Below are 221443 nucleotides of genomic sequence, written 5' to 3' on the forward strand. Positions count from 1 at the left end.
GCCCAGCGCGATCACCGTGGCCGCGCCCAGGCTCAGGCCGACCGCCGGCTCGTACATGGCCTCCCAGCGCTGCGTCTGGTAGGCGCTCTCGCCGGCGGCGCCGGCCAACTCGGCGAACTGGCGCCGGCTCTGCGGTGCCAGGCCCATCGCGCGCAGCGTGCGCATGCCCGCCAGCTGGTCCTGCACCTGCTGGTTGAGCGCCGAGAAGCGCGCCAGCGAATCGGCCCAGGCGCTGTGCACGCGCTGCGAGATGCGCCAGAACGCCAGCGCCATGAAGGGGAAGGGCAGCAGCGCGGCCAGGCCCAGCCGCCAGTCCACGCCCAGCGTCATCATCGCCAGCACCAGCGCCAGGGTCAGGCTGCCGTCGAAGGCGGCCAGCAGCGCTTCGCCGGCGGCCTGCTCGATGGTGTCGATGTCGTTGGTGGCCAGCGCCATCAGGTCGCCAGTGCGCTGGCGATGGAAGAAGGCCGGCCCCTGGCGCGTCATCTGGTCGTAGAGGCGCTGGCGCAACGCCAGGCCCAGCCGGTAGGCGCTGCCGAACAGCGCCAGCCGCCAGCCCACGCGCAGCAGGTAGATGGCCAGGCCGGCGCCCGCCAGCAGTGCCAGTTGGCGCAGCAGCGCCGCGGCGCCCAGCCGCCCGGCGGCCAGCCCGTCCACCACCTGGCCCACCTGGCGTGGAATCCAGACCGTCAGCACGGCGATCGACACCAGCATCAGCGCGCTGGCGGCATAGGGGCGCCAGTGCTGCTGCACGTGGCGGGCGATCAGGGCGCTGAGGGTCATGGGCGGCGGCGGACAGGGGGCCGGCGCATTGTGCCAAGCCCGACCCGGGGATGCCGGGGCGCATGGGTGGGCCGCGGCTGCTCCGGGACGCCAAGCCTGGGCTTCATGACGACATCAAGAAAATCCGGGCAGCGCGCCCGGGCATCGCCGCGCGAGGGCCGGGCGCCGGGGGCGGCGTGGTCGGGCCGGTGCACGCCGCGCGGCCGCTTCGCGGATCGCAGGCCTCGATGTCGGCCGCATGACGGGCCCAGGTCGGCGGCTGCAAATTACGGGTTTCCACCAGGTTCGCCGCTCCGGCCGAGGCCCGATCGCCCGCGGCCCGTGCGCTGGGCGCCCGCGAGAGGCAAGACCTGACCCTCTTGCGCCGACCACCCCCGCATTCAGGCGTCTGGCGCGCCCAGGGGGGCGCTGGCTAGCATCGGCGCGCCGGTTGAATGCCGGCCCCGCCCTCCCTGCGTTGCAGGAACTCCAAGAGCAAACGTTTTCCACCATGAAACTCATCCCCCTTGCCCGACTGATGGCGCTGGCCTTCGCGGCACCGCTGGCTGTGGCCTCGCCCAGCGGTGTCGTGATCAGCCAGGTCTATGGCGGCGGCGGCAATGCCGGTGCCACGCTGAAGCAGGACTTCATCGAACTGTTCAACGCCGGCTCGACCGAGGTCGAGATCGGCGGCTGGAGCGTGCAGTACGCCAGTGCCACCGGCACCAACTGGTCGCGCACGGTGATCCCGGCCGGCGTGCGTCTGGCGCCGGGGCGCTACTACCTGATCCGTCAGGCCCAGGGCACGGGCGGCAGCGTGGATGTGCAGGGCGACTTCAGCGGCACGCTGGCGATGAGCGGCACGGCCGGCAAGGTTGCGCTGATGAAGACCGACGCCGCGATCGGCCAGGTCGCGGTGCCCTCCGGCGCCGAGGACATGGTGAGCTTCGGCAGCAGCTCCACGCCGCTCGAAGGCGCGCCGGTGGCGACGCTCAGCAACACCACCGCGGCGCTGCGCAAGGCCGGGGGCTGCACCGACAGCAACGTCAACCAGGCCGACTTCGAGGTGCTCGCGCCGTCGCCGCGCAACGCCGCGTCGCCGGCCCATCTGTGCGCCGGCGGCCCGGTGGCGCAGCCCATCGTGGCCCAGTGCCCGGACATCAGCCTGGCGGCCGGCACGGCGCAGGTCTTCAGCGTCGGCGCACGCGATGCCGACTCCATCGTCAACGCGCTCAGCGTGCTGCCCAACGGGCTGCCGCAGGGGTTCACGCTGCTCAACCTGACGCCGGCCGATGCGCCCGGCGCCAGCGCGACCCAGACGCTGCAGGTGGCCGCCAGCGCGGCGCCCGGCGCCTACAACCTGTCGCTGCAATGGGCCAATGACGGCGGGCAGACCGCGGCCTGCGCCTTCAAGGTCACGCTGACCGGCAAGACCCCCATCTATGCCATCCAGGGCCAGGGCGCGCGCAGCCCGCTGGAGGGCCAGACCGTGCTGACCGGCGGCGTCGTCACCAAGGTCAACGGCAACGGCTTCTTCATGCAGGACCCGCTGGGCGACGGCGATCCGATGACCTCCGACGGCATCTTCGTGTTCACCAGCACGGTGCCGACGGTGCAGCGCGGGCAGCTGATCGAACTCAGCGGCAAAGTCACCGAATACAACACCGGCGCCGCCGGCAACGCCCAGACCCTGTCGCGCCCGCTGACCCAGCTGACCGGCCCGACCGGCCTCGTCGTCAAGGGCAGCGGCTACGAGATCCAGCCGGTGGAGCTGGACCTGCTGAATCCCCCGGCCGGCGGCCTGGAGTCATTGGAAGGCATGCTGGTCACGCTGCGTGGTCCGTTGACGGTGCAGCAGAACGCCTTCCTGGGCCGCTATGGCCAGCTGACGCTGGCGGCCGGCGGCCGCGTGCTGACGCCCACCAATGTGCGGCCCGCCGGTCCCGACGCGCGCGCGCTGCTGGAGGCCAACCGCGCCCGCAGCATCGTGCTGGACGATGGCCAGAGCACCCAGTACCCCTCGCCGCCGCCCTATCTGGGCGAGGCCAACACCGTGCGGGCCGGTGACAGCACCGAATCCGTCACCGGCGTGCTGGACTTCGGTCTCGCGACCGCGTCCAACACCGGCTCGGCGTCCTACAAGATCCATCCGCTGCAGGTGCCGCAGTTCCAGCGCAGCAACCCGCGCGTGGCGACGCCGCAGGTCAGCGGTGGCAATGTGCGCATCGCCAGCGCCAACGTGCTGAACTTCTTCACCACCTTCACCAACGGTCGCACCGCCGATGGCAAGACCGGCCAGACCTGCCAGGTCGGCTGCCGTGGCGCGGACAACCTGGAGGAGTTCATCCGCCAGCGCGACAAGATCGTCGCCAGCCTGGCGGCGTTGGACGCCGACGTCGTCGGCCTGATGGAGATCCAGAACAACGGCACGGTGGCGCTGCAGAACCTGGTGGACGCGCTGAACGCGGCCAAGGGCGGGCCCGTGTACGCGGCTGGCGCCACGCCGGCCCAGGGCACGGGCACGGACGCGATCCGCGTCGCGCTGCTCTACCGCAAGGACCGGCTCACGCCGGTCGGCGCGCCGGTCTCCGACGTCGATCCGGTCAACAACCGGCCCACGCTGGCCCAGGGCTTCGCGGCCGCCAACGGCGAAAAGTTCGCCGTGCTGGTGAACCACCTGAAGTCCAAGGGCAGCTGCCCCGGCGGCAGCTATCCGGCCAATCCGGATGCCGACGACGGCCTGCAGGGCTGCTGGAACGCCACCCGCGTGGAGCAGGCCCAGCGCCTGCGCCAGTTCGCGCAGCAGGTGCAGAGCCTGTACGGTACCGAGGACCTGGTGCTGCTGGGCGACTTCAACGCCTACGCCCAGGAGGACCCGATCCGCGTGCTGACCGAGGATGGCGCCTTCGTGGACCAGGTGGGCCGCTTTAACCCCGAGGACTATTCCTATGTCTTCGACGGCGCGGCCGGTCGTCTGGACCATGGCATCACCAGCGCCAGCCTGAGCGGCAAGGTGGTGTTCGCGACCAGCTGGCACATCAACGCCGACGAGCCCGAGCTGCTGGACTACAACCTGGAGTCCAAGCCCGTGGACTTCTACACCGCCAGCCCCTTCCGTTCGTCCGACCATGACCCCATGGTCATGGGCCTGAACCTGCTCAAGCAGATCCAGGGCACGGCCGGCCGCGACGTGCTGGTGGGCAGCGATGGCGACGACGTCATCGAAGGCGGCCCCGGTGCCGACACGCTGACCGGCGGCAAGGGCCGCGACCAGTTCGTCTACCGCAGCCTGGCCGATGCCGGCGACACCATCACCGACTTCACGCCGGCCGACGATGTGCTGGTGCTGGGCTCGCTGATGCGCAGCCTGAACGTGAGCAGCGAGAACCCGCTCGCCAGCGGCCACGTGCTGTGCAGCGCCAATGCCGGCGGCGCGCTGATCCAGGTCGATCCGGACGGCAAGGCCGGCACCGCTGCGGCGCGCCCGCTGGTGCTGCTCAAGGGCCTGAGCTGCGACAAGCTCAAGCCCGAGAACTTCCGCTTCTGATCCATCGCCCATCCCTCTGACCCCGGCGCCGCGCAGGCGCCGGGGTTTTCCAACAAGGAGAACCCGTCATGAAAACCTTCAAGAAACTCGCGGCCGCCGCCGCGCTGCTGCTGGCCCAGAGCGCCTGGGCCGGTCCGGTGAGCTACAGCTTCACCGGCACCATGGACTTCGGCCCGCAGGCCGGCTCGGCCTTCAGCGGCGAGTTCAGCTTCGACGAGGCGCTGGGCGGCGGCGACGCGGCCGTGGACCTGCTGAGCCTGAGCGTCTCGCTGCTGGGCCGCCACTACACGCTGGCCGACGCCATGCCCGGCGCCTACGCGCAGTTCGAGAGCGGCGCGCTGGTGGGACCGAATGCCTACGTGTCCTTCCTGGGCGGCTCGCTGACCCTGAGCGCCTTCTTCGGCAGCAGCACGCTGGTGTTCAACAGCGATTTCCTCGATTCCGGCGGCCTGCTGGAAATCCGTCCGCAGCGCAACGACGTGCCCGAACCGCAGTCGCTGGCGCTGAGCCTGGCCGCGCTGGCCGGCCTGGGTGCGGTGCTGCGTCGCCGCCGTTCGGCCTGACCGGGGTCAGGTCTTGAGGCGGGCGTAGACCAGGCTGCCCAGCCGGGTCAGCCGCGCCGCGTCCAGAGGCCCGCTGAGCGCATAAGCCAGCGGGCCTTCCACCCAGTAGAAGCTGGCCAGGGACTGGCCGTCCGGCCCGGGAGGGCCGGCGCTGATGCGGAAGGCCGGCGGCGCATCGGTGCCCGCGGCGGTCGCCACGTAGAGCGTGAGTCGATGGCCTTCGCGGTCCTCGTACATGAACTGCGCGCGCGCCAGCGCCGCGGGCGCCGACGCGCTGGCGGCCGCGCCATCGCCGGCCGGCAGCAGCCGGCCGCCGACCAGGCGCAGCCCCTGGTCCGACAGGTCGGGCACGCGCAGCGGCTGGCCCAGGCGCTTGCTCAGCCACGCGACCAGATGGGCCTGCTGGTCCGCGCCCACCTCGACCGGATGACGCTGCTCGGGCTGGTAGAGCACGTGGGCGATCGCCGCGTCGCGCACAAAGCCCGGGTCGGGGGCGCGTGCCAGCGGCGGCGCGAGGCGCTGCGTGCTGCTCCACCAGGCATGCGCGCCCCAGCCGCCGCCCAGGCCCAGCGCCAGCAGCATCAGGCTGGCCGCCCAGGCCTGCGTGGCGTGCCAGCGCGCGGGCCTGGCCGCAGCGGTGCCGTCCAGCGCGTCGCGCAGCCGCTGCGGCAGCGGCTCGTCCAGCACCTCCAGCGCGAGGCCCTGCAGTGCGCCGCGCTGCGTGCGCCAGGCCAGCACGCGCTCGGCCTGGTCCGGGTGCTGGTCCAGCCACTGCGCCACGCGGGCCGCGGTGGCGGGCTCCAGCTCGCCGTCCACGAAGGCGTGCAGCAGGGATTCGTCGGGGCGGAAATCGCTGTTCATCTCACTTCACCACACGCAGCCGCGGTGTCGGCGCGGCACTGGGCTGCATCTGTTCGCGCAGCCGCTCGCGGGCGCGCGACAGGCGCGACATCACCGTCCCCACCGGCACCTCCAGCAGGCGCGCGGTTTCGGCATAGCTGAGCTCCTCGACGCAGACCAGCAGCAGCACCTCGCGCGAGACGGCCGGCAGCGCCGCGAAGGCGCGCTGCAGGTCCAGCCGCAGGTCCAGCGCAGGAGGCGGGGTCTGCAGCGCCGGGTGCGGCAGGCCGTCCTCGTCCTCGTCCAGGCTCTCGTACAGCGCCGCGCGGGCGCGGCGGCGCTGGTTGAGGAAGAGCCGGTGCATCAGCGTCAGCAGCCAGTTGCGCAGCGCGTCGCCGCGCGCGTCGTCCTCGGGTGGCTGCCAGAGCCGCCATTTCAGCGCGGCGCGCTCCAGCGTGTCCTGCAGCAGGTCGTCGGCCGCCGCCGCGTCGCCGCAGAGCAGCCGCGCATGGCGGCGCAGGCGCGGCAGATGGGGCAGGGCCTCGTCGAGGATCATGCGCGGCGGGCGCCGGGGTCAGGGGGTGGCCAGGCGCCACAGCTTGTTGACGCCGTCGCCGCTGCGGTCGCCGGGCTTGGCGTCCTTGGTCCAGTAGTACAGCGGCCGACCCTTGAAGGCCCATTGGCGGCTGCCGTCGTCGCGCAGCACGATGCTCCAGTCGCCCTGCGGCCGGTCTTCGGCGCGCGCCATCAGCGGCGGCCAGTTGGCGGCGCAGGGGCCGTTGCAGGCGCTCTTGCCCGAGCCGGCGAGGTCGCGGTCGAAGGTGTATAGCGTCATCTGGTTGGGGCCCACCAGCACACCGTCGACCAGGGTGGCCGGCGCTTGGCCCCGGTTGGCGGCGCAGGCGGCCAGGGTCAGCACGGCGGTGGCGGCCAGCAGTTTCAGCGCAGTCTTCATGCAAGTCTCCTGGTGGTTGGGATGGGACCCTGCATTAACACCCGGGCGTGCTCGTCTATTCCCTTCGTCCGCGAAAGAAATGCATCGGCTGGCTTCAGAGGCCCCCGGACGGTCTCAACCGGACACGCTTGCGCGGCCCGGCGCCGCCGCGGCCGCGGCGCGGTAGGCCGCCGGCGTGAGCCCCGTGGCGGCCTTGAAGCTGCGGCAAAAGTTGGCCAGCGTGGCATAGCCCAGGCGGTGGGCGATGTCGCCCACCGGCAGCGCGGACTCGGCCAGCAGGCGCCGCGCCCGTGCGCCGCGCAGCTCGCGGGCCAGGGCGGCGAACTGCGTGCCCTCGCGGGCCAGATGCCGCGCCAGCGTCTTGCCGGACATGCGCAGCAGCCCCGCCAGCTGTTCCAGCGTGGGCCACTCGTCCTCGGCCTGGGCCAGCGCATGGCGCACCCAGTCGCTGAAGCTGCGTTCGCGCGCCAGCTCCCGCAGCGCGGCACCGGCGCTGCGCAGGGCCTCGCGCAGCGCGCGCGCGTCGGCCATGGGCAGTGGCCGGTCGGCGACCGCGGCGGGCAGGCGCGCCATCACCGCGGGCGCGCCGCCGCGGCCGAAGCGCACGCGCAGGCCGCGCAGCTCGCGGTAGCGCGCGGCATGCGGCGGCGCGGGCCAGGAGAAGTCCAGCTGCAGCGGCAGCTCGCGCTCCTGCAGCGCGAACAGCACCTGTCGATGGAAGGCCACCGCCACCGTTTCCAGCGCGACCCGGGCCAGCTCGTAGGGCATGGGCAGGGCCGGTGTCCATTCGACCAGGCAGTCCGCGCCGTCGGCGCGCAACCGCATGGCGATGGCCGGCGAGACCAGCGCCGCATGCGGCTGCAGCGCCTGCAGCGCCTCGCGCAGCGTGGCGGCGCTGAGCAGCATCTGCCCGGCCGCGTCACCGGTGCCCATCTGCGTCAGCCGGCCGCGTACAAAGCCCAGGTCGCTGCGACCGGAGTCCCGCAGCAGCGCCTGCATCGCGCGCATCACCGACGCGATGGGCACGCGCGGCTGCGCCAGCATGGCCGGTGTCAGCCCGGCCTGGCGCAGCGCCGTGGCGCAGTCGTGGCCTTGCTCCTGCAGGTGGCCCACCAGGGCGGCGAGATGGCGGGGGGTGACGGAATCGAGCAGCGAAGGCATGACCTGACCCCCGGGAGGGATGTCCTTGAATGAATGTCCGGCGTCCGGCGATGAATTCTGCCAATCCGTGCGCATGCGAACAATCGTCGCCAGCTTGCGGCCGCCCGGCGGCCCGCGCCCCAGACAAGGACTTGCGCGATGATTCCCCCTCTCGACACCACGCCCCGGGCGGCCGAATTCCAGCGCCGCCACGAGGCCCTGGTCCACGCCCTGCACCAGCTGGGCCTGGACCATGCGCTGATCACCACCACCGAGAACATCTACTACCTGACCGGCGCCACCTTCGAGCCGCTGGAGCGCCCGTTCTTCCTCATCGTCGACGCCGATGGCGGCCGGCACATGCTGCTGCCGGTGCTGGAGCGGGACCATCTGCGCAAGGCCTGGGGCCTGCGGCCTGAGCACATCCACTGCTACCGCGAATTCCCCGCGCCGGCCGGCCAGGGCTGGGCGGAGCGGCTGCTGGATGGGCAGATGCTGCGCGGCCGCTTCGCGTTCGAGGAAGGCACGCCGTGGCAGATCGCGGCGCCGCTGAGCCGGGCCGGCGGCCAGGCGCTGGACCTCCTGGGCCCGATCCGCCTGATCAAGTCCGGCTGGGAGATCGAGCAGGTTCAGCGCGCCGCGCGCTACGCCGACTGGGGGCTGGCCCAGGTGCTGCGCAGCGCCTGGCAGGGCGGCTGTGCGGCCCAGACCTTCATGCCCATGCAGCGGCTGCAGCGCAAGATCATGCGCGAGCTGCCCGACTGGGACCCGCTGTCCACGCGCGTGCTCGCCGCGGCCTGGCCGGCGCCGCTCAGCGCGGAGCCACACGCCGTGCCGCCGCTGGGCATGCGCCTGGGCGACGGGCCGCATGTGGCGCTGGTGCTGACGCGCGTGAACGGCTATGCGGCCGAATGCGAGCGCAGCTTCTTCACGGCGCCGCCGCGCCCGCGCGAGCGCGAACGGTTCGCGCTGATGAGCGAGGCGCGCGCGATCGCCTTCGCGATGCTGCGCCCCGGCGTGGCCTGCGCCGAGATCGATGGCGCGGTGAACCGCTTCCTTGACGCGGCCGGCCATGCCGACTTCCGCACCCGGCTGCACCGCTGCGGCCATGGCTTCGGCCTCGGCAACCACGAGCCGCCCTGGATCGCCGAAGGCAGCGACCATGTGCTGGCCGCCGGCATGCTGGTCTCCATCGAGCCGGGCCTCTACGAGGCCGGCGTGGGCGGCTACCGCCACAGCGACACGGTGCTGGTGACCGACCGCGGCCACCGCCGGCTCACCGAAGCGCCCAGCGGCCTGGAGGCGCTGGTGCTGCCCCGGCCGCGGCTCGGCCAGCGCCTGGGTGGCTGGCTGGTGCGGCGCAGCCTGAGGCTGTGATGCGCGGGTGGGCTCTAGTAGGTGCGGCCGCCGCGGAACTGCGCGTGCTGGCGCCGCTGCAGCGTGGTGTGGCGGCTCATCGCTTCGAAGGATACGCGGGCCTGCGCATGCATCAGGGCCAGGCCCAGCGCGTCGGCCGCGTCCTTGCCCGGGATGCCGGGCAGGTTCAGCAGGCGTTGCACCATGGCCTGCACCTGCTCCTTGCGCGCCTGGCCGTGGCCGACCACGGCCTTTTTCATCTGCACCGCGGTGTACTCCGCCACCGCCAGCCCGCCGGACACCAGGGTGGCCAGCGCCGCGCCGCGCGCCTGGCCCAGCAGCAAGGTGGACTGCGGGTTGACGTTGACGAACACGATCTCCACCGCGGCGCATTGCGGCTGGTAGCGCGCGACGACCTCGCGAAGCCCATCGCAGAGGATCTTGATGCGCGCCGGCAGGTCGCCGGTGGCCACGCCGGTGGTCTTGATGGTGCCGCTGGCCACATAGGCCAGGCGCGGGCCGTCGGCGTCGATGACGCCGAAGCCGGTGGTCTGCAGTCCGGGGTCGATACCGAGGATGCGCATCGCTCAGACCCCCACCTTGAAATACCAGCGCACCGAATGGAAGAAGACGGGGGCCGCGAAGCACATCACCGCGATGCGGTCCAGCAGGCCCACGGCGCCGGTGATCGCGCTGCGGTTGCCCCATGACTTCACCCCCGCGTCGCGCTGCAGCGCCTGCATCACCAGCGTGCCGAAGCTGCCGGCGCCGGCGGCGATGAAGGCCATGGCCGCCGCCTGGCCGGCCTTGAAGGGCGTGATCCAGAACAGCAGCGCGCCGGCCAGCGCGGCGGCGAAGCTGCCCACCCACCAGGCGCGCATCGAGAAGCGCCGGCTGATGCGCCGCGCCGCCGGCAGGCTGCGCAGCTTGGCGGCGGCCAGGTGCTGGGCCGCCTGGCCACAGGCGACCACCGCGACCAGGAAGAACAGCAGGAAGGCGCCACGGCCCTGGTAGCGCGGGAACTCCAGCAGCAGCAGCGCCGGTGCGTGCGACAGCCCGTAGACGCAGACCATGATGCCCCACTGGATCTTGGCATTGCGCTCCAGGAAGCGGCCCGGATCGTCGGCCAGCGCGCTGGCCACCGGGATGGTCAGGAAGCCGTAGACCGGGATCAACACCGAGAACAGGTCAAAGTGCCGCGTGCCCACCAGCAGGTACTGCAGCGGCAGGATCACGAAGAAGGCCAGGATCAGGCCGCGGTGGTCGGCGCGGCGCGTGTGCAGCAGCGTGATGAACTCACGCAGCGCCAGGAAGGAGAAGACGCCGAACAGCAGCGTGGCCCCCACCGGCCCCGAGACCCAGGCGGCCCAGAACAGGCAGGCGCCCACCCAGACCATGTTCAGCTCGTGCCGGTAGTGCTGCCACTGGGCCTGCCAGGCGTCCTGTTCGTGCTCCGGCCGCTCGCGCAGCGACCACAGAACGGAGGCGATGCTGACCAGCATCAGCAGCCCGAAGAGCACGACGAAGAGCAGCGCCACCTGCTCGCTGGAATTCAGCGCGCGCAGCCAGCTCATGCCTTCCAGCCCCCCGGTCGCTGCGCCATCACCGCGGCGCGCGCGCGTTCCAGGAAGGCGCGCTTGTCCTCGTCCGGCGCCAGGCGCAGCGGCGCGCCGAAGGTCACGGTGCACAGAATGGGCACGGGCACGACCTCGCCCTTGGGCATGACGCGCTGCACGTTGTCGATCCAGGTGGGGATCAGCTCGACCTGCGGGAAGGCCTGGGCGAGGTGGTAGAGCCCGGCCTTGAAGGGCTGCGGCTCGCCCTTGCTGGAGCGCGTGCCTTCGGGAAAGATCACCAGCGAATCGCCGCGTTCCAGCGCCTCCATCAGCGGCTCCAGCGGGTCCTCGTCGGGGCTGGCGCGGGTGCGCGAGACATAGACGGCGTTGAACACGTCGGTGGTGAGCCAGGTCTTGAGCCGGCTGCTGGTCCAGTAGTCGCGCGCGGCGATGGGTCGGGTGCCCGCGCGCAGCTCGCGCGGCAGCGAAGCCCAGATCAGCACCCAGTCGAAATGGCTCTGGTGGTTGGCGAAATAAATGCGCTGCTCCGCGGTCGGCGGGCAGCCTTTCCAATGACCCTGGGCACCGGTGATCAGGCGCGCCAGAAAGGCCAGGAACAGGCCGGTGGCTTCTGGGACGGACATGCCGACATGCTAGCCCAGGCCCGCGGCCCCGCCGGGGCTCAGCGTGGACGCTGCTGGCTGGGGCTGCAGCCGAAGGCGCGCCGGAATGCGGTGGCGAAGTTCGCCGGGCTGCCGTAGCCCGCGTCCAGCGCGGCCTCGGTGACGCTGGCGCCGGCCTGCAGCAGCGCGCGGGCGCGCTCCAGGCGGCGCCGGCGCAGGTAGTCGAACACCGAACAGCCATGCGCCTCGCGGAAGCGGCGCTGCAGCGTGTTCTCGTGCAAGCCCAGCTCCAGCGCGATGTCGGCCAGGCTCCAGGCATCGGCGGCGCCGCTGTCCAGCAGCTCGCGCGCCTGCGCCATGCGCCGCGCCATGCTGGCGGGCGGCTCGGCGCCGGCCTGTTCGGACAGGGCCTCGCCGAGCAGCTGCAGCGTCAGGCATTCCAGCTGCAGCCGCTCCAGCCCGCGCGACGGGCCGCCGCTGTCGATCACGCTGCGCGCGAGCCGGCGCAGGCGCGCACCGGCGCGGCCATGGGCGCCGGCGAGGTGGGGGCGGGGCGGCCCCGGCAGCAGCTCGGCCTGCTCCAGCCAGTCCGGGCCGGCGTGGAGGCTGAGCTTGCACTCCTCGGCCCCGTCGTCGACGTCCAGGCGGCGGAAGCGGTCGCCATGGCGCAGCGTCACCAGGGCCAGGTCTTGCGCCTCCGCGTCGCCCAGCCGTTCATGGCGCTCGCCGAAGGCCACATGGACCCGGCCCCGCAGCGCCACCACCAGGTAGAGCCCGGCCGAGGCCTCGACCTCCTGCGCGGCATCGTGCGCATGGCGGCTGGCACTGCAGCGCAGCACCAGCCCGGGCCGCAGGCGCCGGGCGAAGTGGCGGGCTGGCGCGGAGGGTGGGGTGGGGGTGGTGACCTCAAACATCGGTGGCGCGCGCAAAGGCGGGGCGGGGTGGAGGCTGGAATACTATCGCCGCGCTCATGCAAATGCAAACCATTCTCATTTAAGATTCAACCTGTGGCCCCGTGGCGGTATCGCCGGGCGGGCCGACCGAGATTCTGATGCCGTCCCCCACTCTGCTCTTCTTCCCTCTTCCGTCCTCCTCCTCCTTCTCCTCTCAGGCCCCGCTGCGCCGCCATTCCTTGGCGGCCGAGATCGCCCTCGCGCTGGGCCTGATGGCCGGCCTGGGCGCGCAGGCCGCGCCGCAGCAACTGGACAAGGTGGTGGTCAGCGCCAGCGCGAGCGAGCGCCGGCTGGCCGACGCGCCGGCCAGCATCACCGTGCTGACGCGCGAACAGCTGGAGCGCGAGCCGGTGGCCAGCCTGGAGGACGTGCTGCGCCGCGTCGAGGGCGTCGCGGTGGTCGGCACCGCGGCGAACGACATGGACATCACGCTGCGCGGCATGCCCGGCGAGTACACGCTGATCCTGGTCGACGGCCGCCGCCAGAGCACGCGCGAGACCATGAACCGCGGCACCGGCGGCGTGCAGGCTTTCTTCATGCCGCCGCTGGCGGCCATCGAGCGCATCGAGATCGTGCGCGGGCCGATGTCGGCGCTGTATGGGGCCGATGCGATGGGTGGCGTGATCAACATCATCACCCGCAAGCAGCTCACGCACTGGAGCGGCAGCGCCGGCCTGGGCGCCACCTGGCAGCAGGGCGACCGCCGCTACGGCGATGCGCGCCAGGGCGAATTCTGGCTGGGTGGCCCGCTGGCGGGCGGGCTGTCGCTGCAGCTGTGGGGCGGCCTGAGCGATCGCTCGGAGGACCGCGTCTACTACCCGGTCAGCATGACCATCGGTTCGCCCGACCAGCGCAACAGCAGCTTCGGCGCCAAGCTGGGCTTCTCGCCCTGGGAGGGGCAGCAGTTCGCGCTGGAGGCCGGGCGCGGCGAGCTGCGCCGCGAGGCCACGCCGGGCCGCAGCGTGGCCGACAGCGACCCGCTGACGCGCAACGAGCAGCAGCGCCAGTACTGGGTGTTGAGCCACAGCGGCCGCGTGCTCGACGGCGCGCGCTGGCGCAGCGCGCTGCACCAGGAGCGCGGCGAGCAGCAGAACTGGAGCGCCGGCCAGCGTTCCACCGTCGAGCCGCGCGTCACCAACACCGTGTTCGACAGCCTGCTGACCCTGCCGCTGAACGCGCACAGCCTGACCGTGGGCGCGCAATGGCAGCGCAACGCGCTGGAAGGCGTGAGCCAGGAGGCCGCGGTGAAGGGCCATCCGCTCAGCCCCGACCGCATCCGCAGCCAGGCCGGCGCGCTGTTCGCCGAGGACGAGATCGAGATCAGCGAGCGCCTGGACCTGACCGTGGGCCTGCGCATGGACCACGAGGGCCGCTATGGCACGCACTGGAGCCCGCGCGTCTACGGCATCTACAAGCTGGACGGCGGCTGGAGCCTGCGTGGCGGCGTGGGCAGCGGCTTCAAGCCGCCCAAGCTGCGCCAGGCCGAGGCCGGCTACTGCATGAGCACCGGCGGCAACTCGCCGCGCCGCGGCTCGCTGTGCGGCAACCCCGATCTCAAGCCCGAGACCAGCCGCAGCGCCGAGCTGGGCCTGCGCTGGGACGCCGGACGCGACGACTTCCTCGCCGCGACGCTGTTCCACAACCGCTTCCACAACAAGGTCGTGTCCTACAACACCGGCCGCGTGGACCCGGGCAACCCGGCGCTGGACGTCTACGTCTACGACAACGTGGATCGCGTGAAGATCAGCGGGCTGGAGCTCTCGGGCCACTGGACGCTGAGCGCGGCGCTGGCCCTGTCCGGCAACTACAGCTACACCGATTCCAAGCGCCATGGCGGCAAGGAGACCTCGTTCGACGGCGGCTCGCTGGACGGCCGGCCGCTGGACAAGACGCCCAAGCACCTGGCCTCGCTGCGCCTGGACTGGCAGGCGCTGCCGGGGCTCAAGGCCTTCGTGCGCGCCAACCACGAGGGCAAGCAGTACTGGGCCGCGCTGCGCAACGGCGCGCGCGGCGTGCGCGAGCGCGGCGCCTTCTCCACGCTGGATCTGGGCCTGAGCTACGCGATGACGCAACACCTGACCCTGAGCGCCGCGGTGCTGAACCTGGGCAACCGCCAGCTGGAGGTCGACGAGCGCACCCGCAACACCGGCCTGTCCGGCAACTGGCTGCCCGACGAGGGCCGCCGCGTCTGGGTGCGCCTGGGCGCCAATTTCTGACATCCCGCGGAGAACGCATGATCCACAGCCAAGCCAGCGTGGCCACGACCATGGCCGAACAGTATCTGTTCAAGCTCGCCAAGCATTTCGCGAAGAAGGTGCCGGTGCACCAGCAGCCCCGGCTCGCCAGCATCGAGTTCGAGTTCGGCCACTGCGTGCTGGAGGTGCAGGGCCCGTCCGGTGACGCGCCCGTGCCGCCGCAGGCGCAGCAGACCCTGCATGTGCGCTGCCACAGCGCCGACGCGCAGCAACTGGCGCGCCTGCACTCGGTGCTGGAGTCGCACCTGGCGCTGATGACGCGCCGCGAGCCGCTGCAACTCCACTGGGAGACCCTGGCATGACCCGCGCCGCCCGCCGCCGATTCACCCGCCTGGCCCTGGGCCTGCCGCTGCTGGGGCTGCTGACGCCGCCCGCGACCGCGCAGCCGGCCGACACGCAGCGTCGCAGCGTGCGCGACGCCATGGACCGCGAGCAGAGCATCCCGCTGCGCCCGCAGCGCGTGCTGGCGCTGTCCGAGCGCGACCTGGACTGCCTGCTGGCACTGGAGCTGGTGCCCGTCGCGGCCAGCCAGGGCCGCGCGCAGCAGGGCTTCCCGCCCTACCTGGCGGCGCGCGCCGCGGGCGTCGCCAGCCTGGGGCAGTTCGCCCAGCCCAGCATGGACCGCGTGATCGCCGCCCGGCCCGATCTGATCCTGGCCGGCGGCCTGGCCGACGCCAAGCTGCTCGCGCAGCTGAGCCGCATCGCGCCCACGCTGGTCAGCCACAGCGGCGCCGAGCCCTGGCCGCGCACCCTGCAGCGCATCGCCGACTGGACCGGCCGCGCCGAGCGCGTCGCGCCGCTGATGCAACGCCACGAACAGCGCGTCGCCGAGCTGCGCCGCCCGCTCGCGCGCCAGAGCGGACGCAGCGTGAGCCTGGTGCGCTGGACGCCGCAGGGGCCGGTGTACATGAAGGGCGAGGCCTTCGCGGGGCTGTTGCTGGGCGAGCTGGGCTTCACGCGCCCGCCGCGCCAGCAGGAGGCCGGCGCCGGGCATTCCGCGCCGCTATCGCGCGAGGCGCTGGACCAGATCGACGCCGACTGGCTGCTGATCGGCATGTTCGCCAGCGGCCCCGCCCACGACCCGCAGGTCCTGGCCGGCCTCATGGCCCGCCCCGAGTTCCGCGAGCTGCGCGCCGCGCGCGGCGGCCGCGTGCGCGAGGTCGACGCGGCGCTGTGGACCGTCACCGGCGGCCCGCTGGCCGCGCTGGCGGTGCTGGACGATGTGCAGCGGCTGATGCTGCCATGAGCGCGCCGGGCGCTCGCGGCGCCGGCATCCCGCTGCTGCTCGCGGCCGGCCTGGCGCTGCTGGCGCTGGGCGCGCTGCTGCTCGGGCCGGGGCGCGTCGGCGCGTCGGCGGCGCTGGCCTGGCTGCTGGGGCAGGGCGGCGACGCCCATGCGCAGATGGTGATGGCCCAGCTGCGCCTGCCGCGCCTGGCCGCCGCGCTGGCGGTGGGCGCGGCCTTGGGGCTGGCCGGCTGCCTGATGCAGCTCCTGACGCGCAACCCGCTGGCCGAGCCGGGTCTGATGGGCGTGAACAGCGGCGCCACGCTGGCGATCGCGCTGGGGCTGAGCCTGCGGGGCCAGCTGGGCCCGGTGGGCCAGCAGGTCTGGGCGCTGGCCGGCGCGTTGGGCGGCACGCTGTTGGTGCTACTGCTGGCGCGCGGACGGCGCGCGCCGCTGTCGCCGCTGCGCCTGGTGCTGGCCGGGCTGGCGCTGGCCGCCAGCGCGCGCGGCTTCATGGCTTTGCTGCTGATGCTGGACCAGCAGGGGCTGGACCAGTTCCGTTTCTGGGTGCTGGCCTCGCTCGCCCGCGTCACGCCCGAGCACCTGGGGGCAGGTCTTGCCCCGCTGGCGTTGGGGGCGCTGATCGCGCTGGCCGGCGCGCGCCGGCTCGCGCTGCTGGCGCTGGACGACGAACTGGCGCGCGGCCTGGGCGCGCGGCCTCAGCGCCTGCGCGCGCTGGCCGTGCTCGCGGTCGGGCTGCTGGCCGGCGGTTCGGTGGCGCTGATCGGGCCGGTGGCCTTCCTGGGTTTTGCCGCGCCCTACCTGGCGCGCGCGCTGGGCTGGATGCGGCCCGAGGCCCAGTTGCCCGCGAGCGCGCTGCTGGGCGCGATGGCCCTGCTGGGCGCGGACCTGCTGGGGCGCTGGCTCACCGCGCCCTTCGAGGCGCCGCTGTCGGCGCTGATGGTGCTGCTGGGCGCGCCGCTGCTGGTGCTGGCCGTGCGCCGCGACCCCAGCCTGGGCCTGCACCGTTGAGGATGGCGATGGATGCTTCATGGAAGCGCAGCCGCTGGCTGCCGGACACCTACTTTCACGTGCGCGGCTCGCCGCGCCTGGCCCCGCGGCGCTGGGGCGCCAACCTCGCGCTGGCGCTGCTCGTGCTGCTGTTGCTGGCCGTCTCGCTGATGGCCGGCGAACTGCGCCTGTCGGTGCCGCAGCTGTGGCAGGCCTGGCGGGGCGAGGACGAGGCGGCGCGCTTCCTGCTTGCCGAGATCCGCCTGCCGCGCGCGCTGGCGGCGCTGCTGGTGGGCTTCGCGCTGGGCGTGGCCGGCCTGCTGATGCAGCTGCTGGCGCGCAACCGGCTGGCCAGCCCGGACGTGATCGGCGTGCACGACGGCGCGGTGCTGGCGATGGCGCTAAGCCTGTGGGCCAGCGGCGACCCGCTGCTGGGCCCGTGGTGGCAGGCCCTGCTGGGCGCGTTGCTGGCGCTGGGCCTGGTGCTGCTGGCCTCCGGCGGCGTGGGCCGCCAGGGCCAGCGCGCGCTGGTCGTGGGGCTGGCGGTGGCGGCGCTGGCGCGCGCCGGCTTCGAGCTGGTGCTCTCCACCGTGGAGCTGATGCACGGCAGCGCCATCTACAGCTTCAGCATGGGCAGCCTGCTGGCCAGCAGCTACGAGCTGCTGGCGCCGGTCAGCCTGGCGCTGCTGGTGCTGCTGGCCCTGCTGCTGCCGCTGCTGCCGGGACTGGAACTGCTGGCGCTGGGCGAGACCCAGGCCCAGCTGCTGGGGCTGCGCGTGGCACCGCGCCGGCTGGCCTTGCTGTGCCTGGCGGCGGCGCTGGCGGGGCTGGGCGTGTCGGTCGCCGGGCCGGTGGGCTTCGTGGCCTTGGTCGCGCCGCTGCTGGCGCGGCGCTGGCTGGGCGCGCTGCCGCTGCTGGGCGCCGGACTGGCCGGCGCCGCGCTGACCCTGGCCGCCGACCTGGGCGGCCGGGTGCTGCTGGCCCCCCATGAACTGCCGGCCGGCGTGCTCGCGGGCATGCTGGGCGGCCCGCTGCTGCTGTGGCTGGTGCTGCACGCGCACGAGGAGGAAGAGCGATGACGAACAAGGACGCGCGCGACGCGGCCGCGGGCCTGCGGCTGAGCGGGCTGCGCGCCGGCTATCCGGGGCGCGAGGTGCTGCGCGGCGTGTCGCTGACGCTGGCGCGCGGCGAGGTGCTGGCGGTGGTGGGGGCCAATGGCTGCGGCAAGTCCACGCTGCTGCGCTGCGTCGCCGGGCTGATCCAGCCGTCGGGCGGCGAGGTCTGGCTGGACGGCGAGCCGCTGTCCTCGCTGTCGCCGGCGGCGCGCGCGCGCCGACTGGCGCTGCTGCCGCAGCAGCCCACGGCGCCCGAAGGGCTCACCGTGGCCCAGCTGGTGGCCTATGGGCGCCGCCCCCACCAGGGCCTGTGGCGGCGCTGGAGCGCGGCCGACGAGGCGGTGCTGGCGCAGGCGCTGCGCGACTGCGACCTGTGGGAGCTGGCCCAGCAGCGCCTGGACCGGCTCTCCGGTGGCCAGCGCCAGCGCGCCTGGCTGGCCATGGTGCTGGCCCAGCAGACGCCCTGGCTGCTGCTGGACGAGCCGACCAGCGCGCTGGACCTGGGCCACCAGAACGAGCTGCTGGGCCTGGCACGCCGGCTGGCCCGCGAGGGGCGCGGCGTGCTGATGGTGCTGCACGACCTGGGCGCGGCCGCGCGCTACGCGGACCGGCTGCTGGCGCTGCGCGGCGGCGAGACGCTGGCGCTGGGCGCGCCCCGCGAGGTCGTGACGCCAGAGCTGGTCTGGCAGCTCTACGGGCTGCGCGCCCAGGTGCTGCGGGCGCCGGGCGATGGCGCGCCGCTGGTGGTGCCGGAGCTGGCGTCATGAGCTGGCCCCGGCGTCGCTTCAACCATCTCGCCGCCGTGCTGGGCGCCGCGCCGCTGTGGTCGCCCATGCGCGCGCTGGCCGGCGCGCCGCCGCCTGCGTTGCCGCCGCGCGAACCCGCCCGGCTGCCGCAGGCCGAGTGCTTCGAGCTGGACTCGCGCCACACCGGCCAGCGTTATCGGATCTGGCTGGGGCTGCCGGCCGGCGCGGCGCCCGCGTCCGGCTATCCCGCGCTGCTGGCGCTGGACGGCCAGGCCGCCTTCGCGTTGATGGAGCCGGCGCGGCTGCGCCCGCAGCCCACGCATGCGCTGCGCCAGGCCAAGGCCGGCGCGCAGCGGCCGGGCCTGGTGGTGGGCATCGGCTATGCCAGCCTGGACCCGATCGACGTCGATGCGCGCGCGCTGGACTACACGCCAGCGGCCGACTGCCAGCCCTGCGACGCCAGCTCGCCGCGCCATGGCGGCGCCGCGCGTTTCCTGGAGTTCATCGACGACGAGTTGCTGCCGGTGCTGGCGCGCATGTTCCCGCTGGACCGCGGCGCGCTGACCCTGTTCGGCCATTCCTACGGCGGACTGTTCACGCTCTACACCTTGCTCCACCGGCCCGCGCTGTTCGCGCGCTACTGGGCCGCGAGCCCCTCACTGTGGTTCGGTGCGGGCCTGCTGATGCAGGATCTGGACGCGCGGCTGCAGCGCCTGGACAAGCCCGCCGGCGAGCGCCGCGTCCATCTCGCGGTGGGCCTGCTGGAACAGCCGCCGGACCCGCAGGGCCGGCCCGAGCGCAGCGCGCGCCTGGCCGCCCACCGCATGCTGCCGCGGGCGCGCGAGTTCGCCGCCGCGCTGGGTGCCGCCGCCGCGCGCGACTGGCCCGGGCTCGCGGTGAGCCTGGACGAGGTGGCCGGGCACGACCACGGCGCGATGCTGATGCACGGCGCCGCGGCGGTGCCAGGTTTTGCCTTCGGCTGAGCGCGCGGCCGCGCCTAGGCGGTCAGCGCGGCCGGCGGCGCCTGGACGGACTCGGCCGGCGCGGGCCCTCGCTCGCTGTCGCGGATCAGGTCGGCCGCCTTCTCGCCGATGACGATGGACGGCGCGTTGGTGTTGCCGCTGACCACCTGGGGCATGATGGATGCGTCGACCACGCGCAGGCCGCTGAGCCCGTGCACGCGCAGCTGGGCGTCGACCACGGCCATGGCGTCGTGGCCCATGCGGCAGCTGCCGACCGGGTGGTAGACGGTGTCCACGCGCTGGCGCAGCAGGGCCTCGATCTGCGCGTCGGTCTCGGCCTCGCGGCTCCAGATTTCGTGCGTCCAGAAGCGCTTGAGCGCCGGTGCGCGCATCAGGTCGCGGGTGAGGCGGTAGCCTTCGATCAGCTCGGCCACGTCCTGCGGGTCCTGCAGGAAGGCGGGGTCGATCAGCGGTGCGGCCAGCGGGTCGGGGCTGGCGAGCCGCAGGCTGCCCCGGCTGCGTGGCCGCAGCAGGCAGACGTGGCAGGACAGGCCATGGCCCAGGCCCAGTTCGCGCGCATGGTTCTTCACCAGCGCGATCACGAAATGCAGCTGCACATTGGGCGCCGGCAGCCCGGGCCGGGTGCTGAGGAAGCCGCCGCATTCGGCGAAGTTGCTGGTGATCATGCCGCGGCGCTCGCGCCGGTAGCGGCCGATCTCGCGCCAGGTGTGCCAGCCGCCCTTCAGCGAGATGCCCAGGGTGTCCAGGCTGTCGGAGACATAGCCGAAGACGAAGTCGGGATGGTCGTGCAGGTTGCGGCCGACGCCGGGCAGGTGGTGCTGCACCGGGATGCCCAGCGCCTGCAGCTCGGCGGCGTCGCCGACGCCGGAGAGCATCAGCAGCTGCGGCGACTGCAGCGCGCCGCAGCTCAGGATCACCTCGCGCGCCGCGCGCAACTCGCGCCGCTGGCCGTCCTGCAGCAGCTCCACGCCGACGGCGCGCCGGCCCTCGAACAGCACGCGCGTGACGCGGGCGCCGGTCAGCAGGCTCAGGTTGGGGCGCCGGTCCAGGTGCGGATGGATGTAGCCGCGCGCCGCGCTCCAGCGTTCGCCGCGCTGCTGGGTGACCTGGTAGACGCCCAGGCCCTCCATGCCTTCGCCGTTCTCGCCGTTGAAGTCCTCGCGCAGCGGCAGGCCCTGGCTGCGCGCCGCTTCCAGCCAGGCCGCGTGCAGCGGGCTGTCGGTGCGCAGGTCGCCGACCTTGAGCGGGCCGCTCTGGCCATGCCAGGGCGCGCCGAAGCGTTCGTTGGACTCCGAACGGATGAAGTAGGGCAGCAGGTCGTCCCAGCCCCAGCCGGGGTTGCCCTGCGCCGCCCAGGCGTCGTAGTCGCTGCGATGGCCGCGGATGTACACCATCGCGTTGATCGCCGACGAGCCGCCCAGCACATGGCCGCGCGGCTGGTAGCCACGGCGGCCGTTGAGTCCCGCCTGGGGCACGGTCTCGAAGGCCCAGTTGTTGAGCCGGGTGGGGATCTGCAGCACGCCGGCCATGGGCGTCTGCACCACCCAGTTGTCGCCGCGGCCGCCCGATTCGATCAGCGCGACGCGGCGAGCGGGGTCCTCGCTCAGGCGGCCGGCCAGCGCGCAGCCGGCCGAGCCGCCGCCGATGATGAGGTAGTCGTAGGGTGCGTTCACCGGATGGGCCCTCCTGTGGCGGCGGATCCTGGGGGTGGCGTACGGCGCTGGACCCGGTGTGCCGCGCGACGCGCAGCTCCGGCGCGGCCGCACGCGCTCATGCGAAGCGCTTCAGCAGCGCCAGCAATCGCTCGAAGCGGCCGCCGTAAGGCGGATAGAACATCCAGGTGCCGGCCAGCCGCGACTGGTGAAACACCGGCTTGAGCTTGCTGAAGGTGTTGAAGCCCCAGACGCCATGGTAGGCCCCCATGCCGCTGGCGCCGACGCCGCCGAAGGGCTGTTCTTCCTGCCCCAGGTGCCAGATGCAGTCGTTGATGGTGACGCCGCCCGCATGGGTCTGGGCCAGCAGCGCGTCGCGCGCGACCGCGTCGTGGCCGAACCAGTACATCGCCAGCGGGCGGTCGTGGGCGTTGATGTAGGCGATCGCGTCGCTGGGCGTGTCGTAGGGCAGGATGGGCAGCAGCGGGCCGAAGATCTCCTCGCGCATCACGGCCATCTGGTCAGTCGCGCCCAGGATCAGCGTGGGCACCAGGCGGCGGTCGTCGGGCTGCTCGTCGTGGGTGGGGATCAGCGTCGCGCCCTTGGCGCGCGCATCGTCCAGCAGCCCCTGCAGCCGCGCATGGTGGCGCGGCGCGGCGACGGCGGTGTAGTCGGGGTTGCCGGCGATGCGCGGGTACATCGCGCGCGCCGCCTCCTTGAGCGCCTGCACCAGCGGCTCCACCATCGCGCGCGGCGCGAGCACATAGTCGGGCGCGACGCAGGTCTGGCCGGCGTTAAGCAGCTTGCCGAACGCCAGGCGCTGGGCGGTGAGCGTCAGGTCGGCGCTGCGGTCGATCACCGCGGGCGACTTGCCGCCCAGCTCCAGCGTGACCGGGGTCAGGTGTTGCGCGGCGGCCTGCGCGACGAGGCGGCCGACCGCGGTGGAGCCGGTGAAGAACAGGTGGTCCAGCGGCAGCTGGCAGAAGTGCCGGCCCACCTCGGCATCGCCGGTGATGACCTGCATCTCGTCGCGCTCGAAGTGCTCGGCCACCAGGCGCGCCATCAGCGCGGAGGTCGCGGGGGTCAGCTCCGAGGGCTTGATCAGCACCCGGTTGCCGGCCGCCAGCGCGGCCAGCGCCGGGTTCATCGCCAGGTTGTAGGGGTAGTTCCAGGGCGAGACCACGCCGACCACGCCCAGCGGCTGCGGCATCAGCCGGTTGCGCGCGGGCAGGAAGTGCAGCGCAGTGGGGATGCGCCGCGTGGCCATCCAGCGCGGCAGATGGCGCATCGCATGGCGCGCGCCGGACTCGACGGTGAAGATGTCCGCCAGCAGGCTTTCGTGGCGCGAGCGGTGCCCGAAGTCCTGCGACATCGCGGCGGCGAGCGCCTCCGCGTTGCGCCGCGTCATCTCGCGCAGCCGCGCCAGCCGGTCGCGGCGCACGGCCAGGCTGGGCATGCGTTCGCGGTCGAAGGCGGAGCGCATCTGCTCCAGGACAAGGTGCAGGTGCTCGCGCGTGGACAGGTCCATCGGGTCTCCTGAATGTCTATGTAGTCTTGACTAGGTTACGCCCAAACCGCGGGCGGTCCAAGGGCGGGAACCCTGGGCTAGGGATGCGAATCTAGTCGCGCAGGTGACAGTGGGGCGGCCAAGAAAAAGCCCGGCCTGGGCCGGGCTGCATGGCCGGCCCGGGCCGCGCGGGCCCGGGCCGTTCGGGGGCGCTCAGTGGCGGAAGTGGCGCACGCCGGTGAACACCATCGCGATGCCGCGCTCGTTGGCGGCGGCGATCACTTCCTCGTCGCGCATGGAGCCGCCGGGCTGGATCACGCAGGAGGCGCCGGCGTCGGCCAGCACGTCCAGGCCGTCGCGGAACGGGAAGAAGGCATCGCTGGCCACGGCCGAGCCCTTGAGGCTCAGGCCGGCGTTCTCGGCCTTGATGGACGCAATGCGCGCCGAGTCGATGCGGCTCATCTGGCCGGCGCCCACGCCCAGGGTCATGCCGCCGCCGCAGAAGACGATGGCGTTGCTCTTGACGTACTGGGCCACGGTCCAGGCGAACATCAGGTCGTCCAGCTGCTGCGCGCTGGGTTGCAGCGTGGTGACGACCTTGAGTTCGGACTTCTGCAGGAAGTGGTTGTCGGCGGTCTGCACCAGCAGGCCCGAGCCGACGCGCTTGAGGTCCTGCGCGTTGCGGCCCTGCTGCCAGGGCGTGGCGCCGCCGGCGGGCAGCGCAATCTGCAGCAGGCGCACGTTGACCTTGGCCTTGAAGATCTCCAGCGCCTCGGCGCTGAAGGCGGGCGCCATCAGCACCTCGACGAACTGCTTGGAGACGGCCTGCGCGGCGGCGGCGTCGACCTCGCGGTTGAAGGCGATGATGCCGCCGAAGGCGCTGGTGGGGTCGGTCTGGAAGGCCTTGGCATAGGCCTCGGCGGCGCTGGCCGCGACGGCCACGCCGCAGGGGTTGGCGTGCTTGATGATGACGCAGGCCGGCGCGTCGAAGCTCTTCACGCATTCCCACGCGGCGTCGGCGTCGGCGATGTTGTTGTAGCTCAGCTCCTTGCCCTGCAGCTGCCGGCCGGTCACCAGCGAGCCGGGCGCGGGGTTCAGGTCGCGGTACAGCGCCGCGGTCTGGTGGCTGTTCTCGCCATAGCGCAGGTCCTGCACCTTGACATAGCTGGCATTGAGCTGGGCGGGGTACTCGGCCAGGCTGCCGTCGTCCTGGCGCGCGCTGAGGTAGTTGCTGATCGCGGCGTCGTATTGCGCGATGCGGTTGAATGCGGCGACCGAGCAGGCGAAGCGGGTCTTGTCGCTGGTCTTGCCCTGGGCCTTCAGCTCGGCGAGCACGCCGGCGTACTGGCCGGCGTCGGTCAGCACGGTGACGTCCTTCCAGTTCTTGGCCGCGCTGCGCACCATGGCCGGGCCGCCGATGTCGATGTTCTCGATCGCGTCCTCCAGCGTGCAGCCGGGCTTGGCGACGGTGGCCTCGAAGGGGTAGAGGTTGACCGCCAGGATGTCGATGGTGGCGATGCCATGGTCGGCCAGCGACTGCATGTGCTCGGGCAGATCGCGGCGCGCGAGCAGGCCGCCGTGGATCTTGGGATGCAGGGTCTTGACGCGGCCGTCCAGCATCTCGGGGAAGCCGGTGTGCTCGGCCACCTCGGTCACCGGCAGGCCGGCGTCGGCGAGCAGCTTGGCGGTGCCGCCGGTGGAGAGCAGGCGCACGTTCAGCGCATGCAGGGCCTGGGCGAATTCGACGATGCCGGTCTTGTCGGACACGGAGATCAGGGCGGTCAATTGAGCCATGGTGGGGTCTCTGTTGGAGCTTGGGGAATGCGGGGGAGGCGGCGGATCAGATCAGCTTGTGCTCGACCAGCTTGCGGCGCAGCGTGTTGCGGTTGATGCCCAGCCATTCGGCGGCCTTGCTCTGGTTGCCGTCGCTGTGCTTCATCACCACCTCCAGCAGCGGCTTCTCGACCAGGCGGATCAGCATTTCGTGCATGGAGTGCGGCTCCTCGCCGCCGAGGTCGCGGAAGTAGGCTTCCAGGTTTTCGCGTACGCAGGTTTCTATCGGTTTGGGCGTCATGCGGTGAGCCTTTGTTCTTCGGCTTCGTCGTTGGCGGCCTGGTCCGCGCTCGTGCGCGTGGGCAGGCGTTCATGGTCGCAGGCCATCGCGTCCAGCCAGTCCGTCAGGGCCTGGACCTGGGCTTCGCAGCTCTGCAGGGTGTTCATGTGGCGGCGGAAGTCCTCGCCGCCGGGCAGGCCCTGCACGGCCCAGCCGATGTGCTTGCGCGCGCTGCGCATGCCGGTCAGTTCGCCATACAGGCCGTAATGGTCGTGCAGATGCTCGACGAGCCAGCGCTTGGCGTCCTGCACGCGCGGCGGCGGCAGCAGTTCGCCGCTGGCCAGGTAGTGGCCGATCTCGGCGAAGATCCAGGGACGGCCCTGGGCCGCGCGGCCCACCATCAGCGCGTCGGCGCCGGTGGCCTTGAGCACCGCGGCGGCCTTGTGCGGCGAATCGATGTCGCCGTTGGCCACCACGGGGATGCGCAGCCGGGCCTTCACCTCGGCGATGGTGTCGTACTCGGCCTGGCCCTTGTAGCCCTGCTCGCGGGTGCGGCCATGCACGGTCAGCATCGCGATGCCGGCCTGTTCGGCGGCGCGGGCGATGGCCAGCGCGTTGCGGTGCTGCTGGCACCAGCCGGTGCGCATCTTCAGCGTCACCGGCACGCCGCGCGGCGCGCAGGCGGCGACCACGGCCTCGATGATCTGCAGCGCCAGGGCCTCGTCCTGCATCAGCGCGGAGCCGGCCCACTTGTTGCACACCTTCTTCGCCGGGCAGCCCATGTTGATGTCGATGATCTGCGCGCCGCGGTCGATGTTGTAGGCGGCGGCCTCGGCCATCATCTGCGCGTCGGTGCCGGCGATCTGCACCGCGATCGGCGCGGACTCGCCGGCGTGGTCGGCGCGCCGCGAGGTCTTCAGGCTGTCCCACAGCTCGCGCCGCGAGGTCACCATCTCGCTGACCGCATAGCCGGCGCCCAGCCGCTTGCACAGCATGCGGAAGGGCCGGTCCGTCACGCCGGCCATGGGGGCGACGAACAGACGGTTGGGCAGCACATGGGAACCCAGGCGCAGGGCTTGGGGCGGCGCGGTGACCATGGAGGGGGGAGAGGGAGAATTGCTCAAAAAAGAGGCAGAAGTATAGCGCCCGCGGCGACCGCGGCCGCGCCCGTGGCCCGACGCGCGGGCCGCGTCGGGCGGCAGCCGATAATCCGCCCCATGTCGCAGACCATGCAAGACTGGGTCCACGCCCTGCTGGTGGCGCTGGCCCTGCCGGAGCTGGGGCTGGGCGCGCTGTTCGTCGTCGCCACGCTGTCGGCCACGCTGTTGCCGCTGGGCTCGGAGCCGGTGCTGTTCGGCCTGATCAAGCTGCGCCCGGATCTGTTCTGGCCCGCCGTGCTGGTGGCGACCGCCGGCAACACGCTGGGCGGCGCGATCAGCTGGTGGATGGGTTACGGCGCCGAGCGCGCCTACGAACGCGCCACCCACCACAGCCCGCGCGAGCTGCGCCTGCTGGGCTGGCTGCGCCGCTTCGGTGCGCGCACCTGCCTGCTGAGCTGGCTGCCCATCGTCGGCGATCCGCTGTGCGCGCTGGCCGGCTGGATGCGGCTGCCCTTCTGGCCCTGCGTGGCCTACATGGCCATTGGCAAGTTCCTGCGCTACCTGTGCATGACGACGGTGCTGCTGTGGCTGTTCCCCGGCGGCATCCACCTCTGAGTGCCGCCCTTCGCCCTTTGCCCATCTCCCACCAAAGGAGGTGGAGGCTGCAGCCCGGGGCCAACGGGCCCACAATGCCGGCCACCCCATCTTCTGTCACCGTCGCGACGATGAAGCACCCCGCCTACCAGGCCCTGGCCGAGCGCTACCAGCGCCTCTACCGTCTCTCCCATCTGCAGGCCATCGTCCACTGGGACCAGGCCGCGATGATGCCGCCCAAGGGCGCCGAGGCCCGCGCGCAGGCGCTCGCCGAGATGGGTGGCCTGCTGCACCAGCAGGCCACCGACCCGCAGCTCGCGCAATGGCTGGAGCAGGCGGCCGCCGAGGACCTGGACGCGGTCCAGCAGGCCTCGCTGCGCGAGATGCGGCGCGAGTGGCAGCGCGCCAACGCGCTGCCGCAGCGCCTGGTGCAGGCCAAGTCACTGGCGGAGTCGCGCTGCGAGCATGCCTGGCGCAGCCAGCGCCCGGCGAACGACTGGGCCGGCTATGCCGTCCACCTGCGCGAGGTGCTGGCGCTGGCGCGCGAGGAGGCCCAGGCCCTGTCCGACGCCAGCGGCCTGTCGCGCTACGACGCGCTGCTGGACCAGTACGAGCCCGGCATGCGCAGTGCCGAGCTGGACCGCGTGTTCGGCGAGGTGCGCGAATGGTTGCCCGGGCTGATCCGTGCCGCGATGGAGCGCCAGGCGGCCGCCCCGGCCATCACGCCGGTCGGCCCCTTCCCGGAGGCGGCGCAGCGCGCGCTGGGCCTGGACGCGATGCGGCTGCTGGGCTTCGACTTCGACGCCGGCCGCCTGGACGCGAGCGCCCATCCTTTCTGCGGCGGCGTGCCCGAGGACGTGCGCATGACCACGCGCTACCGCGCCGACAGCTTTCTGCAGAGCCTCACCGGCACCATCCACGAGACCGGCCACGGCCGCTATGAGCAGAACCTGCCGGCCGCCTGGGCCGGCCTGCCGATGGCGCGCGCGCGCTCCATGGGGCTGCACGAGAGCCAGAGCCTGTTCTTCGAGATGCAGCTGGCCGCCCATCCCGGCTTTGCCCGGCTGCTGGCGCCGCTGGTCGTGCGCCACCTGGGCGAGCAGCCCGCCTTCGCGGCGGACAACCTGAACCGGCTGATGACCCGCGTCAGCCCGGGCTTGATCCGCGTGGACGCGGACGAGATCACCTATCCCGCCCATGTGATCCTGCGCTACGGCATCGAGCGCGCGCTGATCGAGGGCGAGGCCGAGGTGGACGACATCCCGGCGCTGTGGGACGCCGGCATGATGCAGCTGCTGGGGCTGGACACGCGCGGCAACTTCAAGGACGGCCCGATGCAGGACGTGCACTGGGGCGCCGGCCTGTTCGGCTACTTCCCCTGCTACACGCTGGGCGCGATGTACGCGGCGCAATGGAGCGCCGCGATGCGGCGCGAACGGCCCGACCTGGACGACTGCATCGCGCGCGGCGAGCTCGCCGTGGTGTTCGACTGGCTGCGCGAGCGCATCTGGAGCCAGGGCAGCCGCTGGGAGACCGCGGAGCTGGTGCAGCGCGCCAGCGGCGAGGCGCTGAACCCGGCGCATTTCCGCCGCCATCTCGAGGCCCGCTACCTGGGCTGAGGCCCTCCATGCAAAAGAGGCACCCGCGGGTGCCTCTTCGTGCTGGCCGACCGCGCGACGCGCGCGCGGCGGGGGGGGCTTAGCGCGGCGCGCGGCGGCGGCGCATCAGCAGGCCCAGCATGCCCAGGCCCGACAGCGCCAGCGCCAGGCTCTGCGGCTCGGGCACGGCGGACACGCGCACATTGTCCAGCGAGGTGCCCAGCGAATCGCTGGTGCCCACGGCCTTGAAGTTCAACGTCATGGCGCTGCCGGTGCCGGTGAACTGGGTCTGGAACAGCTGCCAGCCGGTGTTCAGGTCCTTGCCGACGACGCCGCTGAGCCCGCCCAGGCTCCACTGGATGCCGTTGCTGCCCACCGAGGTCTGCTCGGGGCGGCTGCTGTAGTAGAAGCTGAGGTCATAGACCACGCCGGCCACGGTGCTGAAGCTCTGCCAGATGCTGCTGTTGCCGCTGGTGTCCAGTTCGGCGAAGTTGAAGCCGTCCTGGGCCTGGCCGGAGATGCCGTTGCGCAGCTCCACACCCTGGCTGCCGACCGACCAGCCACTGATGCTGCCCGGCGTGATCCAGCTGCCGGCGCCGACGACGTTGGCCTCGAAGCTGCCGTTGACCAGCAGGTTGGTGGGCGCGGCCTGCGCGAACAGCGGGGCGGTGGCGAGCAGGGCGGGAAGCAGGGGGCGCAGCAGACGGGTCATGGTGTTCTTGGGGTCAGGTCTTGCGGGGAGGGGCGAAAGCCTTGGGTCCGATTGTTGGCCGCCCCCCTCTCGCGGGCATCCCCCTGCACGCTGGGGTTGGGCCCGCGGTCCGTGATGCACTGCACGAAAAGCGCGGATGCTTGCGTGCTCCGGGGTGGCGCGGGCAGCCCGCGTGCCGAGTCGGAGGATCAGGGCGGCGTGGGCCGTGTCGCCACGCCGTGGCGCTGTTCCAGCCGGTCCAGGCACAGGGTCAGGCGTTGCAGGGCCGCCTGCAGACCCGGGCGCTGCGCGGCGGCGGGCAGGGTGTCGTGGCAGCGTGCCCGCAGCCAGTCCACGCGCAGGCGCAGGCCGTGGCGGGCCAGCATGGGGGCCAGCGCGTCGGCGCGGCGCAGCAACTGCGCGCAGGTCCGGCGGTAGGCATGCTCGGCCAGCTGCTGGCGGCGCGCGTAGCTGAAGGTGTTGGCCAGGAACAGTTCGGCGTCGTGCTTGTCCGGCTCCAGCAGCAGGATGTCGGTGCCGGGATGGCTGCGCGAGTAGCCGCGCATGCCCAGCTCCAGGCGCGAATGAATCAGCGAACGCAGGGTCTGGCTGAGCACCAGCGGCAGCCCACCGGCGGCCAGGCGCGGAATGCGGCGGTCGGCCGGCTGCGCCGGCGCGCCCGATGCATAGGGCACCAGCGGGTTGAGGCAGATCAGCAGATCCAGCCCCTCGCGCAGCAGCACGGAGGCGTGGACCGTCTTCTTCAGCGCGCCATCGACGAAGTGCCGGCCATCGATCTCCACCGGCGGGAACAGCCCCGGCAGCGCCGCGCTGGCCTGCACGGCGCGCGAGATGGGCACATGGTCCCAGCCCGGCATGCCGAAGGGCACGGCCTCGCCGCTGTCCAGGTCGGTGGCCACCAGCACCAGGCGGCGCTTGAGGCGGCGGAAATCATCGCTGCGGCCGGGGCGGCTGAAGAGCTGGTGCAGCCGTGCGCTGAAGGCCTCGCCGGACAGCAGCCCGGTGGGCAGCGCGCGGCCCAGGCGCTCGCAGGCGGCGAGCAGGGCGCGTCCGCGCAGCAAATCCCAGCCCGCCGCGGCGAGCAGGCCCGGCAGCGCCATCGCGCGCTGCAGGTATTCGTCCCAGGCGGGGCGCAGCAGCAGCGAGGGGTCGAAGCGTTCGCCGTCGCCGTCCTCGTCGATGAAGGCCTCGCGCAGGCGGCGCGGTCCCAGCCCGTTGGCCAGCCCGGCGGCGATGAAGCCCCCCGCGCTGACGCCGATGTAGCTGTCGCAGCGGCGCAGGTCCAGGCCGGTGACGGCGTCTTCGAGCGCGCAGAGTGCGCCGATCTCGTAGATCGCGCCCAGCGGTCCCCCGCCGGCCAAGGCCAGGCCGATGCGGGGACGGGGGCCGCCAGTCATTCAGCGCGGGCCGTTCAGGCCGCCGACGCGGCGGTGGCGGCGGCGCTCTTGCGCGCCGCGGGCTTGCGCGGCGCGGCCTTCTTGGCCACCGGGGCGGCCTTCTTCGCGATCGGCTTGGCGGCGGCGGCGGCCTTGGCCTGCGGCTTGGCCGGGGCCTTCTTGGCGACCGACTTGGTGGCCGCGGCGCTCTTGGCCGGGGCCTTGCGGCGCGCCGGCTTGACCGCGGGCAGGCCCACGGCGGCGCTGAGCGCGTCGATGCGCGCGATCAGCGATTCGATCTCCTTGGCGCTGGGCACGCCCAGTCGGCCCAGCGCGCGCTGCACGCGCTCTTCGAAGATGCTTTCCAGCTTGTCCCAGTGCTGACCGGCGCGCGAGCCGACCTCGCCGGCCATGTCGCTCATCTTGTTGGCCACGGCGCCCAGCTTCTCCTCGGCGGCGGCCTGCGTCTTCTTCTGCAGCTTCATGCCTTCGCTGACCAGGGTCTCGAAAACCTTGGAGCCTTCGCCCTGCGCCTTGGCGAACGCGCCCAGGCCGGCGGCCCAGATCTGCTGGGCGGAGTCCTTCACCATCTGGGCCAGCGCGCCATCGCCCAGACCGGCGGGCAGCGCAAAGCCGTTCTGTGCGGCGGCCTGCTTCTTCGCGGCCATCTTCTGGAGCTTCTTGACCATGATGGGGTCCTCTCGTCGGTGGTTGATGAGCTTGCCAAGCCACTATAGGCGGCGCATGCGCCATTGTGACCTGGGGAGACTAGGGCTGGTTCTCTACCTCCAGACGCGGCAGGTGGCGGCCAACGCGGGTGGCGCTGCGCGCCCGCTTGGGGTTATCGCGCAGCGGGAAGCCGCGGCGCATGGTCAAGAATCCAGCCGGGCCCTCGCGCTGAGCGGACCCTCGAACACAGCAACGAGCAGGAGGCGTGCATGCAGTATTTCGTCACCGGAGCCACCGGCTTCATCGGCAAGCGTCTGGTCAAGAAACTGCTGGCGCGCAGGGGCAGCACGGTCTACTTCCTGCTGCGCGAGGAGAGCCAGGCCAAGCTGCCCGAGCTGCTGGCCTACTGGGGCGTCGGCAAGACGCGCGCGATCCCGGTGTTCGGCGATCTGCGCGCGCGCAAGCTGGGCGTGGCCGGCGACGATCTGAAGGCGCTCAAGGGCCGCATCGACCATGTCTACCACCTCGCCGCGGTCTACGACCTGGGCGCCGCGGCGGACACCCAGGTGGAGGTCAACATCGAAGGCACGCGCCATGCCGTGGAGTTCGCGCGCGCGATCGACGCGGGGCATTTCCACCATGTCTCGTCCATCGCCGCGGCCGGGCTGTACGAGGGCGTGTTCCGCGAGGACATGTTCGACGAGGCCGAGAACCTCGATCATCCCTATTTCATGACCAAGCACGAGTCCGAGAAGATCGTGCGCAAGGAGTGCAAGGGCGCCTGGACGGTCTACCGCCCGGCCATGGTGGTGGGCGATTCCGCCACCGGCGAGATGGACAAGATCGACGGCCCCTACTACTTCTTCAAGCTGATCCAGCGCATGCGCCAGATCCTGCCGCCGTGGATGCCGTCCATCGGCCTGGAGGGCGGCCGCGTCAACATCGTGCCGGTGGACTTCGTCGTCGCCGCGCTGGACCACATCAGCCACCGCGTCGAGAAGGGCGGCGGCTGCTACCACCTGGTGGACCCGGTGGGCTACCGCGTCGGCGACGTGCTGGACATCTTCTCCAAGGCCGCGCATGCGCCCAAGATGAACCTGTTCGTCAACGCCGCGCTGCTGGGCTTCATTCCCAAGAGCGTGAAGAAGGGCCTGATGGCGATCGCGCCGGTGCGCCGCATCCGCCACGCGGTGATGAAGGATCTGGGCCTGCCCGAGGACATGCTGACCTTCGTCAACTATCCCACCCGCTTCGACTGCCGCGAGACCAGCGCGGCGCTGAAGGGCTCGGGCATCGCCTGCCCCAACCTGAACGACTACGCCTGGCGGCTGTGGGACTACTGGGAGCGCCACCTGGACCCGGCGCTGTTCATCGACCGCAGCCTGCGCGGCGCCGTGGGCGGCAAGGTGGTGCTGGTGACCGGCGGCTCCTCGGGCATAGGCCTGGCCGCGGCGATGAAGTTCGCCGAGGCCGGCGCCATCACCGTGATCTGCGCCCGCGACGAGAACAAGCTGGCCGACGCGGTGAAGGAGATCCGCGCGCGCGCCGGCAAGGACGCGCAGGTGCACAGCCATTCGGCGGACATCGCCAGCGAGGAGAGCTGCCAGGCGCTGGTCGACTGGCTGCAGCAGGAATTCGGCGGCGTGGACTTCCTGGTCAACAACGCCGGCCGTTCGATCCGCCGCGCCATCGAGTCCAGCTACGACCGCTTCCACGACTACGAGCGCACCATGCAGCTGAACTACTTCGGCTGCCTGCGCGTCACCATGGGCCTGCTGCCCGGCATGGTGGCCAAGCGCCGCGGCCATGTGGTCAACATTTCCAGCATCGGCGTGCTGACCAACGCGCCGCGCTTCTCGGCCTATGTGGCCTCCAAGGCGGCGCTGGATGCCTGGACGCGCTGCGCATCCAGCGAGTTCGCGGACCAGGGCATCACCTTCACGACCATCAACATGCCGCTGGTGCGCACACCCATGATCGCGCCCACCAAGATCTACAACAACGTGCCGACGCTCAGCCCGGAGGAGGCCGCCGACATGATCGCGCAGGCCTGCATCGAAAAGCCGGTGCGCATCGCGACGCGCCTGGGCGTGTTCGGCGAACTGCTGCATGCGCTGGTGCCGCGCGTGGCGCAGATCGTGATGAACACCAGCTTCCGCATGTTCCCCGACAGCGACGCGGCCAAGGGCGACAAGGGCGGCCGCCCCCAGCTGTCGCCCGAGGCGATCGCGCTGCAGCAGATGATGCGCGGCATCCACTTCTGAGCGGAGGCCCCCGGGGGGGCCGCGCGCGGCGGCAGGCCCCGGGGCGGGTCAGAACCCCTGCAGCACCAGCTTGCCCTGGGTGTGTCCGCCTTCCAGCAGGGCATGCGCCTTCTTCAGGTTGGCGGCGTTGATGGGGCCGAGGTTCTGGCCCAGCGTGCTCGCGATCTCGCCGGCATCGATGCGGCGCGCCACCTCGGCCAGCAGGCGGCCCTGCTCGGCCAGGTCGTGGGTCTGGTGCAGCGGGCGGGCGAACATCATCTCCCAGTGCAGCGACAGCGCCTTGCCCTTGAGCGCCATCACGTCGACCGCCTGCGGCTCGAAGTCGTCGATCAGGCCCAGACGCCCCTGCGGCTCCAGCGCAGCGACCAGCTCGGCGAAGTGCTGCGGCGTGTGCGTGAGGCTGGCGGCATAGCGCAGCGGCGGCAGCCCCTGGGTGCGCTGCAGCTCGGCGATCTGCGCGGCCAGCGGCTCGCGGTGGCTGATCACCACCTGCGCGCCCAGCCGGCGCAGCCAGTCGCCGCCGGCGCCCTGCGGGTCGGAACTGGTGGCCACCACGCGCAGATGGGGCTGGCTGCGCGCCAGCTGCACGAGGATGGATCCCACGCCGCCGGCCGCGCCGGTGGCCAGCAGCGCCACCTCGCGCTGCGGCTGCTGCTGCACCTGCAGGCGGTCGAACAGCAGCTCCCAGGCGGTGATCGCGGTCAGCGGCAGCGCCGCGGCCTGGGCGTCGTCCAGGCTGGCCGGCGCGCGCGACGCGATGCGGTGGTCCACGCACTGCAGCTGCGCATGGCTGCCCGGACGGTCGATCGCGCCGGCATACCAGACGCGGTCGCCGACCGCGAAGCCGCGCACCTGGGCGCCCATGGCGCGCACCACGCCCACCGCGTCCCAGCCGGTCACCACCGGCGTGCGGCCATCGGGGCTGGCGCGGCGGCGCCTCACCTTGGTGTCCAGCGGGTTGACCGCGCTGGCGCGGACCTCCACCAGCAGATCCAGCGGGCCCGGCTCGGGCGCGGGCAGCTCCAGGTCCAGCAGGGACTCGGGATGCTCGATGGGATGGGAGGCGTAGTAGCCGACGGCTTTCATGGCGGGGCCTTTCAGGAGGACAGGAGAGGCCTCTATCGTGGCCGCCGCGCGCCCGGCGTTGAAGGGCCGGCCGGGCGTTTGAGTTTCAACGGGATTTTGAAAATCGCCGCGCGCCGGGGGTCAGGGCTTGCCCTCGGCGGCCGCCGGCAGCCAGCCCATCTCGCGCAGCGCGGCGCGCACGATGGCTTCGCGCTGCGGCCCCAGTTCCGCGCGGGTCATGTCCATGTTCAGCGCGAAGTAGCTGCGCCGCCGCAGCCCCTCGCCATGCTCCAGCCAGCCCACGTACCAGCCGATCGCCGGCTTGGGCGCGTCGGCCCAGCCGGTCTTGGCATAGAGCTTCCAGCCCGGGCCCTCGTCGCGCAGCATCACCGCCTTGGCGCGCGGCCAGGCGCGTTCGGACAGCGCCAGCCGGCCCTCGTTGAGGCGGCGCAGGAAGTCGATCTGCTCCACCGCCGAGATGCGCAGCGCGCCGTCCAGCCAGAAGCGGTCCGCCACCGGGCCGGCGATGGCGTTGCCATAGCGGAAGTCGTAGAGGAACTGCTGCATGCGCGGCTGGCCCACGCGCCGCGCGATGTCCTGGAACACCCAGACCGCCGAGACGCGGAAGGCCGACACCAGGGTCTGGTCGCGGTTCCAGTCGTCCAGCCAGCGCTTCTGGCCGTCCCAGCGGAACACCGTCTCGGGGCCCTCGGTCACGCCGCTCTCCAGCGCGATCAGCGTGCTCGGGATCTTGAAGGTGGACGCGGGCAGGAAGCGCTCGAAGGCGCGCGGCGCGTCGCTGGCGATCCAGCGCCCCTCGTCCATCAGCAGGACCACGCCGCGCGTGTCCAGCCGTTCGAAGGCGCGAGCGAGCGCGGGGCGGGTTTCCAGGCGTTCCTGGGCCACGGGGGCTTCCTCGGCGTGCGCGACGGGGCCGAGGCTGGCGGCCAGCGCGGCGCCGCAGAGCAGCGCCGTGGCGAGCCGGCGGGTGAGACGGTCGGTCATGGGGTGTTCCTCCTTGGGTGAGCGGTCCGTGGACCGCGACAGCCGGCAGTCTGCGCGGCCCTGGCGCCGCGCGGGCCGCGAAGCGACGTTACGCGCGTTGCGGCAGCAGACGCAGGCGCTGCAGCTCCTGCCGGTAGCGTTCGCGCGTGGCCGCGTCGCGCAGCTTGCGTGCCTGCAACGCGACTTGGCGTGCCAGGTCGGCGGCGCTGAGCGGGTCGCCATCGCGCTGGGCATGGCGGGCCCACATCAGGAAGAAGGCGCAGCGCTGCTCCACCGGGATCTGCGAATGCACCGCGCGGCATTGCGCCCAGCGCTGCGCGGCCAGTGCGGCATAGCCCTCGGCCTGCAGCGGCTGGCCCTGGGCGGCGGCCGCGGCGGCGACGCGCGCAAAGGGCAGGGCATTGGCCTCGGCCAGGCGCAGCAGGAACACGGTGTTGAGCAGCGAGTGACGGCCCAGCTGCCAGCGCGCGCAGACGGCGTCGCTGAGCAGCAGCCAGCGCAGCGCCTGCGCCAGGTCCGGCGCGCGCGCCGAGCCGGCCAGCAGGCCCGCCTCCAGCAGCTGCGCCAGGCTGTTGGCGAGGTTGGCGGCGGCGATCTGCAGCGCGTCCGGCAGGCCCGCCAGCGAGGCGCAGCGCAGGGCCTGCTCCAGCGCCTGCAGCGACTGTTCGGCGAGCGCGGCATCGCGGCGCGCCAGCGCCAGCTCGCGCAGCGCCAGGCCGCGCAGATTGGCCACCTCGCCGCGCAGCGCCGGGTCCTGCGCCAGCAGCGGCGGCCCGGCCGTGTCCAGGTGGCGCAGCGCGGCGGCGGGCTGGCCCAGGCTGCCGTAGCGGTGCCAGGCCTCCAGCACCAGGCTGCGCAGGCGCAGCTGGGCGCGTTCGCCCTCGGGCAGCCGGCCGCGTTCCACGCCCTGGCGCAGCGCGCGCAGCTCGTCCTGCAGCGCCGCCCAGTCGCCCAGGCGGCGCGCGATGCGGGCGCGCCGCAGCGCCAGCGCCGCGGCGGCGGAATCGTCGCGCGCGGGCAGGTGCTCGGCGGCATGCCGCAGCGCGAGCCGCGCCGGGTAGAGCTCGCCGCGCTCCAGCAGATGGTCGGCGCGCGCCAGCCCATCCACATAGGCCAGCGGCAGCGGCGGCGCCGCGTCCGGTTCGCCGCCGGGCGGTTCGTGCTGGCCCAGCCAGGCGGCCAGCGCGCGATCGCGGCGCGCCGGGGTCAGGTCTTGCCCCTGGAGCAGGAAGCGGCATTGCGCGAGCCGCGCCTCGTCCAGCCAGAAGGGGCCGCTGCTGAGCGTGCGGCTGCAGACCAGCCCGGCCAGCGCGCTGCTCTGCAGGAGATTCAGCGCGCGCCACAGCTGGGTGCGGTGCAGCTCGGGCAGGCCGACGATGCGCTCGCGCAGCTCGGCGCGGCTGCAGGCGGCCTGTGGTCGCGCGCCGCCCTGGGCATGCGCTTGGAGCAGGGCCGCGAGCAGGCGCGGCAGCAGCGCATTGCGCAACAGGCTGCCATCCAGCAGCAGGCCCTGCGGGACCAGGTCGACCTTCATCCTCATTCGTGCAGCCGGGGGAAGCGATGCGGCATTGTCCGGCAGGGGATGCGTGCGCGGCGGACGGGTTGGCGTAACCGCTGTTACGCCGGCGCGCGCCGGCGGGGCTAGTGGAAGTCGCGGCTGTCCACGCGCAGCCGCCCCAGCAGCGGCGTCAGGTCCTCGAAGCGGCGCGCCAGCAGGTGGCAGACATCGCCGTCGCCGCGCTGCCATTCGCCCCAGACCGCGAGCAGGCGCGCATGCAGGATCACCGAGCGATGCTGCTCGTAGACCTGGCGCCAGACGATGACCTGCACCGAACCGTGCTCGTCTTCCAGCGAGATGAACAGCGTGCCCTTGGCCGTCTGCGGCCGCTGGCGCACGGTGACCAGGCCGCAGGCCGCCGCGGGCCGGCCGCTGCGCCAGGCCCGCAGTTCCTGCGAGCCGCGCAGGCCGCGCGCGGCCAGGGTCTCGCGCAGCAGGGCCAGCGGATGCTGGCGCAGCGTCAGGCCCAGCGCGGCATAGTCCCAGACCACGGCCTCGCCCTCGCTCGCCTCGGGCAGCGCGACGGCCTCCTCCGGCGCGTCGGCGCCATGCAGCAGGTCGCCCTGGCGGCGCTGCGCGCTGGCCTGCCAGACCTGCTGGCGGCGGTGGCCGGCCAGCGAGCTCAGCGCGTCGGCCGCGGCCAGCTGCTGCATCTCGCGCTGGCCGAGGCCCGCGCGCAGGGCCAGGTCTTGCGCATCCACGAAGGGCCGCTCGGCGCGCGCGTCCACCACGCGCCGGATGGCCGCGGCGGACAGGCCGCTGACCAGGCGCAGCCCCAGGCGCACCACCGGCTGACCCGGGTCGCCCCGCGGGCCCGTGGCGGCGCGCGGGCCGGGCTGGGCCATGTCCTGCGGCCCGGGCGCTTCCAGTGTGCAGTCGTGCGCGCTGTGCGACACGTCGGCCGCGCGCACCCGCACGCCATGGCGGCGCGCGTCCTGCACCAGCTGGGCGGGGGTGTAGAAGCCCAGCGGCTGCGAGTTCAGCAGCGCGGCGAGGAAGATCGCCGGCTCGTGGCATTTGATCCAGCTGGAGACATAGGTCAGCAGCGCGAAGCTGGCGGCATGCGACTCCGGAAAGCCGTAGGACGCGAAGCCCTTGATCTGGCGGAAGATGGCCTGGGCGAATTCGTCCTCGTAGCCGCGCTCGCGCATGCCGCTGACGATCTTGTCGTGGAAGCGCTGCAGGTCGCCGGGGCGTTTCCAGGCCGCCATCGCTCGGCGCAGCTGGTCGGCCTCGCCGGCGCTGAAGCCGGCGGCGATCATCGCCACCTGCATCACCTGTTCCTGGAAGATGGGCACGCCGAAGGTGCGCTCCAGCGCCGGCTCCAGGCCCGGTGGATGGTCGATGGGCTCGCCGCGCCGCGCGCGCTCGCGGTTCTTCAGATAGGGGTGGACCATGCCGCCCTCGATGGGGCCGGGGCGCACGATGGCGACCTCGACGACGAGGTCGTAGAAGTTGCGCGGGCGCAGGCGCGGCAGCATGGACATCTGCGCCCGGCTCTCGATCTGGAACACGCCGATGGTGTCGGCGGCGCAGATCATGTCGTAGGTGGGTGGATCGCCCTCGGGCACGTCGGCCAGCTCGATCGCGCGGCCGCGCCACTGGCGGTAGAACTCGAACGAGCGGCGCAGACAGCTGAGCATGCCCAGCGCGAGCACGTCCACCTTCATCAGGCCCACGCTGTCCAGGTCGTCCTTGTCCCACTGGATCACGGTGCGGTCGGGCATCGCGGCGTTCTCGATGGGCACCAGGCGCGACAGCGGCCCGCGCGTCAGCACGAAGCCGCCCACATGCTGGCTCAGGTGGCGCGGCATGGCCAGCAGCTGGCGGCTCAGCTCGACGAGCTGGCGCAGGCGCAGGTCCTGCGCATCGAGGCCCAGTTCCTGCTGCAGCTCGGCCATGCGGTCGTCGGGCAGGGACTGCGTGGACCAGCCGTTGTGCTCGGCGGCCAGGCGCTCCACCAGGGCCTCCCCCAGGCCCAGCGCCTTGCCGACGTCGCGGATCGCGCTGCGCGGCCGGTAGCTGATCACGGTGGCGGCCAGCGCGGCGCGATCGCGGCCGTATTTGGCGTAGAGGTACTGGATCACCTCCTCGCGGCGTTCGTGCTCGAAGTCCACGTCGATGTCGGGCGGCTCGGCGCGTTCGCGGCTGATGAAGCGCTCGAACAGCAGGGTGCTGCGCGCCGGGTCCACCGCGGTGATGTGCAGGCAGTAGCAGACCACGCTGTTGGCCGCCGAGCCGCGGCCCTGGCACAGGATGCCGATGCTGCGCGCGTAGGCGACGATGTCGGCCACGGTGAGGAAGTAGTGCTCGTAGCGCATCTCCTCGATCAGCGCGAGTTCGTGCTCGATGCGCGCCTGCCACGGCGGCGGCACGCCGTCGGGCCAGCGCCGCGCCGCGCCCTGCGCGGTCAGCGCGCGCAGGTGCCCGGCCGGCGTGCGCCCGGCGGGCACGACCTCGTCGGGGTAGTGGTAGCGCAGCTCGTCCAGCGAGAAATCGCATTGCGCGGCGGCCACCACGCTCTGCGCCAGCAGCTCGGGCGGGTAGAGCTGGGCCAGGCGCAGCCGGCTGCGCAGGTGCTGCTCGGCCTGCGGCGCGAGGTCTTCGCCGCATTCGGCCACGGGCCGGTTGAGGCGGGTCGCGCTCATCACGTCGTGCAGGGGCTTGCGCGAACGCAGGTGCATCTGCACGTCGCCGCAGGCCAGCAGCGGCAGCGCGCTGGCCTCGGAGAGGGCCTGCAGCCGCTGCAGCCAGCGCTCGTCGTCCAGCTCGCGCAGCAGCGTGACGCCGATCCAGGCGCGCCCCAGCGCCAGGCCCAGCAGCCAGTGCGCATGGTCGAGCATCTGCTCGTCGCCGCCGTCGCCCGTGGCCAGGCCCGGACGCAGCGGCTTGAGGATGGCCACGCAGTCCGCCAGGTCCTGGGCCCGGATCTGGCTGCGTAGCAGCCGGTACTGGCCCTTGGTGCTGGAGGCGCGGCGCAGCCGGGTGATGAACTCGCAGAGGTTGCCGTAGCCGTTCTTGTTGCGCGCGATCAGCAGCAGGCGGAACGGCGCCCAGGCCGGCGCGCCCACGCCGTCCGCGGGGTCGGCGTGGACCAGGAACTCGCTGCCGATCAGCAGGCGCAGCGCGGGTGGCGCGCGGTCCGCCGCCTCGGCCTCGGCGGCCATGCGGCGCAGCTCGGCATGGGCGCGCACCACGCCGGCCAGCGAGCATTCGTCGGTGATCGCCAGCGCGGCATAGCCCAGCGCGTCGGCGCGCCGCACCAGCTCCTCGGGCTGGGAGGCGCCGCGCAGAAAGCTGAAGCTGGACAGCGCGTGCAGCTCGGCATAGGCGGGCAGGCCCGTGGCCGGGCCGCTCATCCGAACACCCCTTGCAGGAACCAGGCCGGGCGCTCCCCGGCCTGCAGGCGCTCGCGGTAGATCCACAGCAGCGCGCCCTGCGCGTTGCGAAACAGGTAGTAGTCGCGCTGCGGCGCGGGATGCTGGTCCCACCAGCCGGTCTCCAGGCGCTGCGGGCCGGCCAGGCGTTGCAGCGGTCCCTGGTAGAGCGGCTGCTCGCCGCGCAGCGCCAGGCGCAGCGGCGGGTCCAGCCGCCACGCGGGCTGCGGCGTCGCGGCGGGGCGGGCGCGCAGCGCGGCCGGGCCGGGGCGCAGCACGCGCTCGGGCCGCTGGCTGTCCCAGGGCTGCCAGTCGGTCATGCGCTCGGGGCGGTGGTCTTCGCGCGCATGGCCGACCAGCACGCGCGTCTCGCCCAGGCGCAGCGCGAAGCGCTCCAGCAGCTGGTGCAGGGCCTCGCGGGGCTGCAGGCGATCCTCGGCCAGCAGGCTGGCGCCCGGGGCGGGCAGCGGCAGGATGTCCAGCGCGCGCAAGGACAGTTCGGCCACCGGCGCCGGCAGGCTGAGGCGCGCCAGATGCTCGCCCAGCAGGCGCGACAGGTGGCGCAGATCGCGCGTGGGTTCGGCGGTGGCCAGCTCCAGCGCGCCGCCGGGGCCGACGTCGCGCGCGCGCATGGCGTCGTGGAGCCAGTGCAGCGTCAGGCGGCGCAGGCCGGCGTGGCGCGCGGTGAGCCAGGCGCAGAGCTGCTGCAGCAGCGCCTGCGCATGGCCCTGCAGGGCCTGGGCCTGCTCGACGCGGAAGGGCAGCTCCAGTCGCGCCTCGAAGCGCTCGGGCAGCTCCACCCAGGCGAGCGCTTCGGTGCGCAGCCCGTAGGCCTGGTCCAGCGCCAGCAGCAGGGCCTCGTCGAAGCGCCGGCCCAGGGCGCTGCGCGGCAGCGCGCGCAGCTGGCCCAGGCGGCGGCAGCCCAGCCGGGCCAGCATGGGCAGATGGGGGCGGGCCGCGTCCAGCGCCGCCAGCGGCAGCGCGTCGAGCAGCGGCGCCAGCGGTTGCTGCAGGCCGTTGGTGACGCCGTGGCGCGCCAGCGCCAGCGCGGCGCGCGGATTGGGCGCCCAGGCCAGCTGCCGCAGCCCCAGCGCGCGGCCCTCGTCGCGGATGCGGCGGTTCAGGCGCCGCAGGCCGCCGAACAGGCGCAGGCTGCCGGAGAGTTCCAGCAGCACGGCCTCTTCCAGCCGGGCGACGCGCGGCGTGAACTGCAGCGCCCACCAGGCCAGGCCCGGGTCTTCGTGTGCGGGCGGTTCAGCCAGCAGCGCCAGCCAGCAGGCGGAGGGCTTCATGGTCGGGACGGGGCAGGGCGGGCGAGAGCGGAACGGGGGGCTGCGGCGGCGCCACGGCCAGGCCGCGCTCCAGCAGCCGGGCGGGCAGGCGCTGCGCCAGGGCCTGGGGCAGCGCGGCCAGGCGCAGCCAGCCTTCGTGCGGCGGCCCGCGGCGCTTGATCAGGCGCAACCGCAGGGCGGCCGGCGCCTGCGCGTCCGGGGCCAGTTCCAGGCGCAGCACGGCCGCGGAGGATTGGGCCTGCGCCGCGAGCGGCCGAAAGAGGAAGACCGGGCTGCTGCAGTCCTGCGCGGCGCTCTGCAGCCGGCGCAATTGATCGGGCCGCGCGCGGTCCAGCCAGGCCAGCACCAGCGCGGCATTGGAGCGTATGGCCTGCTCGGTGCACCACAACGCCTGCTGCGGCTGCTCGGGGCGTAGCCAGAGGCACTCGTGCGCCAGCAGGCCCAGCTCGCGCAGGCCTGCCGGATGAGGCGCCATGGGGGGCTGGATCAGCAGCAGCGGCTTGCCAGCGCGCCGCGCCAGTGCCGGGCCCAGCAGCCGCCATTCGGCCAGGCCGGCCTGGGCCTGCAGGATTTCGCTGAGCCCCTGGGTGGGCCAGCCGCCGCCGGGCAGCTCGGCATCCAGCGCGGCGAAGCCGCTGGGCCAGCAGGGCGCGTCGCCGCGGCCCAGCTGGGCGGCCCGCCACAGGCGGGCGTCCTGGGCCAGCAGCTGATCGCAGGCGGCCTGGGCATTGGGCGCCGAGGTGTCGGCGCAAGGCATGGAAGACGGGGACATGAGATAACTGTATAAAAACACAGTTGCTTGCACAAGATTGGGCGCATGTCGCCCCATCAGAACCGTTGGTCAGCGATTGCGTCGGGATTAAGGGTTTGTACTAGGTGAAAACGACCAAATCTGCATAATCGACACCAACTCCCTGCAAGAACTCCATGAGCTATCCCTGGCAGTGCCCCGACTGCCCGCGTCTTCAGCTGCGTGCGCCCGTCGAAGCGGATCTGGACTCGGTGTTGGCCATCCATGCCGACCCGATCGCCCATCGTTTCAGCCCCGGCGCGCCCATGGCTTCGCGCGAGGCCGCCGCGGCGCTGCTGCAGGACTGGATGCAGCACTGGCAGCAGCGCGGCTGGGGTTACTGGGCCATCGCGCTGCGCGAGGCGCCCGACGAGGTGCTGGGGTTTGGCGGCTTGCGCCATGGCGGTGCGGCCTCGGCCACGGCACCGCATCTGTACTTTCGCTTCCGGCCGCGTGCCTGGGGGCTGGGCTATGCGTCGGAGATGGGGCTGGCGGCCTTGCAACTGGCCTTCGAGCATCTGCAGGTGCCGCGGGTGCAGGCCATCGTGAGGCCGGCCAATGTGCCGTCGCGGCGCACGCTGGAGCGGCTGGGCCTGCATCTGACCGGCTCGGTGGCCGACGTTCCGGGCGAGCCGGCCAGCCTGGTGTACGAGATCCAGGCGGCGCTCTACCAGGAGCGCGCCGGCGTCGCGGCGGGGGCGCCTGCGCCCACCGCTTTCGGCGCCTGATCCGGCCGGCGCGAGGGCGCTGTGCGCCGCGCGCTTGTATCGAGGCGTTCCGGCTGTCCTCTGGCGTCCGATGTCGAACGTTGTGGGGCCTGGACAACAACAAGGAGAGGTCCATGTGGACATCACGCGTACTTCGGGCGATTGGGTTGGTGCTGCTGCTGGCGGTGACAGGTCTTGCCTCGGCGCGCGACCACGATGGCGACGATGACGGCGACTACCGCGTGGTGAGGGCCTGGTACGGCGCCGGCGAACAGTCGATGGACGTGACGCGCCGGCTGCGCGAACTGGTGCGCCAGGACCGCCGCTTCCAGGTCAGCAACGAGATGCTCGGCGGCGATCCGGCCCCGGGCCAGTGGAAGACGCTGGTGATCCAGGCCACCGACCGCCATGGCCGCATGCGCAACTTCGAATACCGCGAGGGCAACCGCATCGACGGCGACCGCTTCACCGCCTGGGCGCGGCCGGACGGCGACGACGGCGGCTGGCATCACGGCGGCCGCGATGAGGGCTACTACGCGGTGATCTCCGCCAGCTATGGCACCTCGCGGCGGCAGATGGACGTCACCGGCCGCGTGATGGAGTTGGTGCGCCGCGACGGCGGCTTCAGCGCCGCCAATGACACGCTGGGCGGCGACCCCGACCGCGGACGCAACAAGGTGCTGCGCATCGAGGCGCGCGGCCGCGATGGCCAGACGCGCATCTTCGAATACCCCGAGGGCGCGACGGTGGACGGCCGCCTGTTCTCCGCGCGTGGTGGCTGGGGTGGCTCCGTGGTGGATCAGCCGCAGACGCCCATGCCTTATGGCGAGCTGCAGATCCTGCAGGCCACCTATGGCATCGGACGGCACAGCATGGACGTGACGGCGCGGCTGCAGTCCCTGGTGCGCGGCCCGCGCTTCGAGGCGCGCGTGGACAACGACCTGGCCGGCGGCGATCCGGCGCGTGGCGAGAACAAGACCCTGTGGATCCGCTATCGCCTCGGCAATGGCCGCAGCCAGCAGGTGAGCGTCAACGAAGGCGACTGGCTGCGCCTGCCCTGAGCGCGCCGGCAGGTCGTGCCAAGGCCCGCGCGGGAGCGCGGGCTTTTTTTCAAGCCGGCGGCTGGTGCTGCGGGAAGCGGCGCAGGCCGTCCAGATCCAGCACGCGCAGGCCGCCGTATTCCACGGCGATCAGCCGCGCCTGCTGCAGGTGCTTCAGCGCCTCGTTGACGCGCTGGCGCGACAGGCCCACGAGCAGGCCCAGCTCCTGCTGCGTGATGCGCAAGAGCCCGCCGACGCCGGGATAGAGCTGTGGGTGGAACAGCGCGGCGAGGTTGCGCGCCACGCGCAGGTCGGGGTCGGACTGGCGGTCGATTTCGCGCGCTGCGATGAACTGCCCCAGCCGTTCGTTGAGCTGGTTCAGCACATAGCGGTTGAACGCGATGCTCGTCTCCAGCAGCTCGTGGAAGCTCTCCAGCGGCAGGCCCGCGACCACGCTGCGGCGCAGGGCCTGGATGTTGTAGCGGTAAGCCTCGCGCTTGAGCAGCGTGCCCTCGCCGAACCAGCCGCCGGGCGGCACGCCGGTGAAGGTGATGGGGCGCGCGACGCTGTCGTCGTTGCTCATCTTCAGCAGCCCGTCGACGACGCCGAACCAGAAGTTCGCGGTCTTGCCGACGCGGCAGATGCGTTCGCCCACCTGCGCTTCGGCCACCTGCAGCTGGGCACCGACGCGCATGCGCTGCGCCGGCTCCAGCACTGCCAGCCAGGGGATGGCGGACAGTTCCACCGCCGTGGCCGCGCGGGCGCGCTGGCGCAGCGGCAGCAGCGCCGGGATGGACGATGACAAGGGTGCGGAATGGCTGGTGTTCATGACTGCCTCTGTCGGGTCTCGCGGGCCGCGCCTGCCGATGGGCGCGACATCTGCGACGTACAGGGCTCGTTCATCGCCGCCTGGCTTGACATGGCGCTGACGCGAAGGGCTGGGGAAAACCAGCCTCGGTATCAACCCTAGAATGTCTTTGCATTGACAACATGACGTCAATGCTCGCGCCTAGCATGCGTCTCAAACAAGCCGGCAGTGGGCTTCCACTGCGCAGAGCTGCAAAGGAGACGACGGTGGAGATGCACTTCCCCGGATTGCTGCTGGCCCATGCCCGCCAGCGCCCGCAGGCCGCCGCGCTGCGGGAAAAGGAATACGGCATCTGGCAGACGCTCAGCTGGGCCGATCTGGCGCGCATGACCTGCGCGCTGGCCCATGGCCTGCACCAGGCCGGCCTGCAGCGCGGCCAGCATCTGATCGTCGTCGGCGAGAACCGGCCGCGGCTGTATGCCTGCATGCTCGCGGCCCAGAGCCTGGGCGCGATCCCGGTGCCGCTCTACCAGGACGCGGTGGCTGCGGAATTCGTGTACCCGCTGAACAACGCCGAGGTGGCCTTCGCCATCGTCGAGGACCAGGAGCAGGTCGACAAGCTGCTGGAGATTCGCGAGCAGTGCCCACTGCTGGCGCAGATCTGGTACGACGATCCGCGCGGGCTGCGCAACTACGACGAGCAGGGCCTGCATCCGCTGGACGCGCTGATCGCTTCCGGCGAGGTGGAGGCCAAGACCCATCCGCAGCTGTTCGACGAATGGGTGGCGGCGCTGCGCCCGGACGACGTCGCGGCGATGTTCTTCACCTCGGGCACCACGGGCAATCCCAAGGGCGTGGTCCACACCCACCGCACGCTGATCGATCGCGCGCAGGCCGGGGCCCAGTTCGACAAGCTGACGTCGAACGAAGAGGTGCTGGCCTACCTGCCACTGGCCTGGATCGGCCAGAACATCTTCAGCTACGCGCAGTGGCTGGCCTGCGGCTATGTGGTGAATTGCCCGGAGTCGGCCAGCACGGTGACCATCGACCTGAAAGAGATCGGGCCGACCTACTACTTCGCGCCGCCGCGGGTGTTCGAGGGGCTGCTGACCAGCGTGATGATCCGCATGGAGGATGCCGCGGCGCCCAAGCGCTGGCTGTTCAAGCGCTGCATGGACCTGGCGCGCCGCGTCGGACCGGCGCTGATGGACGGCCGCCCGGTCGGGGCGCTGGACCGGGTGAAGTACGCGCTGGGCAGGCTGCTGGTCTACGGCCCGCTGCGCAACACGCTGGGCTTCTCGCGGGTGCGCGTGGCCTACACGGCGGGCGAGGCGATCGGGCCGGACCTGTTCAGCTTCTACCGCTCCATCGGCATCAATCTGAAGCAGCTCTACGGGTCGACCGAGACCGCGGTCTTCGTCTGCCTGCAGCCCGACCACGAGGCCAAGGCCGACACCGTGGGCGTGCCCATCGCCGGCGTGGAGATCCGCCTGGCCGACAGCGGCGAGATCCTGGTGCGTTCGCCCGGCCTGCTCAAGGGCTATTACAAGAACGACGCGGCCACCGCCGAGGTGCTGACCGCCGACGGCTGGTACCACACCGGCGACGCCGGCTTCCTCGACGCGCAGGGCCATCTGAAGATCATCGACCGGGCCAAGGACGTGGGCCGCATCCAGGGCGGCGCCAACGACGGCGCGATGTTCGCGCCCAAGTACGTGGAGAACAAGCTCAAGTTTTTCCCGCACATCAAGGAGGCGGTGGCCTTCGGCGACCGGCGCGACCGCGTCTGCGCCTTCATCAACATCGACTTCGACGCGGTGGGCAACTGGGCCGAGCGGCGCAACCTGCCTTATGCCGGCTACACCGACCTGGCGGCCAAGCCCGAGGTCTACGAGCTGATCCGCGAGTGCGTCGAAAAGGTCAATGCCGACCTGGCGCAGGACGGCCTGCTGGCGGGCAGCCAGATCACCCGCTTCCTGGTGCTGCACAAGGAACTGGACGCCGACGACGGCGAGCTGACCCGCACGCGCAAGGTGCGCCGCGGCGCGATCGCCGAGAAGTACGCGGTGTTGATCGACGCGCTGTACGGCGGCAGGAGCTCGCAGTTCATCGAGACCGCGGTGAAGTTCGAGGACGGGCGCTCCGGCAAGGTGTCGGCGGACCTGAAGATCGTCGACGCCAAGACCTTCCCGGCCGCCGCCGTGCGGGCCGCCTGAGCAGGACCTGGGACATGAGCACCAAGAAGATCGGCGACGTCATCCTGGACGTGCAGAACATCTCGCTGTCCTTCGGCGGCGTGAAGGCGCTGACCGACATCAGCTTCAACGTGCGCGAGCACGAGATCCGTTCCATCATCGGCCCCAACGGCGCGGGCAAGAGCTCGATGCTGAACTGCATCAACGGCGTCTACCAGCCGCAGCAGGGCTCGATCACCTTCCGTGGCCAAACCTTCAAGCACATGAATTCGCGCCAGGTGGCGGAGATGGGCGTGGCGCGCACCTTCCAGAACCTGGCCTTGTTCAAGGGCATGAGCGTGCTGGACAACATCATGACCGGCCGCAACCTGCGCATGAAGACCAATCTCTTCCAGCAGGCGCTGCGCCTGGGCGCGGCCGAGCGCGAGGAGACGCTTCAGCGCGAGAAGGTCGAGCGCATCATCGACTTCCTCGAGATCCCGGCCTACCGCAAGGTGCCGGTGGGGCGGCTGCCCTATGGCCTGCAAAAGCGTGTGGACCTGGGCCGCGCGCTGGCGATGGAGCCGCAGGTGCTGCTGCTGGACGAGCCGATGGCGGGCATGAACGTCGAGGAGAAGCAGGACATGTGCCGCTTCATCCTGGACGTCAACGACGAGTTCGGCACCACCATCGTGCTGATCGAACACGACATGGGCGTGGTGATGGACATCTCCGACCGCGTCGTGGTGCTGGACTACGGCAAGAAGATCGGCGACGGCGCGCCCGACGAGGTGCGCAGCAACGAGGATGTGATCCGCGCCTATCTGGGCACGTCCCACTGACGCGACGAGCGTGACGAACCGGGGGTAGACACCAAATGGGATTCTTTCTTGAGACCCTGATCGGCGGCCTGATGACGGGCATGCTGTATTCGCTGGTCGCGCTGGGCTTTGTGCTGATCTTCAAGGCCTCGGGCGTGTTCAATTTCGCGCAGGGCGCGATGGTGTTGTTCGCCGCGCTGGCGATGGCGCGCTTCTCCGAATGGATCCCGCAGTGGACGGGGCTGCAGGGCAAGCTGGCGGTCAACCTGCTGGCCATCGTCGTGGCGATGGCGCTGATGGTGGCGGTGGCCTGGGCGGTGCAGCGCCTGGTGCTCTCCAAGCTGGTCAACCAGGAGGGCATCACGCTGCTGATGGCCACGCTGGGCATCACCTATTTCCTCGACGGCTTTGGCCAGACCCTGTTCGGTTCGGACATCTACAAGATCGACGTGGGTCTGCCCAAGGACCCGCTGTTCCTGTTCGAGAGCGTTTTCCCGGGCGGCGTGCTGGTCAACCAGGAAGACCTCGCCGCGGCGCTGATCGCGGCCGGCCTGGTCGCGGCGCTGACGCTGTTCTTCCAGTACACCGGCACCGGCCGCGCGTTGCGCGCGGTGGCCGACGACCACCAGGCCGCGCAGTCCATCGGCATTCCGCTGTCGCGCATCTGGGTCATTGTCTGGAGCGTGGCCGGCTTCGTCGCGCTGGTGGCGGGGATCATCTGGGGCTCCAAGCTGGGCGTGCAGTTCTCGCTGTCGCTGGTGGCGTTGAAGGCGCTGCCGGTGGTGATCCTGGGCGGGTTGACCTCGGTGCCCGGCGCGATCCTGGGCGGGCTGGTGATCGGCGTGGGCGAGAAGCTGTCGGAGATCTACATCGGCCCGCTGCTGGGCGGCGGCATCGAGATCTGGTTTGCCTACGCGCTGGCGCTGGTCTTCCTGTTCGTGCGTCCGCAGGGGCTGTTCGGCGAGAAGATCATCGACCGCGTGTGACCCCGCGCAGGGCGCAAGAACAAGGAGAACACCATGCTCTACCGTGAGAACGGCCAGTTCAAGTCCAGCTACCGCGCGGACCAGCAGATCTTCCCGATCGCGCAGGACCGCTGGGCCATCCTGGCCCTGATCGCGGTGGCCTTCGTCGGCGTGCCCCTGATGGCCAACGAGTACCTGCTGCGCGCGATCTTCATTCCCTTCCTGATCCTGTCGCTGGCGGCGCTGGGGCTGAACATCCTGGTCGGCTACTGCGGGCAGATCTCGCTGGGCACGGGCGGCTTCATGGCCGTGGGGGCCTATGCGGCCTACAACTTCCTGGTGCGCGTGGACGGCATGCCGCCGGTGATCGCCATCCTGCTGGGCGGGCTGGCGTCGACGGTGGTGGGGGTGTTCTTCGGCATCCCGTCGCTGCGCATTCGCGGGCTCTACCTGGCGGTGGCCACGCTGGCGGCGCAGTTCTTTTGCGACTGGGCCTTTCTGCGCATCAAGTGGCTGACCCACGACTCCTCGTCGGGCTCGGTCAGCGTGTCCAACCTGAGCGCCTTCGGGCTGCCGGTGGAAACGCCGGTGCAGAAGTACCTGCTCTGCCTGAGCTTCATCACGCTGTTCGCGCTGGGCGCGAAGAACCTGGTGCGCGGCCACATCGGCCGCAGCTGGATGGCGATGCGCGACATGGACGTGGCCGCCGCGGTGATCGGCATCCGGCCGGTGCACGCCAAGCTCAGCGCCTTTGCGGTCAGCAGCTTCATCGTCGGCGTGGCCGGCGCGTTGTGGGGCTTCGTGCACCTGGGCTCGTGGGAGCCGGCGGCGTTCTCGATCGACCGCTCCTTCCAGCTGCTGTTCATGGTCATCATCGGCGGCCTGGGCTCCATCATGGGCAGCTTCTTCGGTGCCGCCTTCATCGTCGTGCTGCCCATCCTGCTGGACAGCCTGCCGTACTGGCTGGGCATCCCGATCGACACCGCGCTGGCCTCGCACCTGACCTACATGATCTTCGGCGCGCTGATTGTCTTCTTCCTGATCGTCGAACCGCACGGCATCGCCCGGCTGTGGTCCACGGCCAAGGAGAAGCTGCGCCTGTGGCCTTTCCCGCACTGAGGCCTTCGGGCGCTCCTCCCTTCTCCACGCGTTCTCTTCACTTCAACACAGACAGCGGCACCACCAGCCCAACAAGGAGACAGACATGAAGTTGAAAGCACTGGTCCTCTCGGTTCTCTCCCTCCTGAGCGTCGCCGGCACGGGGTCGGCCCAGGCCCAGGCCAAGGAGCAGTTCTTCCCGCTGCTGGTCTACCGCACCGGGCCCTATGCGCCCAACGGCACGCCCTGGGCCAACGGCAAGCAGGATTACCTGAAGATGGTCAACGCGCGCGACGGCGGCGTGAACGGCGTCAAGCTGGCCTACGAAGAATGCGAGACCGGTTACGCCACCGACAAGGGCGTGGAGTGCTACGAGCGCCTGAAGGGCAAGACCAACACGCTGTTCGACCCGCAGGCCACCGGCATCACCTTCGCGCTGACCGACAAGGTGCAGACCGACAAGATCCCGCTGATCACGCTGGGCTACGGCCTGGCGGCCAGCCAGGACGGCGGCGTGTTCAAGTGGAACTTCCCGCTGATGGGCAGCTACTGGACCGCGGCGGACATCCTGATCCAGCACATCGGCAAGCTCAATGGCGGGCTGGACAAGCTCAAGGGCAAGAAGATCGCGCTGGTCTACCACGACAGCCCCTTCGGCAAGGAACCCATGCCGCTGCTGGACGAGCGTTCGCGCACCCATGGCTTCGAGCTGGTGAAGATCCCGGTGACCGCGCCGGGCGTGGAGCAGAAGTCGGCCTGGCTGCAGGTGCGCCAGCAGCGCCCCGACTACGTGCTGCTGTGGGGCTGGGGCGTGATGAACTCCACCGCGCTGAAGGAGGCCCAGGCCACCGGCTATCCGCGCGACAAGATGTTCGGCGTCTGGTGGGCCGGCGCCGAGCCGGACGTCAAGGACGTGGGCGAGGGCGCCAAGGGCTACCACGCGCTGGCGCTGAACACCTCCGGCCAGCAGCCCAAGGTGATCCAGGACATCCTGAAGTTCGTCCATGAGAAGGGGCAGGGCACGGGGCCCAAGGACGAGGTCGGCTCGGTGCTCTACACCCGCGGCGTGATCATCCAGGCATTGGGCGTGGAGGCCGTGCGCCGCGCGCAGGAGCGCTTCGGCAAGGGCAAGGTCATGAACAGCGAGCAGGTGCGCTGGGGCCTGGAGAACCTGGCGCTGGACGCCAAGGCGCTGGACAAGCTGGGCCTGACCGGCGTGATCCGGCCGATCAGCACCTCCTGCCAGGACCACATGGGTTCGACCTGGGCGCGCGTGCACACCTGGGACGGCAGCAAGTGGAACTTCAGCTCCGACTGGTACCAGGCCGACGAACAGATCCTCAAGCCGCTGATCAAGGCCGCCGCCGACAAGTACGCGGCGGACAAGAAGCTGACGCGGCGCACGCCGGCGGATTGCCAATCCTGAGGGCGGGCCTCACTCCGTAATTTCTTTCGTTCCCACCCCTGTCCCCTCCCCGAGGGGAGGGGGACTCTCCGCGAAGAGTCCTCCGTCGAGCGCCGCGCGCGGCGTTCGCCTGAGTCGAAGGACAGCTATGAGCAACATTCTTCTGAACGTCAACGGCATCGAGGTCATCTACAACCACGTGATCCTGGTGCTCAAGGGCGTGTCGCTACAGGTGCGCGAGGGCTCGGTGGTGGCGCTGCTGGGCGGCAACGGCGCGGGCAAGACGACGACGCTGCGCGCCGTCTCCAACCTGCTGGCCGGCGAGCGCGGCGAGGTGACCAAGGGCAGCATCGAGCTGCGCGGCGAGCGCATCGAGCAGCTCAGCACTTCGGCCATGGTGGAGCGCGGCGTGGTGCAGGTGATGGAAGGCCGGCATTGCTTCGCCCACCTCAGCATCGAGGAGAACCTGCTCACCGGCGCCTACACCCGCAAGGACGGCAAGGCCGCGGTCGCGCAGACGCTGGAGAAGGTCTACAACTATTTCCCCCGGCTGAAGACGCGCCGCGGCAGCCAGGCGGCCTACACCTCGGGCGGCGAGCAGCAGATGTGCGCGATCGGCCGCGCGCTGATGGCCAATCCCAAGATGGTGCTGCTGGACGAGCCCTCGATGGGTCTGGCGCCGCAGATCGTCGAAGAGGTGTTCGAGATCGTCAAAGACCTCAACAGCAAGGAAGGCACGACCTTTTTGCTCGCCGAGCAGAACACCAACATGGCGCTGCGCTATGCCGACTACGGCTACATCCTGGAGAGCGGCCGCGTGGTGATGGACGGCGAGGCCCAGGCCTTGCGCGAGAACGAGGACGTGCGCGAGTTCTATCTGGGCATGGGCGGCGGCGACCGTAAGAGCTTCAAGGACGTGAAGAGCTACAAGCGGCGCAAGCGCTGGCTGGCCTGACCCGCGCCCGTGCCGGCTGAGGCCGCGACACGGCGATATGGCGACATGGCGACATGGCTCTGTCCAGCCATGGAAGCAGCACCGGGGTGGCGGTGCGAGGGAGACCGTGATGAGCGAGGACTGGGGTTTTGCATTGCCGGCCTTCAAGCCGGAGGAGGCGCTGCAGCGGCTGCGGCGCGATCTGCGCGAGCTCGGGCTGGTGGAGCGCGCGGGGGTGTTCGAACAGCGCGGCAGCGCGATCGTGCGCGCCGCGGTGGACGGCGAGCGGCTGAAGGTGGCACTGGTCAGAAAGCCGGCGCGCTCGCCCGACTGGGTGGAGCGCACGCTGAAGGACAGCGCGCAGTTGCGTGATTTCGTGGCCCAGGTGAAGAGGGATTTGTCCCGCTGGAGTGAAGCCCATGAGTGAGTATTTCGACGCCCTGGAGACGCGCGACCCGCAGGCGCGCGAGGCGGCGCTGATGGCCGCGCTGCCGACCCAGCTGGCCCATGCGCGCCGCCAGACCTCGGCCTTCGCCGAGCTGCTGGCCGATGTCGATCCGCAGCAGGTGCGCTCGCGCGAGGCGCTGGCCCGGCTGCCGGTGACGCGCAAGAGCGAGCTGCTGGCGCGCCAGCAGGCGCAGCGCGCGCAGGACCCCTTCGGCGGCTTTGCCGCGATCGGCTGGCAGGGGCTGCGCCACCCGGGCGGCGCGCGCCGGGTGTTCCAGTCGCCGGGCACCATTTACGAACCCGAGGGCCGAGCGCCGGACTACTGGCGCATGGCGCGCGCGCTGCATGCGGCGGGGCTGCGCGGCGGCGAGCTGGTGCACAACAGCTTCAGCTACCACCTGACCCCGGCCGGCGCGATGATGGAAGGCGGCGCGCATGCGCTCGGATGCACCGTGTTCGCGGGTGGCGTGGGCAACACCGAGCTGCAGCTGCAGGCGGTCGCGGAACTGCGCCCGCAGGCCTACGCCGGCACGCCCAGCTTCTTGAAGATCATGGTGGACAAGGCGGCCGAGCAGGGCCAGCCCCTGACCATCACCAAGGCCCTGGTCAGCGGCGAGGCCTTCCCGCCCTCGCTGCGCGACTGGCTGGCCCAGCGCGGCATCGCGGGCTATCAGTGCTATGCCACCGCCGACCTGGGGCTGATCGCCTACGAGACCCGCGCTCGAGAGGGGCTGGTGATTGACGAAGACGTGATCGTCGAGATCGTGCGGCCCGGCAGCGGCGAGCCGGTGCCCGACGGCGAAGTCGGCGAACTGGTGGTGACCACGCTGAATCCCGACTATCCGCTGATCCGCTTCGGCACCGGCGATCTGTCGGCCATCCTGCCCGGTGCCTGCCCCACGGGGCGTACCAACCGCCGCATCAAAGGCTGGATGGGCCGCGCCGACCAGAGCGCCAAGGTGCGCGGCATGTTCGTCCATGCCGGCCAGGTCGCCGAGATCCTGCGCCGTCACCCCGAGGCGCGGCGCGGCCGCCTGGTTGTCGAAGGCGAGATGGCCAACGACCGCATGACGCTGAAGGTGGAAATCGCCGCCCCCGCGGTCGATGGGCTGGCCGCGGCGCTGGCCGACAGCATCCGCGACGTCACCAAGCTGCGCGGCGAGGTGCAGCTCGTGGCGCCGGGCAGCCTGCCCAACGATGGCAAGGTGATCGAGGACGCGCGCCGCTACGAGTGAACGGCGCCGCCGTGCCCGTTCATTCCTGGCCTTCGTCCGGGTCCGGCAGTTCCTGGACCACGAAGTGCTTGCGCACCGGCTCCAGTACCTCGAACTCGCCGACGAAACCCGGCGGGATCAGCGCCGCGTCGCCGGCCGCCAGCTCGGTGTAGCGGCCCGAGGGCTCGTGCAGCCGCAGCCGCCCCTGCAGCACCTGGAAGAACTCCTGCTTGCGCGGGCCGAAGGCGATGCGCCAGCGTCCGGGCTCGCAGGCCCAGACACCGCAGCTCAGGCCCTGGGCCTCGTGCTCGGTCCAGGTCTGGCGCAGCGGAGCGCCGAGCACGCGGCGGTCGGGGCGCGGCTGGTCGAGCTGCGGTTGGCCCTGGGCCAGGCCAAGGCGGAGGATGGCGGGAGGGGGATGGTCCATCACGGGATTCTCGCGCCTGCCGCCGCGGCGAGACCCTGCCCGCGTATTTGCCGATGTGCGCCGCATGCCAGAGCGCACTAGCATGCGCGCTGCAAGCACCACACACCAGGAGACAAGTCATGAAGAAGACCTTGCTGGCGGCGCTGGCCGTGCTGAGCTGCGGCGCGGCCTGGGCGGACTACCCTGAGAAGCCGGTGACCCTCGTCGTGCCCTTCTCGGCGGGCGGCCCCACCGACAAAGTGGCGCGCGACCTGGCCGAGGCGATGCGCAAGCCGCTCAACGCGACGCTGGTGATCGAGAACGTGGGCGGCGCCGGCGGCACGCTGGGCGCGACGCGCGTGTCCAAGGCCGCCGCCGACGGCTACACGCTGCTGCTGCACCACGTCAGCATGGCCACCTCGCCTTCGCTCTACCGCAACCTGGGCTACAAGACGCTGGACGACTTCGAGTACCTGGGCATGATCAATGAGGTGCCGATGACGCTGATCGGCCGCCCCACAATGCCGGCCGGCAGCTATGCCGAGCTGTCCAAGTGGATCGATGCGAACCGGGGCAAGATCAACCTGGCCAACGCCGGCCTGGGCTCGGCCTCGCACCTGTGCGGGCTGCTGTACCAGAGCACGCTGAAAGTGGACATGATCACCGTGCCCTACAAGGGCACGGCGCCGGCGATGACCGACCTGATCGGCGGCCAGGTCGACCTCATGTGCGACCAGACCACCAACACCACCAGCCAGATCGAGTCCGGCAAGGTCAAGGCCTATGCGGTCACGACCACCAGGCGGCTGACGACGCCGGCGCTGGCCAAGCTGCCCACGCTGGACGAGGTGGGGCTGAAGGGCTTCAACGTCAGCATCTGGCACGGCCTGTACGCCCCCAAGGGCACGCCCAAGGCGGTGCTGGACAAGCTCAATGCGGCGCTGAAGACCGCGCTGAAGGACGCCGACTTTCACAAGCGCCAGGAGGCGCTGGGCGCGGTGATCGTGACCGACGCGCGCGTCAACCCGGCCGAGCACAAGAAGTTCGTCGAAGCCGAGATCGCCAAGTGGGGGCCCATCATCAAGGCCGCCGGGCAGTACGCGGATTGAGCGGAACGCCCGCCCGCGAGGCTGCGCCGGGCGACCGCGCTTACTCGGGCGCGCGGCAGACCACGGCCAGCTTGTTGCCGTCCGGATCGCGGAAGTAGGCGGCGTAGAAGTTGGGGCCATAGTTGCGCAGCCCCGGCTTGCCCTCGTCGCGCCCGCCGGCGGCCAGCGCGGCGGCATGGGTGGCGTCCACCTGGGCGCGGGTCGCGGCGCTCAGCGCCACCATGCTGCCGTTGCCGGCGCTGGCGTCCAGCCCGTTGTAGGGCTGGCAGATCCACAGCTGCGTTGGCGCGCCTTCGCGGTCGGGGCCGTAGCCCACCATCTCGTCGTCGGCATAGCGGGCCTTCAGGCCCAGCGGCGCCAGCGCCTGGTCGTAGAAGGCCTTGGAGGCCTGGCGGTTCTGGCTGCCCAGCGTGATGTACTCGATCATGGATGTGCTCCCGGAGATCAGGGGTTGGCCGGCTTGCACCGGCAATGAGAGTGCCCGCCGGCCGCGCCGCGGGGTGTTCAGAGCGCGATCGGGATGGTGACCGGGCCGTCGTTGACCAGATGGACCTGCATGTCGGCCCCGAACTCCCCAGTTTCGACGCTGGGGTGCAGCGCGCGCGCGTGCCGGACGACATGCTCGTACAGCCGCCGTCCCTGCTCGGCCGGCGCCGCGCCGCTGAAGCTGGGTCTGTTGCCGCCCGAGGTGTCGGCCGCCAGCGTGAACTGCGAGACCACCAGCAGCCCGCCGCCCACGTCCTGCAGGCTGCGGTTCATCTTGCCGGCCTCGTCCGAAAAGATGCGCAGCTTGAGCACCTTGGCGACCAGCTTCTCGGCCACCGCCTCGTCGTCCTGGGGCTGCGCGCAGACCAGCATCAGCAGCCCCGGGCCTATGCGGCCCGTCACGACGGCGCCGACTTCGACGCGCGCCTCCTTCACCCGTTGCAGCACGGCCAGCATGTCAGATCAGGTCCTTGGGATCGTCGAAATGGGCTTCCACATTCATCGGCAGCAGCTGTATCGTCGCGCGCAGCCCCGGCACCGCGCTCATCAGCGCCTGCTCCACCGAATTGCGCACCGCCGCGGCGCGCCCCAGGCTCCAGTGCGACGGCATGTGCATGTGCAGGTCCACATAGCGCCGCTGTCCGGCGCTGCGGGTGTGCAGATGGTCGAAGCGTATCGTGTGATGCTCGAACTCCGCCAGCACCTCGCGGATGCGTGTCTGCGCGTCGTCGTCCAGCGCCTGGTCCATCAGCCCGTCGGCCGATCGGCGCAGCAGGTGGGCGGCTTCGCGCAAGATGTTCAGCGCCACCAGGATGGCCATCAGCGGGTCCAGCCACTGCCAGCCGGTCAGCATCACGCCCAGCAGGCCCACGACCACGCCCACCGAGGTCCAGACGTCGGTGAACAGATGGCGCGCATCGGCCTCCAGCGCGATGGAGTGATGGGCGCGTGCCGCCCGCAGCATGTAGAAGGCCAGCACGCCGTTGAGCACCGAGCTGGCCACCGAAAGTCCCAGGCCCAGCCCCAGCGATTCCAGCGGCACCGGGCTGATCCAGCGGTGCACCGCCGCCCAGATGATGCCCAGCGCCGCGGCGAGGATGAGCACGCCCTCGAAGCCGCTGGAGAAGTACTCGGCCTTGTGGTGGCCGTAGGGGTGGTCCTCGTCGGGCGGGCGCTGGGCGATCGTCACCATGGCCAGCCCGAAGGTCGCGCCGGCCAGGTTGACCAGCGATTCCAGCGCGTCCGACAGCAGGCTGACCGAGTCGGTCCACCACCAGGCGGCGGTCTTCAGCGCGATGGTCGCCAGGGCCGCGGCGACGGAGAGTTTGAGATAGCTCTGGACTCGCATCCGGCCATTGTGACCCGAAGTGCCGGAAGGTCCCGCGACCTACAATGCCCGCAGTTCAACCTCGACACCGGCCCGCCATGAAGCCCGACACCAGCTCCGCCGACCTGAGCCACATCGCCCCGCGCGAGAAGGCCGAGATCCTCTCTCAGGCGCTGCCCTACATCCGCAAGTTCCACGGCAAGACCATCGTCATCAAGTACGGCGGCAACGCGATGACCGATCCGGCGCTGCAGCAGGACTTCGCCGAGGATGTGGTGCTGCTCAAGCTGGTCGGGCTGAATCCGGTGGTGGTGCATGGCGGCGGCCCGCAGATCGAGGACGCGCTGAACAAGCTGGGCAAGAAGGGCCACTTCATCCAGGGCATGCGCGTGACCGATGAAGAGACCATGAGCGTGGTCGAGTGGGTGCTGGCCGGCGAGGTGCAGCAGGACATCGTCGGCCTGATCAACGTGGCCGGTGGCAAGGCCGTGGGCCTGACCGGCCGCGATGGCGGCATGATCCGCGCACGCAAGCTCAAGATGCTCGACAAGGATGATCCGAGCAAGGAGCACGACGTGGGCCAGGTCGGCGACATCGTCTCCGTCGATCCCAGCGTCGTGAAGGCGCTGCAGGACGACCAGTTCATCCCTGTGATCAGCCCGATCGGTTTCGGCGAGAACAACGAGAGCTACAACATCAACGCCGACGTCGTCGCCGGCAAGCTGGCCGAGGTGCTGAAGGCCGAGAAGCTGGTGCTGCTGACCAACACCCCCGGCGTGCTGGACAAGCAGGGGAACCTGCTCACCGACCTGTCGGCGCGCGAGATCGACGCGCTGTTCGCCGACGGCACGCTGTCCGGCGGCATGCTGCCCAAGATCGCGTCGGCGCTGGACGCGGCGCGCAGCGGCGTGAAGGCGGTGCACATCATCGACGGCCGCGTGCCGCATGCGATGCTGCTGGAGATCCTGTCGGATCAGGCCTACGGCACGATGATCCGCTCGCATTGAGCCCCACCCCGGCCGAGCGGCGGCGGCGTGTCTGGCTTTTCGACCTCGACGACACGCTGCACCATGCCTCCAACGGGCTGTTCGCCGAACTGAGCCAGGCGATGACGGACTACATCGTCCGCCATCTGGGGCTGGACGAGGTACAGGCGCACGAGCTGCGGCAGCGCTATTGGCGCCTCTACGGCGCCACGCTCCTGGGGCTGGTGCGCCACCATGGCGTGCAGGCCGCCCACTTCCTCGCCGAAACCCATGCGCTGCCGCGGCTGGAGCAGCAGGTGCGGGGCTCGCGCGCCGATCTGCTGGCGCTGCGTCGGCTGCCAGGGCGCAAGGTGCTGCTCACGAACGCGCCGCGCCGGTACGCGCTGCGGGTGCTGGACGTACTTGGGGTCAGGTCTTGCTTCGAGCAGGTACTGGCGGTGGAGCAGATGCGCATGTTCGGCCAACTCAGGCCCAAGCCCGACCGGCGCATGTTCCGTCATGTCGCGGCGCGGCTGAAAACCCACCCCGCGCGCTGCACGTTGGTGGAGGACAGCCTGGAGCACCAGAAAGCGGCCCGCTCGCTGGGCATGGACACCGTGTGGATGCAGGGCTGGCTGCGCAAAGCCACGGCCGCCAAGCAAGGGCACCCGGGACGCAGGCCCTTGATGCTGGGCCGCAAGCCCGGCTACGTAGGACGCCGGCTGAGGCAACTGCGCAGTTTGCGCTGAGTTGTCGCGCTAGCACATACGTGGAAGCGACTAGGCATTTGCGCGAACCTAATTGATGGGATTGTGCAGGGACAGTGGCTCAACAGAATGAGCCGACCGGCCAGGAGGCCGCGCGAGGTCCCATGTCAGTGTTCAGCGTATTGATTGTCGAAGACCAGCTTCGCTTCCGCGAAGCCTTCTCCCACGCCCTGGAGCGGGCGCCGGATATCCGCCTGGTGGGCATTGCCGCCGACCTGCCGCAGGGGCGGCGGCTGTTCGACCAGACCCGGCCCGACGTGCTGCTGGTCGACCTGGATCTGCCTGGCGGCAGCGGCATCGAACTGATCCGCCACGCGGCCCATGTGATGCCCGGCTGCGAGATCATGGTGATCACCGTGTTCGGCGACGAGCAGCATGTGCTGTCCAGCATCGAGGCCGGTGCCACCGGCTATCTGCTGAAAGACAATCTGGCACTGGACCTGCCCGAGCAGCTGCGCAACCTGCGCGCCGGTGGCAGCCCCATCAGCCCGGTCATCGCGCGCCGGCTGCTGCTCAAGCTGGCGCCCCACCATGGCGTGCGCAAGCCCTATGTGGACACCAGTTCGGGCGGCCTGGTCGAGGAACGCGCGGTGGCGCTGTCGGAGCAGGAATCCCGCGTGCTGCACTTGGCGGCCAAGGGCTTCACCTTCGACGAAATCGCCCAGTTCATGCGTGTCTCGCCGCACACCATCATGACCTACGTCAAGCGTACCTATCGCAAGCTGCAGGTGCGGTCCAAGGTCGAGGCCATCTACGAGGCGCGTCGCCTCGGCTGGCTGCGCGACTGATCCGGCCGTCCTCCGCGTGCGGGGGGCGAGGCCCTCGATCCGGCGGCATCGAGCCGCCGGTCGCGTTGTTGGTCGAGTCGTCGTTCGGATCGCCGGCCGGGTCGCCAGGCGAGTCCCGCGAGGGTTTCTCTCCCTGAAAGCCCAGCCCCATGGGCCGTGCGAGGGGTCGGAAAGGGGTGTCGGCAGCCTGTGCCAGAATCGTCCGCACACCGCCTGCACCCCACCATGCCAGACAGCTCCTCAGACGCCACGGACTCCACCGCGACCCGGCCCGCGGAGCTGCCGCGCAAGCGGCTCAAGCCCGGCGAGCGCCGTGTGCAGATCCTGCAGACGCTCGCGCGCATGCTGGAGCAACCTGGCGCGGAGCGTGTCACGACCGCGGCGCTGGCGGCGCGGCTGGAGGTCAGCGAGGCCGCGCTGTACCGCCACTTCGCGAGCAAGGCGCAGATGTTCGATGGGCTGATCGAGTTCATTGAATCCAGCATCTTCAGCCTGCTGAACCAGATCGCCGAGCGCGAACCCTCGGGTCTGGCGCAGGCGCAACGCATCGTCGCCGTGCTGCTGCAGTTTGGCGAACGCAACCCCGGCATGTGCCGCGTGATGGTGGGCGACGCGCTGGTCTACGAGAACGAACGGCTGGTGGCCCGCATGAACCAGTTCTTCGACAAGATCGAAGCGGCGCTGCGTCAGGCGCTGCGCCATGCCGCCGAGGATTCCGGCTCCATCACGCCCACGGTCGAAGCGCAGGCCCAGGCCTCGGTCCTGGTCTCCTTCGTAATTGGCCGCCTGCAGCGCTACGCACGCTCGGGTTTCAAGCGCATGCCCACCGAACAACTGGACGCCGCCCTGCGCATGCTGGGCTGAACCCTGCCATCCCATGTCTTCCGACGCTCTTACCGCTCTGCTGCAGCGCGCCGACGCGCTGCTGACCCGAATCGAACTGGTGCTGCCGCAGCCGTTGCAGGCGCCGGACTGGTCGGCCTCCATCGCCTTCCGCTATCGCAAGCGCGGGCCGCGTGCCTGGCTGGAGCCGGTGCGCCATGTGGCCGGCATCCGCTTGTCCGACCTGCAGGAGGTCGGCCCGCAGAAAGAGCGCTTGCTGCGCAACAGCCAGCAATTCGTCCAGGGGCGGCCGGCCAACAACGTGTTGCTGACCGGCGCGCGCGGCACTGGCAAAAGTTCGCTGATCAAGGCCTGCCTGAACGAGCTGGCGCCGCAGGGGCTGCGCCTGATCGAGGTGGACAAGGCCGACCTGGTCGACCTGCCCGACCTGGTTGAATGCGTGGACGGCCGGCCGGAGCGCTTCGTGATCTTCTGCGATGACCTCAGCTTCGACGAGGGCGAGGCGGGCTATAAGGCGCTGAAGTCCATGCTCGACGGGTCGGTGTCCGTGCCTGGTGACAACGTGCTGATCTATGCCACCAGCAACCGCCGCCACCTGCTGCCCGAGCAGATGCGCGACAACCTGGGCACGACCTACTCCGAGAGCGGCGAAATCCACCCCGGCGAGGCGGTGGAGGAGAAGATCTCGCTGTCCGAGCGCTTCGGGCTGTGGATCAGCTTCTACCCGTTCAGCCAGCAGGAATACCTGAGCATCGTTGCGCAGTGGCTGAGCCATTTCGGCCTCGATGCCGCGCGGATCGACGCGGCGCGCCAGCCGGCGCTGGTCTGGGCGCTGGAGCGGGGCTCGCGCTCCGGTCGCGTGGCCTACCAGTTCGCGCGCGACCTCGCGGGCCGTGGAGGCGCGGACGGCCTGCCGGAGCCTTCCCTCGACGCCGAGGGGCCGCAGGGGCTGGACCATGTCTGAGGCCGGGACGACGACCGAGCGCCAGCCCGTGGAGGTCGCCGTGGGCGTGCTGGTGCGGCGCGAGGCCGATGGCCGCGAAGGCGAGTTCCTGCTGACTTCGCGCCCGCCGGGCAAGGTCTATGCCGACTACTGGGAGTTCCCAGGTGGCAAGCTGGAGTCCGGCGAGAGCGTGGAGCAGGCGCTGCGGCGCGAGCTGCAGGAAGAGCTGGGCATCACCATTGGCGCCGCCCATCCCTGGCGTGTCGAGCTGGTGGACTACCCCCATGCGCGCGTGCGCCTGCACTTCTGCAAGGTCTACGACTGGGTCGGCGAACTGCAGATGCGCGAAGGCCAGCGCATGGCCTGGCAGGCGCTGCCGGTGCAGGTGCAGCCGGTGCTGCCGGGCACCCTCCCGGTGCTGCAGTGGTTCGCCGCGGAGCGGGGCTTTGCCGGGGCGACGCACGCCGGCTGAGTACACTGCGCGCATGGACTGGCTGGATCAGATCAGATGGGACCGCGACGGGCTGGTGCCCGTCATTGCCCAGGAGCGCGACAGCGGCGATGTGCTGATGTTCGCGTGGATGAACCGCGAGGCGCTGGCGCGTACCGCCGAGCTGGGCGAGGCCGTGTACTGGAGCCGCTCGCGCGGCCGCCTGTGGCACAAGGGCGAGGAATCCGGCCATGTGCAGAAGGTTCATGAGCTGCGCCTGGACTGCGACAACGACGTGTTGCTGATGACGGTGACCCAGCAGGGCCACGAACCCGGCATCGCCTGCCATACCGGACGCCACAGCTGTTTCTTCCAGCGCCTGCAGGACGGGCGCTGGGACAGCGTGGAGCCGGTGCTGAAGGACCCGGACACCATGTACGGAAAGGCCAAGGCATGAGCGGCCCTGCATCCGTGGACGTATTGGCCCACCTGGGCGAAGTCGTCGCGCAGCGCCGCGACCAGGCCGACCCGGCGCAAAGCTATGTGGCCAAGCTGTTCGCCAAGGGCCTGGACCAGATCCTGAAGAAGGTCGGCGAAGAGGCCACCGAGGTGGTGCTGGCCGCGAAGGATGGCGATCCGCAGAAGCTGGTCTACGAGGTGGCGGACCTGTGGTTCCATTCCATCGTCGCGCTGGCGGCGCTGGACCTGAAGCCCGAACAGGTGCTGGCCGAACTGGCGCGCCGCGAAGGGCTCTCGGGGCTGGAGGAGTTCGCGCGCCGGACGCCGCAGGCCCCGGATCACTGACCCCGACGATGGAGCCGACAAGCATGGTGGAACTCGATCCGCAGCGCGAACAGCAGCTGCGCTCGGTGGGTGTGATCAGCTATGTGCTGCACACCGTCGTGGCGGTCGGCGCGGTGCTGCCCGGCGTGCAGGCCAGCGTGCTGCTGCTGGTGGTGGCCGTGATCCTGGACCTGGTCAAGCGCGGCGAGGCCGCCGGCACCTGGCAGGCCAGTCATTTTTCATGGCGGCTGCGCAGCGTGTTCTGGGCCGGACTGCTCTACCTGATCACCGCACCGCTGTGGCTGCTGCTGCTGCCCGGCTGGATCGCCTGGGGCCTGATCTCGATCTGGTTCCTCTACCGCGTGGTGCGGGGCTGGATCGCGATGAACGACCGCCAGCCCATGCCCACCTGACTGCTTTGCCCCCACCATGTCCCACGACCCCAGCTGCATCTTCTGCAAGATCGTCGCCGGCCAGATCCCGGCCAAGAAAGTCCACGAGGACGACCAGGTGCTGGTGTTCCACGACATCCATCCCTGGGCTCCGGTCCACATCCTGCTGATCCCCAAGATCCACATCGCCAGCATGGCCGATCTGCAGCCCGAGCATGCGGCGCTGATGGGGCACATGAGCACGCTGGTGCCGCGGCTGATGCGCGAGCTGGGCGTGAACAATGGCTTCCGCACCGTGATCAACACCGGCGCCGACGGTGGGCAGGAGGTCTACCATCTGCACATGCACGCCATGGGCGGCCCTCGCCCCTGGCTGAAGGGCTGAGCGAGCCCGCCCACTGGCCACGCCGGCGCCGCGGCCGGCTCCACCCGGGGGGGGACCGCCGTCCCGGCGTTTCGCGGGCCCCGGTGGCCCTGTCGCGGGCACGTGTGTTGGGCTCCCGCAAACGACTGTCACGCAGCACCACTAGAATTTCGGCTTCCCTTCAGGAGAGAGTTATGGGTTCCTTGAGCATTTGGCACTGGCTGATCGTGCTGGTGGTGGTGATCGCCATTTTTGGGACGAAGAAGCTGCGCAATGTCGGCTCGGACCTGGGTGCGGCGGTCAAGGGTTTCAAGGACGGCATGAAGGACGGTTCGGCTGATGCCCCCGCCCAGCAGGTCACGCACAGCGGCAAGGCGAATGACGCCAACACCGTCGACGTGGATGCCAAGACCAAGGGCTGAGCGCCCGGCGGTCCCCGTCCATGATTGATTTCGGCTTTGACAAGCTGGCGCTGATCGGCGCGGTGGCGCTGGTCGTGATCGGGCCCGAGCGCCTGCCGCGCGTCGCCCGCACGGTCGGCCATCTGCTGGGCAAGGCCCAGCGCTATGTGTCCGACGTGAAGGCCGAGGTGAACCGTTCCATCGAGCTGGAAGAGCTTCAGAAAATGAAGACGCAGTTCGAAGGGGCCGCGCGCGACGTCGAACAAAGCATCCAGAAAGAGGTCGACACGGCGAACAACGCCTTCCAGACCGCCTGGAGCGACGACGCGGGCAGCTTGGATTCGGCGGCCCTGCCGTCCTCGGATTCGCTGGGTGGCTTCTCCACCTACAAGCCGCCGAAGAAGAACTGGCGCGTGAAACGCGGCGCCACCCCTCTCTGGTACAAGCAACGCCAGGGCGTGCGCCGCCATGCCCAGTCCGGCGCGGCCCGCGTCGCCCGCTTCCGCCCCCGTCGCCAGGCCCAATGAGCAATTCCCCCGAAGACGAACTCGCCGGCACCGAACAGCCCTTTGTCTCGCACCTGATGGAGTTGCGGGACCGGCTGATCCGCGCCTTCCTCGCCATCGCGGTGGGCTTTGGCGTGCTGTGCCTCTATCCCGGTCCGGCCGGTCTGTACGACATGCTGGCCGCGCCGCTGGTGGCCCATCTGCCCAAGGGTTCGACGCTGATCGCCACCAGCGTGATCTCGCCCTTCCTGGTGCCGCTGAAGATCACGCTGCTGGCCGGCTTCCTGCTGGCGCTGCCGGTTGTGCTCTACCAGGTCTGGGCCTTTGTCGCGCCGGGCCTGTACTCGCATGAGAAACGCCTGGTGCTGCCGCTGGTGATCTCCAGCACGCTGCTGTTCTTCATGGGCGTGGCCTTCTGCTACTTCTTCGTCTTCGGCCAGGTCTTCAAGTTCATCCAGAGCTTCGCGCCCAAGACCATCACCGCGGCGCCGGACATCGAGGCCTACCTGGGCTTTGTGATGAACATGTTCATCGCCTTCGGCGCCGCCTTCGAGGTGCCGGTGGTGGTGATGGTGCTGGTGCGCATGGGGCTGGTCACGGTGGAGAAGCTGCGCGAGTTCCGCGGCTACTTCATCGTCCTGGCCTTCGTGATCGCGGCCGTCATCACGCCGCCCGACGTGGTCTCGCAGCTGGCCCTGGCCATTCCAATGTGCCTGCTCTACGAGGTGGGTCTGTGGGCGGCCACCGCGTTCGCGCGCTTCAGCAAGTCGCCCGAGGAGCCGGGCGAAACACCGGCCGCCTAATCGTCGCTGTCACTCGGCCGCGCCGGCGGCCGCTGGCCCACCTTGAGCGTGAGCTCCACCGGCTGCGTGCCGCGCAGCAGCGAGACCGTGGTCTCGGCGCCCGGCCGCAGCGCGGCGACGGTGTTCAGCAGCTGGCTGGGAGTGCTCACCGCCTGCCGGGCCACGCGCAGCACCACGTCGCCCGGCTTCATGCCCGCCCGGGCCGCCGGCGAGTCGCGGCGCACGCCGCCTACCAGCACGCCGCGGGTGTCCGCGGGCACGTCCAGCCGGAAGGTCGCGATGGCCTCCGGATTCAGCTCGCGCGTCTCCACGCCCAGCCAGCCGCGGGAGACATGGCCGTCGCGCACCAGCGCCTCCAGCACCTGGCGCGCGATGTCCACCGGGATGGCGAAGCCGATGCCCAGGCTGCCGCCGCCGCGACGCGAGTAGATCGCGGTGTTGATGCCGACCAGCCGCCCCTGCGCGTCGACCAGCGCGCCGCCGGAGTTGCCGGGGTTGATCGCGGCATCGGTCTGGATGAAATTCTCGAAGGTGTTGATGCCCATGGAGCTGCGCCCCAGCGCCGACACGATGCCCGAGGTGACGGTCTGTCCGACATCGAAGGGATTGCCGATCGCCAGCACGACATCGCCCACGCGCAAATCCTCGGCCCGGCCCAGCGGGATCACCGGCAGCCCGGCGAGCTCGACGCGCAGCACGGCCAGGTCGGTCTCCGGGTCGGTGCCCACCAGCTGGGCGCGCAGTTCGCGGCCGTCGCTGAGCTGGATCTGGATGTCCGACGCGCCCGCGACCACATGGTTGTTGGTCAGCAGATAGCCCTGCTCGGACACGATCACGCCCGAGCCCAGGCCGCGCTGCATCGGCGGGCGGCCCGGCGTGCCGAAGGGGAAGCGGTGCCATCCATCGTCCGGCAGGCCCTCGCCGCCGTCGCGCGGCCGCGCCACCTTGAACGCGCTGACCGCCACGACGGCCGGCGACGCCACGCGCGCCGCCTCCGCATAGCTGGCCTGGCCGGCCACGCGCGCCGGCGGGTTGGCGGGGGCGCCCAGCACCGGCAGGCTGGGTGCGGGCAGGGTGGGGCTGTTCTGCAGCCACTGCGGCTTCAGCGTCGCCACGACGAAATAGCCGGCCAGCGCCACCGTGGTGGCCTGGGAGAAAATCAGCCAGGTCTTACGCAGAGCACTCACAGTCATGGCGCATCGCACAGAGGTGGACCGTTTGCTTTCCAGCTGCCTGGAGCCCGGTCGTTTCAAGGATTATGGGCCGAACGGTCTGCAGGTCGAGGGACGCGAGCAGATCCGCCACGTGGTCTGCGGGGTCACGGCCAGCCTGGCGCTGATCGACGCGGCCATCGCCGCGAAGGCGGATGCCCTGGTGGTCCACCACGGCCTGTTCTGGCGCGGCCAGGACGGTCGCGTCACGGGCTGGATGAAGCAGCGCCTCTCCCGGCTGCTGGCGCATGAGATCAATCTGTTCGCCTACCACCTGCCGCTGGACGCCCACCCCGAGCTGGGCAACAACGCGCAGCTGGCGGCGCAGCTGGGCTGGATGGCCGACGGCCGCTTCGGCGACCAGGAGCTGGGCTTCATCGGCGCCGCGCCCGCGGGGCAGCAGCGCCTGGATCAGCTCAGCGCCGCGCTGCAGCAGCGCCTGGGTCGGGCCACCGTCAGCGCCGCGGGCGATGGCCGGCCGCTGCGGCGCATCGCCTGGTGCAGCGGCGGCGCCCAGGGCTACTTCGAGGCCGCGATCGCGGCTGGCGCCGATGTCTTCGTGACCGGCGAGATCTCCGAACCGCAGGCCCACTACGCGGCCGAGACCGGCGTGGCCTTCATCGCGGCGGGCCACCATGCCACCGAACGCTATGGCGTGCAGGCCCTGGGGCGCTACCTGGCCGACCACCTGGGCGTGAGCCAGCAGTTCATTGACATCGAGAACCCCGCATGAGCCGCGACCCTGCCCCCTTGCTGCTCACCATGGGCGATGCCTGCGGCATCGGTCCCGAAATCTGCGTGGCCGCCTGGCTGCGCGAAGGGCGCGGCGACGCCCGTGTGGTGGGTGATGTGGAGGTGATGCGGCGTGCGCTGCGGCTCTTGGGTCTGGCACTGCCGGTGGCGCGGCTGGAGCGCGCCGACGAGGCCGCGCCGCCTGACTGCCTGCCGGTCTGGGAGCCCCCGGGGCTGGCCGAGGGCCTGGGCGGCCGGCTGGTGAACGAGCCGCTGGGGCAAGTCAGCGCCCGCGCTGGCGCAGCCGCGGCGCGCTGCATCGAGGCGGCGGTGCGCGAGCAGCAGGCGGGGCGTTCGCGGGCGCTGGTCACCGCGCCCATCCACAAGGAAGCCCTGCATGCAGCCGGCATTGCGCATCCCGGCCATACCGAGATGCTGCAGGCGCTGTGCGCGCTGCCGGACGGCCGCCTGCCGCCGGTGCGCATGATGCTGGCCAATGAGGAACTGCGCGTGGTGCTGGTCACCATCCATGTCTCGCTGCGCCGGGCGCTGGACCTGATCAGCACGGACGGGGTGCTGGAAACGCTGCGGATCACCGACGCGGCGCTGCGGCGCTTCGGCATCGCGGCGCCGCGCATCGCGGTGGCCGGCCTCAATCCGCATGCCGGCGAGGGGGGGCTGTTCGGCGACGAGGAACTGTTGCAGATCGCGCCGGCCGTGGCGCGCGCGCGGGCCGAGGGGCTGGACGCGCGCGGGCCCTTCGCGCCGGACACGGTGTTCATGCGCGCGCGCCACGCGCCGGGCCATCCGGGCGAGTTCGACGCGGTGGTGGCGATGACCCACGACCACGGGCTGATCCCGGTGAAATATCTGGGGGTGGAGCAGGGCGTCAATGTCACGCTGGGTCTGCCGCTGGTGCGCACCAGCCCGGACCACGGCACGGCCTTCGACATCGCCGGACGCGGGCTGGCCGATCCGTCCAGCATGTGCGCGGCGATCGCGATGGCGCGCCGCCTCGGCGCGGGCTAGCCAGGCCTGTTCACGCGGCCCGGTGCTGAGCGGCATGGCGGTGCGTCGCGCTGAGGCAGAATCGGCGCCGCATCCAACATCACAAGTCCAGGGAGGGACGGTATGGTCAAGGCTTGGCGACGCGTGGGTTACCTGATGGGGGTGATGGCGTGTCTGTCGGCCGCCCCCGGCTTGCGGGCGCAGGAGAAGCCGCAGGACGCGGGACAGCAGACGGGGCAGGCCGCCGAGACACGCCCCGGCCGGCAGGTGCAGGTCTGGTTCGATGCCCGGTTCGACGAGCAGGGCCGGCTGGTCGAGGCGCGGCCGGTCAACGATCCGCCCCAGCCGGAAGGCCTGTGGCAGGCCCTGATGCCGCGCATCCAGAATGCGCGCATCGATCCGCCGCAACTGGATGGGCAGCCGGCGACGCTGAGCACCGGCCTGCTGGTGCTGCTGAAATGGCGCGAGAGCGAGGGTCGGACCACCATGGAGCTGGCGTCCGTGCGACCAGCGGCGCTGCCGCTGGTCCGCCACATGCTGGCGCCGCCGCGTGAGGTCACCTCCGTCGAGGAATGGGAGGGACGCATCAATATCCGCTGCCAGGTCAACACCGAAGGGCGTTGCGACGACATCCAGGTCGAGGCGCCCGCGGGCGTTCCCGTGTCGGTGCGGCGCTGGGCCAAGGCCTCGATGGCGCAATGGCGGTTCCGCCCGCAGCAGCTCAATGGCCAGCCGGTGGCCAGCGTCGTGCAGGTGCCGCTGGTGTTGTCGGTGCAGGGGCGGGTCTATCCCCAGGACTTCCGCGAACCGCGCAAGCTCTGACCCCGTGGGCCAGACGCCGCGCCGCGCTCAGTGGCGCGAGTTCGCGGCCAGCGCCGCCAGCTGCTTGCGCGTGCGCGCGGTGGCGCGCTCCAGCAGGTAGGCGTTTTCGAAGGCGCGCAGCCGTCCGCCGTCACAGAGCTTGCGCAGCATGCGCGCCGTCATGGTCATGGTCTGCTGCTGCTTATGGCCGTGGCTGAAGATGAAGAAGCTGCGCCCGGCGCTGACGTGGGCCAGCTTGACCTTGACCCATTGGCCGTCCACATGCATGCGGTAGGCGAAGCCCAGCTGCAGGTGGTCCATCAGCAGTGCGCCACTGGCCGGCTCGGGCGGCTCCTCGGCGGCGGGCAGGCCGTCCAGGCTGATGTCCACCGTCTGCAGTGGCGCCGGGTCATCGGCGCTGAGGTCGATGTCCACCTCGCCGTTCCAGTCCAGCGCCTGTTCGTCCAGCAGGCCCAGGCTGCGCGCCTCGTCGGCGGACAGCCGGGCGCCCAGGTCGGTGTCCTCGGGCAGCGGCGCCGCGGCGGGGCCCAGGTCTTTCTCGGTCGGCAGCGAGACGCCGAAGATGCCCTCCAGCTGCTTGGCGAGCAGGTTGAATTCCAGCGGCGTCAGCGACTGGCCGCGCAGCGAGTCGGCATGCGCCGGCAGCAGCTCGGCGAAGAACTTCTTGCGTGCGTCCTCGGGCCAGCGGATCATGTCCAGCCCTTCGTTGAGAGTGCGCATCAGCGCGGGCAGCGACGCCAGGAAGGCCTGGCGCTGCGCCGCCCCGCTCTTGGGCTGGACCGACAGCACCAGCTCGCGGCCCAGCGCGCGCAGCCGGTCCACCTGGTCGGCCATGCGCGGATTGCGCGAGGCCTGCATGATCACCTGGCTCCAGACCTGAGTCAGGAAGCTGCGCAGGAACTCCTGCATCTCCACCGCGGCCAGGGCCTGCTGTAGCTGCTGCATGTAGCGCTGCTGCAGCCGCAGGTCGGTTTCCTTGCGCTCGACCACCGCGGCCACGTCGCCTTGCTCGCGCAGGGTCTGGGCGCTCTGTTCGGCGCTGAACTGCTCCAACTCGGCGAGCTTGGCCTCGTACAGCTCCATGCGATCGAAGTCGCCGCTGACCACCTCCTGCACCAGGTCGCGCACCCGGGCCAGGAAGTCGCGGCCGGGGCCGTCGGCGAAGTCGTCGTACGCGCTGCCCAGCGACGCGATGCGATTGACGAAGCGGCGTACCGGATGGCGGCGCGACGAGAAGAAGCTGCGGTCGCCCAGCGCCGCGCGCAGCACCGGCAGTTGCAGCCGCGCGATCTGCTGTGCCATCTGCGGCGGCAGCTTGGGGTCGGAAAGAATCTGGTCGAACAGCCCGGCGACCACGTCGATCACCATGTGGTCCAGCGACCCGGTGGCGGCCTGGCGCAGTTCCTCGCGGTGCAGATGGATCAGGTTGGGCGGCGGTTCGCCGCTGTCGCCCCAGTCCTGCCAGCCTTGCCAGCGGCTGGGGCTGATGCCGCCGGATGCCGGCTCGCCGGCGGCGAGGGGGCCGGGCAGGGTCTCCAGCCCGCCGGGCGGCAACTGGGCGAGGCGGCGCAGCAGCGACATCAGCTGCGCGTCGACCATGCCGCCACCCGCGCTGCCGCCGGCCGATCCGGCGCGCGCGGCCAGGCGGCCGAAATCGCTGGCCGGGCTGGTGTCGCCATGGCGGCTGTGCAGCGCGCCGCCCTGGGTGCTGTGGCCGAACTCGCTGCCATGGCCGCTGCGGCGGCCCGACTCGGTGATCACCGTGCGCGCGCGCAGCTCCTGCTGACGCAGGCCGCGGCTGCGGAACAGCTCGGCGATGTCGCCGTAGCAGGCCTTCATCTCCTGCGCCAGCGCGCGCGTCAGCTCGTCGGTGAGGGTCTGCCGGATCTCGGCCTCGTCGCTGACCGCATGGATGCCGGCCAGCAGGGCCTGGGCGATGGATTGCGGGCGCAGGGGATGGCGCTCATCGCCGCCTTGGGGCAGCATCGCGCCGACATAGGCCTCGACCTCGCGCAGCTCCCATTCACTTTGGTGGCCCAGCGCCAGGCCGATGCGGTCGGCCGCGACCAGCGCGTTGACCTGTTCGTCGTCCATCAAGGACAGCTCGCTCCAGCGGTCCGCGCCACCGACGGCGGCGGTGGCCGTGCCGGCCGGCGCCTGGGCCGGATGCAGCAGCGATTGATAGAACTGCTGCGCAAACAGCGCCTGGTGCTTGCGAAAAATGAACTGGGCGGCCAGCAGCGCATCGCGCCGCTTGGGCTGCACGGCGGACAGTGCGGCCAGCCCCAGGCCCTCGGCGCCACGCTCGGCAGCAAGCTCCACAGCGGTGCGGACGCGCTGCAGTGCGGCTTCGAGGTGCGGATTGAGGCGGTTCATCAACGTCTGGACCTTGTGGGGAACCCACCACAGGTCTGGAAGTATCGCCCCAAATGAAACACGCCCCGCAGAGGCGGGGCGGCCGGGAACGCGCAATAACTGACGCTTGCGCCGAAGTTACGCCTTGTCACGCTTGAGGGAATCGCGGATTTCGCGTAGCAGCTGGATGTCCTCGGGGGTGGGCGGCGGTTCGGCGGGGGCGGGCGCCGGTGCGGCCTCCGCGCGCTTGAGGCGGTTGATCTGGCGGATCATCAGGAAAATGATGAACGCCAGGATCAGGAAGTTCAGCAGCACGGTCAGGAAACTGCCGTAGGCGAACAGTGGCACGCCGGCCTTGGTCAGCGCCTCGTAGGTCATCGGGCCCTTGAAGTCCGCAGGCGGGTTGGCGAGCAGGATGAAGTAGTTACTGAAGTCCAGCCCGCCGACCACCTTGCCGACCAGGGGCATGATCAGGTCTTTGACCACCGAATCGACGATCTTGCCGAAGGCGCCACCGATGATCACGCCGACCGCCAGGTCGACCACATTGCCTTTGACCGCAAACTCGCGGAATTCGCTGAAGAAGCTCATCTGTGGAGGGTGGCCCTGCCGGGCGCTTTGTGAAACTGGCCTTGCATCCTAGTGGGTTTGCGCAATGTCTTTGATCAGACTGGGGTAGATACCGTGGCGCGGGCGCCTCGGCGGGCGGGTATCCCCGACCCGCTCCGCTAGAATAGCTGGTTGCCCCCGATCAGAAGTCTCGTTTGAGGAACCTCATGAGTGACCAGCAAGTGGATCACGGCAAGCGCACCTGGCTCATCGCCACCGGTTGCGCTGGAGCCGTAGGCGGCGTTGCCACCGCCGTGCCCTTCGTCAGCACCTTTACTCCCTCCGAGCGCGCCAAGGCGGCCGGTGCGGCCGTCGAGGTCGATGTCAGCGGCCTGAAGCCGGGCGAAAAGATGACGGTGGAATGGCGCGGCAAGCCGGTGTGGATCGTGCGCCGCACCAAGGAACAGTTGGACGCTCTGACCAAGAACGATCCCCAGCTGGCCGACCCCAATTCCGATCGCAAAGCCTATCCGACGCCCGACTACGCGAAGAATGGCTACCGCTCGATCAAGCCCGAGTACCTGGTGGTCGTGGGCATCTGCTCGCACCTGGGCTGCTCGCCCAGCGACAAGTTCCAGACCGGTGCCCAGCCCTCGCTGCCCGACGACTGGAACGGCGGCTTCCTGTGCCCCTGCCACGGGTCGACCTTCGACATGGCGGGCCGCGTGTTCAAGAACAAGCCGGCGCCCGACAACCTCGAGGTGCCGCCGCACATGTACCTGTCCGACGCCAAGCTCGTGATCGGCGAAGACAAGAAGGCATAAGGGGACCGTAGCGATGGCTGAATTCAAAGAAGCTCCCGCCGGCGCCTCGGCCGGCGTGCGGTTGATGACCTGGGTCGACAACCGCTTCCCGGCCAGCAAGATGTACCGGGAGCACATGTCGGAGTACTACGCTCCGAAGAACTTCAACTGGTGGTACATCTTCGGCTCGCTGGCCATGCTGGTGCTGGTGATCCAGATCGTCACCGGCATCTTCCTGGTGATGCACTACAAGCCGGATGCGGCCCAGGCGTTCGCCTCGGTCGAGTACATCATGCGCGATGTGCCCTGGGGCTGGCTGATCCGCTACATGCACTCGACGGGGGCTTCCGCCTTCTTCGTGGTCGTGTACCTGCACATGTTCCGTGGCCTGCTGTACGGCTCGTACCGCAAACCGCGCGAGCTGGTCTGGATCTTCGGTTGCGGCATCTTCCTGTGCCTGATGGCCGAGGCCTTCATGGGCTATCTGCTGCCCTGGGGCCAGATGTCCTACTGGGGCGCCCAGGTGATCGTGAACCTGTTCGCCGCCGTGCCCTTCGTCGGTCCGGACCTGGCCCTGCTGATCCGCGGCGACTACGTGGTGAGCGACGCCACGCTGAACCGCTTCTTCAGCTTCCACGTGATCGCGGTGCCGCTGGTGCTGCTGGGCCTGGTGGTGGCGCACATCATCGCGCTGCACGAAGTGGGTTCCAACAACCCCGATGGCGTCGAGATCAAGGCCAAGAAGGACGCCCAGGGCCGCCCGCTGGACGGCATCCCCTTCCATCCGTACTACACGGTGCACGACATCTATGGCGTGGGCCTGTTCCTGATGGTGTTCACGGCGATCGTGTTCTTCGCGCCTGAACTGGGTGGCTACTTCCTGGAGTTCAACAACTTCATCCCGGCCGACCCGCTGAAGACGCCCGCGCACATCGCGCCGGTCTGGTACTTCACGCCCTTCTACTCCATGCTGCGCGCGACCACCGACGTGATGGTCAACGTGCTGGCGGGTGTGGTGGCGCTGGGTGCCGTGCTGGCGGTGCTCAAGGGCAGCTTCGCCGGCAAGGGCAAGCTGGCCGTGCTGGTGGGCGCCGTGGTGGCGATCGCGCTGCTGAAGACCTTCGACGCGAAGTTCTGGGGCGTGGTCGTGATGGGCGGTGCGGTCATCATCCTGTTCTTCCTGCCCTGGCTGGATCACAGCCCGGTGAAGTCCATCCGCTATCGCCCGAGCTGGCACAAGTACCTGTACGCCGTCTTCGTGGTGTTCTTCCTGGTGCTGGGCTATCTGGGCATCAAGCCGCCGTCCGACATCGGCACGCTGGTTTCGCAGGTGGGGACGCTGTTCTACTTCGGCTTCTTCCTGCTGATGCCCTGGTGGAGCAAGCTGGGTACGCCCAAGCCCGTGCCCGACCGCGTGACTTTCCATCCGCACTAAGCACGGCAACGGAGAAGCAAGAATGAAGAAACTGTTCGCGACGTTGCTGACCGCCCTGAGCCTGGGCATGGGTCTGGTGTCCGGTGCCGCAGCCTCCAGCGATGGCATAGCCTGGGACAAGTTCCCCGAGCAGAAGATGAACGACATGGCTTCGCTGCAAAACGGCGCCAAGCTCTTCGTCAACTACTGCCTGAACTGCCATGCCGCCGCCTACATGCGCTACAACCGCCTGAAGGACATCGGCCTGAGCGAGGACCAGATCAAGGGCAACTTGCTGTTCGCCTCCGAGAAGGTGGGCGACGTGATGAAGGTCTCGCTGGATCCCAAGCAGGCCAAGGACTGGTTCGGTGCCACGCCGCCCGACCTGACCGTGATCGCGCGTTCGCGCGCCGACGGCAGCAAGGGCTCGGGTGCGGATTACCTCTACACCTATCTGCGCACCTACTACCGCGACGAGAGCAAGGCCACCGGCTGGAACAACATGGCCTTCCCCAGCGTGGCCATGCCGCATGTGCTGTGGGAACTGCAAGGCGTGCGCACCGCCAAGTTCGCCGAGGAAAAGGACCCGCACGACCCGGCCAAGACCACGCATGTGTTCAAGGGCTTCGAGCAGGTCACCCCGGGTACGCTCACGCCCGCCCAGTACGACAGCGCGGTGGGTGACTTGGTGGCCTATCTGAAGTGGATGGGTGAACCGGCGCAGGATCAGCGCGTGCGCCTCGGCGTGATCGTGCTGTTGTTCCTGGCCATGTTCACCGTGTTTGCCTGGCGTCTGAACGCGTCCTACTGGAAGGACGTTCGTTAAACGTTAAGCTTCGGGCCCGGAGTGATCCGGGCGTGATGCGCAGTGGGGCGCTTCGGCCCCCACTGCGTTTGTGTTTTGTGAAAGGCCGGCGCGAGCCGGTCCGGTTATTTGGAGCCGCAAGGCTCGGGAGTCCTCCGCCATGATGGTGCTTTACTCTGGAACCACCTGCCCCTATTCGCACCGCTGCCGTTTCGTGCTGTTCGAGAAGGGCATGGACTTCGAGATCCGCGACGTCGACCTGTTCGCCAAGCCCGAGGACATCGCGCTGATGAACCCGTACAACGAGGTGCCCATCCTGGTGGAGCGCGACCTCATCCTGTACGAGTCGCACATCATCAACGAGTACATCGACGAGCGCTTCCCGCATCCGCAGCTGATGCCCGGCGACCCGGTGGCCCGCGCGCGGGTGCGCCTGTTCCTGTTCAACTTCGAGAAGGAGCTGTTCGCGCATGTGAACATGCTCGAGGGCCGCGGCCAGGCCGTGAAGCCGACCGAAAAGCAGCTCGAGAAGGCCCGCTCGCAGATCCGCGACCGCCTGACCCAGCTGGCGCCCATCTTCCTGAAGAACAAGTACATGCTGGGCGACGACTTCTCCATGCTGGACGTGGCCATTGCCCCGCTGCTGTGGCGCCTGGACTACTACGGCATCGAGATGTCCAAGAACGCGCTGCCGCTGCTGAAGTACGCCGAGCGCATCTTCTCGCGCCCGGCCTACATCGAGGCGCTGACCCCGTCCGAGAAGGTGATGCGCAAGTAATACACTTCGCCGCATGGATCACAGCAAGGACGGCGGCGCCGCAGCCGCCAGCTCGACGCGCCCCTATCTGATCAGGGCGCTGCACGAGTGGTGCACCGACAACGGCTTCACGCCCTACATCGCGGTCCACGTCGACCGCTCGGTGCAGGTGCCGATGGAGTACGTCAGCAACCACGAGATCGTGCTGAACGTCGGTTTCGACGCCACCAGCAATCTGGACCTGGGCAATGAACTGATCCAGTTCAAGGCCCGGTTCGGCGGCGTGGCGCGCGAGATCATCGTCCCGGTGGATCATGTGGTGGCCATCTACGCGCGCGAGAACGGGCAGGGCATGGCCTTCCCGGCGCCGACGCCGGAGGAATCCGTCGCGGTGGTCTCGCCACCCGCGTCTGCGCCCGCGCCCGCGCGCGGATTGCGTCTGGCCAGCGAAGCCGACGCAGAGGCGCCGGCCGAGGACGTGCTCGAGCCAGGTGACGAGCCCGGCGACGACGACCCCGGCCCCGGCGCGCCCGCGACGGGTGGGCGTCCCGCGCTCAAGCGTGTCAAGTGACCGGCGGCGGGCCTCGCGGCTGCCCTAGAATCCGCGCCTGAATTTCGCCGGCTTAGCTCAGTTGGTAGAGCAACCGCCTTGTAAGCGGTAGGTCATCAGTTCGAATCCGATAGCCGGCACCACACACGCAACGCGCCCTCCGGGGCGCGTTGTCCATTGCGGGGCCACAGCGACGCGCAGGCACTGCGCGGCGGTGCGCAGGCGCGCGTTTTCGTGTTTGTGCGCCTGCCGCGCGCAGCTAGGTCTGGCGCACGCGGATGCGCAGCACGCCTTGCAGCAGGCCCTGTTCGCGCAGCAGTTGTTCCAAGTGGGGCTGCAGCTGGCGCAGCTTGGCGGCCACGGCGGCGTTGTCGGCCAGCAGGGTCCAGCCTTCCTCGTCCAATCCACCGGCGCCGACGAAGCGCTTCATCGCGCCTGGCAGCGCGGGCAGCACGACGGCCAGGCGTTGCTGCGAGGCCTGCAGCACCGCACCCAGTCGCGCGAGCTGGCCGTGCTGGGCCATCGCGCTGTTGAAGGGCAGGGGCTCGGGTGTGCTGGCCGGCGCGCGCCGGGGCAGGTAGTTCACGGTGTCGGGCCGGGCGCCCGGGCGGCGGGAAGTGGACATGGTGGCAGTGTAGTGGGGAGTGTCGCGAAACCCGGGTGCTAAACTCGGCGGGTTTTTCCTCCCGGCTGCCTCTCTTGCAAGGACCTTGCAAACCAGGGCGGCGCCCCCAGCTGTGCTGACTTGGTTGGGGGCGAGCTGCAGGAAGCCAGAACAAACCCAGAATACCGCCGCGACCCGCGCCATGGCTGCGCGCCAGCGGCTCATCGAGCGAAGCCGCATGTTGCCCAAGCTTTTGACCCAGATTTTCGGCAGCCGCAATGAGCGGCTGCTCAAGACCTACCGCAAGATCGTCCAGCAGATCAACGCGCTGGAGCCGCAGTTCGAAGGGCTGAGCGACGAGCAACTGCGTGGCAAGACCGAAGAGTTCAAGCAGCGCGTCGCCGGCGGCGAGTCGCTGGACGCCCTCTTGCCGGAGGCCTTCGCGGTCTGCCGCGAAGGCTCCAAGCGCGCGCTGAAGATGCGCCACTTCGACGTCCAGCTGATCGGTGGCATCACGCTGCACCAGGGCAAGATCGCCGAAATGCGCACCGGCGAGGGCAAGACGCTGATGGCCACGCTGCCGGTCTACCTGAACGCGCTGACCGGCAAGGGCGTGCATGTCGTGACGGTCAACGACTATCTGGCCCGTCGCGACGCCGAGTGGATGGGCAAGCTCTACACCTTCCTCGGCCTGACGGTGGGCATCAACCTGCCGCAGGCGCCGCGCGAAGAGAAGCAGGCCGCCTACGCCGCCGACGTCACCTACGGCACCAACAACGAGTACGGCTTCGACTACCTGCGCGACAACATGGTCTACGAGCTGCGCGACCGCGTGCAGCGCGGCCTGGCTTACGCCATCGTCGACGAGGTGGACTCCATCCTGATCGACGAGGCGCGCACGCCGCTGATCATCTCGGGCCAGGCCGACGACCAGACTGACCTCTACCACGCGATCAACAAGGTCGCGCCGCTGCTGAAGAAGCAGATCGGCGAATTGGACCCGCGCACCGGTGAAGGCGTGATCGAGCCGGGCGATTTCACGGTGGACGAGAAGTCGCACCAGATCTACCTGACCGAGGACGGCCACGAGAACGCGGAAGCGCTGCTGTCCCAGGCCGGGCTGCTGGTCGAAGGCGCGAGCCTGTACGACGCCGGCAACATCACGCTGATGCATCACCTGTATGCCAGCCTGCGTGCCCACCATGTGTTCCACCGCGACCAGCATTACGTGGTGCAGAACGGCGAGGTGATCATCGTCGACGAGTTCACCGGCCGCCTGATGACGGGCCGCCGCTGGAGCGACGGTCTGCACCAGGCCGTCGAGGCCAAGGAAGGCGTCGCGATCCAGGCCGAGAACCAGACCCTGGCCTCGATCACCTTCCAGAACTACTTCCGCATGTACGGCAAGCTGGGCGGCATGACCGGCACGGCCGACACCGAGGCCTACGAGTTCCAGGAGATCTACGGCCTGGAGACCGTGGTGATCCCGCCCAACCGGCCCACGGTGCGCCGCGACGAGCTGGACCTGGTCTACAAGACGCCCAAGGAAAAGTACGACGCGGTGATCGCCGACATCCGCGACTGCCACGAGCGCGGCCAGCCGGTGCTGGTGGGCACGACCTCGATCGAAAACTCCGAGCTGGTCTCCCACCTGCTGACCCAGGCCAAGCTGCCGCACCAGGTGCTCAACGCCAAGCAGCATGCCAAGGAGGCCGAGATCATCGCGCAGGCGGGCCGCCCTGGCGTGATCACCATCGCGACCAACATGGCCGGCCGCGGCACCGACATCGTGCTGGGCGGCAGCGTCGAGAAGCAGATCCAGTTGGTCGAGGCCGACGAAGCCCTTTCCGAGGCCGACAAGGCCGCGCGCATCGAGCAGCTGAAGGCCGAATGGCAAGGCCTGCATGAACAGGTCAAGGCCGCCGGCGGCCTGCGCGTGATCGCGACCGAGCGCCACGAGAGCCGCCGCATCGACAACCAGCTGCGCGGCCGTTCGGGTCGCCAGGGCGATCCGGGCTCCTCGCGCTTCTACCTGTCGCTGGACGATCCGCTGATGCGCATCTTCGCGGGCGACCGCGTGCGCGCGATCATGGACCGCCTGAAGATGCCCGAAGGCGAGGCGATCGAGGCCGGCATCGTGACGCGCTCCATCGAAGGCGCGCAGCGCAAGGTCGAGGCGCGCAACTTCGACATCCGCAAGCAGCTGCTGGAGTACGACGACGTCTCCAACGACCAGCGCAAGGTCATCTACCAGCAGCGCAACGAGATCCTGGAGGCCGAGGACACCCTGGCCCAGATCACCCATCTGCGCAACGGCGCGCTGACCGACGTGGTGCGCGGCTTCGTGCCGGCCGAGAGCCTGGAAGAGCAGTGGGACCTGCCGGCGCTGGAGCGCGTGCTCAAGGACGAGTGGCAACTCGAAGTGGCGCTGGTCGCGGCGCTGGAGAAGAGCGAATCGCTGACCGACGAGGACGTGCTGGAGCTGGTGCTCAAGGCCGGCGACGCGCTGTTCCAGAGCAAGCTGGAGCGCGTGGGCCTGGAACAGTTCGCGCCCTTCATGCGCATGGTGCTGCTGCAGTCCATCGACCAGCACTGGCGCGAGCACCTGGCCGCGCTGGACTATCTGCGCCAGGGCATTCATCTGCGCGGCTATGCGCAGAAGAATCCCAAGCAGGAGTACAAGCGCGAGGCCTTCGAGCTGTTCTCGCAGCTGCTGGACGTGGTGAAGATGGAAGTCACCCGCATCCTGCTGAATGTGCGCATCCAGAGCCAGCAGGAAGCCGAGGCCGCGGCCGAGGCGATCGAGCACCGCGCCGAGGCCGTCTCCAACGTCACCTACACCCACCCCAACGAGGACGGCTCGGTGTCGCAGGAGCCCGCCGCTGGCGAGGTGCCGGAGTCCTGGGGCCATGTGGGCCGCAACGATCCCTGCCCCTGCGGCAGCGGCAAGAAGTTCAAGCAGTGCCACGGCAAGCTCAGCTGAGCCTGCCGGGCCTCTGCGCCCCCCATGACTGTGCGATAACCGACCGAACCCGCGCCAAAGCGTGCGGTAGTTGGCAGTCTCGCGGGCCACGGCCTGCACATGGGGGGTGCCTCGGGGACGGGGCCCTCCGTACAGTGACGCCATGGTGATTTCACTCAGGGATCACCCCTACCAGGAGGCCCGCTTACGCGGCTTGCGATGATGACAGTCAAGGGAATCTTCACGGCTCTGGTCCTGTGGGCCGCCAGCCTCACGGCGCACGCCGCCGTCACCGAAAGCACCTTCCCGGTCAATCTGGTGGGCTCCGCCGACAGCAGCTTCTCGGCCGGCATCTCGCGCAACATTACCGCGGCCGGCCTGTTCACCGACACCTACACCTTCGCCAGCCTGGCGGCAGGCTGGTATTCGGTCAGCGCCGTGCTGAGCACGCGCGCCACGCTAGACAGCGTCAACATCGATTTCTATTCGATCAGCCTCAACGGCGTGGCCTTCAACCTGCGCAAGACCCCGCAGGGCACATTCGCCGATGGATTCGAGCTGGGCACGCTGCCGCAGCAGAAGTTTGAAGGTCCGCTGGTGATGGTGGTGACCGGCCGTGCCGGCGGCGCGCTGGCCGACGGCAGCGCCATCGGCGCCGGCTACTCCGGCACCATCAACATCCTGCCGGCGCCGGTGCCCGAGCCCAGTGCCGCGCTGCTGATGCTGACCGGCCTGGGCGCCGTGGGCTTCATGGCCCGCCGCCGCCGCCGTCAATGAATGCCACCTTTTACTGGGGATACGCGATGAAAGCCAAGTTCTTTGCCGGTCTGCTGCTCTCGCTGGCCGCGGCCGTGGCCCAGGCGGGGCCGTCGACCTATGACCTGCCGCTGGTCGGCCAGCCCGATGGCAGCCTGGTCGGCGGGCTGAGCTCCTCGGTGGGCGAGTCGCGCGTGACGCACACCACCACCGGCTATTTCGAGGACATCTTCAACTTCAGCTACAGCGGCACCGGCATGGTCACGCTGGACCTGAGCGCCAACTTCGCGCTGGTCGACCTGGCGCTGCAAGGCATCCGCTTCGACCGCATCTCGTTGAACGGCATCGACGTGGGCTGGGACTTCATGGACGCCGGCGGCACCCGCTTCTTGTTCGGTGGCCTGTACGACGAGCTGCTGGCCGGCGACTACCAGATCAAGGTCAGCGGCTGGGCCGGCGACACCCGCGAGGGCAACTCCGTGCCGTCGACGATTTCCGCCAGCTACAGCGGCATCCTGACCGTGATTCCGCAACGTGGCACGGTGCCCGAGCCGTCGGCGCTGCTGCTGGCCGGTCTGGGCCTGGGCAGCATGGCGCTGGTGCGCCGCCGCCGTCGCGACGATTGAGAGACGCGCGCGTCTTCTTCGCACGGGCTCCCCAGGGAGCCCGTTGTTCTTTGTGCCGCGCAGAGGCCGGGCGCGGGGCGCGCTGCCTACAATGCGCGCCATTCCCACATCCATTTCCGCATCCATTCCAGCGAGTCCTGCCATGCCCGTGAATCTCAGCGCCCCCGATCCTTCCCAGCTCAAGCCCGTCGCGGGTCTGCGGCTGGGCGTCACGATGGCCGGCGTGCGCAAGGCCAACCGGCGCGACCTGACCGTGGTGGCGCTGGACGAGGGTGCCAGCGTGGCCGGCGTGTTCACGCGCAACCGCTTCTGCGCCGCGCCGGTGCAGCTGTGCCGCGAGCACCTGGCCAGCGGCGCCGCGCCGCGCGCCATCGTGATCAACACCGGCAACGCCAACGCCGGCACCGGCGCGGACGGCCTGGCCCGCGCGCGCCAGACCTGCGCGGCGCTGGCCTCGCTGATGCAACTGCAGCCGCAGCAGGTGCTGCCGTTCTCCACCGGCGTGATCATGGAAACCCTGCCGGTGGAGCGCATCGTCGCCGGCCTGCCTGGCGCGCTGGCGAATCTCAGCGCCGATGGCTGGGCCGAGGCCGCCGCCGGCATCATGACCACCGACACGCTGCCCAAGGCCGCGTCGCGCCAGGTGCAGATCGGCGGCCGCACCGTCACCGTCACCGGCATCTCCAAGGGCGCCGGCATGATCCGTCCCAACATGGCCACCATGCTGGGCTTCGTCGCCACCGACGCGGTGATCGCGCCCGAGCTGCTGCAGCCGCTGGTCACGCAGGCCGCCGACGCCTCCTTCAACCGCATCACCATCGACGGCGACACCTCGACCAACGACTCCTTCCTGCTCATTGCGACCCACCAGGCGGGCCATGCGCGCATCGAGTCGCTGGACAGCGCCGAGGGTCAGGTCTTGCGCGAGGCGGTCATCGCCGTGTCCCAGGCGCTGGCCCAGGCCATCGTGCGCGATGGCGAGGGTGCGACCAAGTTCATCACCATCGTCGTCGAGGGGGGGCGCAACGAGGCCGAGTGCCAGCTGGCCGCCTACGCGATCGCGCACTCGCCGCTGGTCAAGACCGCGTTCTTCGCCAGCGATCCCAACCTGGGCCGCATCCTTGCCGCGGTGGGCTACGCCGGCATCGCCGACCTGGACCAGGGCTTGATCGAAATGCACCTGGACGACGTGCACGTGGTGACCCGTGGCGGCCGCCATCCCGACTACCGCGAGGAAGATGGCCAGCGCGTGATGAAGCGCAGCGAGATCACCGTGCGCGTCAACCTGGCGCGCGGCGCGGCGCAGGCCACCGTGTGGACCTGCGACCTCAGCCACGACTACGTCAGCATCAACGCCGACTACCGCTCCTGAGCGCGGCAGCCCCGCCGCGTCGCACCAGGCCCCCGCTCGGGGGCCTTTTTCGTGGGCGCGTGGGCGTCTAGAAGTCCACCGCGCGGACGCCGCGCTGGCCGCGCGAGATCAGCGTGGCGTTGATCAGGGCCGCTTCCTGGCGGCTGCCGAAGGGCCAGATCGCGGCACGCCAGCCGTCCGGCGTGCGGAACACATCGCCCTGTATCGCGCTGTTGTAGCGCAGCGCCTGGCGTACCTGCTCCTGCATGCGCTCCAGTTCCGCGCGGGCCTGGGCCTCCTGCTTGTGCGGCGGGCCGACCAGCGCCACCACCTTGCCCGGAGGCGCGTCGGCAGGACGGCGTAGCGCCTCCACCAGCCCCACCTCGTCCAGCCTGAGGCGGGGTGGCTGGGCGTCGGACGCAGCGGGCGACGCGGGCGACGAGGCGCCCGTGCCGGCCTTGGCCGCGCGCTCGGCGGCGGCACGCTCCTCCACGGCCCGTCCCAGCGGCGGGCGGCCGGGGCCCAGGTGAGGACGAATGTCGGGCGCGGGGACGGCACTGCTTGCCGTGGCCGACGCCGCGGTCGCGGCGCTCGCCGCTTCGCTCGCCGCTTCGCTGGCCGCGCCGGCCGGTGCCGAGGCGGCGGTGGCTTCGGTGGCGGACGCGGCGGATGCCGCCACAGCCGCCGATGCCGCGGAGGCCACCGGCGCTGCGGCCGAGGCGGCGCTGGCGGCCGGTGCCGACGCGACAGGGGCCGCAGCCGGGGCGTCGGCGTGACGCTCGGCCTTGTGCGGCCTCGGCCAGGCCCACCACAGCAGCAGGGCCAGCACCAGCAGACCCAGCCCGGCGGCCAGGCCCAGGCGCAGCGGGTCCAGCGCGCGGCGCCCCAGCACCTGCTGGTCGCGCCCGATCAGCACGCGGCGCCGCGCCGGACCGGCGTCGATCGCCGCGCTGAGCAGATACAGCTCCACGGGCCAGCCCCCGTCGCCCGGGGGCGCGCCGGCCAGCCGTGCGTCGTCCACCGGGATGCGGCGCAGCGGCAGCTCGGGGCCGCCCGGCGCGCTTTCGCTACCTTGCGCGCGCGCGAAGGCGGCCACGCGGGCGGGCGACAGGCCGTCGATGAATTCTTCGCTGAACAGCGCGCCACTGCCGGCGCGCGTCGGCAGCAGGCGAGCGCGCAGGCGCTGCGGCCAAGAAAGCGGTTTGGCGGGCGCGGCGGCGGGCGCGGCCGTCGGGGCCGCCACCGTCTCGTCCAACACCGGCTCGACCGGGCCGGTTCCCGCGCCGCCCTGGCGAGGGCGCAGCAGCGGCAGCGCGACCAGGCCCAGCGTGTGCACATCGTCCGCGCGCAGGCGGCGTGCCAGCGGGTTGCGGTGATGCCAGCGCAGCAGCGCCGGCGTCAGGGCCTGCAGCAGCGTGCCTTGGTCCGCGGCGGGGGCGGGTGGCGGGGGCACGGGGGCGGCGGCTTCCGTCGGTTGTTCTGCGTCCTGCGAGCCGGGTTCGTCCATGGTGTGTCGTGGTCCGGCATGGGCCGGTGGCGCCGATTCTCGCCCACCTCCCGTGTGCCGCCGGCCCGGGTGGACCCGCAGCGGTCCTTCGCGGGCGCGCCGTCGGCCGTTGCCGTGATGGGCGTCACACTGCGCTTGTGCCGGCGCGCCTGCCTAGAATCGTCGCCATCTCGTCAAGACGGGCGGAGGCATGATGTTCGATCACCTGGGAATCGGGGTTTCGGCGCTGGCCGAAAGCCGCGCCTTCTTCCTGCAGGCGCTCGCGCCGCTGAAGGTCGCGGTCGCCATGGAGGGGCCCCATGGCGTGGGCCTGGGGCAGGGCGGCAAGCCCTCGCTGTGGCTGTACGAGACGCGCGACCGTCCGGCCCCGCTGCACATCGCCTTTGCCGCCGAGAACCGCGCGCAGGTGGACGCGTTCCACCAGGCGGCGCTGGCCGCCGGCGGCAAGGACAACGGCGCGCCAGGCCTGCGCCCGCACTACCACCCGAACTACTACGGCGCCTTCGTCATCGGGCCGGATGGCCACAACGTCGAAGCCGTCTGTCACAAGCCCGAGGGCTGATCCGCGCGTCGCGCCGACGTCGCCCCGCGCACGGCGGGCACGGGACTTGTATGGGGGAGGGCATGGAACCTTCGATGCCGTCCTCTCTCCCCGCCGTGGTCCTGTTGTCGGATCCCGCCAGCCCGCAGGGCCTGCAGGCCGGCGTGCTGCTGGCCGACGTGCTGGAGGAGAGCGGCTACCAGCTGCTGCGGGCCGCCGAGGGCGAGGCCGCCGAGGCGCTGCTGGCGCCGTCGCGCGCGGTGGCGCTGCTGATGGAGCTGGAGCCGGGCGACGCTGCGGCGCTGGCGCTGCTGCGCCGCCTGAGCGCGCTGACGGCGGTGCTGGTGATCAGCCGCCAGCACGATCCCGCCTGGATCGTGCGCTTGCGCGACGCGGGCGCGGTGGACTGCCTGTCCAAGCCGCTGCGCCTGAGCCTGCTGCTGGAGCGCCTGGCGCGCTGGGCCCGTGCACCGCAAGAGGGCACGCCGCCCCGTGCGGGCGCCGGGCTGGTGCAGCCCTCGGCCGTCGCCGCCAGCATGACGGTGCGCGAGCGCGACGGCCATTGCGCCTGGCAGAGCGCGCAGGCGCGCGCCTGGACCGCCCGCTACTTTCCGCCGCCGTTCGCGCGCCAGGCGCGCCTGCCGCCGGACCTGCTGCTGTGGCTGCATCGCGAGGCGCTGCGGCGCCGGGCCGGCGCGATGGCCGCGGCGATCACCATCGCGCCCTGGGGCGGGGCGCAGGGGCCGCGCCTGAGCCTGAGCCTGCACGAGGCCGAGCCGCGGCTGATCGGCGAAGGCCACTGGCTGGTGCTGATGCACGAGGCCAGCGACGCGGCGCGCGTGGCCCGGCTGGCGCGTGCGCTGCACCTGGAGCCGGCGCAGGCGGAGCTGCTGTTTGCCTGCATGGGCGGTGCCGACGAAGCCCAGCTGCGCGCGGCGCTGGGCCTGTCCGCGGACGGGCTCACGCAGCGTCTGGCCGCGCTGTGCGAGGCGCTGGGCGTGGCGACCCCGGTGCAGGCGGTCGCGCGCGGGCAGGCGGTGCTGCGCCAGGCTTAGTCGTCTTCGCGCAGCAGCCGTATGCCCACCAACGTGTAGCGCGTGTCCGGGGCGTTCCAGTTGCGATAGCTGCAGCGCGCATAGAAAGGCCAGCTGTGCCAGGAGCCGCCGCGGCGCACGCGCACGCTGCCGTCCTCCGGGCCGCGCGGGTCGGCGGCCGGCGAGCGGGCGTAGTAGGTCTCGTCGTGCCAGTCCGCCACCCATTCCCAGACGTTGCCCAGCATGTCGTGCAGGCCGAAGGCATTGGCGCTGAAGCTGCCGACCGGCGCGGTGAAGGTATGGCCGTCGGCCAAGGGCAGCGCGCGGTCGGCCCATTGCGGCCACAGCCGGGCGGTCTCGGCGGCAAAGACGTTGGCCTGGCCCTTCAGTGCCGACGGCGCGTCGCCGCCGGGATAGCGGCTGGTGCTGCCGGCGCGGCAGGCGTACTCCCACTCGGCCTCGGTGGGCAGGCGGTAGCGATGGCCTTCGCGGCGGCTGAGCCAGTCGGCCAGCGCCTGCGCGTCATGCCAGGTCACGTTGACCACCGGATGGTCCTCGCCCTGCGGGAAGCCCGGGTTGGCCCAGGAATAGCGCGGCTGCCGGCCCTCGAAGGCATCGCCGCGCGCGCTGCGGGCGGGGTCGTAGTCGGCGCGCCAGCCGTAACCGCCGGTGCCGTCGGCCACCGACTCGGGCACATGGCCGGACGCGGCCAGGAACTGGCGCCACTGGCCCACCGTGACCTCGTGCTGGCCCATCCAGAAGGCGCGCGTCAGGCGCACCTTGTGGCGCGGTGCCTCGTCCTGCAGCACGCTGAAGCGGCGCGGCTCATAGGCGGGGAAGTCGCGCGCCAGCTGCTCCGGCGTGTCTTCGCTGCCCATCCAGAACTCGCCCGCCGGCAGCTTGACGAAGCGCATGCCCAGGCTGTTGGTCCAGACGACGACCTGCGCGCGGGCGCCGCCGGCGGCCAGCAGCAGAATCGTCAACAAGGTCAGGGCGGGGCGCAGGGCAGGCGGTTGCATGCGGCGATGCTAGAACGCGGTCGATGACGGAAAATCGGGCTTTGCTCTCTTGACGCCCATGTTCAGCCATCTGCTCCCGCCGCAGGACGCCCACGCCCCGACCCGCCCCGATGACAAGCAGCGCTTCATGCAGCTGCTGGGCCTGGCGCTGGAGCGCGGCGGTGTGCAGCGTCTGTTGCTCAGTGCCCCCAGACCTGTCGCTTCGCGCCAGGCCCCCCAAGGGGGCCAAGAAAGCTCGGGCGCGGCCCCCCGTGCTGAAGGCAAAGACCTGAGCGACGAGCCCGGGCTGGAGCGGCTGATGGTGCGTGAGCTGCAACTGCGCGGCGAGCGCCACCTGAGCTTTCTGTGGCGCTACCAGACACGCGACGTCACGAAGAACCTCGCGCTGGACCCGGGCCTGGCGGAACTGAACCGGCTGCTGGGCCCGGTGTTCGGCCACGCCCATCTGGACACCGCCACCGAGTCGGTGCAGCTGCGCTTTTCACGCAAGGGGCGGCCCAGCCTGCATGTGGCGCGCCGCGCCACGCCCGCGGATGCCGGCGAGCCGCCGGCCGCGCAGAGCGGCGCTCACAACCGCGAGAAGCCGCGCCTGCTCGACCTGCAGCAGCCCTTCTGGCGTGACCTGGGCCTCAGCCATGCGCCGCGCGGCGAGCCGCAGCTGGTGCCCACGATGGCGCGCAAGTGGAAGCAGATCAACAAGTTCATCGAAATCTTCGACGCCGCGGTGCGCAGCGCCGGCCTCGCCGCGCCGGTGCGCCTGGCCGACTTCGGTTCCGGCAAGGGCTACCTGACCTTCGCGATGCACGACTACCTGCGCCAGCAGGGGCTGGCGCCGCAGGTGCACGGGGTGGAGCTGCGCGAGGACATGGTGACGCTGTGCAACGCGGTCGCGCGCACCCACGGCCTGCAGGGCCTGGTCTTCGAGCAGGGCGACGTCCGCGAGCGCGGCGACATGCGGCTGGACGTGATGGTGGCCCTGCATGCCTGCGACATCGCGACCGACTACGCGATGCACTTCGGGCTGCGCAGCGGCGCGCGCATCATCATGTGCGCGCCCTGCTGCCACAAGCAGATCCGCCCGCAGATGCGTACCCCGGCGGCGCTGCGCCCGCTGCTGCAGCATGGCATCCACCTGGGCCAGGAGGCCGAGATGGTGACCGACTCGCTGCGCGCGCTGCTGCTGGAGCTGTGCGGCTACGAGACCCAGGTGATCGAGTTCATCGCGCTGGAGCACACCAGCAAGAACAAGATGGTGCTGGCGGTGCGGCGTGCGCAAGACCCGACCCCGGCGCGACGCGCCGAGCTGCTGGCGCAGCTGGACGAGATCAAGCGCTTCTACGGGCTGCGCGAGCAGGCGCTTGAGAGCCTGCTGCGCGCCGAGGGCCGCCTGGCGCCCTGATACCCGGGCGGCACTGCCTCATTTGCGGGCAGTCCAGGCAAAGCCCTGGCGCATCAAGGACTTGCGTCGCCGGGCCTCAGCTTGTCCCACGACTTGTCCACAGCGGAGGTGGGCAACCCGGGCGCCGGCTGGCGGCTGCGCCAGGCGCGCAGGGCCTGGCGGTATTCGTCCATCGCCAGGTCGTGCAGGTCGAAGACGCAGGGGTTGCAGCCATTGCCGCAGCAGTCCTCCAGCGCGGGAGGCTGCGGCGGCTGAGGCATGGGATCGTCAGGGGCGGAGGCGGGGGCAGTGGACGGCATGGCGCGATTGTCCGGCAGGGCCCGCGTCCGCGCCGCGCAGGCAAAAAAGCCCGAACCGCGGGGCGGTTCGGGCAAGAGCGCTGCGGACGCCACCTGGACGCGCTGCCGGCGGGCGGCGGGCGTGGAGCTGCGGCGTGGTCGATGTGAGCGCGGGCGGCGCATGGCGGGCGATCCGGCGGAGGGAACGCGGCCTGGGCGCCATCAGTGAATCCGACGTGCGCGGCTCAGACCGGCGGGCCGTCCCTGGGCGGGGCGCCCGGAGCCACGGGGTGTGGGGCGCTTGCGAAAGGGCGGCGTGTCTTCATGCTTCGCATCATCGCGAAGTTGGCGCGAACGAAGCGCCCAAGAACAAGGCGCAAATCCAGCCAAACAAGTGGCCGGGATTTGCGCCTATTTCAAACGATGCGCCGAGGGCCGGGCAAGACCTGGCCCTGGCGCGATGCGGCAATGCCGCGGCCGTTCAGAACCCGCCCATGCCGAAGGTGTTGGCGATGAAGGCCAGCATGTCGGCGCGCTCCTCGATGATCTTGGAGGTGGGCTTGCCGGCGCCGTGGCCGGCCTGCGTCTCGATGCGGATCAGCTTGGGCGCGGGGCCGGTGTCGGTGGCCTGCAGCGCGGCGGTGTACTTGAAGCTGTGGGCGGGCACGACGCGGTCGTCGTGGTCACCGGTGGTCACCAGGATGGCCGGATAGCGCTTGCCGCTTTGCAGGGTGTGCAGCGGCGAGTACTTGATCAGCGCCTTGAACTCCTCGGCGTTCTCGGCGCTGCCGTAGTCCGGCACCCAGGCCCAGCCGATGGTGAACTTGTGGAAGCGCAGCATGTCCATCACGCCCACCTGCGGCACCGCGGCGCCGAACAGCTCGGGGCGCTGGTTCACGACCGCGCCGACCAGCAGGCCGCCGTTGGAGCCGCCGTTGATCGCGAGCTTGGCCGGCTGCGTCAGCTTGTTCGCGACCAGCCATTCGCCGGCGGCGATGAAGTCGTCGAACACGTTCTGCTTCTTCAGCTTGGTGCCGGCCTCGTGCCAGGACGCACCGTACTCGCCGCCACCGCGGATCGAGGCCAGCACGTAGACGCCGCCCATCCTCATCCACGTCGCGGCGGTGACGCCGTAGCCCGGGGTCATGGGCACGTTGAAGCCGCCATAGCCGTAGAGCAGCGTCGGGTTGCTGCCGTCCAGCTTCAGTCCCTTCTTGTGGGCGATGAAGATGGGGAAGCGGGTGCCGTCCTTGCTGGTGACGAACTCGCGGCGCGTCTCGAACTCTTCGGGGTTGAACGCGGTCTTGGGGCGCTTGAACAGCTCGGTCTTCATACTGCCCAGGTCCAGGCGATAGACCTCGCCGGGGGCGACCAGGCTGGTATAGCTGAAGAAGGTCTCGGTGTCCTTCCAGCGGCCGCCGAAGCCGCCGGCCGTGCCCACGCCCGGCAGGGTCAGATCTTGCAGGTGGCGGCCGTCCGCGGCGAACACGCGCACCTGGGTGGAGGCGTCGGCCAGGTAGCTCAGCACCAGCTTGCCGCCCACCGCGGAGGCGCCCACCATCGCGTCCTTGCCCTCGGCGACCAGGGTCTTCCACTGCGCGGGCGCGGGGTTGGCCAGGTCGATCGCCACCAGGCGGCCGCGCGGCGCGTCCTTGTCGGTCTTGACGATCAGGCGCTGGCCCAGCATCAGCACCGGCGTGTACTCGGCGTCGAAGTCCAGCGTGACGGTCTTGGGCTGGCCCGGCTTGAAGCCGCCCTTGTCGTCCAGCGGCAGCACCAGCAGGCCGTTCTTGCGGCCGGAGCCCTTCCAGACATTGATGATCAGCGCGCGGTCGTCATCGCTGACCTGGGCGCCGAAGCCCCATTGCTTTTCGTTCTTGTTCTCCATCACCAGCACGTCCTCGGACTGCGCGCTGCCGAGGCGGTGGTAGTAGAGCTTCTGGAAGTAGTTGGCGCCGGTCAGCGCCTCGCCCGGCTTGGGCGCGTCGTAGCGGGCGTAGAAGAAGCCCTTGCCGTCCGGGGTCCAGACCGCGTTGGAGAACTTCACCCATTCGATCTGGTCGGGCAGGTCCTTGCCGGTGGCGAGGTCGCGCACCTTCCAGGTCTGCCAGTCGGAGCCGGCGCCGGCGATGCCGTAGGCCAGCATGCGGCCGTCGTGCGAGATGGCCAGGCCGGACAGCGCCACCGTGCCGTCCTTGGACAGGGTGTTGGGGTCCAGCGCCACCTGGGGCTGGTCCTTCAGCGACTTGGCGGTGTAGAGCACCGACTGCTGCTGCAGGCCGTCGTTGCGCGTCCAGAAGTAGCGGCCGCCTTCCTTGAAGGGAATGCCGAACTTCTCGAAGTTGTACAGCTCGGTGTAGAGCTTGCGCACCGGCAGGCGCTGGGGCATGGCCTCCAGGAACTTGTCGGTGACCGCGTTCTGCGCCTTGACCCAGGCCTTGGTCTCGGCGCTGTTGTCGTCTTCCAGCCAGCGGTAGGGGTCTGCGACCTGGGTGCCGTGGTAGTTGTCGACCTGGTCGACCTTGCGGGTGTCGGGGTAGCTCAGGCCCTGGGCCTGCACGGCCAGGGCGCTCAGCCCCAGGGCCAGCGCGGTGGCCAGCGTGTGTCGGGAAGTCATGCGATCGGTCTCCTCTGGAAGCAATGCGCGGCCCGCCGGCTCATGGCCAGCGGGCCGCGCTATTGTGCCCAGCGGGGAGCGGCGTGACTTTCGTCAGCGCGCGTCAGTGCGCATGGCCGCCATCGCCGGGCGCGGCGCGCAGCAGCAGGCGCACCGCGGGCGCCTTCAGGCCCTGGGTGGAAACACCGGCTTCGGGCACCTGGGCCCAGTCCCACTGGCCCTGGGCGCAGTCCTGCCTCACCTTGAACCACAGCGCCGCGGGCGCGGCGGTCGGGGCGCTCATGGCGGGGAGCTGGCCGCGCAGCACGAACTCGTCGTACCACTCGTCGCGCAGCCAGTGCTCCTCGCCGCGCGCGGTCCAGCGCACCTCCACGACGTCTTCGGTGATGCGCCGGCCATGCGACTCGTAGGGCTGGGCCAGCGGCGCCTTGCGCGTCTCCAGCAGCCAGCCCGGCTTGGGGCTGGGGCGGGCGCCGCGCAGGCCCTCGGGCAGCAGCACGGTGATGCGCGTGGTGGGCGAGCCGTCGCAGCCATGACCGACGCGCAGCACGGCCTTGTAGGCGCTGCCGGCGACGGCCTCGGGCTGCTCCAGCGTGATGTGGGCCAGCGCCGGGCCGGCGGCCAGCGCCAGCAGCGTGGCGCACAAGGTGGGGAAGGTGGTGCTCATGGGGATCTTCATCGTGAGAACTCAGAGGTCGAACTTCAGCTCGGCGCTGTAGCTGCGCTGCGGATAGGGATGGAAGTTCCAGTAGTGGCAGTCGTTGAGGTTGTCGATGCCCAGCGCGGCACTCCATTGGCGGCTGATGCGCCACAGCAGGCGCGCGTCGACGCTGGCGAAGCTGCTGACGCCCATATAGGCCTGGCCGTGGGTGTCGGCGTTGTTCAGCGTGCGGTACTGGCGGCCGCTGTAGCGGCCGGCCAGCGTGGCGCTCCACTGCTCGTTGACGCGGTAGCTGGCGACCACGGTGGCACGCCAGCGCGGGATGTTGGGCTGCCACTTGCCCAGCGTGTCGCCGGGTGTGCTGACGAAGCCGCTGTTGCGCCGGATCCTGGAATCGGCATAGGTCAGACTCGCGGTCAGGTCCAGGCCGCGAGCCAGCCAATCGGTGGCCGTCAGCGCGGCCTCCAGCCCGGAAGTGGCGATCCGCTCGATGTTCTGCACGCGGCTGATGTTTTTGTTCGCCGCGGTGTCGTAGACGGTCTGCGCATACAGCGCGTCGCGGGTGCGTTCGGCGAAGTAGGTCAGCCGCGTCTGCACCGGGCCCCATTCCTGCTGCGCGCTCAGCTCGGCGGTCCAGGACTTCTCGGGCCTGAGCAGCGGGTCGTTGATGTACAGGGCGTTGCTCGTCGAGGTGGCGCCATAGAGCTCGCCCACCGTGGGCATGCGCACCGCCCGGCCCAGCGAGGCCTTGAGCACGGTGTCCAGGCTGGCCTGCCAGGACAGCGCGGCCTTGGGGGAGAGATGCGTTTCGCTGCGCGGCGCATGCGCGATGCCCTGGCTGGCCGAGAAGTCGGTGCGCCCGCCCTCGGCCCGCCAGTGCTCGGCGCGCAGTCCCAGATGGGCCTTCCAGTCATCGTCGATCAGCCAGGCGTCCTGCAGATAAGCGCTGCGCAGCCGGGTGTGGCCGCGCACCTGGCTGAGCAGCGCGCCCGGGCCGTCCTCCCGGTAGTTGCCCGCGATTTCACTGTTGCGGTAGCGCAGGGTGTAGCGGTCCTGCTGCAGGCCGAGGTCCAGCACATGGCGTCCCGCGCCCAGCGCGGGGCGCCAGATGCCCTTGAGCGCCAGCGTGTTCCAGCCGGTGCCGCTGCCGTCGGCCAGCGTGCCAGGGCCGCCGCTCCAGGCGGCTGGCTGCGGGTTGGCGGCGCCATTCTGGCGCTTGTCGTCCTTCTGGTAGTCGTAGAGGCTGGCCGCCAGCTCCCAGTCCCATTCGCCGCCGCGGTGGCTCTTGACCGACAGGCCGTGCATCGCATGCCGCGACTGCTCGCGCGTGAGCGCGAAGTCGGCGCCGCTGAGGCCTTGCGTGCCGACCACGGTCTTGCCCTGGATCGACTGCGGGCCGGTGAAGAAGGCCAGGCCGTCGATGTTGATCGCGCCGCTGTAGACGGGCCGGCCGTTGGCATCGCGCAGATCGCTCTGCGACCGGCCGTCCGCGTCGTTGCGCCACAGGCCCAGCACATAGCTGGCGCTCAGCGTGGGGCTGAGCTCGTAGGCGAGCTTGAGCTTCAGATGGTCCTGACGGGTGCTGTACTGCGTGGCCGAACCCAGCATGAACCAGGGCTGGCCGCTGCTGTTGGGCACCCGCCAGGCCCCGGTCACCGGGGTGCCGACGCCCGGCGCGGCCACGCCATTGCTGAGCAGGCGGTTGGCGAAGGTCAGCGGCTGGCCGTCGCTGTCGGTGCGGTTGAGGTTGAGCCACCAGCTCAGGGCGCCGTCGCGGCTGCCCACCGAGGCGCTGGCCTGCCAGGCGCGGTAGGTGGCGTGGGTGCCGTAGAGCGCGAACGGCTGCAGCGTGGTGCCCAGCTTGGCATGCGCCTCGAAGCGCGTGGGCATGCGGGTCTGATAGTCCACCACCGCGCCGGCCGAGTTGCCCGGATAGGCCGCGGAGAAGGGGCCGTACATCACGTCCACGCGCTCGATTTCCTCGGGCGTGACCAGGCCCCAGCGCGGCGGGAAGGACAGCCCGCCGACGCCGTTGCCCAGGTAGTTGGACAGCAGGATGCCGTCGGCGTAGACGGCCGAGCGCGCGCTGTTGCCGGTGCCGGACGCGCGGCTGGACAGGATGGCGTGGTTGTAGTCGCCGATGTAGCGCTTGCGCACCAGCAGGCTGGGGAAGTACTTGAGCGCATCCTCGGCGTCCATCGCGTTGACGCTGCGCGCGATCTCCTCGCGTGTCGCGCTCTCGCGGGTGGTGGGGATGTTGCTGGGCAGCGAGCTGGGCGCACGGCCCTGGACCTGCACCAGGCCCAGCGTGTGGCGCGGCGGGGCCGCTTCGGTGCTGTCGTCGCCGCAGTCTTCGCAGGCCAGGGCGGGCAGGGCGGGGGCCAGCGCGATCAGCGCCAGGGCCTGGGCGCAGGCCCGCGCGACGCGGCGGCGCGGCGCGCGTGGGGAACGGAACATGGGAATCCTTCGTCGAACAAACGCCCCGTCGCCGCGAGCGGCGCGTGGGAACAGGGCAGGGGCGTGCCCGTCAGTCGGGCACGCGGTCGTCAGACGAGGACGGAGGGCGGAGCGCGGGCGGCCGCGGGCCGCCAGGCGTGGGCGCCTTGGGGCGCGCTGAAGAAGCGCTCGGGCGCGCCGAAGCGCAGCTCGCTGCGCAGCGCCAGCACCGGCTCGGGCGCTGGAGGCAGGCCCAGGCCCTGGGCCTGCAGCTGGCAGGCGGGGCAGGGATGGAACAGCGCGTCGGCATCGGCCGAGCGCGCGGGCGCGCCGCCGCGCGGGACGACGACGCTGGACAGGCACAGCTGGGTCCACGGCGGCAGCTCGCCGCGCTGTGCGCTCAGGGCCATGCTCGCCGCGGGCAGCCAGGAGGCGACCCACAGGCACAGCAGCACGGCGAACCGCAGCGGCAGGGAGGGACGACGCAGGACCGGGGACATGGCGCCATTCTAGGAGGGGCGGTTGCCGCAATCCTTGATCTGGGCGAGGTTCGCGCAGCCGCGCAGCGCAGGGGCGGCGCGGCTGTCCCCGCAGAGGGGCGGACGGGCCCGTCCCCCGAGCGGCCGATCAGAAGCGGTGGCGCAGGCCGGCGGAGACGCTGTAGCCCGAGGACAACCCGTCCACCTTGTCGCTCATGCCGACCAGATAGAGGTCGGTGCGCTTGGAGATGAAATGGTCATAGCCCACCGACAGGGTCTTGCGGTCCGCGCCGACGCTGGCGTTGATCACGCCGTACTGGGCCAGGATGCGCCCATCGCCAACCGGCACGGTGGCGCCGACGGAGGCGAGCTTGTAGTCCAGCGCCTTGGTCTTGTTGTCGACCTTGGTGTACTGGCCGAAGAGCTTGACCACGCCGGCGTCGTAGGAGACGTTGCCCTGCCAGGTCTTGGTGTCGTCGATGGTGGCGCCCTTCTTCACGTCCTGGTAGACCAGCGCCGCGGCGAGCGGGCCGCCGGCGTAGTTCAGGCCCAGGCCGGTGTTGCGGCCGCCGTTGGCCTCGCCCGCGGCGACGAAGGCCGTGCCGCTGAAGCCGCCGAAGACCGGCGTGCCGTACAGCACCGAATCGTTCCAGCCCGAGTCGCCGGACACGGTGTTGCTGGTGAACACATGGCGGATGCTGGGCGAGTAGCCGAAGCTGTCGCCGAAGGCATTGAAGCTCAGCGTGCTGACGAACAGCGGCGTGGTGTTGCGGCCCAGCTTGACCCAGCCCCAGTCCTTGCTGGACAGGCCCACCCAGGCGTTGCGTGCCCAGAAGGCGTCGCCGTTGTAGCGTCCGGCCTGGCCGCTGTCGCCGCGCAGAAAGCTGTCGAGCTGGAAGATCGCGCTCAGCCCACCGCCCAGGTCCTCGCTGCCCTTGAAGCCGATGAAGCTGGTGCTCATCTTGCCGCTCTCGGCGTTCTTCACCGAGCCGCTGGCGCCGGGGTCCTTGCTGACGCCCACGCTCATGTCGAAGAGCCCGTAGAGCTGCACCGTGCTCTGCGCCTGTGCCGCGCCGGCGGCCAGCAGCAGCGCGCCCAGCGCGCCCGCGGCAAGAATCTTCTGGTTCATTGGGAAACTCCTGTTTTGTGGTGAGGAAAGAGAGGATCAGGACTGCGTGCCGCGATGCGCCCAGCCGGTCAGGCGGCGCTCGGTCCACGCGAAGAGTTCGTACATCGCCATCGCCATCGCGCCGACCACGACCAGGCCGGCGAAGGCCAGCCCCATCTGCATCGACGAGCCGGCGGAGATCAGCAGATAGCCGATGCCTTCGTTCGCCGCGGTCATCTCGGACACCGTGGTGCCGACGAAGGCCAGCGTGATGGCCACTTTCAGCGCCCCGAAGAAGTAGGGCAGGCTGCGCGGCAGGCCGACCTTGATCAGCACGTCGCGGCGGCGCGCGCCGAGCACGCGCAATACGTCCTCCAGCTCGGGTTCCAGCGTTGCCAGTCCGGTGGCGATGTTGACCATGATGGGAAAGAAGCTGATCAGGAAGGCGGTCAGCACCGCGGGTCCGACGCCGATGCCGAACCACACGACCAGGATGGGCACGAAGGCCGCCTTGGGCAATGCGTTGAAACCCGTCATCAAGGGATACATCGCCGCATAGGCCAGGCGCGAGCTGCCCATCAGGCAGCCCAGCAGCACGCCCACCACGATGGACAGCGCGAAGCCCAGCATCGTGACCCAGAAGCTGCGCCAGGCATGGGCGAGGATGGTGGCGTGGTGCTCCCACAACTGTTCGGCGATGCGCGCCGGGCTGGGGAAGACGAACTCCGAGACCTGGAACAGGCCGCAGATCGACTGCCACAGCAGCAGCATCAGCAGCAGCAGGATCCAGTGCGCGTGGCGGCGCATCAGCAGGGCGCCGGGCTTCATTGCGCGATCTCCATGCCGTGCTTCTTCATGGCGCCGATGTGGCCGCGCAATTCGTGCACGATGTCGCCGAACTCCGGCGTGTAGGTGAGGTCCAGCTCGCGCGGGCGCGCCAGCGGGATGTCGCGCCGGACGATGAACCGGCCCGGGCCGCGGCTCATCACATAGACCGTGTCGGCGAGGAAGACCGATTCGCGCAGGTCGTGCGTCACCAGGATCACGTTGAAGCCCCGTGCCGCCTGCAGGTCGCGCAGCGTGCACCACAGCTCCTCGCGCGTGAAGGCGTCCAGCGCGCCGAAGGGCTCGTCCAGCAGCAGCAGCTGAGGCTCATGGATGAGCGCGCGGCAGATGCTGGCGCGCTGCTGCATGCCGCCGGACAGCTGCCAGGGGTACTTGTCCTCGTAGCCGGCCAGCCCCACGGTCTTCAGCAGCGCGCGGGCGCGCGCCTCGTATTCGGCGCGCTTGTGCCTCAGCTGGCTGCGATGCGGCTCGACGATCTCCAGCGGCAGCATCACATTGGCCAGCGTCGTGCGCCAGGGCAGCAGCGAGGCCGACTGGAAGGCCATGCCGCTGATCTTCAGCGGCCCGTGCACGGTGCGGCCGTCGACGCGGATCTCGCCGCGCGAGGGTGCCTTCAGCCCGGTGCTGAGCTTCATGAAGGTGGACTTGCCGCAGCCCGAGGGCCCGACGATGGCGATGAACTCGCCGCGCCCCACCTTCAGGTCGATGGCCTCGACGGCGAACCGGCCCTGTGCCAGCAGCGCGTCGTTGTAGGCCAGCCAGACGTCGCGGAACTCGACGAAGGGGGGCGGGTGGAAGGGCTCCGCCGTGGGGTGGGGGGCGCTCATTTCTTCGCGGCGGGAGGCAGCACGTTGAGCTCGGCCGCGGCCGGCAGCAGGCTGCCGTTCCAGACCGCCGCGGGGTCCACGCGGGTCTTGGTGCCATAGGCGTCGGAAACCTGGCTGGCCATCAGGCTCAGGCGTGGCGCGTTGACCTGGCCGAAGCCTTCGGCGCGGGCATCCGGGCTCGCGATCACCGCGTCGATCGCCAGGCGCAGGCGGCGCTTCTCCAGCGCTTCGTTGATGAGGCCGTCGCGCGCCTTCACATGGGCGATCGCGTCGTCGGGTTTGGCCATCACCTCGCGGGCGCCCCTGGCGAAGGCGCGCAGGAAGGCGCGCAGCTGGTCGGGCCGTTCCTTGATCATGCGCGGGCTGGCGATGATGACGTTGCCGTAGAGCTTCACGCCGTGTTCGGCATAAGGGAAGAGCCGGACTTCGTCGGCCTTCACGCCGCGTGCCTCCAGGTTCAGCAGCGAGGTGAAGGAGAAGCCGGTGATTGCGTCCACGTCGCCGCGCACCAGCATGGTCTCGCGCAGCGGCGGGTCCATGCTGATCCAGTTCACCGCGGCCAGCTTGTTGGCCTTGGCCAGGATGGGGAAGCCGCGTCGGCCGGCGTCGAACACCGGCGCGCCCAGCTTCTTGCCGCCCAGATCGGCCAGCGACTGGATGCCGGACTTCTTCAGCGTCAGCACCGCGGCCGGCGTGTTGTTGTAGACCATCATCACGGCGACCGGCTTGTTCGGCGCGTCCGGGTTGTTGGCATGGAACTCCATCAGCGCGGCGAGGTCGGCAAAGCCCATGTCGTAGGCGCCCGAGGCCACGCGCGTCACCGCGCCGCCGGAGCCGTTGCCGGCATCGACGCTGACCTCCAGCTTCTCGTCCTTGAAATAGCCCTTGGCGACGGGCAGCAGGAAGAGCGCGGCCGGGCCTTCGAAGCGCCAGTCGAGCTGGAACTTGATCGGTTGGGTCTGCGCCTGCGCTTGCGGCCCGAGCAGGGCGCTCAAGGCCAGGCCGGCGGCGAGACGGCGGGCGAACCCGCGGCGGGAGAAGGGCATGGATGGCTCCGGGTCAGGGGTCAGGACTTGCCTCGAGGGGCTGTCCTGATTCAGCAAGGTCCATGCCACGCCGCGCCCGCGCCGCCCGGCGCCGGCGCCGTGGCCTTTGCGCCACGGCGAGCGGCCGCGGGCGTGACGGAATCACGCGATCGGGCTTCCCGCGGACGCGCGAAGCCTGGCTTGCCGTGCCGCGAGCACTGCGCTGGGCCGGCCCGCGCAGGTCATGCCCCAGCATGGATCACCAGGACCCAGCTTGGGGCTGGGACGCCACGCGCGATGCCGTGTGTGTGCGCTGACCGTGTGTCCCCTGGAGCTAGGTCAAGCTCATGTCAGCCGACGGCTCTCAGAATTTGCGTCATCCGCAACCAGCCTCAAGCCGCAATGTCCTACCAAGCGCAGTACCGTCAGAAACTCGTCAGCCCCGTGGAGGCTCTGGACCAGGTGCGCGATGGCGACCACATCGTCGTGCCCACCGGTGTGGGCGAGCCGCCGGCGCTGCTGGGCGCGCTGTCGGACCAGCGGCGCCGCTTCCATGGCGTGCAGGTGGCGCAGATTCTGCCGGTGCGCAAGTTCGGCTACTTCGATCCCGAGACCCTGGACCATGTGCGCCACGTCGCCTACTTCTTCGGCGGCGCTTCGCGCGCCGGCGGGCAGGCCGGCTGGGTGGATTTCATTCCCAGCTATTTCTCCGAGATGCCGCAGCTGATCGAGCGCGGGCTGATCCCGGCCGACGTGGTGTTCGCGCTCGCGTCGCCGATGGACGAGCACGGCTATTTCGCGCTGAGCCTGGCGGCGGACTACACCATGGCCGCGCTGGCCAAGGCGCGCGCCATCGTGCTGGAGGTGAACCCCCAGGTGCCCTTCGCGTTCGGGGCCTGCCAGGTGCATGTCTCGCAGGTGGCCGCGCTGGTGGAGAACGACGAGCCGGTGACCGAGGTCGGGCTGCCCAGCATCGGGCCGGTGCAGCAGGCCATCGGCAAGTACGTGGCCGAGATGATCGACGACGGCGCCACGCTGCAGATCGGCTACGGCGGCATTCCCGACGCCGTGGTGATGCAGCTCACCAACAAGAAGGACCTGGGCGTGCACACCGAGATGATCGGCGACGGCATCCTGAGCCTGATCGAGGCCGGCGTCGTGACCAACCGGCGCAAGAACTACCTGCCCGGCAAGACCATCGCGACCTTCGCGCTGGGCTCGCGCAAGCTCTACCAGCATCTGCACCGCAACCCGGGGCTGGAGATGCATCCGGTGGACTTCACCAACGACCCCTATCTGGCGGGCCGCAATGACCAGCTGGTCGCGATCAATGCGACGCTGCAGATCGACCTGCTGGGCCAGTGCGGCTCCGAAAGCCTGGGCCCCGTGCCTTATTCGGGCACCGGCGGCCAGGTTGACTTCGTGCGCGCGGCCAACCGCTCGCGCGGCGGCAAGGCCATCATCGTGCTGCCCTCCACCGCGAAGAACGACAGCATCTCGCGCATCGTGCCCACGCTGACGCCCGGCACCCATGTGACCACCGGCAAGAACGACATCAACTACGTCGTCAGCGAGTACGGCGTCGCGCAACTGCGCGGCAAGAGCGCCAAGCAGCGCGCGCAGGAGCTGATCGCCATCGCCCACCCCGACTTCCGCGCCGAGCTGCGCGAGCAGGCGCGGCGGCTGAACCTGCTCTGATCAGGCGGCGCGCAGCAGATCCGCCAGCGTCCGCGCCACCACCTGGGTCGCGCGGCGCAGGTCCGCGAGCGCCAGGTGTTCGTCGGCGCGCTTGGCATTGGACTCCAGCACGGTGCGCGGGCCGGCGCCGTAGATGGCCGCGGGGATGCCGTGCTCGCCATACAGGCGCACATCGGTGTACAGCGGCGTGCCGGAAACGGGGATGGGTTCGCCGAAGACCGCGCTGGCATGGCGCTGCAGCGCGTCGACCAGCGGCGCGTTGCCCGGCAGCGGGGTCAGCGCGCGGGCCAGCAGCAAACGCCGGATCTCCACCTGCAGGCCCGGCCGCCGCGCATTGAAGCGGGCCGCGGCCTGCGCGATGGTCTCGCGCACCTGGGCCTCGACCTGCGCCGGGTCCTCCTCGGGGATCATGCGCCGGTCCAGCTTCAGCACCACCTTGCCGGGCACGACATTGGTGTTGGTGCCGCCCTCGATCCGGCCCACGTTGAGATAGGGATGGGTGATGCCCGGCACGGCGCTGCGCACGCGCTGGTAGTCCTCGTTCAGCGCATAGAGCGCGTTCAGGATCGCGACCGCGCCCTGCAGCGCGTCGACGCCGGTGTCGGGGATCGCGGCATGGGCCATGCGGCCCTGCACCGTGACCTCCATCTGCAGACAGCCGTTGTGCGCGGTCACGACCTGGTAGCTGAAGCCCGCGGCGAGCAGGAAGTCGGGCCGGGTCAGGCCCTTCTTCAGCAGCCAGCCCGGGCCCAGCTCGCCACCGAACTCCTCGTCGTAGGTGAAGTGCAGCTCCACCGCGCCGCGCAGCGGCAGGCCGGAGTTTTTCAGCGCCAGCAGCGCGTAGGTGTAGGTCGCGAAGTCGCTCTTGCTCACCGCGGCGGCGCGGCCGTAGAGGCGGCCGTCGACGATCTCCGCGCCATAGGGGGCCTGGGTCCAGCCCTCGCCCGGCGGCACCACGTCGCCATGCGCGTTCAGCGCGATCGTCGGGCCGTCCGCGCCGAAGCGTTGGCGCACGATGAGGTTGGTGATGGACTGCAGGCCCTGGGCACGCACCTCGGCCTCGGGCACCGGATACGCCTCGACCTCCAGGCCCAGTTCGGCGAGCAGCCGCGCGCTCAGCTCGGCATGCGGCGCGTTGTTGCCGGGCGGGGTGTCGGTGGGCTGGCGGACCAGGGCCTGAAGCAGGCGGACCTCGTCGTCGAAATGGGCGGCGATCCAGGCGTCCAGCGCGGCGTAGGCCGTGGTGTTGTCGGAGGTGGCGTTCATCGTGGTGAATCCTTGGCGAGGCCGTCCAGCAGCGCGGCGAAGGCCTGCACGCACAGTTCGGTGTCGTCGTTGCTGATGGCTTCCAGCGGGTTGTGCGAAATGCCGAGGTTGAGCCCGCGCTGGAAGAGCATGGCCTGGGGCATCACATGGTGCAGGGTCATCGCGTCGTGGCCGGCGCCGGAGGGCAGGCGCAGCACCGGCAGGCCCAGGTCCGCGACGGCGGCCTCCCAGCGCGCCTGCCAGGCGGGATGGCTGGGCGCGGCGGGCGCGGCCATGGTGGGCTCCAGCGTGAAGCGCAGGCCGCGGCGGGCACAGATCGCGTCCAGCTGCGCGCGCACCTCGGCGTCCAGCGCGTCGCGGGTCGCGTCGCTCGTCGCGCGCAGGTCCAGGCTGAAGCGGCAGCGGCCCGGCACGACGTTGATCGAGCCGGCCGGGACTTCCAGCACGCCCACGGTGCCCACCGCGTCGGGCCATGCGGCGGCGCGCTGTTCAACGAAGAGCAACAGCTCGGCCACCGCGGCCGCGGCATCGCGGCGGCGGTCCATCGGCGTGGTGCCGGCATGCGAGGCCAGGCCGCGCACCTCGCCGAGGTAGCGGCGGCTGCCGTTGATGGAGCTGACCACGCCCAGCGGCAGGTCCAGCTCGGCGAGCACCGGCCCTTGCTCGATGTGGACCTCGACGAAGCCCCGGTAGCGGGCCGGGTCGCGCGTCAGCGCGCGGATGGCCTCCAGCGTGCCCGGCAGGCCGGCGGCCCGCATGGCGTCGCGCATCGCGATGCCGTCGGCATCGCGCTCGTCCAGCCAGGCCGGGTCGAAGCGACCCGCCAGCGCGGACGACGCGAGGAAGGTGGCCTTGTAGCGCTGCCCCTCTTCCTCGGCGAAGCCCACCACCTCGATGCCGAAGGGCAGGCGCCGCCCGGCGCGCCGCAGCGCGCGCACGCAGGCCATGGGCACCAGGATGCCCAGCCGGCCGTCGTACTTGCCGGCGTTGCGCACGGTGTCGTAGTGGCTGCCGGTGAGCAGGCGCGGCGCGGCGCGGTCGCTGCCGTGGTACAGGCCGACGACGTTGCCCACCGCGTCCAGGCTCACCTCGTCAAAGCCGCAGTCCTCGCGCATCCATTGCATCAGCTGGCGCGCGACGGCCTGGTGCGCCGGCGTGAGATAGGTGACGGTGAGCTGGCCCTGCTCGGCGAAGCCGGCGTCGGCATGCCGGGCCAGCGACTCGGCCCAGTCCCAGACGCGGTTGCCTTCGGTCGGTTCGACGCCGAACTTGTCGTTCAGCCGGATCTCGGCGATGCGGTGGATGTTGCGCAGGCATTCGGCGCGCTCCTGGTCGGGGTGCGTATCGAGCCGGCGCTCGAAGGCGGCGATGATCTCCTGCCGCGTCAGGCCGGTGCCGCGTGGGCCGCGCACGGCCAGGATGAAGGGCCAGCCGAAGCGCGCGTTGTAGTCGGCGTTGAGCTGCTGCAGCCGGGCGAACTCCTGCGGCGTGCAGGCCGTCAGGCCGGCGCGGCTTTGCTCGTCGGTCGATTCGGCGGTCAGGGTCTGCGCCACCATGGCCTTGCCGGCCAGCTCGGGGTGGGCGCGGATCAGGCCCAGCTGCTTGTCCACGCCGGCCTCGCGCACCACACGGGCCAGCGCATGCTTGAGCTGGGCCAGGGAGCGGAAGGGCCGGGCCGGCGCGGCGCGCTCGGCGATCCAGGGCGAATGCTCGTACGTGCCGTCCAGCAGCGCGACGAAGTCGTCCGTGCTCGCGGCGTTGAGTCGGTCTAGCGTCAGGGCCATGCGGATCATTCCCAGAGAAAGGCGGTGGCCGGGTCGAAGGGATGGGTGGTGCGCCAGTGGCGCGCGATGTCCACGCGGCGGCAGATCCACACGCGGTCGTGCTTCTCGACATGGTCCAGGAAGCGCTGCAGCGCGCGCATGCGGCCCGGGCGGCCGAGCAGGCGGCAGTGCATGCCGACGCTCATCATCTTGGGCGCCTCGTCGCCCTCGGCGTAGAGCACGTCGAAGCTGTCGCGCAGGTACTGGAAGAACTCGTCGCCATGGCTGAAGCCCTGCGGCAGCGCGAAGCGCATGTCGTTGCAGTCCAGTGTGTAGGGCACGACCAGGTGCGGCGCCAGGCTGCCGTCGGTCTTCCTCACCTGCAGCCAGAAGGGCAGGTCGTCGCCGTAGTAGTCGCTGTCGTATTCGAAGCCGCCGTAGTCGGCGACCAGGCGCCGCGTGTTGGGGCTGTCGCGGCCGGTGTACCAGCCCGACGGGCGCTCGCCGGTGAGGCGCTGCAGGATGTCCATGCCGATCTCCATGTGCTGGCGCTCGAGGGCCTCGTCCATGGATTGGTAGTGGATCCAGCGCCAGCCATGGCAGGCGATCTCGTGCTGCATCTCCACCAGCGCCCGGGTCAGCTCGGGGTGGCGCTCCATCGCCATCGCGACGCCGAAGACCGTCAGCGGCAGCGCGCGCTTTTCGAACTCGCGCAGCAGCCGCCACACGCCCGCGCGCGAGCCGTACTCGTAGATGCCCTCCATGCTCAGATGGCGGGCCGGGTAGGCGGCGGGGTTGAACATCTCGGAGAGGAACTGCTCGCTGCCGGCGTCGCCGTGCAGCACCGAGTTCTCGCCGCCTTCCTCGTAGTTCAGCACGAACTGCAGGGCCACGCGCGCGCGGCCCGGCCACTGCGCCTGCGGCGGATGCTCGCCATGGCCGATCAGGTCGCGCGGGTAGCGGGAGAGAGTGGGGCGATTCATGGCGTGAGCACCGCTTTCAGGTCCTGGCCGCGCGGATGCAGGCGCAGGTTGGATTCGACATGGCCCAGGTGGGCCTCCAGCAGCCGGAGCACGGCGCGCCGGTCGCGCGCCTCCAGCGCGTCGACCAGGGCCTCGTGCTCGGCCTGCGATTCGGCGGCCGAATGGGCGCTCTGCACCATCAGCGCGATCAGCGAGCCGCGCGCGAGCAGCTCGCCCAGCATCTGCGCCAGCACCTCGTTGCCCTGCATGCGCGCCAGCAGCACGTGGAAGTCCGCCAGCAGCCGCGTGCGGCCGGGCACGTCGGTGCGCGCCACGGCCTCGCGTTCCTGCGCCAGGTGGGCGCGCAGCGTGGCGATCTGCTCCGGCGTGATGCGCGTCACCAGCTCGGCCAGCATGGCCGACTCCAGCATGCGCCGGACTTCGAACACCTGGCGCGCCTCCTCGGCGCTGGGCTGGGCGACGAAGGCGCCGCGCGCCGGCGTCAGCGTCACCAGGCGGTCGCGGCTGAGCTGGTTCAGGGCCTGGCGCACCAGCGTGCGCGAACACTGGAAGATGTCGGCCAGCTGCTGCTCGCCCAGCTTGGTGCCGGGCATCAGCCGGCGCTCGACGATGGCCTGGGTGATGGACGCGGCGATGCGCTCCGTGACCGTGGCCGCGCTCGACGACGCGGCCGCGGCGGGCGAGGGAAGGGGCGTGGCCTTGGCGCTCATGGTGTGCCGAAGTGTATACACTTTGGGCCTGCTCTCCATATCGACGATGCCGAACGGAAGGATTCCCGCGATGGGCAAGCTCACGACTCACGTCCTGGACACGATGAACGGCGGCCCCGCGGCGGGCATGGCGGTGCGCCTGTACCGCGTGGACGCGCAGGAGGCGCAATTGCTGCTGCAGCTGCGGCTGAACGACGACGGCCGCGCCGACGCGCCGCTGCTGCAGGGCGAGGCCCTGCGCGCCGGGCGCTACCGGCTGGTGTTCGCGGTGGCCGACTATTTCCGCGCGCGCGGCGTGGCGCTGCCGCAGCCGCCCTTCCTCGACGAGGTGCCGCTGGACTTCGGCATCGCCGACGCGGCCGCGCACTACCACGTGCCGCTGCTGGCCAGCCCCTGGGCCTATTCCACCTACCGCGGCAGCTGAGGCCCCATGCGCGACTGGCAAGACCTGGCACGGCAGCTGGCGCTGGCGCCCGCGGTGCTGGTGCGGGTCGAGCGGGTGCAGGGCAGTGGTCCGCGCGAGGTCGGCGCCTGGATGGCGCTCAGCGGCGAGCGGCAGATCGGCACCATCGGCGGCGGCCGGCTGGAGTTCGATGCCATCCAGCTGGCGCGCGAGGCCCTGGCGCGGGGCGGGGTGACGCAGCCGCTGCACCGGTTCGCGCTCGGACCCAGCCTGGGGCAGTGCTGTGGCGGCGTGGTCTGGCTGGCGCTGGAGTGGCTGGACGCCGCGGCCATTCCCGGGCTGCGCGAGCGCCTGGACGCGGCGCCTCGCTGGCGCGAGCTGGCCCTGTTCGGCGGCGGGCATGTCGGGCGCGCCATCGTCGCGCTTTGTGCGCGGCTGCCGCTGCGCGTGCACTGGATCGACAGCCGCGAGGAGATCTTCCCGCCCGATCTGCCCGAGACCCTGCGCACCGAGCACTCCGACCCGGTGCAGGCCGCGGTGCCCGGCGTGGCGCCGGGCGCGCGGGTGCTGATCATGAGCTTCAGCCATGCGGAGGACCTGGACATCCTCGCCGCCTGCCTGAAGCGCCAGCGCGAGCGCGGCGACCTCGCCTCCATCGGCCTGATCGGCAGCAAGAGCAAGTGGGCGGCCTTTCGCCACCGGCTGGAGGCGCGCGGCTTCGCGCCCGAGGAGCTGGACCGGGTGCGCTGCCCCATCGGCCTGCCGGGCATCACCGGCAAGCAGCCGGAGGTGATCGCGCTGGCGGTGGTGGCGCAGCTGATGCAGGATCTTCCCTAAGCGGCCATTGGCGCCGAACTGTATACACTTCGCAGCTGCTTGCGGTCGCCGCGGCGCCCGCCGTCCCTGTCACGGCGTGAAGCGCGACCCCATCGGCTCACAGCGCCCGCAGTGGTGAGCCGGACCTCGTGACATCGGGTTCTCCGCCTCATGGAAAGCTATCTGCTGGACTGGGCCAACGTGCTGCTGCGCTGGCTGCATGTGATCGTGGCCATCGCCTGGATCGGCGCCTCCTTCTATTTCGTCTGGCTGGACAACCACCTGCTCCGGCCCGAGGCCGCGGACCTGAAGGCCAAGGGCGTGGACGGCGAGCTGTGGGCGGTGCATGGCGGGGGCTTTTACAACCCGCAGAAGTACAAGGTGGCGCCGGCCAATCTGCCGCAGCACCTGCACTGGTTCTACTGGGAGAGCTACTGGACCTGGATGAGCGGCTTCGCGCTGTTCACCGTGCTCTATCTCTTCAATGCGGAGAGCTTTCTGATCGACCGCCGCGTGCACGACTGGAGCGCGCCGGCCGCGGTGGCGGCGGCGCTCGGCTTCCTGGCCGCCGGCTGGCTGGTGTACGACCAGATCTGCCGCCGCTTCGGCCGCAAGGCCGACGGCAGCATCGGCAACGACGGCGTGGTGCTGGGCTTGATCGCGCTCTTCATCGTCGCGGCCAGCTGGGCGGCCTGCCAGCTCTTCGCCGGGCGCGCGGCCTTCCTGATCGTCGGCGCGATGATCGCCACGATGATGAGCGCCAACGTCTTCTTCTGGATCATCCCGGGCCAGAAGCAGGTGATCGCGGACATGCGCGCCGGCCGGCCGGTGGACCCCGTCCACGGCCAGCGCGGCAAGCAGCGCAGCGTGCACAACACCTATTTCACGCTGCCGGTGCTGATCGCGATGCTGTCCAACCACTACGGCATGCTGCACGGCCATGCGCACAACTGGCTGGTGCTGGTCGGGCTGATGGCGGTGGGCGCGCTGGTGCGCAGCTGGTTCGTGCAGCGGCACCAGGGCGTCAATGCCTGGCCGCTGTTGGTCGGCGTGGCGCTGCTGCTGGTGGCGCTGATCGCCGCGCTGGCGCCCCGGCCCGCGGTGTCCACGGGCGCGGAGGCCGGCGCGCCGGTGAGCCTGGCCCAGGTGCAGGCCGTCGTGGCCCAGCGCTGCCAGCTGTGCCACAACGCGCAGCTGGCGCAGAAGGGCGTGCAGCTGCACAGCGCGGCGCTGATCGAGCAGCATGCGCAGGCCATCTACCAGCAGGCGGTGCTGCTCAAGACCATGCCGCTGAACAATGCCACCGGCATCACCGACGAGGAGCGCGCGCTGCTGGCGCGCTGGTATCTGCAACGGCGCTGAGTGGCTGGGCGCGGGCGCACAATGGCCGCCATGAACCCCGACCTGCCCGAGCCCCGCGAGCTGCTGACGCGGCTCTTCCATGCCGCTGTCGCGCGGGCGCAGCCGTCCCGCGTGCTGGCCGCCCATCTGCCGCCGCCGCCGCGCGGCCGCACCCTGGTGCTGGGCGCGGGCAAGGCCAGCGCCGCGATGGCGCAGGCGCTGGAAGCGGCCTGGCCGGACTCGGCGCCGCTGTCGGGGCTGGTGGTCACGCGCTACGGCCACACGCCGGCCGACTACCGGCCGCGCCGGCTGGAGGTGGTCGAGGCCGCGCACCCCGTGCCCGACGCCGCCGGCGAGCGCGCGGCGGCGCGCATGCTGCAGCTGGCCGGCGGCCTGGGCCCCGAGGACCTCGTGATCTGCCTGATCTCCGGCGGCGGCTCGGCCCTGCTGGGTCTGCCGCAGCCGGGCCTGACGCTGGCGGAGAAGCAGCAGATCAACAAGGCGCTGCTGGCCAGTGGCGCAGGCATCGCCGAGATGAACTGCGTGCGCAAGCATCTGTCGGCGATCAAGGGCGGGCGGCTGGCGCTGGCCTGCGCGCCGGCGCGCCTGCTGACGCTGCTGATCTCGGACGTGCCCGGCGACGACCCCGCGGTGATCGCCTCCGGCCCCACGGTGGCCGACCCCGGCCGCTGCGCCGACGCGTTGGCGATCTGCCAGCGCTACCGCATCGCGCTGCCCGAGGTCGTGCGCCAGGCCTGGGCGCGCGGCGACTGGGAGACCCCCAAGCCCGGCGATCCACGCCTGCCGCCGCAGGAGCTGCGGCTGATCGCCACGCCCATGCAGAGCCTGCAGGCGGCGGCCGGCGCGGCGCGCGCGCTGGGGCTGGCGGCCCATGTGCTGTCCGACGAGATCGAGGGCGAATCGCGCGACATCGGCCGCATGCATGCCGCGCTGGCGCGCAGCGTGGCGCGCCATGGCCAGCCCTTCGCGCGGCCCTGCGTGCTGCTGTCGGGCGGCGAAACCACCGTCACGCTGGGGCCGGGCGCCGCCGGCCGCGGCGGCCGCGCCAGCGAATTCCTGCTCGGCTGCGCGCTGGCGCTGGACGGCGAGCCGGGGGTCTGGGCGCTGGCCGCCGACACCGACGGCATCGACGGCGTGGAGGACAACGCCGGCGCCCTGCTGGCGCCCAGCAGCCTGGCGCGCGCCCGCGCGCTGGGGCTGCGGCCGGCCGAGCTGCTGGGGGCGCACGACGCCTACCGCTTCTTCGAGCCGCTGGGCGACCTGCTGTTCACCGGCCCCACCCAGACCAACGTCAATGACTTCCGGGCCCTTCTGGTGATTTGACCCCCGGGCCATCCCCCGGGAGAGGGGACAGGGGCCCCGCTGGACTTGACGCAGCGCAAGGCGTGGTCGGCGCCCTTGCCGCACATTGCGGTCACCCGCATTGCCCGTTCAACGCCCTTTTTCTGGATGGACTGTTCTCCCTTGCCGACCCGACACGCGAGCGACCTGGCCTGGCGCGTCATGCCCGGACAGTGGCAGGCCCTGCTCGCCGGTGCGCCGGGCACCGCGCTTCAGGCCCTGGACCTGCTGGCCAGCCGCCGCCGGCTGCAGCCGGGCGCCACGGTGTTCCGGCGCGGACAGGCCGCGCGCGGCCTGCTGGCCGTGCTGGATGGGCAGGTCGGGCTGGGCCTGGTCCGCGAGGACCAGGGCCAGACGCTGGAGCGCACGCTGCGCGGCCCGCAATGGCTGGACCTGGCCAGCGCCTGGCTGGACGAGGTCCACCAGCAGGACGCCTGGTGCATCACCGAGGCCGACGTGCTGGAGTTGCCGATGGCGCCGCTGCGCGCCTGCCTGCAGGAGCGGCCCGAGCTGGCCGAGGGGCTGATGCGGCAGCTGGCGCGCCAGCTGCGCGAGCTCGGCGGCATCACCCATGAGCTGATGCACATGGATGCCGAGAAGCGCCTCGCGGCCTGGCTGCTGCGCCGCGCGGCCGGCCTGTCCAGCATGGCGCTGGGCGAGCGCAAGCGCGACATCGCCGCGCAGCTGGCGATCGCGCCGGAGACGCTGTCGCGCCTGATGCGCCAGCTCAAGATCAAGGGATTGATCGACGTGCAGGGCTACACCGTGCGCCTGCTCGCCCCCGATCAGCTGAGGTTGCTCGCCCAGGGCTGATCGCGCCAGTCTGGTACAGGCCGACACGATTTGGCCGCGGCGATGGTGGCACACTCGCTCCCCGCATCGGCCCGCAACGAGGCCGGATCATGGGGGGAGGGATCATGCTGACCGGCGACTATGTGCACCAGGTCCGCCTGCACGAGCAAGAAAGCCAGGCCGATCCGCGGCGCTACCGGCGCAAGGTGCTGATGTTCGCGCTGCTGGGCTATGGCGTGCTGCTGCTGGCGGCGCTGCTGGCGGTGGCGCTGCTGGGCTGGGTGATGGCGCGCATGGCCGCGGGCGGCTTCCGCGGCTGGATGGTGTGGCCGCTGCTGGCCAGCCTGGGCCTGCTGTGGAGCGTGCTGGCGGCGCTGCGCCCGGGCTGGGGAGCGGCTCAAGGCGAGCGCCTGAGCGCCCGCGACGCGCCGGCGCTGTTCGACGCGCTGGACAAGATCCGCCGCAAGGTCAACGGACCGCCGCTGCACGAGGTGCGCGTGGACGGCAGCTTCAACGCCTCCATCGAACAACGCCCGCGCTGGCTGGGCCTGGGCCAGCACAATGTGCTCACCCTGGGCTGGCCGCTGCTGGCCGCGCTGGAGCCGCGCCGTGTGCTGGTGGTGGTGGCGCATGAGTACGGCCATCTGCGCGGCGACCATGGCCGGCTGTCGGCCTGGATCTATCGCACGCGCCGGACCTGGGGCCGGCTCTACCACCATTACCGCGAGGACGATTCGCTGGTCGCCGCGGCGCTGGTCCGTTTCGTCGGCTGGTACTTCCCGCGTTTCGATGCGCTGAGCTTTGCGCTCGCGCGCCAGGACGAGTACGAGGCCGACCGTGTCGCGGTGCGGCTGTTCGGCGCCGAGGCGGTGACGCAGACCCTGCAGGAAATCGAGCTGAAGGCGGCGCAGTACGACGAGCAGTTCTGGGCCCAGTGGTGGCGGCTGGCACGCATCTCGGCGCCCGGCGACGCGCCGCCCACGCCCTTCCAGCAGATGCCGCAGCTGATGCTGCGGCTGCCCGAACCGGCGCTGCAGCAGCGCTGGCTGCGCCGCGCGTTGCAGCGCCTGCCCGATCCCGACGACACCCACCCGGTGCTGCGCGACCGCCTGGCCGCGGTGCGCCTGGGCCCCGGCGGGCAGGACGAGGTCGTGGCGCGGCCGCGCGGCGACGACCTGCCGGCGCTGTCCGGCGGCCATTCGCTGCGCCTGCTGGGGCAGGCGCGGGCGCGCGTGGCGATGGCGCTGGACAAGGCCTGGTGGCGCGAGGCGCGCGGCGAATGGGGGCGGCATGGCGAGCGTCTGCGCACGCTGTGGGCCGATGCCCAGCGGCTCAAGGCCAAGGACTCGCAGGCGTTGAGCGTGGCCGACTGGCTGCGCCTGGCCGAGGCGCGCGAGGTGCTGAGCGGCAAGAACCCGCTGCCCCAGCTGGAGCAGGCGCTGGCGCTGGCGCCCGAGCATGAGACCCTGTTGCTGCGCCTGGTCCGGCTGCAGGTGCCCGAGGGCGACCCGCGTGCCGGCGAATGGCTGGAGCGCCTGCATGGCTACGAGGCCTCGGCCTGGCGCGCGGCCACGCTGGCCCAGGACTGGCTGGACGAGATCACGCGCCGTGGCCAGCCGCCCAAGGCCGAGCTGCGCCGTCTCTGGCGCAAGCGGCTGCAGGCGGCGCAGGCGCTGGAAGACAAGGCCTGGGAAACCTTCAGCGCGACTCCGCCTTGGGAGCGCAGCATCCCGGTGGTGCTGGAGGCCGAGGCCCTGCGCGAGCTGCGCGGCGACGTGCTGAGCGTGCCGGGGCTGCGCTCCGCGTGGATCAGTGAGCAAGACCTGGACCTGCGGCCGCGCCGCCGCCACTTCGCCGTCTGGCTGCAGCTGCGCCGCCGCCCCTCGCCCGAGCAGGCCGACCTGATCGCGCAGCGCCTCCACCAACGCCTGGACCTCCCCGGCCGCTGCCGCGTGCTGGTCGTGGGCCGGCATGTGGAGCCCGAGCGGATGAAGGGCGTGGCGCTGACGGTCCTGAAATAAGGGGTGCCGCTCCTCGTCCAGGTCCCGACCCGGGCGGGTCACCGGCTGCCGGGCCGGGACCCGGCGGGCTCTGCGCCGCGCGCCGGCCGCCGGAACGACAAACACAACAAGCCGCTCACAACCCCGGCAGCCACAGGGTCAACCCGTGCTCCCCGCCGGGCTTCAAGCCCGTCGGCACCCCCAGCCCCACGCCATTGGCCGCGGTCTGCCCCGCGTCCGGCGTGAACTGCACGCTGCAGACCCCCGTCCCCGCTTCCCACTGTGTCGCGACGCGCCCGCTGACGCCCTGGTCGGCCTTGACGCGCCATGACAGCTTGCAGACCTTGCGCGGCAGGCCGTTGAAGAAGTATTCGCTGGTGATGCGCTTGCTGCCGGGGTCGACCAGCTGGCGGCTGCTGTAGGGGCTGCTGTTCTGGATCAGCTCGGTGAGGGTCGCGCGGATGGCGCCGAAGGTCCGCACGATGGGCGGCATGTTGCCGCTCTGGGTCGAGCCAAGGATGTAGGTGTTGTAGCTGGAGAAGCGGATTTCGCGCGACAGGCTCATGCCCGCGCCCAGCGCGCTCTGCAGCGTGGCCACGCCCAGCCCCGCGTTGCCCGAGACGCTGAAGGCCGCCTCGCCCTGCAGCGCCGAGGCGCCGCCCGACGCGGTCCACAGCAGGTCCTGCTGCGACCAGCTGGCGACCTTGTAGTCGTCCGGGATCGTGGGGTGGTGGACGAGCAGCTGCGTGGCCACGGCGTAGAGCAGGTCGATGCGCTCGCGCGGTTCCTGGACGTAGGAGGCGGGCGCCAGCGCCGGTTCCAGCGCGATCGCGACCGGTGAGAACAGGCGCGCCCGCGCCACCATGATGCTGCGCTTGAGCTTGAGGTTGGCGTCGGCGGTGCTGCGCAGCTCGGCGCCGAAGTTGGCGCCCGCGGCCAGTGCCGCGTTCATGTAGCCGGTGCAGTCCAGCGTGTAGGCGAAGCTGGACTTGCTGGCGTCGATCAGCCGCGACGGATCGGCGCTGGCATAGAGGTCGGCGCTGGCGAGCCGGATCACGCTGATCTTGCCCGGCTCGTCGGGCTTGTCGATCGCGGTGGTGTGCAGCACGCCCTGGATGCTGGTGTCGGCGATCTTCTGGATGGCGATGCCGCTGAGCTGCTTGGCGGTGACCAACTGCTCCAGGTCCTCGGGCACGAAGGAGCTGCGGTTGGCCTTGCGGATCTTGTTGCGTATGCCCTCGGGCAGCAGGCAGCCGGTGTTGAGGAAGAGCGCGTCGATCTCGCCCATCAGCTCGCTGGGCTGGGTCTGCGCCTTGTCCTCGTCGAACAGAAAGGCCAGCGGCGTGATGTTCTTCCACCAGTCCGCGGCCTGGGCCGTGGTGGCGCCCAGCGCGAGCAGGGCCGGCAGCATGCGGCGTCGGATCATCTCCATCTCCCTCGTTCATCGGCAAAGCCTGGTGAGGTCGGATGATTGGCGCGCCGCGCACCGGCGGGCATCCGTGTTTGCCCGGCCGCTGTTTTTGGGGAGAGCCGGGGCCGGGCCGCGGCCCCGGGCGATCACAAGGGCATGCGTTCGTGCGCCGGGGCCGCCGCTGCGGCAACGGGCGGGCGGCGCAGCGCGTCGACCGCCGCCAGCACCGCCTCGGGCGTCGCGGGCGCGCGCAGCGGCGGGTCGCAGCGCGCGGGGCCGCAGGCGGCCACGGCGTCCTTGATCGCCAGCAGCACCGAGAAGGGCAGCAGCAGCGGGGGCTCGCCAACGGCCTTGGAGCGGTGGATGCTGTCCACGCCGGCCGGCTCTCCGAACAGCGCCACGCGGAAGTCCCACGGCATGTCGTTGGCGGTCGGGATCTTGTAGGTGCTGGGCGCGTGGGTGGCCAGCCGGCCGGACTGCGGATGCCAGACCAGCTCTTCGGTCGTCAGCCAGCCCTGGCCCTGCACGAAGGCGCCTTCGACCTGGCCCAGGTCGATCGCCGGGTTGAGCGACTGGCCGACGTCGTGCAGCGCGTCGGCGCGCAGCACGCGGACCTCGCCGGTCAGCGTGTCCACCAGCACCTCGGCCACCGCGGCGCCGAAGGCGAAGTAGTAGAAGGGATGGCCCTGCAGCCGCTCCTTGTCCCAGTGCAGGCCCGGGGTGGCGTAGAAGCCCTCGCTCCACAGCTGGACGCGCTGCAGATAGGCCTCGCCCACCAGGGCCGGGAAGTCCAGCCCGGCGCTTGCGGGGCCGCGCACGCGGCCGTCGGCCCAGCGCAGCTCGGCCTCGGCGCAGCCCAGGCGCTGCGCCGCCAGCGGCGCCAGGCGCGCCTTGATGCGGCGCGCGGCGTCCTGCGCGGCCTTGCCGTTGAGGTCGGATCCGGTGGAGGCGGCGGTGGCCGAGGTGTTGGCGATCTTTTGCGTGTCGGTCGCGCTGGCGCGCACGCGCGCCAGCGGCAGGCCCAGCTCCTGCGCGACGACCTGGGCCACCTTGGTGTTCAGGCCCTGGCCCATCTCGGTGCCGCCGTGGTTCACCAGCACCGAGCCGTCGGTGTACACATGGACCAGCGCGCCGGCCTGGTTCAGGTGCACGACGTTGAAGGAGATGCCGAACTTCACCGGCGTCAGCGCCAGCCCGCGCTTGAGCACTGGGCTGGCGGCGTTGAAGGCGGCGACCTCGGCGCGGCGGGCCGCGTAGTCGCTGCTCGCGACCAGGCGCTCGGTCAGCGGCTGGATCAGGTTGTGCTCGACGCGCTGGCCGTAGGGGGTCAGGTCTTGCCCGGGGCGGTAGAAGTTGCGCTGGCGCACCTGCAGCGGGTCCAGCCCGAGGCGGCGCGCGATGCCGTCCAGGATGATCTCGATCGCCAGCGCGCCCTGCGGGCCGCCGAAGCCGCGGAAAGCGGTGTTGCTCTGTGTGTTCGTCCTCGCGCAATAGCCGTGCATGGCGACATGCGGCAGCCAGTAGGCGTTGTCGAAGTGGCACAGCGCGCGCGCCATCACCGGCGCCGACAGGTCGGCCGAGTGGCCGCAGTTGGAGATCAGGTCGATCTCGGCCGCGAGCAGCCGGCCCTCGTCGTCATAGCCCACCGTCCAGCGGTAGTCGAAGCCATGACGGCGGCCGGTGATGAGGAAGTCGTCGTCGCGGTCCACGCGCAGCTTGACGGGTCGCTTGAGCCGGTGGGCGGCCAGCGCGGCGACGCAGGCGAACACCGCCGACTGCGATTCCTTGCCGCCGAAGCCGCCGCCCATGCGCCGGCACTGCACCTGCACCTGGTGGCTGGACCAGCCCAGGGCATGGGCCACCAGCTGCTGCATTTCCGACGGATGCTGGGTGGAGCAGTGCAGCAGCAGCGCGTCGCCCTCCTGCGGCAGCGCGAAGCTGATCTGCCCTTCGAGGTAGAACTGCTCCTGGCCGCCGACCGACCATTCGCCCTCCCAGCGGTGCGGGGCGCACGCCAGCTCGGCCTGCGGCTCGCCGCGGCTCAGGTGCATGGGCGGGATCACGTACTGGCCGGCGGCATGGGCCTCGCGCGCGCTCAGGCAGGCAGGCAGCGCTTCGGCCTGGATGGCCTGGCCGGCTAGCGCGGCGGCGCGGCGCGCCAGTTCGCGGTCGGTGGCGATCACCGCGAAGACCGGCTGGCCCAGGTAGCGCAGCTCGCCGTCGGCGAGGATGGGGTCGTCGTGCAGCAGCGGGCCGCAGTTGTTCTCGCCGGGGATGTCGCGCGCGCTGTACACCGCCACCACGCCGGGCTGGCGGCGGATCAGCGCCAGGTCCAGCGCCAGCAGCCGGCCATGCGCCAGCGGCGACAGGCCCAGCGCCGCGTGCAGCGTGCCGCGTGGTTCCGGCAGGTCGTCGGTATAGCGCGCCTCGCCGCTGACGTGCAGGGCCGCGGATTCGTGCGGCAGCGAGCGGCCGGCGGGGCCGGCGGCGGCGTCCAGCGTCTTCATGTCCAGGTCCATCAGCGTGCGCTCCCCGGGGCCGCGGCCAGGTTCACCGCCTGCCACACGCTGGTCTGCGCGGGCGCCAGCGGCTCGTGCAGACGCGTTTCCAGCCAGAAGCGACGCAGCAGGTTCTGCGCCACGCTCATGCGGTAGGCGCTGCTGGCGCGCAGGTCGGACAGCGGCTGGAAGTCCTCGGCCAGCGCATCGGCGGCGGCCTGCTGCGCGCGCTCGTCCCAGTCGCGGCCGCGCAGCGCGGCCTCGGCCCGGCCGGCGCGCTTGACGATGGCCGCCATGCCGCCATAGGCCAGGCGAGCGTCGAGGATGCGTTCGCCCTCCAGCCGCAGCGCCAGCACGGCGCAGACGGCGGAGATGTCGCTGTCGTAGCGCTTGGCGATCTTGTAGCCGCGCAGCACCCAGTCCGGTCCCGGCAGCGGCACCGCCAGCGCCTCGACGAACTCGCCGGGCTGCAGCGCGTTTTTCATGTAGTCCAGGTAGAAGTCCTGAAGCGCCAGTTGGCGCCGTGCCGCGCCGCGTCGCAGCACGATGCGCGCGTCCAGCGCGATCAGCGCCGGCGCGCCGTCGCCGATCGGCGAGCCGTTGGCGATGTTGCCGCCCAGCGTGCCGGCGTGGCGCACGGGCGGCGATGCGAAGCGCAGCCACAGCTCGCGCAGCGGCGGCAGCCGCGTGGCCAGCGCCGACCAGGCGTCCTCCAGCGTCGCGGCCGCGCCTATCCACAGGCGCTCGCCGTCGGGCGTGGTCTCGTGGCGGATCTCGCGCAGCTCGGCCACCTGGCCGGTCAGGATGAGGGTGCCCAGTTCACGGTGCTGCTTGTTGACCCACAGGCCCACGTCGGTGGCGCCGGCGACCAGGCGCGCGTCGGGCAGCTGTTCGCGCAGCCGCGCCAGCTCGTCCAGCCGGCGCGGGGCATGCACGGCCTGCGGCCGGCCGCTGCGGTCGGCGGCGACATAGTGCAGCGGCGCGTCGTCCTTCAAGGCACGCAGCTGAGCCGCGAGCGCATCGCGGTCCAGGCGCCGCTGGGGCAGTTCGAACATGCGTTCGCCGGCCTCGAGGATGGGGCGGTAGCCGGTGCAGCGGCAGAGGTTGCCGGACAGCCCGTCGGCCAGCTGCTGGCGGCTGGGGCGGCTGCCGTCGTCCAGGTGGCGCTCGTACAGCGCCTGCAGCGTCATCGCGAAGCCCGGCGTGCAGAAGCCGCATTGCGAGCCATGGCAGTCCACCAGGGCCTGCTGCACCGGGTTCGGGTCGGCGGCGCTGCCCAGGTCCTCCACCGTCAGCAGCGCGCGGCCGTCCAGCATGGGCAGGAACTGGATGCAGGCGTTGACGTTGCGCAGCTGCAGCGTCTGCCCGTCCGGCCCCAGCTCACCGACCAGCACGGTGCAGGCGCCGCAGTCGCCTTCGGCGCAGCCTTCCTTGGTGCCGGTCAGCCCGGCCTGCTCGCGCAGGTACTGCAGCACCGTCATCGTCGGCGGCAGGTCCTGCAGGCTCTGGATCTGGCCGCGGTGGACGAAGCGTATCGGGCGGGTACTCATGGGGCGAACTTACTCCCAAGCCGGCGAGGTGGTTATACGATCCGGCGCATGACCACTATAAGCGCAGACGTATGACGGTCCGCGACCTGTCCGCCAAGATCGAGGTCCAACTGGTGCGGGTGCTGCAAGCCTTGATCCTCGAACGCAGTGTCTCCAGGGCCGCGATGCGCCTGGGCAGCACGCAGCCCGCGGTCTCCGCGCAGCTGCGGCGCTTGCGCGCGCTGACCGGCGACGCGCTGCTGGTGCGCCATGGCGCGGGCATGACGCCCACGCCCACCGCGCTGGAGCTGCTCGCGCCGGCCGAACGGCTGCTGCATGACGCCGAGCTGCTGTTCGGCGAACGCCAGCGCCGCGCGGGCTTCGAGCCGCGCAGCGCGCGGCTGTGCTTTCGCGTCGCCGCGAGCGACTATCTGGACCCGCTCTTCCTGCCGCTGCTGGTGGCGCGGCTGCAGCGCCTGGCGCCCGGCGTGCAGCTGGACCTGCGCCCGCTGACCGCCGACTACGACTACCGCGCCGCGCTGGCCCGCGGCGAGGTGGACCTGGTGATCGGCAACTGGCTGCAGCCGCCCGAGGAGCTGCACCTGGGCCGGCTGCTGGTGGACGAGGTGGTCTGCCTGGTGAGCCGCGAGCACCCGGTGGCGCGCCTGGGCGCCAAGGCCTGGACCGTCGAGCGTTACCTGGAATGCCAGCACGTCGCGCCCATGCCGCTGAGCCCGGGCCAGCCCGGCGTGATCGACCAGCACCTGGCCGGGCTGGGCCTGGCGCGGCGCATCGCGGTGCGCGGCGCGCATTTCGGCCAACTGCCCGAGATGGTGGCGCGCAGCCTGCTGGTGCTGACCACCGGGCGGCTGTTCTGCTCGCGCTGGCTGGAGCGGCTGCCGCTGACCCTGCTGCGCTGCCCGGTGGCCTTCCCGCCCATGACCTACTACCAGCTCTGGCACGAACTCAGCCACGCCAGCGCGCCACTGCGCTGGCTGCGCGAGCAGGTGCGCGACGTGGCGCGCGAGATCGCCGGCGCGGCGCGCAAGAGCCCATGACCAGCGCCAGCCATCGACTTTGGAGGCTCATGCTCGGGGCCGTCACGACCCCATCAGCGCAGCCACATCTCCAGCGCGGATTGCTTGTTCAATGTCCTTGGCCAAACTCAGTGTTTGTTGTTTCATGGCGTCGGTGAAATGCTCGGGCATAGATTCATATCCTCCGCATCGACCCAACTTAAGACAGCGCAGGGCCAGGCGGATGTCGCCCGCCTCCATGTCAGGTTGGGAGCTCGTCCTGAACCTGGCAATTTCGATCGCCTGGGAGAACACTTCCTCGTTCGAACGCCAGGATTTGCCACGCCATTTGGCTTCTAAGCCAAGCGAGTTCAAGGCATCGTACAAGCGACCTTGAGCCGCCAGTTCTTCCAGCGATTGCCGTATCTGATGGCGTGTGGTGAGCGTGGTGGTGAATCTTCCCTTGGCCTCTCTCAGGCGAACGCCGCTGGGGTCGTTCGGGAGCGGCTCTGTCAAGCTCAGGATTTGTTCGCCATCGAAGCTGGTGCATCGGGCCAGCAGAAGATGCCGGGCTTGGAGCCGCTGTTGATAGTTCAGGTCGTTGACGGCCTTGTCCAAGGCATAGAGCGGAGACGTCAGCGCGAGATTGGCCTCGACACAAACAGTGGTGATGCTGACAGCCGCGCCAAAGCTGCCCTCTTGGCGGAGTTCCCGCAACGCGATGACGCTGGGATAGGGATCGATGGCAGCGAAGGCGCGGAACCAGTGGGTGACCATCTCCGACACGTGTGGGGCACTGGCGCCCTTGGCCGGCGCGCTGTCTGTGGTCGCCGGCGCCTGGACCGATGGCGCGGCCGTGGAAATGGGCCGCGCGACAGGGCTGCCAAGCGGTGGAGGCACATCTTGCGAGGCCGACATGAGCCAATGGACAAGCGCTGCAGCGAGCGCCAGCGCGAGGGCGATCTTCAGAAACCTCAGGGGACGGAACCGTATCAATGACATTGCTGATGGGTGCGATTCGACGCTCAGATGTGGCGAGCGTGTAGTCTGCGGGCTGCTTCTCTTCCTGCGCACGCTAGGCGCGGAGGCTGGGAGTGATGCACAGAGAGTATGGGCCAGATGATCCTGGGCGAAGAATCCTTCCAAGGAGGGAGACATGAAAGTCGAGCTAGCATGACTTCAACAAGACTGGCCCTGCGCGGCGACCTGCTGGACTTCTGCGCGGCGCCCGCCTGGGCGCAGACCGAGGACGCCGCGGTGCGTTTCCGGCCCGACCACTGGCTGCTGGTGGAAGGCGGCCGCATCGTCGGCGCGCAGCGCGAGGACCCCGGCCCGGACTGGCCGCGCGAGGACCACCGCGGCCGGCTGGTGATGCCGGGCTTCATCGACACCCATGTGCACTGCCCGCAGCTGGACGTGATCGCCTCCTATGGCACCGAGCTGCTGGACTGGCTCAACACCTACACCTTCCCGGCGGAGCGCCGCTATGCCGATCCGGCGGTGGCGGACCTGGGCGCGCAGCGCTTCCTGGATGCGCTGCTGGCGCACGGCACGACCGCGGCGGTGGTCTTCCCGACGGTGCACAAGGTGTCGGCCGAGGCGCTGTTCGACGCCGCCGCCGCGCGCGGCATGCGCCTCATCACCGGCAAGGTGCTGATGGACCGCCATGCGCCGGACGGCCTGCGCGACGATGTGGAGCAGGCGCGGCGCGACTGCGAGGACTTGATCGCTCGCCACCATGGGCGCGAGCGGCTGGCCTATGCGGTGACGGTGCGCTTCGCGCCGACCAGCACGCCCGAGCAGCTGGCCATGGCCGGCGCGCTGTGCCGCGCCGATGCCAGCCTCTTCATGCAGACCCACGTCGCCGAGAACCGCGGCGAATGCGCCTGGGTGGCCCGGCTGTTCCCGGACGCGCGCAGCTATCTCGACGTCTACGACCGCGTCGGGCTGCTGCATCCGCGCGCCGTGCTGGCCCATGGCATCTGGCTGGACGACGAGGACCGGCGCGTGTTGCGCGAGCGCGGCGCGCAGATTGCGCATTGCCCCTCGTCCAATCTCTTCCTGGGCAGCGGGCTGTTCGACTGGAAGGGCACCGACGAGGCCGGCGTGGGCCTCAGCGTCGCCAGCGATGTGGGCGGGGGCACCAGCCTGTCGCTGCAGCGCACGCTGGCCGATGGCTACAAGGTCCAGGCGCTGGCCGGACAGCGGCTCACCGCCTGGGCCGGCCTGCACGCCGCCACGCGGGGCGCGGCGCTGGCCCTGGGTTTGGACCGGGAGCTGGGCCACCTGAGCCCCGGTACACTGGCGGACTTGTGCGTCTGGGACTGGGCTTGCGGCCCGGTGGCCCAGGCCCGGCACGAGGTGGCGCGCGAATTGCATGAGAAGGTCTTTGCCTGGATGACCCTGGCGGACGAACGCAATCTGGCGGCCTGCTTCGTGGCCGGCCAGGCGCGCTACCGAAGACCTTAGCAACGCCCCAACAAGAATGACCCCACGCCTGGAACTTCGCGGCATCTGCAAACAGTACCCGGGCGTGCGGGCCAACGACGACATCTCGCTGAGCGTGATGCCCGGCGAGATCCACGCGGTGCTGGGCGAGAACGGCGCCGGCAAGTCCACCCTGATGAAGATCATCTACGGTGCCGTGCCGCCCGACGCCGGCCAGGTGCTGTGGGACGGCCAGCCGCAACGCCTGCGCAGCCCGGCGCAGGCGCGCCAGCTGGGCATCAGCATGGTCTACCAGCACTTCTCGCTGTTCGACTCGCTGAGCGCGGCGCAGAACATCTGGCTGGGCCTGGACAAGGCGCTGTCGCTGGACCAGGTGCGCGAACGCGTGGACCGGCTGGCCCACCAGTACGGGCTGGAGCTGGACCCCGAGCGGCCGGTGCATTCGCTGTCGGTGGGCGAGCGCCAGCGCGTGGAGATCCTGCGCGCGCTGCTGACCGAGCCGCGTCTGCTGATCCTGGACGAACCCACCTCGGTCCTGACGCCCCAGGCGGTCGAGAAGCTGTTCGCGACGCTGCGCCGGCTCTCCGACGAGGGCTGCGCCATCCTCTACATCAGCCACAAGCTGGACGAGATCCGCGCGCTGTGCCAGCGCTGCACCGTGCTGCGCGGCGGCCGCGTCACCGGCGAGGTGGACCCGCGCACGCAGAGCAGCGCCCAGCTGTCGCAGCTGATGATCGGCGCCGAGCCGCCCAAGCACCAGCCGCGTGCGTCGCAGGCCGGCGCGGCCGCGCTGCGCCTGCACCAGCTCAGCCTGGCGCCTCGCGATCCCTTCGGCACCGTGCTTCAGGGCCTGGACCTGACGCTGCGCCAGGGCGAGATCCTGGGCGTGGCCGGTGTGTCCGGCAACGGCCAGGCGGAGCTGATGGCGGCGCTGTCCGGCGAGGACCGGCGCCTCGCCCCCGGCAGCCTGTGGCTGGAAGGCGGGCCGCGCGGGCCGGTGGACATCAGCCGCCTCGGGCCCGGGCGGCGGCGCCAGCTGGGGCTGCACCATGTGCCGGAGGAGCGCCTGGGGCGTGGCGCCGTGCCCACGCTGTCGCTGGCGCAGAACACGCTGCTGACGCGGCGCGAACCGGTGGGCCTGCTGGGCCATGTGTCGCCGCGCCGCTGCCGCGAGCTCGCCCAGACGCTGATCCAGCGCTTTGGCGTGCGCGCGGCCGGCCCGGACGCGGCGGCGCGCAGCCTGTCCGGCGGCAACCTGCAGAAATTCATCATGGGCCGCGAGATCTCGGCCCGCCCTCGGGTGCTGCTGGTGTCCCAGCCGACCTGGGGTGTGGACGTGGGCGCGGCGGCGCAGATCCGCGGCGAGCTGCTGGCGCTGCGCGACGCCGGCTGCGCCATCCTGGTGGTCAGCGAGGAGTTGGAAGAATTGTTCGAGATCAGCGACCGCCTGGTGGTGATCGCGCGCGGCGCGCTGTCGCCGGCCGTCAGCCCCGCGCAGACCACGGTGGCCCAGATCGGGCTGTGGATGAGCGGCCTGTGGGACGGCGCGCCCGGCGCGGCCGCCTCCACCCTCACGACGGCGACGGAGGCGGGCCATGCTGAAGCTTGAGCCGCGTCCGCAGCCCTCGGCGCGCATGTCCATCGCGTCGCCGCTGATCGCGCTGGCCACCACCACGCTGATCGGCGTCGCGCTCTTCCTGATGCTGGGCAAGGACCCGTTGCAGGGCCTGCGCATGTTCTTCTGGGAGCCGCTGCGCAACAGCTACGCGCTGGGCGAGCTGGGGCTCAAGGCCACGCCGCTGGCGCTGATCGCGCTGGGGCTGGCGGTGGCCTTCCGCGCCAATGTCTGGAACATCGGTGCCGAAGGGCAGTTCATCGTCGGCGCGATGGCCGGCGGCTGGGTCGCGATGCAGGCCGGGCCGGACACCGGGCGCGGCATCGTCGTCGCCATCCTCGTGGCCGGCATGCTGGGCGGGCTGGGCTGGGCGGCCATCGTCGCGGCGCTGCGCGACCGCTTCCATGCCAACGAGATCCTGGTCAGCCTGATGCTGGTCTATGTCGCCGAGCTGCTGCTGGGCTACCTGGTCTACGGGCCCTGGAAAGACCCGGCGGGCTACAACTTCCCGCAGACCATCAGCTTCCTGCCGGTGACCAAGATTCCCAAGCTCTACGACGGCACGCGGCTGCACATCGGCCTCGTCATCGCGCTGGCCGCGGTGGGCGCGGTGTGGTGGCTGCTGTTCCGCTCGCTGCGCGGCTTCGCGCTGCAGGTGGGTGGGCTGGCGCCGGCGGCGGCGCGCTATGCGGGCTTCTCGTCGCGTGCCGCGCTGTGGGGCGCGCTGGGCCTGTCTGGTGCATTGGCCGGCCTGGCCGGTGCATTGGAGGCGGCCGGTCCGCTGGGGCAGCTGACGCCCTATGTGCCGGTGGGCTATGGCTTCGCGGCCATCATCGTCGCCTTCGTCGGCCGGCTGCACCCGGTGGGCATCGTGTTCTCGTCGGTGCTGATGAGCATGTTCTACATCGGCGGCGAGCTGGCGCAGTCGCGCCTGGGCCTGCCCAAGGCGCTGACCGGCGTGTTCCAGGGGCTGCTGCTGTTCAGCCTGCTGGCCTCGGACTGCCTGATCCACTATCGGCTGCGCTGGACGCCGCGCCAGCCGCTGACCACCAAGGGAGAAGCCTGATGGAATCCTGGGCGCTCCTGCTGGGCTCCACGCTCAACGCCGGCACCCTGGTCGCGCTGGCGGCGCTGGGCCTGCTGATCAACGAACGCGCCGGGGTCGTGAACCTGGGCGCCGAGGGCATGATGCTGGTGGCCGCGATCGCCGGCTTCGCCACCGCGGTGCACAGTGGCAGCGACCTGCTGGGCTTTGTCGCCGGCATGGGCGCGGGCGCGCTGCTGGCGCTGGCCTTCGCGCTGCTGGCGATCTATCTCAACACCAACCAGTACGCGACCGGGCTGGCGCTGAGCCTGTTCGGCGCCGGCTTTTCGGCCTTCGTCGGCCAGGGCTATGTGCAGGCCAAGCTCGCCGACCGGCCCAGCTTCGCGGTGCCAGGTCTTGCCGACATTCCCTTCATCGGGCCGGCGCTGTTCCGCCAGCATCCCATGGTCTACCTGGCGATGGCGCTGACCGCCGGGCTGGCCTGGTTCCTCTACCGCTCGCGCGCCGGGCTGGTGCTGCGCGCGGTGGGCGAGTCGCCCGAATCGGCGCATGCGCTGGGCTACCCGGTGCGGCGCATCCGGCTACTGGCGGTGCTGGCCGGCGGCGCGCTGTGCGGGCTGGCCGGCGCCTACTGCTCGGTGATTTACACGCCACTGTGGGTGGAAGGCATGATCGCCGGCAAGGGCTGGATCGCGCTGGCGCTGACCAGCTTCGCGACCTGGCGTCCGGCACGGGTCTTGCTCGGTGCCTATCTGTTCGGTGGCGTGACCATGCTGCAATTCCACCTGCAAGGTCAGGGGGTGCAGGTGGCCAGCCAGTTCCTGAGCATGCTGCCCTACCTGGCCACCATCGTCGTGCTGGTGCTGATCTCGCGCAACGAGAGCTTCATCCGTGCCAACATGCCGGCTTCGCTGGGCAAACCCTTCTTCCCGGGTGCCTGAGCATTCCGGGCCCGACCGTCTTCCCCACGCTTTCCATCCATCCACGGAGTTCCCCATGACCCTTCGCTCCACGCCCCGTCGTCACTGGCTGAAGTTCAGCGCGCTGGCCGCCGCCACGCTGGCCCTGGCCGCCTGCGGCAAGAAGGAAGAAGCCGCCGCGCCGGCCGCGCCCGCGTCCGAGGCCGCCCCGGCGGCCAAGGCCGAGCCGCTGAAGATCGCCTTCGCCTACGTCGGGCCGGTGGGCGACGGCGGCTGGACCTTCGCGCACGACAACGCGCGCAAGGCGCTGGAGAAGGAGTTCGGCGACAAGATCCAGACCAGCTTCGTCGAGAAGGTGCCCGAGGCCGCGGACGCCGAGCGCGTGTTCCGCGACATGGTGGGCCAGGGCAACAAGCTGATCTTCGGTACCACCTTCGGCTACATGGAGCCCATGCTCAAGGTGGCCGCCGACACCAAGGACGTGAAGTTCGAGCATGCCACCGGCTACAAGCAGGCCGACAACATGCGTACCTACGACTCGCGCACCTATGAAGGCGCCTACCTGGCCGGCGTGGTGGCCGGCGCGATGACCAAGACCGGCACGCTGGGCGTGGTCGGCTCCATCCCCATTCCCGAGGTGATCCGCAATATCAACAGCTTCACGCTGGGTGCGCAGAGCTCCAACCCCAAGGTCAAGGTCAAGGTGGTGTGGGTGAACGAATGGTTCAACCCGCCCCAGGAAACCAATGCCGCGCAGACCCTGATCAACGGCGGCGCCGACGTGCTGATGCAGAACACCGACTCCAGCGCCGTGCTGCAGACCGCCGAGAAGAACGGCAAGTACGCCTTCGGCTGGGATTCCGACATGACCGCCTACGGCCCCAAGGCCCACCTGGGCTCGGCGGTGATCAACTGGACGCCGTACTACATCGCCGCGGTGCGCGAGGCGCTGGACGGCAAGTGGAGCGCCGGCGCCGGCAAGCACAGCTGGTGGGGGGTGAAGGAAGGCGCGATCGACCTGGTCTCGATCAGCGACGCCGTGCCCGCGGACGTGAAGGCGCGCGTCGAGCAGGCCCGCGCCGGCCTGAAGGACGGCAGCTTCGTGATCTGGAAGGGCCCCATCGCCGGCCAGGACGGCAAGGATGTGCTCGCCAAGGACCAGGTCGCCGACGACAAGTTCCTCTCCGGCATCAACTTCTACGTCAAGGGCGTGGAAGGCAAGGTGCCGACCGGCAAGTAAGCCGAGGCCCGACCGGCGCGGCGGCTGGAGCCCTCGCGCCGGAAGGCCGCGCCGCCCCGGACCGCTCGCCCCCGACAGGGGTGGGTGGCCGGGGCGTTGTTCGTTGTGGCCCGCGGCCCGGCCCATGGCGTGAAGCACCGAGGCGACACCGGCCGGGCCAACGCGGGACGCTCGGCGAGGGCGAGGGCGAGGGCGTGGACGGGGGCCACGCGCTGGGCCCAATCTAGCCCGACTCGGTTAATCTCGCCCACGGCCGTTTCCCTTCCGTCGGGCCGCCGCGGGATGATTTCGCACCCCACCCGTCGTGGCGCATCGACGCCCTGGGACGTGGCTTCGTCGTCCTTAGGCCTGACCAAACGCGCAGCAGAGCGCCCCGGAGTGACCATGAAAATTACCGTCTCCACCCTGGTCGAAGGACCGATGCACGAGGTCTGGCGGGCCTACACCACGCCGGACGACATCAAGGCCTGGAACGCCGCCTCACCGGACTGGCACACGACCGCCTCGACCGTCGACCTGCGTCCGGGCGGCCTGTTTTCCTCGCGCATGGAAGCCAAGGACGGGTCCTTGGGCTTCGACTTCGCGGGTCAGTACACCCACATCGTCCATCACGAGCGGATCGAATACACCTTCGGCGAACGCGCGGCCCTGGTGCGTTTCGCGGAGCAAGGTCCTGGCGTCCTCGTCACGGTCACCTTCGACGGCGAACCGACCCACTCGGAAGAGCAGCAGCGCACCGGTTGGCAAGCCATCCTGGACAGCTTCGCCCGCCATGTGAAGGGCAAGCTGGCGTCGCAGTAAGCCTGCCATCCCGCCCGACCGCCCGCATGCCCCAGGCCGCGCGCTCCGGTGCGCGGGTTCGGCCTTGCTGTCGGTCCTATTCGTTGCCGGCCACGCTGGCCGGCGGCTCGGCCTGCCTGAGCAACTCCTGCATCGCTTCCTCGTCGCTGAGCGTGGGGGCGTCGAGCCGGGGCGGCGGGCCGCACAGGGCCTGGGGCCAGGCGAGCACGGCGGCGAGGACCATGGCGATCACCGCGGCGTAGGGGGCGGCCTCGCGGGCGAGCGCGTGCAGCGGCGGAGGAGCCTCCGTGTCGGCGCGGTCGGCGGCCTGGCCGCGCACGGCCAGCAGCGCGTAGCCCAGCGGCGGCAACAGATAGCCCAGCTGCAGCACCAGCAGCGCCAGCACCGCGACCCAGGGCGCATGGGGCTGCTGCGTCAGCAGCGGCGGCATCAGCAGCGGCAGCACGAGAAAGATCAGCTCGAAGGCGTCCAGCACCAGGCCGCAGAGCAGCAGCACGGCCAGCGCCAGCGCCAGGGTCGCGCCGGGCCCCCAGGGGCTGGCCTCGAGCGCCCGCTGCAGCCAGGCGTCGCTGCCCAGCGCGCGCAGCAGCCAGGTGAAGCTGGTCGCGCCGACCAGCAGTCCGAAGAGCAGGCCGGCGGTCTGCATGGCCTGCGCCAGCAGCGCGCGCAGCCGTCCCTTCAGCGCCCCGCCGGCGATGCCGGCCGCCAGCAGCGCGCAGCCGCTCATCGCCGCCGCCTCGACGGCCAGCCACCAGCCCTGGACCACGCCGGCCAGCATCAGCAGCACCAGCAGCGTGAACGCGAGCGGCTGCCATGCGGTGGTGGCCGCGTGCTGGCGGGGGTCAGGGCTTGCCCGCGCCGCCGGGCGGCGCAGCAGGATCAGCAGCGCGAAGCCCAGCAGCACCAGGCCGGCCGGGCGCCACGCGGCCCACAGCAGGTCCTGGTTGTTCATCACGCGCGCCAGGCCGGCGCTGGCGCCCAGCCGGCCCAGGGCCTCGGTGTGCGCGCGCATCATCGCGTCGCTGCACAGCAGCAGGACCAGCGAGGGCGGCAGTAGCAGGCCCAGCGTGCTGGCCGCCGCCAGCAGCGCGCTGGCGCGGGCCGGCGGCCAGCCCGCGAGGGCGGGGCCCGCGCCGCGGCGCAGCATCGCCAGGCTGGCGGCGACCGAGCCGTTCATCGGCGCCGACAGCGCGGCAAAGCCCAGCACGGCCAGCGCGCTGGCGCGCGGCCCGCCGCCCAGACGGCGCGCGACGGCGGCGATCCAGGCCTGCGCCAGGCCCAGCTCGCGCAGCCCCGCGCCCAGCAGTGCGTACAGCAGCAGGGCCTGCAGCAGATCGTGTTCCAGCAGGCCCGACAGCCGGATCGGCAGCGCCTGCACCAGCCCGGGCTCCACCCAGCCCAGCAGCATGCCCGCCGCGCCGCCCCAGACCGAGCAGGCGATCAAGGCCGCGTAGACCGGCCAGCGCGCCCACAGCATCAGCCCCAGCGCGAGGCCGAACAGCGCCAGGCCGAAGAGCGGGGCGGGCGCCAGCGCGGCGCTCATGGCGGGGCGGCGCGGCTGCGCGGCGCGGCCAGCGCGGCCAGGGTCTGCAGCGCCAGCAGCGCGAGCATCAGCAGCAGGGCCAGCTTGATGATGAAGTAGCCGGGGCTGAAGGTCTCGGGAAAGCGCTCCCACTGGCGCAGCGACTGCCAGGCCCCCGGCGCGGCCAGCAGCAGGTTGGCCAGGCACCAGGGCAGCAGCACCGCGCCCTGCAACAGCCGTGGCGCGCGCGGCGGCAGGTGGGAGCTGCCGAGGTGGGCCCCGCGCGCACCGGCCACGCGCAGCGCCGTGGCGACCAGGACCGCGAACAGGCATTGCGCCAGGTCGTTGGCCAGCGCCGGCGACACCCAGCCGGTCTGGCGCAGCGGCCATTGCAGCGCCAGCAGCAGCGTGAAGGGCAGGGCCAGCCAGGCCAGCGCGTCGCAGAGCCGGTCCAGCGCGCCGGCGAGGCGCGCCGATCGCTGCGCTGGTGGCAGTGGCCTCATGCGTGGGAACTCATGGGCCGGCCTTCTTGCGGGAGGCCCGCGCGGGCTGTTTGGCCGCGGGGGCGTCGCGCTCATGGGCCTGCACCCAGTCCAGCACCGTCGTGTACCAGAGGCGCGAGTTGCGCGGCTTGAGCACCCAGTGGTTCTCGTCGGGGAACCAGAGCAGCTGGGTGGGGATGCCGCGCGCCTGCAGCAGGTTGTAGTAGGCCAGACCGTTGGTGTCGGGTACGCGGTAGTCCTGCGCGCCGTGGATCACCAGCGTGGGCGTGCTCATGCGCGCGGCGGCGCTGTGCGGGCTCTGCGCGAGCACGCGCTGGAAGTCCTCGGGCGAGGCCCACCACTGCGCATGCAGGTCGCGCGGGCGCTGCAGGTAGGAGTCGGCGCTGGAGGTGGCAACGCGGTCGAACACGCCGGCATGGCAGACGAAGCTGCGGTAGCGGCCGGCGCGTGCGTGGCCGTTGAGCCAGGCCACCAGGAAGCCGCCGTAGCTGCCGCCGGTGGCGCTGATGCGGGTCTTGTCGACCCAGGGCTGGCGGCGCAGCCAGTCGGTCGCGGCCTCCAGGTCCTGCTGCTCCAGCTGGCCCTGGCGGCCCATGATGCTGTCGCGGAAGGCGAAGCCGAAGCCGCTGGAGCCGTGGTAGTTCAGCTGTGCCACCACATGGCCGCGCGAGGCCAGCACCTGGGTGTTCCAGCGCCAGCTCCAGGTGTCGCCTGCGGCGGCATAGGGGCCGCCGTGGATCACATGCATCACCGGGTGCTTTTTCTTGGCGTCGTAGCCGGGCGGCAGCGTGAGCCACAGCTGCACCGGCTCGCCCTGCGCGCCCTTGAGCCAGACCTCGCGCAGCGTGCCCAGCGCATGGCGCGCCAGCCGCGCGTCGTTGAAGCGGTCCAGGCGGCGCCAGCCGGCGCGGCCGCCCTCCTGGCGCACCTCGACGCGCGCCGGGTGGCTGGCGCTGTCGCGCAGCAGCGCGAGCGTGGAGCCGGCGAGGTCGAAGTCCTGCACCCAGCCGTCCTCGACCAGGCGTTCCAGCCGCCCGCTGTCCGGATCCAGCGACCACAGCGGGTTGCGCCCGCGCGACTCGGCGCTGAACAGCAGCGCCGAGCCGTCGGCGCGCCAGCGCAGCGGGGCGTCGGCATAGAGGTCCCAGTCGTCCCCACCCAGCAGCTGCCAGGTCTTGCCCGGCGCCAGCAGCGCCGGGCGGGCCAACGCGGTGTGGCGACGGCCCACCTCGGTGGCGGTGAAGGCTAGCGCCTGGCCGTCGGGCCGGTAGCGGGGCGCGGCCAGGTCCCAGCGCGCGTCGTCGACGAGCAGGCGCAGGCGCGGCCGGCGGCCGGACAGCTCCAGCTCGGCGAGCGCGCAGCGGTTGCCCGGACGCTGCGTGGCGGCCGGGTCCAGGATGAAGGCGATGCGCTGGCCGTCCGGATGGATGTCGAAGACCGAGGCGCTGCTGCTGTCGCGCGGCAGCTCGCAATCCAGCCCTTCGAACAGGTCGGTGACGCGGCCGCTGGCCAGGTCCAGCATCAGCAGGTGCTGGACGCGGCCCATGGGCAGGTGGCTGTCCCAGTGGCGGTAGAAGGCTTCGCGGGTCAGGTAGCCGCTCTCCTTGCGCGCATCGAAGGCGCGCTGGGCCTTGTTCTGCGCCGCGGCGCCGCGCAGCCCGGGCCAGACCCAGGCGCTGAAGACCACGCGCCGTCCGTCTGGCATCCACTTGAAGGCGTTCAACCCCGGCGCGAAGTCGCTCGCGCGCCAGGCCTCGCCGCCGTCGGCGGGGATGAGGTAGAGCTGCGCGGCCTCGTCCTTGCGGCCCTGCTGCTCGCGGCGCGCGAGGAAGGCGATGCGGTCGCCTCGCGGCGACCATGCGGGGGCGCTGTCGCGTTCGCCGCACTGGGTCAGCCGCCGCGGTGCGGCGCGGCCGTCGCAGTCCATCAGCCACAGCTGGGTGCTGCTGCGGTTGTCGTCCATCGATGGCTGGCTGACCGAGGCGACCAGCCGGCGCCCGTCCGGCGACAGGCTGATGGCGCCCGGGCGGGCCAGGGACCAGAGGGCATCGACATCCAGGGGGGCGGGGCGGCGTGGGGTGCGTGGGCTCATGGGGCAAGTGTCGCGCGCGCCGACGCTTGCGCCCATCCGGGCGTGCGCTGATCGGCGCGGGATGCGGTCTGTCGTGCCCCCATGGCCAAGCCGGCCGGCCCTGCCTATAGTGCCCGGCACGTCCCGAGACCCGGGCGTGGCCCCCCGCCCGTCGTCGCGGGCGGACCTGTCGATGCGGGGAGAACCCCCAAAGGAGGAGAAACGATGAAGCACAAGACCTTCTGGCGCCCGGCCGCGATGGCCGGGGCGCTGATGCTGGCCGCGTGGGCGGCCGCGCCGGTGAGCGCCGCGCCCGCGGCGGCGCGCGCGGAGACCGGCGCCGCCGCACCGCGCGCGGCCAAGCGCTACAGCATCGAGCAGTTCATGGCCACCGTTTCGCTGGGGGGCGCCTCGTTCTCGCACGACGAGTCGCGCATCCTCTATCACAGCAACGAGAGCGGCATCGTCAACGTCTACAGCATGCCGGTGGCCGGCGGCGCGCCGACCGCGCTGACCCAGTCCAAGACCGACAGCCACTACGCGGTGGGCTATTTCCCCCAGGACGACCGCATCCTCTACACCCGCGACCAGGGCGGCAACGAGCTCAACCACCTGTACGTGCGCGAGCTCGACGGCAGCGAGAAAGACCTGACCCCCGGCGAGAAGCTGAAGGCGCGCTTCATCGGCTGGTCCGGCGACAAGGCCAGTTTCCTGGTCGCCACCAACGAACGCGACGCGCGCTACTTCGACGTCTACCGCTACGACGCGCGCGGCTATGCCCGCCAGATGATCTACAAGAATGAGACCGGCATGAGCGTGGCCGACGTCAGCCCGGACGGGCGCTGGATCGCGCTGGGCAAGACCAACACCACGGCCGACTCCGACGTCTACCTGCACGACACGCGCAGCGGCGAGACGCGCCACCTGAGCAAGCACGAGGGCGTGGCCAGCTATGCGCCGGTGACCTTCGACCCGGCGTCGCGCCGCCTGATCATCAGCAGCAACGACGGCGCCGAGTTCGCGCGGCTGCTGGCCTACGACCTGGACAGCGGCACGATGCGCGAGTTCGAGAAGGCCGACTGGGACATCGTCTACACCGACTTCTCCGAGAACGGCCGCTACCGCGTCACCGGCATCAACGCCGACGCCAGCATCGTGATCAAGCTGCGCGAGCGGCAGGGCGAGGTGGAGCGTGAGCTGCCGCTGCCGCAGCTGCCCGGCGGCGAGATCCGCGGCGTCCGCTTCTCCGACAGCGGGCGCAAGATGGCCTTCTACGTCAACGGCGACCGCTCGCCCAGCAATCTCTTCGTCTATGACTTCGCCAGCAAGCAGGCGCGTCAGCTGACGCAGAGCCTGTCCAAGGACATCGACCCCAACGAGCTGGTCGAAGGGCGCATCGTGCGCTTCAAGTCCTTCGACGGCATGGTGATTCCCTCGGTCTACTACCAGCCCAAGGAAGCCTCGCCGACGAACCGGGTGCCGGCGGTGGTCTTCGTCCATGGCGGCCCTGGCGGGCAGACCATGCGCGGCTATTCGGCGCTGATGCAGTACCTGGCCAACCACGGCTACGCGGTGCTGGGCATCAACAACCGCGGCAGCTCGGGCTATGGCAAGAGCTTCTTCACCGCCGACGACGGCAGGCACGGCCGCGAGCCGCTGTGGGACTGCATCGAAGCCAAGACCTTCCTCGCCGCCACCGGCGTGATCGACCCCGAGCGCATCGGCATCATGGGCGGCAGCTACGGCGGCTACATGACGCTGGCGGCGCTGGCCTTCCGTCCCGAGGCCTTCAAGGTGGGCATCGACATCTTCGGCGTCAGCAACTGGCTGCGCACGCTGGAGTCCATCCCGCCGTACTGGGAGAGCTTTCGCAAGGCGCTTTACCAGGAGGTGGGCGATCCGGTGAAGGACAAGGACTTCCTGATCGCCACCTCGCCGCTGTTCCACGCCAAGGAGATCCGCAAGCCGCTGATGGTGATCCAGGGCGTCAACGACCCGCGCGTGATCAAGCCCGAGAGCGACGAGATCGTCGACGCGGTGAAGAAGAACGGCGTGCCGGTGGAATACCTGGTGTTCGACGACGAGGGCCATGGCTTCTCGAAGAAGAAGAACCAGATCGAGGCCAACCGCCGCATGCGGGAGTTCCTGGACAAATACCTGAAGCCGGGCGTCTGAGCGCCGCCGCAGGCCGAGGATCCTCCTGAACGGACGCCGGGCACCGCCCGGCGTCCTGCGTTGCGGCGATTACAAATGGTTTCTCCGGGGCCGCACGCGGGCGCCACCATGCGCGACCAGGGCCGCAGCGATGTACCGCGGCCCATTTGTCGATTGGGACCCGCGATGCGATTCGAAGGCACTTTGCACACCTGGTACGCCGAGCGCGGCCACGGCTCGGTGATGCCCCAGCAGGGCGGCGAGCCGCTGTTTGTCCACATCTCCGCCTTTCCGATGGATGGCGAAGCCCCGCAGGAAGGGGAGCGGCTGAGCTTTGAAATTGTGTCCAGAAGTGACGGGCGCAAGCAGGCGGTGAAGCTGCAGCGCCTGCGCCGCGTGGAATTGCACAAGGCCTTGCAGCCGGCGCGTGCGCCGCGGCCCAGTACCAGCCGTCCGCCGTCCATCGCTCAGCGGCGGCGCAGCGGGGCGGTCTGGCTGTGGCTGGCCGGGTTGGCGCTGGTCGCCGGCCTGGGCTGGATGCTGTGGCCCCAGGTCCCGGACGCCAGCAAGCTGGCCCAGCACGGGAGCACGCGGGCGCTGACGCGCTGAATCGCGGGCCGGCCGGCCGGGAGGCCGGCGCTCAGATCTTCATTTCCAGGCGCAACTGCCAGACAGTGAAGCTGCGGCCCAGGTTCTGGCTGATGATCTCGCGCGTCGGGTTCAGCAGGGTGGGTGCGTAGGTGATGCTGCCGGTGTTGTAGTCCAGCGGCGCCAGGTTGCTGGCCGACAGGCGCAGCAGCGTGTCGCGGTTGACCTGCCAGGCCACGAAGGCGTCCAGCACGCGCTTGTGCGTGCTGCTGGCTTCGCTGAGCACGGTCTGCTGGATGGTGTTGGCGGGCGTGTAGTTCAGGCTTGCGCCCACGCTCAGCGGCAGGCTGCGCAGCTTGTAGTCGGCGCCCAGGTTGAGCGTGTAGTCGGGCTGCTGGTCCAGTTTGTTGTTGGGGCCCTGGATGCCGTCCACGCGCGAACGGAACAGGCTGAGGTTGCTGCGGATGTTGACCGGCCAGGCCTCGTCGACATATTCGTCGAGCCGGAACTTGGCCTCCAGCTCCACGCCCATGGTGCGCGCGTTGCCGATGTTGCGCGGGCGCGAGACCCAGCGCTGCACCGGCGCCCAGCTGACGTCCTCCAGCTCGGGCTGGTTGCGGATCAGGTCCTGGATGCGGCGCACGAAGAAGTTGGCGCTCAGAATGCCGCCCTTGGCCAGGTATTTCTCGTAGGCGATGTCCACGCCGGTGGCCAGTTCGGGCTTGAGCAGCGGGTTGCCCATGCGGTCGGGGTAGTTGATCTCGTTGGGGCCGCAGGGCTGGCTGGGCAGGCAGGGGTATTGCGAGTTGATGCTGGGGCGCGCGATCAGGTCCTGCAGATTGGGCGACTTGTAGCTGCGCGTCAGGCTCATGCGGATCTGGTCGCGGCGCTTTTCGTCCAGCTTGTAGACCGCGTGCAGCAGCGGCGTGGTCACGCCCGCGCTGTTGCTCACCGCATAGTTCTTGGCCTTGCTCTCGGTGCGGATCTGCTCCCAGCGCAGGCCGGCGTAGAAGGACCATTGCGGGCCCATGCTCCATTCGTCCTGGGCATAGACGGCGACGCGCTGCGTCGCCGCGTCCAGGTCGTCGCCGAAGTCCAGCAGATAGGCGCAGCTGAGCCCGTTCTGCAGGCAGGTGCGCGTCTGGTCGCTGCTCATGCCTTCGCCTTCCAGGCCCATCACCAGGCTGTGTTCGTTCTCGAACTGGTGCGAGTACTTGCCGTTCAGGCTCCACGAACGGTTGCGGCTCTCCGTGTGGTCCAGCTGCTCGCGCTTCACGGTGCCGGCGAGCGACTCCAGGCGGTCGGTGTCGCCATTGCTGCGGGCACGGCCCACGCCGGCGCGCAGCTCCAGGCGCGAGGCCTCGTCCAGGCGCTGCGACCACTGGCCGTTCAGCCGCATCATCGTGAAGCGGTTGTGGCCCTCGGTCTGCACCTGGTCGAAGTTGTAGTAGTCCGGATCGCCCGGCAGGGCGCGCGGCGTTTGCGTCTGGTTGAAGGCGCCGTCGGTGTTGCCGCGGTTGACGACGACGAAGGGCTGCAGCGCCAGCGTGCTGCCCTGGCCCAGGCGCCATTGCAGGCGTGCCGTCAGGTTCAGGCTGCGCCGATCGTCCTCGCTCTGGCCGCGGTTGACCAGCAGGCGTTCGGTGCCACGGTCCAGCGCACGCGTCAGCGTCTCGTTGTGCACGTCGTCGTAGCGCTTGCCCTGCATCGCGTTGACGGTCAGGTTGTAGGCGCCGCCCTGGTCGTCCAGCTTGTCGTTGCGCGTCCAGCTGAAGCCCGGCGAGAGCCGCCCGCGCTCGAGCTGGAAGCCCGCGCGCAGCTCGTTGAGCCGGCGCTGCAGCGCCTCGCGCAGCACGACGTTGATGGTGCCGGCCACGGCGCGCGCGCCGTATTCGGCGGTCGGCGCGCGCATGATCTCGATGCGCTCGATCTGCTCCGGCGGCAGCTGGTCCAGCGAGAAGCCCGGCGGCATGCGCTCGCCGTTGACCAGGATCTGCGTGTAGCCGCCGCCCATGCCGCGCATGCGGATCTCGCCGCCGCGTCCGGGCCGGCCGCCGGTGGTGACGCCGGGCAGGCGCTTGAGCACCTCGCCGATGCTGCTGTCGCCGAAGCGCTCGATTTCCTCGCGGCCGATCACGATCTTGGCCGCGGTGGACGCGCGGCGCAGCGTGTCGTCGCTGGCGCTGCCCTGCAGCTCGACGCGGTCCAGCCGCTCGGTGCGCTCGTTCGCGCCGTCCTTGGCGGCGGAGGACGGCTTGCTGGCCGGCGCGGGAGCGGGCTTGGGGTCAGGTCTTGCCTGGCGCGGCGCCGGCGGCGGATCGTCGGCGGGCGGGGTGGTGGCGGGAGCGGCGCTCTGGGCGCAGGCCAGTGCGGGAAGAAGGGCCAGGGCGCCCAGCGTCAGACGGGAGGAGGCGTTCATGCGGAGATGTCGGTCGGCGCCCGGATGCTTCTTGATTCCGTGCGGGGCGCAAGCATCGCATGGGCCCGCGGGCCTGTGGGCTGCGGACAACATTCTTTACCCGCGGGGCATGACCGTCGGCATGGGGGCCATCCGATCCCCCAAATAGAAAAGCCACCCAACGATGACTCGGGGTGGCCGGGGATATCCAGGCGCTGGTGACGGGTTCCAGACTCTGCCCTATGTCGCAGCCGGTTGGTCGCCTCGGATGCCTTGCATTGTGCATGGCGCCCATGACGGCTGTTTGACACAGCGCAAGCGTCGCACGGCTCAGTCCCAGCGCTGCGCGGCGATCCAGCCGTCCAGCGCGCGCTGAGCCTGCTGCTGCACCTCGGGCCCGCGGTGGGCGCCTTCCAGCACCAGGGCCTGGACGCGATGCAGGCCCAGCGTGGCCAGCACCTCGCGCAGATAGGGCGTGACCCAGTCCGGCTGCCACGGCCCCCGCCCGTCGCTGCGCTGCAGCTGGCCGCCGCAGCTGACCAGCAGCCAGACCGGGCGGTCGCGCAGCAGTCCCTTCTTGCCTTGCGGCGAACCCGCGAAGCTGCGGCCCGGGCGCAGCACCAGGTCCACCCAGGCCTTGAGCATGGACGGCGGCGCGTAGTTGTGCATGGGCGTGGTGATCAGCAGCGCGTCGGCCGCTTCCAGCTCGGCAATCAGCGCTTCCGACAGCGCCAGTGCCGGGTGCTGTTCGGCGCTGCGCTGAGCGGCGTCGGCCAGGCTGGCGGCGGCGAAGGCGGCGTCCGGATGGGGCGGTGGATCGCGGGCGAGGTCGCGCAGCCGCAGGGCCAGGTCGGCGCGCTGGCCGCGCAGATGGGCCACGAGCGCGGCACCGGCCCGGGCGCTGCGCGAGTCCGCGCCGTGCGGGCTGGCCGCGACATGGAGCAAGGAGGGCATGGCGCGGCTCAGGCGGGCAGCGGCTGGTTGAATCGCAGCGCGCTGGCCAGCAGCCCCATGCGGAAGTAGAAGCGCTGGCCCAGCGCATTGCTCAGCGGCGTGTCCAGCACCAGCTTGCCGCATCCCAGGCGGGGCGCCAGCTCGCGCAGATGACGGATCAGACGCTCGCCGTGGCCGCGGCTGCGCAGGCGCTGGTCGGTGACGAGGTCGTCCAGGTAGAGGAAGCGGCCATGCACCAGGTTCTCCTGCACGCGGTAGCCGGCTAGCGCTTCTGGTTGGAGGTCGCCGCCCGCGTCTTCGCGGTAGAGCGCGACGAGCCGATAGCCCTCGGCCGACTGGCGCCGCCACCGCTGCAAAAACTCCTCGGCCGAGGCCAGGTGCGGGCGCAGCTGGGCCATCAGCGGGAACAGCGCCAGCACCTCGTCCTCCCGCTCCACCTCGCGCAGCAACGGCGCGTCGGCGGCGCTCATCCCTGGGCTCCGTCGGCCAGCCGTTCCGCCGGGATGGGCGGCGCGAAACGCAGGCCGCCGGCCAGGCGGTTCCAGGCGTTGATGGCCGCGATGGCGCTGCTCAGGAAGGCGATCTCGCTGGCGCTGAACTGGGCCTGCAGCTGCGCGTAGACGGCGTCGGACGGCGGGGCCTCGCCCATGCGCGTCAGCGCATCGGTCCAGGCCAGCGCGGCGCGTTCGCGCGGCGTGAAGAGGTCCACCTCTTCCCAGACATGGACGAGGTCGATCTTGGCCGGCGCCAGGCCCAGCTTGCGCGCCAGGTTCAGGTGGAACTGCAGGCAGAAGGCGCAGCCGTTGAGCTGCGAGGCGCGCAGCTTGATCAGCTCGGTCAGCGGCTTCTCCAGCCCCGAGGCGTCCACCGCCTGGCCCAGCGCGCGCAGCGCGGTGATCACGGCCGGCGCGGCCTTTTCGAACGTGGCCCAGTCCTGGCGGGCGGCATGGGGCGTGTGCATGCGACGGTACTCCTTGGTGAATGTTAGAATTCGAACATTCTCAGTGTATTCGAACTCTTACATCATGCGCAAGGCCGACGACCCGCGACCCGAGATTCCCGCCATCGGCGAAGGCCGGCGTGGCGAGCAGGGCCATATCGGCTACCTGCTGCGCCAGGCGCATGCCGCGCATCGCATCCGCATGGAAAAGGCGCTGGCCGCGGCCGGCGCGACGCTGCCGCAGTTTTCGGTGCTGACCATGCTGGCGGCCTATCCCGGTGCCTCCGGCGCGGAGCTGGCGCGGCTGTCGCTGCTGACGCCGCAGACCATGAGCGTGATCGTCGCCAACCTGGAGAGGGCGGGCTGGGTGCAGCGCCGCCCGCATCCCCAGCATGGCCGCATTCAGCTGATCGAGATCAGCGCCGAGGGCCGCAAGCGCCTGGCCCAGTGCAAGGCCGCGGTGGCGCCGGTGGAAGCCAGCCTGCTGGACGGTCTGGGCGAGCGCGAGGAAAAGGCCGTGCGGCGCTGGCTGGTGCAGGTGGCGCTGGGCGAGGGCGGTGGCGACTGAACCGCGCCGCGGGTCACGCCCTGCGCTTGGCCTGCTACAGCGCCAGGCTCCAGGTCTGGCTCCGCTGGTCCTGGCCGAAGCGGTGCTGGGCCTCCTCGGCGATCAGGCGGAAGCCGGCGTGCTCATAGAGCCGGCGCGCATCGACCAGCCGGCTGCTGGTCCATAGCTGCATCTGGCGATAGCCCGCCGCGCGCGCGAAGCACAGCGCCTCGTCCAGCAGCGCGCGCCCCAGGCCCTGGCCGCGCGCGTCGGCCTCGACGTAGAGCAGGCGCAGCTGCGCGGTGGTTTCGTCGCGGCGCGTCACGAAGACCGCGCCCAGCACCTCGCCGTGGCGCTCGGCGATCCAGCCGCGCTCGCAGCGTGGGTCCCGGTCGCGCGCGAAGGCCGCGACGATCCCGGCCACCAGCGCCTCGAAATCGGCGTTCAGCCCGTACTCCTGGGCATAGATCCGGCCGTGGCGGCGCACCACATGGTCCAGGTCCGCGGGCCGGGGCTCGCGCAGCACCAGGCCTGCGTGGCCCCCCAGGGGGACGGACTCCTCCGGCATCGGCACTCCTGCAGCTTGTCCGGCTTCTGTTGTAGGGGCCGGCGCAGGGCGGCACAAGCCGGGGTGATCCCGCACGCGCCGCGCCAGCGCGTAGGCGGCAACTACCCAGGCCCGCAGTTGTGATGGCCTTGCGGTCGGTCCAAGCTGCCGGCACGCCCCGACCTCAGGCCCGGAGCGGGCCGGACGGGGGGCGCCCGATCCACCTTGAATGCCATGACGACCGTCTCGCAGGGGAGATTCCTGATGAAAACGACCATTTACCTGGCGGTGCTGTCCGCCGCCATCCTCGTGGCCCTGGGGGCCGATGCGCAGGCCCAGGAGCCGCCGCGCACGGAGCCGGCCATGTCGGCCATGCCCAGCCCGTCCAGCCTGAGCCAGCCCTTGCCGGCGCCGCCGACCGCCGCCGAAGCGCCGGGCAGCCTGCGCGCCCCGGCCCCGCCGCTGACGCAGATGTGGGTGTATGCGGTGGGCTCGTCCAACTGCAACTGGGAGTACACGGCCGGTCGGTCCGTGACCAGCTGCAACCATGGCGGGGCGCAGCTGCGCGCCGCGGTGCTGGAGATAGGCTATGGCAGCGCCCGCGTCGCGTGGATGAACGGGGGCGTGCTGCCCGCGTCGGCGCGGTATGCGTCCACGCCGGTCTGCGTGACCGGCGGCTCCTACACCTGGCCCTGCACCCCTGGGCAGACCGTGGTGGGCTTCCTGAACGAGTACAACCTGGACGGCCACCAGAGCGGGCTGTTCCGCTACCAGAACACGTCGACCAATTCGCCGTGGAACACCCTCGCGGTGCAAATCAGCATTCTCTGATCCGGCGACGATCGAAGGCGCCACGGCCACGGCCGGGGCGGGACCCCGGCACGGCGCCGTCCTAGGCGCGCAGGTCCAGGCCCTGGCCCTGCTGCTGGCCCATGATGCGCAGCGCCGACTGCAGCATCTTCATCGTGGCCGTGTCGTTGTTCGCGCGCGCGAACGCGAGGCCATCCTGGGCGTGTTGTCGGAAGTCCATGCGCTCGCCATCGGTCTCGGCCGGCACTTCGCCGGTGCCGCCGGACACGGGCATCTTCAGGGTCATCGCCATGAAGGGAAAGCTGTCGTCCAGCGAGAGCTTGCCCTGGCTCAGCTGCGCGTTGACCCATTCGCGCAGGTCCTGGCGCGTCATGCGGCTGAAGTCCACGGACGCCGCGGCGCCCGCATCGCTGCGCGCGCCGGCCGCCGTGCCGGCGGCGTTGCGCTCGTCATCGGCCGCGGCCGAGGCGGGTTTCCTGGCGGCGCCGGCCGCCGCGGACGGGGATGCGCGCTGCGCTGCATACAGCGCGCTCGCTCCGGTGTCGATCTTCATGCTTGTTCCTCCCTGACTGCAGGCGGCCGTGGCGGCGCGCATGCCGGGCCGCGGCCGGATTGCCGATGCCTGGGGCCCAGGGTGCCAATCTCTCACGCCCCTTTCGCCACGGAAGCCGCGAACAACGCGCCAAAGCGAGGCCTGTTCGCATGGCGGCCCGCGACGCCCCGTCTGCCCCTACACTCGGCCCATGTCCTTCGCGTCTGTCGCCCCCGCCTTCGCCCGAGCTGCACGAGCTGCACGAGCCCGTTCGCTCGTGCCGTGCCCTGCAGGCGAGAGACGCGCGATGAGGACCTAGCCAGACAGTCCTCCCCGATCTCCCCCGAAAGGCCACGGTTCCCCCCGTGGCCTTTTTGTTTTTCCACCCACCCCCCAAGCCTTTGAAAGGACCCGACGGATGCAAGCCCAGCCTCACTCCTCCCTGCCCACCCAGCCGCATCGCCTGATGCCCATCACCGAGCGTCCCGCCGAGGTGTTCGTGCGTGGCGACGGCGCCTGGCTGTGGGATGCCGCCGGCCGGCGCTACCTGGACTGGCTGCAGGGGTGGGCCGTCAACGCGCTGGGCCACTGTCCACCGCAGCTGGCCCGGGCGCTGCAGGCCCAGGCCGGGCTGCTGCTGACGCCCAGCCCGGCGCTGTACAACCTGCCGTCGCTGCAACTGGCCGAGCGGCTGTGCGCGGCCAGCGGCATGCACCAGGCCTTCTTCGGCAGCACGGGGGCCGAGGCGAATGAATGCGCGATCAAGCTGGCACGCAAATGGGGGCGTCTGCATCGGGCGGGGGCGGCCGAGATCATCACCTTCGAGAACGGCTTCCACGGCCGCAACCTGGCCACCATGGCGGCCAGCGGCAAGCCGGGCTGGGACGAGCTCTTCCCGCCGCGCATGCCCGGTTTCGCGAAGGCGCGGCTCAACGACCTGGCCTCGGTGCGCGCGCTGCTGAGCGAGCGCAGCGTGGCCGTGATGCTGGAGCCGGTGCAGGGCGAGGCCGGCGTGCGCCCGGCGACGCGCGAGTTCTTGCAGGCGCTGCGCGCGCTGTGCGACGAGCACGGCCTGCTGCTGATCTTCGACGAGGTGCAGACGGGCTGCGGGCGGCTGGGCCAGCTCTTCGGCTTCCAGCATTTCGGCGTCACGCCGGACATCCTCACGCTGGGCAAGGGGCTGGGCGGCGGCGTGCCCATTTCGGCGGTGCTGGCGCAGGCTCATGCCTGCGTGTTCCAGCATGGCGACCAGGGCGGCACCTATGCCGGCAATCCGCTGATGGCCGCGGCCAGCCTGGCGGTGATGGAGGAGATCGGCCGCCCCGAGTTCCTCGCCGGCGTGCGCGCCCGCGGCGAGCAGCTGCGCCAGGGGCTGCTCGCCTTCTCGGCGCGCCATGGCCTGGGCGAGGTGCGTGGCGAGGGCCTGTTGATGGCGCTGGAACTGGGCAGCGATTGCGCCGCCGCGGTCGTCCGCGAGGCCCGCCAGCAGGGGCTGTTGCTCAACGCGGCCCGGCCGCACTGCCTGCGCTTCATGCCGCGTCTGAACAGCAGCGTGGAAGAAATTGCGCTGGGCCTGGAGCTGCTGGAGGCGGCGTGGCAGGCGCAGGCCGCCACGGCGGCGCCGCTCAACTGAACGGGCGCGCGCGGCCAGGGCGGTGATCCGGCCTCAGGGCCTGCCCTGGTTGCGGCTCCAGAGATCGCCCATGGTGATGGCCGAGTCGGCGACGTCGGCCATCATCAGCGCCATCTCCTTCGCGACGCGCGTGAGCACGGCCACCACCAGGCCCAGCAGCACACCGCCGGCATAGCCCAGCACGCCATAGCCGCTGGTGCTGGAAAGCAGGCTGCCCAGGCCCAGCGCCGCGCCAACGGCGCTCAGATAGCCCAGGCCGGTGAACACGCTCACCATGACACGGAAGGTGGGATAGGCGCTGTTGCTGCGGATGCGTTGCAGGAAGGGGTGCGGATGCGGCAGCGTGCCGCGCGGCAGATTCGTCGTCATCGCGGCAGTCTCGCCGTGGCGCCGCGCGGACGGATCAGGGTTTGTGCGGAATTTCCCCCAAGGGGGTGATGGGCCGCGTCTCTCGGGCGCGAGGGCCGCGAACGGTCTGCGCACAGCGGCACGCGCCGAGCGTGATCAGATTGGCAGATGCGCTGCGCGCGGCGTGAAATCCGGCGCCGCCGCGGCGCGCAGAATCGAGAATCACCGGCCGGGGTCGCCGGGGTGGTTCCAGGGAGCGCAGGTCTTTGAACTCAGCAGGGCAGGAATTCAACCGCTTGTATGCCGACGTGGCGCAAAGCATCGCGGCCGCGATTGCCGAGATCGGCGGGATCGAGGTCGAGCACCCGCAAGGCAAACAGGAACTCGGCGCCATGATGGCGCGGCTGCAAGTCATCCAGGCGCGCTTCAACCAGGAGCTGGACCTGCTGGGGGAGCAGGCCGAATGGGACCGCTTCACGATGGCGTTCTTTGGCGAGACCAATGCCGGCAAGAGCACGCTGATCGAATCGCTGCGCATCCTGTTCCGCGAGGACTCGCGCCAGCAGCTGCTGCAGGCCCAGGGCCATGACCTGGATCGGTACGAGCAGGCGCTGGCCGACCATGCGGCGACCTTGCGCGACGGGCTGGGCCGGCTCTATGCCCAGTACGGCGCCGAGCTGACGGAGCTGCACCAGCGCGCCGAGGCGCTGGCGCGCATCCTCGGGCGGGAAGATCGCGCGCGCCGGCGGCGCATGCAATGGCGGGCGGCCGCGCTGGGCGCGTGCGCCGGCGCGGCGCTGTGCGCCGCCGTCTTCTGGCTGCTGGGGCGCTGAATGGGCGCCGGGGCGTCTTCTTCCGCCGCCGGCCGCGCCGCGGCCATGCCGGATCCGCTGTCGGACCTGCTCGACCACGCGCTGCCCGCGCTGCAGCAGGCGGCCGTGCAACTGGCGCGCCAGCGCCAGCAGGTCCGCCGCGTCGACGGTCGCATCATCGGCACCGGCGTGGCCGACTTCACCCAGGGCAACACCGTCTATCCGCTGACGCACGAGGGCCGCTGCTTCCAGCTGATCGACGTGCCCGGCATCGAGGGCGACGAGCAGCGCTACGCGCCCCTGGTGCGCGAGGCGGTGGCCAAGGCCCACCTGGTGTTCTACGTCAACGGCACCAACAAGAAGCCGGAGAAGGCCACGGCCGAGCGCATCGGCGCCTATCTGCGCAGCGGCACCCAGGTCTACGCCATCGTCAACCTGCGCGGCAACGCCGATGCCTATGAGTTCGACGAAGACCGCGAATCCCTGCAACACCAGAGCGGCGCCCGCAACGCGCTGCGCCAGACCCTGGGCGTGCTGGAGTCGGTGCTGGGCGAGCGGGTGCTGCTGGGCGGGCATTGCGTGCAGGGCCTGCTGGCCTTTTGCTCGCTGGCCATGGACCCGGACACCGGCCTGACGACCATCCACCCGTCGCGCGAACACGACCTGGTGCGCCAGCAGCGCCACTGCCTCAAGCACTTCGGCACGCCACGGGCGATGTTCGAGTTCAGCGAGATCGGCGCGATCGCGCAGGTGCTGCATGGCAAGCTGCAGACCTTCCAGCAGGACATCGTCGAAAGCAACAAGACCAAGGTCCGCGAGCTGCTGGCCGAGAACCTGGAGATCCTGAAGCAGCTGCAGAAGGAGCACCGCGCCTTCATGGCCAAGGTGGACCCGCAGTTCGAGACCTGCCGCGCCGCCATCGCCGAGGCGCTGAAGAGTTTCGAGCGCCTGGTGGTGGCGGGGCGCGGCAATCTGTGGAACGAGTTCTTCAACGAGCTCGCCAGCACCGCGAACGAGATCGTCGAGTCGCACTTCGGCGACAACGACCGCATCCAGCGCGAGATCCAGCGGGCCTTCGAATCCCGGCAGGCCGCGCTCGCCCAGCAGTTGCGCGACAACCAGGGCGAGCACCTCGCCGGCCTGCGGCAGGGCCTGAGGCAGGCAATGAAGCGGCTGGTGCAGGATGTCCAGCGCTTCGAGCTCCAGTCGCTGGAGGTCTGCGAGATCGAGGCGCGCGAGCTGGGCTACCAGCCCGTCGCGCTGGACATGAAGCCGGGCCTGGGATCCATCGCGCTGAACATCGGCTCCTATGCCGCCACGGGCGCCACCATCGGCTCGCCCTTCGGCGGCCTGCCGGGCGCGGCGATCGGGGCCGCGATCGGCGCGGTGCTCGGCGCGCTGGTCAGCGTCATGCAGCTCTTCGTCAGCCGCGAGAAGCGCGTGCGCCGGGCCCAGGCCCAGGTGCAGGAGCGGCTGGAACAGCTGCGCGGCGAAGCCCTGCAAGAGTTGGGCGGGGAGGTCCGCGGCCAGCTGATGAAGCCATTGCGCCAGGCGCTGCGCCAGGGCGTGCTGGCCGAGGTCGACGCGCTGCAGCAGCGCCTGGTCCTGCCGCAGGAGATCGTGCGCGCGCAGATCGCCAACATGAACAAGATACTCAAGCAACTGGACAGGATGCCCCATGGAACCCTTCAGCCAATTCGACATTGACAAGCGCCGCGCCATCGCCGCGCTGCAGGAGCTGCAGGCCCTGCTCGCGGAGCTGGGCGAGACCGGCGTGGAGGTGCAGGCCGACCTGGACAAGGTCGCCGCCGCGCTGCGCGCGGTGGACGAGGACGTGCTGCGCATCGCGCTGCTGGGCGCCTTCTCGGACGGCAAGACCAGCGTCATCGCCGCCTGGCTGGGCCAGGTGATGGCCGACATGAAGATCGACATGGACGAGTCCTCCGACCGCCTGGCGATTTACCAGCCCCAGGGTCTTCCCGGCCGCTGCGAGATCGTCGACACGCCGGGGCTGTTCGGCGACAAGGCGCGCGAGATCGACGGCCGCGCGGTGATGTACGAGGACCTGACCAAGCGCTACATCTCCGAGGCCCACCTCATCCTCTACGTGGTCGACGCGACCAATCCACTCAAGGACAGTCATGGCGACATCGCCCGCTGGATCCTGCGCGACCTGAACAAGCTCTCGTCCACCGTGTTCGTGATCAACAAGATGGACGAGGTGACCGAGCTCACCGACGCGGTCCTGTTCGACGAGCAGGCCGCCATCAAGACCGCCAACCTCAAGGGCAAGCTGCAGCGCCTCGCCCACCTGTCGCCCGAGGAGCTGGCGCAGCTCCACGTGGTCTGCATCGCCGCCAACCCCAATGGTCGCGGTCTGCCGTTCTGGTTCGACAAGCTGCCGACCTACGAGAGCCGCTCGCGCATTGGCGAACTCAAGCGTCAAACCCAGCAGGTGCTGCAGGCCAACGTGCCCGCGGTGCTGCGCGCCAAGACCGGGCTGGATGTGGTGCGCGATCTGGTTGGCCGCAAGCTGGCGCAGGCCGACGCGGAACTGCGCGAGCTGGCCGCCTACGAGCAGCTCAACCGCGAGGAATCCGAGCGCATCCGCGAGGATCTCGCGCAGGGCCGCGCCGAGGTCAAGCGCCTGGCCGGTGAGCTGGTGCGCGAGCTGATGGCGCTGGAGAAGCGCCTGCTCGGCCGCCTGCGCCCGCTGTCGCTGGAGGACCTGCAGGCCTTTGTCGACGAGGAGATTGGTCACAGCGAGGACGACGTGGGCTACAAGCTGCGCCTGCAGATCAAGGGCGCGGTGGACCGCTTCTTCGACCAGTCCTCGGCCGTCACCCGGCGCATCTCGTTGGACATCGAACGCCAGCTGGACGTGGGCGAGAGCTTCCTGGAGGCCATGGGGCAGAAGGGTGTGCGCGCCGTCAGCGGCGCGCTCAAGGGCGTCTCTCAGCTCAACCCGGCGCTGATCAAGCAAAGCATCTTCGCCGCGCGCGACGTGCTGGCCAAGGTGACCGGCCTGGTCATCAAGTTCAAGCCCTGGGAGGCCAGCAAGCTGGCCGGCGCGATCTCCAAGTGGTCGGGCCCCGTGGGCCTGCTGATCCAGCTGGGCGCCGACGGCTACCAGTCCTACAAGGCGCACGAGCAGGAGCAGCGGCTCGCCCAGATCAAGCTGTCGTTCACGGAGCTGATCCGAGGCGCCTTCAAGGATCTGTACGACCTGCTCGGCGACGACGCGAAGATGTTCGAGTTCTTCGCTCCCGGCCTGAAGCCGCTGGAACAGATCGTGCAGCGCATGGGCGAGAGCGCGGCGCAGATCCGCCAGAGCACCGACCGCGTCCAGGCGCTGCAGCAGCGCCTGAGCCGGCTGGCGTTGCCGGAGGGCGCCCCATCCGAGCTCGATCCCCGCCCATGACGGGCATGGATACGACACGCGAGCCGTGGCCAACGGCAGCCGAGATCACCCGCTTCGAGCTGGGCGACCCGACCGAGAACCCCTGGGTACTCGGTCGGCCCCGCGTGGAATCTATCGAGGTGCAGCCCCATGACCCCAGCTGGCTGAGCACATTCCGCGAACTGGGGCAGGCCCTGGCCGCCGCGCTGTCGGAACGCGCGCGGGCCATCGAGCACGTGGGATCGACCGCTGTGCCCGGACTGGCCGCCAAACCGGTGATCGACATCGACCTGATTGTCGAGGACCCCGACGACGAGGACGCCTACCTACCGGCCTTGCAGTCGCTGGGCTATGTGCTGACAGTGCGCGAGCGGTCCTGGTATGGGCATCGCATGCTCCGGCTAGAGGCCCCGCGCGCCCACGTCCATGTGTTCGGCCGCCGATGTCCCGAGCATGTCCGCCACCTGCTCTTCCGTGACTGGCTGCGGGAGCACCCCGAGGAGCGCGAACGCTATGCGGAGGCCAAGCAGCGCGCCCGGGTGGGAGTCGACACGGCGCAGGCCTACAACCAGCGCAAGGAGGCGGTGGTCCGCGACATCTATCGGCGCATCTTCGCCGCCCGTGGCTGGCTGGCCCCAAGTGTCCATGACTGATCGAGCGCCACTGCCCGGGCCCGAGCCCGACTGGAACAGCGCCGACAGCGTCGCGCAGGCGCTGCGCAAGCTCGAGTCCGCGGACGACGAAGCCAGCGCGCTGGAGGCCTACGACCAATTCCTCTGGGCCGTGGGCGACAACCACGCGGGCAGCTTTTATCCCGTCGTGCTGTCCACGCTGGCGGAACTGGCGCGGCTGCTGACGGACGGCGGCTTCTGGACGCAGCGCGCGGTGATGGAGGCGCTGATCGACCTGAGCGGTTCCTTCGTGCCCCAGCCTGGCCACGAGTGGCAGGATGGCGTTCCCGTGCAGCCGACGCTGCAGGCCGCCGTGCAGGCCCTGCGCCCGCAGGTGCTGCGGCTGTGCGCGGGGAACGACGCCCGTTCACAGAGTGCTCAAGAGCTGCTGGAGCTCATCGACGACCAGGCGCCACCGCATACCGGGTAAACCCTTGTTTTGACCCGAACAAGCCTGGGTCGGCAGCCGCGAAGCCCAAAACTAAACTGCCCAAAGTCCTTAAGAGTTTTAGGGTTTTGAGATGGCAAACAAGCGGTGGCGGCTGAATCGCCGTGGGGTGGTAGCGGTGGCGGGCCTGGGGCTCGCGCTGGCCGGTCTGGCTGGTTGGATGGCGGTGCCGCCGGCGCTGGAGGCGGGCCGGACGCCCGGCTTCGCTGAAGGCGCGGCGCCGGCCGCCACGGTGGAAAAGGGCCGCTACGTGGCCCAGCTGGGCGACTGCGTGGCCTGCCACACCGCCCAGGGCGGCGCGCCGATGGCCGGTGGCCGGGCGCTGGAGACACCCTTCGGCACGATCTACTCGACCAACATCACCCCCGATGCCCAGCACGGCATCGGTGGCTGGAGCTATGCGGCCTTCGACCGCGCGATGCGCCGGGGCGTGGCCGCCGACGGGCACCGGCTCTATCCCGCCATGCCCTATCCGTCCTACGCCAAGATGAGCGACGAGGACATGGCCGCGTTGTGGGCCTACCTGCGCCAGGGCGTGAAGCCGGTGGCCCAGCCCAACCCGCCCTTGGCGATGAACTTCCCCTTCAACCAGCGCTGGGGCCTGGCCTACTGGGACGCGGTGTTCGCCGACAAGACGCGCTTCGTGCCCGATCCGCGCCAGGACGCGGTCTGGAACCGCGGCGCCTACCTGGTGCAGGGGCTGGGCCACTGCGGCGCCTGCCACACCCCACGCGGCGTGGGCTTCCAGGAGCTGGCGATGAGCGAGCAGGGCACCGGCGGGCGGCAGTTCCTCTCCGGCGCGCAGGTGGAGCACTGGAACGCGGTGAACCTGCGCGGCCTCTGGACCGTGGACGACACGGTGGAGATGCTCAAGACCGGGCAGAACCGCTTCGCCACCGCGTCGGGCAGCATGACCGACGTGATCCTGCATTCCACGCAGCACATCGACAGGCCCGACCTGGTGGCCATCGCCACCTACCTGAAGTCGCTGCCCAGCGACCAGCCCGCGGCCGTGCCGCCGGCGGCGGCCGCGTCGGCCGCGCTCGAGCCGCCCCCCAAGCTCTACACCAGCGCGGGCGGCCTGGGCTACACCCAGTTCTGCACCGACTGCCATCGGCCGACCGGCAGCGGCGTGAAGGGCGTGTTCCCGGGGCTGGCCGGCAATCCGACGGTGGCCGCCAAGGACCCCGCGACGCTGATCCACATCACGCTGACCGGCTGGAAGACCGCGGCCACCGGGGCCCATCCGCGCGTCTACACCATGCCCGCCTTCGCCCGCCTCGGCGACGCCGAGATCGCCGAGATCCTGAGCTTCGTGCGCGAAAGCTGGGGGCAGGGCGCCGGCCCGGTGGCGGCGGCCGACGTGGCGGCCGCCCGCAAGAGCCTGGACCCCAAGATCGACAAATCGCCCTTCGAGACGCCCCGCCTGGCCAAGCTGCTCAACGAGCCGCACGCCGATCAGCTGGTGCGCGGCATGCGGCTGAACGCCGAAACCCAGCAGCTGCTGCCCAAGCATGTGGGCAACCAGCTGAACTGCGCCTCCTGCCACCTGAACGCCGGCACGGTCGCCGACGGCTCGCCCTATGTCGGCGTCTCGGCCTTCTTCCCGTCGTACGCGCCGCGCGCCGGCAAGGTGATCACGCTGGAGGACCGCATCAACGGCTGCTTCCGCCGCTCCATGAACGGCAAGCCGCTGCCCGTGGATTCGGAGGACATGAAGGCCATGGTGGTCTACTTCGACTGGATGAAGGGCCACACCCGCAAGGAAGACAAGGTGGCCGGGCGCGGCGTCGGCAAGATCGACCCCAACATCGTGCCCAATGTCGAGAACGGCCAGAAGGTCTACGCGGCCCAGTGCGCGGTCTGCCACGGCCAGAACGGCGAGGGCCTGAAGGACGCGGCCGGCCGCAGCGTCTATCCGCCGCTGTGGGGCGACCAGTCCTTCAACATCGGCGCCGGCATGGCGCGCACCTACACGGCCGCGGCCTTCGTCAAGCGCAACATGCCCATCGGCTTCCACGAGAAGTTCCCGCTGGGCCAGGGCGGGCTGTCTGACCAGGACGCGGTCGACGTGGCCGAGTACTTCGCCCACCAGCCGCGGCCGGACTTCCCCGACAAGGTCAAGGACTGGCCCAAGGATCCCAAGCCCCGGGATGCCCGCTACTGAGCGTCCACCTCGGGCCGGGCCGCGCCCGGCCCGCCCAGCCTCCGGGCCCCGGTTCTCGCGCGGACCGGGGCCCGTCGGTGTTAGGGTTGCGCCCGTGATCCGTCGCTGGCCCCTTTTGCTGTTCTGCCTGCTGCTCGGCCCGCTGGCCCTGCTGGCCGCAGGCGCCGCCCGGGCGGTCGATGTCCGCATCGCCGTGCTGGCCTACCAGGGCGCCGAGCGCGCGGCCCAGGACTTCGAGCCCACGCTGGCGCACCTGCGCGCCCGGCTGCCCGAGCACCGCTTCGAGATGCTGCCGCTGGATCCGGCCGGCATCGAGCGCGCTGCGCGCGCCCGCGCGGTGGACTTCGTCATCACCAACCCGGGCGACTATGTCGAGCTGGAGGCCCGCGTGGGCCTGGTGCGCCTGGCCACGCTGGAGCGCGCCGCCGACCCCGGGGTCTCGGCCAGCACCGTGGGCTCCACCGTCATCGTGCGCCGACTGCCCGGCCACCCGACCCAGCTGCGCGAGCTGCGCGGACGCCGCGTGGCGGTGGTCTCGCGCGAGGCCTTTGGCGGCTGGCGCGTGATCTGGCGCGAGCTGAAGGCGGCGGGGGTGTCGCCCGCGGACCTCGCGCAGCTGCGCGAGACGGGTTTTCCGATGCAGACCGTGATCCAGAGCCTGCGCGACGGCCAGGCCGATGCCGGCGTGCTGCGCAGTTGCATGCTTGAAGAAGAGATTGCCGCCGGCCGCGTGCGCGCGGATGAGTTCGCCGTCGTGGGGGAGCGGGCGCCGGTGCAGCCCGGTGCCTGCCGCAGCTCTTCGCGGCTCTATCCCGACTGGCCGTTGGCCCGGCTCGCCAGCACGTCGCCGCTGCTGGCCAAGTCCGTCACCGCCAGCCTGCTGACCATGGCCCCGGCGGACGGCCGCGCGTGGACCGCGCCGCAGGACTATTCCGACGTCCATGCGCTGTTCCGCGATCTCAAGATCGGTCCCTACGCCCATCTGGCCCACACCACCGTGGCCGGCTTTGCGCGCGAGCATTGGCCATGGCTGGCCGTGGCCTCGGTCGCCATCCTCTGGTGGGTCTTCCACGCGGTGCGTGTGGAGGTGCTGGTACGGCGCCGCACCGCCGAGCTGACCCGCGCGATCGAGGGCCGCGAGGCGGCCGAGCGGGTCGCGCGCCAGCACCGCGAAGAGCGCGACCAGTTCTCGCGCCTGGGCATCCTCGGCGAGATGGCCTCCAACATCGCGCACGAACTCAACCAGCCGCTGGCGGCCATCGCCAACTATGCCGAAGGCATCACCCGCGTCATCGACGCCGGCCGGCCCGACACCGCTTTCATCCGCGACGGCGCGCGCGGCATCGCCGGCCAGGCCGAGCGCGCGGGCGCCATCATCCGGCGCATCCGCGGCTTTGTGCGCCGGCGCGAGGTCCGGCTGGAGCGGCTGGACCTCAACGAGCTCGTGCGCGAGACGCTGCAACTCTTCGACGGCCAGGCCCAGCTCAACGGCGTGCCCGTGTCCCTGGCGCTGGCCGAGCGGCTGCCGCGCGTGGCGGCCGACTCGTTGGAGATCGAACAGGTGCTGCTGAACCTGCTGCAGAACGCGCTGGATGCGATGGCCGAAGGCGCGCGCAAGGCGCAGGGCATCCAGGTGTCCACCCGCCTGGCCGGCGGCATGGTGGAGGTGGCCGTGCGCGACCATGGCAGCGGGCTCAGCCCCGAGGTCGAAGCGCAGCTGTTCGATGCCTTTTTCACCACCAAGCCCCAGGGCCTGGGGCTGGGCCTGTCCATCTGCCGCACCATTGTCGAAAGCCATGGCGGGCACCTGTGGGCCAAGAACGAACCCGGCGGCGGCGTGACCCTGCGCTTCGGCCTGCCGGTGCATGACGAGGAACCATGATGAGAGGCCAGCGCGCCGAGAAGGAAGAAGACCCGTCGCCCCTGATCCTGATCGTGGACGACGACGAGGCCATGCGCCGTTCCATGGCCTTCCTGTTCGCGTCCATCGGGCTGGCGGCGCGCACCTATGCCGACGCCATGAGCTTCCTGGCCGACCTGCCCGGTGACGACCAGCTCAGGCCCGGCGCCGTGGTGCTGGACGTGCGCATGCCCGGCATGAGCGGCATGGAGCTGCAGCGCCAGCTGCAGGAGCGCCGCTTTCCGCTGCCGCTGCTGATCGTGACTGGGCATGGCGACGTGCCCATGGCGGTGCAGGCGCTGAAGGCCGGCGCGTTCGATTTCATCGAGAAGCCCTTCAAGGAGCAGTACCTGCTGGACACCGTGGCCGTGGCGCTGCGCCATTCGCGCGACCGCCTGGCGAGCCGCGCGCGCGAGCTGGGCATCGCCGACCGGCTGGCGCGGCTCAGCCGGCGCGAGCAGGAGGTGCTGGACGGTGTGCTGGCCGGCAAGATCAACAAGGTGATCGCCCACGAGCTGGACCTCTCGGTGAAGACCGTGGAGGCCTACCGCGCATCCATCATGGTGAAGATGGAGGCCGGCTCCCTGCCCGAGCTGGCCCGCATGGTGCCGGAGTCTGGGAGCGATGGCGGCCGCGGCCGCAAGGTCTGAGCGGGCCGCGGGCGCCAGGTCGTTTCACCCGTCGGCTCGACGCAGCCGATGCCGCTTGAGGAGCGGCCCGGGCGCTCCGCAGTGGGGGCATGGGACTGGAGGCAGGCCCCTGCCGACGGGCAACGGGTATCTGCTGAGTGTCTGCGGCTCGACCCGCCACCCAACTTATCCTGTCTGGCGGGGATCGGCAGCGCGGGCCGGCCCGCGAGAACGGCGAACGCGCCGGCCACGCTGAGGAACAGCGCCCGCTTGGCGCGCCGGAAGCATGCCCGGGCGCGAGGCCCTACCATGCCGGCCATCAACCGGTTCGCGCAGGGAGCACGCATGCATATCGCCATCCTGACTTTCGAGGGCTTCAACGAGCTCGACTCGTTCATCGCGCAAGGCATCCTGAACCGTGTCCGGCGGCCCGGCTGGCGCGTGTCCATCGCCGGCCCGACGGCGCGCATCCGTTCGATGAATGGCGTGGTCGTCGAGGCCCAGGCGACGCTGGAGGAGGCCTGCGAGGCCGATGCGGTGCTGGTGGGCAGTGGCATGCGGACGCGCGAGGTGGTGGCCGACGCCGGCCTGATGGCGCGTCTGCGGCTGGACCCGGCGCGCCAGTTGCTGGGCGCGCAGTGCTCGGGCACGCTGGTCCTGGCCAGGCTGGGCCTGCTGGACGGCGTGCCGGCCTGCACCGACCTCATCACCAAGCCCTGGGTGGAGGAGGCCGGCGTCAGCGTGCTGGCGCAGCCCTTCTTCGCCCGCGGCAACCTGGCCACGGCCGGCGGCTGCCTGGCCTCGCAATACCTGGCCGCCTGGGCCATCGCGCGGCTGGAGGGCCTGGACGCGGCCCAGAGCGCCATCCACTACGTGGCGCCGGTCGGCGAAAAGGACGACTACGTGGCGCGCGCGCTCCAGCAGGTGGCGCGCTATCTGCCGGAAGGACCGGCAGCCACGGCCGCGGCTGCCGCTGGCTGAGCGCGGTGGAGGGGCGCCGCGTCAGACCTTCTTCACGAACTCCGACTTCAGCCCCATCGCGCCGATGCCGTCGATCTTGCAGTCGATGTCGTGGTCGCCCTCGGCCAGGCGGATGTTCTTGACCTTGGTGCCCACCTTCACGACCAGGGACGAGCCCTTGATCTTCAGGTCCTTGATCACCGTGACCGTGTCGCCGTCCTGCAGCAGGTTGCCGACGGCGTCCTTGACGACGCGCACCTCCTCGGCCGCGGCGGTGTCCGCGCCCTGGGCCAGCGACCATTCATGGCCGCATTCGGGGCAGACCAGCTGGCTGCCGTCCTCGTAGGTGTAGGCGGACTGGCACTGGGGGCAGGCGGGCAGGGTGGACATGGGGCGGGCTCCTGGAGCATGGGCCGCGAGGCCGGTAAAGAAAAAGCCCCATCCGCTTGCACGAATGAGGCTTGATTTGGCTCCCCGACCTGGGCTCGAACCAGGGACCTACGGATTAACAGTCCGGCGCTCTACCGACTGAGCTATCGGGGAATCGTTGTATGTCGGCCCGGGCATACGGTGGCACCCGGGCGTCTTGATGCTGATCTTGGCTCCCCGACCTGGGCTCGAACCAGGGACCTACGGATTAACAGTCCGGCGCTCTACCGACTGAGCTATCGGGGATCAGAGCCTAAGAGTATAGAACAGTTTTTGACAGCTCGGCAAGAGGTGACCGGTCCGAGTCGGTCACGGCGTCGTCAGAGCACCCATTCCAGCGAGGCGCGCCAGGTGCGCGGCGCCATGGGGTAGAGGTAGACGTGCTCGTACTGGTAGGGCGACTCCTTCCAGGCGCGGCGGTTGGTGGCGTTGTCCACGCCCACGCGCAGCACGGCGAGCTGGCGGCCCAGCTGCAGTTCGTAGCGGGCGCCCAGGTCCAGCCGGGTCCACGAGGGGATGAAGAGGCTGTTGTCGGGCAGCACGGCGCGCCGGCCTTCGTAGGCCAGGCCGGCCATCAGCTGCAGGCCCGGCAGCTGGGGCAGCGACTGGCGCGCCTGCAGCTTGACGGCGCTCTGCGGCACGTTGGCCGGGCGCAGGCCGTTCAGCGCGGGGTCGGCCGAGCCGTTGCGGCGCGCCTTGAGCTGCATGGCGCTGGCCAGCAGGCCGCCGCCGCTCCACTTGAAATCGGCCTGCGCTTCCAGCCCCTGGTGGTCCTGGGTGCCGTCGATGCGGCGCTCGCAGCTGCCGGGGGTGCTGTTGCAGGGGCCGACGTCGCGCCAGGCCGGTTGACTGATGTCGAACCAGTTGACGGACCAGTCCACGGTCTTGCTGCCGGACTTCAGGCCCACTTCCCACTGGCGGCTGCGCAGCGCGGGCAGCGGCTGGCCGGCGTTGCTGTAGCGGGGACGGTTGGGCGCCACTTCGGACTGGATGCCTTCGCCCCAGCTGGCATAGGCCATCAGCTGCGGGTTGATGGCATAGCTCAGCCCCAGCCAGGGCGTGGTGAGGGACTGGCGGTAGTCGGTGGCGCGCAGGTCGCTGGTGTTCACGCGCACGCTCTCACGCTGCAGCCGGGTGTGGCGCAGGCCCAGCCAGGCCTGCCATTGGGTACCGATCTGTATGGCGTCGCGCAGGAAGAGCTCGGTGCTGCGCTCGTCGCGGTTGGTGTTGGCGTCGTTCAGCGTGGGGTCGGCGGGCAGGCGCGGCAGGCCGCTGATGTTGCCGGTGCCCACGGCGTTGTAGGCCTGGCCCTGGAAGCGGCTCTTGAAGCGCGTCAGCAGCAGGCCGGCGCCCAGCTGGTGCTGCAGCCCGGCGGTGGCGAAGCGGCCCTGCACGGACAGTTCGGCGGCGTCGCTGCGGCGGCGTTCGTTCTCGCTGCGGAAGTCGGCCAGGTCGAAGTTGCCGTTGGGGCAGTAGCTGCTGGGCCAGTAGATGTCGGCCGATTCGGTGCAGCCGAAGGGGTAGGCCAGGCGGTCGTCGGTCACCAGGCGCTGCGTCATCAGGTGGGCGCGGGCGCTCCAGTCGGCGCCGAGCTGGCGCGTCACGCGCAGCGAGGCGGTCTGGCCGTCAAAGGCCACGGGCTGTGACCAGTCCTGGTTGTTGAGGTTGGTGCGCGGGTCGATCGCGCGGGCGTCGGGCAGGCGGTTGCCCAGCAGGCTGAAGCCGGGCTGGCTGGGCTGGTGCTGGTGCGACAGCTCCAGCTCGGCCTCCACCAGCAGCTCGGGGCTGGCGCGCCAGTCGCCGGCCACGGCGAGCAGGCGGCGCTGACCCTTGGCGTCGCGCAGCTCGGGGTCCAGATGGGCGGCCATGGCGTTGACGCGCAGGCCGAACTGCTTGGCGTCGCCCAGGCGGCGACTCCAGTCCAGCGCGGCCTGCACCGTGCCGCGCTCGCTGGCGCCCAGCGAGAGCGTGGTGAGGTCACCGGTGGGCCGCTTCACCACATAGTTCACCAGCCCGCCCGGCGCGCTGGTGCCGGCCTGGATGCCGCTGGTGCCCTTGAGCAGCTCCAGGCTGCCCTTGTTGGCCATCAGCAGCGCGGTTTCGGCGTTGATGGGCAGGCCGTCGCGGCGATAGTTGAAGCGGTTGTCCAGGTCGTAGCCGCGCACCTTCAGGTAGGAGACATAGCCCAGCGAGTTGTAGGCATCGCCGACGCTGGCGTCCAGCCGGGTCAGGCCGGAGGTGGCTTCGATGCCCAGGTCGTTGAGCAGGTCGTTGGAGATCACCTGGGCCTGAAGCGGCAGCTTGGCCACCGGCAGGTCGCCGAAGCCGCCCACCGTCACCGGCGCGCTGCTGCTGCCGGACACGGTCACGGCGGGCAGTGCGTTGCTGGACGTCTGGGCAGGCGAGGCGGCCGTCTGCGCCTGCGCGGGCAGCGCCAGGGCGGCGGCGGCGATCAGGCTCAGCGCGAAGGGCAGGGCCTGGGCGGCGGGGAGGGCTTGGGGATTCTTGTGGATGGCCATCGTGTCGGACTGCGTGCACTGGCAGGGTCGACACGGGCCATGACGCGGGGCCGTGGCCCTCTGGATGGCGTGCTTCCCTGCGCGAGGATTACCTCAATCAGGTTCAAAGGGACTCTCTCAGTCGACCCGGCCTGGACCGGATCAACACCCCTAGCGAAGCACGGCCGCAGCATGCGACCGTGCGGCGGCGATTTTAGCGGCGGGCGGCGCGCCCCGGGGTGCGCTGTGGCGTGGCGGCACAGGAAAGGCGGGGCCATGCATCAAGGCAAGCGGCTTCGTGACGTAGTTGCCAACCTTTCTCTGGTCATAGCATTTTTATCAAATGAAAATGAGAAGCATTGGTTGGCCGCTGCTTCAGAGGAACGGCGGCATGAAGCCAGCAATTCGTTCACGGGGTGACCCCTTCATGTCAGCACGCTCTCCGGCGGGACCGCAGCTCATGCTGCCGACCGAGCATTCCTCCGGCGCCGGGCCTGCGCCGATGGGCCGCTCGCGCGGGCCCTCGCTGCGCGTCAAGCTGCTCACCGCGGTGGCCATCGCCTGCGCCGTGGTGCTGGTGCTGACCGGCGCGGCCATGGGCGTGCTGCTGAGTTCAATCACGCAGGCCGTGCGCATGGAAGCGCGCAATCTGGCGGGTTCGGTGGCGCTCGGGGCGGTGGAGGCGGGGGCGCAGGCGCAGGCCTATGTGCAGAGCCTGGACGACCTGTACCGCCGCGATCTGTTCATCGTCAACCGCGAGCGCCGCACCATCGCCGACGTGGTGCCGGAAGAGCTGGGCCAGATCTACCGCGAGGACCCGGGCGGCGAGGTGGAACAGACCATGGCGGATGGGCAGCCGCGCACCTTCATCGAGGTCAGCGCCCAGCATCCGTCGGGTGCGAAGCAGATGGTGGTGCCGTTGCGCCAGACGGCGCTGCGCAACTCGCCCATCATTGGCGCGGTGGTGCTGGAATACACGAACATCGAACGCCAGCTCTTCATGGCCAACGTCTGGGCCCTGTACGTGGTTGGGCTGGCGGGCCTGGCGGCGGTGGTGGGGCTGGGCTACTTCGGTTGTCGCGTCGCCGGACGGCTGTCGCGCGGCATCGGCCAGGTGCGCGAGGGCGTGCTGGCGTTCGCGCAGGGCGATACCTCGGTGCGCATCGCCCCTTTGGACCCGGACGAGGTCGGCGACCTGACGCATGCCTTCAACAAAATGGCCGACGACCTGGCGCAAAGCCGCCGGGCCCTGCAGCAGGAGGCGGAGATGGCCCGGCAGGCCACCCGGCATGCGGAATTCCTGGCCTACACCGACCTGCTCACCGGGCTGGCCAACCGCACGCAGCTCTCCAACCTGATCACGCAGGCGCTGGAGCAGGCCGAGCAGAGCGGGCGCGGCGTGGGCGTGCTGTTCATGGACCTGGACCGCTTCAAGAACATCAACGACACGCTGGGTCACGAGGCCGGCGACGCGGTGCTGCGCGAGATCGCCCAGCGCCTGCGCCAATGCCTGGCCCGCCACAAGCATATCGCGCGGCTGGGCGGTGACGAGTTCGTGGTGGTGGTGCCTGGGGTGGAGGCCTGTGCCGGGCTCGGCGCGGTGGCGCGCAAGATCCTCACGGCCGTGGCGCAGCCCATGCAGGTCTTCGGCCAGGAGCTGCGCATGACCTGCAGCATCGGCATCAGCCTGTTTCCGCGCGATGGCCGCGAGGAGCATGCGCTGATGAAGAACGCCGACATCGCGCTGTATCGCGCCAAGGACGAGGGGCGCAACGGCTATGCCTTCTATTCGCCCGAGCTCAATCCGCATTCGGTCGAGAAGCTGGCGCTGGAGTCGGAGCTGCGGCGCGCGCATGAGCAGGGGCAGCTGAGGCTGCACTACCAGCCCAAGGTGGACGCGCGCAGCGGCCGCATTCTGGGCGTGGAGGCCCTGGTGCGCTGGGCCCATCCGACCATGGGCTGGGTGGCTCCGGCGCGCTTCATCCCGGTCGCCGAGGAGACTGGACTGATCGTGTCGCTGGGGCGCTGGGTGCTGGAGGAGGCCTGCCGGCAGCAGGTCGCCTGGGTGGCGGCGGGGCTGCCGCGCATCGTGATGGCGGTCAACCTTTCGATGCGCCAGTTCGGCGACCCGGCGCTGCTGGACGACGTGCGCGCCATCCTGGCCGCCACGGGCATCGCGCCGGATTGCCTGGAGCTGGAGATCACCGAAAGCCTGCTGATGCGCAACGGCGCCGCGGGCACGACGCAGCTGCACGAACTGAAGCAGCTGGGCCTCAGGCTGGCGGTCGACGACTTCGGCACCGGCTATTCCTCGCTGGCCAGCCTGAAGCGCTTCCCGATCGACACGCTGAAGATCGACCGGGCGTTCGTGCGTGACCTGGACGGCAACGAGGAAGACCAGACCCTCACGCAGGCCATCATCACCATGGGCAAGTCGCTGGGGCTGCACATCGTCGCCGAGGGCGTGGAGACGGCCGCGCAGTGCGAGTTCCTGCGGCAGCGCGACTGCGACGAGATTCAGGGCTTCTTCTTCAGCAAGGCCGTGCCGGCAGACGAGCTGGCCACGCTGCTGCGGGCCTCGGGCGAGGGGCGGTCGCCGTGGCAACGGCGGGGCGAATCGACAGGGGGCGCACCCGTCTGAGTCGCGGGCGGCGTCTTGGTGCGATTGCTGGTGATCGGGTAAAGCCTGGGGCTTCGCCGTCATGGGCTGCCGTTAGCATCGCCGCATGAAAAACGGGGAGGGGAGCGCAACGACGCTCCAGGGGACGGATTGGCCCCAGGTGGATGCTCGGCTCGACCGGGGTCTGTATCTGCAGGTTCATGCTCAGGTGGACGAGTGGCTGACCGAGGGCTCGCTGGAGGCGAGCCTGCGGGCGGTGCGCGCGATGCGCTATCTGGGTGCCGACCGGGCCGGCGACGCGCTGGCGCTGCGTCTGGGCCGACGCTATCGCGACAGTCTGCGCGCGCGCGTGGTCGCGTTGCGCACGGTGCTGGGGCGGCGCGGTGCCTATGCATTCTGGCGCGCGCAGCAGGCTTGGCCGCAGCCGCCCGCGGGCCCGCCCGATGAGCAGGCGGAGCTCCTGTCGCTGCAGGGGATCTGGCAGGCGGACCTGCGCGATTTCGAACGCGCGCGTGCCTGCCATGACCAGGCCCTCGCGTTGGCGCCGGACGACCCCTGGCTGCATATCGAGCTGTCCTATACGCTGACCCGGCAGGACTTGTACGAGCAGGCACTCGCCCGCGCGCAGCAAGCCCTGGCCCTGTGTCCGGGGTACCGCGCGGCGATCCAGCAGGTGGCGTCGCTGTACATGCTGACGCAGCGCCGGGACGAGGCGCTGGCGCTGCTGGCCGACGCGGCGCAGCACAGCGAATGCAGCGCGCTGCATCTGCAGCTGCACGACCTGTATGCGGAGTACGGCGAGCACGAGCGGGCGTTGGCCTGCATAGACGAGGCGCAGCGCTGCATGCCGCGCGCCGAAGCGGCGACCCGCGGCGGGCTGGCGGCGCGGCGCGCGGACCTGCTGATGCGGCTGGACCGGCTGGAGGAAGCGCGCGAGCAGGCGGAACAGGTGCCCGGCACCGGCTACTACGCGCAGTTGGCCGAGCGCCTGCGCACGCCGCCGAAGGGCCACTCGCGCGTCCTGCTATCCCTGGAGTTCGTGCGTCAGCACTGGTCCACCTGCGCGCCCGCGACTCTGGCCGCGCTCTCGCGCTACTGGGGGCGGCCGGCGGAGCACCTGGAAATCGCCGAGGCCATCTGCTACGACGGGACGGCCGATGTGTCCGAGCGTTGCTGGGCCCAAGATCAGGGTTTTGTCGTGCGGGAGTTCCGTCTCGACTGGCCGACCGCCTGCCAGTTGCTGGACGCCGGCCTGCCCTTCGCGCTGGTGACCCTGCAGTCGGCCAGCGGGCACCTGCAGGCCGTCGTGGGCTATGACCGGCTGCGCAACACCCTGCTGATCCGCGACCCTTACCTGCCCGTCCACACGGAATTCGAGGCCGGTGCGCTGGTCGAAGCGCAGCGGGCGCAGGGGCCGCGGGCGCTGCTGCTCGTTCCGCCCGAGGAGGTGCATCGGCTGCAGGGCCTGGTGTTGCCGGAGGCCGAGGACTGGGACCTGCTGCATGCGATGCAGGCGGCGCTGGAGCGCCATGACCGCGGCGCGGCGCTGGAGGCGCTGGAGCGTCTGCGGGGCCAAGCCCCTGGATCGCGTCTGGCATGGCGGGCGGCGCGCCAGCTGGCGGCGTACGACGGCAACGAGCCCCAGATCCATGCCGCCACGGACGCGCTGCTGCAGATGTTTCCCGGCGACGCCCACCTGCAGCTGAGCAAGGTGGCCTCGCTGGCCGAGCTGGAGGGGCAGGCGCTCGCCGAGTCCTATATGGAAGCCGCCGCGGCGCCGCTCGAAGCCGAGCCGCTGCTGCTGGCACGACTTGCGGAGCGTCTGTCGCAGGACGCACGGCGCCTGCCTCGCGCCTGGGCCCTGATGCGCCAAGCGCTGCGGCGGCAGCCCGCGCAGGGGCGTCTATGGTGGCAGTGGGCGGACCTGCTGTGGCGCGAGGGGCGGCAGCAGGCGTCGCTGGCGCCCTATCGCTGGGCAGCCTGCCTGATGCCGACCGACGAGGGCGCGGCGAAGGCCTATGCGCGCGCCTGCTGGGCCCTCGGCCGCGTGGACGAGGGGCTGGAGTTTCTGCGCCAGCGCGAGGCGACCTGGGGCGACCGCTCCAGCGCGCCCGCGATGACCTGGCATGAGCAGCTTGATCAACTGGAGAAGACTGAGGCGGCGGAGCAAGTGCTCGCGGCCGCCCTGCGCCGTCGATCCGATGACGCGGGCCTGAAGCTCTATGCCGCGGAGGATCGCCTGCGCCGACAGCGGCTGGCCGAGGCTCAGGCCCTGCTGGACGCCGCCACGGAGCCGGCACGGCGCGGCAGCCGGCTGAGAGTCTCGGCCCTGCTGAGCGAGGCTCGGGGCGACTATGCGCAGGCACTGGCCTGGGCGCAGGAAGCGGCGTCGCTGGAGCCCTTCAACTTGGCTCAGCGGCGCTTGCACCTGCGCCTGGTGGCGCGGCTGCAAGGGCGCGACGCGGCCATTGCAGAGCTGCGCGCCGTGGTGGCGCGGCACCCGGCGCACTATGGCCTGAACCGCCTGCTCTACGACTGGCTGCCCGACCGCCCGCAGGCGATCAACGAGCAGCTGGCGCACATGCTGCAGCACCATCCGCAGGACGTGTGGCTGCGCCGCGAATGCGCGGTGCAGGCCTCGCGTCAGGGGCGCCACGACGATGCGCTGCGCGAAGCGCAGGCTGCTCATGCACTGGGCGCCAACCGCGCCGACACCCAGGGGACGCTGGCCTTCGTGTTGTTGCGGCGCGAGGGCTATGCGGCGGCGCTGCCGGCGCTGCGGCGCTCGGTCGAATTGGACGTGGACTACGACTACGGCATGCGCACGCTGGTGATGTCTGCGCCGGACGCCGAGGCGGCGCGCCAGGCGGTGGACCACGTCGCCCGCGAGCTGGAGCGGCAGGTGGTGCTGGGGGATGGCCTGCTGTGCTTCCAGTCCGTCGCCAGCCGGGGCTGGGATCCCGAGGCGGTCGAGGCGGTGCTGCGGCGGGTCCACGCGGCCCGCCCGGAGGTCTGGGAGGCCTGGGTCGCGCTGGGGCGGCAGTTGCTGGAGATGGGGCGCTCCGACGCGGCCCACGAGGTGCTGGTGCCGGCGGCCTCCCGCTTTACCGGCCTGCCGCGCGTGCAGTTTGAGCTGGCCGATGTGCTGCGCCAGCTGGGCCTGCGGGAGGAAGCGCTGCAGGCCAATGCGCGCGCGCTGGCGATGTCGCCGGGATGGAACCGGGCGGTCCGCCTGCAGGTGGAGCTGATCCAGGAGATCGACGCCGACTGGGCCGCGATGGAGCCGGTGCTGCAGCGCGCGTTGCAGCTGGCCTTCGAGGATGACGACCTGATCGCGCTGCTGGCCTGGGTCCACGAGAAGCAGCAGCGCGATGCCGAGGCACTGGCGCTGTGCCGGCGTTCGCTGCTGCTGAACCCGCGGCCGAACTGGATCTGGGCGATGGCGCGGCGGATCTGTGCGCGCGCGGAGCGCCTGGTGGATTTCGACGCGCTGCTGGAGGACGTCGTGCGCAGTCGCCCCGGCGATGCCTGGGCCTGGACCGTGCAGGCCGAGCAACTGCGCGATGACGAACAGGCGCTGGCGGCCGCGGCGGAGGCCTTGCGCCTTGATCCGCTGCTGGAGTCGGCCTGGCTGGCGCGCTTCGAGCGGCTGGCGCGGCTGTCGCGCTACGCCGAGATCGAGGCGCTGCTGCAGGACTTGCCCTGGCCCGGCGAGGTTCCGGTGTCCGTGCGTGCCTGGGGGGCGCGCTGCGCCTGGCGCCGCGACGAGAAGCCGCAGGCGGTGCGCCTGCTGCGGGATCTGGTGCAGCAGCAGCGCGACGACGGCCTGTGGCGTGAGCTGGCGGACTGGGAGGACGAGTTGGGCCATGATGAGGCCTATCTCGAGGCCGCACAACAGCTGCTGCAGCTGCTGCCACACCGGGCGCTGTCGCATCTATACCTGGGGCACGCGCTGCACAAGCTCAAGCGGCAGGAAGAAGCCTTGGCGCCGCTGCGCCGTGCGCTGGAGCTCGAGCCGACCTATGTCTTCGCGGCGCACGTCCTCTGCCGCGTGGCCGAGGCGTTGCGCCGCCCCGATGAGGCCGAATGGGCGTTGCAGACGCTATGGCCCCACGAGCCGACGGTGCGGACCGCCACGCTGGGGGTGGAAGCCGCCTGCCGGGCGGAGCTGCGCGAGCGCGCGCTGGCCTGGCTGGACCGGCTGTGCGGCTGCAACGAGTACGACTGCGAACTGACCCAGCAGGCCTGTGCGCAGCTGGTGGCTGCAGGCTGGGGCGATGTGCTGCGCGAGCGCCAGCTGGACGGCCTGCGGCGCGGAAGCGGGCCCACCGGCCTGGTCGTTGACTGGCTCAGGCACCAAGCGGACCGCCGTGGCGTGTTGTGGACCGGGTGGCGCGCCGGGCGTGAGATGCGCCAGGCCCGAGGCACGCTGCTGCAGCGGGGCCTGTTGCGCTGGCTGGTGGAGGGGGAGCACGACCTGCTGCTTCGTGGCTTTCTCTGGCGCCACGCGGCGGCGCTGCGCGCCGACGAAGTCAGCTGGGGCGAGGTGAGCTATGCCCTGCTCAGCCGGGACATGGGCCGCACGCTGATCCGCTGGATGAAGGACTGGCGCCAGCGCCCGCAGGCGCCGGTCTGGGCCCTGAGCAACTACTGCGTGGCGCTGGCCCAGCGGCGCCGTTGGCGCGAGGTGGCCGAGGTCGTTGACGCGGGTCTGCCCCGCTCGCCTTATCAGGAGGACATGCGCTTCTGGCAATTGGTCCTGCTCGCCGGGCAGGGACCGCGGGAGGCCTTGGAGCACGCGCTGGCGCGGCAGCATGAATGGACGCCCGATCCCTGGATGCGCCATCCGCTGAAGGTGGTGCATGCCTATGTCGAGCTGTGGCGCCAACAGGCGGCCGCCGGTACGGTGTCGGCGTTCCGCCGGTCGGCCGAAGGCGGCGGCGAGACAACCCTGGCGATCTGGCGGCGCCTGCGCCTTCCTGCGCTGTTCCAACATACGCCGCTGGCGCGCCAGTGGCGCTGGTGGTGGCCGGGCGCCTAAAGCCAGCGAGGGGGCCGCGGGTCAACCCGGCTGCCACCCCAGCTGGCGCGACAGCAGCTCGGCGCTTTTCTTCAGCGCCTGGCCGATGGGGCCGTCGGCGCGGGTGTCGAAGCTGCCGCTGGGACCGATGGCGGTGAGGCTGAGCAGCATGCGGCCACGCTGGTCGAAAACCGGGGCGGCGAGGGCGGAGACGCCGGCCACGACGCCGTCCTGCGAGCGCGCCAGGCCCTCGGCGCGGATCTGCGGCGCCTGGGCCTGCAGCTCGGCCAGCGTCGCGGCGGGCAGGCCCTCGACGGCCAGCGCGGCGGCGGTGTCCGCGGCGGGCATCAGCGCGGCGAACAGCCGGCCGGACGCGGTGCCGGGCAGGCTCATCACCGTGCCGTGGCGCATGCTGACATGCACCGGGGTGGGCGCCTCGGCCACGCGCACGATGGTGGGGCCGCGGTTGCCCCAAACCGCGATGGCCACGGTATGGCCCAGCTCCGCGGACAGCGCCTCGATGCGCGGCGTGGCCAGGCGCACCGGGTCGTACTGCTGCAGGCTGATCAGGCCCAGCTGCAGCGCCAGCGGGCCCAGGCCGTAGCGCCCGCCTTCCTGCTCGACCAGCCCGAGCTTGATGAAGCTGACCAGGTAGGGATGGGCCTTGGCCGGCGGCATGCCGGCCTCGCGCGCCAGGTCTTTCAGCGCCATTGGGCCCCCTTGGTGGGCCAGCGCCACCAGCAGCTGGCCGCCCACTTCGATGCTCTGGATGCCGCGCGATTCGCGCGGCGGGCTGGATTCGTCGGACGCCATGTTCGGGTTTTTACTAATCTAACTGATTAGACATTATCAAACGCCGTGACTATCATCAAGTCCGAGATTTGCCATACGCAAATCAATTTGATTTAGATGAAAGGTGCCCCGGCATGAGCAGCAAGACCTTCGCGTCGCACGCGGATCTGGAAGAGAAGCAGGTCAGCTTCGACAAGCTGTCCGATCACGCCTATGCCTACACGGCCGAGGGCGACCCCAACACCGGCATCGTGATCGGCGACGACGCGGTGATGGTGATCGACACCCAGGCCACGCCGGTGATGGCGCAGGACGTGATCCGCCGCATCCGCGAGGTGACCGACAAGCCGATCAAATACGTGCTGCTGTCGCACTACCACGCGGTGCGCGTGCTGGGCGCCGCGGCCTACAAGGCCGAGGGCTGCGAGCAGGTGATCGCCAGCCAGGACACCTACGACCTGATCGTCGAGCGCGGTGAACAGGACAAGGCCAGCGAGATCGGCCGCTTCCCGCGCCTGTTCCGCAATGTCGAGTCGGTGCCCGCGGGCCTGACCTGGCCGACGCTGACCTTCAGCGGCAAGATGACCTTGTGGCTGGGCCGGCTGGAAGTGCAGATCCTGCAGCTGGGCCGCGGCCACACCAAGGGCGATACGGTCGTCTGGCTGCCGCAGGAGCGCATCCTGTTCAGCGGCGACCTGGTGGAGTTCGACGCCACGCCCTATGCCGGCGACGCTTACTTCCAGGACTGGCCGCAGACGCTGGACGCCATCGCCGCGCTGAAGCCGGCCAAGCTGGTGCCGGGCCGCGGCCCCGCGCTGCAGACGCCCGAGCAGGTGCAGGCCGGGCTGGCGGGCACCAAGGCCTTTGTCTCCGAGCTCTATGCCGCGGTGAAGGCCGGCGTGGCCGCCGGCCGCGACCTGAACGCGGTCTACCGCGAGACCTATGCGCAGCTGGAAAAGACCTATGGCCGCTGGGTGATCTTCGCTCACTGCATGCCCTTCGACGTCACCCGCGCCTTCGACGAGGCCAGCGGCCACCAGCATCCGCGCATCTGGACCGCCGAGCGCGACCTCGAGATGTGGAAGACCCTCGAAGGCCAGTGAGCCGCAACCCCAGGGAGACCCCGCCATGAAGATCGAACGCATCCACCACGTCGCGTACCGCTGCAAGGACGCCAAGGCCACCGTGGACTGGTATGTGAAGCACCTGAACATGGACTTCGTGCTCGCCATCGCCGAGGACCAGGTGCCCTCCACCAAGGCGCCCGACCCCTATATGCACGTCTTCCTCGACGCGGGGCAGGGCAATGTGCTGGCCTTCTTCGAGCTGCCCAACGCGCCGGCCATGGGCCGTGACGAGGCCACGCCGGAATGGGTGCAGCACATCGCGTTCAAGGTGGACAGCGTCGCCACGCTGGAGGCCACCAAGGCGCGGCTGGAGGCGGCGGGCATCGCCGTCGTCGGCGTGACCGACCACACCATCTTCAAGAGCATCTACTTCTTCGACCCCAACGGCCACCGCGTGGAGCTGGCCGCCGACGTCGGCACGCCGGACATGTACGCGCGCCTGGACGCCTGCAAGTGGGAGATGCTGGAGGAATGGTCGCGCACGCGCCGCGCCCCCAAGCACGCCGCCTGGATGCACGAACAAGAGTTCAAGGCCTGAAGGCCGTCCCGGCCGGCGGCGCCGGCCCGGGCGAGGACGGAGACCCCCGCGATGCAGAAGACCTACCAGTACCCCGAATACGCCTACCGCCAGAGCGACGAGCAGCGCCTGGGCCAGCCCCAGGACCATGCGGTGGTCGTGATCGGTGCCGGCCCGGTGGGCCTGACCATGGGCCTGGACCTGGCCGAGCGCGGCACGCCGGTGGTGGTGCTGGACGACAACAACAGCGTCTCCATCGGTTCGCGCGCGGTCTGCTATGCCAAGCGCACGCTGGAGGTCTGGGACCGCCTGGGCGTGGCCGCGCCCCTGGTGGCGCGCGGCGTGTCCTGGAAGGTGGGCAAGGTCTTCCACCGCGATGACCTGGCCTACCGCTTCGACCTGCTGCCCGAGCCGCAGCACAAGCTGCCGGCGATGATCAACCTGCAGCAATACCACCTGGAGGAGCGCCTGGTCGAGGCCTGCGACGCCCATCCGCGGGTGGACCTGCGCTGGAAGCACAAGCTGCTCGCGCTGGAGCACGACGACGCTGGCGTGCGCCTCACCGTGGAGACGCCCGACGGCGTTTTCCAGATGCACACCCGCTATCTGATCGCCTGCGACGGCGCCAGCAGCGACGTGCGCCGCATGATGGGCCTGGAGTTCCAGGGGCAGGCCTTCCAGGACCGCTTCCTGATCGCCGACGTGGTGATCCAGCCCAAGGCGGGCGCGCCCGATCCGGGAGCGCTCGCGCAGAGCCGCGGCGCCACGCTGCAGCGACTGGACGCCGAGCCCGAGCGCTGGTTCTGGTTCGACCCGCCGTTCCACCCCGGGCAGTCGGTGCTGCTGCACAAGCAGGCCGACCAGGTCTGGCGCATCGATTTCCAGCTCGGCTGGCAGGCCGACCCAGTGGAGGAGAAAAGACCCGAGCGCGTGATCCCGCGCATCCGCGCGATGCTGGGCGAGGACGTGGCGTTCGAGCTGGAATGGGTGTCGGTCTATCAGTTCGCCTGCCGCCGCATGGACCATTTCCGCCATGGCCGCGTGCTCTTCGCCGGCGATTCGGCGCACCAGGTTTCGCCCTTCGGCGCGCGGGGCGCCAACACCGGTGTGCAGGACGTGGACAACCTCGCGTGGAAGCTCGCCGCCGTGCTGCGCGGCGAGGCGCCCGACGCGCTGCTGGACAGCTACGACGCCGAGCGCGTGCAGGCGGCCGACGACAACCTGGGGCATTCCACCCGCGCCACCGACTTCATCACGCCCAAGAGCGCCACCTCGCGGCTGCTGCGCGACGCGGTGCTGGAGCTGGCGCGCGACTGCGCCTTCGCCCGCCCGCTGGTCAACAGCGGCCGGCTCTCCACGCCCACGCCCTATGTCGGCAGCGCGCTGAACAGCGCGGAGGAAGACCTGTTCGCCGCGCCCACCGCGGCCCCGGGCTGGGGCGCGCCGGACGCGCCGCTGCGGCACGCCGGCGGCGCCGGCTGGCTGGTGGACCTGCTGGGCCGTGGCTTCGTGCTGCTGCACTTCGGGCCGGCCAGCGAGGCGCTGCGGCGCGCGCTGCAAGACCTGACCCCGGCGGTGCAACTGCTGCAGGTGGGCCCGACGCCCGACGACAGGCCGGGGGGCGGCGCCTGGCTGGACGATTGCGAGGGCCTGCTCGCGCAGCGCTATGGCGCCGCGGCCGGCACCGCCTACCTGGTCCGGCCCGACCGGGTGGTCGCCGCGCGCTGGCGCGAGGCCGAGCCGGCGCGGGTGCGCGCGGCGCTGGACCGCGCGCTGGCGCGGGCCTGATGGCGATGGGAGAGACGACGATGAGCCTGAACCTGAACCCCAACATCCCCGATCCCGACGGCTTCTACGCCGCGCTGATCCAGGCGCAGCAAGGCATGAGCGACGAGCAGGCGCAGCTCTTCGTTGCCAAGCTCGCGCTCATCCTGGCCAACCATGTGGGCCAGCGCGGCGTGCTGGACGACGCGCTGGCCGTGGCGCGTCAGAATACGCTGGCCCACCATCCCTGATCGACGCCGGGCCCCGTGCCCGGCACCTCGGGGCCGGCAGCCCGCCACGAGCGGGCGTGCCGGCCCGCTAGCTTTGGAGCACTCCACACGATGGCGTCCTGGACTTCTTTGAACTACCTGGCCGGCTTCGGCAACCAGCATCAGAGCGAGGCCGTGCCCGGCAGCCTGCCGCGGGGGCGCAACAGCCCGCAGCGCGCGCCGCTGGGGCTGTATGCCGAGCTGATCTCCGGCAGCGCCTTCACCGCGCCGCGCGCCGACAACCACCGCAGCTGGGTCTACCGCCGCCAGCCCTCGGTGGTGGCGGGGGCCTACAAGCCGCTGCCGCACGAGCTGCTCAAGACCGGCGCGGCCGACGGCGAGCGCTCGCCGCCCGATCCGCTGCGCTGGCATCCGGTGGAGATGCCCGAGCAACCGCTGGACTTCGTCGAGGGCCTGCGCACGCTGGCGCTCAACGGCGACCCGGACCACCACCAGGGCATGGCCGCGCACTGGTACGTGGCCAATCGCGACATGGGGCGCAAGGCCCTCGTCAACGCCGATGGCGAGATGCTCATCGTCCCGCAGCAGGGCGCGCTGCGCGTCACCACCGAGCTGGGCCGGCTGGACGTGCGCCCGGGCGAAATCGTGCTGGTGCCGCGCGGCATGGCGTTCAAGGTGGACGTGGACGGCCCGTCGCGCGGCTATGTCTGCGAGAACTACGGCGCGGCCCTGCGCCTGCCCGAGCTGGGCCCGATCGGCTCCAACGGCCTGGCCAATCCGCGCGACTTCCTCGCCCCCACGGCCTGGTTCGAGACCGAGCCCGGCGCCTACCACCTGGTGAAGAAGTTTGGCGGCCGGCTGTGGCAGAGCGAGCAGGGCCACAGCCCCTTCAACGTCGTTGCCTGGCACGGCAACCTCGCGCCGCTGAAGTACGACACCGCGAACTTCATGACCCTGGGCACGGTCAGCTTCGACCACCCGGACCCCAGCATCTTCACGGTGCTCACCAGCCCCTCGGACACGCCGGGCTGGGCAAATGTGGATTTCGTGATCTTCCCGCCGCGCTGGATGGTGGCCGAGGACAGCTTCCGCCCGCCCTGGTACCACCGCAACGTGATGAGCGAATTCATGGGCCTGGTGCTGGGCCAGTACGACGCCAAGCCCGAGGGCTTCCGCCCCGGCGGCGCCAGCCTGCACAACGCCTTCGTGCCGCATGGTCCGGACCGCGAGGCCTTTGAGAAGGCGAGCAGCGCGGCGCTGCAGCCGCACAAGCTGGACCAGACCCTGGCCTTCATGTTTGAGACGCGCTGGCGCCTGCGGCCCACCGCCTATGCGCTGAGCCCGGAGCACCTGGACGGCGCCTATGCCCGCTGCTGGGACGGCCTGGCCGACCACTTCGACGCAGGCAAGGCCTGACCCCACCTGATCCCTGACCGACACGACGACGATGACGCTCCCGAATCTCGACTTCACCCACGACCCCGCCGCGCAGAGCTGGGTGGCCAGCGCCAATGCCGAGGGCTGCGACTTCCCGCTGCAGAACCTGCCCTATGGGCGCTTCCGCCGCGCCGGCCACAACGAGGACTGGCGCATTGGCGTGGCCATCGGCGACCAGATCCTGGACCTGCGCCGCGCCGCCGAGCGCGGACGCTGGGAGACACCGCTGCAGGTGCTGCTGCAGCCGCTCGCGCAAGGCGACCTGAACGCGCTGATGGCGGCGCCCAAGGCGGCGCGCGTGGCGCTGCGCCAGGCGCTGTTCCGTGCGCTGCAGGCGGGCAGCCCGCAGCAGGCGCTGCTCGCCGACGCGCTGCTGGCGCAGCACGAGGCCGAGCTCGCGCTGCCCTGCCGCATCGGTGACTACACCGACTTCTACACCGGCATCCATCACGCCACCACGGTGGGCAAGCTGTTCCGTCCGGACAACCCGCTGCTGCCCAACTACAAATGGGTGCCCATCGGCTACCACGGCCGTGCCTCGTCCATCGGCATCAGCGGCCAGCAGCTGCACCGTCCCTGGGGCCAGCTCAAGGCGCCCGATGCCGACGCGCCCGTGTTCGCGCCTGCCAAGCGGCTGGACTATGAGCTGGAGCTGGGCCTGTTCGTCGGCCCCGGCAACGCGCTGGGCGAACCCATCCCGATGGCCCAGGCCGACGAACATCTGTTCGGTCTGTGCCTGCTCAACGACTGGTCGGCCCGCGACGTGCAGGCCTGGGAATACCAGCCGCTGGGGCCTTTCCTGGCGAAGAACTTCGGCAGCACCATCTCGCCCTGGGTGGTGACGATGGAGGCGCTGGCGCCCTTCCGCTGCGCACAACAGCGCCCCGAGGGCGACCCGCCGCCGCTGCCCTATCTGGACAGCGAGGCCAACCGCAGCCTCGGCGGCCTGGACCTCGAGCTGGAGGTTTGGCTTCAGACCGCCGCCATGCGCGCCGCCGGCGAACCCGCGACGCGGCTGATGCGCTCCAACTTCCGCCACGCCTACTGGACCCTGGCGCAGATGCTGGTGCACCACGCGAGCAATGGCTGCAACCTGCAGCCGGGCGACCTGCTGGGCACCGGCACGCAGTCCGGCCCCGCGGCGGACGAGGGCGGCTCGCTGCTGGAGCTGAGCCAGGGCGGCAAGCAAGCCCTGACCCTGCCCAATGGCGAGACGCGCAGCTTCTTGCAGGACGGCGACACCGTGATCCTGCGCGCCCATGCGCAGGCCGGCGGCGCGCGCCGCATCGGCTTCGGCGATTGCGCGGCCACGCTGCTGGCGGCACGCGCCGGCTGAGCCCTCGCCACGGTCCCGGCGATGCCGCCGGGGCCTATCGCGGGCCGCGCCTAGCGCGACGCCGCGCTGGCGGCCGGCAGCACCGTCGGCGCGCTGACCTCGACGGACTGCTTGCCGCGCACCGACACATAGGCCGAGCGCTCGGTCATGTCGATCACGCGCTGCAGCAGGTCCGCCAGTTCCAGGTGCTTCATCGGGTCTCGTGCGGTCGACTCGGGGTCGTGGTACTTGGTGTTGTCGTACTGGTTCTTGCGCGCCAGCACCTGCAGCGTCTTCGCGTCCAGCGTGAGGCGCTGGAAGTAGATGTAGGGCGCCACGTAGGTGACGGCGCGCACCACCTCGCCGGTGCGCGGGTTCAGCGTGCGCGAGCCGCCGTTGTCGGAGAGGCTGATATTGCCGCCCGGCGTCTCCAGTTCCTGCCCCGGGTCCAGCCCGCGTTCCAGCGGCTGCACGTAGATGCCCACCCCTTGCAGCTTGCTGCCCATGCCCTTCATCTCGGGCATGAAGTAGCGCGGCAGGATGGCCTCGATGCGGCTCCAGCCGGCGCGCTCGGGCATGCCGCCCAGGTGCTCGCGCAGCGCCTCCAGCAGCGCATCGTCGCGCTGCGGGCCACGCAGCGCGTTGATCTTCTGGTTGATCGCCTCGGTGGGGTTCCAGCTCAGCAGCGCCACGCTGGCGCCGGGCTCTTCTTCCTGCACCGCGCGCTGCAGGCCGCGCAGCGCCGCGAAGTTCAGCGCCTGGCTGTCGATGGGCACGATGGCGCGGCTGAAGGGTTCCATGTGGGTGCCGGTGCTGCTGCGCTGGCGCACGATGGTGAGGCGGTCGCCGACGGCCGCCACCAGCGCGATCACCGGCGGCGTGCCGGCGGTCGGCCCCGCCGTGTCGGCCGTGGCCGCGTGGCTGGGTTGCAGCGTCAGGCCGAGCAGTGCGGCGGCGGTGGCCGTGATCCGGCGCAGGCCGGCAGGGACGAAGGCAGGGCGGTTGAGCGACATGTTCGGGATCCGTGAGCGCGCCATCAGGCAGCGCTGGATCTTAGAAGCGGTGGCCGGGGCTGCCGCCCGTCATGCCCTCACCCCTTGGGGGGATGGCGGCCCCGGGGAACGGGGACGGCTGGTCGCGGCCGCCACGCGTCAATGCAAGCGGGCCGGCGCCGCCGCCGGCAGGGCCTCCAGCCAGTACAGCGCGAACCACTGGCGGGCGTCGATCCAGCTGGCGCGCGGCTGCAGCCCGGCACGGCGCGCCAGCTCCTCGAAGCCCTCGGGGCTGAACTTGTGGCTGTGCTCGGTGTGCAGGCATTGCCCGCGCGCGAAGCGGTAATGGCGCCCCTGCAGCACCAGGGACTGGTCCCGCAGGCTCTGCAGGTGCATCTCGATGCGTCGCTGGGGCGCGTTGTAGAAGGCGCTGTGCGCGAACAGCTCCGGCTGTACCTGCAGCCCCAGCTCGCGCCGTGCCCGCGTCAGCAGGTTGAGGTTGAACTGCGCGGTGACGCCGGCGCGGTCGTTGTAGGCAGCGTGCAGCACGGCCGGATCTTTGACCAGGTCCACGCCGATCAGCAGCCCGCCGCCGCGCAGTTCCTGGGCGCACAGGCGCAAAAAGCCCAGCGCCTCGTGCGGCAGGAAGTTGCCCAGGCTGGAGCCGGGGAAGAAGCCAACGCGGCGCGCGCCCGGCGGCAGCGCCGGCAGCTCGTGAGGCGCGGTGAAGTCGGCCACGACCGGCTGCACGCGCAGGCGCGGCATTTCGTGCCGCAACAACTGCACGGCCTGCAGCAGGTGCTCGCCGGAAATGTCCACCGGCACGAAGGACTGCAGGTCCTGCAGATGCTGCAGCAGCAGGCGCACCTTGCGCAGCGCGCCAGCGCCGTATTCCACCAGCTGCACCTGCGGGCCCAGCGTGCGCGCGATCTCGCGGCCATGGCGTTCCAGCAGCGCGATTTCGGTGCGCGTCGGGTAGTACTCGGGCAGTTCGCAGATGGCCTCGAACAGGCGCGAGCCCTGGGCATCGTAGAAGTACTTGGGCGAGATGCTGTGCGGCGCCCGGCCCAGTGCGGCATGCAGGTCGCGGGCAAAGCCTTGGGTCGGCGCGTCGGGTGTGGCGGGGTGCTGCAGCGCGGCGCTGCCAGCGGGGTCGAGGGAAAGGGTGTCCATGGGCAGAGGTCTCCGTCAGACGAGGTCTCTGGCAAGCCGCAGACCGGCGAACTGCCAGCGCGTGGCCGCGGGGAAGAAGTTGCGGTAGCTGGCGCGGCTGTGCCCGGCCGGCGTGGCCAGGCTGCCGCCGCGCAGCACCATCTGGCCCACCATGAATTTGCCGTTGTATTCGGCGGCGGCACCGGCCAGCGGCCGGAAGCCGGGGTAGGGGCCATAGGCGGAACGGGTCCATTGCCAGGCCTGGTCGTAGATCTGGCGCATGCCGGGGAGGTCGCGCGCGGCGCGTTCCCATTCCGCTTCGGTGGGCAGGCGCGCTCCGGCCCATTGCGCATAGGCCCAGGCCTCGTGGTAGCTGAGGTTGAGCACCGGCGCCGCCGGGTCCAGCGGCTGCAGGCCGTGCAGCCCGAAGACCTGCCAGCCCTCGCGGCCTTCGCGCCAGTACAGCGGGGCCCGCCAGTCCTGGGTCTGGACCAGGCTCCAGCCTTCCGAGAGCCACAGCGCGGGGTCGCGATAGCCGCCAGCGTCGACGAAGCGCGCGTAGTCGCCCTGGCTGACCAGCCGGTCGGCGATCTCGAAGGGCGCGAGCCAGTGGCGATGGCGCGGGGTCTCGTTGTCGAACGCGAAGGCCGGGCCGGCGGCGTCGGCGCCGAGCTCCACCAGCCCGCCGGGGTGGGGCAGCCAGCGTGCCTCGGGCAGCGGGGCGGTGGCGGGCGCCTGGCGCGGCAGGGGCAGATAGGCCGGCAGCTGCGGATGGCAGGACAGCAGGTGCAGCGCGTCGGTCAGCAGCAGCTCCTGGTGCTGTTGCTCGTGCTGCAGCCCGAGCTCGGTCAGCGCGGCCAGTCCCACCCATTGCGGCGGCGGCGCGTCGGCCAGCAGCCTCAGCAGGGCCTGGTCCACATGGCGCCGGTAGGCCTGCACCTCGGCCAGCGCCGGGCGGCTCAGCAGACCGCGCTGCGGTCGCGGATGGCGCGGCCCCAGTGCCTCGTAGTAGGAGTTGAAGAGATAGGCATAGCCGGGGTCGAAGACGCGGTAGTCCGCCGCCAGTGGCTGCAGCACCAGGGTCTCGAAGAACCAGCTGGTGTGGGCCTGGTGCCATTTGCTCGGGCTTGCGTCGGGCATGGACTGCACGCACTGGTCTTCCGGGGTCAGCGGTTCGGCCAGCGCCAGCGTGTGGGCGCGCACGCGCCGGTAGCGCTGGGCCAGCGCGTCGCGGGCGGGTCCGGGGTCTGGGGTCATGCCGGGCTCCCTGGGGTGGGCGCGGCGCCGGGGAGGCGCCACGTGTCCGTGCACGGTAGCGGATCGGTTTCCCCATCTTGTCAGCAGGGATGCGGCGCGCCGGCGTGCGAGCCAAGGACAGAGGTCGGACCAGTCCCGGTTTCAACATCCGGTCATCTGCGTGGGCTAGGCTGGCTCGACCCAGCCCATGACTGTCCACCCATCACGTCAGGATCCGTCCATGTCTTCCGAGGAACTTTTCGGCTCCGTGCTGCTCAGCCGGGCGCAGGTGGAAGCCATCGTCCGCAGCGCGGAATCGGCGCTGGACGTGCAGCGCCGGCACCAGTTCTTCGTCTGGCTGCAGGGCAGCCTGCAGGCGCTGATGCCCCACCAGATCGCGCTGTGCGGTGCGTATCTGCGCCAGCGGCGCAGCCTGCAGTTCGAGGTGTTCAACAGCGTGCCGGTGCCCGAGGCGCTGCAGCGCTGCGCCGGCGACGCTCAGAGCGAGCCGCTGCGCCTGCTGCAGCAGGCCTGGCTGGCCGCGCACCAGCGGCCCTGCGCCGTGCCCTGGACCCTGCTGGAGCCGGGCGGCAACACCCAGCTGTCCGATGCGCTGCGCGAGGGTGGCTTCCATGACGCGCTGGTGCATGGCGTGTCGCGCCCGCAGCGGCCCGGCGAGATCGAGAGCTTCTTCGTGCTGCTGTCGCGCCAAGGCCCGTGGCAGGAGGCGCAGCGCCATCACCTGGAGCTGCTGATGCCCCACATCCACAGCACCTGGCTGCGCGTGCTGGGCAACGAGCTGACGTTGGGGGAGCTGCGCATCGGCAGCGCCGACGCGCCGCTGGTGCGCGCGATCACCGAGCGCGAACGCGACATCCTGCGCGGCCTGACCGAAGGCAAGAGCAACCGCCAGATCGCGCAGATGCTGGGCATCAGCGCGCTGACGGTGAAAAACCACGTGCAGAACATCCTGCGCAAGCTGGGCGTGGCCAACCGCGCGCACGCGGTGGCCCATGCGGTGGCGCTGAACGTGGTGCTGCCGCCGGGCTCGATTCAGCCGCCGGGCAGGTCCGGCTGAGCAAGGCGGCGACGCGCGACGCGCTGCAGCGCCATCGCCAGCAGCAGGCCCGGCAGCAGGCCCAGCGAGTCGGCCAGTACGTCCATCGCGTCGGCCTCGCGGCCCGGCACCATGCTCTGCACCAGCTCGATCAGCACGCCATAGCCCAGCAGCGCCAGTGCGGTGAGGCTCCAGTGCCCGCGAAAGCCCAGGCGCATCACGAAGGCCAGCGTGAAGAAGGCCAGCATGTGGTTGGACTTGTCCCAGCCAGTGCTCAGCACGACCGGTGGCCGGGGGCTGAAGGCAAGCCAGGAGATCACCAGCACCAGCAGCACCAGCAGCAGGCGCCAGCCGCCGCGCCAGCGCGGCTGCGAGAGGAGGGACAACAGGGCATTCATCGTGGCGGCAGTGTAGGGGCGCCGCGGGGCCGGCGCGCGCAGGCCCTAGGATGCACCCTGCATCAACTCACGAATCGGGCATGGATCGCACGAGCTCCCGCTTTGGCCGGCTGGTCTTGACGCAGGCCCTGGGCCGCTGGGAAGAGGAAGGTCAGCCGCTGGATGACGGCCCGGCGCTGCGCGCGCTGGCCGCTACCGAGCGCCAGGCGCAGATGCTGGAGCGCGCCGAACGTCTGTTGCCTCTGACCCCGCTGCCGAGCCATTGGCGGGAACTCCGTCGGCTGGCGCTGGGCCTGGGACTGGCGGCGGCCTTGCTGCTGTGGCTGGCCGGCGGCGGCATCCTGGGACGGGCGCTGGGAGGCGGGCACAGCATCAATGTGCTGCTGGCCTGGTGGGCCGTGCTGGGCGTGAACCTGTTGGCGCTGCTGGCCTGGACCGTGCTGGCGCTGCTGGGCGGGGTTGGCCTGGGCGGCGGCCTGGGAGGCTTGAGCGGCTGGGCGCTGGCCTTGCTGCGCCCCTGGCTGGCGCGCGAGAAACGGCTGCTGCTGGCCGAGGCCGGCGCGCTGGCGCGGCGCGGGCGCCTGCTGCCCTGGCTGACGGGGCTGTTCAGCCACGCGGTCTGGGCGCTGGTGATGGGCCTGGTGCTGGCCGGCCTGTGGTGGGCCTTCGCGTTCAGCGCCTACCGGCTCGGCTGGGAGAGCACCATCCTGGCGGGCGCCGATTTCGCGCAATGGGTGCATGGGCTGGGCCGGCTGCCGGCGCTACTGGGCTTTCCCAACCCGGCGCCGGACAGCTTGAATCGCTGGGTCGGCAGCCCCGAGGGGCATCGCCTGCTGGCGCTGTGGCTGCTGGGCTGCACCGTCGTCTACGGGCTGCTGCCGCGCCTGCTGCTGCTGGGTCTGTGCGCGCTGATGCTGGCCTGGCGCCAGCGGCGGCTGACGCTGGACGCGGCCGCGCCCTGGTACCAGAGCCTGGCACGCCGGCTTGACCGGCTGAGCCCGGCCCGCGTGCTCGACGCCGGGCCGGATGACGCGCCGGCCGTGGCGCCGCGCGGCGCCGTCGCCGACCGCGGCCCCTGGGCGCTGCTGGCCTACGAGACCGACCCGCGCCAGCCGCTGCCCCAGGCGCTGGCGGGCGCGGCCCTGGCGGTGTTGAGCAGCGATGGCGGAGCGGCCCAGCAGGGCGAGCTGATGCAGGCGCTGCGGCAACTGCCGGCGGGGTTGCCGCTGCTGGTCGCCGTGCGCGCCACGGCCACGCCGGACCGCGCGCTGCAGCGCTGGCTGCAGCGCCTGCGCGAGCAGGGCCATGGCTGCGCGCTGTGCCTGCTGGCCCCCGCGAGCGACGCGGACCGGCGGCGCTGGCGCGACGGTGTCGCTGCCTGGGGTCAGGTCTTGCCCGTGCTGGACGAAGCGCAGGCCGCGCTGGGTCCCGGCGCCTGGACGGGAGCCGTGCATGGATGAGCTGCTGCGCCTGGCCGTGGTGGGCCATACCAACGTGGGCAAGACCTCGTTGCTGCGCACGCTGGCGCGGCGCGCGGATTTCGGTGAGGTGGCCGACCGGGCGGGCACCACCCGCCACGTGGAGCAGCTGCGGCTGAGCCTGGATGGCGCGCCCGAGCTGCAGCTGCTGGACACGCCCGGCCTGGAGGACGCGCCGGGCTTGCTGCAGCTGCTGCAGCAGGGCGAGGGCTGGCCGCACGAGCGCATTGCCCGCTTCCTGGCCGGCCCGCAGGCCCAGGGCGACTTCGAGCAAGAGGCCAAGGTACTGCGCGCGCTGCAGCAGGTGGACGCGGCGCTGATCGTGATTGATGCACGCGAGCCGGTGCTGCCCAAGCATCGCGCCGAGTTGCAGCTGCTGTCCTGGTGCGGACGGCCGCTGATGCCGGTGCTCAACCACCTGCGCGCGGCCGATGGCCACGAGCCGGACTGGCTGCGCGCTCTGGCCGAGCATGGCCTGCATGTGCTGGCGCGTTTCGACGCGGTGGCGCCTTTCGTCGGCGCCGAGCAGCAGCTGTTGCAGGACCTGCAGAGTCTGCTGCGCGAACGCGGCCCGGCGCTGCAGCGCCTGCGCCAGGCCCTGCAGCGCGAGGCCCGGCAGCGCCGCGAGGCGGCCTGCACCGTGCTTGCGCGGCTGCTGCTGCGCGGCGCCGCGCTGCGCGAGCTGCGCCAGCGCAGCGAACTGGACACGGCGCCGGCGCGCAGCGCCGCGGCGGCGGGTCTGCGCCGGCGCCTGTTGGATCTGGCCGGCCCGTCGGTGGACCAGTTGCTGGCGATCTACGGCTTTCGTCCCGGCGATGCGGATGCCCAGCTGCTGCCCTGGTTGGACGGTCGGCGTCTGCAGACCCTGTTCGAGCCCGAGGCGCTGAAGGCCGCCGGGACGGCACTGGGCCGCGGTGCTGCCACCGGCGCGGCGATCGGACTGGTGGCCGACCTCGCGCTGGCCGGGCTGTCGCTGGGCACGGCCACGGCGCTGGGCGCGGCGATCGGCGGCACGCTGAGCCAGGGCTTCACCGTCGCCGGTCGTGCGCTGCGCCAGGGCCTGCGTGGGCAGGTGGAGCTGGGCGTGGAAGAAACCGTGTTGCTGCTGCTGGCCGACCAGTTGCTGGGCCTGCTGCTGCAGCTGGAACAGCGCGGCCATGCGGCGCAGCAGGCGCTGCGGCTGGCGCCGCCGCGGGAAGCCGCGCGCAGCCTGCAGGCGGCGCTGGGCGGCCTGCTGGGCCGGGCGCGCGCCTATCCACACTGGGCCGAGGCCCCGCTGTCACAGCTGGAGGACGAGGCGCGCTGGCGCGAGCTGCAACAGCAGGCGGCGCGCCAATGCCTGGCCCAGCTGGACGAGCGGCTGACCGGCGCGGAAACGGCTTGAGTCGCCAGGTCAGAACTCGTACTTCAGCACCTGCTCGCCGCCGATGAGCTCGCCGGTGGGCCGGAACCCGGCCTGTTCGTAAAGCCTGCGCGCGGCCTCGTTCTCCGGCTTCACGCCCAGGATCACGCAGGGACAGTCGGGCAGGCCCGACAGCATGCTCAGAATCTGCCGCAGCGCCGCGCGGGCGTGGCCCTGGCCTTGGTGCCGCGCATCGATCATCAGGCGGTAGATCCAGTAATTCCCATCGTCCTCGTCGACGGTGTACATCGCGAATCCCACCGGCTGCCCGTCCGCGCGGATCAGCAGCGGCACGCAATCGGGATCGTCCGCCGCATCCTCCAGCGATTCGGCATTGCTGGCGACGAAGGATTGCTGGTGGGGGTGGGGGCTCAGCGCGAGCGCCAGTGCGTGCTCGTCGGGCCGGATCCTCGTGACGGTCACGCGGGCGGAGGTCGGGGTGCCGGATGGCAGGGGCGGTGTTGTCAAATTCGAAGGCTCCGGAGTGGGCGGGTTGGCGGACGCGGGCGATGGTACCCACCTGACCCGGCCTCGGCCCCGGCCCCGCAGCGTTTTCTCGTCGGTGACGCGGGACTAGGCAGCGCCCAGCCTAGCGCGGATCGTCGGAATCAAACGCAACAAGGCGAACGTCAAGGACATTCACAAACGCCATGCTGGCGCGCGGCAGAATCCGCGGGTGTCCATGACCTGACCGCCGCGGCTGGCGCGCCACCTCTGCGGGCCGCGCGCATCCCGCCCATGCCATCGACCATGAAGCGTCTTGCCCTGCCATTGATCGCCGCCGCGCTGCTGGCGGCCGGCTGCGCCACCACGACCTCACCGCCAGGGGGAGCGTCGGCCTCGGCCTCCAGCGCCCGGGTCGATCAGGATGCCCTCTGGCTGGATCGCCTGAGCTGGGGGGCGAGCAGCAGCAGCCTGGCCGAGTTGCGCCGCATGGGGCGCAAGACCTGGCTGGACACGCAACTCAATGGCCGCGCCCCGCTGCCGACCGAGCTGCAAGCGCAGATCGCCGCGCTGAGCATCAGCCAGCGCGACCTGCCCTCGCTGGTCTACGAGATGGAGGCGCAGCGCAAGAGCGCCGACGCGAGCAAGGACGATGCGGCCAAGGCCGCCGCGCAGCAGGCCTACCAGCAGACGCTGAACCGGCTCTCGCGCGAAGCCGCGAGCCGCGCGCTGCTGCTCGCCGCCTATTCCCCCAACCAGATGCGCGAGCAGCTGACCTGGTTCTGGTTCAACCATTTCAACGTCCACCAGTACAAGCACAACCTGCGCGCCATGGTGGGCGACTATGAGCAGGGCCTGCGCGAGCACGCCCTGGGACGGTTCCGGGACTTGCTGGGCTACACCGCCCACCACCCGGCCATGCTGCGCTACCTGGACAACGAGCAGAACGCCGCCGGCCGCATCAACGAGAACTACGCGCGCGAACTGCTCGAGCTGCATACCTTGGGCGTGGACGCCGGCTACACGCAGCGCGACGTGCAGGAGCTCGCCCGCGTGCTCACCGGCTTGGGCGTGAACCTCAGCGGCACCGAGCCCAAGCTCAAGCCGGCGCAGCAGGCCCAGTACCAGCGCCGCGGGTTGATGGAGTTCAATCCGGCGCGCCATGACTTCGGCGACAAGCAGCTGCTGGGGATGGAGGTGAAGGGCCGCGGCCTGGCCGAACTGGACCAGGTGCTGGACACGCTGGCCCGACACCCGGCCACCGCGCGCTTCGTGTCGCGCAAGCTGGCCCAGGCCTTCGTGGCCGACATGCCGCCGCCCGCGCTCGTCGAGCGCATGGCGCAGCGCTGGCAGCAGAGCGATGGCCGGATCAGCGAGGTGATGCGCGCACTCATCCAGTCGCCCGAGTTCGAGGCCTCGCTGAGCCGTAAGTTCAAGGACCCGGCGCACTACGTCGTCTCGGCCGTGCGCCTGGCCTACGACACCAAGCAAGTGCTCAACACCGGGCCGATGATCGGCTGGCTCTACCGGCTGGGCCAGGCGCCCTACAACCGCCAGACGCCCGACGGCTATGCGCTCGACGAATCGGCCTGGGCTGGCCCGGGGCAGCTCAACACCCGCTTCGAGATCGCCCGCGCCATCGGCAGCGGCAGCGCCGGGTTGTTCCGTGTCGAAGGCGAGAAGACCGACCGGCCCGCCTTCCCGCAGCTCGCCAACCCGCTGTACTACGAAGGCATCGCGCCGCGTCTGGCCAGCGCCACCCGGCAGACGCTCGACCAGGCCTCTTCGCCCCAGGAGTGGGCCACCTTCCTGCTCGCCTCGCCCGAGTTCATGCACCGTTGAGGAGGCCCGACATGCGCCGACGCCATCTGCTGCAATCCCTGGCCAGCGCGCCGCTCGCGCTGGGCGCCGCTCGCCTGTGGGCCGCCGACGCGGCATCGGCGTCGGCAACGCCGCGCTTCCTGCTGGTCTTCCTGCGCGGCGCCTACGACGCGGCCAACCTGCTGGTGCCCCATGCGTCGCCGTTCTATTACGAAGCGCGGCCCAACATCGCCGTGCCGGCGCCGGGCGCGGCTGGCCTGGCGGCCACCGCGCTCGACGCCAGCTGGGCGCTCGCGCCCGCGGTGGCGCAGAGCCTGGGGCCCCTGTGGGACAAGGGGCAGCTGGCCTTCGTGCCTTTCGCCGGCTGTGCCGACACCTCGCGCAGCCATTTCGAGACCCAGGACCGGATCGAATTGGGCCAGGCCGACGAGGGCGCTCGCGACTTCCGCAGCGGATTCATGAACCGGCTGGCTCTGGTGCTGGGTGCCAATGCCGGTGCGTCGCGGCTGGAGGCCATGGCCTTCACCGATCAGGTGCCCCTGGTCCTGCGCGGATCGTTGCCGGTGGCCAACCAGGCCTTGCGCGAGCTGGGCAAGCCCGGCATCAGCGCCGCGCAGGCAAAGGCGATCGAGCGCATGTATGCCGGCACGCGGCTGGCCACCACGGTCAGCGGCGGCTTCGAGGTGCGTGACGAGGTGGCGCGCGAGATGGTCGGGGAAATGGAGGCCGCCAGCCGCAACGCCATTGGCAGCAAGGGCTTCGCGCTGGAGGCGCGGCGCATCGCGCGGCTGATGCGTGAACGCGTCACCCTGGGCTTCATCGACGTGGGTGGCTGGGACACCCATGTCGCCCAGGGTGGCGCCAGCGGCACGCTGGCCGGCAAGTTCACGGAGCTGGGGCAGGGCCTCGCCACCTTTGCCGAGGAAATGGGGCCGCAATGGGCCAACACCACGGTCGTGGTGCTGAGCGAGTTCGGCCGCACCTTCCGCGAGAACGGCAACCGCGGCACCGACCACGGCCATGGCAGCGCTTACTGGGTCCTGGGGGGCGGCGTGCGCGGGGGGCGCATCGTGGGCGAGCAGGTGGCGCTCAGCCCCGCCACGCTGTTCCAGGGGCGGGACTGGCCCGTGCTCAACGACTACCGCGCTGTGCTCGGCGGTCTCTTTGCGCGTCAGTGGGGTTTGAGCCCCGCGCAGCTCGATGCCGTCTTTCCCGGCGCCGGTCCGCGCGATCTGGGCCTGCTGTGATCCGCGTGGATCCCCGGCCCCCAAAGCACAAGGGCCTGGCGCCGAGTGACGCCAAGCCCTTGATTTGTATGGTGCCGGTGAAGAGAGTCGAACTCCCGACCTTCGCATTACGAATGCGCTGCTCTACCAACTGAGCTACACCGGCCTAAGACCAAGACTATAGCACGGGAAATCAGGAGGAGCCAAGCTCTGCCACGCAGACCTGGTCGCGGCCGGCCTGCTTGGCGCGGTAGAGGGCCTCGTCGGCCCGGGTGATCAGGTATTGGTAGTCGGGATGGCCATCGAACAGCGCGGCGCCGATGCTGACCGTGACGTGGAGCTTGCGGCCCTGGCCGAGCAGGAATTCGCTGGCGGCGAAGCGCTCGCGCAGCTGTTCGGCGGCGCGCGCCAGGCCGTTGGCGTCGACCTCGACCAGCACGACCAGGATTTCCTCGCCGCCATAGCGGAACACGAAGTCGCCGTTGCGCACGCTGTCCAGGATGAGCATGGCCGCCTGTTGCAGCACCAGGTCGCCGGCGTCGTGGCCACGCTCGTCGTTGATGCGCTTGAAGTGGTCAATGTCCAGCAGCAGCACGCCGAAGCGGCTGTGGCGCTCGTTGGCGAGCTTGATCTCGCGGCCGATCACCGAAGGCAGGAAGCGGCGGTTGAGCAGCCGGGTGAGGGTGTCGCGGCCGTTCTCCACCTCCAGCTGGCGTTCGAACAGGGTCTTGAGCTGGAACTTGAGGTTCTCCAGCTCCATCTGCAGCTCCAGCAGGTGGCGGTTGAGTTCCAGCGGGTCGGTCTGCGGGGCGTACAGGCGGGGCAGCAGGCTGTCGTCGATGCGCGCCACGATCTCGCGCAGCAGCTCCAGCTCGGGCACGCCGTCGAACATCGCGCTGCCCTTGTGGTGGAACCACAGCCCGAACTCCGAGCGCCCCAGGCTGGGCACCTGCGCGGGCCGTTCACCGCCGCGGTGCAGCGAGAACAGCAGCTCCTGGCTCCACTCCAGCAGCGCCGAGCGCTGACGCTCGCGCTCCACCGAGAGGTTCTGGCCCAGCGAGAAGAGCCGGTAGGCCTCGTCGTTGCGGGCCCCGCGCTGGCTGTTGCGCATGAAGGCCTCGGACATCAGCTCCAGCGCCAGATCCATCAGCTGGCCCACATAGACCTGGGCTTGGCGCAGCAGGGTCTCGTCGCCGGTCGACTGGGCGAGCACGGCGAACAGGCTGCGCTTGAGCTGGCGCGCGCCGCGCGCCACCAGATGGATGGGCAGTTGGATGCGCGCATGCACCTCGCCAACGTGGCGCTGCATCGCCACCAGCGCCGGCAGGTCGCCATGCGGATGGTGGAACAGCTCCAGCAGCCAGCGCTGCATGGAGTGGCGCAGGCGCTGCTGCACCACCTCATGGTCCAGGAAGGACTGGGCCTGGTGGTGGGCCATCATCGCCTCGTAGAAGGCGTCGGCCAGCGCCGGCGCATGCGGCTGGACGCCGGCCCAGACCCGTTGGCGCGCCGCCTCCGGGGTGTGGTCCAGAATGGCCTGCCATTCGCCTTCGGGCGGCAGCGGGGTGGTCGGGGGGGCTGCGCTCAAACGGTACTCCTGGGCAGGGTCAGTTCTCCAGATGGTAGCGGGTGACGCGCTCCACCTCGTTGCGGGAGCCCAGGATGACGGACACGCGCTCGTGCAGCTGCGTGGGCTGCAGATCCATGATGCGCTGGCGCCCGTTGGTCGCGGCGCCGCCGGCCTGCTCGATCAGGAAGGACATGGGGTTGGCCTCGTACATCAGGCGCAGCTTGCCCGGCTTGTTGGGCTCGCGCTTGTCCCAGGGGTACATGAAGATGCCGCCGCGGGTCAGGATGCGGTGCACGTCCGCGACCATGGAGGCGATCCAGCGCATGTTGAAGTTCTTGCCGCGCGGGCCTTCGTCGCCGGCCAGGCATTCGTCGATGTAGCGCTTCACCGGGGCGTCCCAGTGGCGCATGTTGGACATGTTGATCGCGAATTCCTTGGTGTCCTCGGGGATCTTCACGTCGTCCGCGGTCAGCACCCAGGAGCCCTGCTCGCGGTCCAGCGTGAACATCGCGACGCCGTCGCCGACGGTCAGCACCAGCGTGGTCTGCGGGCCGTAGACGCAATAGCCGGCGGCCGCCTGCTGGCTGCCCGGCTGCAGGAAGTCTTCCTCGCTGACGCCCTTGCTGCCCTCGGGCTTCTTCAGCACCGAGAAGATGGTGCCGATCGAGACGTTGACGTCGATGTTGGACGAGCCGTCCAGCGGGTCGAACATCAGCAGGTATTCGCCCTGCGGGAAGCGGTTGGGCACCAGGTAGATGCCCTCCATTTCTTCCGACGCCATCGCCGCGAGGTGGCCGCCCCATTCGTTGGCCTCGATCAGCACCTCGTTGGCGATGATGTCCAGCTTCTTCTGCACCTCGCCCTGCACGTTCTCGGAGCCGGCCGTGCCCAGCACGTCGCCGAGCGCACCTTTGTTGACGCTGATGGCGATGCGCTTGCAGGCACGCGCCACCACCTCGATCAGCAGGCGCAGCTGCTGCGGGATGTGGCCGTGCTGGCGCTGCTGTTCGACCAGGTACTGGGTCAGGCTGACGCGGTGGCTCATGGGATCTCCAGATAGTGCAGAAAGCGTTGCGGTGCCGGCTTACTCGCCCAGCGCCAGCGCGCGCTCGACGATCTCGCGCACGTCGTTGGACAGGTCGGGCTTGGCGGCCACGCGGGCGATGGCCTCGCGCGCGGCGCTGCGATAGGGCTGGGCCAGCGCGGTCCAGCGGTCCATCACGCGCGCCAGACGGCCGGCCACCTGCGGGTTGATCGCGTCCAGCTGCAGCACCATGTCGGCCCAGAACACATAGCCCGCGGCGTCGCCGCGGTGGAAGGCGGCCGGGTTGGACATGCACAGCGAGAAGATCAGGCTGCGCGCGCGGTTGGGGTTCTTCAGCGTGAAGTCGGGATGCTGCAGCAGCTGCTTGACGCGCGCGAAGGTCTTGCCCTGGCGCTCGGCGGCGCGGCCCTGCAGCGCGAACCACTTGTCCACCACCAGCGGCTCGTGGCGGAACTGGGCATGGAAGCGCTCCAGCGCCGGCTGGGCCAGCTCGGCATGCGCCTGCACCAGCGCGGACAGCGCGCCCAGGCGGTCGGTCATGTTGCTGGCGTCCTTGAAGCGCTGGTAGGCCCGGCCGGGCCACACGGGGTCGCCGCTGCGCGTGGCCTGCAGCACCAGCATGGACAGCGCCAGATTGGCCAGCGCGCGCTGGCCCGCCTGCCGCGGGGTGGGCTGGTAGCCCTCGTGCACCTGCTGCGCCTCGAAGGCCTGTGCCCAGTCCTCGTGCAGCTCGGCGGCCAGCTGGTGCTGGGCCGCATCCACCGCGGCGTGGATGGCCTGCGGGTCCACCGGCACGCCGGCCTCGGCCAGCTGTTCGGCGATGTAGGCCTCGTCGGGCAGCACCAGGGCCAGGGCCTTGAAGGCGGGATCCAGCCCGGGGTGACGCAGCACGGCGCGCATGGCCTCGACATAGCCCGCGTCCAGCTGCAGCGCCTGGCCGCCGCGCACCGCGGCGACGATGCGCGCCAGCGCCAGGCGCTGGCCGGCTTCCCAGCGGTTGAAGGCGTCGGCGTCATGCTGCAGCAGGGTCAGCAGCTCGGCGTCGCCCAGGCCGTCGTCCAGCAGCACCGGCGCGGAGAAGCCGCGCAGCAGCGAGGGCACCGGCTCGGTGGCGACGTTGACGAAGACGAAGCGCTGTTCGGCCTGGTCCAGCACCAGCACGCGTTCGGTGCCGGCCGGCGCCTCCTCGCCCTGCAGCTGCAGCGGCAAGACCTGGCCCTCGCGCGAGAGCAGGCCCATGGCCACCGGGATCACCTGGGGCAGCTTGTCGGGCTGGCCCGGCGTCGCCGGGTTGTGCTGCTTCAGGGTCAGCGTGTAGGTCTGGGCTGCGGCGTCGTACTCGCCGCGCGCCTGCAGGCGCGGCGTGCCGGCCTGGGCGTACCAGCGCTTGAAGGTGTCCAGGCGCGAGGAGAGCTCGGAGCCGGGGTTGGCATCGGCGATGGCCTGGGCGAAGTCGTCGCAGGTCACGGCCTGGCCGTCATGGCGCTGGAAGTACAGCGCCATGCCCTTGGCGAAACCTTCGCGGCCGACCAGGGTCTGGTACATGCGCACGACTTCGGCGCCCTTGTTGTAGACCGTGGCGGTGTAGAAGTTGTTGATCTCGACGTAGGAGTCCGGGCGCACCGGATGGGCCATCGCGCCGGCGTCCTCGGGGAACTGGCCGGAGCGCAGCATGCGCACGTCCTGGATGCGGCAGACGGCACGGCTGCTCGGAGCGGCGGCCATGTCCTGGCTGAATTCCTGATCGCGGAAGACGGTCAGGCCTTCTTTCAGCGAGAGCTGGAACCAGTCGCGGCAGGTGACGCGATTGCCGGTCCAGTTGTGGAAGTACTCGTGCGCGACGATGGACTCGATGCGGAAGAAGTCCGCGTCGGTCGCGGTGGCCGGCGAGGCGAGCAGGGCGCTGGTGTTGAAGATGTTCAGGCCCTTGTTCTCCATCGCGCCCATGTTGAAGTCGGACACGCCGACCACCATGAAGCGCTCCAGGTCCAGCGGCAGCTTGAATCGCGCCTCGTCCCAGACCACCGAGGCGATCAGCGAGTTCATCGCGTGCTCGGTCTTCTCCAGGTCGCCGCGGCGCACATAGACCTGCAGCAGGTGGTCCTTGCCGGCGCGCGTGCGGATGCGCTGTTCGCGCGCGACCAGGTCGGCCGCGACCAGGGCGAACAGATAGCTGGGCTTGGGGAAGGGGTCGTGCCACTTCGCGAAGTGGCGGCCGTTGTCCAGGCTGCCGGACTCCAGCAGGTTGCCGTTGGACAGCAGCACCGGGTACTTGGCCTGGTCGGCGCGCAGCGTCACGGTGTAGACCGCCATCACGTCCGGGCGGTCGAGGAAGTAGGTGATGCGGCGGAAGCCCTCGGCCTCGCACTGGGTGAAGAAGCCGCCGCCCGAGGTGTACAGGCCCGACAGCGAGGTGTTCTTCTCCGGCGCGCAGGTGTTGCGGATCTCGAGCTGGAAGTCGGCGTCGGGCGCGTTGTCGATGATGAGCTCATGCCCTTCCTGGCGGAAGGAGACGCTGTCGCCGTTGATCAGCACGCGCAGCAGGTTCAGCTCTTCGCCGTGCAGGCGCAGCGGGCCGTGGGCCACGGCGGTGTTGCGCTCGATCTGCATCTTGCTGGTGACCAGGGTCTTGGCCGGGTCCAGGTCGAAGCACAGGTCGACGCTGCGTATCCAGTACGCGGGCGCCACATAGTCTTCGCGGCGGATCGGGGTGGCAGTGCCTTCTCGCATCATGGCGGGCATCCTTGTTCGAGTGGGGTCCGGAGGAAGTCTTGTCGGGAGAGGACCCCGCCGTCTCCGGGGCGGGGCCGCGCATCGGCGTCAGACGCCTTGCTTCAGTGACGCGGTGATGAAGGCGTCCAGGTCGCCGTCCAGCACCTTTTGCGTGTTGGAGATTTCGACATTGGTGCGCAGGTCCTTGATGCGGCTCTGGTCCAGCACATAGGAGCGGATCTGGTGGCCCCAGCCCACGTCGGTCTTGCTGTCTTCCAGCTTCTGCTGCTCGGCCATGCGCTTCTTCATTTCATGGTCGTACAGGCGCGAGCGCAGGCGGCGCCAGGCGACGTCGCGGTTGCTGTGCTGGCTGCGGCTGTCCTGGCACTGCACCACGATGCCCGTGGGAACGTGGGTCAGACGCACCGCGGAGTCGGTCTTGTTGATGTGCTGGCCGCCGGCGCCGCTGGCGCGGAAGGTGTCGGTGCGCACGTCGGCCGGGTTGATGTCGATCTCGATCGAATCGTCGATCTCCGGGTAGACGAAGAGCGAGGCGAAGCTGGTGTGGCGGCCGCCCGAAGAATCGAACGGGCTCTTGCGCACCAGGCGGTGCACGCCCGACTCGGTGCGCAGCAGGCCGAAGGCGTACTCGCCCTCCACCTTGATCGTGGCGCTCTTGATACCGGCCACGTCGCCCGGGGTTTCTTCCTCGACGTCGGCCTTGAAGCCCTTGCGCTCACAGTACTTCAGGTATTGGCGCAGCAGCATGCCGGCCCAGTCGCAGGCCTCGGTGCCGCCGGCGCCGGCCTGGATGTCGATGAAGCAGTTGCTCGGATCGGCCGGGTTGTTGAACATCCGGCGGAACTCCAGCTCCTCGACCTTCTCGGTCAGCTTGGCCGCGTCGGCTTCGATGGCCTCGAGGCCGTCGAAGTCACTCTCTTCCTTGGACATCTCGAACAACTCCAGGTTGTCCGACAGGTTGCTGGAGAGGAAGTTGATGGTCTCGACCACCGTCTCCAGCGTGCGCTTTTCCTTGCCCAGCTCCTGAGCCCGCTTGGGCTCGTTCCAGATGTTGGGGTTCTCCAGCGCGGCATTGACCTCGTTCAACCGCAGTGATTTGCGGTCGTAGTCAAAGATACCCCCTTAGCGCGTCGGTACGCGCTTGCAGATCGGTCAGCAGGTTGCCGATCGCATTGATCCGTTCGATGTCCATGGTGTCTTCAGAGTGGCTCCGGCGTGTGCCAGATCAATCTGCCATTTTCTCATGTCCTGTGGGTCTTATCCCGGTCGTTTGACGTCGAGCCCCGAGGGTGGGCGCAAGGCCGGGGCGGCTATCCTTGCGCCCATGCTGACCCTGGCCCTGCTGCCCAAGCTGCTCGCCGAGATCGCGCTGCTGGCCTGGGCCGGGCAGGCGCTGCTGGGCGCGCTGATCGGCGCCCGGCGCGAGCACAACGGGGCCTGGCGTCTGCTGGGCTGGGTGCTGCAGCCTTGGTTGGCGGGCGTGCGTCGCCTGGCGCCGCGGGCCTGGCCGGAGCGCCGCGTGCGCGCGCTGGCGCTGGCCTTGCTGCTGGCGCTGTGGCTGCTGGGCAGCGCGCTCAAGCTCTGGGTCTGCCTGGGGCAGGGTCTGGCCGGCTGCCGCTGAGCGCTGGCGGCGGGCACAATCGGCGCTCGCTCCACCCGTCCCGACTCCGCGATGGCGACCCCTCCCGACTCCGGCGCCTACTGGCGCGCCAACCTGCGCCTGGTGGGCCTGCTGCTGGCCGTCTGGTTCACGGTCACCTTCGTGATCGCCTACTTCGCCCGATCGCTGAGCTTCAGCGTCCTGGGCTGGCCCTTCAGCTTCTGGGTCGCGGCCCAGGGGGCGCTGATCGTGTATTGCGTGCTGGTCTGGTTCTACGCGCGCACGATGAACCGGCGCGACCGCGAACAGCGGCACGACAGCGCGGACGGCGGCGCGGGGCAGGACTGACGCGGCCGGCGCTCAGGCCTCGGGCAGTGCCAGCCCGGCGGCCTTCAGCGCCTCTTCCGCGCGCAGCAGCTGCTGGCGCGCCTGGCCCAGCTGGGCGTCGCGCTCGGACAGCAACTGCTGCAGCCGGGTGTTCTCCTGTTGCAGTGCCTTGAGCTGCAGCTGCAGGCGTTCGCGCTGCTCGTCGCTCAGCGGGCCCAGGTCCTCGGCGCTTGCGGCCTGGGCTTCGCCTACTGGCGCGTCCTGGCCCTCGTCGGCGGGCTTGCGCTTGCCGCCCTTGGCCTCGCGCGCCTGCTTGGCGGTCTCGCGCAGCGTCTTCTTTCCGCCGGCCACGGCGGCAGCCTGGGTTTCCACGGGCAGGTCGGCGATCACCGCGGCCGCGCTGATGGACACCTCGCCGGCCTTCACCGCGGCCACCAGCTCGGGCGCCGCGGATTTCTGGATCTTCTCGATCTGCGTCACCGTCGCGGTGCTGACGCGCGCCGCCTTGGCGATGGCTTCGCGGCTCTTCAGCGGCGGCGGGGGCGGCAGCGCGGGCGTGCTGTCCTCGGCCGGGGGGGCTTCGGGCGCGGGGTCCTGCAGCACGGCCAGGCGGCGGGCCTCCAGGATCTCCTTCTTGCGCAGCGCGAGCACGCCGCGCTGGAAGTCGGACACGCTGCGCCGCCCCAGGTGCTGGTCGATCATCCACAGGTGCACGTCCTCGATGGACTTGAAGCGTGTGTTCTGCACGGTTTGAAAGGGCAGGCCGTGCTTGCTGCAGATGGAATAGCGGTTGTGACCGTCCACCAGCAGCTCGCCCCACAGCACCAGGGCGTCCCGGCAGCCCTCGGCCAGGATGCTGCGCTCCAGCGCCTCGTACTCTTCGGGGCTGAGCGGATCGATGTAGGCGCGCAGGTCTTCGTTGACGACGATGTTCATGGCCGGAAGCGGGAAGGGTGCGTAAGGAGTGCCGAAGGGCGCGCATTCTAGGCGCCCCGGGTCGCGGCGCTTTGTGACGCTGCGTGTCCGTCCGGTGGTCCTTGCGTCGACAGGCAGGTCCGCCGCACGCGCATGGCTTTAAGCTCCACGCTTGTTCCAACTCGGGAGAAAAACCATGCACAACAAGATCCATTCCCTGGGACCGTGGCGCTGGGCCGCACTGGCCTTGCTGGCGGGCGGGCTGTCCGCCTGCGCCGGCGTCGGTGGCGGCGGCGGCGGGGGAGCGCCGACGCTGGAGGGCAGCCGCTGGGTGCTGGCCGAGTTGGCGGCGCAGCCGGGGCAAGACCTGCCCCCGACGCTGCGCCCCACGCTGGCCTTCGAGAACGGCCGCGCCGGCGGCAGCGATGGCTGCAACCGCTATGCGCGCCCCTACACGCAGCGCGGCGGCAACCTGGACTTCGGTCCGGGCCCCGGCGTGGGCACGCTGATGGCCTGCCAGCCCGGGCGCGAGGCGCTCTCCCAAGGCTGGCAGGCGGCGCTGGCCGCGACCCGGGCCGCCCGCGTGGCCCCCGGCGACGGCGGCATGCTGGAGCTGCTGGACGGCGACGGCCGCACGCTGGCGCGCCTGGCGCCGCAGCCCGCCGGTCTGGCAGGCACGCGCTGGGAGGTGCTGATGCTCAACAACGGCCAGCAGGCGGTGAGCAGCCTGATCGACGGCAGCCGCATCGAGCTGGCCTTCGACGCCGATGGGCGGCTGTCGGGCTCGGGCGGCTGCAATCCGCTGCTCGGCCGCTACGAGCTGAGCTCGGGCGATGGGGGCCAGGTCTTGCGCCTGAGCGGGCTGGCCCAGGGGCGGCGCGCCTGTCTGCATCCGACCGGTGTGATGACGCAGGAGGCCCAGCTGCTGCGTCAGCTGGAGGGCGCGGAGCGCTTTCGCCGCGAGGGAGACCGCCTGGAACTGCGCCGGGCCGACGGCGCACTGGTGCTCAGCGCGAAGCTGATCCGCTGACGACGGACCGGGCGCTCAGGCGACGACCCGCCCGCGCGCGGCCAGCGCCTGTTCGCACTGCAATTCGAATCGGCCCTGCGGCTCGCCGTGCAGCGCCAGCTGCGCGCCCAGCGGCACTGGTCGCAGGAAGTCGATCTCGGCCTCGCGAGGGGGCTGTCCCTGCAGACGCTGCCATTCCGCCAGCGCGCGGGCCAGGCTGTGCATGCCATGAATGATGGCGCGGCGCTGGCCCAGCAGCCGCGCCGACCAGTCCCACAGGTGGATGGGGTTGAGGTCGCCGGACAGCCGGGCATAGCGCCAGCCCTCGTTGCGCGCCACCGGCCATTGCGCCAACGGCGGCAGCGCGGGATCGGGCGGCACGGCGGCCGGGCGCGGGCGGGCTTGCGTCGGCCGCGCCTGCCCTCGCGCCAGATAGAGGCTGCTGCCCTGCCAGACCGGCCCCGCCGGCTGGCTCAGCGTCACCTCCATCTGCAGGCGCGGACGCTGGCGCGCATCCTGCGCGTCCGGCGGCAGCAGCGTTGCGCGCGTGGACAGCTGCAGCGCCGCGCGTCGGTCGGGCGGCGCGAGCCATTGCAGGCGCTGGCTCAGATGCACCAGGCCCAGCACCGGCAGCGGGAAGTCCTCCGACAGCATCAGCGCCAGCTGGGCGCGCTGCGCGAGCAGATAGGGGTAGCACAGCGGCAGGGCGTCCGGTGCATAGCCCAGCGCGGCGTTGTAGCGCGCCAGGTGCTCGCCCGACCAGGGCGGCGCGCGGTGCCGCTGGGTCAGCGCGGTGGCGCGGGCCCCGGCCCGTGGCCCGCGCAGCAGTCGCCACCACTGCGCCCAGCTCCAGCGTGTCGGCAGCCAGGGCACGCCGTCCGCGGGCTCCGGACGGCTTGGGACCTTCACGGGGCCCCAGCCTTCAGGTGGCGGTCCAGGAACTGCTCGACGCGGCGCGCGAAGTCCACATGGGTGGTCACCTGGCGCCAGCTGTGGCCCTCGTTGGGGTAGACCACCCATTCCGGGGTCTGGCCGGCGGCCTTCAGCGCACTGCGCAGGCGCTCGCCATGGGCCAGCGGCACGCGGACATCGGCCGCGCCATAGGCCAGCAGCAGCGGCGCCTTGATGCGCGCGGCCTGCTCGACCGGCGAGTTGGCCTGGATCATCTCGGCATCCTTGTCCGGGTCTCCCACCATCACCGGCAGGCCGTAGCGGCGCGCGTCCTCGCTGACGTCGTCGCCGATCCAGCCGCTGCCCTGGATCAGCAGCTTCAGGTCCGCGACGCCCACCCAGGCGATGCCGCAGCGGTACAGCTCAGGATCGCGCACCAGGCCCATCAGCGTGGCATAGCCGCCATAGCTGGCGCCGGCGATGCAGGCGCGCCGGTCGGCCAGGCCCTGGGCCTGGGCCCACTTCAGCGCATCGGTCACGTCGTCCTGCATGGTCTGGCCCCACTGCTTCCAGCCAGCCTGGTAGTGCGCCCAGCCATAGCCGGTGCTGCCGCGGAACTCGGGGCTGATGACCAGATAGCCGCGCGACGCGAGGAACTGCTCCATCGCCGACCAGCGCCAATGGCCGCCGCGCACCCAGGGCCCGCCATGGACCATGACGACGGCGGGCAGCGGACGCTCGGGCTTGGTGCCGGGCTTGACGCTGGGCGGCAGCGTGATCCAGACCGGCAGGTCCAGGCCGTCGCGCGCGCGGATGCGCTGGAAGTCCACGCTGGCCATGCGCCGCGGGTCTATGCCCTTGAGCACCTGGCTGATCGGTTGCCAGCGCTTCGACGCGGCTTCGTAAAGCCACAAGGTGCCCGGATCCTGGTCCGAGAAGCTCCTCACCAGCGCCACCATGTCGTTCGCGCCGCAGCGCACGCACTGCACGCGGTTGACGCGGCCCGGCAGGCGCTCGTCGACCTCGGCCTGGAAGCGCTTCATGGCGGCGTCGAACCAGAGGGTCTGCTCGGCATCGGTCTCCAGACGCACGCCCAGCGCCAAGTCGCCGCTGCGCTCAAGAAGCAGCGTGCCGGTGAAGTCGAAGCCCGGCGTGCTGACCAGTGGCTTGGCGCTGGGCTTGCCGGCGGCGAAGTCATAGGTGGTCAGCGTCGAGTACTTGCCGGCGCCGGTGCTGCGCGTCACGTAGAGCGTGCCCTTGTCGTCCACCGAATGCAGGCTGAAGGGGCGGCGCAGACTGTCGTGCGTGCTCAGTTCGCGCCAGCCTTCGTCGCCGGCGCCGCGCCAGTGGTAGATCTCGCGGCCGTTGGTGCTGCTGATCGCGGCGCGCGGGTTGCCGCGGCTGTCGAACATCCAGGCGTGGATGTTGTCGGGGGCGCCCCTGATGTCCATGGCGCGGGTGCGGCCGGTGCGCACGTTGAGCCACAGCGGCGTGATCTGGGCCAGCGACTTGCCCTCGAACTTCATTACGCCGATCACGACCTCGTCGGCCGGGGCGTCGGGCTGCGCGCGGGGGACGGACAGCAGCAGGTGGTTCCACTCCAGCGAGCGGTTGCGCTCGCCGTTGCTGACGAAGGGGGTGCCATAGCGGCGCACCAGCGTGCGCAGCTCCTGGCCGTCCGGGGCCACGGAGTAGAGCCCGGGCGCCAGGCGCTGGTCCTCGCCGCTGCCGGCCTCGAGGTCCACCACGCTGAAGACCAGCCGCTCGTCCCCCACCCAGTCAAAGCGGACCACATCCACATCGGAGAAGGCCGCGGCCCGCTTGGGCTTGGGCGTGTCGCCCAGTTCGACGACGTACAGCGAGACGCGCTTGCTGCCGGCCGAGGTGGTCAGCGCGATCTGCCGGCCCGAGGGCGAGAGCTTGACGTCCAGCACCGCGGGATGCTGGAAGAACTGCTCCAGCGCCACCGGCTCGGTGGCGCCTTGCGCAAGGGCGGGTTGAGCGAGAGCCCCTGCCATCAGGGCCAGTGCGGTGCCCAGCAGGCGCAGCCGGCGCCAGCGCCGAGTCTTTGCGGTCATGGAAGTCCTCCCCGGATCTCAAACCTGTTCTTGGTCGGGGCGCGAGGTTACCGCGGACGCCGCGCCCGCGCGATCCGGGGCGGCCCGGGATCGCGGGTCGTGAAGCCGCGAGCACGCGCGACGCGGAGCGGGCCAAGGTACTCAGGGGGCGCCGGCCTTCAGGTGACGGTCCAGGAACTGCTCGACGCGGCGCGCGAAGTCCACCTGGGTGGATACCTGTCGCCAGCCATGGCCTTCGTCCGGGTAGACCACCCATTCCGGCGTCTGGCCGGCAGCCTTCAGCGCACTGCGCAGCCGCTCGCCATGGGCCAGTGGCACGCGCACGTCGGCGGCGCCATAGGCCAGCAGCAGCGGCGCCTTGATGCGCGCGGCCTGCTCGACCGGCGAGTTGGCCTGGATCATCTCGGCGTCCTTCTCAGGGTCACCCACCGTCACGGGCAAACCATAGCGGCGCGTGTCCTTGCCGATGTCGTCGTGGATCCAGCCACTGCCCTGCACTAGCAGCTTCAGGTCCGCGACGCCCACCCAGGCGATGCCGCAGCGGTACAGCTCAGGATCGCGCACCAGGCCCATCAGCGTGGCATAGCCGCCATAGCTGGCGCCGGCGATGCAGGCGCGCCGATCGGCCAGGCCCTGGGCCTGGGCCCACTTCAGTGCATCGGCCACGTCATCCTGCATGGCCTGCCCCCACTGCTTCCAGCCGGCCTGGTAGTGCGCCCAGCCGTAGCCGGTGCTGCCGCGGAACTCGGGGCTGATGACCAGGTAGCCGCGCGACGCGAGGAACTGCTCCATCGCCGACCAGCGCCAATGGCCACCGCGCACCCAGGGCCCGCCATGGACCATGACGACGGTGGGCAGCGGACGCTCGGGCTTGGTGCCGGGCTTGACGCTGGGCGGCAGCGTGATCCAGACCGGCAGATCCCGTCCGTCGCGCGCACGGATGCGCTGGAAGTCCACGCTAGCCATGCGCTGAGGCTCGAGGCCATCGAGAACCTGGCTGACCGGCTGCCACTGCCGTGTTGCGGCCTGGTACAGCCACAGGCTGCCAGGATCGCGGTCAGAGAAGCTGTTCACCAGAGCCACCATGTCCTCGGCGCCGCAGCGACGGCACTGCACGCGGTTGATTCGGCCGGGCAGGCGCTCATCGACCTCGGCCTGGAAGCGCTTCATCGCCGCGTCGAACCAGAGGGTTTGCTCGGTATCGGTCTCCAGACGCACACCCAGAGCTGTCATGCCGCTGTGATCCAGGAGCAGCGTACCGCTGAAGTCAAAGCCCGGCGTGCTGACCAGCGGTCGCGCGTCGGGTTTGCCGGCCGAGAAGTCATAAGTGCTCAGCGTGGCGTACTGGCCCGCACCGGTGTTGTACGTCAGGTACAGCGTGCCTTTGGCGTCGACCGAATGCAGCTCGAAGGGGGGATGCATGCGGTCGTGCTCGCTGAGCAGACGCCAGTCTCGGTCGGCAGTGCTCCGCCAGTGGAAGAATTCACGCCCCCCCTTGCGAGTCACAGTGGCGCGGGCGTTGCCTTGGCTGTCGAACAGCCAGTGGCGAGCACCGTCGGGCGCGCCCTTGATCTCCATCGGCCGGGTGCGGCCACTGCGCACATTGAGCCACATGGGGACGATATGGGTCAGGTCGTGACTGTCGTACTTCATGGCGCCTATCACGACATGGTCAACCAGTTCGTCAGTCTGAACGCGAGGCACCGCCAGCAGTATGTGATTCCATTCCAGCGAGCGATCGCGAGACCCTTCGCTGAAGTGCGTGCCAATGCGGCGCACCAGCGTGCGCAACTCCTGGCCATTGGGTGCGACCGAGTACAGCCCCGGGGCCATGCGTTGATCTTCGCCACCACCGGCTTGGAGGTCGACGACGCTGAAGACCAGCCGCTCGTCGCTGACCCATTCGAAGCGAGTGACATCCACGTTCGAGAACGTGGCGGTTCGCATGGGTCGGAGCGTTCCGCCCAGTTCGATGACAAACAGAGAGACGCGCTTGCCGCCGGCCGCGGTCGTCAGTGCGATCTGCCGCCCGGACGGCGAGAGCTTGGCATCCAGCACCGCTGGATGCTGGAAGAACTGCTCCAGCGCCACCGGCTCAGCCGTGGCCTGGGCCGTGGCGGGTTGCAGGATTGTCATGCTGGCGAGCAGTGGCAGCGCGGCGGCCAGCCAGCGCCAGCCTCTGCCAAGGATGGAATGGGGTCTCATCGTGTCCTCCCGGTTTGCTTCTTGTTTTGAAACCGGGCGGAGGTTAACGCCCACGCGAACACGGCGCGATCCGGAGTGGCCCTGGCCTGGGTGGCAGAGGCTGCCCGCCTGCGGACGCGGCGTCAGGTCTCGGCGAGGAAGCGTGCCAAATGCTCCGCCAGCGCTTGCGGCTGGTCGTGATGCAGCATATGTCCCGCGCCCTGCAGCACCGCCCGCTGCAGCTGGGGCACGACGGCCAGCCGGGCCTCGAAGTCGGCGCGCGGATAGCGGTCACCCCACCACTGGCCGATGTTGGTGTCGCTGCCTTCCACCCACAGCGTGGGCGCGGCGATGCGCGACCAGCAGGCCAGGGCCTCGGCCTTGCGGTAGAGCACGGGGTTGCTGCGCTTGTGCGCGGGGTCGCCGAGGATTTCCCAGCGTCCGTCCGCGCGCCGGCGCGACCAGTGCGGGGCCAGCCAGTGCGCCTTGTCGGCGCCCAGGCGCGGGTTGGTCTTCATCAGCCGCGCGGCCACGCCCGCCAGGTCCTCGTAGGTCTTGAGCTCCTGCGGCGTCTTCAGGTCGTCCAGCCATTCGGCCAGGCGCTGCGGCGCCATCTCGGGCTGGGTCTCGGGCAGGCCGAAGCCCTCCAGGTTGATCAGCCGGCGCACGCGCTGCGGGCGCACGCCGGCATAGCTCATCACGATGTTGCCGCCCATGCTGTGGCCGAGCAGGTCCACCGGGGCCTCGGGGCTCACGGCGTCCAGCAGCGCGTCCAGGTCGCCGAGGTAGTCGGGGAACCAGTAGCAGTCGGCCGGCGTGGACTCGGTGAGGCCGAAGCCGCGCCAGTCCATCGCGAGCACGGGCTGGTCCGCGGGCAGCGCGTCGACGACGAATTGGAAGGAGGCGCCGACATCCATCCAGCCATGCAGCATCACCAGCAGCGGTCGCCGTGGCGTTGGCGGCGGTCCCCAGCGCAGCAGATGGTGGCTCAGGCCGCGCAGGGTCAGCTGCTCGCTGCGGTGCGGGCGCAAGGGGGCGTAGGCGGTCGTCGGGCTCATGGGCGCACTGTAAGGGTCTTGTGCCGCGGACGTTGCCGCCATGGAGACAATGCGGGCATGACGACCGAACACCCCTATCTGCTGCGCGCCGCGCGTCCCGAGGATGTGCCCGCGCTGGTCGGCCTGATCCGCGAGCTGGCCGAATTCGAGAACCTCAGCCACCTGCTGCAGGTGACGCCGGAGAAGCTGGCCCCGCATCTGTTCGGGCCACGCCCGGTGGCCGAGGCCGTGGTGGTGGAGCAGGCCGGCGCGCTGGCGGGCTTCGCGCTCTTCTTCACCAATTTCTCCACCTTCCTGGCCCAGCCCGGCCTCTACCTGGAAGACCTGTATGTGCAGCCGGCGCACCGCGGCGCGGGCCTGGGGCGGCGCCTGCTCAGCCACCTGGCCGCGCTGGCCGTGGAGCGGGGCTGCGGCCGCTTCGAATGGAGCGTGCTGGACTGGAATGCCAACGCGATCCGCTTCTACGAGAAGATGGGCGCCACCGTGATGCCGGACTGGCGCATCTGCCGCCTGACCGGTCCGGAGCTGGCGGCCTACGCGGGCAAGACCTGACCCCAGCTGGCGGCGAGGGCGCGTTTCAGAACCAGTCCTGCAGCCGCTGTGGCGGCCGTGCGATCAGCGCCCGCTCGCCGTCCACCACGATGGGGCGCTGCAGCAACTCCGGATGCCGGGCGATGGCGCTCAGCAGGGTATCGTCGTCCAGCCCCTCGCGGCCCAGGTCCAGGGTCTGGTAGGCCGCCTCGCCATCGCGCAGCATCTCGCGCACCGGCACGCCCAGCAGGGCGTGCAGACGGCGCAGCTCGTCCAGCGTGGGGGGCGTCTGCAGGTACTCGATGACCTCCAGGCGGCGGCCATGCCCGCCGGCTTGCGCCTGCAGCAGGGTCAGCGCTTCGCGGGACTTGGAGCAGCGGGGGTTGTGATAGATCAGCATGGCGCGCAGTGTAGGCCGCGGATCCCGCTAGGGCTTTCCATGAGGTTGGCCGGGCGGCCCCTCGCTAGCATGGCCCGTCCCGGCGCGCGGACCGGGCAGGAGGCGCTATGGCGCGGGCATCCAACTTGGGCGAGGAGCAGGACTCTTATGCGCGGCTGCATGCCGAGTTCCGCTGGGACCTGCCCCAGACCCTGAGCATCGCCGAGCTGTGCTGCGGCCGCTGGGCGCGCGACACGCCGGAGGCCACGGCCGTGCTGTTCGAGAGCGATGCCGGCTGCTGCGCGCACTACAGCTTCGGCCAGCTGCAGCGCGCCGCCAACCGCCTCTCCAACGCCTTGCGGCGCCGTGGCGTGGGCGTGGGCGACCGGGTCGCCCTCGTGCTGCCGCAGCGCTTCGAGACCGCGGTGGCCCATGTGGCGATCAACCAGCTTGGCGCGGTGGCGATGCCGCTGTCCCTGCTCTTCGGGCCCGAGGCGCTGGAGTACCGGCTGCGCGACAGCGACGCGATGCTGGCCATCGTCGACTGCGGCGCGCTGGCCGCGCTGCGCGAGGCCGCGGCGTCCTGCGCGCAGTTGCGCGAGCTGCTGGTCGTGGGCCAGGACGGACCGGGCGCGCCGGCGCCGGCCTCGCAAGCCGGGCCGGGGCCGGTGGAGACCGGATGGATGGCGGCGCTGCAGGTGGAGGATGCGCGCTTCGCCGCGCGCGCCAACAGCGCCGACGACCCGGCCGTGCTGATCTACACCAGCGGCACCACGGGCGCGCCCAAGGGCGCGTTGATCCCGCAGCGCGCGCTGCTGGGCAATCTGAGCGGCTTCGTCGCCAGCCAGAACTGGTTCGGCTTCGACCCCGCAGACCCGACGCGGCCCAGCGACGCGGTGTTCTGGAGCCCGGCCGACTGGGCCTGGACCGGCGGGCTGATGGACGCACTGCTGCCCACGCTCTATTTCGGCCGGCCCATCCTGGGCCACCAGGGGCGCTTCGACCCGCTGCGGGCTTTCGAGCTGATGCAGCGCCACGGCGTGACCCACACCTTTCTGTTCCCGACCGCGTTGAAGGCGATGATGAAGGCCTGTCCGCGTCCGCGCGAGCAGTACCAGCTAGGGCTGCAGGCCATCATGAGCGCGGGCGAGGCGGTGGGCGATGCTGTCTTCCACTGGGTGCGCGAGGCGCTGGGCATCACGGTCAATGAGATGTTCGGCCAGACCGAGATCAACTACGTGGTCGGCAACTGCGCGCGGCTGTGGCCGGCGCGGCCGGGCAGCATGGGTCGGGCCTACCCGGGCCACCGCGTCGCGGTGATCGACGACGAGGGGCGGGCCTGCGCGCCGGGCGTGGTCGGTGAGATCGCGGTGCACCGCCGCGACGTGCACGGCGAGCCGGACCCGGTCTTCTTCCTCGGCTACTGGCGCAACGAGGCGGCCACGCGCGCCAAGTTCAGCGGAGATCCGGCCGACAGCTGGTGCCGCACCGGCGACATGGCGCGCATGGATGAGCAGAGCTACCTCTGGTACGAGGGGCGGGCCGATGACCAGTTCAAGGTGGCCGGCTACCGCATCGGCCCGGGCGAGATCGAGAACTGCCTGGTCAAGCATCCGGCGGTGGCCAACGCGGCCGTGGTGCCCAAGCCGGACGCCGAGCGCGGCGCGCTGGTCAAGGCCTTTGTGGTGCTGGCCGCGGGCCATGCCGCGTCGCCGGCGCTGGTGGCCGAACTGCAGGCCCATGTGCGCGCGCGGCTGGCGCCCTACGAGTACCCGAAGGAGATCGAGTTCATCGCCCAGCTGCCCATGACCACCACCGGCAAGGTGCAGCGCCGCGTGCTGCGCGAACTGGAGCGCGAGCGCGCCGCGGCCGCCGCGGCACGCTAGCCGCGCGTCAGGACACGCCGGAGAGTTTGCCCGTCAGGCGCGTCTTGACGCCGGGCTGTAGCCGCGCGGCGTCGGGCCAGGGCTCCTGGCCGGTCAGCAGCGTGCAATGGCGTGGCGTTCCGTCTTTGGGCGCACCGGGCTCGCGCAGGCTCTTGTCCAGCGGCAGCACGAGCTCCAGGGTCTGACCCTGCTCCGGCCATTCCAGCGTCATGCGCGGCGTTTCGCTGCAGACGCGCACCCCTTCGACCTGCGGCATCAGCCAGCGCAGGTACCAGGGCAGCAGTTCGCCGCGCAGCTTCTGGCCCACGCGCACGATGCGCCGCACGGTGGCCATGTCCAGCTGCTCGGGCGGCGTGGTGATCTCGATCTCGCCCCGGAAGGCGGCGCTCTTCTTGGGCAGGTTGGAGCCCAGCTCCATTTCCTTGGCCTCCTCGGGCGGGAAGCTGGGCAGTTCGAAGCGCCGCTCGGCATCCAGCGCGATGGGGACATAGCGCTCCGGGCTCAGCAGCGCCAGCTTGACGTCGCTGCGCAGCGGCTGCGCCTTGTCGCGCGGCTGAAGCTGGAAGCGCAGCCGGAACAGGCCCTCGCCCTGGGTCTTGAGCCGCCACAGCAACTCGTTGAGCTGGGCATAGGGGGCGCTGCTGCTGTCGTCGCGCTTCACGTCGGACTCGACGCGCGGCAACTGCTGCACCGCCTCTGGCTGGTTCTGGGCGTGGACGCTGGTGGCGGCAAGGAACAGGGCGCAGGCGGCCGTCAGGCGGGCGCGGCGGACATGGCGTGTCATGGGCTCTTTTCTCCCTGAGGATGGTGGGGACGGGGGCGGCAGGCCTACGGCGCGCCTGATGCGGGGTGATCGAGGAGACCGGCGCGGGCCGATCCGGTATCCGGCGTGTGGCCGGGCGCCGCGGAGCGGGCCTGCGCCGGCTCGGCGGGCGGGCTCGGATCGAGCAGCTGCGCGCCCAATGCCAGCGCGGCGAGGACCAGTGCGAGCGCGGTGCCCAGGTGTTTGCGCTTCATCGGCGGCACTTTCCGCGCGCCTCGGCGAGCACATAGAAGGGCAGGCTCAGCAGCCCCATGCCGCCGCCGGCGAATTCGCCCTTGCCGCAGTCGCCATGGCCGGCCTTCTGGATGCTCTGGCCCAGGCGCGCCGGCGCGTCGCCGCGGTCCAGCGTCTGGCTGGCTTGGTCGGCGCGTTCGCTCAGCAGCGGGCCACGCGCGGCCTCACGCAGCGCGCGTCGGGTGGCCTCGCTGCTCAGCAGCGGTTCGACTGGCGCCGAGGCCGGCCGCTCGGCCGGCGCAGCGGCCACCGGCGCGGGCGCTGTCTCCGGCACGATGACGCGCGCGGGCGCTGGTGCGTCCGCCGGGCGCGGCATCGGCGTAGCGGGGCGCATGCGCTCGCTGCGCGGCGCCGGTGGTGTCGGTGTGGCGGCGGGCTTGGGCGAGGGCAGGCGCAGCAGTACCAGGCGTGTCACCCGGCCTTCGTCGCGGGGGGGCACCGGCGGCGCGCGCCAGGCGCGCGCCAGCAGGCCCAACAGGCCCAGGTGAGCCAGCAGCACCAGCGCCAGCACCAGCGCGCGGCGTTCAAGCCGCATCGTCGGCCGCGTCGCCATGGGCATCCTCCTCGCCAGCTTCGTAGATCAACAGTTCGCCGGGCTGGCAGTCCAGCGCGGCGCAGATGCGGGCCAGCGTGTCGAAGCGCACGCCGCGCACCTTGCCCGATTTCAGCAGGGACAAATTGGCTTCGGTGATGCCGACCTGTTCGGCGAGGTCCTTGGAGCGCATCTTGCGGCGCGCCAGCATCACGTCCAGGGTCACGCGGATGGGCATCAGATGAACTCCGCGTTCTCCTGCGCCACGCGCTGCGCCTCCTGCATGATGCGAGCCATGGCCAGCAGCACCAGCCCGAACAGCAGCGCCAGGTAATGCTCGGACGACACCGTGAAGACCAGCAGCCGGGTGCCGGGCGGGTTGTTCCAGCTCAGCGCCAGTACCGCGAAGGTCTGCGACAGCGGCAGCAGCGGTGCCAGCGCGGTGACGGCCCAGCCCACGCTGTGCAGACGGCGCACCGGCTCGGCCGCGAACACCAGGCCGCGCGCATAGCAACCGAACAGGCGCCACAGCTGCCACAGCCCCACCAGGGCGACCAGCAGGCTGGGCAGCGAGACCACGGCACCCAGCAGGCGGTTGCCGGGGCCGAATTGCAGCAATGCGCTGTCGCCCACGGTCCATTGACGCCGGGCCACGTTTTCCAGCAGCTCGGGATGGGTCCAGATCCAGACATGCGCCAGCATCAGCCCCAGCGCCGCGACGGCGCACAGCAGGCGCACCCAGCGCGCGAGGAGGCGGATGCGGTGCAGGCCGGGAAAATCGGTGACGTCCATCGGGTCGCTGTGGTGCGAAAAGAAATTATCGTAAAACAATAAAAAATAGCCGGCAATCCCCCTGGACGGAGGACGCGGCCGAGGCCGCTCGGGACTTGTGGCGCGGGGAGGCTTGGCGCCGCGGCGGGCGCCAGCCCACCGCGCGCGCGGAAGGATCAGGGCGCGTCGCTGGCCGGCGCGCGCGCGGGCAGGTGCAGCGTGAAGCGCGTGCCGTGGTCGGGCACGCTGTCCACCGCGATGCGGCCACCCAGCAGCCCGGTGACGATGTTGTAGGCGATGCTCAGCCCCAGGCCCGCGCCGCCGCGTCCCATGCGGGTGGTGAAGAAGGGATCGAAGATGCGCGGCAGCACCTCGGGAGCGATGCCGCAGCCGTCGTCCTCGACGACCAGCTGGACCTCTCCCGTGCCGCCGTCCTCGGCGCGCAGCGTCACGCGGCCGGGCTGCCCGGGCGCGAAGGCATGGGTCAGTGCGTTATGGACCAGGCTTTGCAGCACCTGGCCCAGCGGGCCGGGATAGCCTTCCAGCTCGATGCCGGCGGGGATTTCCAGCCGCAGGCTGACGTGGGCGCCGCGCAGCGCGGGCTTGAGCGTCTGCAGCGCCTCCTCGCTCATCGCGCGCAGATCGAAGCGGCGGCGCTGGTAGCTGCCCGGATCGATGGCCACCTGCTTGAAGCTGCTGACCAGCGTGGCGGCGCGCTCGATGTTGCGCAGCAGGACCTGGCTGCTCTCGCGCACGGTGCGCAGGAACTGCTCGAAGTCCGCGCGGCGCAGCTGCCCCGTGGCCTGTTGCTCGAAGCTGCGGCAGCCATCGGCCAGGCTGCTGGCCATCATCAGCGCGTTGCCGATCGGTGTGTTGAGCTCGTGCGCGACCCCGGCCACCAGGGTGCCCAGGCCCGCCATCTTCTCGGCGCGCACCAGCTCGGCCTGGGTGCGTCGCAGCTGGTCCAGCGCGTCGCGGGTCTGCTGATGGGCCCGCTCCAGCGCCTGCAGCGCCGCCGCCAGCTCGTGGTTCTTGCCCTCCAGCTCGGCGGTCCGGCGCGCGACGCGTGATTCCAGCGTGGCGTTGAGCTCGGCCAGGGCGGTCTTGCGCTCCTCCAGCGCGTCCAGCATCAGGTTGAACTGTTGCGCGAGGCGGGCGGCCTCGTCGTCGCCCCGCAGCTCGGCGCGCATCCAGATTCCGTCGCCGCGGTTGGAGCTGGCCGCGGCCTCGATGCGCGCCAGCCGCCGCGTCAGCAGCGCCGCCGCCACCCAGGCGACGGCCAGGCTCAGCAGCACCGCGGCCAGCGCATAGGCCGCGCCCTGGCGCAGGATCTCGGCGTGGCGCTGCTGCAGCGCCTGGTCGTCCAGCCCGATGCGGGCCCAGCCGATCAGGCGCCCGGACAGGCGTACCGGGCTGACGATATCCACCTGCCGGTCGCTGTGGTGCAAGGTGGTCGTGGCGGCCTGCTCGGGCAGGTCGTGCAGATAGCGGCCCACGCGTTCGCGCTCGGTGTGCGCCAACACCAGTCCGGCGGGGTCCAGCACCATGGCGTGTTGCAAATGGGGATAGCGGCGCAGGCCCTCCACGATCTCCTGCAGCCCGGCGTAGTCGCGCGAAGCCACCCAGACCGCCGCGGATGCGGCCACGCTGTTGGACAGCGCCGTGGCCTCCTCGGCGAGCAGGGTGCGTGCGCTGTCGGCCTGGCGCCGCGTCAGGTCGAGCACGAACAGGCTCATCAGCACCGCGACGACCAGGCCCACGCCCAGGCCCAGGCGGCGGCGCAGCGAGCTGCCCAGCAGGCGTCCTGCCCAGGTCCTGAGCTGTGCCAGGTTCACCGGACGGCCCTCCACGCTGGGGCGGCCACGATTTGCGTCTGACCCCCGCCTCCCGCAGTCATGCGGCCTCCACGGGGCGGACGCGGCGCTCGAACTCGGCGATGAAGCGGGCGACCGGGGCGTAGCGCTGCGCGTCGGCCGGGTGGAAGCGCGCGATGGCCATGGCGTCCAGCACCTCGCGCCCGTTGCCCGTCGGATCCAGCGCCAGCAGCGCGTCGCGCAGCGCGTCACTGAGCGCGACCGGCAGGTCGTCCCTGGCCATCACCGAGTTGTTGACCAGCGAGGGCGTCTCGGCCAGCACGCGCATCTGCGCCGCCTCGGCCGGGTGCTCGCGCTGGAACATGCGCCAGGGCAGGGGCCAGGTCACCGCGGCGTCGGACTGGCCCAGCACCGCATGCATGATGGCCGACTCCTGCGAGCCCACGTAGCGATGCGTGACCTCGCGCAGCACGTCCAGCCCGTGCTGGTACAGAAAATACTGCGGCATCACGCAGGCCGCCAGCGCGGTGGGCGAGGGGTAGCTGACCACGCGCCCGCGCAAGGCCTCGACCCGGCGCAACGGGCTGTCCTGACGCACCAGGAAGAGGCCGCGGAAATCCTCGGCATCGCCGGCCATCGCGATCACGCGATAGCCCGCCTTCAGCGCCTGCAGCGTATGCCAGGGGTTGGGCAGCAGGAAGTGCGGGCCGCGCTGGCGGTACTTGGCTTCGTAGGCGCGGTAGTCGCGCGAGGCTTCCAGCTCCAGGCCCAGCTGGGGCAGCGCGGCGTTGAGGTGGTCCAGCAGCGGCTGGTAGGCGGCGGCAAGCTTGCGCGGGTTGTGCAGCGGATGCACGGCGAAGCGGTGCTGCGGCCGTGGCGGCCGCGCGGGTCGTTCGTGGTAGGCCAGTTCGCTGGAGTCCGCGTCGCCGCAGCTGGCGAGTGCCGCGCCGGTGGTGGCGCAGAGCAGGGCGTCCAGGCAGCGTCGGCGACTCCAGAGGACATGGGCACCTGGCGCCGGGTCTGGCGTGGCGCGCGGGCGTGGTGACGGTGTGGGTCTTCTCACGCAACTCTCTCCCCAGAGTGGCGGTCGCGGCCGCCTGCCATGCTTTTACCACGCGCCGTGCGCGAGCGGCAGCCCAGCCGCGCGGCGCGGCCCCGGCCACCGTGCGTTTCGACCGTGGCCGGCGCCTGACGCAGAATCGCGATTCATGAGCAAAAAGAGTTCCCACGTCAGCGAAACCCCGGCGACCCAGTGGCTGCGCCGTCACGGCGTCGCGTTCGGCGAGCATGTCTACGACTATGTGGAGCATGGCGGCACCGGCGAGTCCTCGCGCCAGCTGGGCGTGCCCGAGCACGAGGTGATCAAGACCCTGGTGATGCAGGACGAGAAGGCGCAGCCGCTGATCGTGCTGATGCACGGCGATTGCACGGTCAGCCTGAAGGAGCTGGCGCGCCAGGTGCCGTGCAAGAAAGTCGAGCCGTGCAAGCCCGATGTCGCGCAGCGTCACAGCGGCTACATGGTGGGGGGGACCTCGCCGTTCGGCACGCGCAAATCCATGCCGGTCTTCGTCGAGGAGACCGTGCTGGCCCTGCCGCGCATCCTGATCAACGGCGGCCGGCGCGGCTATCTGGTGAGCCTGGAACCGCGGGTTTTGACGGAGCTGCTGCAGGCCCGGCCGGCGCGATGCGCGCTGGGGCCCGGTGCAGAATAGCGCCCCATGCAAGACACTCTCTATCCCCTGCTGGCCGCCGTGGCCGGCTACCTGGCCGGTTCGCTGTCCTTTGCGGTGATCATCAGCCGCGTGATGGGGCTGGCCGACCCGCGCAGCTATGGCTCGGGCAACCCGGGTGCCACCAATGTGCTGCGCTCGGGCAACAAGGCCGCCGCCATCCTGACCCTGGCCTTCGACGCGCTGAAGGGCTATGTGCCGGTGCTGCTGGTGCTGATGTACGGCCCGCGCCTGGGGCTGGGCGAGAGCACGGCGGCGCTGGTCGGGCTGGCCGCCTTCGTCGGCCACCTGTGGCCGGTGTTCTTCCGCTTCGAGGGCGGCAAGGGTGTCGCCACCGCGGCCGGCGTGTTGCTGGCGCTCAACCCGCAGCTGGGCGCCGCGACGCTGGCCACCTGGGTGATCGTGGCCTTCTTCTTCCGCTATTCGTCGCTGGCCTCCATCGTCAGCGCGCTGTTCGCGCCGTTCTACCAGATGCTGATCTGGGGCGCCGAGCCCAGCGTGCTCGCGGTCGGGCTGATGAGCCTGCTGCTGATCTGGCGCCACGAGGCCAACATCCGCAAGCTGTTGGCCGGCACTGAGAGCAAGCTGGGCCAGAAGGCCGCGTCGGCGGCCCATGCGCCGGCCGCCCACCCGCACCAGCACGGCAAGCATTCCTCCTCCAAAACCAAACGCCATCACTCATGAGCAACACCATCGAACGCTTCGACGTCGGCCCCCGCCTGTCTGAAATGGCCGTGCACAACGGCGTCGTCTATCTCGCCGGCCAGGTGCCGGACGATGCCACCCAGGACATCCAGGGCCAGACCCGCCAGGTGCTGGCGATGATCGACCGCCTGCTGGCGCGCGCCGGCAGCGACAAGACCAAGATCCTGCGCGCCCAGCTCTACATCGCCGACGTCGCCGACCTGGCCGGCATGAACGAGGCCTGGGACGCCTGGGTGCCGGCCGGCCACACGCCGCCGCGGGCGACGGTGCAGGCCAAGCTGGCCAAGCCGGAGTGGAAGATCGAAATCGTGATCACCGCCGCCGTGTGATCCTGTCCCCGCCATCCGCCTGGTGCGGATGGCCTGGGAGCAACCCTGAGCGCAACTTGACTCAACTCAAGTTGTGCTCAGGCTTGCTGGCCTAGAGTGGCCCGAGCATCCCCGGGAGCCCCATGTACACCGTTCTTTTCCAGCAAGGCCATCACCAGTGCCTGATGTTCTCCGAGCTCACCGCCGGTGACGACGAGAGCGTGCAGTCCAACCAGTTCCTGCTGGTCAACGGCCAGACCGGCGCCATCCTGGACCCGGGCGGCAACCTGGCCTACAACGAGCTCTACCTGGGGATGAGCCAGCATTTCCCGCCGCACAAGCTGGCGGCCATCCTGGCCTCGCATGCCGATCCGGACATCATCGCCTCGCTGGATCGCTGGATGACCTCCACCCAGGCCAAGGTCTACATCTCGCGCATCTGGGAACGTTTCGCGCCGCATTTCTGCAAGCCCGGCAAGACCGTGGGACGCATCGTTGGCCTGCCCGACCCGGGGGCCCGGCTGATGCTGGGCGAGGGCGAGGAGCGCTTCGAGCTCTGGGCGCTGCCGGCGCATTTCATGCATGCGGAGGGCAATTTCCAGTTCTACGACCCGGTCAGCCGCATCCTCTTCTCCGGCGACCTGGGCGCCTCGCTGGGCACCGGGCTGCGGCCCGACCGCATCGTCAAGGACCTGGGGCCGCATATCGCGCGCATGGAAGGCTTCCACCGCCGCTACATGGTCAGCAACAAGGTGCTGCGCCTGTGGGCCGCGATGGTCAAGGACCTGGACATCGCGATGATCGTGCCCCAGCACGGCTCGCCGATGGCCGGCCCGGCGGTGGGCCAGTTCATCGACTGGATCCGCGAGCTGGACTGCGGCATCGACCTGATGGGCACGCAGAACTACCGCGTGCCGGAGTAGGCACCGCCGTCCGCAGCTACAACCCCAGACGGGCCGGATCGCCGCTGCCCTGGCGCACGAGCTGCGGCTCGTCGTCGGCGCTCATGTCAATCACGGTGGTGGGCTGGGCGGAGCAGGCGCCAGCGGCGACGATGGCGTCCAGCAGCTTGTCGTAGCGCGCCTGGATCTCGTCCACGTCGTTGAGCGGGTCCTGCTCGCCTGGCGGAATCAGGGTGGTGGCCAGCAGCGGCTGGCCCATCACCGCGAGCAGCTCCTGCGTCACCTTGTGGTCCGGCACGCGCAGGCCGATGGTGCGGCGCGACGGGTGCGAAACGCGCCGCGGCACTTCCTTGGTGGCCTGCAGGATGAAGGTGAAAGGGCCCGGCGTGCCCAGCTTGAGCATGCGGTACTGCCGGTTGTCCACGCGCGCGTAGTTGGCCAGCTCGCTGAGGTCGCGGCACAGCAGGGTCAGGTGGTGCCGGTCGTCCACGCCGCGCAGCTGGCGCAGCCGGTCCACCGCCGCCTTGTCGTCCAAGTGGCAGACCAGCGCATAGCTGGAATCGGTGGGGATGGCGGCGATGCCGCCACCGTGCAGCACCTGGGCCGCCTGCTTGAGCAGACGCTGCTGCGGGTTGTCGGGGTGAACGTCGTAGAGCAGGGCCATGGGGCGATTGTCGCGCGGCGCGGGCCGGTCCGGCTGGCGGCCCCCTTGACGTCAGTCAGGGCGTGGCAACGGCGGCAGGCCAGTGCACGCGCTCGGCCAGCGCCTGCCAGACCGGGCGCAGGCGGCCGGACAGCGCGTCCAGCCGGCCCAGGTCGCAGCGGCTTTCCTCGGGGCTGTGGAAGTCGGAACCGCGCGAGGCCAGCAGGTCGAATTCCAGCGCGGTCTCGGTGTAGCGGCGGATGTCGTCGGCGGTGTGGCTGCCGGTGACCACCTCGATGCCGCGGCCGCCATGGCCGATGAACTCGGTGATCAACGCGTATTCCTCGGTGGGCGTGAAGCCGTAGCGGCCCGGGTGGGCGATCACGGCGATGCCGCCCGCCGCGTGGATCCAGCGCAGCGCGTCGCCCAGGCTGGCCCAGCGGTGCTCCACATAGCCGGGCCGGCCCTCGGTCAGGTAGCGGCGGAAGACCTCGGGCACGTCGGTGCAATGTCCGGCCTCCACCAGAAAGCGCGCGAAATGGGTGCGCGAGATCAGCTCGGGGTTGCCCACGTACTTCAGCGCGCCTTCGAAGGCGCCGCGCACGCCGACGCGGGCCAGGTCCTCGGCCATCTCGCGGGCGCGCTGCTCGCGTCCGCCGCGGGTGCGCCGCAGGCCTTCGATCAGGCCGGCGTCGCGGTGGTCGAAGCCCAGGCCGACGATGTGCACCACGCGGCCGGCGAAGGTGACCGAGATTTCTACGCCCGTCAGATAGGGCAGGCCCAGTCGCGACGCGGCGTCCAGCGCGCGCTGCTGTCCGCCCACCTCGTCGTGGTCCGTCAGCGCCCACAGTTCGACGCCGTTGTCGCTGGCGCGCCGGGCCAGCGCCTCCGGGCTCAGCGTGCCGTCCGACTGGGTCGAGTGGCAGTGAAGGTCGGCGTTGGTGAGGGGGTGCAGGGTGGAGGTCACGCCGCCATTTTAGGAGCGGCCTTCAGTCCGCGCCGCTGCCGGTGCAGGGGCCCCTGCGCCTGTCCAGGAAATAGCGGCTGGGGCCGCTGCGGCTCTTCGCGACGCGCTTGGGCTCGGCCAGCGCGGTGGCCAGACTGCGCGCGCTCTCGAACTGGCCCGGCTCCACCGCGATCACGCCGCCGCTGAGCGTGGGCAGTGGGTTGAAGGACTCCTGGTTCTGCCGGTTCAGCGTCACATAGCCACCGGCGAGCAGGTGCTCGGCTTCGAAGAACGGGCGGATCTCGCGGTCGAAGGCATCGCAAACCAGCTGCAGTCGGCGCGCCCAGTCCGGCGAGCCCAGCGCCATCAGGAAGTCGTCGCCGCCGATGTGGCCCACGAAGTCCAGCTCCGGGTCGCAGGCCTGCAGCAGCACCTGGGCGGTGGTCTTGATGATGTCATCGCCGATGCGGTAGCCGTAGACGTCGTTGAAGGGCTTGAAATGATCGATGTCCCACATCGCGACCACGAAGGGGCGCTGCTCGTGCAGCAGCGCCTCCAGCTGGTGGTCGGTGGGCACGTTGCCGGGCAGCAGGGTGAGCGGGTTGGCGTAGCGCGCCGAGTGCACCTGCAGGTCGGACACCGCCTTGAGCAGGTCCGAGGTGCGGCCGGTGCCGTAGTACTCGCCGTCGCGGGTGACGATGAATCCGTCCACCATCAGCCGGTCGTCCAGGCTGGCGATGGCCTCGCTCATCTCGCGCAGCGGCGTGGCGGCATCGAAGATCAGTGGCTCTGCGTCCATCAGCGCGATGCAGCTGCGCTTCTCGTGGATGTCCATGAAGTAGCGCTCGGCACTGCGCTTGAGCACCTGGAGCGAGCGCAGGATGCCCAGCGGCCGGTTTTGCTCGTCCAGCACGGGCATGGAGTACAGCTGTTCGTCGCGCTTGAACATCTCCACGACCGCCTGGCAGCTCAGGCGCGGCGTCACCGTGTGGCTGCGCCGTGCGAGCTGGGCCGCGCTGGTGATGGCGTCGGGCGGCAGCGGCAGCCCGCCGGCGTGGCGGCGCCGACCTTCGGGCTGGATCAGCGCGTCGACCTCGGCGCGCAGCGAGGCGCGCGGTGCCGCGCTGGGCCGCGCGAGCAGATAGCCCTGGCAGACCGGCACGCCCAGGCGGCGCAGCACCGCGAGGTCGCTGACCTGCTCCAGCCCTTCGGCGATCACGGTGCAGCCGCTGCTGGCGGCCATCTCCAGGATAGAGCGCACGAACTGCTGCTTGAGCGGCTCCTGCGCGATGCCGTCGATGAAGTGGCGGTCGATCTTGACGTAGTCGGGCCGGATGTCCATCCAGCGCTTGAGACTGGCGAAGCCTTCGCCGAGGTCGTCCAGCGCCACCACGAAGCCCAGCGAGCGCAGCGCCTCCATGCTGCGGCGCAGCCGCTCGGGCTCCAGGATGGGGCGGGTCTCGGTGAGCTCGATGACGATGCGCGAGGCCGGCAGGTCCAGCGTGGCGAACTCGCGCTGGATCAGCTCGGTGCGGCCCAGCGCCGCCAGCAGGGTGTCGGCGGTGAGATTGAGGAAGAGCTGGCCGGGCAGGCCCAGCGCATGGAAGCGGCGCAGCGCGGTGCGCACGATCAGCCGTTCCAGCTCCACCAGCCGCCCCAGCTTGGCGGCGGTTTCGAACAGCACCAGCGGCGAGTGCAGCGGCGAGTCGGCCGGGCCGCGCGTCAGCGCCTCATAGCCGAGGATCTCGGCCCGGCCCATGTCGACCAGGGGCTGGAAATGGATGTCGAAGCAATCCAGCGTGAGCAGCCGATGGAATTCCAGCTGCAGCGGATCGACCGCGGGCAAGGGCGTGACGGAGGCAGTCAGGGGCATGGCGGCGGGGAAGGGCCGCCGGCAGTGTGACCGGCTCGCGTGTCAACGCGGTGACGGGCGTGTCAGACGTCTGCCTATCGCACAGGCAGGGCGCGCTCAGTCGTCCGCCGCCGCCTCGATGACCATCTGCACGCGCTGCTGGCCCTGGTACTCGTCCAGGCTGAGTCGGTAGGCCAGCGTGACCTCCTGAGGCAGAAGCTCGGTGCGGCCGAACCAGATCGCGTCGCGCAAGGCCTGACCCTGGCGCAGGCGCAGCTTGAGATGGCGCTCGCCGACCAGGCGCTGGTTGAGCACCTGCACGCGGTCGCAGAACAGCGGCGCCTCGAAGGCCTGGCCCCAGACCTGCGCGTCCAGCTCGCGCACGGTGTCGGCGTTGAAGGCCTCCGGCGGCAGCGGGCCATCGGTGCGCAGGCGGCGCGTCAGCGCCGATTCGTCCAGCCATTCCTCCGCCACCTGCGCGAAGGCGTGTGCGAAGGCCTCGTGCCCGTCGGGCGCCAGCGTGCAGCCGGCCGCCATCGCGTGGCCGCCGAACTTCTTCAGCAGCGTCGGATGGCGCTTGGAGACCAGGTCCAGCGCGTCGCGCAGATGAAAGCCGGGGATGGAGCGTCCCGACCCTTTCAGGTTGCCGTCCGCGCCGGTGGCGAAGACGAAGACGGGCCGGTGCAGCCGGTCCTTGATGCGCGACGCGACAATGCCGACCACCCCCTCGTGGAACTCGGGGTCGAACAGCGCCAGCGCGGCCGGCGGCGCGCCGGCCAGGCGCGGGTCGGCCATCAGCCGGTCCAGCAGCGCGAGCGCCTGTTCCTGCATGCCGGCCTCGATGTCGCGGCGTTCGCGATTGATCTGGTCCAGCCGGCGTGCCAGCGTCAGCGCGAGATCCGCGTCGTTCGTGCACAGGCATTCGATGCCCATGCCCATGTGCTCCAGGCGGCCCGCCGCGTTGACGCGCGGCCCCAGCGCGAAGCCGAGGTCGAAGCTGTTGGCGCGCCGCGCGTCGCGGCCCGCGGCGGTGAACAGCGCCGCCACGCCGGGCTGCATGCGGCCGGCGCGCATGCGCTTGAGCCCCTGCGCGACCAGGCGGCGGTTGTTGGCGTCCAGCTTGACGACGTCGGCCACGGTGCCCAGGGCCACCAGATCCAGAAGGCCGTCCAGGCGCGGCTGCGCCGCGCTCTCGGCAAAAGCGCCGCGGCGGCGCAGCTCGGCGCGCAGGGCCAGCAGCACGTAGAAGGCCACGCCGACGCCGGCGAGCGACTTGCTCTCGAAGCCGCAGCCGGGCTGGTTGGGGTTGACCAGCGCGTCGGCCTGCGGCACCACGGGCTGCCCCTGTTCGTCGACCGCGGGCAGGTGATGGTCGGTCACCAGCACCTTGAGGCCCAGCGCGCGCGCATGCGCGACGCCGGCCTGGCTGGCGATGCCGTTGTCCACCGTGACCAGCAGGTCGGGGCGGCGTTGCGGGTCGTGGCTCAGCGCCAGCTCGACGATGGCCGGCGTGAGGCCGTAGCCATGCACGGCGCGGTCGGGCACGACGTAGTCCAGCATGTCCGCGCGGGCGCCCAGCAGCGCCAGGCCGCGCAGCATCACCGCGCAGGCGGTGGCGCCGTCGCAGTCGTAGTCGGCGACCACGCACAGGCGCTGGCCGGCCTGCAGCGTATCGGCCAGCAGCGCGGCGGCCTGGGCCATGCCCTTCAGGCCCTCGGGCGGCAGCAGCCGGGCAAGGTCGGGATCCAGCTCGTCGGCGCTGCAGACGCCGCGCGCCGCATACAGCCGCGCCAGCAGCGGCGACAGGCCGGCTTGTTCCAGGGCCAGGACCTGCCGCGGCGGGACCTCGCGGACCAGCAATTGGGGCGCGCCGCTCATCACAAGGCCTCCAGTTCGGCCGCGGGCGCCTGGCCGGCGCCGCGCAGCGATTGCAGCCAGCGCTGCAGCAGGCCCAGCGGGCGGCTGTGCCAGCTGCGCGCCAGGCGCTCGCCGCACAGCGTGAGGCGCAGCGGCTCGCCGCGCTTCACGCGCGCCAGCGCGTCGCGCAGAGGGCCGGCGTCGAGCTCGCGCCAGGCCAGGGCCCAGGCGGCCAGGTCGCTGGCCAGCATGGGAGCACGCAGCCCCTCCAGCAGGGTCAGGTCTTGCGGCAGCGCACCGCCCACAGCGCGGCCGCAGCCGCTGATCCAGACCGAGTTCAGCAGCGGCAGTCGGCGCGCCTCGCGCGCGCGATTCAGCGCATGGCCGTGCAGCAGCATCTGTACCTCGTTCTGCAGCCGGCGCAGCAGGCGCGGCTCGGGCATCCAGGGATCGACGGCGCGGTGGATCACGCGTTCCAGGCTGGCGCAGGGCAGACCCTGCAACTGCTCATGCGCGACCATCCATTCGGTGGGCGACAGCCAGAGCCGCTGCCAGCCTTCGTCGGCCGGGAACAGCGGGGCCAGCGCCTCGAAGAAGGCGCGCGATTCGGCGTCGGACAGCGCCAGGCTGGCCGGGTCCAGCGCGGTGACCTGGTCGCTGCCCACGACCAGGTGCAGCGGGCTCAAGCGCGCCCAGGCCAGACCGCGGTCGTCGTGGCCGGCCTCGCGCAGCCGCCAGGCGGCCAGCGGCGCCGGGCCGTCGCGCTCCTCGCGCCAGCCGCGTGCCTGGGCCAGTGCGCGCTCGTGCGGGGCGATCGGGTCGTACTCGTCGCTGCCCAGGGGCTCGGGGTCGCGCTGCAGGCGCGCCAGCAGCGCGCCCAGATGCGGAAGCTCCAGCTCACGCAGGGCCCGCTCATGCTCCGGGCCCAGCGCGCTGGCATGGGGAATCAACAAATGCATGGCCGGATTATCCCGGCTGGCCCGCGCCGCCGCCCGGCGCGCTGTCACGGTGCCTTCACGGACTTGCCATGGACGGGACACCACGCGCGGCGATGCTGGGCGATATGTGCATTGCCGCAAGGCCCACGCCGGCGCCCCGCCGCCAAGGAGCAGCCATGAGCCTCGCCCCGCCCGCCCAAACCCAGCGTCCGCCGGAGTTCGCGCTGCCGCCGCTGGGGCCGGATCCGTCCGGGCCCGATGGCGACGATGAGGGATCGCTGCGGGTGCGCAGCGTGTGGATCTCCGATCTGCACCTGGGCACCCCGGGCTGCCAGGCGCAGGCGCTGCTGGACTTCCTGCGCGAGGTGCGCTGCGAGCACCTGTTCCTCGTCGGCGACATCGTCGATGGCTGGCAGCTGCGGCGCAGCTGGTACTGGCCGCAGGCCCACAACGATGTGGTGCAGAAGCTGCTGCGCAAGGCGCGCAAGGGCTGTCGCGTGATCTACATTCCCGGCAACCACGACGAGTTCGCGCGCAAGTACGTGCATCACAGCTTCGGTGGCGTGGAGGTGGCCGAGGACTGGATCCACGAGACCGCCGACGGCCGCAAGCTGTGGATCACGCACGGCGACCTGTTCGACGGTGTGATCCAGTGCGCCCGCTGGCTGGCCTATGTGGGCGACAGCCTGTACGAGTTCACGCTCAAGCTGAACCGCCATCTGAATTCGCTGCGCGCGCGGCTGGGACTGCCGTACTGGAGCCTGTCGCGCTATCTGAAGCTCAAGGTCAAGCGCGCGGTCTCCTATGTCAGTGACTTCGAGCAGGCGCTGGCCCGCGAGGCGCGCCGGCGCGGCGTGGACGGCGTGGTCTGCGGCCACATCCACCATGCGGAGCTGCGCGAGATCGACGGCATGCTCTACGCCAACGATGGTGACTGGGTCGAGAGCCTGACCGCGCTGGTCGAGCATGCCGATGGTCGGCTGGAGATTCTGGACTGGGGCGCGCGCCAGGCCGCCGCGCGCGGCCGGACCCGGGAGGCGCTGGCCGCCGCGATGCGCCCAGCGGCCTGAACCCCCGAGCGACCGCAGGACGTCGCCGCTCGTCCGACGTCACGGTCCCGTCACACGAGCTTCATAGAATGAGTTCATGAGTCAAGCCACCGTGCAGCTGCTCAACCGCGAGCAGGCCATCCTGGAATTCAACCGCCGGGTGCTGGCCCAGGCCCAACGCGCCGATGTGCCCTTGCTGGAGCGTCTGCGCTACATCTGCATCGTCTCGTCCAACCTGGACGAGTTTTTCGAGGTCCGCTTCGCCGACATGCTGGACGCGATGCGCGATAGCGCCTCGGGCGTGAACTCGCTGGACGTGGCCCGGGTCGGGCGCGCCGCGCACGAGCTGATCGACCAGCAGTACGCGATCTTCAACGAGCAGGTGATGCCCGCGCTGGGCCAGCAGGGCATCCAGATCCTCAACCACGCCGACCGCAACGAGGCGCAGCGGCGCTGGGTGGCGCGTTTCTTCGAGCGCGAGGTGCGGCCGCTGCTGGTGCCGGTGGGGCTGGACCCCGCCCATCCCTTCCCGCAGGTGGCGAACAAGTCGCTGCACTTCATCGCCCGGCTGACGGGCAAGGACGCGCTGGGGCGCGACAACCGCATCGCCATCGTCAAGGTGCCGCGCGTGCTGCCGCGCGTGATCAAGCTGCCGGCCCAGCTCAGCGAGGGCAAGCAGAGCTTCGTGCTGCTGACCAGCGTGATCCGCGCCCATCTGGAGGAGCTGTTCGCGGGGCGGCATGTGGAGGCCTTCTCGCAGTTCCGCGTCACGCGCGATTCAGACCTGGAGGTGGACGAGGAGGAGGTGGCGAACCTGCGCCACGCGTTGCGTTCGGGCCTGACCACGCGCCACTTCGGCCGCGCAGTGCGGCTGGAGGTGGTCAACACCTGCCCCGAGGAGTTGTCCAGCTTCTTGCTGGAGCAGTTCGAGCTGCCGGAGGCGGCGCTGTACCGCGTCAATGGCCCGGTCAATCTGGTGCGGCTCAACGAGCTGATCGACCAGACCGAGGCAGACGAGCTGCGCTTCGCGCCGCATGAGCCGGTATGGCCGCAGCGCCGGCTGTCGCGCGGCAAGTCCATCCTGGACAAGTTGCGCGACAAGGGCGATGTGCTGCTGCACCATCCCTTCGAGAGCTTCGAGCCGGTGGTGGAGTTCCTGCGCGAGGCGGTCGAGGACCCGGACGTGCTGGCGATCAAGCAGACCATCTACCGCACCGGCAGCAAGTCGGTGCTGGGTGACCTGCTGATCGAGGCGGCGCGCCGCGGCAAGGAGGTGCTAGCGGTCGTGGAGCTGAAAGCGCGCTTCGACGAGGAGGCCAACATCAACTGGGCCGAACGGCTGGAGGCCGTGGGTGCGCAGGTGGTGTATGGCATGGTGGGCCTGAAGACCCATGCCAAGCTGCTGCTGGTGACGCGGCGCGAGGGTGGGCGGCTGCGCCGCTATGGCCATCTGTCCACCGGCAACTACAACCCCAAGACGGCGCGGCTGTACACCGATCTGGGCTATCTGACGGCCGACCCCGAGCTGACCTCGGACATGGACACTACTTTCCGCCAGCTGGCGTCGATGTCCAAGTTCAAGGCGCCGCACAAGCTGCTGCTCGCGCCCTTCAACATGCATGCGCGCATGCTGGAGCTGCTGGCGCGCACCGAGCAGGCGGCACGCCAGGGCCATGTGGCGCGGGTGGTGATCAAGACCAACGCGCTGACCGACCTGGCGCTGATCGACGCGCTGATCCGCGCCGCGCAGGCCGGCGTGCGCATCGACCTGATCGTGCGCGGCGCCTGTATGCTGCCGCCGGGCCTGCCGGGCGTCACCGACAACATCCTGGTGCGCTCGGTGGTCGGGCGCTTCCTGGAGCACTCGCGGGTGTTCTACTTCCGCTGGGGCAAGGCGGAGTCCGACGAGGCGCTGTACCTGTCCAGCGCCGACTGGATGAGCCGCAACATGCTGCGCCGCATCGAGGTGGCGTGGCCGGTGCTGGACGCCAAGCTGCGCCAGCGCGTGATTGACGAGGCCTTGCAGCCCTATCTGCACGACAGCCTGGACGCCTGGCAACTGGGGCCGGACGGCCGCAGCCAGCGCGTCAGCGAAGACGGCATCAGCGCTCAGCAGGCCCTGATGCGGCACTTCCAGGTCTGAGCCTGGCGGCCGCCGGCACACTCGCCCTCCGGCGCGCAAGCACCGGGCTCAGTCCTGCAGATCGAGGGTGAGCAGTTCGAGCTTGGACCAGGCCGCCATTTCCTCGCGCAGCAGGTAGTGGGCGCGAGGATGGTTCTGCGTCCAGCCCCGCGGCATGCGCACCCTGATCTGGCGGCCACGTCGCTCCAGCCGCATCGCGCGTGCGTCCACGGCGCTGCGCGCATGGCACTTGATCACCGCCAGTCGCAGTGCCAGCAGCTGCCACAGCAGCGATTCGTCCTGCAGCTGCTCCTCCAGCTTGCGCAGTCCGCCGCGCTGGCCCAGCGCCAGGTCGCCCAGGCGGCGCAGCTGGCTTTGCGAGAAGCCGGGGGCGTCCACGTGGGCGAGCAGGTAAGCGCTGTGGCGGTGGTGGTCGTGGTGCGAGACCATCATGCCGATCTCGTGCAGCGCGGCGGCCCAGCCCAGCTCGCGCCGCAACTCGGGCGACGCGCGCGGAACGAGCTGGCGATGCAGCTGCAAGGCCACCTCCTGCACGCGCGCCGCCTGCTCTCGGTCCACGCCGAAACGCTGCTGCAGCTCGGCCGCCGAGAAGTCGCGCATGTCGTGCCCGTCGCGCACCTGCTGCGCCTCCAGTCGCTCGACCAGGTCGAAGATCACGCCCTGGCGCAGCGCGCCCTTGGCGGGCAGCAGCGCCTCGATCTCGAAATGCGTCAGCAGGGTGTAGAGGATGCACAGGCCGCCGGCAACGACGGCGCGGCGCTCTTCTTTGAGCCCCGGCAGCTGCAGCGCCTCCATGCGGCCCGCGGCCAGGCATTGCTCGATGCACCAGCGCAGTCCGTCCAGCGTGATGCGTCCGTCGGTGATGCCGCTGGCCGCCAGCAGCTGCGAGACCGCGCCGACGGTGCCGGAGGAGCCCAGCGCCTCCTGCCACACCGGGCGCGACAGATGGCGCGCGAACAGGGTCAGCGCCTCCTCGAGCTCGGCGCCGGCCGCCACCTGCGCGGCGCGGAAGGCCTCGGGCGTGAACAGCCCTTCGGGGAAGAAGCGCAGCGACAGGCTCACGCTGCCGATCTGGAAGGACTCCGCCTTCAGCGGCTGGCGCCCCTGGCCGAGGATCATTTCGGTGGAGCGTCCGCCGATGTCGATCACTAGGCGCGGCTCCTCGGCCGGCTGCAGCCGGGCCACGCCGGCATAGATCAAACGAGCTTCCTCGCGGCCGGAGATCACTTCGATGGGATGGCCGAGCACGGTCTGCGCGCGGGCCAGGAAGGCGTTGCGGTTGCGCGCCTCGCGCAGGGTCTGCGTCGCGACCGCGCGCACGCGGCTGCCGGGCATGCCTTGCAGCCGCGTGGCGAAGCGCTGCAGGCAGTCCAGCCCGCGCTGCATCGCCGCTTCGGTCAGCATGCTCTGCTCGTCGAGGCCGGCGCCCAGGCGTACCGTTTCCTTCAGATATTCGACGCGGCGATAGCTGCCGCGGTGCATGTGGGCGATCTCCAGGCGGAAGCTGTTCGAGCCCATGTCGATGGCGGCCAGGGCCTGCGGGGCGGGAGAGGAGGACGGCATGCTCATGGGCCCGCATTGTCGCGGTTCCGCAGGGCGCCTACGCGGCTTTGTGGCGCTTTGCATGCGCAATCCCCCTGGCTGCAGGAGCTCGTCGCTGTTCCTAGAATCGGCCGCGCGTTTGCGCAGACGACGACGGGGGCAGCGCGCCCGTCGAGCCGCGCGAAGACTTCACGGCATGGCCACACCCACAGGAGCTTGAGCATGGAACTACGCCAGGAACTCGACAGTCTGCTGCCCTCGCGCGGCTATGACCGGCGCGATTTCGTCCGCACCGCGGTGGGCAGCGGCTTTGCCGCCGCGGTGCTGCCGGTGGGCGCGCAGACCCTGCGCACCGACAGCGAGGGGCTGGAGGTGGGCGAGGTGATGATCCCGGTCGGCGACTTCCGGATGCCGGCCTACCGTGCCGCGCCCCGGGGCAAGAAGCACGCGCCGGTGGTGCTGGTGGTCAGCGAGATCTTCGGCGTGCATGAGCACATCGCCGATGTGGCGCGCCGCTTCGCGAAGGCCGGCTATTTCGCGATCGCGCCCGAGCTCTTCATTCGCCAGGGCGATGCCTCGTCCTATGGCGAGATCGGCAAGCTGATGGCCGAGGTGATCGCCAAGGTGCCCGACGCCCAGGTCATGGGCGACCTGGACGCCACCGTGGCCTGGGCGCGCGCCCAGGGCGCGGACGCGTCGCGCCTGGGCGTGACTGGCTTCTGCTGGGGCGGGCGCATCACCTGGCTCTACGCGGCCCACAACCCGGCGCTGAAAGCGGGCGTGGCCTGGTATGGGCGGCTGGAGGGCCAGGAGTCGCCACTGACGCCACGCCATCCGGTCCAGCTCGCGGATCGGCTGAAAGCGCCGGTGCTGGGGCTGTACGGAGGCCAGGACGCCGGCATCCCGGTGGGCAGCCTGGCGCGCATGCAGGAGGCGCTGGCACATGGCAGTGCGGCGGCGCGGGCCAGCGAGTTCGTGCTATACAAGAATGCGCCGCATGCCTTCCATGCCGACTACCGGCCCAGCTATCGCGCCGAGGAGGCGCGCGATGGTTGGTCGCGTTGCCTGGCCTGGTTCCGCGAACACGGGGTCTGAGCCGCCGCGGGCCCGCTGACGCGCCGCCTGAGGCCCAGGGAAGGCAAGGCCTGACCCCGGGGGCGGGGGCGGGGGCGCATCGCGCACCGACCCGCCGTCCCGTAAACACGGGAGGGCTTGACGAGTCTGAGAGAATCAAACGCAGACACAGTACATGGCGCGCCCTGGAGCGCGCCATTTTCGTCATGACCCTCACCTACATCCTGATCGCAACCCTGGCCGGCGGCCTCGCCTCGGTGCTGATTGCCGCGAGCCTGACGGTCTCCCTGCTGGGCCGGGTGGTCAAGAACCTGGTGAGCCTGTCCACCGGCGTGCTGCTGGCGACTGCCCTGCTGCACGTGCTGCCAGAGGCCTTTGAGAAAGAAGGGGCCGACCCGCACCGACTCTTCCTCACGCTGCTGGGCGGACTGATGTTCTTCTTCCTGCTGGAGAAGGCCGAGCTGTACCGGCACAGTCACCATCACGAGGACGACGGGCATCACCATCATCACCACTTCGACCGCGAGCAGGCCGGCCGCGGCGGCCTCGCGGTGCTGGTGGGAGACGGCATTCACAACTTCTGCGACGGCATCATCATCGCCGCGGCCTTCCTGGCCGATCACCATCTGGGCTGGGTCACCGCGATGGCCATCATCGCGCACGAGATTCCGCAGGAGGTGGGCGACTACATCGTGCTCATCAACGCCGGCTTCACGCGCACGCGCGCGCTGCTGTTCAACGCGCTGTCGGGGCTGGCGGCGGTGGCGGGGGGGCTGCTGGGCTACTTCCTGGTGGGGCCCTGGCAGGACCTGTTCCCTTATCTGCTGGTCGTGGCGTCCAGCAGCTTCGTGTATGTGGCCGTGGCCGACCTGATTCCGCAGCTGCAGCGCCGTCTGCCCTGGCGGGAGACGGCGGCGCAACTCTTGTGGCTGGCCATCGGCATTGGCACGGTGCTGCTGCTGGTGGGCAGCCAGCACGGCCACTGAGCGGATTCCTCGCGACCTGTCGCTTCGCGTCAGGCCATCGAGGGGGCTAGAAGGCCAGGGCGCGGCCCGGGGCCTTCTTGAGCGGGCGGGTCTTCAGCGGACGACCAACACCGGGATGGTGCTGTGCGTCAGCACCTTCTGGGTTTCGCTGCCCAGCAGCAGGGCCTGGAAGCCGCGGCGGCCGTGCGAGGCCATCACCACCAGGTCGGCCTGCACCCGGCCAGCATGTTCGATGATGGCTTCCCAGGCATGCAGCGCTTCCACGCTGTGCGCCTCGATCGGCACGCCGGCCGTCTTTGCGGCGGCGACCACCTGTTGCAGACGCTCGGTCGCGATGCGCTCCTGGGCGTCGAAGAATTCCTGCGGCGGCGTGGGCTGCATCTCGGACACGGCGCTGTAGGGGAAGGGCTCCTTGACGCTGATGGCGTAGACCGTGGCGCCATGGAGCTTGGCCAGCTGGACGGCCGTCTCGACGGCCTTTTGCGTGATGTCCGAACCGTCGGTCGGAACGATGATGCGCTTGAACATGGCGATCCTCCTGTGTAGACAAAGTGTCCGGCCTTCATGCTGCCGGCCTCTTGCGCCAAGTCAAGAGCAACGCCAGGCGCTGGCGGGGTCGCTGCCCTCGATCAGCCGCGCGCGACCGATCGTTCGGGGTCGGCCGACCATTCGCTCCACGAGCCGGGATAGAGCGCCGCGCCACTCAGGCCGGCATGGCGCATCGCGAGGAGGTTGTGACAGGCGGTGACGCCCGAGCCGCATTGGTGGACCACTTGTTCCGAGGCGTAAGGGGCGAGCAGCGGCAGAAACTCTGCCTTCAGCTGTTCGGCGGGTTTGAAGCGGCCGTCGGCCTGCAGGTTGTCCTTGAAGAAGCGGTTGCGCGCGCCGGGGATGTGGCCGGCCCTGGCGTCGAGCGGCTCGACATCGCCGCGGTAGCGCTCGGGCGCCCGCGCATCGACCAGGCGCAACCGCCCCAGCTGCTGCTGCAACGCC

At 70.8% G+C, this 221443-nt stretch carries 201 protein-coding genes, 4 tRNA genes and 1 riboswitch (2 of these 206 running past the window's edge); of the genes, 108 read left to right on the forward strand and 97 right to left on the reverse strand.

Annotation, left to right across the window (positions count from 1 at the left end; all coding sequences use genetic code 11):
* Window positions 1–783, reverse strand: the 5' portion of a protein-coding gene (locus tag LZ017_RS00515; protein ID WP_241298089.1) for an ATP-binding cassette domain-containing protein. Its footprint begins 969 nt before the window's first position; the window shows 783 of its 1752 coding nt (coding positions 1–783); its start codon is at window positions 781–783; its stop codon lies beyond the left edge, outside the window.
* A 490-nt stretch (window positions 784–1273) separates the two neighbouring features.
* Here LZ017_RS00515 and LZ017_RS00520 point away from each other — a divergent pair, with 490 nt between their 5' ends.
* Together LZ017_RS00520 and LZ017_RS00525 are read left to right on the forward strand one after the other, a co-directional pair.
* Window positions 1274–4309, forward strand: a complete 3036-nt coding sequence (locus LZ017_RS00520) for an ExeM/NucH family extracellular endonuclease (protein ID WP_241298090.1) — start codon at window positions 1274–1276, stop codon at window positions 4307–4309.
* 68 nt (window positions 4310–4377) lie between these two features.
* Complete coding sequence (locus tag LZ017_RS00525; protein ID WP_241298091.1) at window positions 4378–4872, forward strand: PEP-CTERM sorting domain-containing protein; 495 nt, start codon at window positions 4378–4380, stop codon at window positions 4870–4872.
* A gap of 6 nt (window positions 4873–4878) precedes the next feature.
* Here the strand turns inward: LZ017_RS00525 and LZ017_RS00530 are convergent, their stop codons facing one another.
* From LZ017_RS00530 to LZ017_RS00545, 4 genes are all read right to left on the reverse strand, one after another.
* Entirely contained in the window at window positions 4879–5733 is an 855-nt protein-coding gene (locus LZ017_RS00530; RefSeq protein ID WP_241298092.1) for an anti-sigma factor, read from the reverse strand.
* 1 nt (window position 5734) lies between these two features.
* Entirely contained in the window at window positions 5735–6268 is a 534-nt protein-coding gene (locus tag LZ017_RS00535; RefSeq protein WP_241298093.1) for an RNA polymerase sigma factor, read from the reverse strand.
* An 18-nt stretch (window positions 6269–6286) separates the two neighbouring features.
* Entirely contained in the window at window positions 6287–6667 is a 381-nt protein-coding gene (locus LZ017_RS00540) for a hypothetical protein (protein ID WP_241298094.1), read from the reverse strand.
* Window positions 6668–6781: 114 nt separating this feature from the next.
* Window positions 6782–7828, reverse strand: a complete 1047-nt coding sequence (locus LZ017_RS00545; RefSeq protein ID WP_241298095.1) for an AraC family transcriptional regulator — start codon at window positions 7826–7828, stop codon at window positions 6782–6784.
* A gap of 138 nt (window positions 7829–7966) precedes the next feature.
* On the opposite strand from LZ017_RS00545, the gene LZ017_RS00550 reads away from it, so the two are divergent.
* Window positions 7967–9184 carry a Xaa-Pro peptidase family protein gene (locus tag LZ017_RS00550; protein WP_241298096.1) on the forward strand — a complete coding sequence of 406 codons (1218 nt, stop codon included), beginning with the start codon at window positions 7967–7969 and terminating at the stop codon, window positions 9182–9184.
* A gap of 14 nt (window positions 9185–9198) precedes the next feature.
* On the opposite strand, the gene ruvC is transcribed toward LZ017_RS00550, so the two are convergent.
* From ruvC to LZ017_RS00570, 4 genes are read right to left on the reverse strand one after another with little or no spacing between them, the layout of a single operon-like run.
* Window positions 9199–9747 (reverse strand): crossover junction endodeoxyribonuclease RuvC, encoded by a 549-nt coding sequence (ruvC, locus tag LZ017_RS00555; protein WP_241298097.1) that lies wholly within the window; start codon window positions 9745–9747, stop codon window positions 9199–9201.
* A 3-nt stretch (window positions 9748–9750) separates the two neighbouring features.
* Window positions 9751–10737: a phosphatidate cytidylyltransferase gene (locus LZ017_RS00560; RefSeq protein WP_241298098.1), complete on the reverse strand. Its 987-nt coding sequence runs from the start codon at window positions 10735–10737 to the stop codon at window positions 9751–9753.
* The gene (locus tag LZ017_RS00565; RefSeq protein ID WP_241298099.1) at window positions 10734–11363 is read right to left on the reverse strand and encodes a 1-acyl-sn-glycerol-3-phosphate acyltransferase; all 630 of its coding nucleotides are present in this window, start codon (window positions 11361–11363) and stop codon (window positions 10734–10736) included. Before LZ017_RS00565 ends, LZ017_RS00560 begins: the two co-directional genes overlap by 4 nt.
* Before the next feature lie 38 nt (window positions 11364–11401).
* Entirely contained in the window at window positions 11402–12256 is an 855-nt protein-coding gene (locus tag LZ017_RS00570; protein WP_241298100.1) for an AraC family transcriptional regulator, read from the reverse strand.
* Window positions 12257–12393: 137 nt separating this feature from the next.
* Here LZ017_RS00570 and LZ017_RS00575 point away from each other — a divergent pair, with 137 nt between their 5' ends.
* Genes LZ017_RS00575 through LZ017_RS00605 form a run of 7 tightly spaced genes read left to right on the forward strand, consistent with a single transcriptional unit; the run spans window position 12394 to window position 19629 of the window.
* Window positions 12394–14511, forward strand: a complete 2118-nt coding sequence (locus tag LZ017_RS00575; protein ID WP_241298101.1) for a TonB-dependent receptor domain-containing protein — start codon at window positions 12394–12396, stop codon at window positions 14509–14511.
* 17 nt (window positions 14512–14528) lie between these two features.
* A complete protein-coding gene (locus LZ017_RS00580) occupies window positions 14529–14852 on the forward strand; it encodes a DUF2218 domain-containing protein (protein ID WP_241298102.1) in 324 nt (107 codons plus the stop codon).
* Entirely contained in the window at window positions 14849–15796 is a 948-nt protein-coding gene (locus LZ017_RS00585) for an iron-siderophore ABC transporter substrate-binding protein (protein WP_241298103.1), read from the forward strand. Before LZ017_RS00580 ends, LZ017_RS00585 begins: the two co-directional genes overlap by 4 nt.
* A complete protein-coding gene (locus LZ017_RS00590) occupies window positions 15793–16806 on the forward strand; it encodes an iron ABC transporter permease (protein ID WP_241298104.1) in 1014 nt (337 codons plus the stop codon). Before LZ017_RS00585 ends, LZ017_RS00590 begins: the two co-directional genes overlap by 4 nt.
* Window positions 16807–16814: 8 nt before the next feature.
* The gene (locus tag LZ017_RS00595) at window positions 16815–17864 is read left to right on the forward strand and encodes an iron chelate uptake ABC transporter family permease subunit (protein ID WP_241298105.1); all 1050 of its coding nucleotides are present in this window, start codon (window positions 16815–16817) and stop codon (window positions 17862–17864) included.
* Window positions 17861–18667: an ABC transporter ATP-binding protein gene (locus LZ017_RS00600; protein ID WP_241298106.1), complete on the forward strand. Its 807-nt coding sequence runs from the start codon at window positions 17861–17863 to the stop codon at window positions 18665–18667. The genes LZ017_RS00595 and LZ017_RS00600 overlap by 4 nt, the downstream gene beginning before the upstream one ends.
* Window positions 18664–19629: an alpha/beta hydrolase gene (locus tag LZ017_RS00605; protein ID WP_241298107.1), complete on the forward strand. Its 966-nt coding sequence runs from the start codon at window positions 18664–18666 to the stop codon at window positions 19627–19629. Before LZ017_RS00600 ends, LZ017_RS00605 begins: the two co-directional genes overlap by 4 nt.
* 14 nt (window positions 19630–19643) lie before the next feature.
* On the opposite strand, the gene LZ017_RS00610 is transcribed toward LZ017_RS00605, so the two are convergent.
* From LZ017_RS00610 to dusB, 5 genes are all read right to left on the reverse strand, one after another.
* The gene (locus LZ017_RS00610) at window positions 19644–21302 is read right to left on the reverse strand and encodes a GMC family oxidoreductase (protein ID WP_241298108.1); all 1659 of its coding nucleotides are present in this window, start codon (window positions 21300–21302) and stop codon (window positions 19644–19646) included.
* 97 nt (window positions 21303–21399) lie between these two features.
* Window positions 21400–22809: a coniferyl aldehyde dehydrogenase gene (locus LZ017_RS00615; protein WP_241298109.1), complete on the reverse strand. Its 1410-nt coding sequence runs from the start codon at window positions 22807–22809 to the stop codon at window positions 21400–21402.
* 192 nt (window positions 22810–23001) lie between these two features.
* On the reverse strand, window positions 23002–24582 hold the full coding sequence (gene purH, locus LZ017_RS00620) for a bifunctional phosphoribosylaminoimidazolecarboxamide formyltransferase/IMP cyclohydrolase (protein ID WP_241298110.1): 1581 nt from the start codon (window positions 24580–24582) through the stop codon (window positions 23002–23004).
* A 46-nt stretch (window positions 24583–24628) separates the two neighbouring features.
* A complete protein-coding gene (locus LZ017_RS00625; protein ID WP_241298111.1) occupies window positions 24629–24862 on the reverse strand; it encodes a helix-turn-helix domain-containing protein in 234 nt (77 codons plus the stop codon).
* Window positions 24859–25938 (reverse strand): tRNA dihydrouridine synthase DusB, encoded by a 1080-nt coding sequence (gene dusB / locus LZ017_RS00630; RefSeq protein ID WP_374109855.1) that lies wholly within the window; start codon window positions 25936–25938, stop codon window positions 24859–24861. Before dusB ends, LZ017_RS00625 begins: the two co-directional genes overlap by 4 nt.
* Before the next feature lie 120 nt (window positions 25939–26058).
* On the opposite strand from dusB, the gene LZ017_RS00635 reads away from it, so the two are divergent.
* Together LZ017_RS00635 and LZ017_RS00640 are read left to right on the forward strand one after the other, a co-directional pair.
* Entirely contained in the window at window positions 26059–26556 is a 498-nt protein-coding gene (locus tag LZ017_RS00635) for a YqaA family protein (protein WP_374109856.1), read from the forward strand.
* A gap of 110 nt (window positions 26557–26666) precedes the next feature.
* Complete coding sequence (locus LZ017_RS00640; protein ID WP_241298112.1) at window positions 26667–28154, forward strand: carboxypeptidase M32; 1488 nt, start codon at window positions 26667–26669, stop codon at window positions 28152–28154.
* A 79-nt stretch (window positions 28155–28233) separates the two neighbouring features.
* Here LZ017_RS00640 and LZ017_RS00645 read toward each other — a convergent pair whose 3' ends face one another.
* The 3 genes from LZ017_RS00645 to LZ017_RS00655 form a co-directional block, all read right to left on the reverse strand.
* Window positions 28234–28845: a PEP-CTERM sorting domain-containing protein gene (locus LZ017_RS00645; protein WP_241298113.1), complete on the reverse strand. Its 612-nt coding sequence runs from the start codon at window positions 28843–28845 to the stop codon at window positions 28234–28236.
* 188 nt (window positions 28846–29033) lie between these two features.
* Window positions 29034–30242, reverse strand: a complete 1209-nt coding sequence (locus tag LZ017_RS00650; RefSeq protein ID WP_241298114.1) for a patatin-like phospholipase family protein — start codon at window positions 30240–30242, stop codon at window positions 29034–29036.
* A 14-nt stretch (window positions 30243–30256) separates the two neighbouring features.
* Window positions 30257–30910 carry a phasin family protein gene (locus LZ017_RS00655; RefSeq protein ID WP_241298115.1) on the reverse strand — a complete coding sequence of 218 codons (654 nt, stop codon included), beginning with the start codon at window positions 30908–30910 and terminating at the stop codon, window positions 30257–30259.
* Window positions 30911–31159: 249 nt separating this feature from the next.
* Here LZ017_RS00655 and LZ017_RS00660 point away from each other — a divergent pair, with 249 nt between their 5' ends.
* Window positions 31160–33154 carry an SDR family oxidoreductase gene (locus tag LZ017_RS00660; protein WP_241298116.1) on the forward strand — a complete coding sequence of 665 codons (1995 nt, stop codon included), beginning with the start codon at window positions 31160–31162 and terminating at the stop codon, window positions 33152–33154.
* A gap of 48 nt (window positions 33155–33202) precedes the next feature.
* Here LZ017_RS00660 and LZ017_RS00665 read toward each other — a convergent pair whose 3' ends face one another.
* From LZ017_RS00665 to imuA, 6 genes are all read right to left on the reverse strand, one after another.
* On the reverse strand, window positions 33203–34240 hold the full coding sequence (locus LZ017_RS00665; RefSeq protein ID WP_241298117.1) for a zinc-binding alcohol dehydrogenase family protein: 1038 nt from the start codon (window positions 34238–34240) through the stop codon (window positions 33203–33205).
* A 120-nt stretch (window positions 34241–34360) separates the two neighbouring features.
* Entirely contained in the window at window positions 34361–35224 is an 864-nt protein-coding gene (locus LZ017_RS00670) for a penicillin-binding transpeptidase domain-containing protein (RefSeq protein ID WP_241298118.1), read from the reverse strand.
* Window positions 35225–35312: 88 nt separating this feature from the next.
* A complete protein-coding gene (locus LZ017_RS00675; RefSeq protein WP_241298119.1) occupies window positions 35313–36758 on the reverse strand; it encodes a hypothetical protein in 1446 nt (481 codons plus the stop codon).
* Window positions 36759–36865: 107 nt separating this feature from the next.
* Complete coding sequence (locus tag LZ017_RS00680) at window positions 36866–40141, reverse strand: error-prone DNA polymerase (RefSeq protein WP_241298120.1); 3276 nt, start codon at window positions 40139–40141, stop codon at window positions 36866–36868.
* Entirely contained in the window at window positions 40138–41451 is a 1314-nt protein-coding gene (locus tag LZ017_RS00685) for a DNA polymerase Y family protein (RefSeq protein ID WP_241298121.1), read from the reverse strand. The genes LZ017_RS00680 and LZ017_RS00685 overlap by 4 nt, the downstream gene beginning before the upstream one ends.
* Window positions 41414–42223, reverse strand: a complete 810-nt coding sequence (gene imuA, locus LZ017_RS00690; RefSeq protein ID WP_241298122.1) for a translesion DNA synthesis-associated protein ImuA — start codon at window positions 42221–42223, stop codon at window positions 41414–41416. Before imuA ends, LZ017_RS00685 begins: the two co-directional genes overlap by 38 nt.
* A 155-nt stretch (window positions 42224–42378) precedes the next feature.
* Here imuA and LZ017_RS00695 point away from each other — a divergent pair, with 155 nt between their 5' ends.
* Together LZ017_RS00695 and LZ017_RS00700 are read left to right on the forward strand one after the other, a co-directional pair.
* Complete coding sequence (locus LZ017_RS00695; RefSeq protein WP_241298123.1) at window positions 42379–42969, forward strand: GNAT family N-acetyltransferase; 591 nt, start codon at window positions 42379–42381, stop codon at window positions 42967–42969.
* A 113-nt stretch (window positions 42970–43082) separates the two neighbouring features.
* Window positions 43083–44009 carry a DUF3395 domain-containing protein gene (locus tag LZ017_RS00700; protein WP_241298124.1) on the forward strand — a complete coding sequence of 309 codons (927 nt, stop codon included), beginning with the start codon at window positions 43083–43085 and terminating at the stop codon, window positions 44007–44009.
* 49 nt (window positions 44010–44058) lie between these two features.
* On the opposite strand, the gene LZ017_RS00705 is transcribed toward LZ017_RS00700, so the two are convergent.
* Window positions 44059–44817 carry a Crp/Fnr family transcriptional regulator gene (locus LZ017_RS00705; protein WP_241298125.1) on the reverse strand — a complete coding sequence of 253 codons (759 nt, stop codon included), beginning with the start codon at window positions 44815–44817 and terminating at the stop codon, window positions 44059–44061.
* A 251-nt stretch (window positions 44818–45068) separates the two neighbouring features.
* Here LZ017_RS00705 and LZ017_RS00710 point away from each other — a divergent pair, with 251 nt between their 5' ends.
* The 8 genes from LZ017_RS00710 (at window position 45069) to LZ017_RS00745 (ending at window position 53875) form a co-directional block, all read left to right on the forward strand.
* A complete protein-coding gene (locus LZ017_RS00710) occupies window positions 45069–47012 on the forward strand; it encodes an AMP-binding protein (protein WP_277604472.1) in 1944 nt (647 codons plus the stop codon).
* A gap of 14 nt (window positions 47013–47026) precedes the next feature.
* On the forward strand, window positions 47027–47812 hold the full coding sequence (locus LZ017_RS00715) for an ABC transporter ATP-binding protein (RefSeq protein WP_241298127.1): 786 nt from the start codon (window positions 47027–47029) through the stop codon (window positions 47810–47812).
* 35 nt (window positions 47813–47847) lie between these two features.
* Window positions 47848–48777 (forward strand): branched-chain amino acid ABC transporter permease, encoded by a 930-nt coding sequence (locus LZ017_RS00720; RefSeq protein ID WP_241298128.1) that lies wholly within the window; start codon window positions 47848–47850, stop codon window positions 48775–48777.
* Between the two features lie 33 nt (window positions 48778–48810).
* Complete coding sequence (locus LZ017_RS00725; RefSeq protein ID WP_241298129.1) at window positions 48811–49875, forward strand: branched-chain amino acid ABC transporter permease; 1065 nt, start codon at window positions 48811–48813, stop codon at window positions 49873–49875.
* Window positions 49876–49960: 85 nt separating this feature from the next.
* Window positions 49961–51280 (forward strand): ABC transporter substrate-binding protein, encoded by a 1320-nt coding sequence (locus LZ017_RS00730; RefSeq protein WP_241298130.1) that lies wholly within the window; start codon window positions 49961–49963, stop codon window positions 51278–51280.
* Window positions 51281–51407: 127 nt separating this feature from the next.
* The gene (locus tag LZ017_RS00735) at window positions 51408–52214 is read left to right on the forward strand and encodes an ABC transporter ATP-binding protein (RefSeq protein ID WP_241298131.1); all 807 of its coding nucleotides are present in this window, start codon (window positions 51408–51410) and stop codon (window positions 52212–52214) included.
* A gap of 109 nt (window positions 52215–52323) precedes the next feature.
* Window positions 52324–52620: a hypothetical protein gene (locus tag LZ017_RS00740; protein ID WP_241298132.1), complete on the forward strand. Its 297-nt coding sequence runs from the start codon at window positions 52324–52326 to the stop codon at window positions 52618–52620.
* Window positions 52613–53875 (forward strand): phenylacetate--CoA ligase family protein, encoded by a 1263-nt coding sequence (locus LZ017_RS00745; RefSeq protein ID WP_241298133.1) that lies wholly within the window; start codon window positions 52613–52615, stop codon window positions 53873–53875. The genes LZ017_RS00740 and LZ017_RS00745 overlap by 8 nt, the downstream gene beginning before the upstream one ends.
* A 19-nt stretch (window positions 53876–53894) precedes the next feature.
* Here LZ017_RS00745 and LZ017_RS00750 read toward each other — a convergent pair whose 3' ends face one another.
* Complete coding sequence (locus LZ017_RS00750; protein WP_241298134.1) at window positions 53895–54281, reverse strand: cupin domain-containing protein; 387 nt, start codon at window positions 54279–54281, stop codon at window positions 53895–53897.
* Window positions 54282–54400: 119 nt separating this feature from the next.
* Here LZ017_RS00750 and LZ017_RS00755 point away from each other — a divergent pair, with 119 nt between their 5' ends.
* A complete protein-coding gene (locus LZ017_RS00755) occupies window positions 54401–55369 on the forward strand; it encodes a tripartite tricarboxylate transporter substrate-binding protein (RefSeq protein WP_241298135.1) in 969 nt (322 codons plus the stop codon).
* Window positions 55370–55409: 40 nt separating this feature from the next.
* Here the strand turns inward: LZ017_RS00755 and LZ017_RS00760 are convergent, their stop codons facing one another.
* From LZ017_RS00760 to LZ017_RS00770, 3 genes are all read right to left on the reverse strand, one after another.
* A complete protein-coding gene (locus tag LZ017_RS00760; RefSeq protein WP_241298136.1) occupies window positions 55410–55796 on the reverse strand; it encodes a VOC family protein in 387 nt (128 codons plus the stop codon).
* 77 nt (window positions 55797–55873) lie between these two features.
* Window positions 55874–56311: a D-aminoacyl-tRNA deacylase gene (gene dtd / locus LZ017_RS00765; protein WP_241298137.1), complete on the reverse strand. Its 438-nt coding sequence runs from the start codon at window positions 56309–56311 to the stop codon at window positions 55874–55876.
* 1 nt (window position 56312) lies between these two features.
* Complete coding sequence (locus tag LZ017_RS00770) at window positions 56313–57203, reverse strand: cation diffusion facilitator family transporter (protein WP_241298138.1); 891 nt, start codon at window positions 57201–57203, stop codon at window positions 56313–56315.
* 77 nt (window positions 57204–57280) lie between these two features.
* Between LZ017_RS00770 and argB the strand changes: the two genes are divergently transcribed.
* The 13 genes from argB (at window position 57281) to tatC (ending at window position 65167) form a co-directional block, all read left to right on the forward strand.
* Window positions 57281–58189 (forward strand): acetylglutamate kinase, encoded by a 909-nt coding sequence (gene argB, locus LZ017_RS00775; protein ID WP_241298139.1) that lies wholly within the window; start codon window positions 57281–57283, stop codon window positions 58187–58189.
* A complete protein-coding gene (locus LZ017_RS00780) occupies window positions 58186–58896 on the forward strand; it encodes a pyrimidine 5'-nucleotidase (RefSeq protein ID WP_241298140.1) in 711 nt (236 codons plus the stop codon). Before argB ends, LZ017_RS00780 begins: the two co-directional genes overlap by 4 nt.
* A gap of 122 nt (window positions 58897–59018) precedes the next feature.
* A complete protein-coding gene (locus LZ017_RS00785) occupies window positions 59019–59702 on the forward strand; it encodes a response regulator transcription factor (RefSeq protein WP_241298141.1) in 684 nt (227 codons plus the stop codon).
* Window positions 59703–59927: 225 nt separating this feature from the next.
* Window positions 59928–60566: a nucleoid occlusion factor SlmA gene (gene slmA, locus LZ017_RS00790; protein WP_241298142.1), complete on the forward strand. Its 639-nt coding sequence runs from the start codon at window positions 59928–59930 to the stop codon at window positions 60564–60566.
* A gap of 13 nt (window positions 60567–60579) precedes the next feature.
* A complete protein-coding gene (locus LZ017_RS00795; RefSeq protein WP_241298143.1) occupies window positions 60580–61509 on the forward strand; it encodes an ATP-binding protein in 930 nt (309 codons plus the stop codon).
* Window positions 61502–61960: an NUDIX domain-containing protein gene (locus LZ017_RS00800; protein ID WP_241298144.1), complete on the forward strand. Its 459-nt coding sequence runs from the start codon at window positions 61502–61504 to the stop codon at window positions 61958–61960. The genes LZ017_RS00795 and LZ017_RS00800 overlap by 8 nt, the downstream gene beginning before the upstream one ends.
* A 13-nt stretch (window positions 61961–61973) precedes the next feature.
* Window positions 61974–62375: a phosphoribosyl-AMP cyclohydrolase gene (gene hisI, locus LZ017_RS00805; protein ID WP_241298145.1), complete on the forward strand. Its 402-nt coding sequence runs from the start codon at window positions 61974–61976 to the stop codon at window positions 62373–62375.
* Complete coding sequence (locus LZ017_RS00810; protein ID WP_241298146.1) at window positions 62372–62722, forward strand: phosphoribosyl-ATP diphosphatase; 351 nt, start codon at window positions 62372–62374, stop codon at window positions 62720–62722. Before hisI ends, LZ017_RS00810 begins: the two co-directional genes overlap by 4 nt.
* A 23-nt stretch (window positions 62723–62745) precedes the next feature.
* On the forward strand, window positions 62746–63114 hold the full coding sequence (locus LZ017_RS00815; RefSeq protein WP_241298147.1) for a hypothetical protein: 369 nt from the start codon (window positions 62746–62748) through the stop codon (window positions 63112–63114).
* 16 nt (window positions 63115–63130) lie between these two features.
* Window positions 63131–63478 carry a histidine triad nucleotide-binding protein gene (locus tag LZ017_RS00820; protein ID WP_241298148.1) on the forward strand — a complete coding sequence of 116 codons (348 nt, stop codon included), beginning with the start codon at window positions 63131–63133 and terminating at the stop codon, window positions 63476–63478.
* A 173-nt stretch (window positions 63479–63651) separates the two neighbouring features.
* Complete coding sequence (gene tatA, locus LZ017_RS00825) at window positions 63652–63879, forward strand: Sec-independent protein translocase subunit TatA (RefSeq protein ID WP_241298149.1); 228 nt, start codon at window positions 63652–63654, stop codon at window positions 63877–63879.
* 20 nt (window positions 63880–63899) lie between these two features.
* Window positions 63900–64385, forward strand: coding sequence for a Sec-independent protein translocase protein TatB (gene tatB / locus LZ017_RS00830; protein WP_241298150.1), 486 nt, complete (start codon window positions 63900–63902; stop codon window positions 64383–64385).
* Window positions 64382–65167: a twin-arginine translocase subunit TatC gene (gene tatC / locus LZ017_RS00835; protein ID WP_241298151.1), complete on the forward strand. Its 786-nt coding sequence runs from the start codon at window positions 64382–64384 to the stop codon at window positions 65165–65167. Before tatB ends, tatC begins: the two co-directional genes overlap by 4 nt.
* Here tatC and LZ017_RS00840 read toward each other — a convergent pair.
* Window positions 65164–66345, reverse strand: a complete 1182-nt coding sequence (locus LZ017_RS00840; RefSeq protein WP_241298681.1) for a S1C family serine protease — start codon at window positions 66343–66345, stop codon at window positions 65164–65166. The genes tatC and LZ017_RS00840 overlap by 4 nt on opposite strands.
* Window positions 66346–66358: 13 nt before the next feature.
* Between LZ017_RS00840 and LZ017_RS00845 the strand changes: the two genes are divergently transcribed.
* From LZ017_RS00845 to LZ017_RS00855, 3 genes are all read left to right on the forward strand, one after another.
* Window positions 66359–67111 (forward strand): Nif3-like dinuclear metal center hexameric protein, encoded by a 753-nt coding sequence (locus LZ017_RS00845; RefSeq protein WP_241298152.1) that lies wholly within the window; start codon window positions 66359–66361, stop codon window positions 67109–67111.
* Entirely contained in the window at window positions 67108–68139 is a 1032-nt protein-coding gene (gene pdxA / locus LZ017_RS00850; protein ID WP_241298153.1) for a 4-hydroxythreonine-4-phosphate dehydrogenase PdxA, read from the forward strand. The genes LZ017_RS00845 and pdxA overlap by 4 nt, the downstream gene beginning before the upstream one ends.
* Window positions 68140–68241: 102 nt before the next feature.
* The gene (locus LZ017_RS00855) at window positions 68242–68940 is read left to right on the forward strand and encodes an energy transducer TonB (RefSeq protein WP_241298154.1); all 699 of its coding nucleotides are present in this window, start codon (window positions 68242–68244) and stop codon (window positions 68938–68940) included.
* Window positions 68941–68967: 27 nt separating this feature from the next.
* On the opposite strand, the gene LZ017_RS00860 is transcribed toward LZ017_RS00855, so the two are convergent.
* Complete coding sequence (locus LZ017_RS00860) at window positions 68968–71316, reverse strand: DUF1631 family protein (RefSeq protein WP_241298155.1); 2349 nt, start codon at window positions 71314–71316, stop codon at window positions 68968–68970.
* A 117-nt stretch (window positions 71317–71433) separates the two neighbouring features.
* Window positions 71434–71886 carry a large conductance mechanosensitive channel protein MscL gene (mscL, locus tag LZ017_RS00865; protein WP_241298156.1) on the reverse strand — a complete coding sequence of 151 codons (453 nt, stop codon included), beginning with the start codon at window positions 71884–71886 and terminating at the stop codon, window positions 71434–71436.
* 185 nt (window positions 71887–72071) lie between these two features.
* Here mscL and petA point away from each other — a divergent pair, with 185 nt between their 5' ends.
* From petA to LZ017_RS00895, 6 genes are all read left to right on the forward strand, one after another.
* Window positions 72072–72668, forward strand: coding sequence for a ubiquinol-cytochrome c reductase iron-sulfur subunit (gene petA / locus LZ017_RS00870; protein WP_241298157.1), 597 nt, complete (start codon window positions 72072–72074; stop codon window positions 72666–72668).
* A gap of 13 nt (window positions 72669–72681) precedes the next feature.
* The gene (locus LZ017_RS00875) at window positions 72682–74082 is read left to right on the forward strand and encodes a cytochrome bc complex cytochrome b subunit (protein WP_241298158.1); all 1401 of its coding nucleotides are present in this window, start codon (window positions 72682–72684) and stop codon (window positions 74080–74082) included.
* Window positions 74083–74104: 22 nt separating this feature from the next.
* On the forward strand, window positions 74105–74887 hold the full coding sequence (locus LZ017_RS00880; protein ID WP_241298159.1) for a cytochrome c1: 783 nt from the start codon (window positions 74105–74107) through the stop codon (window positions 74885–74887).
* A 139-nt stretch (window positions 74888–75026) separates the two neighbouring features.
* Entirely contained in the window at window positions 75027–75644 is a 618-nt protein-coding gene (locus tag LZ017_RS00885) for a glutathione S-transferase N-terminal domain-containing protein (protein WP_241298160.1), read from the forward strand.
* Between the two features lie 13 nt (window positions 75645–75657).
* Window positions 75658–76194 (forward strand): ClpXP protease specificity-enhancing factor, encoded by a 537-nt coding sequence (locus tag LZ017_RS00890; RefSeq protein WP_241298161.1) that lies wholly within the window; start codon window positions 75658–75660, stop codon window positions 76192–76194.
* Between the two features lie 46 nt (window positions 76195–76240).
* A tRNA-Thr gene (locus LZ017_RS00895) sits at window positions 76241–76316 on the forward strand.
* Between the two features lie 116 nt (window positions 76317–76432).
* Here LZ017_RS00895 and LZ017_RS00900 read toward each other — a convergent pair.
* Window positions 76433–76798 carry a hypothetical protein gene (locus LZ017_RS00900; RefSeq protein WP_241298162.1) on the reverse strand — a complete coding sequence of 122 codons (366 nt, stop codon included), beginning with the start codon at window positions 76796–76798 and terminating at the stop codon, window positions 76433–76435.
* Between the two features lie 217 nt (window positions 76799–77015).
* On the opposite strand from LZ017_RS00900, the gene secA reads away from it, so the two are divergent.
* From secA to argJ, 4 genes are all read left to right on the forward strand, one after another.
* Window positions 77016–79760, forward strand: a complete 2745-nt coding sequence (secA, locus tag LZ017_RS00905; protein ID WP_241298163.1) for a preprotein translocase subunit SecA — start codon at window positions 77016–77018, stop codon at window positions 79758–79760.
* A gap of 201 nt (window positions 79761–79961) precedes the next feature.
* The gene (locus LZ017_RS00910; protein ID WP_241298164.1) at window positions 79962–80516 is read left to right on the forward strand and encodes an FxDxF family PEP-CTERM protein; all 555 of its coding nucleotides are present in this window, start codon (window positions 79962–79964) and stop codon (window positions 80514–80516) included.
* A 26-nt stretch (window positions 80517–80542) separates the two neighbouring features.
* A complete protein-coding gene (locus tag LZ017_RS00915; RefSeq protein ID WP_241298165.1) occupies window positions 80543–81121 on the forward strand; it encodes an FxDxF family PEP-CTERM protein in 579 nt (192 codons plus the stop codon).
* A gap of 142 nt (window positions 81122–81263) precedes the next feature.
* Window positions 81264–82493 (forward strand): bifunctional glutamate N-acetyltransferase/amino-acid acetyltransferase ArgJ, encoded by a 1230-nt coding sequence (gene argJ / locus LZ017_RS00920; protein WP_241298166.1) that lies wholly within the window; start codon window positions 81264–81266, stop codon window positions 82491–82493.
* A 67-nt stretch (window positions 82494–82560) separates the two neighbouring features.
* Here argJ and LZ017_RS00925 read toward each other — a convergent pair whose 3' ends face one another.
* Window positions 82561–83979, reverse strand: a complete 1419-nt coding sequence (locus LZ017_RS00925; protein ID WP_241298167.1) for a hypothetical protein — start codon at window positions 83977–83979, stop codon at window positions 82561–82563.
* 193 nt (window positions 83980–84172) lie between these two features.
* Between LZ017_RS00925 and LZ017_RS00930 the strand changes: the two genes are divergently transcribed.
* Together LZ017_RS00930 and LZ017_RS00935 are read left to right on the forward strand one after the other, a co-directional pair.
* Window positions 84173–84541 carry a VOC family protein gene (locus LZ017_RS00930; protein WP_241298682.1) on the forward strand — a complete coding sequence of 123 codons (369 nt, stop codon included), beginning with the start codon at window positions 84173–84175 and terminating at the stop codon, window positions 84539–84541.
* A 74-nt stretch (window positions 84542–84615) separates the two neighbouring features.
* Window positions 84616–85575: a hypothetical protein gene (locus LZ017_RS00935; RefSeq protein WP_241298168.1), complete on the forward strand. Its 960-nt coding sequence runs from the start codon at window positions 84616–84618 to the stop codon at window positions 85573–85575.
* Here LZ017_RS00935 and LZ017_RS00940 read toward each other — a convergent pair.
* Window positions 85572–86573, reverse strand: coding sequence for a formylglycine-generating enzyme family protein (locus LZ017_RS00940; protein ID WP_374109857.1), 1002 nt, complete (start codon window positions 86571–86573; stop codon window positions 85572–85574). The two genes, LZ017_RS00935 and LZ017_RS00940, sit on opposite strands and share 4 nt — an antisense overlap.
* Before the next feature lie 58 nt (window positions 86574–86631).
* Between LZ017_RS00940 and LZ017_RS00945 the strand changes: the two genes are divergently transcribed.
* Entirely contained in the window at window positions 86632–87972 is a 1341-nt protein-coding gene (locus LZ017_RS00945; RefSeq protein ID WP_241298169.1) for an SAM-dependent methyltransferase, read from the forward strand.
* Between the two features lie 53 nt (window positions 87973–88025).
* Here the strand turns inward: LZ017_RS00945 and LZ017_RS00950 are convergent, their stop codons facing one another.
* The 9 genes from LZ017_RS00950 to LZ017_RS00990 form a co-directional block, all read right to left on the reverse strand.
* Window positions 88026–88232, reverse strand: coding sequence for an oxidoreductase-like domain-containing protein (locus LZ017_RS00950; protein WP_374109858.1), 207 nt, complete (start codon window positions 88230–88232; stop codon window positions 88026–88028).
* Between the two features lie 499 nt (window positions 88233–88731).
* Window positions 88732–90867, reverse strand: coding sequence for a prolyl oligopeptidase family protein (locus LZ017_RS00955; RefSeq protein WP_241298171.1), 2136 nt, complete (start codon window positions 90865–90867; stop codon window positions 88732–88734).
* A 103-nt stretch (window positions 90868–90970) separates the two neighbouring features.
* On the reverse strand, window positions 90971–91534 hold the full coding sequence (locus LZ017_RS00960) for a YcnI family protein (RefSeq protein ID WP_241298172.1): 564 nt from the start codon (window positions 91532–91534) through the stop codon (window positions 90971–90973).
* A gap of 21 nt (window positions 91535–91555) precedes the next feature.
* A complete protein-coding gene (locus LZ017_RS00965) occupies window positions 91556–93985 on the reverse strand; it encodes a TonB-dependent receptor (RefSeq protein WP_241298173.1) in 2430 nt (809 codons plus the stop codon).
* A gap of 89 nt (window positions 93986–94074) precedes the next feature.
* Window positions 94075–94464 carry a DUF2946 family protein gene (locus tag LZ017_RS00970; protein WP_241298174.1) on the reverse strand — a complete coding sequence of 130 codons (390 nt, stop codon included), beginning with the start codon at window positions 94462–94464 and terminating at the stop codon, window positions 94075–94077.
* A 127-nt stretch (window positions 94465–94591) separates the two neighbouring features.
* The gene (locus LZ017_RS00975) at window positions 94592–95572 is read right to left on the reverse strand and encodes a porin (RefSeq protein ID WP_241298175.1); all 981 of its coding nucleotides are present in this window, start codon (window positions 95570–95572) and stop codon (window positions 94592–94594) included.
* 36 nt (window positions 95573–95608) lie between these two features.
* Window positions 95609–96379 carry an ABC transporter permease gene (locus LZ017_RS00980; protein ID WP_241298176.1) on the reverse strand — a complete coding sequence of 257 codons (771 nt, stop codon included), beginning with the start codon at window positions 96377–96379 and terminating at the stop codon, window positions 95609–95611.
* Window positions 96376–97224, reverse strand: coding sequence for an ABC transporter ATP-binding protein (locus tag LZ017_RS00985; RefSeq protein ID WP_241298177.1), 849 nt, complete (start codon window positions 97222–97224; stop codon window positions 96376–96378). The genes LZ017_RS00980 and LZ017_RS00985 overlap by 4 nt, the downstream gene beginning before the upstream one ends.
* Complete coding sequence (locus tag LZ017_RS00990) at window positions 97221–98270, reverse strand: ABC transporter substrate-binding protein (protein ID WP_241298178.1); 1050 nt, start codon at window positions 98268–98270, stop codon at window positions 97221–97223. The genes LZ017_RS00985 and LZ017_RS00990 overlap by 4 nt, the downstream gene beginning before the upstream one ends.
* A gap of 381 nt (window positions 98271–98651) precedes the next feature.
* On the opposite strand from LZ017_RS00990, the gene LZ017_RS00995 reads away from it, so the two are divergent.
* Complete coding sequence (locus tag LZ017_RS00995; RefSeq protein ID WP_241298179.1) at window positions 98652–99947, forward strand: acetyl-CoA hydrolase/transferase family protein; 1296 nt, start codon at window positions 98652–98654, stop codon at window positions 99945–99947.
* Here the strand turns inward: LZ017_RS00995 and LZ017_RS01000 are convergent, their stop codons facing one another.
* From LZ017_RS01000 to LZ017_RS01015, 4 genes are read right to left on the reverse strand one after another with little or no spacing between them, the layout of a single operon-like run.
* A complete protein-coding gene (locus tag LZ017_RS01000) occupies window positions 99948–101213 on the reverse strand; it encodes a M20/M25/M40 family metallo-hydrolase (RefSeq protein ID WP_241298180.1) in 1266 nt (421 codons plus the stop codon). It lies immediately after the preceding gene.
* The gene (uraD, locus tag LZ017_RS01005; protein WP_241298181.1) at window positions 101210–102997 is read right to left on the reverse strand and encodes a 2-oxo-4-hydroxy-4-carboxy-5-ureidoimidazoline decarboxylase; all 1788 of its coding nucleotides are present in this window, start codon (window positions 102995–102997) and stop codon (window positions 101210–101212) included. The genes LZ017_RS01000 and uraD overlap by 4 nt, the downstream gene beginning before the upstream one ends.
* 5 nt (window positions 102998–103002) lie before the next feature.
* On the reverse strand, window positions 103003–103959 hold the full coding sequence (gene puuE / locus LZ017_RS01010; protein WP_241298182.1) for an allantoinase PuuE: 957 nt from the start codon (window positions 103957–103959) through the stop codon (window positions 103003–103005).
* Window positions 103956–104669: a GntR family transcriptional regulator gene (locus tag LZ017_RS01015; RefSeq protein WP_241298183.1), complete on the reverse strand. Its 714-nt coding sequence runs from the start codon at window positions 104667–104669 to the stop codon at window positions 103956–103958. Before LZ017_RS01015 ends, puuE begins: the two co-directional genes overlap by 4 nt.
* A gap of 70 nt (window positions 104670–104739) precedes the next feature.
* Here LZ017_RS01015 and uraH point away from each other — a divergent pair, with 70 nt between their 5' ends.
* The 6 genes from uraH (at window position 104740) to LZ017_RS01045 (ending at window position 111404) form a co-directional block, all read left to right on the forward strand.
* Window positions 104740–105093 (forward strand): hydroxyisourate hydrolase, encoded by a 354-nt coding sequence (uraH, locus tag LZ017_RS01020; protein ID WP_241298184.1) that lies wholly within the window; start codon window positions 104740–104742, stop codon window positions 105091–105093.
* Window positions 105094–105099: 6 nt separating this feature from the next.
* Complete coding sequence (gene xdhC / locus LZ017_RS01025; RefSeq protein ID WP_241298185.1) at window positions 105100–105909, forward strand: xanthine dehydrogenase accessory protein XdhC; 810 nt, start codon at window positions 105100–105102, stop codon at window positions 105907–105909.
* Between the two features lie 150 nt (window positions 105910–106059).
* The gene (locus LZ017_RS01030) at window positions 106060–107250 is read left to right on the forward strand and encodes a urate hydroxylase PuuD (protein WP_241298186.1); all 1191 of its coding nucleotides are present in this window, start codon (window positions 106060–106062) and stop codon (window positions 107248–107250) included.
* Window positions 107251–107280: 30 nt separating this feature from the next.
* Window positions 107281–108573, forward strand: coding sequence for a glycerate kinase (locus LZ017_RS01035; RefSeq protein WP_241298187.1), 1293 nt, complete (start codon window positions 107281–107283; stop codon window positions 108571–108573).
* A gap of 141 nt (window positions 108574–108714) precedes the next feature.
* Window positions 108715–109404 carry a Crp/Fnr family transcriptional regulator gene (locus LZ017_RS01040; RefSeq protein ID WP_241298188.1) on the forward strand — a complete coding sequence of 230 codons (690 nt, stop codon included), beginning with the start codon at window positions 108715–108717 and terminating at the stop codon, window positions 109402–109404.
* A gap of 104 nt (window positions 109405–109508) precedes the next feature.
* A complete protein-coding gene (locus LZ017_RS01045; protein WP_241298189.1) occupies window positions 109509–111404 on the forward strand; it encodes a M48 family metallopeptidase in 1896 nt (631 codons plus the stop codon).
* 115 nt (window positions 111405–111519) lie between these two features.
* On the opposite strand, the gene LZ017_RS01050 is transcribed toward LZ017_RS01045, so the two are convergent.
* The 3 genes from LZ017_RS01050 to xdhA all read right to left on the reverse strand — a co-directional run bounded on the left by LZ017_RS01050 (window position 111520) and on the right by xdhA (window position 116842).
* Window positions 111520–112809: a hypothetical protein gene (locus LZ017_RS01050; protein WP_241298190.1), complete on the reverse strand. Its 1290-nt coding sequence runs from the start codon at window positions 112807–112809 to the stop codon at window positions 111520–111522.
* Window positions 112810–112940: 131 nt separating this feature from the next.
* Window positions 112941–115313, reverse strand: a complete 2373-nt coding sequence (gene xdhB / locus LZ017_RS01055) for a xanthine dehydrogenase molybdopterin binding subunit (RefSeq protein WP_241298191.1) — start codon at window positions 115311–115313, stop codon at window positions 112941–112943.
* Window positions 115313–116842: a xanthine dehydrogenase small subunit gene (gene xdhA / locus LZ017_RS01060; protein ID WP_241298192.1), complete on the reverse strand. Its 1530-nt coding sequence runs from the start codon at window positions 116840–116842 to the stop codon at window positions 115313–115315. Before xdhA ends, xdhB begins: the two co-directional genes overlap by 1 nt.
* A 71-nt stretch (window positions 116843–116913) precedes the next feature.
* Here xdhA and LZ017_RS01065 point away from each other — a divergent pair, with 71 nt between their 5' ends.
* Entirely contained in the window at window positions 116914–117879 is a 966-nt protein-coding gene (locus LZ017_RS01065) for a LysR family transcriptional regulator (RefSeq protein ID WP_241298193.1), read from the forward strand.
* A gap of 42 nt (window positions 117880–117921) precedes the next feature.
* Here LZ017_RS01065 and LZ017_RS01070 read toward each other — a convergent pair whose 3' ends face one another.
* Window positions 117922–118755, reverse strand: a complete 834-nt coding sequence (locus LZ017_RS01070; RefSeq protein WP_241298194.1) for a hypothetical protein — start codon at window positions 118753–118755, stop codon at window positions 117922–117924.
* 255 nt (window positions 118756–119010) lie between these two features.
* Between LZ017_RS01070 and guaD the strand changes: the two genes are divergently transcribed.
* From guaD to LZ017_RS01100, 6 genes are all read left to right on the forward strand, one after another.
* The gene (gene guaD / locus LZ017_RS01075; protein WP_241298195.1) at window positions 119011–120306 is read left to right on the forward strand and encodes a guanine deaminase; all 1296 of its coding nucleotides are present in this window, start codon (window positions 119011–119013) and stop codon (window positions 120304–120306) included.
* Window positions 120307–120322: 16 nt separating this feature from the next.
* Window positions 120323–121894 (forward strand): ABC transporter ATP-binding protein, encoded by a 1572-nt coding sequence (locus LZ017_RS01080; protein WP_241298196.1) that lies wholly within the window; start codon window positions 120323–120325, stop codon window positions 121892–121894.
* Window positions 121881–122966, forward strand: coding sequence for an ABC transporter permease (locus LZ017_RS01085; RefSeq protein ID WP_241298197.1), 1086 nt, complete (start codon window positions 121881–121883; stop codon window positions 122964–122966). The genes LZ017_RS01080 and LZ017_RS01085 overlap by 14 nt, the downstream gene beginning before the upstream one ends.
* Entirely contained in the window at window positions 122966–123886 is a 921-nt protein-coding gene (locus tag LZ017_RS01090; RefSeq protein ID WP_241298198.1) for an ABC transporter permease, read from the forward strand. The genes LZ017_RS01085 and LZ017_RS01090 overlap by 1 nt, the downstream gene beginning before the upstream one ends.
* A 55-nt stretch (window positions 123887–123941) precedes the next feature.
* Window positions 123942–125105: a BMP family ABC transporter substrate-binding protein gene (locus LZ017_RS01095; RefSeq protein WP_241298199.1), complete on the forward strand. Its 1164-nt coding sequence runs from the start codon at window positions 123942–123944 to the stop codon at window positions 125103–125105.
* A gap of 384 nt (window positions 125106–125489) precedes the next feature.
* Window positions 125490–125906, forward strand: coding sequence for an SRPBCC domain-containing protein (locus LZ017_RS01100; protein ID WP_241298200.1), 417 nt, complete (start codon window positions 125490–125492; stop codon window positions 125904–125906).
* 76 nt (window positions 125907–125982) lie between these two features.
* Here LZ017_RS01100 and LZ017_RS01105 read toward each other — a convergent pair whose 3' ends face one another.
* The 3 genes from LZ017_RS01105 to LZ017_RS01115 are packed head-to-tail and all read right to left on the reverse strand — an operon-like array spanning window position 125983 to window position 130023.
* Window positions 125983–127449 (reverse strand): TRAP transporter large permease subunit, encoded by a 1467-nt coding sequence (locus LZ017_RS01105; RefSeq protein ID WP_241298201.1) that lies wholly within the window; start codon window positions 127447–127449, stop codon window positions 125983–125985.
* On the reverse strand, window positions 127446–127931 hold the full coding sequence (locus LZ017_RS01110; RefSeq protein ID WP_241298202.1) for a TRAP transporter small permease subunit: 486 nt from the start codon (window positions 127929–127931) through the stop codon (window positions 127446–127448). The genes LZ017_RS01105 and LZ017_RS01110 overlap by 4 nt, the downstream gene beginning before the upstream one ends.
* Window positions 127932–127941: 10 nt before the next feature.
* The gene (locus LZ017_RS01115; protein WP_241298203.1) at window positions 127942–130023 is read right to left on the reverse strand and encodes a S9 family peptidase; all 2082 of its coding nucleotides are present in this window, start codon (window positions 130021–130023) and stop codon (window positions 127942–127944) included.
* A gap of 204 nt (window positions 130024–130227) precedes the next feature.
* Between LZ017_RS01115 and LZ017_RS01120 the strand changes: the two genes are divergently transcribed.
* The gene (locus tag LZ017_RS01120) at window positions 130228–132177 is read left to right on the forward strand and encodes a S9 family peptidase (protein ID WP_241298204.1); all 1950 of its coding nucleotides are present in this window, start codon (window positions 130228–130230) and stop codon (window positions 132175–132177) included.
* 165 nt (window positions 132178–132342) lie between these two features.
* Window positions 132343–132765: a cold-shock protein gene (locus tag LZ017_RS01125; RefSeq protein ID WP_241298205.1), complete on the forward strand. Its 423-nt coding sequence runs from the start codon at window positions 132343–132345 to the stop codon at window positions 132763–132765.
* A gap of 31 nt (window positions 132766–132796) precedes the next feature.
* Here the strand turns inward: LZ017_RS01125 and LZ017_RS01130 are convergent, their stop codons facing one another.
* The 4 genes from LZ017_RS01130 to LZ017_RS01145 form a co-directional block, all read right to left on the reverse strand.
* Window positions 132797–135163 (reverse strand): TonB-dependent siderophore receptor, encoded by a 2367-nt coding sequence (locus LZ017_RS01130; RefSeq protein WP_241298206.1) that lies wholly within the window; start codon window positions 135161–135163, stop codon window positions 132797–132799.
* A gap of 309 nt (window positions 135164–135472) precedes the next feature.
* Window positions 135473–136096 (reverse strand): FMN-dependent NADH-azoreductase, encoded by a 624-nt coding sequence (locus LZ017_RS01135; RefSeq protein WP_241298207.1) that lies wholly within the window; start codon window positions 136094–136096, stop codon window positions 135473–135475.
* 8 nt (window positions 136097–136104) lie between these two features.
* The gene (locus LZ017_RS01140; protein WP_241298208.1) at window positions 136105–136566 is read right to left on the reverse strand and encodes a GNAT family N-acetyltransferase; all 462 of its coding nucleotides are present in this window, start codon (window positions 136564–136566) and stop codon (window positions 136105–136107) included.
* On the reverse strand, window positions 136563–137057 hold the full coding sequence (locus LZ017_RS01145) for a carboxymuconolactone decarboxylase family protein (RefSeq protein ID WP_241298209.1): 495 nt from the start codon (window positions 137055–137057) through the stop codon (window positions 136563–136565). Before LZ017_RS01145 ends, LZ017_RS01140 begins: the two co-directional genes overlap by 4 nt.
* A gap of 64 nt (window positions 137058–137121) precedes the next feature.
* On the opposite strand from LZ017_RS01145, the gene LZ017_RS01150 reads away from it, so the two are divergent.
* Entirely contained in the window at window positions 137122–137604 is a 483-nt protein-coding gene (locus LZ017_RS01150; protein ID WP_241298210.1) for a MarR family winged helix-turn-helix transcriptional regulator, read from the forward strand.
* A gap of 34 nt (window positions 137605–137638) precedes the next feature.
* Here LZ017_RS01150 and LZ017_RS01155 read toward each other — a convergent pair whose 3' ends face one another.
* A complete protein-coding gene (locus tag LZ017_RS01155) occupies window positions 137639–138151 on the reverse strand; it encodes a GNAT family N-acetyltransferase (RefSeq protein WP_241298211.1) in 513 nt (170 codons plus the stop codon).
* Window positions 138152–138394: 243 nt separating this feature from the next.
* Between LZ017_RS01155 and LZ017_RS01160 the strand changes: the two genes are divergently transcribed.
* Entirely contained in the window at window positions 138395–138961 is a 567-nt protein-coding gene (locus tag LZ017_RS01160; RefSeq protein ID WP_241298212.1) for a YolA family protein, read from the forward strand.
* Window positions 138962–139022: 61 nt separating this feature from the next.
* On the opposite strand, the gene LZ017_RS01165 is transcribed toward LZ017_RS01160, so the two are convergent.
* Window positions 139023–139493, reverse strand: a complete 471-nt coding sequence (locus tag LZ017_RS01165; RefSeq protein WP_241298213.1) for a hypothetical protein — start codon at window positions 139491–139493, stop codon at window positions 139023–139025.
* Between the two features lie 397 nt (window positions 139494–139890).
* Between LZ017_RS01165 and LZ017_RS01170 the strand changes: the two genes are divergently transcribed.
* Entirely contained in the window at window positions 139891–141105 is a 1215-nt protein-coding gene (locus LZ017_RS01170; RefSeq protein ID WP_241298215.1) for an acetylornithine transaminase, read from the forward strand.
* A gap of 33 nt (window positions 141106–141138) precedes the next feature.
* Here LZ017_RS01170 and LZ017_RS01175 read toward each other — a convergent pair whose 3' ends face one another.
* Entirely contained in the window at window positions 141139–141474 is a 336-nt protein-coding gene (locus LZ017_RS01175; RefSeq protein WP_241298217.1) for a hypothetical protein, read from the reverse strand.
* 245 nt (window positions 141475–141719) lie between these two features.
* Between LZ017_RS01175 and LZ017_RS01180 the strand changes: the two genes are divergently transcribed.
* The 9 genes from LZ017_RS01180 to LZ017_RS01220 all read left to right on the forward strand — a co-directional run bounded on the left by LZ017_RS01180 (window position 141720) and on the right by LZ017_RS01220 (window position 152461).
* On the forward strand, window positions 141720–142286 hold the full coding sequence (locus tag LZ017_RS01180) for a hypothetical protein (RefSeq protein ID WP_241298219.1): 567 nt from the start codon (window positions 141720–141722) through the stop codon (window positions 142284–142286).
* A gap of 45 nt (window positions 142287–142331) precedes the next feature.
* The gene (locus LZ017_RS01185) at window positions 142332–143972 is read left to right on the forward strand and encodes a hypothetical protein (protein WP_241298221.1); all 1641 of its coding nucleotides are present in this window, start codon (window positions 142332–142334) and stop codon (window positions 143970–143972) included.
* The gene (locus tag LZ017_RS01190) at window positions 143944–145686 is read left to right on the forward strand and encodes a LeoA/HP0731 family dynamin-like GTPase (RefSeq protein ID WP_241298223.1); all 1743 of its coding nucleotides are present in this window, start codon (window positions 143944–143946) and stop codon (window positions 145684–145686) included. Before LZ017_RS01185 ends, LZ017_RS01190 begins: the two co-directional genes overlap by 29 nt.
* Window positions 145683–146318, forward strand: coding sequence for a GrpB family protein (locus LZ017_RS01195; RefSeq protein WP_241298225.1), 636 nt, complete (start codon window positions 145683–145685; stop codon window positions 146316–146318). The genes LZ017_RS01190 and LZ017_RS01195 overlap by 4 nt, the downstream gene beginning before the upstream one ends.
* Complete coding sequence (locus tag LZ017_RS01200; RefSeq protein ID WP_241298227.1) at window positions 146311–146766, forward strand: hypothetical protein; 456 nt, start codon at window positions 146311–146313, stop codon at window positions 146764–146766. The genes LZ017_RS01195 and LZ017_RS01200 overlap by 8 nt, the downstream gene beginning before the upstream one ends.
* Before the next feature lie 178 nt (window positions 146767–146944).
* Window positions 146945–148951 (forward strand): c-type cytochrome, encoded by a 2007-nt coding sequence (locus tag LZ017_RS01205; RefSeq protein WP_241298684.1) that lies wholly within the window; start codon window positions 146945–146947, stop codon window positions 148949–148951.
* Window positions 148952–149045: 94 nt separating this feature from the next.
* Window positions 149046–150833, forward strand: a complete 1788-nt coding sequence (locus LZ017_RS01210; protein WP_241298229.1) for a PhnD/SsuA/transferrin family substrate-binding protein — start codon at window positions 149046–149048, stop codon at window positions 150831–150833.
* The gene (locus LZ017_RS01215; protein WP_241298231.1) at window positions 150830–151501 is read left to right on the forward strand and encodes a response regulator transcription factor; all 672 of its coding nucleotides are present in this window, start codon (window positions 150830–150832) and stop codon (window positions 151499–151501) included. Before LZ017_RS01210 ends, LZ017_RS01215 begins: the two co-directional genes overlap by 4 nt.
* Before the next feature lie 324 nt (window positions 151502–151825).
* Complete coding sequence (locus LZ017_RS01220; RefSeq protein WP_241298233.1) at window positions 151826–152461, forward strand: DJ-1/PfpI family protein; 636 nt, start codon at window positions 151826–151828, stop codon at window positions 152459–152461.
* A 21-nt stretch (window positions 152462–152482) separates the two neighbouring features.
* Here LZ017_RS01220 and LZ017_RS01225 read toward each other — a convergent pair whose 3' ends face one another.
* The 4 genes from LZ017_RS01225 to LZ017_RS01240 form a co-directional block, all read right to left on the reverse strand.
* Entirely contained in the window at window positions 152483–152830 is a 348-nt protein-coding gene (locus tag LZ017_RS01225) for a zinc ribbon domain-containing protein YjdM (RefSeq protein WP_241298235.1), read from the reverse strand.
* A 77-nt stretch (window positions 152831–152907) separates the two neighbouring features.
* A tRNA-Asn gene (locus LZ017_RS01230) sits at window positions 152908–152983 on the reverse strand.
* Window positions 152984–153039: 56 nt separating this feature from the next.
* Window positions 153040–153115, reverse strand: a tRNA-Asn gene (locus tag LZ017_RS01235).
* Between the two features lie 74 nt (window positions 153116–153189).
* The gene (locus LZ017_RS01240; protein ID WP_241298237.1) at window positions 153190–155388 is read right to left on the reverse strand and encodes a TonB-dependent siderophore receptor; all 2199 of its coding nucleotides are present in this window, start codon (window positions 155386–155388) and stop codon (window positions 153190–153192) included.
* A 57-nt stretch (window positions 155389–155445) separates the two neighbouring features.
* A riboswitch (TPP riboswitch) is annotated at window positions 155446–155550 on the reverse strand.
* Window positions 155551–155643: 93 nt separating this feature from the next.
* Here LZ017_RS01240 and LZ017_RS01245 point away from each other — a divergent pair.
* From LZ017_RS01245 to LZ017_RS01255, 3 genes are all read left to right on the forward strand, one after another.
* Window positions 155644–155787 (forward strand): hypothetical protein, encoded by a 144-nt coding sequence (locus LZ017_RS01245; protein ID WP_241298239.1) that lies wholly within the window; start codon window positions 155644–155646, stop codon window positions 155785–155787.
* A gap of 40 nt (window positions 155788–155827) precedes the next feature.
* A complete protein-coding gene (locus LZ017_RS01250; protein ID WP_241298241.1) occupies window positions 155828–158008 on the forward strand; it encodes a bifunctional diguanylate cyclase/phosphodiesterase in 2181 nt (726 codons plus the stop codon).
* Between the two features lie 139 nt (window positions 158009–158147).
* A complete protein-coding gene (locus LZ017_RS01255; RefSeq protein WP_241298243.1) occupies window positions 158148–163028 on the forward strand; it encodes a C39 family peptidase in 4881 nt (1626 codons plus the stop codon).
* Window positions 163029–163049: 21 nt separating this feature from the next.
* Here LZ017_RS01255 and LZ017_RS01260 read toward each other — a convergent pair whose 3' ends face one another.
* Window positions 163050–163820, reverse strand: coding sequence for an IclR family transcriptional regulator (locus LZ017_RS01260; protein WP_241298244.1), 771 nt, complete (start codon window positions 163818–163820; stop codon window positions 163050–163052).
* Window positions 163821–163933: 113 nt separating this feature from the next.
* On the opposite strand from LZ017_RS01260, the gene LZ017_RS01265 reads away from it, so the two are divergent.
* The 6 genes from LZ017_RS01265 (at window position 163934) to fahA (ending at window position 170210) form a co-directional block, all read left to right on the forward strand.
* On the forward strand, window positions 163934–164902 hold the full coding sequence (locus LZ017_RS01265; protein WP_241298245.1) for an MBL fold metallo-hydrolase: 969 nt from the start codon (window positions 163934–163936) through the stop codon (window positions 164900–164902).
* 25 nt (window positions 164903–164927) lie between these two features.
* Entirely contained in the window at window positions 164928–165464 is a 537-nt protein-coding gene (locus LZ017_RS01270) for a VOC family protein (protein ID WP_241298246.1), read from the forward strand.
* A gap of 51 nt (window positions 165465–165515) precedes the next feature.
* Window positions 165516–167231 (forward strand): FAD-dependent oxidoreductase, encoded by a 1716-nt coding sequence (locus LZ017_RS01275; RefSeq protein ID WP_241298247.1) that lies wholly within the window; start codon window positions 165516–165518, stop codon window positions 167229–167231.
* 20 nt (window positions 167232–167251) lie between these two features.
* Window positions 167252–167458, forward strand: coding sequence for a DUF2783 domain-containing protein (locus tag LZ017_RS01280; protein WP_241298248.1), 207 nt, complete (start codon window positions 167252–167254; stop codon window positions 167456–167458).
* A 90-nt stretch (window positions 167459–167548) separates the two neighbouring features.
* Window positions 167549–168853, forward strand: a complete 1305-nt coding sequence (hmgA, locus tag LZ017_RS01285; protein WP_241298249.1) for a homogentisate 1,2-dioxygenase — start codon at window positions 167549–167551, stop codon at window positions 168851–168853.
* A 31-nt stretch (window positions 168854–168884) separates the two neighbouring features.
* The gene (gene fahA / locus LZ017_RS01290; RefSeq protein WP_241298250.1) at window positions 168885–170210 is read left to right on the forward strand and encodes a fumarylacetoacetase; all 1326 of its coding nucleotides are present in this window, start codon (window positions 168885–168887) and stop codon (window positions 170208–170210) included.
* A gap of 50 nt (window positions 170211–170260) precedes the next feature.
* Here the strand turns inward: fahA and LZ017_RS01295 are convergent, their stop codons facing one another.
* From LZ017_RS01295 to egtB, 3 genes are all read right to left on the reverse strand, one after another.
* On the reverse strand, window positions 170261–171202 hold the full coding sequence (locus tag LZ017_RS01295; RefSeq protein WP_241298251.1) for a hypothetical protein: 942 nt from the start codon (window positions 171200–171202) through the stop codon (window positions 170261–170263).
* A gap of 138 nt (window positions 171203–171340) precedes the next feature.
* Window positions 171341–172354, reverse strand: a complete 1014-nt coding sequence (gene egtD, locus LZ017_RS01300; RefSeq protein ID WP_241298252.1) for an L-histidine N(alpha)-methyltransferase — start codon at window positions 172352–172354, stop codon at window positions 171341–171343.
* Between the two features lie 15 nt (window positions 172355–172369).
* Window positions 172370–173590, reverse strand: a complete 1221-nt coding sequence (gene egtB, locus LZ017_RS01305; protein WP_241298253.1) for an ergothioneine biosynthesis protein EgtB — start codon at window positions 173588–173590, stop codon at window positions 172370–172372.
* 220 nt (window positions 173591–173810) lie between these two features.
* Between egtB and epsA the strand changes: the two genes are divergently transcribed.
* Window positions 173811–174647 (forward strand): XrtB/PEP-CTERM-associated transcriptional regulator EpsA, encoded by an 837-nt coding sequence (gene epsA, locus LZ017_RS01310; protein ID WP_241298254.1) that lies wholly within the window; start codon window positions 173811–173813, stop codon window positions 174645–174647.
* On the opposite strand, the gene LZ017_RS01315 is transcribed toward epsA, so the two are convergent.
* Window positions 174623–175012 (reverse strand): VanZ family protein, encoded by a 390-nt coding sequence (locus LZ017_RS01315; RefSeq protein WP_241298255.1) that lies wholly within the window; start codon window positions 175010–175012, stop codon window positions 174623–174625. The genes epsA and LZ017_RS01315 overlap by 25 nt on opposite strands.
* 92 nt (window positions 175013–175104) lie before the next feature.
* Here LZ017_RS01315 and LZ017_RS01320 point away from each other — a divergent pair, with 92 nt between their 5' ends.
* Both LZ017_RS01320 and LZ017_RS01325 read left to right on the forward strand, forming a co-directional pair.
* Window positions 175105–176484, forward strand: a complete 1380-nt coding sequence (locus tag LZ017_RS01320) for a DUF2868 domain-containing protein (protein WP_241298256.1) — start codon at window positions 175105–175107, stop codon at window positions 176482–176484.
* A complete protein-coding gene (locus LZ017_RS01325; RefSeq protein WP_241298257.1) occupies window positions 176477–177886 on the forward strand; it encodes a GTPase/DUF3482 domain-containing protein in 1410 nt (469 codons plus the stop codon). Before LZ017_RS01320 ends, LZ017_RS01325 begins: the two co-directional genes overlap by 8 nt.
* Before the next feature lie 9 nt (window positions 177887–177895).
* Here the strand turns inward: LZ017_RS01325 and LZ017_RS01330 are convergent, their stop codons facing one another.
* Entirely contained in the window at window positions 177896–178327 is a 432-nt protein-coding gene (locus tag LZ017_RS01330) for an N-acetyltransferase (RefSeq protein WP_241298258.1), read from the reverse strand.
* A 327-nt stretch (window positions 178328–178654) separates the two neighbouring features.
* On the opposite strand from LZ017_RS01330, the gene LZ017_RS01335 reads away from it, so the two are divergent.
* The gene (locus LZ017_RS01335; protein ID WP_241298259.1) at window positions 178655–180190 is read left to right on the forward strand and encodes a DUF1800 domain-containing protein; all 1536 of its coding nucleotides are present in this window, start codon (window positions 178655–178657) and stop codon (window positions 180188–180190) included.
* An 11-nt stretch (window positions 180191–180201) separates the two neighbouring features.
* Entirely contained in the window at window positions 180202–181416 is a 1215-nt protein-coding gene (locus tag LZ017_RS01340) for a DUF1501 domain-containing protein (RefSeq protein ID WP_241298260.1), read from the forward strand.
* 69 nt (window positions 181417–181485) lie between these two features.
* On the opposite strand, the gene LZ017_RS01345 is transcribed toward LZ017_RS01340, so the two are convergent.
* From LZ017_RS01345 to prfB, 5 genes are all read right to left on the reverse strand, one after another.
* Window positions 181486–181561 (reverse strand) — tRNA-Thr (locus LZ017_RS01345).
* A 27-nt stretch (window positions 181562–181588) separates the two neighbouring features.
* Window positions 181589–182983, reverse strand: a complete 1395-nt coding sequence (locus LZ017_RS01350; RefSeq protein ID WP_241298261.1) for a diguanylate cyclase — start codon at window positions 182981–182983, stop codon at window positions 181589–181591.
* Between the two features lie 19 nt (window positions 182984–183002).
* On the reverse strand, window positions 183003–184010 hold the full coding sequence (locus LZ017_RS01355; RefSeq protein ID WP_241298262.1) for a class 1 fructose-bisphosphatase: 1008 nt from the start codon (window positions 184008–184010) through the stop codon (window positions 183003–183005).
* Between the two features lie 39 nt (window positions 184011–184049).
* Complete coding sequence (gene pepN, locus LZ017_RS01360; protein ID WP_241298685.1) at window positions 184050–186740, reverse strand: aminopeptidase N; 2691 nt, start codon at window positions 186738–186740, stop codon at window positions 184050–184052.
* Between the two features lie 90 nt (window positions 186741–186830).
* Window positions 186831–187935 (reverse strand): peptide chain release factor 2 gene (gene prfB / locus LZ017_RS01365; protein WP_241298263.1). Its coding sequence is split into 2 segments (ribosomal slippage): window positions 186831–187853 and window positions 187855–187935, totalling 1104 coding nucleotides; the frame shifts between segments, so codons are not numbered across the junction.
* Window positions 187936–188067: 132 nt separating this feature from the next.
* Here prfB and LZ017_RS01370 point away from each other — a divergent pair.
* A complete protein-coding gene (locus tag LZ017_RS01370) occupies window positions 188068–188364 on the forward strand; it encodes a hypothetical protein (protein ID WP_241298264.1) in 297 nt (98 codons plus the stop codon).
* A 51-nt stretch (window positions 188365–188415) separates the two neighbouring features.
* On the forward strand, window positions 188416–188691 hold the full coding sequence (locus LZ017_RS01375) for a DUF4212 domain-containing protein (RefSeq protein ID WP_241298265.1): 276 nt from the start codon (window positions 188416–188418) through the stop codon (window positions 188689–188691).
* Between the two features lie 12 nt (window positions 188692–188703).
* Here LZ017_RS01375 and LZ017_RS01380 read toward each other — a convergent pair whose 3' ends face one another.
* Window positions 188704–189606, reverse strand: a complete 903-nt coding sequence (locus LZ017_RS01380; RefSeq protein WP_241298266.1) for a plasmid replication/partition related protein — start codon at window positions 189604–189606, stop codon at window positions 188704–188706.
* 175 nt (window positions 189607–189781) lie between these two features.
* Here LZ017_RS01380 and LZ017_RS01385 point away from each other — a divergent pair, with 175 nt between their 5' ends.
* Window positions 189782–190615, forward strand: a complete 834-nt coding sequence (locus LZ017_RS01385) for an META domain-containing protein (RefSeq protein ID WP_241298267.1) — start codon at window positions 189782–189784, stop codon at window positions 190613–190615.
* 15 nt (window positions 190616–190630) lie between these two features.
* Here the strand turns inward: LZ017_RS01385 and LZ017_RS22215 are convergent, their stop codons facing one another.
* From LZ017_RS22215 to LZ017_RS01405, 4 genes are all read right to left on the reverse strand, one after another.
* Entirely contained in the window at window positions 190631–191503 is an 873-nt protein-coding gene (locus LZ017_RS22215) for a MaoC/PaaZ C-terminal domain-containing protein (RefSeq protein WP_241298268.1), read from the reverse strand.
* Entirely contained in the window at window positions 191500–193563 is a 2064-nt protein-coding gene (locus LZ017_RS01395) for a S9 family peptidase (protein ID WP_241298269.1), read from the reverse strand. Before LZ017_RS01395 ends, LZ017_RS22215 begins: the two co-directional genes overlap by 4 nt.
* 141 nt (window positions 193564–193704) lie before the next feature.
* A complete protein-coding gene (locus LZ017_RS01400; protein WP_241298270.1) occupies window positions 193705–195768 on the reverse strand; it encodes a S9 family peptidase in 2064 nt (687 codons plus the stop codon).
* Between the two features lie 122 nt (window positions 195769–195890).
* A complete protein-coding gene (locus LZ017_RS01405; RefSeq protein WP_241298271.1) occupies window positions 195891–196805 on the reverse strand; it encodes an alpha/beta fold hydrolase in 915 nt (304 codons plus the stop codon).
* Between the two features lie 57 nt (window positions 196806–196862).
* On the opposite strand from LZ017_RS01405, the gene LZ017_RS01410 reads away from it, so the two are divergent.
* Window positions 196863–197357: a GNAT family N-acetyltransferase gene (locus tag LZ017_RS01410; RefSeq protein WP_241298272.1), complete on the forward strand. Its 495-nt coding sequence runs from the start codon at window positions 196863–196865 to the stop codon at window positions 197355–197357.
* 25 nt (window positions 197358–197382) lie between these two features.
* On the opposite strand, the gene arsC is transcribed toward LZ017_RS01410, so the two are convergent.
* Window positions 197383–197736 carry an arsenate reductase (glutaredoxin) gene (gene arsC / locus LZ017_RS01415; protein WP_241298273.1) on the reverse strand — a complete coding sequence of 118 codons (354 nt, stop codon included), beginning with the start codon at window positions 197734–197736 and terminating at the stop codon, window positions 197383–197385.
* 107 nt (window positions 197737–197843) lie between these two features.
* Between arsC and LZ017_RS01420 the strand changes: the two genes are divergently transcribed.
* Window positions 197844–199601 (forward strand): acyl-CoA synthetase, encoded by a 1758-nt coding sequence (locus LZ017_RS01420; RefSeq protein WP_241298274.1) that lies wholly within the window; start codon window positions 197844–197846, stop codon window positions 199599–199601.
* A 7-nt stretch (window positions 199602–199608) separates the two neighbouring features.
* On the opposite strand, the gene LZ017_RS01425 is transcribed toward LZ017_RS01420, so the two are convergent.
* From LZ017_RS01425 to LZ017_RS01455, 7 genes are all read right to left on the reverse strand, one after another.
* On the reverse strand, window positions 199609–200385 hold the full coding sequence (locus LZ017_RS01425) for a hypothetical protein (protein WP_241298275.1): 777 nt from the start codon (window positions 200383–200385) through the stop codon (window positions 199609–199611).
* Window positions 200386–200429: 44 nt separating this feature from the next.
* Window positions 200430–200618: a hypothetical protein gene (locus LZ017_RS01430; RefSeq protein WP_241298276.1), complete on the reverse strand. Its 189-nt coding sequence runs from the start codon at window positions 200616–200618 to the stop codon at window positions 200430–200432.
* Window positions 200615–201211, reverse strand: a complete 597-nt coding sequence (locus LZ017_RS01435) for a hypothetical protein (RefSeq protein ID WP_241298277.1) — start codon at window positions 201209–201211, stop codon at window positions 200615–200617. The genes LZ017_RS01430 and LZ017_RS01435 overlap by 4 nt, the downstream gene beginning before the upstream one ends.
* Entirely contained in the window at window positions 201183–201428 is a 246-nt protein-coding gene (locus LZ017_RS01440) for a helix-turn-helix transcriptional regulator (RefSeq protein ID WP_241298278.1), read from the reverse strand. Before LZ017_RS01440 ends, LZ017_RS01435 begins: the two co-directional genes overlap by 29 nt.
* A complete protein-coding gene (locus tag LZ017_RS01445) occupies window positions 201428–201982 on the reverse strand; it encodes a DUF2975 domain-containing protein (protein WP_241298279.1) in 555 nt (184 codons plus the stop codon). The genes LZ017_RS01440 and LZ017_RS01445 overlap by 1 nt, the downstream gene beginning before the upstream one ends.
* A 155-nt stretch (window positions 201983–202137) precedes the next feature.
* The gene (locus tag LZ017_RS01450) at window positions 202138–203796 is read right to left on the reverse strand and encodes an ATP-binding protein (protein ID WP_241298280.1); all 1659 of its coding nucleotides are present in this window, start codon (window positions 203794–203796) and stop codon (window positions 202138–202140) included.
* Between the two features lie 58 nt (window positions 203797–203854).
* Window positions 203855–204838 carry a phosphate/phosphite/phosphonate ABC transporter substrate-binding protein gene (locus tag LZ017_RS01455; protein ID WP_241298281.1) on the reverse strand — a complete coding sequence of 328 codons (984 nt, stop codon included), beginning with the start codon at window positions 204836–204838 and terminating at the stop codon, window positions 203855–203857.
* Window positions 204839–204983: 145 nt separating this feature from the next.
* Between LZ017_RS01455 and LZ017_RS01460 the strand changes: the two genes are divergently transcribed.
* The 4 genes from LZ017_RS01460 (at window position 204984) to LZ017_RS01475 (ending at window position 207441) form a co-directional block, all read left to right on the forward strand.
* Entirely contained in the window at window positions 204984–205487 is a 504-nt protein-coding gene (locus tag LZ017_RS01460; RefSeq protein WP_241298282.1) for an aminoacyl-tRNA deacylase, read from the forward strand.
* Window positions 205488–205493: 6 nt separating this feature from the next.
* A complete protein-coding gene (gene plsY, locus LZ017_RS01465; RefSeq protein WP_241298283.1) occupies window positions 205494–206189 on the forward strand; it encodes a glycerol-3-phosphate 1-O-acyltransferase PlsY in 696 nt (231 codons plus the stop codon).
* Window positions 206186–206539, forward strand: coding sequence for a RidA family protein (locus LZ017_RS01470; protein WP_241298284.1), 354 nt, complete (start codon window positions 206186–206188; stop codon window positions 206537–206539). The genes plsY and LZ017_RS01470 overlap by 4 nt, the downstream gene beginning before the upstream one ends.
* A gap of 122 nt (window positions 206540–206661) precedes the next feature.
* Window positions 206662–207441 carry an MBL fold metallo-hydrolase gene (locus tag LZ017_RS01475; RefSeq protein WP_241298285.1) on the forward strand — a complete coding sequence of 260 codons (780 nt, stop codon included), beginning with the start codon at window positions 206662–206664 and terminating at the stop codon, window positions 207439–207441.
* Between the two features lie 16 nt (window positions 207442–207457).
* On the opposite strand, the gene LZ017_RS01480 is transcribed toward LZ017_RS01475, so the two are convergent.
* The 5 genes from LZ017_RS01480 to LZ017_RS01500 form a co-directional block, all read right to left on the reverse strand.
* Window positions 207458–208084, reverse strand: a complete 627-nt coding sequence (locus tag LZ017_RS01480) for an L-threonylcarbamoyladenylate synthase (RefSeq protein ID WP_241298286.1) — start codon at window positions 208082–208084, stop codon at window positions 207458–207460.
* Window positions 208085–208139: 55 nt separating this feature from the next.
* On the reverse strand, window positions 208140–209030 hold the full coding sequence (locus LZ017_RS01485; RefSeq protein WP_241298287.1) for a 3',5'-nucleoside bisphosphate phosphatase: 891 nt from the start codon (window positions 209028–209030) through the stop codon (window positions 208140–208142).
* 22 nt (window positions 209031–209052) lie between these two features.
* Complete coding sequence (locus tag LZ017_RS01490) at window positions 209053–210882, reverse strand: bifunctional diguanylate cyclase/phosphodiesterase (RefSeq protein WP_241298288.1); 1830 nt, start codon at window positions 210880–210882, stop codon at window positions 209053–209055.
* A 96-nt stretch (window positions 210883–210978) separates the two neighbouring features.
* Window positions 210979–212739, reverse strand: coding sequence for a single-stranded-DNA-specific exonuclease RecJ (gene recJ / locus LZ017_RS01495; protein ID WP_241298289.1), 1761 nt, complete (start codon window positions 212737–212739; stop codon window positions 210979–210981).
* Complete coding sequence (locus tag LZ017_RS01500) at window positions 212739–213677, reverse strand: hypothetical protein (RefSeq protein WP_241298290.1); 939 nt, start codon at window positions 213675–213677, stop codon at window positions 212739–212741. The genes recJ and LZ017_RS01500 overlap by 1 nt, the downstream gene beginning before the upstream one ends.
* A gap of 104 nt (window positions 213678–213781) precedes the next feature.
* Here LZ017_RS01500 and LZ017_RS01505 point away from each other — a divergent pair, with 104 nt between their 5' ends.
* A complete protein-coding gene (locus LZ017_RS01505; protein WP_374109868.1) occupies window positions 213782–214726 on the forward strand; it encodes a UDP-2,3-diacylglucosamine diphosphatase in 945 nt (314 codons plus the stop codon).
* Window positions 214727–214802: 76 nt separating this feature from the next.
* Window positions 214803–216848: a polyphosphate kinase 1 gene (ppk1, locus tag LZ017_RS01510; protein WP_241298292.1), complete on the forward strand. Its 2046-nt coding sequence runs from the start codon at window positions 214803–214805 to the stop codon at window positions 216846–216848.
* 48 nt (window positions 216849–216896) lie between these two features.
* On the opposite strand, the gene LZ017_RS01515 is transcribed toward ppk1, so the two are convergent.
* Window positions 216897–218411, reverse strand: a complete 1515-nt coding sequence (locus LZ017_RS01515; protein WP_241298686.1) for a Ppx/GppA family phosphatase — start codon at window positions 218409–218411, stop codon at window positions 216897–216899.
* A gap of 201 nt (window positions 218412–218612) precedes the next feature.
* Here LZ017_RS01515 and LZ017_RS01520 point away from each other — a divergent pair, with 201 nt between their 5' ends.
* Window positions 218613–219485 carry a dienelactone hydrolase family protein gene (locus LZ017_RS01520; protein ID WP_241298293.1) on the forward strand — a complete coding sequence of 291 codons (873 nt, stop codon included), beginning with the start codon at window positions 218613–218615 and terminating at the stop codon, window positions 219483–219485.
* A 185-nt stretch (window positions 219486–219670) separates the two neighbouring features.
* Complete coding sequence (locus LZ017_RS01525) at window positions 219671–220450, forward strand: ZIP family metal transporter (protein WP_241298294.1); 780 nt, start codon at window positions 219671–219673, stop codon at window positions 220448–220450.
* 93 nt (window positions 220451–220543) lie between these two features.
* Here the strand turns inward: LZ017_RS01525 and LZ017_RS01530 are convergent, their stop codons facing one another.
* Together LZ017_RS01530 and LZ017_RS01535 are read right to left on the reverse strand one after the other, a co-directional pair.
* Window positions 220544–220978, reverse strand: coding sequence for a universal stress protein (locus LZ017_RS01530; RefSeq protein WP_241298295.1), 435 nt, complete (start codon window positions 220976–220978; stop codon window positions 220544–220546).
* 101 nt (window positions 220979–221079) lie between these two features.
* Window positions 221080–221443: the end of a sulfurtransferase gene (locus LZ017_RS01535; RefSeq protein WP_374109859.1), read on the reverse strand. Its footprint extends 494 nt past the window's final position; the window shows 364 of its 858 coding nt (coding positions 495–858); the start codon falls outside the window, past its right edge; its stop codon occupies window positions 221080–221082.

Source organism: Pelomonas sp. CA6, from assembly GCF_022549225.1.
Lineage (GTDB): Bacteria > Pseudomonadota > Gammaproteobacteria > Burkholderiales > Burkholderiaceae_C > Roseateles.

What these genes read in the sequence shown, in the direction of transcription:
- LZ017_RS00900 (WP_241298162.1), bottom strand. Translation starts at nt 76,798, where the DNA reads ATGTCCACTTCCCGCCGCCCGGGCGCCCGGCCCGACACCGTGAACTAC.
- xdhC (WP_241298185.1), top strand. Translation starts at nt 105,100, where the DNA reads ATGCGCGACTGGCAAGACCTGGCACGGCAGCTGGCGCTGGCGCCCGCG.
- fahA (WP_241298250.1), top strand. Translation starts at nt 168,885, where the DNA reads ATGACGCTCCCGAATCTCGACTTCACCCACGACCCCGCCGCGCAGAGC.
- dtd (WP_241298137.1), bottom strand. Translation starts at nt 56,311, where the DNA reads ATGCTGGCCGTGCTGCAACGGGTGAAGGAGGCGCGCGTCGAAGTCGGC.
- LZ017_RS00590 (WP_241298104.1), top strand. Translation starts at nt 15,793, where the DNA reads ATGAGCGCGCCGGGCGCTCGCGGCGCCGGCATCCCGCTGCTGCTCGCG.
- LZ017_RS01165 (WP_241298213.1), bottom strand. Translation starts at nt 139,493, where the DNA reads ATGAAGATCGACACCGGAGCGAGCGCGCTGTATGCAGCGCAGCGCGCA.
- LZ017_RS00565 (WP_241298099.1), bottom strand. Translation starts at nt 11,363, where the DNA reads ATGTCCGTCCCAGAAGCCACCGGCCTGTTCCTGGCCTTTCTGGCGCGC.
- LZ017_RS00880 (WP_241298159.1), top strand. Translation starts at nt 74,105, where the DNA reads ATGAAGAAACTGTTCGCGACGTTGCTGACCGCCCTGAGCCTGGGCATG.
- LZ017_RS01430 (WP_241298276.1), bottom strand. Translation starts at nt 200,618, where the DNA reads ATGAAGCGCAAACACCTGGGCACCGCGCTCGCACTGGTCCTCGCCGCG.
- LZ017_RS01135 (WP_241298207.1), bottom strand. Translation starts at nt 136,096, where the DNA reads ATGCCCTCCTTGCTCCATGTCGCGGCCAGCCCGCACGGCGCGGACTCG.
- LZ017_RS00890 (WP_241298161.1), top strand. Translation starts at nt 75,658, where the DNA reads ATGGATCACAGCAAGGACGGCGGCGCCGCAGCCGCCAGCTCGACGCGC.
- pdxA (WP_241298153.1), top strand. Translation starts at nt 67,108, where the DNA reads ATGAGCCGCGACCCTGCCCCCTTGCTGCTCACCATGGGCGATGCCTGC.
- LZ017_RS01335 (WP_241298259.1), top strand. Translation starts at nt 178,655, where the DNA reads ATGAAGCGTCTTGCCCTGCCATTGATCGCCGCCGCGCTGCTGGCGGCC.
- tatC (WP_241298151.1), top strand. Translation starts at nt 64,382, where the DNA reads ATGAGCAATTCCCCCGAAGACGAACTCGCCGGCACCGAACAGCCCTTT.
- LZ017_RS00580 (WP_241298102.1), top strand. Translation starts at nt 14,529, where the DNA reads ATGATCCACAGCCAAGCCAGCGTGGCCACGACCATGGCCGAACAGTAT.
- LZ017_RS01085 (WP_241298197.1), top strand. Translation starts at nt 121,881, where the DNA reads ATGCTGAAGCTTGAGCCGCGTCCGCAGCCCTCGGCGCGCATGTCCATC.
- LZ017_RS00885 (WP_241298160.1), top strand. Translation starts at nt 75,027, where the DNA reads ATGATGGTGCTTTACTCTGGAACCACCTGCCCCTATTCGCACCGCTGC.
- LZ017_RS01275 (WP_241298247.1), top strand. Translation starts at nt 165,516, where the DNA reads ATGCAGAAGACCTACCAGTACCCCGAATACGCCTACCGCCAGAGCGAC.
- LZ017_RS00645 (WP_241298113.1), bottom strand. Translation starts at nt 28,845, where the DNA reads ATGACCCGTCTGCTGCGCCCCCTGCTTCCCGCCCTGCTCGCCACCGCC.
- LZ017_RS00670 (WP_241298118.1), bottom strand. Translation starts at nt 35,224, where the DNA reads ATGACCGACCGTCTCACCCGCCGGCTCGCCACGGCGCTGCTCTGCGGC.
- LZ017_RS01150 (WP_241298210.1), top strand. Translation starts at nt 137,122, where the DNA reads ATGCGCAAGGCCGACGACCCGCGACCCGAGATTCCCGCCATCGGCGAA.
- LZ017_RS00815 (WP_241298147.1), top strand. Translation starts at nt 62,746, where the DNA reads ATGGTGGAACTCGATCCGCAGCGCGAACAGCAGCTGCGCTCGGTGGGT.
- LZ017_RS00540 (WP_241298094.1), bottom strand. Translation starts at nt 6,667, where the DNA reads ATGAAGACTGCGCTGAAACTGCTGGCCGCCACCGCCGTGCTGACCCTG.
- LZ017_RS01030 (WP_241298186.1), top strand. Translation starts at nt 106,060, where the DNA reads ATGGAAAGCTATCTGCTGGACTGGGCCAACGTGCTGCTGCGCTGGCTG.
- LZ017_RS00770 (WP_241298138.1), bottom strand. Translation starts at nt 57,203, where the DNA reads ATGCGAGTCCAGAGCTATCTCAAACTCTCCGTCGCCGCGGCCCTGGCG.
- LZ017_RS00570 (WP_241298100.1), bottom strand. Translation starts at nt 12,256, where the DNA reads ATGTTTGAGGTCACCACCCCCACCCCACCCTCCGCGCCAGCCCGCCAC.
- egtB (WP_241298253.1), bottom strand. Translation starts at nt 173,590, where the DNA reads ATGACCCCAGACCCCGGACCCGCCCGCGACGCGCTGGCCCAGCGCTAC.
- LZ017_RS00785 (WP_241298141.1), top strand. Translation starts at nt 59,019, where the DNA reads ATGTCAGTGTTCAGCGTATTGATTGTCGAAGACCAGCTTCGCTTCCGC.
- egtD (WP_241298252.1), bottom strand. Translation starts at nt 172,354, where the DNA reads ATGGACACCCTTTCCCTCGACCCCGCTGGCAGCGCCGCGCTGCAGCAC.
- LZ017_RS01480 (WP_241298286.1), bottom strand. Translation starts at nt 208,084, where the DNA reads ATGGCCCTGCTCTACGACGTTCACCCCGACAACCCGCAGCAGCGTCTG.
- LZ017_RS01195 (WP_241298225.1), top strand. Translation starts at nt 145,683, where the DNA reads ATGACGGGCATGGATACGACACGCGAGCCGTGGCCAACGGCAGCCGAG.
- recJ (WP_241298289.1), bottom strand. Translation starts at nt 212,739, where the DNA reads ATGAGCGGCGCGCCCCAATTGCTGGTCCGCGAGGTCCCGCCGCGGCAG.
- LZ017_RS00950 (WP_374109858.1), bottom strand. Translation starts at nt 88,232, where the DNA reads ATGCCTCAGCCGCCGCAGCCTCCCGCGCTGGAGGACTGCTGCGGCAAT.
- xdhB (WP_241298191.1), bottom strand. Translation starts at nt 115,313, where the DNA reads ATGGACCTGGACATGAAGACGCTGGACGCCGCCGCCGGCCCCGCCGGC.
- LZ017_RS01295 (WP_241298251.1), bottom strand. Translation starts at nt 171,202, where the DNA reads ATGTCGCTCAACCGCCCTGCCTTCGTCCCTGCCGGCCTGCGCCGGATC.
- LZ017_RS00700 (WP_241298124.1), top strand. Translation starts at nt 43,083, where the DNA reads ATGTGGACATCACGCGTACTTCGGGCGATTGGGTTGGTGCTGCTGCTG.
- LZ017_RS01130 (WP_241298206.1), bottom strand. Translation starts at nt 135,163, where the DNA reads ATGAACGCCTCCTCCCGTCTGACGCTGGGCGCCCTGGCCCTTCTTCCC.
- LZ017_RS00810 (WP_241298146.1), top strand. Translation starts at nt 62,372, where the DNA reads ATGAGCGGCCCTGCATCCGTGGACGTATTGGCCCACCTGGGCGAAGTC.
- LZ017_RS00640 (WP_241298112.1), top strand. Translation starts at nt 26,667, where the DNA reads ATGAAGCACCCCGCCTACCAGGCCCTGGCCGAGCGCTACCAGCGCCTC.
- LZ017_RS00760 (WP_241298136.1), bottom strand. Translation starts at nt 55,796, where the DNA reads ATGATCGAGTACATCACGCTGGGCAGCCAGAACCGCCAGGCCTCCAAG.
- LZ017_RS00600 (WP_241298106.1), top strand. Translation starts at nt 17,861, where the DNA reads ATGACGAACAAGGACGCGCGCGACGCGGCCGCGGGCCTGCGGCTGAGC.
- LZ017_RS01375 (WP_241298265.1), top strand. Translation starts at nt 188,416, where the DNA reads ATGGCGACCCCTCCCGACTCCGGCGCCTACTGGCGCGCCAACCTGCGC.
- LZ017_RS01395 (WP_241298269.1), bottom strand. Translation starts at nt 193,563, where the DNA reads ATGACCGCAAAGACTCGGCGCTGGCGCCGGCTGCGCCTGCTGGGCACC.
- LZ017_RS01280 (WP_241298248.1), top strand. Translation starts at nt 167,252, where the DNA reads ATGAGCCTGAACCTGAACCCCAACATCCCCGATCCCGACGGCTTCTAC.
- LZ017_RS00740 (WP_241298132.1), top strand. Translation starts at nt 52,324, where the DNA reads ATGAGCGAGGACTGGGGTTTTGCATTGCCGGCCTTCAAGCCGGAGGAG.
- LZ017_RS00995 (WP_241298179.1), top strand. Translation starts at nt 98,652, where the DNA reads ATGTCCTACCAAGCGCAGTACCGTCAGAAACTCGTCAGCCCCGTGGAG.
- LZ017_RS01270 (WP_241298246.1), top strand. Translation starts at nt 164,928, where the DNA reads ATGAAGATCGAACGCATCCACCACGTCGCGTACCGCTGCAAGGACGCC.
- LZ017_RS00800 (WP_241298144.1), top strand. Translation starts at nt 61,502, where the DNA reads ATGTCTGAGGCCGGGACGACGACCGAGCGCCAGCCCGTGGAGGTCGCC.
- argJ (WP_241298166.1), top strand. Translation starts at nt 81,264, where the DNA reads ATGCCCGTGAATCTCAGCGCCCCCGATCCTTCCCAGCTCAAGCCCGTC.
- LZ017_RS01265 (WP_241298245.1), top strand. Translation starts at nt 163,934, where the DNA reads ATGAGCAGCAAGACCTTCGCGTCGCACGCGGATCTGGAAGAGAAGCAG.
- LZ017_RS00680 (WP_241298120.1), bottom strand. Translation starts at nt 40,141, where the DNA reads ATGAGCGGCCCGGCCACGGGCCTGCCCGCCTATGCCGAGCTGCACGCG.
- petA (WP_241298157.1), top strand. Translation starts at nt 72,072, where the DNA reads ATGAGTGACCAGCAAGTGGATCACGGCAAGCGCACCTGGCTCATCGCC.
- LZ017_RS00910 (WP_241298164.1), top strand. Translation starts at nt 79,962, where the DNA reads ATGACAGTCAAGGGAATCTTCACGGCTCTGGTCCTGTGGGCCGCCAGC.
- LZ017_RS00990 (WP_241298178.1), bottom strand. Translation starts at nt 98,270, where the DNA reads ATGCCCTTCTCCCGCCGCGGGTTCGCCCGCCGTCTCGCCGCCGGCCTG.
- hisI (WP_241298145.1), top strand. Translation starts at nt 61,974, where the DNA reads ATGGACTGGCTGGATCAGATCAGATGGGACCGCGACGGGCTGGTGCCC.
- LZ017_RS01170 (WP_241298215.1), top strand. Translation starts at nt 139,891, where the DNA reads ATGCAAGCCCAGCCTCACTCCTCCCTGCCCACCCAGCCGCATCGCCTG.
- uraH (WP_241298184.1), top strand. Translation starts at nt 104,740, where the DNA reads ATGGGCAAGCTCACGACTCACGTCCTGGACACGATGAACGGCGGCCCC.
- epsA (WP_241298254.1), top strand. Translation starts at nt 173,811, where the DNA reads ATGTCTTCCGAGGAACTTTTCGGCTCCGTGCTGCTCAGCCGGGCGCAG.
- LZ017_RS01530 (WP_241298295.1), bottom strand. Translation starts at nt 220,978, where the DNA reads ATGTTCAAGCGCATCATCGTTCCGACCGACGGTTCGGACATCACGCAA.
- LZ017_RS01440 (WP_241298278.1), bottom strand. Translation starts at nt 201,428, where the DNA reads ATGCCCATCCGCGTGACCCTGGACGTGATGCTGGCGCGCCGCAAGATG.
- LZ017_RS01140 (WP_241298208.1), bottom strand. Translation starts at nt 136,566, where the DNA reads ATGAGCGCCGCCGACGCGCCGTTGCTGCGCGAGGTGGAGCGGGAGGAC.
- slmA (WP_241298142.1), top strand. Translation starts at nt 59,928, where the DNA reads ATGCCAGACAGCTCCTCAGACGCCACGGACTCCACCGCGACCCGGCCC.
- LZ017_RS01215 (WP_241298231.1), top strand. Translation starts at nt 150,830, where the DNA reads ATGATGAGAGGCCAGCGCGCCGAGAAGGAAGAAGACCCGTCGCCCCTG.
- LZ017_RS01475 (WP_241298285.1), top strand. Translation starts at nt 206,662, where the DNA reads ATGTACACCGTTCTTTTCCAGCAAGGCCATCACCAGTGCCTGATGTTC.
- LZ017_RS00660 (WP_241298116.1), top strand. Translation starts at nt 31,160, where the DNA reads ATGCAGTATTTCGTCACCGGAGCCACCGGCTTCATCGGCAAGCGTCTG.
- LZ017_RS01185 (WP_241298221.1), top strand. Translation starts at nt 142,332, where the DNA reads ATGCCGGATCCGCTGTCGGACCTGCTCGACCACGCGCTGCCCGCGCTG.
- LZ017_RS01325 (WP_241298257.1), top strand. Translation starts at nt 176,477, where the DNA reads ATGGATGAGCTGCTGCGCCTGGCCGTGGTGGGCCATACCAACGTGGGC.
- mscL (WP_241298156.1), bottom strand. Translation starts at nt 71,886, where the DNA reads ATGAGCTTCTTCAGCGAATTCCGCGAGTTTGCGGTCAAAGGCAATGTG.
- LZ017_RS01380 (WP_241298266.1), bottom strand. Translation starts at nt 189,606, where the DNA reads ATGAACATCGTCGTCAACGAAGACCTGCGCGCCTACATCGATCCGCTC.
- LZ017_RS00520 (WP_241298090.1), top strand. Translation starts at nt 1,274, where the DNA reads ATGAAACTCATCCCCCTTGCCCGACTGATGGCGCTGGCCTTCGCGGCA.
- LZ017_RS00755 (WP_241298135.1), top strand. Translation starts at nt 54,401, where the DNA reads ATGAAGAAGACCTTGCTGGCGGCGCTGGCCGTGCTGAGCTGCGGCGCG.
- LZ017_RS00695 (WP_241298123.1), top strand. Translation starts at nt 42,379, where the DNA reads ATGAGCTATCCCTGGCAGTGCCCCGACTGCCCGCGTCTTCAGCTGCGT.
- ruvC (WP_241298097.1), bottom strand. Translation starts at nt 9,747, where the DNA reads ATGCGCATCCTCGGTATCGACCCCGGACTGCAGACCACCGGCTTCGGC.
- plsY (WP_241298283.1), top strand. Translation starts at nt 205,494, where the DNA reads ATGCAAGACACTCTCTATCCCCTGCTGGCCGCCGTGGCCGGCTACCTG.
- LZ017_RS01035 (WP_241298187.1), top strand. Translation starts at nt 107,281, where the DNA reads ATGAACCCCGACCTGCCCGAGCCCCGCGAGCTGCTGACGCGGCTCTTC.
- LZ017_RS00730 (WP_241298130.1), top strand. Translation starts at nt 49,961, where the DNA reads ATGAAGTTGAAAGCACTGGTCCTCTCGGTTCTCTCCCTCCTGAGCGTC.
- LZ017_RS00725 (WP_241298129.1), top strand. Translation starts at nt 48,811, where the DNA reads ATGCTCTACCGTGAGAACGGCCAGTTCAAGTCCAGCTACCGCGCGGAC.
- LZ017_RS01050 (WP_241298190.1), bottom strand. Translation starts at nt 112,809, where the DNA reads ATGATCCGACGCCGCATGCTGCCGGCCCTGCTCGCGCTGGGCGCCACC.
- LZ017_RS01320 (WP_241298256.1), top strand. Translation starts at nt 175,105, where the DNA reads ATGGATCGCACGAGCTCCCGCTTTGGCCGGCTGGTCTTGACGCAGGCC.
- LZ017_RS00935 (WP_241298168.1), top strand. Translation starts at nt 84,616, where the DNA reads ATGCCGTCCTCTCTCCCCGCCGTGGTCCTGTTGTCGGATCCCGCCAGC.
- LZ017_RS01175 (WP_241298217.1), bottom strand. Translation starts at nt 141,474, where the DNA reads ATGACGACGAATCTGCCGCGCGGCACGCTGCCGCATCCGCACCCCTTC.
- ppk1 (WP_241298292.1), top strand. Translation starts at nt 214,803, where the DNA reads ATGAGTCAAGCCACCGTGCAGCTGCTCAACCGCGAGCAGGCCATCCTG.
- argB (WP_241298139.1), top strand. Translation starts at nt 57,281, where the DNA reads ATGAAGCCCGACACCAGCTCCGCCGACCTGAGCCACATCGCCCCGCGC.
- LZ017_RS00715 (WP_241298127.1), top strand. Translation starts at nt 47,027, where the DNA reads ATGAGCACCAAGAAGATCGGCGACGTCATCCTGGACGTGCAGAACATC.
- LZ017_RS00975 (WP_241298175.1), bottom strand. Translation starts at nt 95,572, where the DNA reads ATGAACCAGAAGATTCTTGCCGCGGGCGCGCTGGGCGCGCTGCTGCTG.
- LZ017_RS00635 (WP_374109856.1), top strand. Translation starts at nt 26,059, where the DNA reads ATGTCGCAGACCATGCAAGACTGGGTCCACGCCCTGCTGGTGGCGCTG.
- LZ017_RS00750 (WP_241298134.1), bottom strand. Translation starts at nt 54,281, where the DNA reads ATGGACCATCCCCCTCCCGCCATCCTCCGCCTTGGCCTGGCCCAGGGC.
- LZ017_RS00980 (WP_241298176.1), bottom strand. Translation starts at nt 96,379, where the DNA reads ATGAAGCCCGGCGCCCTGCTGATGCGCCGCCACGCGCACTGGATCCTG.
- LZ017_RS01260 (WP_241298244.1), bottom strand. Translation starts at nt 163,820, where the DNA reads ATGGCGTCCGACGAATCCAGCCCGCCGCGCGAATCGCGCGGCATCCAG.
- LZ017_RS00705 (WP_241298125.1), bottom strand. Translation starts at nt 44,817, where the DNA reads ATGAACACCAGCCATTCCGCACCCTTGTCATCGTCCATCCCGGCGCTG.
- LZ017_RS00915 (WP_241298165.1), top strand. Translation starts at nt 80,543, where the DNA reads ATGAAAGCCAAGTTCTTTGCCGGTCTGCTGCTCTCGCTGGCCGCGGCC.
- LZ017_RS00605 (WP_241298107.1), top strand. Translation starts at nt 18,664, where the DNA reads ATGAGCTGGCCCCGGCGTCGCTTCAACCATCTCGCCGCCGTGCTGGGC.
- LZ017_RS01425 (WP_241298275.1), bottom strand. Translation starts at nt 200,385, where the DNA reads ATGACACGCCATGTCCGCCGCGCCCGCCTGACGGCCGCCTGCGCCCTG.
- LZ017_RS01200 (WP_241298227.1), top strand. Translation starts at nt 146,311, where the DNA reads ATGACTGATCGAGCGCCACTGCCCGGGCCCGAGCCCGACTGGAACAGC.
- LZ017_RS00655 (WP_241298115.1), bottom strand. Translation starts at nt 30,910, where the DNA reads ATGGTCAAGAAGCTCCAGAAGATGGCCGCGAAGAAGCAGGCCGCCGCA.
- LZ017_RS00820 (WP_241298148.1), top strand. Translation starts at nt 63,131, where the DNA reads ATGTCCCACGACCCCAGCTGCATCTTCTGCAAGATCGTCGCCGGCCAG.
- purH (WP_241298110.1), bottom strand. Translation starts at nt 24,582, where the DNA reads ATGGCTCAATTGACCGCCCTGATCTCCGTGTCCGACAAGACCGGCATC.
- LZ017_RS00955 (WP_241298171.1), bottom strand. Translation starts at nt 90,867, where the DNA reads ATGACTTCCCGACACACGCTGGCCACCGCGCTGGCCCTGGGGCTGAGC.
- LZ017_RS01460 (WP_241298282.1), top strand. Translation starts at nt 204,984, where the DNA reads ATGAGCAAAAAGAGTTCCCACGTCAGCGAAACCCCGGCGACCCAGTGG.
- puuE (WP_241298182.1), bottom strand. Translation starts at nt 103,959, where the DNA reads ATGAATCGCCCCACTCTCTCCCGCTACCCGCGCGACCTGATCGGCCAT.
- LZ017_RS00925 (WP_241298167.1), bottom strand. Translation starts at nt 83,979, where the DNA reads ATGGACGAACCCGGCTCGCAGGACGCAGAACAACCGACGGAAGCCGCC.
- LZ017_RS01370 (WP_241298264.1), top strand. Translation starts at nt 188,068, where the DNA reads ATGCTGACCCTGGCCCTGCTGCCCAAGCTGCTCGCCGAGATCGCGCTG.
- LZ017_RS00960 (WP_241298172.1), bottom strand. Translation starts at nt 91,534, where the DNA reads ATGAGCACCACCTTCCCCACCTTGTGCGCCACGCTGCTGGCGCTGGCC.
- LZ017_RS00945 (WP_241298169.1), top strand. Translation starts at nt 86,632, where the DNA reads ATGTTCAGCCATCTGCTCCCGCCGCAGGACGCCCACGCCCCGACCCGC.
- LZ017_RS01410 (WP_241298272.1), top strand. Translation starts at nt 196,863, where the DNA reads ATGACGACCGAACACCCCTATCTGCTGCGCGCCGCGCGTCCCGAGGAT.
- arsC (WP_241298273.1), bottom strand. Translation starts at nt 197,736, where the DNA reads ATGCTGATCTATCACAACCCCCGCTGCTCCAAGTCCCGCGAAGCGCTG.
- LZ017_RS00860 (WP_241298155.1), bottom strand. Translation starts at nt 71,316, where the DNA reads ATGAACCGCCTCAATCCGCACCTCGAAGCCGCACTGCAGCGCGTCCGC.
- LZ017_RS01470 (WP_241298284.1), top strand. Translation starts at nt 206,186, where the DNA reads ATGAGCAACACCATCGAACGCTTCGACGTCGGCCCCCGCCTGTCTGAA.
- LZ017_RS01220 (WP_241298233.1), top strand. Translation starts at nt 151,826, where the DNA reads ATGCATATCGCCATCCTGACTTTCGAGGGCTTCAACGAGCTCGACTCG.
- LZ017_RS00585 (WP_241298103.1), top strand. Translation starts at nt 14,849, where the DNA reads ATGACCCGCGCCGCCCGCCGCCGATTCACCCGCCTGGCCCTGGGCCTG.
- LZ017_RS00710 (WP_277604472.1), top strand. Translation starts at nt 45,069, where the DNA reads ATGCACTTCCCCGGATTGCTGCTGGCCCATGCCCGCCAGCGCCCGCAG.
- LZ017_RS01145 (WP_241298209.1), bottom strand. Translation starts at nt 137,057, where the DNA reads ATGCACACGCCCCATGCCGCCCGCCAGGACTGGGCCACGTTCGAAAAG.
- LZ017_RS01155 (WP_241298211.1), bottom strand. Translation starts at nt 138,151, where the DNA reads ATGCCGGAGGAGTCCGTCCCCCTGGGGGGCCACGCAGGCCTGGTGCTG.
- LZ017_RS00545 (WP_241298095.1), bottom strand. Translation starts at nt 7,828, where the DNA reads ATGCCTTCGCTGCTCGATTCCGTCACCCCCCGCCATCTCGCCGCCCTG.
- LZ017_RS00745 (WP_241298133.1), top strand. Translation starts at nt 52,613, where the DNA reads ATGAGTGAGTATTTCGACGCCCTGGAGACGCGCGACCCGCAGGCGCGC.
- LZ017_RS00560 (WP_241298098.1), bottom strand. Translation starts at nt 10,737, where the DNA reads ATGAGCTGGCTGCGCGCGCTGAATTCCAGCGAGCAGGTGGCGCTGCTC.
- LZ017_RS00665 (WP_241298117.1), bottom strand. Translation starts at nt 34,240, where the DNA reads ATGAAAGCCGTCGGCTACTACGCCTCCCATCCCATCGAGCATCCCGAG.
- LZ017_RS01090 (WP_241298198.1), top strand. Translation starts at nt 122,966, where the DNA reads ATGGAATCCTGGGCGCTCCTGCTGGGCTCCACGCTCAACGCCGGCACC.
- LZ017_RS00940 (WP_374109857.1), bottom strand. Translation starts at nt 86,573, where the DNA reads ATGCAACCGCCTGCCCTGCGCCCCGCCCTGACCTTGTTGACGATTCTG.
- LZ017_RS01015 (WP_241298183.1), bottom strand. Translation starts at nt 104,669, where the DNA reads ATGAGCGCCAAGGCCACGCCCCTTCCCTCGCCCGCCGCGGCCGCGTCG.
- LZ017_RS01505 (WP_374109868.1), top strand. Translation starts at nt 213,782, where the DNA reads ATGTGCATTGCCGCAAGGCCCACGCCGGCGCCCCGCCGCCAAGGAGCA.
- LZ017_RS00595 (WP_241298105.1), top strand. Translation starts at nt 16,815, where the DNA reads ATGGATGCTTCATGGAAGCGCAGCCGCTGGCTGCCGGACACCTACTTT.
- LZ017_RS01105 (WP_241298201.1), bottom strand. Translation starts at nt 127,449, where the DNA reads ATGAGCGCCGCGCTGGCGCCCGCCCCGCTCTTCGGCCTGGCGCTGTTC.
- LZ017_RS01385 (WP_241298267.1), top strand. Translation starts at nt 189,782, where the DNA reads ATGCACAACAAGATCCATTCCCTGGGACCGTGGCGCTGGGCCGCACTG.
- dusB (WP_374109855.1), bottom strand. Translation starts at nt 25,938, where the DNA reads ATGGTCACCGCGCCGCCCCAAGCCCTGCGCCTGGGTTCCCATGTGCTG.
- uraD (WP_241298181.1), bottom strand. Translation starts at nt 102,997, where the DNA reads ATGGCCCTGACGCTAGACCGACTCAACGCCGCGAGCACGGACGACTTC.
- LZ017_RS01240 (WP_241298237.1), bottom strand. Translation starts at nt 155,388, where the DNA reads ATGGCCATCCACAAGAATCCCCAAGCCCTCCCCGCCGCCCAGGCCCTG.
- LZ017_RS00720 (WP_241298128.1), top strand. Translation starts at nt 47,848, where the DNA reads ATGGGATTCTTTCTTGAGACCCTGATCGGCGGCCTGATGACGGGCATG.
- LZ017_RS01100 (WP_241298200.1), top strand. Translation starts at nt 125,490, where the DNA reads ATGAAAATTACCGTCTCCACCCTGGTCGAAGGACCGATGCACGAGGTC.
- LZ017_RS00875 (WP_241298158.1), top strand. Translation starts at nt 72,682, where the DNA reads ATGGCTGAATTCAAAGAAGCTCCCGCCGGCGCCTCGGCCGGCGTGCGG.
- LZ017_RS00625 (WP_241298111.1), bottom strand. Translation starts at nt 24,862, where the DNA reads ATGACGCCCAAACCGATAGAAACCTGCGTACGCGAAAACCTGGAAGCC.
- LZ017_RS01045 (WP_241298189.1), top strand. Translation starts at nt 109,509, where the DNA reads ATGCTGACCGGCGACTATGTGCACCAGGTCCGCCTGCACGAGCAAGAA.
- LZ017_RS01070 (WP_241298194.1), bottom strand. Translation starts at nt 118,755, where the DNA reads ATGTCGGCCTCGCAAGATGTGCCTCCACCGCTTGGCAGCCCTGTCGCG.
- LZ017_RS00675 (WP_241298119.1), bottom strand. Translation starts at nt 36,758, where the DNA reads ATGAAGGTCGACCTGGTCCCGCAGGGCCTGCTGCTGGATGGCAGCCTG.
- LZ017_RS00985 (WP_241298177.1), bottom strand. Translation starts at nt 97,224, where the DNA reads ATGAGCGCCCCCCACCCCACGGCGGAGCCCTTCCACCCGCCCCCCTTC.
- LZ017_RS01110 (WP_241298202.1), bottom strand. Translation starts at nt 127,931, where the DNA reads ATGAGGCCACTGCCACCAGCGCAGCGATCGGCGCGCCTCGCCGGCGCG.
- LZ017_RS01355 (WP_241298262.1), bottom strand. Translation starts at nt 184,010, where the DNA reads ATGAGCCACCGCGTCAGCCTGACCCAGTACCTGGTCGAACAGCAGCGC.
- LZ017_RS01115 (WP_241298203.1), bottom strand. Translation starts at nt 130,023, where the DNA reads ATGAGCCCACGCACCCCACGCCGCCCCGCCCCCCTGGATGTCGATGCC.
- LZ017_RS01400 (WP_241298270.1), bottom strand. Translation starts at nt 195,768, where the DNA reads ATGAGACCCCATTCCATCCTTGGCAGAGGCTGGCGCTGGCTGGCCGCC.
- LZ017_RS01120 (WP_241298204.1), top strand. Translation starts at nt 130,228, where the DNA reads ATGAAGCACAAGACCTTCTGGCGCCCGGCCGCGATGGCCGGGGCGCTG.
- LZ017_RS01160 (WP_241298212.1), top strand. Translation starts at nt 138,395, where the DNA reads ATGAAAACGACCATTTACCTGGCGGTGCTGTCCGCCGCCATCCTCGTG.
- LZ017_RS00855 (WP_241298154.1), top strand. Translation starts at nt 68,242, where the DNA reads ATGGTCAAGGCTTGGCGACGCGTGGGTTACCTGATGGGGGTGATGGCG.
- LZ017_RS00965 (WP_241298173.1), bottom strand. Translation starts at nt 93,985, where the DNA reads ATGTTCCGTTCCCCACGCGCGCCGCGCCGCCGCGTCGCGCGGGCCTGC.
- LZ017_RS01245 (WP_241298239.1), top strand. Translation starts at nt 155,644, where the DNA reads ATGCATCAAGGCAAGCGGCTTCGTGACGTAGTTGCCAACCTTTCTCTG.
- LZ017_RS00685 (WP_241298121.1), bottom strand. Translation starts at nt 41,451, where the DNA reads ATGAAGCCCTCCGCCTGCTGGCTGGCGCTGCTGGCTGAACCGCCCGCA.
- LZ017_RS01405 (WP_241298271.1), bottom strand. Translation starts at nt 196,805, where the DNA reads ATGAGCCCGACGACCGCCTACGCCCCCTTGCGCCCGCACCGCAGCGAG.
- LZ017_RS00735 (WP_241298131.1), top strand. Translation starts at nt 51,408, where the DNA reads ATGAGCAACATTCTTCTGAACGTCAACGGCATCGAGGTCATCTACAAC.
- secA (WP_241298163.1), top strand. Translation starts at nt 77,016, where the DNA reads ATGTTGCCCAAGCTTTTGACCCAGATTTTCGGCAGCCGCAATGAGCGG.
- LZ017_RS00930 (WP_241298682.1), top strand. Translation starts at nt 84,173, where the DNA reads ATGTTCGATCACCTGGGAATCGGGGTTTCGGCGCTGGCCGAAAGCCGC.
- hmgA (WP_241298249.1), top strand. Translation starts at nt 167,549, where the DNA reads ATGGCGTCCTGGACTTCTTTGAACTACCTGGCCGGCTTCGGCAACCAG.
- LZ017_RS01205 (WP_241298684.1), top strand. Translation starts at nt 146,945, where the DNA reads ATGGCGGTGCCGCCGGCGCTGGAGGCGGGCCGGACGCCCGGCTTCGCT.
- LZ017_RS01125 (WP_241298205.1), top strand. Translation starts at nt 132,343, where the DNA reads ATGCGATTCGAAGGCACTTTGCACACCTGGTACGCCGAGCGCGGCCAC.
- tatA (WP_241298149.1), top strand. Translation starts at nt 63,652, where the DNA reads ATGGGTTCCTTGAGCATTTGGCACTGGCTGATCGTGCTGGTGGTGGTG.
- LZ017_RS01000 (WP_241298180.1), bottom strand. Translation starts at nt 101,213, where the DNA reads ATGAACGCCACCTCCGACAACACCACGGCCTACGCCGCGCTGGACGCC.
- tatB (WP_241298150.1), top strand. Translation starts at nt 63,900, where the DNA reads ATGATTGATTTCGGCTTTGACAAGCTGGCGCTGATCGGCGCGGTGGCG.
- LZ017_RS00525 (WP_241298091.1), top strand. Translation starts at nt 4,378, where the DNA reads ATGAAAACCTTCAAGAAACTCGCGGCCGCCGCCGCGCTGCTGCTGGCC.
- LZ017_RS00795 (WP_241298143.1), top strand. Translation starts at nt 60,580, where the DNA reads ATGTCTTCCGACGCTCTTACCGCTCTGCTGCAGCGCGCCGACGCGCTG.
- guaD (WP_241298195.1), top strand. Translation starts at nt 119,011, where the DNA reads ATGACTTCAACAAGACTGGCCCTGCGCGGCGACCTGCTGGACTTCTGC.
- LZ017_RS00970 (WP_241298174.1), bottom strand. Translation starts at nt 94,464, where the DNA reads ATGTCCCCGGTCCTGCGTCGTCCCTCCCTGCCGCTGCGGTTCGCCGTG.
- LZ017_RS00535 (WP_241298093.1), bottom strand. Translation starts at nt 6,268, where the DNA reads ATGATCCTCGACGAGGCCCTGCCCCATCTGCCGCGCCTGCGCCGCCAT.
- LZ017_RS00575 (WP_241298101.1), top strand. Translation starts at nt 12,394, where the DNA reads ATGCCGTCCCCCACTCTGCTCTTCTTCCCTCTTCCGTCCTCCTCCTCC.
- LZ017_RS01250 (WP_241298241.1), top strand. Translation starts at nt 155,828, where the DNA reads ATGCTGCCGACCGAGCATTCCTCCGGCGCCGGGCCTGCGCCGATGGGC.
- LZ017_RS01435 (WP_241298277.1), bottom strand. Translation starts at nt 201,211, where the DNA reads ATGGCGACGCGGCCGACGATGCGGCTTGAACGCCGCGCGCTGGTGCTG.
- LZ017_RS01520 (WP_241298293.1), top strand. Translation starts at nt 218,613, where the DNA reads ATGGAACTACGCCAGGAACTCGACAGTCTGCTGCCCTCGCGCGGCTAT.
- LZ017_RS01490 (WP_241298288.1), bottom strand. Translation starts at nt 210,882, where the DNA reads ATGCCCCTGACTGCCTCCGTCACGCCCTTGCCCGCGGTCGATCCGCTG.
- LZ017_RS00550 (WP_241298096.1), top strand. Translation starts at nt 7,967, where the DNA reads ATGATTCCCCCTCTCGACACCACGCCCCGGGCGGCCGAATTCCAGCGC.
- imuA (WP_241298122.1), bottom strand. Translation starts at nt 42,223, where the DNA reads ATGTCCCCGTCTTCCATGCCTTGCGCCGACACCTCGGCGCCCAATGCC.
- pepN (WP_241298685.1), bottom strand. Translation starts at nt 186,740, where the DNA reads ATGCGAGAAGGCACTGCCACCCCGATCCGCCGCGAAGACTATGTGGCG.
- LZ017_RS01515 (WP_241298686.1), bottom strand. Translation starts at nt 218,411, where the DNA reads ATGCCGTCCTCCTCTCCCGCCCCGCAGGCCCTGGCCGCCATCGACATG.
- LZ017_RS01190 (WP_241298223.1), top strand. Translation starts at nt 143,944, where the DNA reads ATGGAACCCTTCAGCCAATTCGACATTGACAAGCGCCGCGCCATCGCC.
- LZ017_RS01340 (WP_241298260.1), top strand. Translation starts at nt 180,202, where the DNA reads ATGCGCCGACGCCATCTGCTGCAATCCCTGGCCAGCGCGCCGCTCGCG.
- LZ017_RS01095 (WP_241298199.1), top strand. Translation starts at nt 123,942, where the DNA reads ATGACCCTTCGCTCCACGCCCCGTCGTCACTGGCTGAAGTTCAGCGCG.
- LZ017_RS01225 (WP_241298235.1), bottom strand. Translation starts at nt 152,830, where the DNA reads ATGTCCACCCTGCCCGCCTGCCCCCAGTGCCAGTCCGCCTACACCTAC.
- LZ017_RS01525 (WP_241298294.1), top strand. Translation starts at nt 219,671, where the DNA reads ATGACCCTCACCTACATCCTGATCGCAACCCTGGCCGGCGGCCTCGCC.
- LZ017_RS00615 (WP_241298109.1), bottom strand. Translation starts at nt 22,809, where the DNA reads ATGGACCTGTCCACGCGCGAGCACCTGCACCTTGTCCTGGAGCAGATG.
- LZ017_RS01445 (WP_241298279.1), bottom strand. Translation starts at nt 201,982, where the DNA reads ATGGACGTCACCGATTTTCCCGGCCTGCACCGCATCCGCCTCCTCGCG.
- LZ017_RS01500 (WP_241298290.1), bottom strand. Translation starts at nt 213,677, where the DNA reads ATGCATTTGTTGATTCCCCATGCCAGCGCGCTGGGCCCGGAGCATGAG.
- LZ017_RS01420 (WP_241298274.1), top strand. Translation starts at nt 197,844, where the DNA reads ATGGCGCGGGCATCCAACTTGGGCGAGGAGCAGGACTCTTATGCGCGG.
- LZ017_RS01065 (WP_241298193.1), top strand. Translation starts at nt 116,914, where the DNA reads ATGACGGTCCGCGACCTGTCCGCCAAGATCGAGGTCCAACTGGTGCGG.
- LZ017_RS00530 (WP_241298092.1), bottom strand. Translation starts at nt 5,733, where the DNA reads ATGAACAGCGATTTCCGCCCCGACGAATCCCTGCTGCACGCCTTCGTG.
- LZ017_RS01080 (WP_241298196.1), top strand. Translation starts at nt 120,323, where the DNA reads ATGACCCCACGCCTGGAACTTCGCGGCATCTGCAAACAGTACCCGGGC.
- LZ017_RS00650 (WP_241298114.1), bottom strand. Translation starts at nt 30,242, where the DNA reads ATGACTGGCGGCCCCCGTCCCCGCATCGGCCTGGCCTTGGCCGGCGGG.
- LZ017_RS00845 (WP_241298152.1), top strand. Translation starts at nt 66,359, where the DNA reads ATGGCGCATCGCACAGAGGTGGACCGTTTGCTTTCCAGCTGCCTGGAG.
- xdhA (WP_241298192.1), bottom strand. Translation starts at nt 116,842, where the DNA reads ATGAGTACCCGCCCGATACGCTTCGTCCACCGCGGCCAGATCCAGAGC.